This is a genomic window from Bacillus sp. FSL E2-8868 (assembly GCF_038005505.1).
GTDB classification, from domain to species: Bacteria; Bacillota; Bacilli; order Bacillales; family Bacillaceae_G; genus Bacillus_A; species Bacillus_A mycoides.
Genome location: NZ_JBBOTI010000002.1, coordinates 230687 through 461372 on the forward strand (window position 1 = coordinate 230687; position 230686 = coordinate 461372).

208 protein-coding genes, 15 pseudogenes, 1 riboswitch and 6 other annotated features (1 of these 230 only partly in view) are annotated in these 230686 nt (G+C 34.7%); of the genes and pseudogenes, 54 read left to right on the plus strand and 169 right to left on the minus strand.

Translation table 11 applies throughout. The features are described 5' to 3' along the window. From thrS to NSS74_RS12185, 6 genes are all read right to left on the minus strand, one after another. On the minus strand, window positions 1-1391 hold the 5' portion of the coding sequence (gene thrS / locus NSS74_RS12155; protein WP_061688771.1) for a threonine--tRNA ligase. The gene continues 529 nt to the left of window position 1, outside the view; only the first 1391 of its 1920 coding nucleotides appear in the window; it begins with the start codon at window positions 1389-1391; its stop codon lies off the left edge, out of view. 44 nt (window positions 1392-1435) lie between these two features. After that, window positions 1436-1658 (minus strand) — a binding site (T-box leader). 37 nt (window positions 1659-1695) lie between these two features. Continuing rightward, window positions 1696-1920: a binding site (T-box leader), on the minus strand. A gap of 121 nt (window positions 1921-2041) precedes the next feature. Continuing rightward, a complete protein-coding gene (locus NSS74_RS12160; protein WP_002085707.1) occupies window positions 2042-2749 on the minus strand; it encodes a pseudouridine synthase in 708 nt (235 codons plus the stop codon). 444 nt (window positions 2750-3193) lie between these two features. After that, the gene (locus tag NSS74_RS12170) at window positions 3194-3559 is read right to left on the minus strand and encodes a VOC family protein (protein ID WP_002031902.1); all 366 of its coding nucleotides are present in this window, start codon (window positions 3557-3559) and stop codon (window positions 3194-3196) included. 99 nt (window positions 3560-3658) lie between these two features. Next, a complete protein-coding gene (locus NSS74_RS12175; protein WP_061674684.1) occupies window positions 3659-4288 on the minus strand; it encodes a YdbC family protein in 630 nt (209 codons plus the stop codon). Between the two features lie 24 nt (window positions 4289-4312). Next, entirely contained in the window at window positions 4313-4570 is a 258-nt protein-coding gene (locus tag NSS74_RS12180) for a PhzF family phenazine biosynthesis protein (protein ID WP_080448095.1), read from the minus strand. 156 nt (window positions 4571-4726) lie between these two features. Then, on the minus strand, window positions 4727-5545 hold the full coding sequence (locus NSS74_RS12185) for a nucleotidyltransferase (protein WP_149190474.1): 819 nt from the start codon (window positions 5543-5545) through the stop codon (window positions 4727-4729). A 435-nt stretch (window positions 5546-5980) separates the two neighbouring features. Further along, window positions 5981-6100: riboswitch (glycine riboswitch) on the plus strand. A 107-nt stretch (window positions 6101-6207) separates the two neighbouring features. Between NSS74_RS12185 and NSS74_RS12190 the strand changes: the two genes are divergently transcribed. Beyond that, window positions 6208-7575: an alanine/glycine:cation symporter family protein gene (locus NSS74_RS12190; RefSeq protein WP_002012784.1), complete on the plus strand. Its 1368-nt coding sequence runs from the start codon at window positions 6208-6210 to the stop codon at window positions 7573-7575. Window positions 7576-7624: 49 nt separating this feature from the next. Here the strand turns inward: NSS74_RS12190 and NSS74_RS12195 are convergent, their stop codons facing one another. Together NSS74_RS12195 and NSS74_RS12200 are read right to left on the minus strand one after the other, a co-directional pair. Next, window positions 7625-8155, minus strand: a complete 531-nt coding sequence (locus NSS74_RS12195) for a DinB family protein (protein WP_002141689.1) — start codon at window positions 8153-8155, stop codon at window positions 7625-7627. Window positions 8156-8169: 14 nt separating this feature from the next. Continuing rightward, on the minus strand, window positions 8170-8937 hold the full coding sequence (locus tag NSS74_RS12200; protein ID WP_002085720.1) for a DUF3891 family protein: 768 nt from the start codon (window positions 8935-8937) through the stop codon (window positions 8170-8172). A gap of 204 nt (window positions 8938-9141) precedes the next feature. Between NSS74_RS12200 and NSS74_RS12205 the strand changes: the two genes are divergently transcribed. Further along, window positions 9142-9414, plus strand: coding sequence for an HU family DNA-binding protein (locus NSS74_RS12205; RefSeq protein ID WP_002012780.1), 273 nt, complete (start codon window positions 9142-9144; stop codon window positions 9412-9414). A 50-nt stretch (window positions 9415-9464) separates the two neighbouring features. On the opposite strand, the gene NSS74_RS12210 is transcribed toward NSS74_RS12205, so the two are convergent. From NSS74_RS12210 to NSS74_RS12255, 10 genes are all read right to left on the minus strand, one after another. Further along, a complete protein-coding gene (locus NSS74_RS12210; RefSeq protein WP_002141688.1) occupies window positions 9465-10007 on the minus strand; it encodes a hypothetical protein in 543 nt (180 codons plus the stop codon). A 36-nt stretch (window positions 10008-10043) separates the two neighbouring features. Further along, complete coding sequence (sfp, locus tag NSS74_RS12215) at window positions 10044-10793, minus strand: 4'-phosphopantetheinyl transferase Sfp (protein WP_002141687.1); 750 nt, start codon at window positions 10791-10793, stop codon at window positions 10044-10046. 64 nt (window positions 10794-10857) lie between these two features. Beyond that, entirely contained in the window at window positions 10858-12300 is a 1443-nt protein-coding gene (locus NSS74_RS12220; RefSeq protein ID WP_002141686.1) for an MDR family MFS transporter, read from the minus strand. Further along, window positions 12300-12524, minus strand: a complete 225-nt coding sequence (locus NSS74_RS12225; RefSeq protein ID WP_000184075.1) for an MbtH family protein — start codon at window positions 12522-12524, stop codon at window positions 12300-12302. The genes NSS74_RS12220 and NSS74_RS12225 overlap by 1 nt, the downstream gene beginning before the upstream one ends. Beyond that, window positions 12521-19681 (minus strand): amino acid adenylation domain-containing protein, encoded by a 7161-nt coding sequence (locus NSS74_RS12230; RefSeq protein WP_340813665.1) that lies wholly within the window; start codon window positions 19679-19681, stop codon window positions 12521-12523. Before NSS74_RS12230 ends, NSS74_RS12225 begins: the two co-directional genes overlap by 4 nt. A 33-nt stretch (window positions 19682-19714) precedes the next feature. Beyond that, window positions 19715-20608: an isochorismatase family protein gene (locus NSS74_RS12235; RefSeq protein WP_002141684.1), complete on the minus strand. Its 894-nt coding sequence runs from the start codon at window positions 20606-20608 to the stop codon at window positions 19715-19717. A gap of 24 nt (window positions 20609-20632) precedes the next feature. Then, the gene (locus tag NSS74_RS12240; protein WP_002141683.1) at window positions 20633-22249 is read right to left on the minus strand and encodes a (2,3-dihydroxybenzoyl)adenylate synthase; all 1617 of its coding nucleotides are present in this window, start codon (window positions 22247-22249) and stop codon (window positions 20633-20635) included. Window positions 22250-22261: 12 nt separating this feature from the next. Further along, the gene (gene dhbC / locus NSS74_RS12245) at window positions 22262-23461 is read right to left on the minus strand and encodes an isochorismate synthase DhbC (protein WP_002141681.1); all 1200 of its coding nucleotides are present in this window, start codon (window positions 23459-23461) and stop codon (window positions 22262-22264) included. A 26-nt stretch (window positions 23462-23487) separates the two neighbouring features. After that, on the minus strand, window positions 23488-24273 hold the full coding sequence (gene dhbA, locus NSS74_RS12250; protein ID WP_002141680.1) for a 2,3-dihydro-2,3-dihydroxybenzoate dehydrogenase: 786 nt from the start codon (window positions 24271-24273) through the stop codon (window positions 23488-23490). Between the two features lie 629 nt (window positions 24274-24902). Beyond that, a complete protein-coding gene (locus NSS74_RS12255; RefSeq protein WP_002085734.1) occupies window positions 24903-26105 on the minus strand; it encodes an L-lactate MFS transporter in 1203 nt (400 codons plus the stop codon). A 693-nt stretch (window positions 26106-26798) separates the two neighbouring features. Between NSS74_RS12255 and NSS74_RS12260 the strand changes: the two genes are divergently transcribed. Next, entirely contained in the window at window positions 26799-26984 is a 186-nt protein-coding gene (locus NSS74_RS12260) for a YkvS family protein (RefSeq protein ID WP_002012762.1), read from the plus strand. 63 nt (window positions 26985-27047) lie between these two features. On the opposite strand, the gene NSS74_RS12265 is transcribed toward NSS74_RS12260, so the two are convergent. Continuing rightward, window positions 27048-27347 (minus strand): ArsR/SmtB family transcription factor, encoded by a 300-nt coding sequence (locus tag NSS74_RS12265; protein WP_002012759.1) that lies wholly within the window; start codon window positions 27345-27347, stop codon window positions 27048-27050. A gap of 335 nt (window positions 27348-27682) precedes the next feature. On the opposite strand from NSS74_RS12265, the gene NSS74_RS12270 reads away from it, so the two are divergent. Beyond that, window positions 27683-27856, plus strand: coding sequence for a hypothetical protein (locus NSS74_RS12270; protein WP_002031929.1), 174 nt, complete (start codon window positions 27683-27685; stop codon window positions 27854-27856). Between the two features lie 160 nt (window positions 27857-28016). On the opposite strand, the gene NSS74_RS12275 is transcribed toward NSS74_RS12270, so the two are convergent. From NSS74_RS12275 to NSS74_RS12290, 4 genes are all read right to left on the minus strand, one after another. Next, window positions 28017-31106, minus strand: coding sequence for an AAA family ATPase (locus NSS74_RS12275; protein WP_002141679.1), 3090 nt, complete (start codon window positions 31104-31106; stop codon window positions 28017-28019). Then, window positions 31103-32260: an exonuclease SbcCD subunit D gene (locus tag NSS74_RS12280; RefSeq protein WP_002012752.1), complete on the minus strand. Its 1158-nt coding sequence runs from the start codon at window positions 32258-32260 to the stop codon at window positions 31103-31105. Before NSS74_RS12280 ends, NSS74_RS12275 begins: the two co-directional genes overlap by 4 nt. A 15-nt stretch (window positions 32261-32275) precedes the next feature. Then, window positions 32276-32515 (minus strand): DUF2584 family protein, encoded by a 240-nt coding sequence (locus NSS74_RS12285; protein ID WP_002085739.1) that lies wholly within the window; start codon window positions 32513-32515, stop codon window positions 32276-32278. A gap of 184 nt (window positions 32516-32699) precedes the next feature. After that, window positions 32700-32957, minus strand: a complete 258-nt coding sequence (locus tag NSS74_RS12290) for a hypothetical protein (protein WP_002012747.1) — start codon at window positions 32955-32957, stop codon at window positions 32700-32702. Between the two features lie 350 nt (window positions 32958-33307). On the opposite strand from NSS74_RS12290, the gene NSS74_RS12295 reads away from it, so the two are divergent. Both NSS74_RS12295 and NSS74_RS12300 read left to right on the plus strand, forming a co-directional pair. Continuing rightward, window positions 33308-34360 (plus strand): enoyl-CoA hydratase/isomerase family protein, encoded by a 1053-nt coding sequence (locus tag NSS74_RS12295; protein ID WP_340813671.1) that lies wholly within the window; start codon window positions 33308-33310, stop codon window positions 34358-34360. Between the two features lie 160 nt (window positions 34361-34520). Beyond that, window positions 34521-35153 carry a LysE family translocator gene (locus NSS74_RS12300; RefSeq protein ID WP_085960726.1) on the plus strand — a complete coding sequence of 211 codons (633 nt, stop codon included), beginning with the start codon at window positions 34521-34523 and terminating at the stop codon, window positions 35151-35153. 106 nt (window positions 35154-35259) lie between these two features. Here the strand turns inward: NSS74_RS12300 and NSS74_RS12305 are convergent, their stop codons facing one another. The 8 genes and pseudogenes from NSS74_RS12305 to NSS74_RS12340 all read right to left on the minus strand — a co-directional run bounded on the left by NSS74_RS12305 (window position 35260) and on the right by NSS74_RS12340 (window position 44892). Then, on the minus strand, window positions 35260-36720 hold the full coding sequence (locus NSS74_RS12305; protein ID WP_340813673.1) for a CoA-acylating methylmalonate-semialdehyde dehydrogenase: 1461 nt from the start codon (window positions 36718-36720) through the stop codon (window positions 35260-35262). 39 nt (window positions 36721-36759) lie between these two features. After that, window positions 36760-37650, minus strand: coding sequence for an NAD(P)-dependent oxidoreductase (locus tag NSS74_RS12310; RefSeq protein ID WP_002031851.1), 891 nt, complete (start codon window positions 37648-37650; stop codon window positions 36760-36762). A 16-nt stretch (window positions 37651-37666) separates the two neighbouring features. Continuing rightward, window positions 37667-39376 carry an acyl-CoA dehydrogenase family protein gene (locus tag NSS74_RS12315; RefSeq protein ID WP_033709052.1) on the minus strand — a complete coding sequence of 570 codons (1710 nt, stop codon included), beginning with the start codon at window positions 39374-39376 and terminating at the stop codon, window positions 37667-37669. Between the two features lie 155 nt (window positions 39377-39531). Continuing rightward, window positions 39532-40440 carry a methylisocitrate lyase gene (gene prpB, locus NSS74_RS12320; RefSeq protein WP_159146592.1) on the minus strand — a complete coding sequence of 303 codons (909 nt, stop codon included), beginning with the start codon at window positions 40438-40440 and terminating at the stop codon, window positions 39532-39534. 18 nt (window positions 40441-40458) lie between these two features. Then, complete coding sequence (prpD, locus tag NSS74_RS12325) at window positions 40459-41895, minus strand: 2-methylcitrate dehydratase (protein ID WP_159146591.1); 1437 nt, start codon at window positions 41893-41895, stop codon at window positions 40459-40461. Between the two features lie 98 nt (window positions 41896-41993). Then, window positions 41994-43115 (minus strand): citrate synthase, encoded by a 1122-nt coding sequence (gene mmgD, locus NSS74_RS12330; protein WP_340813676.1) that lies wholly within the window; start codon window positions 43113-43115, stop codon window positions 41994-41996. Window positions 43116-43530: 415 nt separating this feature from the next. Continuing rightward, window positions 43531-43757, minus strand: a pseudogene (locus NSS74_RS12335) (HesB/YadR/YfhF family protein). Beyond that, window positions 43738-44892 (minus strand): MFS transporter, encoded by a 1155-nt coding sequence (locus NSS74_RS12340; protein WP_002031843.1) that lies wholly within the window; start codon window positions 44890-44892, stop codon window positions 43738-43740. Before NSS74_RS12340 ends, NSS74_RS12335 begins: the two are co-directional and overlap by 20 nt. Before the next feature lie 235 nt (window positions 44893-45127). On the opposite strand from NSS74_RS12340, the gene NSS74_RS12345 reads away from it, so the two are divergent. After that, window positions 45128-45406 carry a hypothetical protein gene (locus NSS74_RS12345; RefSeq protein WP_002085760.1) on the plus strand — a complete coding sequence of 93 codons (279 nt, stop codon included), beginning with the start codon at window positions 45128-45130 and terminating at the stop codon, window positions 45404-45406. A gap of 82 nt (window positions 45407-45488) precedes the next feature. On the opposite strand, the gene NSS74_RS12350 is transcribed toward NSS74_RS12345, so the two are convergent. Beyond that, window positions 45489-48008: a PBP1A family penicillin-binding protein gene (locus NSS74_RS12350; protein WP_340813678.1), complete on the minus strand. Its 2520-nt coding sequence runs from the start codon at window positions 48006-48008 to the stop codon at window positions 45489-45491. A gap of 466 nt (window positions 48009-48474) precedes the next feature. Here NSS74_RS12350 and NSS74_RS12355 point away from each other — a divergent pair, with 466 nt between their 5' ends. Then, window positions 48475-48684, plus strand: coding sequence for a KTSC domain-containing protein (locus NSS74_RS12355; protein ID WP_002035375.1), 210 nt, complete (start codon window positions 48475-48477; stop codon window positions 48682-48684). A 67-nt stretch (window positions 48685-48751) separates the two neighbouring features. Here NSS74_RS12355 and NSS74_RS12360 read toward each other — a convergent pair whose 3' ends face one another. The 4 genes from NSS74_RS12360 to NSS74_RS12375 form a co-directional block, all read right to left on the minus strand. Beyond that, a complete protein-coding gene (locus tag NSS74_RS12360) occupies window positions 48752-48964 on the minus strand; it encodes a YqaE/Pmp3 family membrane protein (protein WP_002085763.1) in 213 nt (70 codons plus the stop codon). Window positions 48965-49264: 300 nt separating this feature from the next. Beyond that, window positions 49265-49924, minus strand: a complete 660-nt coding sequence (locus NSS74_RS12365; protein WP_002035373.1) for a DUF6944 family repetitive protein — start codon at window positions 49922-49924, stop codon at window positions 49265-49267. Between the two features lie 158 nt (window positions 49925-50082). Then, a complete protein-coding gene (locus NSS74_RS12370; protein WP_002085764.1) occupies window positions 50083-50793 on the minus strand; it encodes an SDR family oxidoreductase in 711 nt (236 codons plus the stop codon). Between the two features lie 325 nt (window positions 50794-51118). Beyond that, window positions 51119-51457, minus strand: coding sequence for a hypothetical protein (locus NSS74_RS12375; protein ID WP_002031841.1), 339 nt, complete (start codon window positions 51455-51457; stop codon window positions 51119-51121). 212 nt (window positions 51458-51669) lie between these two features. Here NSS74_RS12375 and gerPF point away from each other — a divergent pair, with 212 nt between their 5' ends. Next, the gene (gerPF, locus tag NSS74_RS12380; RefSeq protein ID WP_001141569.1) at window positions 51670-51885 is read left to right on the plus strand and encodes a spore germination protein GerPF; all 216 of its coding nucleotides are present in this window, start codon (window positions 51670-51672) and stop codon (window positions 51883-51885) included. A gap of 285 nt (window positions 51886-52170) precedes the next feature. On the opposite strand, the gene NSS74_RS12385 is transcribed toward gerPF, so the two are convergent. From NSS74_RS12385 to NSS74_RS12400, 4 genes are all read right to left on the minus strand, one after another. Next, the gene (locus tag NSS74_RS12385; RefSeq protein ID WP_002085766.1) at window positions 52171-52506 is read right to left on the minus strand and encodes a YolD-like family protein; all 336 of its coding nucleotides are present in this window, start codon (window positions 52504-52506) and stop codon (window positions 52171-52173) included. A gap of 707 nt (window positions 52507-53213) precedes the next feature. Continuing rightward, window positions 53214-53435 carry a hypothetical protein gene (locus NSS74_RS12390; RefSeq protein ID WP_002012623.1) on the minus strand — a complete coding sequence of 74 codons (222 nt, stop codon included), beginning with the start codon at window positions 53433-53435 and terminating at the stop codon, window positions 53214-53216. 532 nt (window positions 53436-53967) lie between these two features. Beyond that, the gene (locus NSS74_RS12395; protein WP_002031835.1) at window positions 53968-54819 is read right to left on the minus strand and encodes a peptidylprolyl isomerase PrsA; all 852 of its coding nucleotides are present in this window, start codon (window positions 54817-54819) and stop codon (window positions 53968-53970) included. A 143-nt stretch (window positions 54820-54962) separates the two neighbouring features. After that, window positions 54963-55958 (minus strand): glycoside hydrolase family 25 protein, encoded by a 996-nt coding sequence (locus NSS74_RS12400; protein ID WP_002141672.1) that lies wholly within the window; start codon window positions 55956-55958, stop codon window positions 54963-54965. A 534-nt stretch (window positions 55959-56492) separates the two neighbouring features. Here NSS74_RS12400 and NSS74_RS12405 point away from each other — a divergent pair. Continuing rightward, entirely contained in the window at window positions 56493-56687 is a 195-nt protein-coding gene (locus NSS74_RS12405) for a hypothetical protein (RefSeq protein WP_002141671.1), read from the plus strand. 352 nt (window positions 56688-57039) lie between these two features. Here the strand turns inward: NSS74_RS12405 and NSS74_RS12410 are convergent, their stop codons facing one another. Further along, window positions 57040-57543: a MepB family protein gene (locus NSS74_RS12410; protein ID WP_002141670.1), complete on the minus strand. Its 504-nt coding sequence runs from the start codon at window positions 57541-57543 to the stop codon at window positions 57040-57042. A gap of 220 nt (window positions 57544-57763) precedes the next feature. Between NSS74_RS12410 and NSS74_RS12415 the strand changes: the two genes are divergently transcribed. Next, the gene (locus NSS74_RS12415; protein ID WP_002031831.1) at window positions 57764-57976 is read left to right on the plus strand and encodes a hypothetical protein; all 213 of its coding nucleotides are present in this window, start codon (window positions 57764-57766) and stop codon (window positions 57974-57976) included. A 60-nt stretch (window positions 57977-58036) separates the two neighbouring features. Continuing rightward, window positions 58037-58684, plus strand: coding sequence for an IS3 family transposase (locus tag NSS74_RS12420; RefSeq protein WP_340813682.1), 648 nt, complete (start codon window positions 58037-58039; stop codon window positions 58682-58684). A 31-nt stretch (window positions 58685-58715) separates the two neighbouring features. Here NSS74_RS12420 and NSS74_RS12425 read toward each other — a convergent pair whose 3' ends face one another. The 4 genes and pseudogenes from NSS74_RS12425 to NSS74_RS12440 all read right to left on the minus strand — a co-directional run. After that, window positions 58716-59273: a C1q-like domain-containing protein gene (locus NSS74_RS12425; RefSeq protein WP_002031830.1), complete on the minus strand. Its 558-nt coding sequence runs from the start codon at window positions 59271-59273 to the stop codon at window positions 58716-58718. 137 nt (window positions 59274-59410) lie between these two features. Continuing rightward, window positions 59411-59986, minus strand: coding sequence for a C1q-like domain-containing protein (locus tag NSS74_RS12430; protein ID WP_002141669.1), 576 nt, complete (start codon window positions 59984-59986; stop codon window positions 59411-59413). Between the two features lie 820 nt (window positions 59987-60806). Then, window positions 60807-60992 (minus strand): annotated as a pseudogene (locus NSS74_RS12435) (hypothetical protein); the annotation flags it as partial. Between the two features lie 521 nt (window positions 60993-61513). Continuing rightward, window positions 61514-61729, minus strand: a pseudogene (locus tag NSS74_RS12440) (hypothetical protein); the annotation flags it as partial. A 76-nt stretch (window positions 61730-61805) separates the two neighbouring features. On the opposite strand from NSS74_RS12440, the gene NSS74_RS12445 reads away from it, so the two are divergent. The 4 genes from NSS74_RS12445 (at window position 61806) to NSS74_RS12460 (ending at window position 63977) form a co-directional block, all read left to right on the plus strand. Continuing rightward, the gene (locus tag NSS74_RS12445) at window positions 61806-62414 is read left to right on the plus strand and encodes a hypothetical protein (protein WP_340813685.1); all 609 of its coding nucleotides are present in this window, start codon (window positions 61806-61808) and stop codon (window positions 62412-62414) included. A 310-nt stretch (window positions 62415-62724) separates the two neighbouring features. Beyond that, window positions 62725-63147 carry a hypothetical protein gene (locus NSS74_RS12450; protein WP_201067189.1) on the plus strand — a complete coding sequence of 141 codons (423 nt, stop codon included), beginning with the start codon at window positions 62725-62727 and terminating at the stop codon, window positions 63145-63147. Next, window positions 63147-63578: an SMI1/KNR4 family protein gene (locus tag NSS74_RS12455; protein WP_033709048.1), complete on the plus strand. Its 432-nt coding sequence runs from the start codon at window positions 63147-63149 to the stop codon at window positions 63576-63578. Before NSS74_RS12450 ends, NSS74_RS12455 begins: the two co-directional genes overlap by 1 nt. A 204-nt stretch (window positions 63579-63782) precedes the next feature. Further along, window positions 63783-63977, plus strand: coding sequence for a hypothetical protein (locus tag NSS74_RS12460; protein WP_012260894.1), 195 nt, complete (start codon window positions 63783-63785; stop codon window positions 63975-63977). A 39-nt stretch (window positions 63978-64016) separates the two neighbouring features. Here NSS74_RS12460 and NSS74_RS12465 read toward each other — a convergent pair. Together NSS74_RS12465 and NSS74_RS12470 are read right to left on the minus strand one after the other, a co-directional pair. Further along, a pseudogene (locus NSS74_RS12465) lies at window positions 64017-64622 on the minus strand (N-acetylmuramoyl-L-alanine amidase); the annotation flags it as partial. 5 nt (window positions 64623-64627) lie between these two features. Further along, window positions 64628-64723 (minus strand): annotated as a pseudogene (locus NSS74_RS12470) (DNA (cytosine-5-)-methyltransferase); the annotation flags it as partial. A gap of 131 nt (window positions 64724-64854) precedes the next feature. Here NSS74_RS12470 and NSS74_RS12475 point away from each other — a divergent pair. Further along, window positions 64855-65061: pseudogene (locus tag NSS74_RS12475) on the plus strand (exosporium leader peptide-containing protein); the annotation flags it as partial. On the opposite strand, the gene NSS74_RS12480 reads toward NSS74_RS12475, so the two are convergent. Then, entirely contained in the window at window positions 65045-65440 is a 396-nt protein-coding gene (locus tag NSS74_RS12480; protein WP_002031822.1) for a hypothetical protein, read from the minus strand. The pseudogene NSS74_RS12475 and the gene NSS74_RS12480 sit on opposite strands and share 17 nt — an antisense overlap. Window positions 65441-65462: 22 nt before the next feature. Beyond that, on the minus strand, window positions 65463-65597 hold the full coding sequence (locus NSS74_RS12485) for a hypothetical protein (protein ID WP_256491187.1): 135 nt from the start codon (window positions 65595-65597) through the stop codon (window positions 65463-65465). Window positions 65598-66207: 610 nt separating this feature from the next. Here NSS74_RS12485 and NSS74_RS12490 point away from each other — a divergent pair. From NSS74_RS12490 to NSS74_RS12500, 3 genes and pseudogenes are all read left to right on the plus strand, one after another. Continuing rightward, a pseudogene (locus NSS74_RS12490) lies at window positions 66208-66531 on the plus strand (site-specific integrase). A 43-nt stretch (window positions 66532-66574) separates the two neighbouring features. Further along, window positions 66575-66889 carry a thioredoxin family protein gene (locus tag NSS74_RS12495; protein WP_002012639.1) on the plus strand — a complete coding sequence of 105 codons (315 nt, stop codon included), beginning with the start codon at window positions 66575-66577 and terminating at the stop codon, window positions 66887-66889. Between the two features lie 424 nt (window positions 66890-67313). Further along, window positions 67314-68195 (plus strand): cation diffusion facilitator family transporter, encoded by an 882-nt coding sequence (locus NSS74_RS12500; protein WP_002085782.1) that lies wholly within the window; start codon window positions 67314-67316, stop codon window positions 68193-68195. Here NSS74_RS12500 and NSS74_RS12505 read toward each other — a convergent pair. The 5 genes from NSS74_RS12505 to NSS74_RS12525 form a co-directional block, all read right to left on the minus strand. Next, complete coding sequence (locus NSS74_RS12505; protein ID WP_002127255.1) at window positions 68185-68820, minus strand: phosphatase PAP2 family protein; 636 nt, start codon at window positions 68818-68820, stop codon at window positions 68185-68187. The genes NSS74_RS12500 and NSS74_RS12505 overlap by 11 nt on opposite strands. A 77-nt stretch (window positions 68821-68897) precedes the next feature. Next, window positions 68898-69653, minus strand: coding sequence for a sporulation protein (locus NSS74_RS12510; RefSeq protein ID WP_149190463.1), 756 nt, complete (start codon window positions 69651-69653; stop codon window positions 68898-68900). Next, window positions 69635-70456 (minus strand): serine/threonine protein kinase, encoded by an 822-nt coding sequence (locus NSS74_RS12515; protein WP_340813688.1) that lies wholly within the window; start codon window positions 70454-70456, stop codon window positions 69635-69637. Before NSS74_RS12515 ends, NSS74_RS12510 begins: the two co-directional genes overlap by 19 nt. Continuing rightward, window positions 70456-70638 (minus strand): hypothetical protein, encoded by a 183-nt coding sequence (locus tag NSS74_RS12520; protein ID WP_002085792.1) that lies wholly within the window; start codon window positions 70636-70638, stop codon window positions 70456-70458. The genes NSS74_RS12515 and NSS74_RS12520 overlap by 1 nt, the downstream gene beginning before the upstream one ends. Window positions 70639-70748: 110 nt before the next feature. Continuing rightward, window positions 70749-70928 carry a YozD family protein gene (locus tag NSS74_RS12525; RefSeq protein WP_002012644.1) on the minus strand — a complete coding sequence of 60 codons (180 nt, stop codon included), beginning with the start codon at window positions 70926-70928 and terminating at the stop codon, window positions 70749-70751. 148 nt (window positions 70929-71076) lie between these two features. On the opposite strand from NSS74_RS12525, the gene NSS74_RS12530 reads away from it, so the two are divergent. After that, complete coding sequence (locus NSS74_RS12530; RefSeq protein ID WP_000456534.1) at window positions 71077-71244, plus strand: DUF3930 family protein; 168 nt, start codon at window positions 71077-71079, stop codon at window positions 71242-71244. Between the two features lie 4 nt (window positions 71245-71248). On the opposite strand, the gene NSS74_RS12535 is transcribed toward NSS74_RS12530, so the two are convergent. From NSS74_RS12535 to NSS74_RS12580, 10 genes are all read right to left on the minus strand, one after another. Then, the gene (locus NSS74_RS12535; protein ID WP_002012647.1) at window positions 71249-71911 is read right to left on the minus strand and encodes a hypothetical protein; all 663 of its coding nucleotides are present in this window, start codon (window positions 71909-71911) and stop codon (window positions 71249-71251) included. Window positions 71912-72184: 273 nt separating this feature from the next. Then, the gene (locus tag NSS74_RS12540) at window positions 72185-72400 is read right to left on the minus strand and encodes a YozE family protein (RefSeq protein WP_002085796.1); all 216 of its coding nucleotides are present in this window, start codon (window positions 72398-72400) and stop codon (window positions 72185-72187) included. A 72-nt stretch (window positions 72401-72472) separates the two neighbouring features. Further along, on the minus strand, window positions 72473-72745 hold the full coding sequence (locus NSS74_RS12545; RefSeq protein WP_002085797.1) for a YokU family protein: 273 nt from the start codon (window positions 72743-72745) through the stop codon (window positions 72473-72475). Beyond that, window positions 72742-74160 (minus strand): lysine 2,3-aminomutase, encoded by a 1419-nt coding sequence (gene ablA / locus NSS74_RS12550; RefSeq protein WP_002012651.1) that lies wholly within the window; start codon window positions 74158-74160, stop codon window positions 72742-72744. The genes NSS74_RS12545 and ablA overlap by 4 nt, the downstream gene beginning before the upstream one ends. 210 nt (window positions 74161-74370) lie before the next feature. Then, window positions 74371-75756, minus strand: a complete 1386-nt coding sequence (gene rocR, locus NSS74_RS12555) for an arginine utilization transcriptional regulator RocR (protein WP_002012652.1) — start codon at window positions 75754-75756, stop codon at window positions 74371-74373. 178 nt (window positions 75757-75934) lie between these two features. Further along, complete coding sequence (gene ablB, locus NSS74_RS12560) at window positions 75935-76834, minus strand: putative beta-lysine N-acetyltransferase (RefSeq protein ID WP_002085802.1); 900 nt, start codon at window positions 76832-76834, stop codon at window positions 75935-75937. After that, on the minus strand, window positions 76831-78099 hold the full coding sequence (locus NSS74_RS12565) for a peptidase (RefSeq protein WP_002012655.1): 1269 nt from the start codon (window positions 78097-78099) through the stop codon (window positions 76831-76833). The genes ablB and NSS74_RS12565 overlap by 4 nt, the downstream gene beginning before the upstream one ends. A 15-nt stretch (window positions 78100-78114) precedes the next feature. After that, entirely contained in the window at window positions 78115-78777 is a 663-nt protein-coding gene (locus NSS74_RS12570; protein WP_340813690.1) for a CoA transferase subunit B, read from the minus strand. After that, window positions 78762-79460 carry an acetate CoA-transferase subunit alpha gene (gene atoD, locus NSS74_RS12575; protein WP_002085805.1) on the minus strand — a complete coding sequence of 233 codons (699 nt, stop codon included), beginning with the start codon at window positions 79458-79460 and terminating at the stop codon, window positions 78762-78764. Before atoD ends, NSS74_RS12570 begins: the two co-directional genes overlap by 16 nt. After that, complete coding sequence (locus NSS74_RS12580) at window positions 79457-80767, minus strand: aspartate aminotransferase family protein (RefSeq protein ID WP_033708325.1); 1311 nt, start codon at window positions 80765-80767, stop codon at window positions 79457-79459. Before NSS74_RS12580 ends, atoD begins: the two co-directional genes overlap by 4 nt. 801 nt (window positions 80768-81568) lie before the next feature. On the opposite strand from NSS74_RS12580, the gene NSS74_RS12585 reads away from it, so the two are divergent. Beyond that, a complete protein-coding gene (locus NSS74_RS12585; RefSeq protein ID WP_002012659.1) occupies window positions 81569-82318 on the plus strand; it encodes a DUF4397 domain-containing protein in 750 nt (249 codons plus the stop codon). Between the two features lie 33 nt (window positions 82319-82351). Here the strand turns inward: NSS74_RS12585 and NSS74_RS12590 are convergent, their stop codons facing one another. After that, window positions 82352-83470, minus strand: a complete 1119-nt coding sequence (locus tag NSS74_RS12590) for a BA2291 family sporulation histidine kinase (RefSeq protein ID WP_002065228.1) — start codon at window positions 83468-83470, stop codon at window positions 82352-82354. Window positions 83471-83723: 253 nt separating this feature from the next. On the opposite strand from NSS74_RS12590, the gene NSS74_RS12595 reads away from it, so the two are divergent. Continuing rightward, complete coding sequence (locus tag NSS74_RS12595) at window positions 83724-84116, plus strand: YueI family protein (RefSeq protein ID WP_002141658.1); 393 nt, start codon at window positions 83724-83726, stop codon at window positions 84114-84116. A 120-nt stretch (window positions 84117-84236) separates the two neighbouring features. Here NSS74_RS12595 and NSS74_RS12600 read toward each other — a convergent pair whose 3' ends face one another. Together NSS74_RS12600 and NSS74_RS12605 are read right to left on the minus strand one after the other, a co-directional pair. Continuing rightward, window positions 84237-85661: an aldehyde dehydrogenase family protein gene (locus tag NSS74_RS12600; RefSeq protein ID WP_002012663.1), complete on the minus strand. Its 1425-nt coding sequence runs from the start codon at window positions 85659-85661 to the stop codon at window positions 84237-84239. A 144-nt stretch (window positions 85662-85805) separates the two neighbouring features. After that, a complete protein-coding gene (locus NSS74_RS12605; protein WP_002127238.1) occupies window positions 85806-87161 on the minus strand; it encodes a hemolysin family protein in 1356 nt (451 codons plus the stop codon). Window positions 87162-87524: 363 nt separating this feature from the next. Between NSS74_RS12605 and racA the strand changes: the two genes are divergently transcribed. Beyond that, complete coding sequence (racA, locus tag NSS74_RS12610; protein WP_002012665.1) at window positions 87525-88067, plus strand: chromosome-anchoring protein RacA; 543 nt, start codon at window positions 87525-87527, stop codon at window positions 88065-88067. A 101-nt stretch (window positions 88068-88168) separates the two neighbouring features. Here the strand turns inward: racA and NSS74_RS12615 are convergent, their stop codons facing one another. From NSS74_RS12615 to gntK, 13 genes are all read right to left on the minus strand, one after another. Further along, window positions 88169-88765, minus strand: a complete 597-nt coding sequence (locus NSS74_RS12615) for a hypothetical protein (protein WP_002085820.1) — start codon at window positions 88763-88765, stop codon at window positions 88169-88171. A 316-nt stretch (window positions 88766-89081) separates the two neighbouring features. Beyond that, window positions 89082-90932, minus strand: a complete 1851-nt coding sequence (locus NSS74_RS12620; RefSeq protein WP_061673905.1) for a hypothetical protein — start codon at window positions 90930-90932, stop codon at window positions 89082-89084. After that, window positions 90922-92739, minus strand: a complete 1818-nt coding sequence (locus NSS74_RS12625; RefSeq protein ID WP_002012669.1) for an AAA family ATPase — start codon at window positions 92737-92739, stop codon at window positions 90922-90924. The genes NSS74_RS12620 and NSS74_RS12625 overlap by 11 nt, the downstream gene beginning before the upstream one ends. Window positions 92740-92846: 107 nt before the next feature. Then, complete coding sequence (locus NSS74_RS12630; RefSeq protein WP_002085825.1) at window positions 92847-93107, minus strand: hypothetical protein; 261 nt, start codon at window positions 93105-93107, stop codon at window positions 92847-92849. Between the two features lie 76 nt (window positions 93108-93183). Further along, window positions 93184-94611: a basic amino acid/polyamine antiporter gene (locus tag NSS74_RS12635; RefSeq protein WP_002189509.1), complete on the minus strand. Its 1428-nt coding sequence runs from the start codon at window positions 94609-94611 to the stop codon at window positions 93184-93186. Between the two features lie 213 nt (window positions 94612-94824). Beyond that, the gene (locus NSS74_RS12640; RefSeq protein ID WP_002085827.1) at window positions 94825-96336 is read right to left on the minus strand and encodes an ABC transporter permease/substrate-binding protein; all 1512 of its coding nucleotides are present in this window, start codon (window positions 96334-96336) and stop codon (window positions 94825-94827) included. Window positions 96337-96339: 3 nt separating this feature from the next. After that, window positions 96340-97287 carry an ABC transporter ATP-binding protein gene (locus tag NSS74_RS12645; protein ID WP_033709046.1) on the minus strand — a complete coding sequence of 316 codons (948 nt, stop codon included), beginning with the start codon at window positions 97285-97287 and terminating at the stop codon, window positions 96340-96342. A 102-nt stretch (window positions 97288-97389) separates the two neighbouring features. Further along, on the minus strand, window positions 97390-97947 hold the full coding sequence (locus tag NSS74_RS12650) for a YdcF family protein (protein ID WP_002127228.1): 558 nt from the start codon (window positions 97945-97947) through the stop codon (window positions 97390-97392). A gap of 63 nt (window positions 97948-98010) precedes the next feature. Next, the gene (locus tag NSS74_RS12655) at window positions 98011-99240 is read right to left on the minus strand and encodes an MFS transporter (protein WP_016102081.1); all 1230 of its coding nucleotides are present in this window, start codon (window positions 99238-99240) and stop codon (window positions 98011-98013) included. 1 nt (window position 99241) lies between these two features. After that, a complete protein-coding gene (locus tag NSS74_RS12660) occupies window positions 99242-99778 on the minus strand; it encodes an NADPH-dependent FMN reductase (RefSeq protein ID WP_002031805.1) in 537 nt (178 codons plus the stop codon). Between the two features lie 142 nt (window positions 99779-99920). Then, a complete protein-coding gene (gene gnd, locus NSS74_RS12665; protein WP_002085837.1) occupies window positions 99921-100817 on the minus strand; it encodes a phosphogluconate dehydrogenase (NAD(+)-dependent, decarboxylating) in 897 nt (298 codons plus the stop codon). 18 nt (window positions 100818-100835) lie between these two features. Continuing rightward, window positions 100836-102185, minus strand: a complete 1350-nt coding sequence (locus tag NSS74_RS12670; RefSeq protein WP_002141651.1) for a GntP family permease — start codon at window positions 102183-102185, stop codon at window positions 100836-100838. 14 nt (window positions 102186-102199) lie between these two features. Continuing rightward, window positions 102200-103738: a gluconokinase gene (gntK, locus tag NSS74_RS12675; RefSeq protein WP_340813693.1), complete on the minus strand. Its 1539-nt coding sequence runs from the start codon at window positions 103736-103738 to the stop codon at window positions 102200-102202. A gap of 394 nt (window positions 103739-104132) precedes the next feature. Here gntK and NSS74_RS12680 point away from each other — a divergent pair, with 394 nt between their 5' ends. Together NSS74_RS12680 and NSS74_RS12685 are read left to right on the plus strand one after the other, a co-directional pair. After that, window positions 104133-105035 (plus strand): ABC transporter permease subunit, encoded by a 903-nt coding sequence (locus tag NSS74_RS12680; RefSeq protein ID WP_002012684.1) that lies wholly within the window; start codon window positions 104133-104135, stop codon window positions 105033-105035. Further along, complete coding sequence (locus tag NSS74_RS12685) at window positions 105032-106051, plus strand: ABC transporter permease (protein ID WP_061688427.1); 1020 nt, start codon at window positions 105032-105034, stop codon at window positions 106049-106051. Before NSS74_RS12680 ends, NSS74_RS12685 begins: the two co-directional genes overlap by 4 nt. A 152-nt stretch (window positions 106052-106203) precedes the next feature. On the opposite strand, the gene adhP is transcribed toward NSS74_RS12685, so the two are convergent. From adhP to NSS74_RS12710, 5 genes are all read right to left on the minus strand, one after another. Then, the gene (adhP, locus tag NSS74_RS12690) at window positions 106204-107241 is read right to left on the minus strand and encodes an alcohol dehydrogenase AdhP (protein WP_002031819.1); all 1038 of its coding nucleotides are present in this window, start codon (window positions 107239-107241) and stop codon (window positions 106204-106206) included. A 380-nt stretch (window positions 107242-107621) separates the two neighbouring features. Then, window positions 107622-108476: a MurR/RpiR family transcriptional regulator gene (locus NSS74_RS12695; protein WP_061688426.1), complete on the minus strand. Its 855-nt coding sequence runs from the start codon at window positions 108474-108476 to the stop codon at window positions 107622-107624. A 286-nt stretch (window positions 108477-108762) separates the two neighbouring features. Then, window positions 108763-109398, minus strand: coding sequence for a response regulator (locus tag NSS74_RS12700; RefSeq protein ID WP_002141641.1), 636 nt, complete (start codon window positions 109396-109398; stop codon window positions 108763-108765). A 14-nt stretch (window positions 109399-109412) separates the two neighbouring features. After that, window positions 109413-110510: a GAF domain-containing sensor histidine kinase gene (locus NSS74_RS12705; RefSeq protein WP_232300750.1), complete on the minus strand. Its 1098-nt coding sequence runs from the start codon at window positions 110508-110510 to the stop codon at window positions 109413-109415. 172 nt (window positions 110511-110682) lie between these two features. Then, window positions 110683-111576 (minus strand): mechanosensitive ion channel family protein, encoded by an 894-nt coding sequence (locus NSS74_RS12710; protein WP_002141639.1) that lies wholly within the window; start codon window positions 111574-111576, stop codon window positions 110683-110685. 276 nt (window positions 111577-111852) lie between these two features. Between NSS74_RS12710 and NSS74_RS12715 the strand changes: the two are divergent. Next, a pseudogene (locus NSS74_RS12715) lies at window positions 111853-111972 on the plus strand (NUDIX hydrolase); the annotation flags it as partial. A gap of 35 nt (window positions 111973-112007) precedes the next feature. On the opposite strand, the gene NSS74_RS12720 reads toward NSS74_RS12715, so the two are convergent. From NSS74_RS12720 to asnB, 9 genes are all read right to left on the minus strand, one after another. Next, window positions 112008-112556: a cysteine hydrolase family protein gene (locus tag NSS74_RS12720; RefSeq protein ID WP_002141638.1), complete on the minus strand. Its 549-nt coding sequence runs from the start codon at window positions 112554-112556 to the stop codon at window positions 112008-112010. A 573-nt stretch (window positions 112557-113129) separates the two neighbouring features. Beyond that, window positions 113130-113618, minus strand: coding sequence for a hypothetical protein (locus tag NSS74_RS12730; protein WP_002141637.1), 489 nt, complete (start codon window positions 113616-113618; stop codon window positions 113130-113132). A 260-nt stretch (window positions 113619-113878) separates the two neighbouring features. Continuing rightward, the gene (locus NSS74_RS12735; RefSeq protein ID WP_002141636.1) at window positions 113879-114526 is read right to left on the minus strand and encodes a nitroreductase family protein; all 648 of its coding nucleotides are present in this window, start codon (window positions 114524-114526) and stop codon (window positions 113879-113881) included. Between the two features lie 98 nt (window positions 114527-114624). After that, window positions 114625-115500: a D-amino-acid transaminase gene (gene dat, locus NSS74_RS12740; RefSeq protein ID WP_002141635.1), complete on the minus strand. Its 876-nt coding sequence runs from the start codon at window positions 115498-115500 to the stop codon at window positions 114625-114627. Between the two features lie 132 nt (window positions 115501-115632). Continuing rightward, window positions 115633-116595 (minus strand): ABC transporter substrate-binding protein, encoded by a 963-nt coding sequence (locus NSS74_RS12745; RefSeq protein WP_340813697.1) that lies wholly within the window; start codon window positions 116593-116595, stop codon window positions 115633-115635. A gap of 234 nt (window positions 116596-116829) precedes the next feature. Beyond that, window positions 116830-117831 carry an N-acetylmuramoyl-L-alanine amidase gene (locus tag NSS74_RS12750; RefSeq protein WP_340813698.1) on the minus strand — a complete coding sequence of 334 codons (1002 nt, stop codon included), beginning with the start codon at window positions 117829-117831 and terminating at the stop codon, window positions 116830-116832. 106 nt (window positions 117832-117937) lie between these two features. Further along, window positions 117938-118273, minus strand: a complete 336-nt coding sequence (locus NSS74_RS12755; protein WP_078176649.1) for a hypothetical protein — start codon at window positions 118271-118273, stop codon at window positions 117938-117940. A 45-nt stretch (window positions 118274-118318) separates the two neighbouring features. Beyond that, entirely contained in the window at window positions 118319-118678 is a 360-nt protein-coding gene (locus NSS74_RS12760) for a GNAT family N-acetyltransferase (protein ID WP_002031711.1), read from the minus strand. A gap of 91 nt (window positions 118679-118769) precedes the next feature. Then, window positions 118770-120671, minus strand: a complete 1902-nt coding sequence (gene asnB, locus NSS74_RS12765; RefSeq protein WP_002012706.1) for an asparagine synthase (glutamine-hydrolyzing) — start codon at window positions 120669-120671, stop codon at window positions 118770-118772. A gap of 217 nt (window positions 120672-120888) precedes the next feature. Between asnB and NSS74_RS12770 the strand changes: the two genes are divergently transcribed. Further along, complete coding sequence (locus NSS74_RS12770; protein ID WP_002012708.1) at window positions 120889-121356, plus strand: Hsp20/alpha crystallin family protein; 468 nt, start codon at window positions 120889-120891, stop codon at window positions 121354-121356. A 36-nt stretch (window positions 121357-121392) separates the two neighbouring features. On the opposite strand, the gene NSS74_RS12775 is transcribed toward NSS74_RS12770, so the two are convergent. After that, window positions 121393-121980 carry an SCO family protein gene (locus NSS74_RS12775; RefSeq protein ID WP_002141632.1) on the minus strand — a complete coding sequence of 196 codons (588 nt, stop codon included), beginning with the start codon at window positions 121978-121980 and terminating at the stop codon, window positions 121393-121395. A 335-nt stretch (window positions 121981-122315) separates the two neighbouring features. Between NSS74_RS12775 and NSS74_RS12780 the strand changes: the two genes are divergently transcribed. Beyond that, window positions 122316-123290 carry an MBL fold metallo-hydrolase gene (locus tag NSS74_RS12780; protein WP_016102087.1) on the plus strand — a complete coding sequence of 325 codons (975 nt, stop codon included), beginning with the start codon at window positions 122316-122318 and terminating at the stop codon, window positions 123288-123290. A 188-nt stretch (window positions 123291-123478) separates the two neighbouring features. Here the strand turns inward: NSS74_RS12780 and NSS74_RS12785 are convergent, their stop codons facing one another. The 4 genes from NSS74_RS12785 to NSS74_RS12800 form a co-directional block, all read right to left on the minus strand. After that, the gene (locus NSS74_RS12785) at window positions 123479-124321 is read right to left on the minus strand and encodes a DegV family protein (protein ID WP_012260869.1); all 843 of its coding nucleotides are present in this window, start codon (window positions 124319-124321) and stop codon (window positions 123479-123481) included. A 153-nt stretch (window positions 124322-124474) separates the two neighbouring features. Beyond that, a complete protein-coding gene (locus NSS74_RS12790) occupies window positions 124475-124726 on the minus strand; it encodes a DUF2535 family protein (protein ID WP_002012715.1) in 252 nt (83 codons plus the stop codon). A 328-nt stretch (window positions 124727-125054) separates the two neighbouring features. Next, window positions 125055-125798: a twin-arginine translocase subunit TatC gene (gene tatC / locus NSS74_RS12795; protein WP_012260868.1), complete on the minus strand. Its 744-nt coding sequence runs from the start codon at window positions 125796-125798 to the stop codon at window positions 125055-125057. 53 nt (window positions 125799-125851) lie between these two features. Continuing rightward, window positions 125852-126031: a twin-arginine translocase TatA/TatE family subunit gene (locus NSS74_RS12800; RefSeq protein ID WP_002012719.1), complete on the minus strand. Its 180-nt coding sequence runs from the start codon at window positions 126029-126031 to the stop codon at window positions 125852-125854. 209 nt (window positions 126032-126240) lie between these two features. Between NSS74_RS12800 and trhA the strand changes: the two genes are divergently transcribed. Then, window positions 126241-126897, plus strand: coding sequence for a PAQR family membrane homeostasis protein TrhA (trhA, locus tag NSS74_RS12805; RefSeq protein WP_002085872.1), 657 nt, complete (start codon window positions 126241-126243; stop codon window positions 126895-126897). 37 nt (window positions 126898-126934) lie between these two features. Here the strand turns inward: trhA and NSS74_RS12810 are convergent, their stop codons facing one another. The 5 genes from NSS74_RS12810 to NSS74_RS12830 all read right to left on the minus strand — a co-directional run bounded on the left by NSS74_RS12810 (window position 126935) and on the right by NSS74_RS12830 (window position 132244). Beyond that, on the minus strand, window positions 126935-127654 hold the full coding sequence (locus NSS74_RS12810) for a lysophospholipid acyltransferase family protein (protein ID WP_002141628.1): 720 nt from the start codon (window positions 127652-127654) through the stop codon (window positions 126935-126937). Between the two features lie 111 nt (window positions 127655-127765). Then, window positions 127766-128401: an FMN-dependent NADH-azoreductase gene (locus tag NSS74_RS12815; RefSeq protein ID WP_002141626.1), complete on the minus strand. Its 636-nt coding sequence runs from the start codon at window positions 128399-128401 to the stop codon at window positions 127766-127768. A 238-nt stretch (window positions 128402-128639) separates the two neighbouring features. Then, window positions 128640-130625 (minus strand): penicillin-binding protein 3, encoded by a 1986-nt coding sequence (gene pbpC, locus NSS74_RS12820; protein ID WP_002141624.1) that lies wholly within the window; start codon window positions 130623-130625, stop codon window positions 128640-128642. Window positions 130626-130779: 154 nt separating this feature from the next. Continuing rightward, window positions 130780-131268, minus strand: coding sequence for a dihydrofolate reductase (locus NSS74_RS12825; protein WP_000637214.1), 489 nt, complete (start codon window positions 131266-131268; stop codon window positions 130780-130782). 19 nt (window positions 131269-131287) lie between these two features. Beyond that, window positions 131288-132244 carry a thymidylate synthase gene (locus NSS74_RS12830; RefSeq protein ID WP_002085878.1) on the minus strand — a complete coding sequence of 319 codons (957 nt, stop codon included), beginning with the start codon at window positions 132242-132244 and terminating at the stop codon, window positions 131288-131290. A 198-nt stretch (window positions 132245-132442) separates the two neighbouring features. Here NSS74_RS12830 and NSS74_RS12835 point away from each other — a divergent pair, with 198 nt between their 5' ends. Together NSS74_RS12835 and NSS74_RS12840 are read left to right on the plus strand one after the other, a co-directional pair. Then, window positions 132443-133900, plus strand: a complete 1458-nt coding sequence (locus NSS74_RS12835) for a serine hydrolase (protein WP_159146519.1) — start codon at window positions 132443-132445, stop codon at window positions 133898-133900. Window positions 133901-134166: 266 nt separating this feature from the next. Next, window positions 134167-134325 (plus strand): annotated as a pseudogene (locus NSS74_RS12840) (helix-turn-helix domain-containing protein); the annotation flags it as partial. Here the strand turns inward: NSS74_RS12840 and NSS74_RS12845 are convergent. From NSS74_RS12845 to NSS74_RS12875, 8 genes and pseudogenes are all read right to left on the minus strand, one after another. Then, complete coding sequence (locus tag NSS74_RS12845; RefSeq protein ID WP_002031698.1) at window positions 134319-135428, minus strand: alpha/beta hydrolase; 1110 nt, start codon at window positions 135426-135428, stop codon at window positions 134319-134321. The pseudogene NSS74_RS12840 and the gene NSS74_RS12845 overlap by 7 nt on opposite strands. 132 nt (window positions 135429-135560) lie before the next feature. After that, a complete protein-coding gene (locus NSS74_RS12850) occupies window positions 135561-136442 on the minus strand; it encodes an AraC family transcriptional regulator (RefSeq protein ID WP_061688415.1) in 882 nt (293 codons plus the stop codon). Window positions 136443-136582: 140 nt separating this feature from the next. After that, a complete protein-coding gene (locus tag NSS74_RS12855; RefSeq protein ID WP_061688414.1) occupies window positions 136583-137515 on the minus strand; it encodes an aminoglycoside phosphotransferase family protein in 933 nt (310 codons plus the stop codon). 11 nt (window positions 137516-137526) lie between these two features. Then, window positions 137527-137675 (minus strand): annotated as a pseudogene (locus tag NSS74_RS27945) (VOC family protein); the annotation flags it as partial. Between the two features lie 34 nt (window positions 137676-137709). Further along, complete coding sequence (locus NSS74_RS12860) at window positions 137710-138354, minus strand: HAD family hydrolase (protein ID WP_002141618.1); 645 nt, start codon at window positions 138352-138354, stop codon at window positions 137710-137712. Between the two features lie 105 nt (window positions 138355-138459). Beyond that, the gene (locus NSS74_RS12865) at window positions 138460-139047 is read right to left on the minus strand and encodes a YpjP family protein (RefSeq protein ID WP_002031682.1); all 588 of its coding nucleotides are present in this window, start codon (window positions 139045-139047) and stop codon (window positions 138460-138462) included. Window positions 139048-139329: 282 nt separating this feature from the next. Next, window positions 139330-140529 (minus strand): ABC transporter permease, encoded by a 1200-nt coding sequence (locus NSS74_RS12870; protein ID WP_061688413.1) that lies wholly within the window; start codon window positions 140527-140529, stop codon window positions 139330-139332. Continuing rightward, window positions 140522-141232, minus strand: a complete 711-nt coding sequence (locus NSS74_RS12875; RefSeq protein WP_016102094.1) for an ABC transporter ATP-binding protein — start codon at window positions 141230-141232, stop codon at window positions 140522-140524. Before NSS74_RS12875 ends, NSS74_RS12870 begins: the two co-directional genes overlap by 8 nt. A gap of 171 nt (window positions 141233-141403) precedes the next feature. Here NSS74_RS12875 and NSS74_RS12880 point away from each other — a divergent pair, with 171 nt between their 5' ends. Further along, window positions 141404-141931 carry an HAD-IIIA family hydrolase gene (locus NSS74_RS12880; protein WP_340813703.1) on the plus strand — a complete coding sequence of 176 codons (528 nt, stop codon included), beginning with the start codon at window positions 141404-141406 and terminating at the stop codon, window positions 141929-141931. A gap of 55 nt (window positions 141932-141986) precedes the next feature. Here NSS74_RS12880 and NSS74_RS12885 read toward each other — a convergent pair whose 3' ends face one another. The 6 genes from NSS74_RS12885 to NSS74_RS12910 all read right to left on the minus strand — a co-directional run bounded on the left by NSS74_RS12885 (window position 141987) and on the right by NSS74_RS12910 (window position 147812). Further along, window positions 141987-142427, minus strand: a complete 441-nt coding sequence (locus tag NSS74_RS12885) for a GNAT family N-acetyltransferase (protein ID WP_002085894.1) — start codon at window positions 142425-142427, stop codon at window positions 141987-141989. Then, window positions 142424-142897 carry an SAM-dependent methyltransferase gene (locus NSS74_RS12890; RefSeq protein ID WP_085310860.1) on the minus strand — a complete coding sequence of 158 codons (474 nt, stop codon included), beginning with the start codon at window positions 142895-142897 and terminating at the stop codon, window positions 142424-142426. Before NSS74_RS12890 ends, NSS74_RS12885 begins: the two co-directional genes overlap by 4 nt. Before the next feature lie 88 nt (window positions 142898-142985). Further along, the gene (locus NSS74_RS12895; RefSeq protein WP_242247432.1) at window positions 142986-143684 is read right to left on the minus strand and encodes an aspartate/glutamate racemase family protein; all 699 of its coding nucleotides are present in this window, start codon (window positions 143682-143684) and stop codon (window positions 142986-142988) included. Between the two features lie 147 nt (window positions 143685-143831). Next, a complete protein-coding gene (locus NSS74_RS12900; protein ID WP_002141613.1) occupies window positions 143832-145034 on the minus strand; it encodes an iron-containing alcohol dehydrogenase in 1203 nt (400 codons plus the stop codon). A gap of 304 nt (window positions 145035-145338) precedes the next feature. Then, the gene (locus NSS74_RS12905) at window positions 145339-146778 is read right to left on the minus strand and encodes a GntP family permease (RefSeq protein ID WP_002085897.1); all 1440 of its coding nucleotides are present in this window, start codon (window positions 146776-146778) and stop codon (window positions 145339-145341) included. A 356-nt stretch (window positions 146779-147134) separates the two neighbouring features. Further along, window positions 147135-147812, minus strand: a complete 678-nt coding sequence (locus tag NSS74_RS12910) for an HAD family hydrolase (protein ID WP_340813706.1) — start codon at window positions 147810-147812, stop codon at window positions 147135-147137. 191 nt (window positions 147813-148003) lie between these two features. Between NSS74_RS12910 and NSS74_RS12915 the strand changes: the two genes are divergently transcribed. Together NSS74_RS12915 and NSS74_RS12920 are read left to right on the plus strand one after the other, a co-directional pair. Beyond that, window positions 148004-148801 carry a lipid II flippase Amj family protein gene (locus NSS74_RS12915; protein ID WP_340813708.1) on the plus strand — a complete coding sequence of 266 codons (798 nt, stop codon included), beginning with the start codon at window positions 148004-148006 and terminating at the stop codon, window positions 148799-148801. Window positions 148802-148825: 24 nt separating this feature from the next. Then, window positions 148826-149401, plus strand: coding sequence for a nucleotidyltransferase family protein (locus tag NSS74_RS12920; protein ID WP_088292690.1), 576 nt, complete (start codon window positions 148826-148828; stop codon window positions 149399-149401). A gap of 39 nt (window positions 149402-149440) precedes the next feature. On the opposite strand, the gene NSS74_RS12925 is transcribed toward NSS74_RS12920, so the two are convergent. From NSS74_RS12925 to aspS, 16 genes and pseudogenes are all read right to left on the minus strand, one after another. After that, window positions 149441-150355 carry an alpha/beta fold hydrolase gene (locus NSS74_RS12925; RefSeq protein ID WP_061688409.1) on the minus strand — a complete coding sequence of 305 codons (915 nt, stop codon included), beginning with the start codon at window positions 150353-150355 and terminating at the stop codon, window positions 149441-149443. 36 nt (window positions 150356-150391) lie between these two features. Further along, window positions 150392-151732: a sodium-dependent transporter gene (locus tag NSS74_RS12930; RefSeq protein WP_340813709.1), complete on the minus strand. Its 1341-nt coding sequence runs from the start codon at window positions 151730-151732 to the stop codon at window positions 150392-150394. A 117-nt stretch (window positions 151733-151849) separates the two neighbouring features. Then, window positions 151850-152098: a binding site (T-box leader), on the minus strand. A 160-nt stretch (window positions 152099-152258) separates the two neighbouring features. After that, window positions 152259-152476: pseudogene (locus NSS74_RS12935) on the minus strand (DNA/RNA non-specific endonuclease); the annotation flags it as partial. Between the two features lie 75 nt (window positions 152477-152551). Continuing rightward, the gene (locus NSS74_RS12940; protein ID WP_340813710.1) at window positions 152552-153787 is read right to left on the minus strand and encodes an IS110 family transposase; all 1236 of its coding nucleotides are present in this window, start codon (window positions 153785-153787) and stop codon (window positions 152552-152554) included. 155 nt (window positions 153788-153942) lie between these two features. After that, window positions 153943-154728, minus strand: a complete 786-nt coding sequence (locus tag NSS74_RS12945; RefSeq protein ID WP_340813711.1) for a recombinase family protein — start codon at window positions 154726-154728, stop codon at window positions 153943-153945. 527 nt (window positions 154729-155255) lie between these two features. Continuing rightward, window positions 155256-155723: a DUF2004 domain-containing protein gene (locus NSS74_RS12950; protein ID WP_002141600.1), complete on the minus strand. Its 468-nt coding sequence runs from the start codon at window positions 155721-155723 to the stop codon at window positions 155256-155258. Between the two features lie 14 nt (window positions 155724-155737). Beyond that, complete coding sequence (locus NSS74_RS12955; RefSeq protein ID WP_340813717.1) at window positions 155738-157240, minus strand: WXG100 family type VII secretion target; 1503 nt, start codon at window positions 157238-157240, stop codon at window positions 155738-155740. 56 nt (window positions 157241-157296) lie between these two features. Next, window positions 157297-157734, minus strand: coding sequence for an SseB family protein (locus NSS74_RS12960; RefSeq protein ID WP_002141597.1), 438 nt, complete (start codon window positions 157732-157734; stop codon window positions 157297-157299). 70 nt (window positions 157735-157804) lie between these two features. Continuing rightward, window positions 157805-160654 carry a hypothetical protein gene (locus NSS74_RS12965; protein WP_340813718.1) on the minus strand — a complete coding sequence of 950 codons (2850 nt, stop codon included), beginning with the start codon at window positions 160652-160654 and terminating at the stop codon, window positions 157805-157807. Between the two features lie 23 nt (window positions 160655-160677). Then, window positions 160678-163353, minus strand: coding sequence for a tetratricopeptide repeat protein (locus tag NSS74_RS12970; RefSeq protein WP_340813720.1), 2676 nt, complete (start codon window positions 163351-163353; stop codon window positions 160678-160680). 82 nt (window positions 163354-163435) lie between these two features. After that, window positions 163436-163708: a WXG100 family type VII secretion target gene (locus NSS74_RS12975; RefSeq protein ID WP_002141592.1), complete on the minus strand. Its 273-nt coding sequence runs from the start codon at window positions 163706-163708 to the stop codon at window positions 163436-163438. Window positions 163709-163835: 127 nt separating this feature from the next. Continuing rightward, the gene (essC, locus tag NSS74_RS12980; protein WP_215601064.1) at window positions 163836-167843 is read right to left on the minus strand and encodes a type VII secretion protein EssC; all 4008 of its coding nucleotides are present in this window, start codon (window positions 167841-167843) and stop codon (window positions 163836-163838) included. Between the two features lie 31 nt (window positions 167844-167874). Next, entirely contained in the window at window positions 167875-168237 is a 363-nt protein-coding gene (locus NSS74_RS12985) for a hypothetical protein (RefSeq protein WP_002031623.1), read from the minus strand. A gap of 27 nt (window positions 168238-168264) precedes the next feature. Further along, complete coding sequence (locus NSS74_RS12990; RefSeq protein WP_002031625.1) at window positions 168265-169038, minus strand: hypothetical protein; 774 nt, start codon at window positions 169036-169038, stop codon at window positions 168265-168267. An 11-nt stretch (window positions 169039-169049) separates the two neighbouring features. After that, window positions 169050-169814 (minus strand): vWA domain-containing protein, encoded by a 765-nt coding sequence (locus NSS74_RS12995; protein WP_002031626.1) that lies wholly within the window; start codon window positions 169812-169814, stop codon window positions 169050-169052. Between the two features lie 201 nt (window positions 169815-170015). Next, window positions 170016-171314, minus strand: a complete 1299-nt coding sequence (gene aspS / locus NSS74_RS13000) for an aspartate--tRNA(Asn) ligase (RefSeq protein WP_061688402.1) — start codon at window positions 171312-171314, stop codon at window positions 170016-170018. Window positions 171315-171428: 114 nt separating this feature from the next. Continuing rightward, window positions 171429-171640: a binding site (T-box leader), on the minus strand. A gap of 250 nt (window positions 171641-171890) precedes the next feature. Between aspS and NSS74_RS13005 the strand changes: the two genes are divergently transcribed. After that, complete coding sequence (locus NSS74_RS13005) at window positions 171891-172367, plus strand: hypothetical protein (protein ID WP_113770806.1); 477 nt, start codon at window positions 171891-171893, stop codon at window positions 172365-172367. Window positions 172368-172503: 136 nt separating this feature from the next. Here the strand turns inward: NSS74_RS13005 and NSS74_RS13010 are convergent, their stop codons facing one another. Beyond that, complete coding sequence (locus NSS74_RS13010; RefSeq protein ID WP_063219642.1) at window positions 172504-174015, minus strand: M36 family metallopeptidase; 1512 nt, start codon at window positions 174013-174015, stop codon at window positions 172504-172506. A gap of 328 nt (window positions 174016-174343) precedes the next feature. Between NSS74_RS13010 and NSS74_RS13015 the strand changes: the two genes are divergently transcribed. Then, complete coding sequence (locus NSS74_RS13015) at window positions 174344-174928, plus strand: TetR/AcrR family transcriptional regulator (RefSeq protein WP_002136053.1); 585 nt, start codon at window positions 174344-174346, stop codon at window positions 174926-174928. 1 nt (window position 174929) lies between these two features. Beyond that, window positions 174930-176015 (plus strand): DUF418 domain-containing protein, encoded by a 1086-nt coding sequence (locus tag NSS74_RS13020; RefSeq protein WP_002189456.1) that lies wholly within the window; start codon window positions 174930-174932, stop codon window positions 176013-176015. Between the two features lie 52 nt (window positions 176016-176067). Here the strand turns inward: NSS74_RS13020 and ileS are convergent, their stop codons facing one another. The 10 genes and pseudogenes from ileS to NSS74_RS13070 form a co-directional block, all read right to left on the minus strand. Next, entirely contained in the window at window positions 176068-179169 is a 3102-nt protein-coding gene (ileS, locus tag NSS74_RS13025) for an isoleucine--tRNA ligase (RefSeq protein WP_149190448.1), read from the minus strand. 54 nt (window positions 179170-179223) lie between these two features. Continuing rightward, window positions 179224-179462: a binding site (T-box leader), on the minus strand. A gap of 98 nt (window positions 179463-179560) precedes the next feature. Further along, window positions 179561-183763 carry a bacteriocin-processing peptidase family protein gene (locus NSS74_RS13030; RefSeq protein WP_149190447.1) on the minus strand — a complete coding sequence of 1401 codons (4203 nt, stop codon included), beginning with the start codon at window positions 183761-183763 and terminating at the stop codon, window positions 179561-179563. Between the two features lie 374 nt (window positions 183764-184137). Then, entirely contained in the window at window positions 184138-185016 is an 879-nt protein-coding gene (locus NSS74_RS13035; protein WP_033709779.1) for a class I SAM-dependent methyltransferase, read from the minus strand. Between the two features lie 121 nt (window positions 185017-185137). Further along, complete coding sequence (locus tag NSS74_RS13040) at window positions 185138-185350, minus strand: hypothetical protein (RefSeq protein ID WP_033709025.1); 213 nt, start codon at window positions 185348-185350, stop codon at window positions 185138-185140. A gap of 17 nt (window positions 185351-185367) precedes the next feature. Next, a pseudogene (locus NSS74_RS13045) lies at window positions 185368-185709 on the minus strand (DUF2085 domain-containing protein). Between the two features lie 245 nt (window positions 185710-185954). Beyond that, window positions 185955-187643 (minus strand): arginine--tRNA ligase, encoded by a 1689-nt coding sequence (argS, locus tag NSS74_RS13050; protein WP_149190446.1) that lies wholly within the window; start codon window positions 187641-187643, stop codon window positions 185955-185957. Window positions 187644-187688: 45 nt separating this feature from the next. Next, window positions 187689-187903: a binding site (T-box leader), on the minus strand. A 40-nt stretch (window positions 187904-187943) separates the two neighbouring features. Continuing rightward, a complete protein-coding gene (locus NSS74_RS13055; RefSeq protein WP_002141576.1) occupies window positions 187944-188720 on the minus strand; it encodes a class I SAM-dependent methyltransferase in 777 nt (258 codons plus the stop codon). Window positions 188721-188769: 49 nt separating this feature from the next. Further along, window positions 188770-189204, minus strand: coding sequence for a BrxA/BrxB family bacilliredoxin (locus NSS74_RS13060; RefSeq protein WP_002012568.1), 435 nt, complete (start codon window positions 189202-189204; stop codon window positions 188770-188772). Between the two features lie 82 nt (window positions 189205-189286). Continuing rightward, a complete protein-coding gene (locus NSS74_RS13065; protein WP_061688395.1) occupies window positions 189287-189670 on the minus strand; it encodes a thiol-disulfide oxidoreductase DCC family protein in 384 nt (127 codons plus the stop codon). A 3-nt stretch (window positions 189671-189673) separates the two neighbouring features. Beyond that, window positions 189674-190801 carry a conserved virulence factor C family protein gene (locus NSS74_RS13070; protein WP_002031644.1) on the minus strand — a complete coding sequence of 376 codons (1128 nt, stop codon included), beginning with the start codon at window positions 190799-190801 and terminating at the stop codon, window positions 189674-189676. Between the two features lie 257 nt (window positions 190802-191058). On the opposite strand from NSS74_RS13070, the gene NSS74_RS13075 reads away from it, so the two are divergent. Beyond that, complete coding sequence (locus NSS74_RS13075; protein WP_002141574.1) at window positions 191059-192192, plus strand: FAD-dependent oxidoreductase; 1134 nt, start codon at window positions 191059-191061, stop codon at window positions 192190-192192. A 144-nt stretch (window positions 192193-192336) separates the two neighbouring features. Beyond that, the gene (locus tag NSS74_RS13080; protein WP_002136037.1) at window positions 192337-192927 is read left to right on the plus strand and encodes a TetR/AcrR family transcriptional regulator; all 591 of its coding nucleotides are present in this window, start codon (window positions 192337-192339) and stop codon (window positions 192925-192927) included. Window positions 192928-192976: 49 nt separating this feature from the next. On the opposite strand, the gene NSS74_RS13085 is transcribed toward NSS74_RS13080, so the two are convergent. The 5 genes from NSS74_RS13085 to NSS74_RS13105 form a co-directional block, all read right to left on the minus strand. Further along, entirely contained in the window at window positions 192977-193315 is a 339-nt protein-coding gene (locus tag NSS74_RS13085; RefSeq protein ID WP_061688394.1) for a single-stranded DNA-binding protein, read from the minus strand. A 161-nt stretch (window positions 193316-193476) separates the two neighbouring features. After that, a complete protein-coding gene (locus NSS74_RS13090) occupies window positions 193477-193731 on the minus strand; it encodes a DUF4318 domain-containing protein (RefSeq protein WP_061688393.1) in 255 nt (84 codons plus the stop codon). 95 nt (window positions 193732-193826) lie between these two features. Continuing rightward, complete coding sequence (locus NSS74_RS13095) at window positions 193827-194558, minus strand: Bax inhibitor-1/YccA family protein (protein WP_002141570.1); 732 nt, start codon at window positions 194556-194558, stop codon at window positions 193827-193829. 75 nt (window positions 194559-194633) lie between these two features. After that, window positions 194634-196529 carry an ABC-F family ATP-binding cassette domain-containing protein gene (locus NSS74_RS13100; RefSeq protein ID WP_002127139.1) on the minus strand — a complete coding sequence of 632 codons (1896 nt, stop codon included), beginning with the start codon at window positions 196527-196529 and terminating at the stop codon, window positions 194634-194636. Beyond that, window positions 196526-197173 carry an HD domain-containing protein gene (locus NSS74_RS13105; RefSeq protein WP_002012557.1) on the minus strand — a complete coding sequence of 216 codons (648 nt, stop codon included), beginning with the start codon at window positions 197171-197173 and terminating at the stop codon, window positions 196526-196528. Before NSS74_RS13105 ends, NSS74_RS13100 begins: the two co-directional genes overlap by 4 nt. Window positions 197174-197282: 109 nt before the next feature. Here NSS74_RS13105 and NSS74_RS13110 point away from each other — a divergent pair, with 109 nt between their 5' ends. The 5 genes and pseudogenes from NSS74_RS13110 (at window position 197283) to NSS74_RS13130 (ending at window position 200836) form a co-directional block, all read left to right on the plus strand. After that, on the plus strand, window positions 197283-197960 hold the full coding sequence (locus NSS74_RS13110; protein ID WP_002065129.1) for a hypothetical protein: 678 nt from the start codon (window positions 197283-197285) through the stop codon (window positions 197958-197960). A 334-nt stretch (window positions 197961-198294) separates the two neighbouring features. Next, window positions 198295-199494 carry a WXG100 family type VII secretion target gene (locus NSS74_RS13115; RefSeq protein ID WP_340813734.1) on the plus strand — a complete coding sequence of 400 codons (1200 nt, stop codon included), beginning with the start codon at window positions 198295-198297 and terminating at the stop codon, window positions 199492-199494. 17 nt (window positions 199495-199511) lie between these two features. Next, window positions 199512-199799: a contact-dependent growth inhibition system immunity protein gene (locus tag NSS74_RS13120; RefSeq protein WP_002141482.1), complete on the plus strand. Its 288-nt coding sequence runs from the start codon at window positions 199512-199514 to the stop codon at window positions 199797-199799. A 315-nt stretch (window positions 199800-200114) separates the two neighbouring features. After that, window positions 200115-200524, plus strand: a pseudogene (locus NSS74_RS13125) (RNase A-like domain-containing protein); the annotation flags it as partial. 12 nt (window positions 200525-200536) lie between these two features. After that, the gene (locus NSS74_RS13130; RefSeq protein WP_002141479.1) at window positions 200537-200836 is read left to right on the plus strand and encodes a contact-dependent growth inhibition system immunity protein; all 300 of its coding nucleotides are present in this window, start codon (window positions 200537-200539) and stop codon (window positions 200834-200836) included. A gap of 371 nt (window positions 200837-201207) precedes the next feature. Here NSS74_RS13130 and NSS74_RS13135 read toward each other — a convergent pair. Both NSS74_RS13135 and NSS74_RS13140 read right to left on the minus strand, forming a co-directional pair. Beyond that, window positions 201208-201480: pseudogene (locus tag NSS74_RS13135) on the minus strand (IS3-like element ISBt2 family transposase); the annotation flags it as partial. Window positions 201481-201637: 157 nt separating this feature from the next. After that, window positions 201638-201913 (minus strand): stage V sporulation protein S, encoded by a 276-nt coding sequence (locus NSS74_RS13140; RefSeq protein WP_002035358.1) that lies wholly within the window; start codon window positions 201911-201913, stop codon window positions 201638-201640. Between the two features lie 531 nt (window positions 201914-202444). Between NSS74_RS13140 and NSS74_RS13145 the strand changes: the two genes are divergently transcribed. Then, window positions 202445-203029, plus strand: coding sequence for a hypothetical protein (locus NSS74_RS13145; RefSeq protein WP_002127124.1), 585 nt, complete (start codon window positions 202445-202447; stop codon window positions 203027-203029). Between the two features lie 186 nt (window positions 203030-203215). Here the strand turns inward: NSS74_RS13145 and NSS74_RS13150 are convergent, their stop codons facing one another. From NSS74_RS13150 to exsG, 3 genes are all read right to left on the minus strand, one after another. Continuing rightward, window positions 203216-204799, minus strand: coding sequence for a lipase family alpha/beta hydrolase (locus tag NSS74_RS13150; RefSeq protein WP_374101545.1), 1584 nt, complete (start codon window positions 204797-204799; stop codon window positions 203216-203218). Window positions 204800-205037: 238 nt separating this feature from the next. Continuing rightward, on the minus strand, window positions 205038-205247 hold the full coding sequence (locus NSS74_RS13155; RefSeq protein WP_340813735.1) for a hypothetical protein: 210 nt from the start codon (window positions 205245-205247) through the stop codon (window positions 205038-205040). A gap of 217 nt (window positions 205248-205464) precedes the next feature. Continuing rightward, the gene (exsG, locus tag NSS74_RS13160; protein ID WP_000395678.1) at window positions 205465-205617 is read right to left on the minus strand and encodes an exosporium protein ExsG; all 153 of its coding nucleotides are present in this window, start codon (window positions 205615-205617) and stop codon (window positions 205465-205467) included. 208 nt (window positions 205618-205825) lie between these two features. Here exsG and NSS74_RS13165 point away from each other — a divergent pair, with 208 nt between their 5' ends. Beyond that, window positions 205826-206761, plus strand: coding sequence for an excalibur calcium-binding domain-containing protein (locus tag NSS74_RS13165; RefSeq protein ID WP_201051989.1), 936 nt, complete (start codon window positions 205826-205828; stop codon window positions 206759-206761). A gap of 124 nt (window positions 206762-206885) precedes the next feature. On the opposite strand, the pseudogene NSS74_RS13170 reads toward NSS74_RS13165, so the two are convergent. Continuing rightward, window positions 206886-207457, minus strand: a pseudogene (locus NSS74_RS13170) (group-specific protein). Between the two features lie 425 nt (window positions 207458-207882). Between NSS74_RS13170 and ric the strand changes: the two are divergent. The 6 genes from ric to NSS74_RS13200 all read left to right on the plus strand — a co-directional run bounded on the left by ric (window position 207883) and on the right by NSS74_RS13200 (window position 214190). Continuing rightward, window positions 207883-208590, plus strand: coding sequence for an iron-sulfur cluster repair di-iron protein (gene ric / locus NSS74_RS13175; protein WP_098168008.1), 708 nt, complete (start codon window positions 207883-207885; stop codon window positions 208588-208590). 208 nt (window positions 208591-208798) lie between these two features. Then, window positions 208799-211204, plus strand: a complete 2406-nt coding sequence (gene nirB / locus NSS74_RS13180; RefSeq protein ID WP_340813738.1) for an NADPH-nitrite reductase large subunit — start codon at window positions 208799-208801, stop codon at window positions 211202-211204. A 15-nt stretch (window positions 211205-211219) separates the two neighbouring features. Continuing rightward, window positions 211220-211537 (plus strand): nitrite reductase small subunit NirD, encoded by a 318-nt coding sequence (gene nirD, locus NSS74_RS13185; RefSeq protein ID WP_061689857.1) that lies wholly within the window; start codon window positions 211220-211222, stop codon window positions 211535-211537. Window positions 211538-211595: 58 nt separating this feature from the next. Next, window positions 211596-213020 (plus strand): uroporphyrin-III C-methyltransferase, encoded by a 1425-nt coding sequence (locus NSS74_RS13190; protein WP_340813740.1) that lies wholly within the window; start codon window positions 211596-211598, stop codon window positions 213018-213020. Continuing rightward, a complete protein-coding gene (locus tag NSS74_RS13195) occupies window positions 213017-213727 on the plus strand; it encodes a sirohydrochlorin chelatase (protein ID WP_215588981.1) in 711 nt (236 codons plus the stop codon). Before NSS74_RS13190 ends, NSS74_RS13195 begins: the two co-directional genes overlap by 4 nt. Then, window positions 213720-214190, plus strand: a complete 471-nt coding sequence (locus tag NSS74_RS13200) for a precorrin-2 dehydrogenase (RefSeq protein ID WP_016102122.1) — start codon at window positions 213720-213722, stop codon at window positions 214188-214190. Before NSS74_RS13195 ends, NSS74_RS13200 begins: the two co-directional genes overlap by 8 nt. Window positions 214191-214413: 223 nt before the next feature. Here the strand turns inward: NSS74_RS13200 and NSS74_RS13205 are convergent, their stop codons facing one another. The 9 genes from NSS74_RS13205 to moaA form a co-directional block, all read right to left on the minus strand. Further along, window positions 214414-215331, minus strand: a complete 918-nt coding sequence (locus NSS74_RS13205) for an AEC family transporter (protein WP_002031605.1) — start codon at window positions 215329-215331, stop codon at window positions 214414-214416. Between the two features lie 85 nt (window positions 215332-215416). After that, entirely contained in the window at window positions 215417-216160 is a 744-nt protein-coding gene (locus NSS74_RS13210) for an amidohydrolase family protein (RefSeq protein WP_340813744.1), read from the minus strand. A 495-nt stretch (window positions 216161-216655) separates the two neighbouring features. After that, window positions 216656-216853 carry a PspC domain-containing protein gene (locus tag NSS74_RS13215; RefSeq protein ID WP_002193043.1) on the minus strand — a complete coding sequence of 66 codons (198 nt, stop codon included), beginning with the start codon at window positions 216851-216853 and terminating at the stop codon, window positions 216656-216658. A 264-nt stretch (window positions 216854-217117) separates the two neighbouring features. Next, window positions 217118-218287, minus strand: a complete 1170-nt coding sequence (gene narK, locus NSS74_RS13220; protein WP_002031603.1) for a nitrate transporter NarK — start codon at window positions 218285-218287, stop codon at window positions 217118-217120. An 80-nt stretch (window positions 218288-218367) separates the two neighbouring features. Next, on the minus strand, window positions 218368-218601 hold the full coding sequence (gene moaD / locus NSS74_RS13225) for a molybdopterin converting factor subunit 1 (protein ID WP_002127098.1): 234 nt from the start codon (window positions 218599-218601) through the stop codon (window positions 218368-218370). Continuing rightward, a complete protein-coding gene (locus tag NSS74_RS13230; RefSeq protein WP_340813746.1) occupies window positions 218598-219068 on the minus strand; it encodes a molybdenum cofactor biosynthesis protein MoaE in 471 nt (156 codons plus the stop codon). The genes moaD and NSS74_RS13230 overlap by 4 nt, the downstream gene beginning before the upstream one ends. A 44-nt stretch (window positions 219069-219112) precedes the next feature. Beyond that, window positions 219113-220402 (minus strand): molybdopterin molybdotransferase MoeA, encoded by a 1290-nt coding sequence (locus NSS74_RS13235; RefSeq protein ID WP_340813747.1) that lies wholly within the window; start codon window positions 220400-220402, stop codon window positions 219113-219115. A gap of 43 nt (window positions 220403-220445) precedes the next feature. Further along, the gene (locus tag NSS74_RS13240; RefSeq protein ID WP_340813749.1) at window positions 220446-221459 is read right to left on the minus strand and encodes a molybdopterin-synthase adenylyltransferase MoeB; all 1014 of its coding nucleotides are present in this window, start codon (window positions 221457-221459) and stop codon (window positions 220446-220448) included. Window positions 221460-221476: 17 nt separating this feature from the next. Beyond that, on the minus strand, window positions 221477-222490 hold the full coding sequence (gene moaA, locus NSS74_RS13245; RefSeq protein WP_016102126.1) for a GTP 3',8-cyclase MoaA: 1014 nt from the start codon (window positions 222488-222490) through the stop codon (window positions 221477-221479). 376 nt (window positions 222491-222866) lie between these two features. On the opposite strand from moaA, the gene NSS74_RS13250 reads away from it, so the two are divergent. Then, window positions 222867-223559 carry a Crp/Fnr family transcriptional regulator gene (locus NSS74_RS13250; protein WP_340813752.1) on the plus strand — a complete coding sequence of 231 codons (693 nt, stop codon included), beginning with the start codon at window positions 222867-222869 and terminating at the stop codon, window positions 223557-223559. Window positions 223560-223677: 118 nt separating this feature from the next. Here NSS74_RS13250 and narI read toward each other — a convergent pair whose 3' ends face one another. From narI to NSS74_RS13270, 4 genes are read right to left on the minus strand one after another with little or no spacing between them, the layout of a single operon-like run. After that, window positions 223678-224367, minus strand: coding sequence for a respiratory nitrate reductase subunit gamma (narI, locus tag NSS74_RS13255; protein ID WP_002031592.1), 690 nt, complete (start codon window positions 224365-224367; stop codon window positions 223678-223680). A gap of 17 nt (window positions 224368-224384) precedes the next feature. Beyond that, window positions 224385-224915, minus strand: a complete 531-nt coding sequence (narJ, locus tag NSS74_RS13260; protein WP_002031591.1) for a nitrate reductase molybdenum cofactor assembly chaperone — start codon at window positions 224913-224915, stop codon at window positions 224385-224387. Between the two features lie 19 nt (window positions 224916-224934). Beyond that, a complete protein-coding gene (gene narH, locus NSS74_RS13265) occupies window positions 224935-226410 on the minus strand; it encodes a nitrate reductase subunit beta (RefSeq protein ID WP_002141456.1) in 1476 nt (491 codons plus the stop codon). Continuing rightward, window positions 226400-230083 carry a nitrate reductase subunit alpha gene (locus NSS74_RS13270; protein ID WP_340813755.1) on the minus strand — a complete coding sequence of 1228 codons (3684 nt, stop codon included), beginning with the start codon at window positions 230081-230083 and terminating at the stop codon, window positions 226400-226402. Before NSS74_RS13270 ends, narH begins: the two co-directional genes overlap by 11 nt. Window positions 230084-230686 lie beyond the last annotated feature (603 nt).

A 230686-nucleotide genomic window follows, 5' to 3' on the forward strand; every position in this document is an offset into this window, starting at 1 on the left:
TAAAATGCACCGTCACCTTCATTTAATCTATATTTATAATTTAATGACTGTAATACACTTTCTAATGCCAATTCTGCTTGCTCCCATAATTTATCATCACCCATTGAATCTTCTGGACGAGTAGAAAGCTCTACTTCATACTCGAAACCAAAAGTTTTATACACATAGTCAATTTGCGCCAACACTGATTTGATTTCATCTTCAATTTGTTCTGGTGTTACAAATAAATGAGCATCATCTTGGCAGAAAGTACGAACTCTTAATAATCCGTTTAAAGCGCCACTAAATTCATGTCGATGCACTTGACCGAACTCACACATACGAATCGGTAATTCACGATAAGAATGTAATTTATTTTTAAACATAAGCATATGGCCTGGGCAATTCATCGGTTTTAACGCAAAACTTTTATGATCTACTTCTGAGAAATACATATTGTCTTTGTAATGTCCCCAGTGTCCTGACTTCTCCCATAATTCTTGATTCATCATAAATGGAGTACGCACTTCTTGATAATTGTACTCATTTTGAATTTCTCTTAAAAATGCTTCTAATTCATTGCGAATAATCTGTCCTTTTGGCAAGTAAAAGGGCATTCCCGGAGCCTCTTCCGAAAACATAAACAATTCAAGTTCACTACCTAATTTCCGATGATTTCTCTTTGCGGCCTCCTCAACAAAATGTAAATACTCTTCTAATTTTTGTTGAGAAGAGAAAGCAACACCATATATACGCTGAAGCACTTGATTGTTACTATCGCCTCGCCAATATGCACCAGAAACATGAGTTAATTGAAATGCTTTCAAATAACCAGTAGATGGCAAATGTGGTCCTCTACATAAATCTACAAATTCACCTTGTTTATACAGTGTTACACTTTCCCCATTAGGAATTGCTTCTAAAAGCTCTAATTTCAAACTATCATTCATTTCTTGAAACAATTCTTTTGCTTCTTCTCGAGAAACCTCAACTCGCTCTATCTTTACATTTTCATTTATAATATTTTTCATTTCTTTTTCTATTTTCGGTAAATCTTCTACGTTTACACTACTTTGAAGATCCATGTCATAATAGAATCCATTTTCAATGACTGGCCCTACACCAAGGTTTACATCACCATAAATTCTTTTTACAGCTTGCGCTAATATATGTGCCGCAGAGTGTCTTGCAATTTTTACCCCTTCATCTGAATCCATAGTAATGATTTCAACTTTCGCACTTTCTTCAATGTTTCGTCGTAAATCAAAAGACTTATCATTAACTTTTCCTGCGACTGCTTTCTTTTTCAAGCTACTACTAATTGCCCCAGCAATTTCTTCTAAAGTAATGCCTTTCACAAATTCTTTAACGCTACCATCTGGAAATTTAATTTCGATCATCTGTTCTTTCATTTTTCATCTCTCCATTTCATAATAAAAAGCACACTCATCCCTAAAATAGGGACGAGTGTGCTTTTACCCGTGGTTCCACCCAGATTCCCATCGCAAATATACAATGGCTTCTTTTACGGTAACGTCGTTTACACGGCACTAGATACTTGATTTCCCCAGTGCAGCTCTAAGGTGGTAAGTTATTTTACTGCGTTAGGAAGTTCTCAGCTTTTCTTCCTTCTCTGTATAACCGTTTAAAATAACTCGTGTCCTTTTCTTCGCTTATTATGAAATAAAATATAAAAAAGCATATTCATCCCTAGTAAATAGGGACGAATATGCTTATATTCGTGGTTCCACCCAGATTCCCATCACAAAAAACATAATGGCTTCTTTTGCGGGTAACGTCGCTTACACGGCACTAGATACTTGATTTCCCCAGTGCAGCTCTAAGGTGGTAAGTTATTTTACTGCGTTAGGAAGTTCTCAGCTTTCCTTCCTTCTCTGTATAGCCATTTAAAATAACTCGTGTCCTTTTCTTTGCTTTTGTAACAATTACATTTATTGTTATTTAATATATCCTATTCATTTTATTTTTACAAGTGTTAAAAATATATTTTTTATTCAAAAAAAAGAAACCAAAAACATTTTTTGGTCTCCCCTTCTCTTTTTTACCAATCTTGTGGTTCGTAATTTAAGTCTGAAAATAGGCGTTTTTTCTCTTTTTTCGATAAATCTCTCCACTGTCCGACTGGTAAATTATTCAACTCAATATTCATAATTCTCGTACGTTTTAACGTGTATACTTGATAACCCAAAGCTTCACACATACGGCGAATTTGACGATTTAGCCCCTGTGTTAAAATAATTTGGAACTCATATTTTGATAACTGTGTTACTTCACAAGGAAGTGTTTTTGTATCTAAAATTTTAACACCTGCTGCCATTTTCTCTAAAAACTCCGGTGTAATCGGCTTATCTACTGAAACAATATATTCTTTCTCATGTTTGTTTTCAGCACGTAAAATCTCATTAACGATATCGCCATCATTCGTTAACAAAATTAAACCGTCTGAGTCTTTGTCGAGACGTCCGATGTGATTAATTCGTAAAGGATGATTCACTAAATCGATAATGTTACCTTTTACGGCTTTTTCACTTGTACATGTAATACCTACTGGTTTATTTAAAGCGATATACACATGGTCTCGAGCAATACGAAGTTGCTCTCCATTTACTCGTACGTCATCACCTGGATTTACTTGGTCACCAATTTTTGCAACCTTACCGTTAATAATTACTTTTCTCTCGTTAATTAACTTATCTGCTCCACGTCGAGACGCTTTTCCAGCTTCACTAATAAATTTATTGATACGCAAGTTAGGCACATCCTTTTCATAAAAAATTTCAAGCTCACACTGCTTCTACCGTACAATACAAAAGGGTAAGCCTCCTATAATAACTTAAATATATTAACATGAAAGGGTATATGACGTCTTCACTTAATTACATGTTTACACGAAAATAATTGGTCCTCTTTTCCTTTTCACCTCAAACTGTTTAGCAGTCAATAGATTAACCCTTGAATATAACATCATTTATTTACTTTTTTCATAGATAATATACCGATATAAGTTTGATTAATCATGCCTAAATAACTCACAATATGTGAAAAATAAAAAAGAACCCTTTTGAAAATAATCAAAATGGATCCTTCTTCAACTAAACGAATACTAGTTTTTATACAAAGGTGTTCAATAATTATAATCTTTGATAGAAAACATCGTTCAACAAACAAAATAATCTCGAACTCCCCTAATTTTTTACGCTTCACTATTTTCTTCACATACTCCAAAAAGAAGCCCTTGATTATCTATACAATAAGCAAAGTAACCCATATTAGGAATAGCAGTTTTAGGTACAACTACTTGTCCACCATTTTCAATAACTTTATTTATGTACTCATCAACTGAAGGTACTTCAATCGAATTAGTTGTCCTAGTAGCACCATCAGGTGATTTCATTAATCCACCATCGATACCAGGTCTATCACTCTCACCTGTAATTATGAACCAATAGTCATGTGGCCCAGGCATTTTTTCAAACTTCCATCCAAAACTATTTGTATAAAATTGAATAGCTTCTTCAGGGTTTGGGACTTGCAATTCAAATCTTAAAACTCTACTCATTTAAATATCTCCCCTCTTATTCTTGTACAAAGTAATTATACAAGAACTAATGTTCTGTATCAAATTTTTCGAAACTAGCTACTTTAATAAGTTCTAACTTTATTTAGAAGCGGCAACAGACCATTCTTCCTTCCGAATAACTCTCTTCCCATTTATATTTTCAACATACTCATTTACATTTGCTAACTGATATAACTCTGGGAAAATTTCTTTCATATAGAGTTCATGTGCTATTTCATCTTGCCAATACGTTAATACTATGTAACGATTTTCAGTCTTTAAAGACTTCCCAACAACTCCACCTAACATTCCTTTTGCATTTTCCATTCCTTTATTCCAAATTGTTTCTTGCGTATGTAAAAAATACTTTTCTTTTCCTTCTTTCACATCGCAAATTGCAACTCTTACAAATGACCCTTGTGCAGTTACGTCTTTCAAAGGAGTTTCTGTTATATCATACAACGTTTGAAACATTTCAATATTACAGGAAATATATGTGCCTTCTTGATTACTATTTAAAAAAATTGTATCATGAGCATCATTCATGAATGATTGATATGCATTTCTATCTTCCCATAAAGTATATACACACGCTTCCCCTTCATTCCACCCACCAAATTGTCCATAGAATCCGTCTAAATACTGTAAATCACGCCATTTTTCTTGCGCATCAGAAAACAATTCCCTTTTCTCTTCTTCCACCTTGCAAAATATTGTTTTTAATAGCATTTCTAATCCCCCTTATGATACGGTTCATTTCCCACTTGCAATACTTTCTATTTTTCCACCAACGCAAACATTAATTTTACTCTCAATCACCTCTGCTTCTATATGTATTAGAGAATGGCGATTTATCTCATCCCCTTGTCCAACATGCATATTTATCTTTTCCGTTCCAAGATAACGATATTTTATAAGATACGCCGCTAAACATCCATTTGAGCTTCCTGTTGCCACATCCTCTGTGATTCCATAATAATCTGCAAAATCACGGACATTAAGATCATTGATTTCCTAACTATAAAATTCCTAATTTCCCATAAATAATGCAAGTTGATTACCTGAATACTTGCCTTGCGAGAATACATCCACAATGTAAAAATCCCAATATCTCTCCTCTCTTCTATTCTTCAATACAATCTGTTTACATAATGAAATTATAGTTTATTAAATTTGTATATTTTTCAAAGAATCCTCTGCTTTTTCTATCAACCAATCACCAAACGTATCTAAAAATGATAAGATTTCTTCTATATCTTTTATCGGTTCAATTACATATTGTAGTGCTTTCCTCATATTTTTTTCTTGTTCGGGAAAATGCTTACTAAATAACTCATATGCTGGATATAAGTTCCTGGAATACAGCCCTTCTCTATCAATTGTTAATGCTAGACCTGCCCTGACTACAATCTTCATGATCCAACGACAACAATCCTCTATATCATCTACGTCCTTATTATGAATTAACTCTTCGTGTGTTTGTTCAATTTGTTTCCGCAAATGAATGAGATGTTCATACCCTATCTCCTGACTTACTTTATATTTAGGTAAATATAATTTTACGTCTTCACCTAATATACATACACTATGTGTCTGAATCATAAATCCTATAAAAGAAAAATCCTCTGAGTTTATTACTTCTTTTTCACTATAAAAACTTAACTCCACTCCTGATATACAATTAAACTGCTGTGTAATTTGGACTTCTAGCTCCTTTCTCCAGCTTAAGTCAATTACTTGAGGATTCTTTCGAACTAATATAATCATATCTACATCTGCAACCCCTTCTATCCCAATCCCTCTTGGAATAGAACCCCTTATATAAACACTGTGCAAATCATCCCGCAAAAATTGACAACAAGTATCCTTTATTTCTTGTATTACCTCCAAAAACACAGGCTGAATTTTATTAAAATGTGCATCGTTTATAATAAATCCTTCATCATCCACAGGACAAAAACGCCCTATTTTTTTTATTCTTGGCAATTTATCAACTCATTTCCCTATAAAATATTGGTTTATTCCACACATACAACAATTATAATTCAAATAATTCAGAATTGAAAATTTGAAAGTAAGACATAAAGAATCCTACATTGTTACGTCCTATCTCTTTTATCACCATTCATTTTTCGAATATATAATAAGTAATCTCTCCTGAGATCATAAAATAGAAGATAAATTAGGAATACCAAAAAAATAAGTTTATTTACTATTTCAAAATAAAAAATGATTGCATTTCATTAATTGTATATCTATAATGTTTTTATTGATTCTATACAGAATCAATGCGTTTAAGTTTTTAATTTTATAATTCGGATGAACCATTCAGGAGAAGGTCTATTGATCTACCGACGGGGCAAAAAGTTGCTGAACCAACTTTGAAACTCTCAGGTCTTGTTTACAAGTAGAACTGCATGGGGACGAATCTCTGGAGAGACTCCCTCTCGCTTAATATAGCGCGGAGGAAAACGAGCACCGAAGGAGCAAATCCGCTAATCTAGCGGATAATCTCTCAGGTAAAAGGACAGAGACAAGCGAAAGAAAATGCCGATTTGTATCGGTTTATTTTTCTATCCCTTGTTTCTCCAGAGACCATTTCATTTCCTTGAAGTGGTTTTTATTTTTTCTAAAAAAGGAGAATACAGATGGAGACAGTAAGTAAAGTATTAGAACAAATTAATCAGTATGTGTGGGGGTTACCAACTTTGTTGCTACTCGTTGGAACTGGTATCATTCTCACAGTGCGCTTAAAAGGTTTACAGTTTAGTAAACTAATATACGCTCACAAGCTAGCTTTTAAAAAATCAGAGGATACATCATCTTCTGGAGATATTAGTCACTTCCAAGCACTGATGACAGCTATGGCTGCAACGATTGGTATGGGAAATATAGCAGGTGTCGCAACTGCTGTGACAATCGGTGGACCCGGCGCAATCTTTTGGATGTGGATTACTGCTTTATTTGGAATGGCAACAAAGTATGCCGAAGCAATCCTTGCGGTGAAATACCGTGTTAGTAATGAAAATGGTGAATACTCCGGTGGACCAATGTATTATTTAGAACGTGGTTTAGGGAAAAAATGGCTGGCTGTTTTATTCGCTATATTCGGCACAGCTGCTTCTTTCGGTATCGGTAATATGGTTCAATCTAATTCAGTTGCAGAGGCAATGCGAATCAATTTTTCTTTCCCTCCTGCATTAACTGGTATACTCATGTCATTCTTAATCGCTATCGTTATTTTGGGCGGTGTAAAAAAGATTGGTAGAGTTACTGGATATATCGTTCCTATTAAAGCATTCTTTTATATAATCGCTGGTCTTATTATTATTTTCTATCACTTTGATCAAATTCCAGAAGCATTTTCACTTATTTTTTCTGGTGCATTTCAAGGTACTGCAGCCGCTGGTGGTTTTATCGGAGCAACAGTTGCATCTGCAATTCAAATAGGAATGGCACGTGGTGTATTTGCTAACGAGGCTGGTTTAGGGAGTGCTCCTATTGCTGCGGCTGCTGCCAAAACAGATTCACCTGCAAAACAAGCTTTAGTTTCTATGACTGGTACTTTTCTAGATACATTTATTGTATGTACAATTACGGGGCTAGTATTAATTACTACAGGCGCATGGAAATCAGGTAAAACTGGTGTTGAAGCTACAACATTAGCATTCCAATCCGTATTCGGTACTGCTGGTAGTATGATTCTCGGTATCGCCATTATATTATTCGCCTACTCTACTATTTTAGGTTGGTCGTATTACGGAGAGAAGTGTGTAGCTTATTTATTCGGACAAGGTGCTGTACGATATTATAAAGCAATCTTTATCGTTATGATTGCAATAGGTGCTAATTTAAAGCTAGGTGTCGTATGGACATTTGCCGATATTGCAAATGGACTTATGGCGATTCCAAACTTAATTGGTCTAATCGGATTAAGTGGTATTGTTGTCGCTGAAACGAATCGCTTTTTACAAGCAGAGAAATTGAAAGAAAGTCATAAAAAACAGGCAAGTTAATCACTAAAAAAAGGAATGGCTCATTTATAATAAGCCATTCCTTTTTTCTCTATTTCAATTCCTTTCCCTCCTGAACCATATGTAAATAAAGTACAAAATCCATCATTGTAGATGAATAACCAAGTTGTCGGATCATTGCTGTTATATTCCCTCTATGATATGTACCATGATTTACGACGTGTTGCACTAACTCTAAAATGGAAGTGTCTAATGCACCTGCATATGGGTTCTCAATAACAAATACAGTATTTACGTCTTGTATTCTACTTAAAAATTCTTTATATTGATTTGCCATGTTTTCAAACATTTTTTCTAATTCATGTAACGATTTAGTTTCGATTTGTTTTCGTAATTTTTCTCGGTCTTGTATTACTTCATTCATACTTTTACCATTCAATATGTGTAACCACACTTGATCTGTAATATAAATATGTACAAAAGTATCCTTAATTGATGGGAATACACTCTGTATCTGTTCATTAAAAATTGTCTCATAGTTTGGTAACTCTTTTAGTCGGTTGAATAATCGTGTATTAGCCCAAGCATGGTAATCAAACTGTTTTAACATGTAATCTTTCAATCTAAATCTCCTCCTTATTGTATGAAACGAATGTTTTGCTTCTTCATTTCCGATTCTCTATCAGCTTTTACAATCCCTTTTTCTTTAACTTCATGTTTATTTATAGTTTTATATTTTACATATGTATAAAATTCCGTTTTAAATGGAAACGATGTAATTTGAATTGTTTCTTCATCCACCCATTCAGCTTGAATAGGCTTCTCCCCCTTACTATTAAACATTTCTGTTCCTTCAAAACCCTCTTTAAATAAATCAATTTCATCTTTCTTTTTTACACCAGGTTTATTCATACATACATATAAAGAAAGTTCATCACAAAACTTTAATAATCTATAATGTTTATCAAACATCGCATATTGTTCTTTTGTTAACGTTTTCAAAATTCTTTTTTGTCGTTCCAATTCATTTTTATAAAAAGACATCATCTCTTCATCTTCCTCATTTAATGAAAATGATAAAAAGTGCTTACTACAAAGTAGCGCCCCGTATGGATTTGACTCTTCAATTGCATTCAAACCAATCGTATAAAAAACAAAGCGTAATGAACTTGGACAATCCATAAATGTATATGGAATATTTTTAGTATCATTCAAAATTGGTACTTTATCAAGCTCTATCCATCCTCTATCATGCTCATATATAGCATCAATTGTCTCTTTTAAGTATATTTTATCTTCAAAAAAATCTTCTATTATATGTCTTGCAATTTCACCAGCTAAAAAACCATGATCATGTTGACGAATTAATATACTTTCTTTCTCATTCTTTTCACGAAAAATCATCCGTATATTCCCCCTCATCCTCATATTACAGCTTGTTGTATGAATCAATTCTTAATTAATCCCTAAATATTAGCAGGGATTCAGTTTCTTTCAACGAAATTAACATAAATATACAGCATTCTTTCTAATCACAAAGTTAGCTTTATCTTTACTAACCATTATACTAAAACATTCATTCTAAAAAATTTTTTATGAGGTGAAAACATGAACAAAACAGAATTAGTTAAAAATGTAGCACAATCAGCTGATATTTCTCAAAAAGATGCTTCTGCAGCTGTACAATCCGTATTTGACACAATTGCTAATGCATTACAATCTGGCGATAAAGTGCAACTAATCGGCTTTGGAACTTTTGAAGTGCGTGAAAGATCTGCTCGTACAGGGCGTAATCCGCAAACTGGAGAAGAAATTCAGATTGCTGCTGGTAAAGTTCCAGCATTTAAAGCAGGAAAAGAATTAAAAGAAGCTGTTAAATAAACAAGAAACCAGCCATTTTATAGGCTGGTTTCTTGTTTATTGTTTAGTTCTTATTTAAGCAGTTCCTTTATATTCTCTGCATGATACACTTCACAAATATAAAATACACATTTGCAGTTACTTACAATTTGATATTTTCTAGTTGGATAAACATTCGCCGCAACAGAACATCCATCAAACAATTCGATAATATTTCCAGATGGCTGATATCCTTCATATAATACATTTCTTCTTACTTCCATCTTTTCTATAAGGTTTTCAACAGGAATATTTCCACTCTCTAATTCACTCTTTATTGTATCCGGTAAAAACGAAGTGTCTGCAAAAATTAGATTTTCAGATAACACCTTACCTTTATAACTAACATTAGATACGCGATAAAGAAATGTTCCGTTTTTATCAAAGAAATTCTGTGCTTCTTTCGGAATGTATTGTCTATCGAGCGCTTCCTGTTCAAGTACATCAAATTGAACTGTATCTTTTACAAGTTTTTCTAAAGCTAGAATAGATGACGTATTTCTAGAAAACAACATATCTTTAATTGCCTGTACATTATAAGTTAATTCAGTTTTTCTATTTTCCGCTACTAACATGAGGAACACCTCTTCTATAAGAAATTTTATTAAAAATTAACGATGATTTAATAGCAATCCCGCGTCTAACTGCATAATTTCAGTTACTTCTTTACTAAATATTGCAATGGAAGCCATATAATCTAAACTAGGTCTTACATCTTCCATCATTGTATTTTCTGCTAACTCTTGTCTATCTTTAAAAATCAACAATTTTGGAGGGTCATTTGGAGCTGATACTGTAATTTCTACTGGTGGGATCAATAGTCCTTCACCTGTCGCTTTCAGCACTGCTTCTTTTCGAGTCCAATATGTTAAAAATCCTTCTAGTCGCTGCTCATCAGGTAACTTCATAACTTGTGCTATTTCAATGTCTGTTAATACGCCCTCTGCCATTTTCATAACATCTACATTTGGATTCATTTGCTCAACATCAACACCAACAGGTGCAGATTTAGTAAATGCAACAACAACCCACTCACCCGAATGTGAGACTGATATTTGCGGCATACCTTCTGGTAACTGTGGTCTGCCATGTTGTAATTTACATACTGGGCACATTCGATCAATTGGCACTTGGACTGGCGACATAGAAAGTACCTTTCCAAGTACTAATCTACTAATTACACACCCTATTATAAAACGCGCACGGTCTGCCGAATGATGATATGAATTTGCTTTCTCTCGCTCTACATCATTTAGTAAATTGTAATGCCATGATTGTAAATCTGAAATTCTTGCCCACCATATTTGACAACTATTCTCATTAAGAGTTGGTACAGAATCTACAACTTTACTCTCTATCATGTAAACTCTCTCCTTTTAAATGCCAATATTACTTTATTTCAAAAGAGTATTAGCATGCTGCAACTCATTCATTTACAACTTCTTTCTCTTTTTGTAATACAGATAACAGCTTTTTATTCTTCTTTGACATTACCTCTTTATCAGAAATACGTAAAGAAAATAGTAATGCTATGAGTAAAAATATTGCTGATCCAATTAATGCTGCTTGATATGGTAAGAAATCTGACTGTGCATTATTCTGTACGTTATTACTTCCAAAACCAGATAGTATACTAGCTAAAACAGCAACTCCTATTGCTGATCCTAATCGGTTTTGCACATTGAATATAGTAGTTGCTCTACCCATAGAAGGTGGTGCAATATTGTTAAAAGCAGAAAATTGAACCGCACCGACAGATTGGCCTAAGAAAATACCAATGCCAAACAATAGTGCCCGAATTTGCCATGGATTCGTATCATGATTTACAAAACTTAATAAAATAAAGATAACCGCCGTACTTACTAATCCAATAGAGATTACCTTTCGAGCTCCTAATTTCTTATATGACCATGGTACAATCTGCGAAGAAATCATTAATCCAATCGCCTCTGGGAATGTAGTAAGACCCGACTCCAGCGCGGAAACTCCTATTACATTTTGATACATAAGCGGAAAAATAAATAACATTCCTAGTAAACCAGCTGATGAAAACAACGAAATAAGACTCATTTTTCTAAAGACCGGTTCTTTTAATAAGCGTAAATCTAACATCGGTTGCTTTACTTTAAGTTCTACAATAATAAACAATGTAAGTAATACAATCCCAGCTATCCCAATACTAATTATTTCTGGAGAAACCCAACCTTTTGACGGGCCTTGACTGAGTGCATAGATGAGCATCGCAAAACCTGGTGCTGAAAGAACAAAACCGAGAGAATCAAAACGACCAGCCGATTTTTCAATATGCTCTGCTAAAAATAGAAGTCCAAATAGCAACGCAATGATGCCAAACGGCAGATTAATATAAAATGCCCAGCGCCAAGACATTTGATCTACAAAGAAACCACCAATAATTGGTCCGATCGCTGGTGCTACAGCAATTGGAAGTACAATAAATCGAGAAATTTTTGGTCTTTCCTCTGGTGAAAATGTTCGGAATAACATCGCCATCCCGACTGGTGTTAAAAGTCCGCCACCAGCACCTTGAATGATACGAAAAATGTTTAATGAAGTAATATCATTAGCAATTCCACATAGTGCAGATGCAATTGTAAAAACGAAAAGGGCAGTTAAAAATACTTTTTTCGTACCAAAGCGATCTCCTAACCAACCAGAAATCGGAAGGAAAATAGCTAAGCTAACTAAATACCCAACATTTACAGTCCCCATTGCAGATGGGGGCACTTGCAGTTCTTTGCTTATCGTTTGCAGTGCTACATTCACAATCGTTGCATCCATCGCAGCCATAAACATCGCTGTTATATAAACGATGCTTACAACTACTTTTGGATTTATTTTTACTTTCATTATTGTTTTCCTACTAATATTTTTTCGCTAATTTGATTTTTTTTCGGCTCTAAATCATTCCAGTTAACTTCAACGTATTCTAAGCAAACTTGTCTGCTAGCTTCTTCATGTACGACATTCCATCCAATTGGTACATCGAGAAAGGCAGGCCAGAGAGAATACTGGCCCTCCTCATTCATTAATACTTTATATGTGTAATTATCATTTTCAAATGGATTCGTCATACTTTACTTACCCCTTTCTTATTCTGCAAATATTTCGCTAGCACTTGTCCAATTTCTGTAAGTGGACCTGGCTGACATAAATCTTTATGTCTACAATCAATGTCATGCTGCACGATTTCCCCGTCTAAATAATTTAGCCACGTATTTGGAGAAATAGGATTAAACCAGTCTGGTATAACAGTAGATCTAAAGAATAAAATATCCCCGTTATAAACTTTTGGCACGTATTTCCCTAACAACCCTACTGAATTTACATATGTTTCTTTCAAGTTTAAAATAGTCTCTTCCTCAAGACTTGCTAATGCACTTCCATCTTTGCGAAGTATTGCAACCGCACTTTCCATAGTAAGTGGTTTACCATCCATGTTATCTGGATCATATCCACCTAAAGCAAGTAATGCGATTAACGCTTCTTCTTCAGTAGGTGCTTCCGTATTCGGTAAGAAGTGACCAGGATACGAATCAAGCATAACGAGTAATTCTACTTCTTCCCCTTCATTTTGAAGTTGCGCCGCCATTGCATGAACAACATTTCCTCCAAGCGACCATCCGAGTAAACGATATGGTCCGTGAGGCTGTATTCCACGAACGTGTTTTAAATAATCCGCCGCCATCTCCTCTAAGCTTTTTGGAAGTTCTTCATTTTCAGCGATACCACGTGCTTGTACACCATAGATTGGATAATCTGTTCCTAAAGATTTCATAAGTCCTGCATAGCACCAACTTAATCCACCTGCTGGATGTACGCAAAATAATGGTAATTGATCTCCGCTTGCTCGTAATGGAAGCAACACATCAAGTGCACTTTGACCATTCCCCATTTCAAGTCTTTCAGCAAGCCCTGCAACAGTAGGTGCTGCAAATAAAGTTCCGATATTTAGTTCAACTCCAAGTGCCTCTTTAATGCGACTCATCAGCTGCACTGCAAGAAGTGAATGACCACCAAGATCAAAGAATCCATCATCAATTCCAATTTGAGACACACTTAAAACTTCTGTAAACAAGTCACATAACATTTCTTCTTGCGGTGTTCTCGGTCCGCGGCTAGAAGATGATACAATAAATTCTGGAGCTGGCAATGCCTTTCTATCTAATTTACCGTTTGGAGTTAAAGGTAACTCATTTACTACTACAAAAGCGTATGGAACCATATAACCTGGCAAACTACCTCCAACATACTGACGCATTTCATTCGTATCGATCGTTTCATTATTTGATGCGACGATATAAGAAACTAATCGTTTATCCCCTGGTTGATCTTCCCGTACAATAACAGCTACTTGTTCAACTTTAGGATGTTTCATTATTACCGCTTCTATTTCCCCTAATTCAATTCGGAATCCACGAATTTTAATTTGATGATCTGCACGTCCTATATAATCTAACGTCCCATCTTGACGCCAGCGCGCTAGGTCTCCTGTACGATACATTCTTGTACCTGGCTTACCAAATGGATCTGCGATAAAACGTTCAGCAGTTAATCCTGCTCTTCCTAAATATCCACGAGCGAGCCCTGCACCTGCAACATATATTTCTCCAACTACTCCAGGTGGCATCGGTTGTAAATAGTTATCTAATACGTATACTTTAAGATCCGGTATACTGCACCCGATTAAACTATTTGCTCGTAAAGATACGATACTTTCATCTAATTCAATATAACTAACATGTACCGTCGTCTCCGTTATTCCGTACATATTAATAAGCTTCGGTGCGTTATAAGGATGACGACTATACCAATCTTCTAATCGACTTAGTTCAAGTGCTTCTCCGCCAAAAACAACATATCGTAAAGATAATTTTTGACCAACCTCTTCATTTTCACGATCTGCTTGCATCAATTGATAGAACGCTGATGGAGTTTGGTTTAAAACAGTAACCTTTTCCTTAACAAGAAGCTGTAAAAATTCTTTCGGCGAGCGACTTACAGTATGTGGTACTACAACTAAACGCCCTCCATATAATAAAGGTCCCCAAATTTCCCAAACCGAGAAATCAAAAGCGTATGAATGGAACATCGTCCACACATCGTCTGCGTCAAATTGGAACCAATGATCAGTTGCGCCTAAAAGTCTTACTACATTTTGATGAGGTATCATAACCCCTTTCGGTCTACCTGTTGAGCCTGACGTATAAATAACGTAAGCAATATGTGAAGGAGATAACGGCTTCATGCGCTCCATTTCATCTATATTGTCTTCACTATATTTCTCAATTTCTTCTATTACGTTCACATCATCAACTAAAATCTTTAGTGCCTCATCACATTCAATTTCCACATCTGAATTTGTTAAAACACATGATGGTTTCGCATCGTGTAGCATAAATGAGATACGATCTGACGGATAATCTGGATCTAACGGAAGGTATCCCGCACCAGCTTTAAGAACAGCAAGTAAGCTTACAACCATATTTAAAGATCTCGGCATCGCTAAAGCAACAAGTTGATCAGGACCGATTCCTTTCGCTATTAACAAACGAGCTATTTTATTCGCTTTTCTATTTAACTCTTCATAAGTTAGCTTTTCATCTTCAAAGACAACAGCAATAGAATTTTGATTTACATGAGCCTGCTTTTCAAATAATTGCGGCAATGTCATTTCAGGTACAATTTGAAAACCACCATTCCACTTTTCTAAAACTGTATTTCGCTCTGCTAAAGTTAATATTTCTAATCTACCAATTGATTGATCCGGATGTTTCTCTGCATCATCTAATAATAGAATGAATCGTTCTATTAGTTTTTGAACCGTTTCACGTTTATATAAATCGGTACTAAACTCTAACAATCCGTGTAAGCCGTTTGGAGTACCATCAACTCTGTTACTCTCGCTAATTTCAAATGTTAAATCAAATTTTGCAGAACCAACACTTTGAATTTCAAGGCTCGCTTCTAAATCCGGTACATTAAACGTTGCTTCTGGCGTATTTTGGAAAGCTAACATAACTTGAAACAGCGGATGACTATTTCGAGTTCGTACTGGGTTTAACACTTCAACAAGTCGTTCAAATGGAACATCTTGATTTCCATAAGCTGCAAGGTTTACCTGTTTCACTCTATTTAATAATTCTTTAAAACTTGGATCTCCTGATGTATTTGTGCGTAACACTAATGTATTTACAAATAAACCAACTATATCCGTGAGTACATCGTCGTTTCTTCCAGCAATCGGACTACCTAATGGTATATCAGTTCCAGCACCTAATCTTGTAAATAAGGCACTTAGTCCTGCTTGCAACACCATAAACAAACTAACTCCATTTTTACGAGCGAGCTCCACTAACCTACTATGCATACCTTCATCTAAATGAAAATGAATTGTTTCCCCGCGATAACTAGTTTCAATTGGGCGCTGGTAATCTGTAGGTAACTCCATTTGATCTGGTAAACCTTTTAACTCTTCTTTCCAAAAATCTAATTGTGTTGAAATAATACTGTCTGGTTTTGTTTCATCACCTAATAGCTGTTGTTGCCATAGTGAATAATCTGCGTATTGAACTGGAAGGGTTTCTAGTTGAACACTATCACCTTGACATCGTGCTTTATAAGCCGCTGTAAAGTCTCTCGTTAACGCTTGTAATGACCATCCATCTCCTACAATATGATGCAAAAGAATTAGTAAAACATGTTCGTTTTCACTCACTTTAAAAAGTTGCAAACGAATTGCTGGTTCGGTATCAAGATTAAAGCTATATCTTACAGCTTCAGACAGTGTACTTTTTAATTCATCCTTACATGTATTTGTTATAATCATTTTTAAATTCAATTTATCCATTTCTAGAATTCTTTGATATGAACTGCCAAGTGAATTCGGGAAAATCGTTCTAAGTGTTTCATGTTTCTCAACTACATCATAAAAGGCACCTTGCAGTGCTTCCTCATTCAATTTTCCAGACATACGAATGACTAACGGAATATTATAAGTAGGACTTGGACCTTCTAAACAATTTAAGAACCATAACCTGCGCTGTGCAAATGAAAGTGGAACTTCATTTGGCCTACTTACTTTCTTAATAGCTGGTCTTGCGCTTTTTGCACGATCCAACTGGTTCGCTAATTCAGCGACAGTTGGTGATTCAAATAGCTTTCCGATTCCTAATTCTACACTTAACGTTTCACGAATTCTTGCCATTAAACGAGATGCAAGAAGCGAATGGCCACCCATTTCAAAGAAATTATCATCTATACTAATTCGCGAAACACCAAGTACCTCAGCAAATAAATCACATAATATTTCTTCTTTCGGATTTCTAGCAACTCTCTCATTGTTCATTCCATTAAAATCAGGAGCAGGTAATTTCTTTCTATCAACCTTACTATTTGGTGTTAATGGTAATTCTTCTAGCACAACAAATGCCGATGGCACCATATAATTCGCTAAACTTTCTGAAACATAAGAACGAATTTCCGAAAGATTAATTGGTTCCTTCTCTTCGGCAACGATATACGCAATGATTCGTTTATCATTTGGACGATCTTCTCGTACCATTACCACTGCTTGTTGTATATTTTCATGTCGTTGTAATACCGTTTCAATTTCAGCTAATTCAATTCGGAAACCGCGAATTTTAATTTGATGATCCGCGCGACTAATGTACTCTAACACACCATCCTTACGCCACTTCACAAGATCACCTGTGCGGTACATACGTGCTCCATCTTTTCCATAAGGATTTGCAACAAACCGTTCAGCCGTTAACGCTGGTTTTCCTAAATATCCGTTCGCAAGTCCTTCTCCTGCAATATATAATTCACCGATAACTCCAGGTGGAACAGGCTGTAACCCTGCATCCAAAACGTACACTTCTGTATTCCAAATTGGTCTTCCAATAGGAGGTATACCATTTTCACTGTCATCAATATTTATGAAAGTAGACCAAATAGTCGTTTCAGTTGGTCCATATAAGTTAGTTATAGAGCAACCTAATTCTTTTAATTTATTTGCTAAATGTGCCGGAAGAGCTTCACCGCCAACGAGTACGTTTAGCCTTTGTAACCTCTCTGGATATTCAGTTATTAAAGCCTGCCAGAGCGTCGGTGTAGCTTGCATAATTGTCGCTCTTTCTTCTTGTAACAATGTCGTTAACGCAGAAGGCTCTTGGATTACCTCTTTTTGTGCAATTGTTAAACTTGCACCACTAATAAGAGGTAAATAAATTTCTAGAGCAGAAATATCAAACGCAAACGTTGTAACTGCTAATAAATGATCGTTTTCATTTAATGAAAACATATCTTTCATAGCTAATAAGAAGTTACTTAAACCTTTCATAGTAACAATTACACCTTTTGGATTTCCAGTTGATCCTGAAGTGTAAATTGTATAAGCTTGGTTTAAAAGTGATTCATCATTTTTAAATGGTAGATTCATATGAGAATATGTTTTTAACGCTATTTTCGTTTCTTCGCTATCTAATATGATTTTTTTAATATCATTTTCTATAACTAAAGTAGATGAAACAGATGAATGTGTTATGATACAAACTGGATTTGCATCATTTACTATATAATGAATTCGCTCGGCTGGGTATTCTGGATCTATCGGTAAATACGCTGCACCAGCCTTTAGAACTGCTAGCATACTAACTACCATTTCTATTGATCTTGGAAATACTAAGGCTACAAACTGATTTACTTCTATTCCTTCTTCTAATAAATAGTGTGCTAGTTCATTCGCTCGTTCATTTAGCTCTTTATACGTAAGTTTTATCCCGTTACAAGTAACTGCTATTTTATTTGGATTTTTTTGTACTTGTTTTTCAAATAATATAGGTAGATTAATTAGCTCTTCAGCTTTCTTCGTTTCATTCCATTCCAATAAAACTTTATGATTTTCTTCAGGAAGAGTAATGTTTATTTTTCCAATCGGCTCGTCTTTATGATAATTATTTATCACTAATTCTAATAGACTCATAAATCTTTCTTTATGCAATGCTAGTTCCGCGCCGTTATATACTTCCGGATTCGCATCAAAATGAATCATTAACTCATTTTCATCGAAGCGCTTATATACATTAATCGATAAGTCATCGACAGGTCCTGCTGATAAATTATGTGTAATACCACGATTTCCAGCAAAGTTAAGCCCGTAATCAAAAGGCATAACATTCACTAACGGCCCAAACAACCTTTGATTTTCACCTAGTAACTTTAAGTCTCTTCTTAATTCCTCATGACGATATTTATGATGACGACGTACGTCTCGAATTTCTTTAGAAACTTGCTGTATTAATTCTGCAAAAGTTATATTTGGAGTTAACTTTAGACGAAGTGGAACTAAATTCATTACCATGCTAGGTGTATGAATAGATACAGAACCAAGACGCCCCATCATCGGTAAACCTAAAACAATATCATTTGCACCTGTTAATTTATGCATATAAATACTTGTTACAGCTACAACAAATTCGGGCCAACTCGTTAACGAAATATTAATATCTTCTAGTAAAGTTTTCGTACTAGCATTTGATAAATAAGCAGTTTCTCGTAAAAATCCATTTGATGTTCTCGGCGCTCGTTCTGCTAAACTTATAACTTCCGGTTCATCTGCAAACTTTTCTAGCCAAAAAGTACGATTTTCCTGAAATTGTTTAGATTCACGATACTCATTATCTTCTTGTACAATTTTGGCAAGAGAACCAAATGGCTTTTCATTCTTATTTGTTTCTTCTATAAGTGATGTATACTCATTCGCTACCTTTTGGCTAAGAAGTGAAAATCCATAGCCATCCATCACAATGTGATGGATGCGCTGATACCAAAAGAAACGATTATTTTCAACTTGAATAAGTGCTTCAGTAAATAATTTATCTTCTTTTAAATCTATTGGTACAGATAAATCATTTTTCATCCATACTTTAGCAGCTTCTTCAGGATTTCCCTCTTTACGAACGTCAATAAAATGCATATGAAACGTTGACGATTCCTCAATAACTTGCCATGGGCCAATTTCATCCTCTTCGAAACGAACATGAAGTGCTTCTGCTTCTTTTACCACTTTACGTACAGCTAACTCGAAAATTTCATGATTAATATTTCCGTTTATTTCTATATATTCCCCAGTATTATAAATCGGATTAAGCGGATCTAATTGTTGCGCAAACCACATACCAGACTGCGCAGATGATAACGAATGACGAATCTTTTGACTATTAGGCATTCTTTACTACCCCTTTATTATGTAGTCTATTTGTTACAGCACTTGTGCTGCTTGTGAAGATAGTAAACGGTACCAATCATCAACAGTTGGACGTTCTGCTAAATCTGCAAAAGTAATTTCTTTCCCTTCGCGGCGCCACTTCTCTACTAAACTCATAATTCTGACCGAATCAAGTCCTCTATTTAATAAGTCTTCATCAACTTCAATACTCTCTACTGGCTCACGGAGTAGTTGTGCAACTAGTTCATGTACTTTCTGTAAAGTGATTCCTTCACTCTCATCGCTTTTTACACTTTGTAAATCTTTTAATAGTAAGTTTGTTGATGTCGTTACTGCACATCTATTTGATGCATACTGCAATGCTTGTTTATGATGCTCTAGTGAAAAATCAGCAACTGCATCTGCTACAAAAAATGGCTGGATACCATCCATAAATGCTTCACAAGCTGTTAAAAGGCAGCCAATATGCGCATAAATACCGCAAATAATAAGTTGATCTCTTCCCTGCTCATTTAAAATTTCTAATAGATTCGTCTTTTTAAATGCACTATATCTCCATTTGGTTAGGAATATATCATCCTCATCTGGAGTAAGCTCATCGACAATTTTCTTTTTATCTGGTCCAGCAGGAATACCGTCACCCCAAAAGTCTTGTAATAACCCTCGTTGTTCTAACGTTTGTCCACCAGGTTGTGCTGTATAAACAACTGGTATACCAAGTTCCTTGCATCTTTCTCTTATCACCTTAATATTTGAAATTAGTTCTACTTTTGGCGATTCTTTATCGCTATATGCATCAAGAAAATATTCTTGCATGTCATGGATTAGAAGAACCGCACGTTTCGGATCTGGCGTCCAATTCACTTTATTTTTTGGTAGTTCTGATTCAATTGGCATTTTATATACTGAAATAGATGGGATAGCCATCTAATCACTTCCTTCCGATTTTTATTATTGTTTTACTGTAATAAGTTTTTCAGCAATGACTTTACGTAATTCTTTTTTGCTTACTTTTCCAACACCTGTTTGTGGGAATGATTCAATAAATTCAATTCGATCTGGAATCTTATAAGCTGCTATACCACGTTCTCTTAAGAACATTTTTAATTCGTTTGCAGTTAGGACTTGTCCACGAGCGATAACAAAAGCGCAAGTGCGTTCTCCTAAATAATCGTCAGGCATAGATACAATTGCTACATCATGTACTGCATCATGTGCTAATAGATGATTTTCAACTTCTTCCGCAGCAACCTTCTCACCACCACGGTTAATTTGATCTTTATCTCTTCCTTCTACAATGATGTAACCTTGTTCATTTACTTTTACAAGATCACCTGTGCGATAAAAACCATCTTCTGTAAATGATCTTACATTATGCTCTTCCGCTTTATAATAGCCACGAATTGTATATGGCCCTCTTGTTAATAAACTACCTACTTCACCAGGCTTAACATCATTATCATGTTCATCAACAACTCGAACTTCATCAAATGTAGACATCGGTCTACCTTGTGTATGAATAATGATTTCTTCTGGATCATCTAGTCTTGTGTAATTTACTAAGCCTTCCGCCATACCAAATACTTGCTGTAACGTACATCCGAATGTAGGGCGTATACGCTTCGCAACTTCGGCACTAAATTTCGCACCGCCTACTTGAATAACTTGCAGGCTTGATAAATCGTTATTACGGGAAGATGCAGCATCAAGCCAAATCATTGCTAATGGTGGAACGAGCGCTGTAATCGTAACTTTTTCTTTTTCTATAAGAGCAAATGACTCATCTGGACTACCTCCAGTTGCCAATACTACTTTTCCACCCGCATAGAAAGTTCCAAATGTTCCTGGAGAACTCATCGGGTAATTGTGTGCTACTGGAAGAACTGCCATATAGACGCTTTCTGCATTTAAATTACAAATGTCAGCGCTAACACGTAAACTATAAATATAGTCATCATGTGTTCTAGGAATTAATTTAGAAAGTCCTGTCGTCCCTCCTGATAATTGGAGAAACGCAACATCACTTGGCTGAACTTCTGGTAATGGAATCGGATCCATATAAAGATCAGTTATGTTCACGAATTCTTCTTCTTCCCCCACTACGATTACATGTTGTAAAGCGGGAACTTTCTCTTTCACTTCTCTTGCTAGTTTTCGATAATCAAAGCCGAGAGCCTTATCTGAAATAACGTAAGCACTCGCTTCACCAAACTCGCAAAAATAACTAATTTCACTACTGCGATGAGAAGGTAGTGCAAAAACAGGGAGTGCTCCAATGCGAAATAGCGCAAAGCATATTTCGAAAAACTCTATAATATTAGGTAACTGGATTACAACTCGATCCTCTTTCTTTATTCCTAAATTCAGTAAACCTGAAGCTAAGCGATCTACCTGTTTATCAAGTTCACTATATGTTATTTGTGAATTACCACTTATAATCGCAATTTGATCTCCATGTTTTTCAGCGCGTTCTTTTAACATCGAACCAAATGTTTCTCCAAGCCAACACCCTTCTTCTCGATAGCGATTGGCAAATTCTTTTGGCCATTCCGTATAACCTATTAACATTCTTTCTTCCCCCTATTTTTCATTCAGCGAATTATCTCTTAACCCTAAAGCCTTCAACATTGTTTGGAACTTAGCTGATGTTTCTGCTAACTCATCTTCTGGCTTTGATTCAGCAACAACTCCAGCACCTGCATATAAGCGAAGTGTATTCTCTTGCACTTCAGCACAACGAATTGTAACAATCCATTCGCCATCTCCATCTAAATCGCTCCACCCTAACATTCCTGTAAAGAATTCACGGTCAAATGGCTCAATTTTTTGAATAGCCTCTCTCGCTTCTTCCATTGGAGTTCCGCAAACTGCTGGCGTAGGATGAAGAGCAATTGCTAATTCTAAAGAAGACGTATCTGGGTCCTTTAGTTCACCTTTCACTTCCGTAGACAAATGCCACATTGCTTCACTATGAATAACTGAGGGTTTTTCTGGAACATGTAATATATGACAGTAAGGGCGAAGCGCAGCGGCAACCGCTTCAACTACTACCGCATGTTCATGTAAATCTTTTGGAGAAGAAAGTAATTCTTCTGCCCTTCTTTTATCTTCTACTGGATCCTCACTTCGTGGTCTTGAACCAGCCAACGGATTAGAAATTACTTGCATACCATGACGTGAAACAAGTAATTCAGGACTTGCTCCAATTAACGTTTTAAAGTCTTCATTTTCATCTTTCGGCAAATTAACAGCAAATGTGTAGCCGTGCTTATTATGTTCCGCTAATTCACGAAGTAGTTTTTTTTGATCAATTTTCTCGGAAGACTTAACATCCAATGATCTGGATAGAACGATTTTTCTTAAATCTCCGTCCTGAATTTTTGCTATTCCTTGCTTCACACCATCCATATAAACTTCAGGAGCTGGAACCGGTGTCATTTCAAATGTCAGTTTCTCATTTCGTTTTATCTCATTTGTTGTCTCTAACTGTAAACGCTCAGTAATTCTACTATGTTCTGGTACGATAAGTTGAACTTCTTTTCTACGATCAAAAGGCAAAGCACCAACAACGATAGGATTCGGATTTCCGGCTTGTTTTGCATTACTTAATACCGCTTGTACAAGTTCTGGAAAACTTTCAATTTCATGATGTTTTACTGTAGTAAACTCTCCTTCTGTCAATATCGTTCGAGTTGGTGAAGCGAAAAAGAACGAAGATTCAGTTTTATAATCTTCTAATAATTTTTCTGACAGTTCCTTTACGGCTATAAGTTCATTCATAGTATTAAAACCTCCTGAATTTTTTATTAAACTCCTAATGTAGCTCCGCCATCGACACATAAATTGTGCATTGTAATATGACTCGCTTTATCAGAAGCTAAAAACAATACTGCTTCAGCAATTTCTGAAGGTTGTGCAATTTTTTGTAACGGAATACCGAGTCTATATGTATTTTGAGAACCAGCAATTATATTTTCAGCTCCATTCTCATCAGCCCATAGTAATCTTTGCATTTCAGTTTCAGTAGAACCAGGAGAAACTAAGTTGCAGCGAATATTGTATGCTGCAAGCTCTAATCCTAAACACTTCATAAACATTGTCGTTGCGGCTTTTGATGCAGCGTACGCAGCCATTTCCATTCTCGGAGTATTTGCCGCATTTGAACCAACTGTAACAATTGCCCCTGACTTTCTTTGCATCATATGTTTACTTACTGCTCGAGACATATAGAAAACTCCTGTAGAATTTACAGAGAAGGTTTTATTCCAATCTTCATCACTTAAAGAGTGAATTGGTCCCATACGTAATACCCCTGCAACATTTATTAATATATCTATTGGTGCTATATCATTTTCAATACCGTTTACCATATCTTCAACAGCGGTACTATCACTCACATCTAAATGAAATATTTTCATACGTGTTTCATTTAATTCATTTTCATTTAAGAGTACGTTTAACCCCTCTTCATTTTGATCAACCGCAATAACTGTAGCTCCTCTTTCTAAAAACATTTTGGCAACAACACTGCCTATACCTTGAGCTGCACCTGTTACTAAAACCGTTTTTCCATCAAATTCCCCTAAGTTCATTTCCTCTATCCTTTCATTTGAAAATTAATCTAATTAAACAAATAGCAATAATGATAACGATTATCACTATCAATGTAAAAAATAATACACTTACTAAACTAATTGGTCAAGTGTACTTTTCATCAAAATATTATTCATTGATAATGTTTTTCATTTAATATTCTTACATCGAAATGATAATCTTTCTCAATAAACTTGTCAACCTATTTTTATTTTTCAGATAAAATATTTTAGTACTTCTCAATACAATTACATCTAAAAGCATTAATAAGTACTTACATTAAAAAATTTAATTCGTACTCCTCTTTTTAAAATTGAAGAAGATAAACTGTAGATACCTTCATTTACAAAGCCTTACCAAAAACTCAAGTATATATTTTCTCAACATTTTTCTGAAAATATCAAGAAAGTATATCTTGCAATTACCGATGCATGTCGTGTTTATAATTTAAGATTTAATAAGTATTTCGAATATAATATATCAATTTATGATATTCCAATATAATCCAAACGGATACTTTACTCATTTTTTTGCCTCTAGAAAATTCCACATGTTGTAATTCATAAAAAAGCACCCTATTAAATAGGGTGCTTTTTAGTAAACATAGTGTTAAAGAAGATTTATATACTTACGCTACACTGCGATACTCTTCTTCTTTTTCTTTTTTCTGCTTAGGCACTTGGATTAAAAGTGCGATAATAAATGATACGACACATAATACGCCGATCACCATGAAAGTTGGTTTGAATCCACCTAGAACTGCACCGATAAAGGAACCAGCGAGCGCTCCAAATCCAAATCCTTGATACACAATTCCGTAGTTCTTACTATGGTTTTTCATACCGTAGAAATCACCAACGATAGCTGGGAAAATAGTGATATTTCCACCAAAGCAAAACGCTACACTTGCTACACATACGAAGTAGATACCATAATTTAAATCTACGAAACTTAAAACCAAGACTGAAGCTGCCATAACAACAAATGTACCAGTAACGATTTTTAAACGGCCGATTTTATCTGATAACGGCCCTAAAATAATACGACCTAATGTATTGAAGATTGCAACCATAGCCACCGCATTAGCTGCTGTCGCTGCGCTAAGCCCTACAAGTTGAACACCAATGTCTTTTACCATACCAATTAAGTATAAGCCACTCATACATGATGTAAATAACATAATAAATAATAAGTATACTTGTTTTGTGCCTAACATTTCTTTCGTTGTATATTCCTGAGTTTTTGTTTCATGAACTGCTCCTTGATCTGCAGCTTGATGGATTAAACAAGCGCCAAGGACAATCATAGCTGTAACAATTAAACCCCAGTATATAAACGCTTGTGATACACCAACTGATTCAATTAACTGTGCGTTAATATATTTAAAAATTAAGCTACCTGAACCATATGCAGAGACAGAAATACCAGCAATTAAACCTTTACGCTTTGGAAACCACTTTATTAAATTGGATAATGAAGTGATATATGCTGTACCATCTGCATAACCTACAACAACCCCTGCTAGTACATAAAGCAATATTAATGAGGAAGCTTGTGAACTAAGTATTAATCCAATTCCTAATGCTAGTCCAGCTATCATAATAAGTTTACGAAGTCCCCATTTTTCTTGCAATTTACTCGCAAACAAAGTTGAAAACGCTAAAGACAGGCTAGTAATTGAGAAAGTTATAGCAACAGCGTTAAGACTCCAACCGTATTTACTCACTAAGGGCTGATTGAATAAACTCCATGTATATATCGTACCAAGCCCCATTTGTACTATGACTGTTCCAAGGACAACAAGCCATGGATTAACCGATGATTTTTTCATACCATCTCTCCTCCTCTTTCTATTTCAATGCTATTCGCTAAATATGCTTTTTTTATTTTTATTTTCGCCACCTCATTCGACTTAACAACTTCATTGTATAGGATGTTTTCGCTTATGTAAGCACTTACAAGATGGAGCGTCAAAAATATGGAATCAGTTACAGAAAACGAAGGGTGAAATACAAAAAACTACTTGTTAAATACGTAGTAGTTTTTATAATGTTTTACATCAATACGACTTATGTGTGTTTTCATATCCTCTTTTATACAAAGTTATGCGCCCTGTTACACCATGGCTGGACTTCAAAATTTTGATTATCCTATATAAACAAAAAAACACCATATTCTTTTTAACTCCCCAGCTTTATAACATGTTGCGTCTATATTTCTTAATACAAATCATTTAATAGTCTTGTAATCTGGCTTCTCGTTACAATGCTTGTAATCAAAAATCCCACCATTTCCACTTCCGTATATCTTGTTTTTCTAACGAAACATACAAAAGTACAACGTTTTTTACAATTTTCTACATAAAAACAGAAAATATATAATTCATTTACATAATTTTGCACTTTAATTTTTATTAAACAACAAATATTTTATTGATAAATAAAACTAAACATTCACTAATATATCTATACGTGGTTTAATATATATAATAAACAAACATTTCTGACTTTTATAAGGAGGTACTATGAAAGCAAACGTAGGCGATACTATACTATTTCAACGAAATAACTTAAAGATCACAGCATCTGTACTAAAACTATACACTGAATCGGTCTTAGTTGAAGTCACAGATGTAAGCGGTGGTACTTTTGAATTTGACCGAACAATTGTAAATCATAAAAACTATAAAATTTTAAATGCAAATAAATAAAACAATACAATACAAAATAGCCCCTGCTTAACAGCGGAGGCTATTTTGTATAATAACAATTCATTAATTTACATATCCTAAAACACTAACAATCTTGCTTGCTTTTAAATTATTAATATAATAATAAATTTCTAACCCTCTTCTCTCAGCTCTTAGCACTTTACCTTTCATTTTTGATAAATGCTGCGAAACAGTCGATTGAGGAATATTTAATATTTCTGTTAATTGTGTTACATTACAAGTTTTGCGTGCACTTAATTCATTTACAATTTGTAATCGTATTGGATGTGCCATTATTTTTAAAATATCCACATCTTCTTCAGTTACTAAACTTTTTTTTATCTCGCTCGTATATGTTGTCATAAGACATTCCCCTTTTATTTGAATTCCTTTTTATTAAAATCTGCTTCTAAATAAAATATTATCTCTAATATACAATTAAGACCCTTATATAGAAATAATAGGATTTCGATTATTTAAAAACAGCAATACTATACAATTTCATCTATTTGGTACATATACATAATACAATTTCAATTTGTGCTCTATGTGAAGTTAGCATAAATTTATAATGAAGATTTTTCAAACAATTCACATCTAACTATATACTTCCTCATAATACTATCCAGTGATTTTAACATATTTTAGGCATTTGTATATACTATTGCAAAACACATTCTTATTGAGGGGGAATTTATATGCCAACACCGTTACAAGAACAAGTTGAAGAAGCTCGTGAAACATATGTCAGTCGTATTATTTTAGTTGGTGGTTCAGCTTTATTTTTAACAGGTGGTGTTATATCTGCAATTTCAGCTTTTAAAAGTTATAACCGTTTGGCAAATACGCCACCTTCTTCAAATGATTCATAATTGCATCATTCATTCCTTTAAATAATAAAGATGCCGCCTCTACTATAGAGACGGCTTTATATAAAAACATTATTAAATTCATTTGAACTTAATTGAAAAAACGTTATAACAATTTGGTACAATGTTCAAAGTAAGGATAGATACTTTCAATTTGACAAGCTTATTTCACCACAAACCTCGTCTGACTACACCCATCCTTCTGCTTCGTTACTTCTAATACAGCTGGCATTTCATTTTTCAGTTCTTGAACGTGTGAAATTACACCGATAAAGCGACCTGATTTTTGCAAGTCGATTAGGGCGTCAACTGCTTTCGTTAATGACTCTTCATCTAATGAGCCGAATCCTTCATCGATAAACATCGTTTCGATGGAAATACCACCCTCATACGCTTGAATTACATCTGCCATTCCAAGTGCTAAGCAAAGTGATGCGTTAAATTTCTCACCGCCAGATAATGTTTTTACATCTCGGGTTTGACCTGTATATGCATCATATACATCTAATCCTAATCCACTTTGTCGATTCCTCTTTTCAACTCGTTCGCTTCGTTTTAAATAAAATTGTCCATTTGATAATTTACGTAGTCGTTCGTTCGCAATTTGAACAATTTGTTCTAAATACTCAATTAAGATGTAACGTTCAAAGGATATACGACTATCGTTATCCCCTTTCATTACTTCATATAAATCAACAAGTTCTTGGAATGCTTTTTCTTCCTCATGAATTTGTTCATCAATTCGTTTAATATTTTCATGTAAATCCGTAATATATGATACGGCGTTTTGAGCACGTTGTCGTTTTTCTTTAATAATATCAAGGCTAATTTCCAATTCTTTCACTTGCTCATCTAATGAAGAAATGTCCATATACTCTTTATCTTTTAAGTCTGCTTTTAATTCTTCAATTTGTTTTGTAAGTACTTCTAGAGATGAGTAATAACTTTGGATTTCTTGTTGTAACTTATCCATCTCAGCATCATTTAATTTGGATTCTTTATATGTTAATTGATCTGTAAATCCGCTTTGTTCTAGCTCTTTCATAAAGCGTGTAAACGTCTCTTCTTTCTTCTCTTTTGCACTATTAAATTGATTAGAAGCATTATCATGTTCTGCTTGAATACGTATATTTTCATTTTGCCAATGTTGATACGCCTCTTGTACTTTCTCCCATTCATCTTCCATTAACCTAAGTTCTTGCAGAGCTTGGTCAAACTGTACTTTCCAAGCTTGTACCGTTTGCAAGCTTTCCGGAATATTTTGCTTATCATGTTCATATGACGTACGAAGCTGCATACACTCCATTTCAGTACGGTGCTGCACAGTTTCTACTTCACGCTTTTGTTTCTGGAGTTCTTCTACTTTTTCTTCTACGCTTTTTATATTCACAGCCATTTGCTTACGCGTTTCTTCACTTGCTTTTAACGCATTAACTTCTGCTGCTAATTGCTTTCCTTTTTGAACGAGCGCACTATATGTTTCTACTAATTCTTCTGAGCGATAGCCTCGCTTTAGCACTTCTTCTATCACTTGTTCATATTGAACTCGATAGAAATTCCACTTTTCTTCTAATTGAACATGTAATTTTTCCGCAATAGTTTTCTTTTCTCTTAGCTCATTTAACTCTTTTTCATCAATTGCATTACTTTGCTCTGTAGCTTTTTTCGGGTGGTCCATACTACCACATACTGGACAAGATTCACCATCATGTAAATGAAGAGCTAATATACCAGCTTGTTCACTTAACCAGCGGCGTTCCATATTTTCATATGTACTAACTGCCTGTTGCATCTTATGAAACGCACTTTCTTTTTCTAGCTCGTATTTTTGTTTTTCTTGCCATACATCATATGCCTGCTTTAATACTTTTGCATCTTCTCGCATATTCGTTAGTTCTTCTACTTTAGCTACATATTGTTCAAGCGCTGCTTCTAATTGCTGTAATTCGCCAGACATTCTTTGTTTTTCATTTTTATGCGCTTCTAGTTGTTCATCTAACTTTTGCATACCTTCTTTTAATTTTCCTATGTGAATTTCAGCATTTTGCAAATTTAACTTTTTCTCAGCTAATGATGCAATAATTGGCTGTAACTCTTCTAGTCTTTGAACTTGTTTTTTAGCATTTTCTCGCTCAGATGCCTTATTCTTTAATGCTTCATATTTCTCCTGAGCAAGTGCAAAACTGTTCATTATATGCTCTTTTTTTGCGATTATCTGTTTTAACAAACTTTCAGACTGCTGTTCATATTGCATCGCTTCCTCATGCCATTGCTCAAATGGTAATAATCGCTTCGCCTGTTCCGCATGTTTAAAAGATTTTTCTTTCATTTCGATTACGGCACGGTTTTCTTGTAAAATACTGTACTTCTCATTCTTTTGTTCTAAATCTTTGAATTTCTCATTTACAGCTTTTGCTGCATGAAAACGTGCCTCTGCTTCTTTTAATTGTTTCGTTTTGTCATTTTGTTCTAAGTGTAATTGCTCAACCTCTGCATTGTACCAATTTGTTTCTTGTTCTAATGCCTCTACTACTTGATGTGTATTTACATGCTCTTGCTCCACTAATGTCTCTAATAATGCCCCATCACGTATTGGTAATTTAAATACATTACGGAAATATAGCTCACGTTCTTTTTGTTTTTCTTGTAAGACGTCTTTCCATTGTTTACGCTTTTGATCTAATATCTCACGCATTAATTTATAACGATCTGTTTTAAAAATGCGGCGTAGTATTTCTTCTTTATTTTCCGTTTCAGATGTTAATAATTTTCGGAACTCTCCTTGCGGTAACATGACAATTTGGCTAAATTGATGTTTACTTAATCCAATTAAATCTTCAACTTTTTTATTTACATCCGTTACATGAAAACGATCGACACATGGAACTTTCTCCTCATCAATTACTTCATATAATTCGACTGCATGTCCTGTAATTGTTTTATTTCCTTGTTTTTTATGGCCCAGTTGTCGTTTAATTTCATAACTTTTTCCTTTTAATTGAAAAGTTAATTCCACACTTGTATAAACATCATCATCAGCAAATTGGCTACGAAGCATGTTAGTATCACTGCGCTCTTCTCCACTAGCTTCTCCATATAATACATAACAAATTGCATCAAAAATCGTTGTCTTTCCAGCTCCTGTATTTCCAGAAATAGCGAAAATGCGATGCTCACCAAGATCTTTAAAATCGATTACTTCTTTCTGTTTATATGGACCAAACGCGGTCATTATAAGCTGAATCGGTCTCATCCTCGCTCACCTTCCCGTTCTTGCACTGTTTGCAAAACATCTAAAAATAGACGTTCTTTCTCTTCTGATAGATCTAGCCCTTTCATTTCTTTATAAAATGCTTTTAAAAGAGATAAATCATCCGTTTTATGTCTTGAAACAGTTACTTCATTTTCATCTGTGAACTCTCGTCTTTGAATAGATCTTTCAACATGCATTGCATTTGGGTATACAGAACGTATTTTTTCCATTGGCTGCAAGACAGGATTTTCATCTAATAATTTCACAAATACATAATCTTCACTCACTGGATGAAGCAATAAATCGTCTATTTTCGCTTCTACTGTACGCATTTTACGACGTGGTGTAAGTAAACGTTTTTCAATTGTTGTTTCACCTTTTTCATCCAGTTCCACAATATAATATCCTTTTTTATGCTTTTCTTCAGAAATAGAATATGCAAGTGGTGAACCTGAATAACGAATTGTCTCATTACGTACAAAATGCGCTTGATGTAAATGGCCAAGCGCCGTGTAATGAAATTTATCAAAATAATGGCTATTTACATATTCAGCACCACCAATTGAAAGTGGTCGTTCCGCATCACTCGTATTTTCCTCTGCCTCTCCTGAAGAAGTTACAAATGCATGTCCTACAAATATGTGTCTCGCTTCTTTATCCATCGTTTCAGAGAGTTCGTTCATAAAAATACGCATCGCATCATCATGAGAACGAACATCTTCATTTTTCAATATATGTCTAACAATACTTGGATCTGCATACGGAACGAGATGGAAATGAACCTCTCCGTACTCATCATTTAAAACAACAGGATTGTATGGAAACTGGAATTGTCCAACAATATGTAATCCTTGTTTTTTCATTAAATTACTACCAAAATGTATGCGGTCCGGACTATCGTGGTTTCCTGCAACTGCGATTATTGGTGTTTGTAAATCAATAACTATCTTTTGTAATACATCATTTAATAAGTCTACTGCTTCTGTAGGTGGAATTGCTCGGTCATATAAATCTCCTGCAATAATTACAGCATCCGGTTTTTCCTCTTCAACAGCTTGTACAAACTGATCTAACACAATTTTTTGATCTTCAGTCATATATACACCATGAACAAGCTTACCTAAATGCCAATCCGCTGTATGAAAAAACTTCATATTACCCTTCTCCTTTTAGTTTACTGATTGTAGTGAAACAAGCTGATAGTTTAGTGTAGTTTTTCCGTTCTCCCATTCTAACTTTTGGACAATTGCACTACCGATTCTTTCTTCGTTTGATTTATATAAAGGCAATATTTCTTGAATAGTAAATAGATGATAACCATCTAAAATTAATTGAAATAAATTATCTTCTATATGTAATCTTACTTCTTTTTCATTTGAAATAATTTTTGTATGCATCTCAAATTTCATGCTAGATACAACCCCTTTTTTCTAATCTCTACATTTTAATAGTATAGTGGTCATGCAAGATTGACAAGTAAATACACCGGGATGTACATACTTTTTTAATTATAAATATTTTATGTTTTTTTATATGAAATACGGTATGTGAAATTATTAATCTACAAAAATAAAAATGCCCTTTCAGGCATCCTTATTTTTGTAAGTACTCTTTCATAACGTAGTACAATACAGTTATTAAGACAATCGCTACAAAAAACGCAAATACGGCCACAACATACCCATCTTTATTTAATAAAAAGCATATGGAAATAGATATTATAAAAATCGGAAACACGAGACGTACCTTAGCCTTCACTTCTTCTGTCGTATCTGTATGATGAAAATACTGTGTAATTCCTACCATAAGAGATGACAAAATAATAACCGACAATAGTAAAGGTCCTGGCATTCCGATCTCTCCTTTCTCTATTTCTAATTATATACAAACCCCGCGCTCTTTAAAAGTTAGATAATTCAGCCTTTTAACTTTTTCTACATCCACTCTTTAATTTACACCACGTATACTAACTCAATATAAGTTATACATATAATAGCGCCTTCAACACGACATTTTCAAATAATAGCACTTACAGTAATGTTGTAATATTCCTCTTCATTCTCTGAAATCCTGCAAATATAACTCGTCAAAATATGCGATAAGTACTAACACTAAGCACCTAATTTAGACAAAAATTATAGAGGACATTTCAGCATGTATCAAGAAATAAGAATAGAAAGATAAGTAAGGGAGGATTTATAATGACTGAACACGTTTTATTTTCTGTTAGCGAAAACGGCGTTGCATCTATTACTTTAAACCGTCCAAAAGCACTTAATTCTTTATCCTATGACATGTTACAACCAATTGGGCAAAAACTTAAAGAATGGGAGCAAGATGAGCGTATTGAACTCATCGTTTTAAAAGGAGCTGGGACGAAAGGTTTTTGTGCAGGTGGTGATATTAAAACGCTATACGAAGCACGTTCTAACGAAGTTGCATTACAACATGCAGAGCAGTTTTTTGAAGAAGAATATGAAATTGATACATTTATTTATCAATACAAAAAACCAATTATCGCTTGTTTAGATGGAATTGTAATGGGCGGTGGTGTCGGTCTGACAAATGGAGCGACGTATCGAATTGTAACAGAGCGTACGAAGTGGGCAATGCCTGAAATGAACATCGGTTTCTTCCCGGATGTCGGTGCTGCTTATTTCTTAAATAAAGCGCCTGGATATACTGGTCGATATGTTGCTTTTACGGCATCTATTTTAAAAGCTCCTGATGTATTATATATTAACGCTGCTGATTACTTTATGACATCAGATTCATTACCAAATTTCCTTACCGCACTTGAAAATGTAAATTGGAAAAAAGAAGATGTACATACTCATTTAAAAGAAGTTATTCGTACATTTGCAACTGCTCCAAACTTAGATGGCAATCTTTCTTCTTCAGTAGAAGAAATTAATTCGCATTTTGCATTCGATACAATTGAGGGAATCATTCAATCGTTAGAGAAAGATCAAAGTCCATTTGCCCAAACAACGAAAGAAAAGCTATTATCCAAATCCCCTGTTTCATTAAAGGTAACATTAAAACAGTTTATTGATGGCCAAGAAAAGTCAGTTGAAGAATGTTTCGCGACAGATCTTATACTCGCTAAAAACTTCATGCGACATGAAGATTTCTTTGAAGGAGTACGCTCCGTTGTAGTTGATAAAGACCAAAATCCAAATTATAAATATAAACAATTAAGTGATGTTTCAGAAGAAGATGTAAATCGATTCTTTAACTTACTTAACGCTTAAGCAAAGAGGCCATATATTGTAGCACACTCTCAGCTACTCTATATTGCCTCTTCTTTTTAGTTAAATAATTTTAAATATAATTTAATTTTATTTAACTAAAATGCATGTTAAACTAACGTTAATCGAATTTTCTAAAAACAAAAAAAGGAAGGCGGATAACATTATGGAAAATTTTTTTCTGTTTATTATTATGTCTATATGTCTTATTATTCTACCCGGTCCTGATACAGCAATGGCTACGAAAAACACATTGATTGCCGGCAAAATCGGCGGCGTAAAAACTGTTTTTGGTACTTGTGTTGCGCTTTTAATTCACACTTTAGCTGCTGTAATTGGTCTTTCAGCACTTATTGTAAAGTCTGCTCTTTTATTTTCTATTTTTAAATATGTTGGTGCTGTATATTTAGTCTATATTGGTATTAAAGCCCTTTTAGCAGTAAGAAACACAGAAGACTTAAATACAAATGACGTTCCAATAAATAATGACAATAAACATACTTCTTGCTTTCGCCAAGGGTTTCTTACAAATTTACTAAACCCTAAGATTGCAGTCTTCTTTTTAACTTTTTTACCACAGTTTTTAAATCCAAATCATAATACATTTATACAACTTCTCGTTATGGGACTTACTTATCTCATTTTAACCGTCATTTGGTTTGCTTTTTATATATTTTTAATTGATAAAATTAGTGCTTTTATGAAAAAACCGAAGACACAGCGTTATATTCAAGGGATTACAGGAATCGTCTTAATTGGGTTTGGTATTAAATTAGCCTTTGAAAGAAATAGTTAACACAATACAAACGAAAATACACTACTCGATTATGAGTAGTGTATTTTCGTTTGTATTATTTTTATAATGAGTGGGAATGCACCCCACTCATTATCATTTCACTTTATTAAAACCAGCGCTCAGTTACAACTTTTTTACGTGTATAAAATTGAACGCCATCCGTACCATTTGTACCAAGATCTCCAAAGAATGAAGCTTTGTTTCCTGCAAATGCGAAGAATGCCATTGGTGCTGGAACATTAACGTTTACACCAATCATACCAGCATCAATATTGTCTCGGAATGTTTGTGCATGTTTTCCATTTGATGTATAAATAACAGCACCATTCGCAAATTTCGATTGATTTGTCAGCTTAATACCTTCTTCTAAATCTTTTACTCTTACAATACTTAATACCGGAGCGAAAATTTCATCTTGCCAAATTTTCATTTCTTGATTTACACCATCAAAGATTGTTGCACCAACAAAGTAACCTTCTCCAACTTCTTCATTGATTTTACGGCCATCTACTAGTAAAGTTGCTCCATCTGCTACACCACTATTAATATAGCCTAAAACACGTTCTTTATGAGATTCACGGATTAATGGTCCAACATAATTATCTTCGTTGAAACCGTCACCTACTTTTAACTTCTTCGTTTCCGCTACTAATACATCAATGAATTCATCAGCAATTTCATCAACTACTGCTACTACTGAACATGCCATGCAGCGCTCTCCACTACTTGCGAACGCAGACCCAATTACACCTTGTACTGTTTTCTCAAGGTTGCAATCTGGCATAACAACCGCATGGTTTTTCGCACCTGCTAACGCTTGTACACGTTTACCATTTTTTGTACCAGTTTCATATACGTAGCGTGCCACTGGCTCAGAGCCAACAAACGAAACTGCTTGAATATCTTTATTTTCTAAAATACTATTTACAACATCTTTTCCGCCTTGTACTAAATTTAATACCCCTTTTGGAAAACCAGCTTCATAGAATAACTCTACAAGTCGCTCAGCTAAAAGTGGCGTTCTTTCAGATGTTTTTAATACGAATGTATTACCGCAAGCAATTGCAAGTGGGAACATCCATAATGGAATCATCATCGGGAAGTTAAACGGTGTAATACCAGCAACAACTCCGATTGGGTAGCGCCAAATCGATCCATCAATTCCACTAGCAATATTCGGAAGGGCTTGTCCCATCATTAAATTTGGTACTGATGTTGCAAGTTCTACCGCTTCAATACCACGCTGTACTTCACCAGTTGCATCCGTTAGCGTTTTACCGTTTTCTAGCGTAATGATTTTTGCAAGCTCTTCTTTATTTTCTTGTAACAGTTGTAGATATTTGTATAGTTGTCTTGAACGATTTGGAACTGGCACTTTAGACCATGTTTTGTATGCCGCTTTTGCCGCTTCAACAGCTTTTTCAACATCTTCTTTTGGAGAAAGTGGAACGTAAGCGATGATTTTTCCGGTTGCCGGATTCGGAACCGCTTCTACTTCCGTACCAGTAGATTCTACCCATTCGCCATTAATATGATTTTTCACTCGTTTAATTTCAGTTGTAATCATTATATTCTCTCCTTTTTTATCATGGTTTTTATAAGTGCACTATTTTTGATTAGAAATTAATTGTTCGCTAACTTTCTTATATAAAGCAGCCATATCGTTTTCACCATATCCTGCCTCACTCGCTTCTTCATATACGTTTAATAGCATCTCACTTACTGGTAAGTGAAGTTCACTTTCTTTAGCTAAATCTACCGCAAATCCTAAATCTTTCTTTAATAAATTCACAGTAAAGCCTGGCTCATAATTTTCTGATGCAATGAAACTTTTATAATTACGCTCATAAATTCTACTTTGACCGTAACTTACATTTAAAATATCAAACATTTTATCTAAATCCATATTGTTCTTTTTCGCTAATGTTAAAGCTTCACTCACACCAGCTGTATAAAAACCAATTAATAGATTATTAATTAATTTAACAGTTGTACCACTATCAATCTGCTCACTAACATGGAAAACATTCGCTCCAAGCACTTCCATGACAGATTCAGTTTTCTCATACACTTCTTTCGATCCACCAACCATAAACGTTAATGTACGGTTTTCTGCACCAATTACCCCACCGCTAACAGGTGCTGCTAAAAAGTCTACTTTCTTTTCCTTCGCCGATTCCTCTAATTGTTTGTTTAATTGTGGAGATACTGTACTTGTATCAATTAAAGCTACATTCGAGTGGCTATTTTCAAATAATCCTTCTTCCCCAAAATATACCGCTTCAACAGCACGAGGTGATGGTAAGCTTGTAAAAATCACATCGCATGTCTCTGCTAGTTTTGAGATTGATAGGCCGATAATTCCTCCTTCTTTTTCAAAGGAAGCTTCCGCCTCTTTATTCAAGTCCACTCCATATACTGTGTAGCTAGATTTAACTAAATTTTTAGACATTGGAAGACCCATGTTACCTAAACCGATAAAACCAATCTTTTTCATATCGCTTTCCTCCTATTTACACAATATATTTCCCGCGATTTATAATAACTTTCGCAATATCTCTCTTTTTCGTAAATAAGTTTGAGTATAAAGGCACTAATAATTGACGGATTTCAGCTAATATTTCTTGTCTATTTTGTTCTTCTGTGACAGCTGCTGAAAGAATGGAAATCGCGGATTCTTCTACTTTACGATATCCTTCTTCACAAATAACATCTGTTATCATTTGTTTCGTACGCTCTTTTTCCTCACCATTTTTACTAACTGCTTTCCTCGTACGTAAAAATGCTGATTCCATGACGTACACGTCCGTCAACATATTTGATAATACGCGTGAATATTCTTGCTCTTGCTCAATTTTTAAACCTGGAGTTTTAGAGAGCGTTTTCAAAGATTGTTTCAACAATTTTTTCGCTAATAAAATGTAACGATGGTTTCTTTCTACATTTGCCACATCAATTTCTACTTCAGCATCTTCTATTTGCTCGATTTGCTTCATTAACATTTTTGCAACTGTTAATCTATTAATTTCATTCGTTCCTTCAAAAATACGACTAATCCTAGCATCACGATATAATCGTTCTACTTCGTATTCTTGCATATAACCGTAACCACCATGAATTTGTACAGCTTCATCTACGATATAAGCAAGTGTTTCAGAAGCGTTTACTTTATTCAGTGCACATTCAATTGCAAATTGGGACATTTTTTTCATAAGATCTTCATCACTCTCATGAATTGCTTCATCAATTACACCCGCTGTACGGTAAGCTGCACTTTCTGCTCCATATGTAGAAATAATCATATTGGCAATTTTCTCTTGAATCATCGTAAAATCTACTAATTCCGTTTGGAACTGTTTTCGCTCTTTTCCATATTGAACCGATAAACCGATTGCTTGTTTTGCTGTTCCAATATTTCCAAAAGCCAGTTTTAGTCTAGCAAAGTTAAGGATATTAAGAGCTACGTGATGCCCTTTCCCAACTTCCCCTAAAACATTTTCAGCAGGGATGACAACATCTTCTAAAATAAGCGTCGCTGTTGAAGAACCTTTAATCCCCATTTTCTTTTCTTCTAGTCCAATGGATACACCTTCACATGTTCTTTCGACAATAAACGCTGTCATTCCTTTATTTGTCTTCGCAAAAACAACGTATACATCTGCCATATGAGCATTTGTAATCCACTGCTTCTCACCATTTAACTTCCAAGCAGTTCCATCTTCATTCAATACTGCACTCGTTTTTGCACTTAATGCATCAGAACCAGCATTTGGCTCAGTTAAAGCATAAGCCCCAATCCATTCTCCAGACGCAATTTTCGGCAAATATTTTTCTTTCTGTTCTTTCGTTCCATAATATATGTAAGGCAACGTACCTACACCGGCGTGTATATTAAAAGAAACGCTAAATGCACCAGCGTAACCCATTTTCTCTGCTACAAGACCTGAGACAGCCTTTCCTAACTCGAATCCGCCATAATCTTCTGGTACCTCAATGCCTAATAATCCAAGTTCCCCAGCTTTCTCAAATAATTGACGAGAAACTTTATAGTTATGTTGTTCAATATTCTCAATTTGCGGGACAATTTCTTGTTTAACGAATTGTTCTGTCGTTTTTGCAATTAAATCTTCATCCCCTGAAAAATCTTCTGGTGTAAAGAAAGTATTATTCACATCTTTATTGAGTGAAAAAAATTCATCCCATGGTAACTTCGTTTTCTCCATCTGAATCCCCCTATCATTTCGGCCTTCGTTGATCTTTGCATATGCTCGTCTACGATGAGTGGAATATCTTATTATTGAAAACAGAAGGCGATGATTTTTCACATCAAGCAGTTCGTTTTGCCAAAGATGTATTTTCATCGCCTAAATCCTTCTACCTATTGATCTTCAGATAATACTGTTTTTGCAATTCCAGTATCTAACTCTTCAAAGTCATGATATGAAATTGTTTCATATAATTCACTTCTCGTTTGCATATTAGAAAGTGCATCTTTTTGAGAACCCGTTTCCTTAATTAGCGTAAACACATTCTCATATGCTTTTGCAGCAACACGAAGTGAAGTTACAGGATAAATTACCATTTGGAAGCCCATATTCGCAAATTCCTCTGCACTATAATATGGTGTTTTTCCGAACTCAGTCATATTTGCTAGTAAAGGTGCATTCACTTTGCTAGTAAATAAACGGAATTCTTCTTCCGATTGAAGCGCTTCAGGGAATATCGCATCTGCACCTGCTTTTACATAGGCGTTCGCTCTTTCGATCGCTTCATCTAAGCCTTCTACACCGCGAGCATCTGTACGTGCCACAATATATAAACTTGGTGCAACTTCTTTAATCGCTTTAATCTTTTGAACTAACTCTTCTGTAGTAACAAGTTTCTTACCATTTAAATGTCCACATTTCTTCGGTAATTGTTGATCTTCAATTTGAACAGCCGCAACTTTTGCTTCCACCATTTCTACTGCTGTTCTCGCTACGTTTAATACACCGCCAAATCCTGTATCAATATCAACAAGAACTGGTAAATCTGTAGCTCTTACTAGATCTCTTGCTCTCTCTGCTACTTCAGTAGACGTCACGATTCCTAAATCTGGTAACCCTTTACTTGCAGTGTAAGCAGCTCCCGACAAATATAGAGCTGAAAAACCTGTATTTTTTGCAACAAGAGCAGCCATTGCATCATGAGCACCTGGAATTTGCAAAATTTCATTTGCTTCTACTAAAGCTCGGAAGCGATTCGCAAGCTCCTCTTGTGTTGACTGTTTATTCACAACCCAAGCCATTCTAAATTCCCCCTATTATTAATTTAAGAATAGATCTACAAATTCGTTTACATTCATATTTTCTAGTTTTTCTTCATTTAGACAAACTTCATGAATTTGTTCTTGTTGCTTACTAGAATAATGACCTGCCATATTTGCAGTGAACTTTTGAACAACTTTTGGAATTGCTTCGTCTCTACGGAAACGGTGACCAAGTGGATATTCACATTCCACATTTTCTGTTACAGTGCCATCCTTGAAATGAACTTGAACAGCGTTGGCGATTGAGCGCTTGTTCGGGTCAAGGTAATCTAAACTGTACTGTTTGTTTTCAACAACAACCATCTTATTACGTAATTCATCTACACGTGGATCATTTGCTACTACATCCTCATAATCATCCGCAACGATATCTCCTTTTAATAAACCTATTGCCGTAATGTATTGTAGGCAGTGATCGCGATCAGCTGGGTTATTTAATGGACCTTCTTTATCGATAATACGAATTGCTGACTCATGAGTTGTAATTGTAATACGATCAATTTCATCTAATCTTTCTTTAAGTTCCGGATGTAATTTCACTGCACATTCTGCAGCTGTTTGTGCATGGAATTCTGCTGGGAATGACACTTTGAATAATACATTTTCCATTACATAAGATTCTAGCGGTCTTGCTAATTTTAATTCTTGCTTGTTAAATAACACATCTTGGAATCCCCATCCTGGTGCAGATAATGCCGTTGGGTAACCCATTTCACCTTTTAATGCAGTCATTGCAAGATGAACACCGCGGCTCGTCGCATCACCTGCTGCCCATGATTTACGTGAACCTGTATTTGGAGCATGACGATATGTACGAAGACTAGAATTATCAATCCACGCATGTGATAATGCATTAAAGATTTCCTCACGCGTTCCGCCAAGCATTTTTGCAACTACTGCAGTCGTCGCTACTTTTACGTATAATACGTGATCAAGACCAACACGGTTTAAACTGTTTTCTAAAGCAAGTACACCTTGAATTTCATGTGCTTTAATCATCATTTCTAGTACTTCACGTGCTTTTAATGGTTCTTTTCCTTCTGAAATACGAACGCGGCTAATATAATCTGCAACTGCTAAAATTCCGCCTAAGTTATCAGATGGATGTCCCCACTCTGCTGCAAGCCAAGTATCGTTATAGTCTAACCAACGGATCATACATCCGATATTAAATGCGCCTTTTACTGGATCTAGCACATAAGATGTTCCTGGTACACGTGTACCATTTGGCACGATTGTTCCTGGTACAACTGGTCCTAATAATTTCGTACACTCTGGGTATTGTAGTGCTAAAATTCCACATCCAAGTGTATCAAGTAATACGTAGCGAGCCGTACTGAATGCCTCTGCACTTGTAACCTCTTTATTTAATACATAGTCCGTAATTTCTTCTAATAATGCATCTTTTTGTTTAATTTCATTTGTTTTAATCATGCTATTCTTCCCTTTCTGTCGAAAATTCGTTATTATTAATGATGGGTGTCGGTCAAACACCCATCTGGCGGGCGGCGCTAACAACTCCCCAGTTGTTTTTATTTACTAAATGCATGTCGCTCGCCAATATAATTTACACGTGGACGGAACAAACGATTGTTCGCATGTTGCTCAATTACGTGTGCACATAGCCCTACTGTTCTAGAACTAAAGAAGATTGGTGTGTAAAGTTGAATTGGAATACCAAGCATCCAATATACTGGAGCAGCATAATAATCAAGATTCGGATAAATTCCTTTTTCCTTCTCCATAATTTTTTCTCCAGCTTCACACATTTCATATAGTGTATAATCGCCTTTCACATCACATAACTGCTTTAATGCTTCCTTCATCATAAGTGCTCTTGGATCCATCTTTTTCATATAAACACGGTGTCCAAAGCCCATAATTTTTTCTTTGTTATATAGTTTCTTCTGTAATAACTCTTCAAATTTCTCAACATTACCAGCTTCTAAAAGCATGTACATAACCGCTTCATTCGCACCGCCATGAAGACTTCCTTTTAAGGATGCAACTGCTCCTGTTAAAGCGCCGTATAAGTCGGATTGCGTTGATGCAATAACGCGTGCTGTAAATGTAGAGTTTGGCATTTCATGTTCACTATATAAAACAAGGGAACGATCAAAGATTTTCTCTTCAAGTTCAGTTGGTTTCTTTCCAGTTAACATATAGAAGAAATTCGCACTATATGACAATTCTTGAAGAGGCTCAATTGGTTCCTCATTATTTAAAATATGGTAGCTATTCGCTACAATATTTGGCACTTTACTTAAAAGCTTGTATCCTCGACTTTTATTCACTTCTAACGAGCGGTTTTCGATATCACAATCGTAACCAGCTAATGCAGACACACCTGTACGTAGCCCATCCATAGGATGCGTTTCCTTAGGCAATGCCTTTAGAACATTGAATACACCTTCTGGCACTGCATATTCTTCTTTTAATTTCTTTTCAATTGTTTCTTTCTCATCCTCATTCGGTAAACGTTCTTCTAATAAAAGGTGCACAATGTCTAAATACTCTTTTGTTTTTGAGAGTTCGATTAAATCATACCCTTGAATTACAATTTCACCTTTTACTGTGTCAAGAAACGAAATTTTCGTTTCCGCTGCTACTACACCATCTAATCCCGGGGAAAATTTTTCTTCAGCTTTCATCATTATTTCCTCCAATCCTAATAGATCTTCGTGCACATAACTGTAAGCCTTTACAATAATATGAAACTACATTTCTATTTCAATGTATCAGAGTTTTTAGAAGATTTCAATTTATTTTATAATGATAAGTTTCCTATACTTTTACCGATGTAATAATACAATTTTTCAAAAATAACTTTCACCTTTTATAAAGAAAGGACAGACATCCTTTTACAATTTTTTAAAACGAAATATAACAATTATCCATATAATCCCACTAAATATACCTTTAATCCCTTTTTCTTCAACAAACATAAAAAACCGAGCTGCACTCATGCACAGCTCGGTTTTTTATAATATTTATTTCATACTCCCATAAATATAATTCTTATATAAAATTTATTTATTTTTAATAAAATTATTATTTTACATAATTAAATTAAATTTCTTCCGTTTCTTTACGATAGCTTACAACTAATTCATAGTTTTGAAAGTACGAAAGATCATCAAAATCTATAAAAATAAACTACCGTCTTTCTCAACTAACACTATTTCCCGAACTAATTTCTCAGAAACAATCCCTAAAGAATATCCGGGCTGAATTGAGCTATTTCCTCCGTACCTTACAATACATCAAATAGATTCATCATGCTTTATACGCAAAATCTTTTTTGCCTAATCGTTGTTTTACAAAAATGACAAATATAATTAAAGCTATTAATCCTGAAATTGCACTACCTGCGAATAAAATACGGTAACCAAACATTTGTGAAACAACTCCAAGTAAAATCGCACCTAATCCAATCCCTAAATCAAAAGCGGTAAAGAATGAAGCGTTAGCAACTCCTCTTTTACTAGGATCAACAATTGTCAGCATCGCTGCTTGTAAAGCGGGCTGTGCTGAACCGAATCCAACACCATATAATGCCGCTGCAATCATTACACCTATCAAACCATTTGAAATCGTTAGTACAACTATCGCTAAAATAGTAATACATAGTGCCGGAAGTATGATAAAAACTTCTCCATACTTATCTAATAGTTTTCCTGAAATAGGTCGTACAATTGTTAAAGCAATTGCATATACAAGAAAGAATGTCCCAGGATTCACATCAATTGATGACGCGAATAACGGTAAAAATGTTGTTATTCCTCCATATGCAAATGATAAAAAGAAAACAACAACCGTTATTGATAAAACGGATTTTTCAAACAGCTGAATTTTCCCTTTTTCTTTTTGTGGCGTGAATGGCATTTTCGTTATTAACGATAATACGACTGCCATAAAGGATAAAAGAGTTGCTAACAAGAATAGACCATGAAATGAATAATTTTGTACAACCCATAATCCAATCATCGGGCCAATTGCCATCGCGATTGTCATCGCCATGCCATACCAGCCCATCCCTTCACCACGACGTGAATCTGGAATAATATCAGTTATCGCTGTTCCAACTGCTGTTGTAGAAACAGCCCACGTCACTCCGTGAATAACGCGTAAAACAGCTAAAAGGACAATAGTCGATGCTAAATTATACGAATACATCGTTATCCCAAAAAATATGAGTCCGAAAATAATAAAAGATCTTCTACCATATTGATCTAACATACCTCCAATAATCGGTCGTATTACAACTGCCGCTATTGTAAACATTCCCATCATCAGTCCAACTTGCGATTCATTTCCACCAATCTCTTTAATAAAGAGCGGGAGCGTTGGAACAAGTAAATAAAACCCCGTAAATAAAAATAACATCGCGATAGTCATTTGTATAAATGATTTCGTCCATAATCGTTCCATTAAAATCCCTCCATAAACACGTAAAATATTACAATCAACACATCAATTGTATATTTTTCATGTTCCCTTGCCCTCCGCTAATAGACGTATCTTTTCATAATAAATGGTCTACCATCAATTTAAGTTGGTCTTACGACTTTATGCCTATGTTTTAAGCAAAAAACCTATATATGTACCTTTATATGTTTTAGAAGAATATACTATTTTATTATTAAACTTAGGAGTGATCGTTTTCATGTGGGTATCACCAAGAATAACCGCCGTTGTCCCATCAGCTCCCTCAATACATGTTCCTGTCGTTCATACAGCTAGTTCTGATGTTGGTATCGAACTTCCTGCCGCTTGGCAACAATATCAATCGACTGACCAAGTCACCCCTTCATTTTGGCATCATGGTACACACCCGAGTAGTACTACTTTTTATGGCCCTAGTTATCCAATACCGCCAACTCAAATTTTTTATCATTTCCCATCAATTTACTTTCAAAATTTCTATGGTACTTTTAATATTTAAAAATAATATTACTCTTTATAATACAAAAAGCACCAAAGAAACCGTTTTCCCCGGTACCTTCGGTGCTTTTAAAATGCATTATTTATTGTCCATTATTGGAAGGAGCCTCTCCTGTGTTCCCGCCAGTAGTTGGTGGGGTTGGAGTTTCTTGGCCACCTCCAGTGGTTGGTGGATTTGGAGTTCCTTGGCCACCTCCAGTGGTTGGTGGATTTGGAGTTCCTTGGTCACCTCCAGTGGTTGGCGGATTTGGAGTTCCTTGACCACCTCCAGTGGTTGGTGGATTTGGAGTTCCTTGGCCACCTCCAGTGGTTGGTGGATTTGGAGTTCCTTGGTCACCTCCATTAGTTGGTGGATTTGGAGTTCCTTGACCATTTCCATTGTTTTGTTCATTTTGCTTATTCTGTTCATCTTGTTTCTTTTGCTCTTCTTGCTTCTTAAGTTCATCTTGCTTCTTAATCTCATCTTGTTTCTTTTGCTCTTCTTGTTTCTTAAGTTCTTCCTGTTTCTTTAATTCCTCTTGATTTTTCTCTTCTTCAGTTTTTTGCTGTTGATCTTGTTTTGGTTGTTCCGTTGTATCCGGTACGCTAGTATTTGGAGATGAATCACGTTTTTCACCTTTTATACGCAATTCACTACCTTCTTGAATAACACTACTTGGCATTTTAAAGCGTGATTTATCTGTAGCCATCTCGCTCATCATTTCTTTAAAGATCAACTGTGCAATTTTCGTATTTTTACTACTAATATACTCGTCTTTACCATCTTTCGTATATCCAGTCCATACTGCCATCGTATATTGCGGTGTATATCCTGCAAACCAACTATCACGAGTTGCACTTTCTGGAATTCCATATTGTGCTAGTTGTTTTGAAGAATAGTTAGTTGTACCTGTTTTACCAGCTACATCTAAAGAGGCCACATTTGCCGATGTACCAGTACCTGATGTAACTACAGAACGAAGCATATCAGTAATCATATATGCTGTAGAATCCGCCATAACTGATTTTGGTTTTTGTCCAAAACTTTGTGACTTGCCGTCTGGATAAACTACTTTCTTAACAAAATGCGGCTTCGTATACTTACCGTCATTCCCAAATGCCGCATAAGCACCTGCAATTTCAGTTGGTGACGCTTCATTTGTACCGATCGCTGTTGATTCTGTCGGTGCTACATTAAATGTAATACCTAATTTCTCAGAGAACTCTTTCGATTTACTAATACCTACCTCTTTAGCTGTTTTAATAGCTGGGATATTACGTGACTTTGTTAGTGCTTCACGCATTGAGATTGGCCCTAAATGACTTCTATCTGCATTTCTAACTTCTTGGCCAGTTGAATACTTAAATGGAGAGTCATCAATTTGATGATAAGTAGCCCATTTTAAATATTCAATTGCAGGAGCGTAATCAAAAATTGGTTTCATCGTTGAACCAGCTGCACGATCTAATTCAATCGCCATATTATGCCCTTTAAATACTGCTTTATTTTCACCGCGCCCACTACCTATAGCGCGAACTTCTCCAGTTTTCGTATCCATAAATGTGAAAGCACCTTGGAATTTATCATTTGGATAATTAATAATATTTGTATTCAAAATATTATCAGCTAATTTCTGTGCTTTTGGATCCAATGTTGTATAAATTTCTAAACCATCAGATCCAATATTAACATCTGGTATTTCCTTTTCTACTTCTTTAACTACTGCATCCATAAATGCAGTATATGGCATCGCTTGTAGTTCAGCTGCACTCTTAATATTTTTATCCACTGGTACTTTCGATGCTTCTTCCATTTCTGCCTTTGTAATATAACCATGTCTATTCATTAAGTTTAGTACAGTATTTCTTCTTTCTGTTGCCCTTTGAACATTTTCTTTTTTCGTTGGGTCATAGTTATTCGGTGCTTTTGGTAAGCCAGCTAGCATCGCAACTTCTGGTAATGTTAAATCTTTCAATTCTTTACCGTAGTAGTTTTGTGCTGCTGTTGCGATTCCATATGAACGGTTTCCTAAATTAATTTTATTTAAATACATCTCTAATATTTCATGTTTTGAATATTGTTGTTCTAGCTTATACGCTAAATATATTTCCTGAACCTTACGTTTTGACGTTTTTTCCATCGATAAGAAGTAGTTTTTAATAACTTGCTGCGTTATCGTACTACCACCTTGAGAGCCATAATCTCCCTTAAGACTAACTAAAACTGCACGAGCAGTACCTTTAAAATCTACTCCGCTATGCTCATAAAAACGCGAATCTTCTGTTGCTAAAAATGCATTTTCTACCAATTTAGGGATTTGATCATACGTAACATTCGTCCGCTTTTCTTTCCCATATTCATATACCAAATTCCCGTCTTTATCATAGATTTTTGAGGATAACGGATTAACAAGTTTTGCTTTCTCAAGTTTTGGTGCATCCTTAATCATTACGAAAAAGGTAGCAACCCCTGCCACTAAACCTACAATACCAAGTAGTAAACAACTGATTAAAAATTTACGAAAAAACGATGTTTTACCTTTTGGTTTTGTTTTTTTAGAAGCTGGCTGTTTTTTCTTTTGAACTTGTCGTCGCTCCTCTCGAGAACGATAATTTTCTGACATGTTACTTTCTCCTGCCTTTCAATTCTCCCGTTGATTTACTTGAAAATATTGAGGTCACTTTCCCAAATACATTTAATCAAGAAAGTATATTGACCTGGAGCATTCAATATTTTCCCAATTCACAGATTATACATTTTAGAATACTTCTTATACAAACTATTTTCACTTCTATTTTTTCTAATAATACTGCCCCTTAAAGCATAGAATGTAAGAAGTGAATTTTTAATACCTCGTATAAATAATATACCTTTTTTTCAAATGGTCAATATTTTCTTATTTATAAATCAAAGGTGAAATAAAAATAGCACAACGATATGTACTTCGTGTGAACTTCCTTATAATTACGTATAACAAACATTTAATATATTGCATATAAGTATAATACTCCTTTAATTATTAGGATTTCAACACGACAATCCCCTTCTCTACAAGAAACCATCTAAAATGAAAAATAAGGAGTTGCGTAATGATGGAGCTATCTCCCGTTATTTCAAAAAAATTAGTTGCTGTTGGCTATAATCCTTTTTCTATGATTTTACGTATTCAACTAAAGAATGGTATGTATGATTTCTTTAATGTGCCAGAAAGCATTTACACCGGTTTATTAAACGCACATTCTAAAAGTTATTATCATAATACTTATATTAAAAATTCTTACCGCTATACTAAAATTTAAACTTGATTGGCATACAAAAAAGAAAGGCGAATCAAATCCCCTTTCTTTTTTGTATGCCCATCGCAATTTACCTTCTATTTCTTTTATTAATTTCATCATACGCTTGAACTTGTTTTTTAAGTCGCCTGTCGGCTTTTTTATCATGTACGACAAGAACTGCGTGTATCGCTCCTGGAACCCAAAAAATTAAGGTTAAAATGAAATTAATAATCGCTTGAAACGGCTTTCCGCAAAATAAAACAGCTACCGGCGGAAGTAGAATTGCTAATAAGTACATCATGTCTGAAAAACTCCTTAATGTTTATTTTTCGATTCTTCCCCATCCATCTCCTACACTATCAAACCTATGAAATCATGTTATTTCTAAAAGCGTATATAAGAACTCATCATTACAAAAATCACATATAATAGTATAACTAAATGAGGAACCTCTCACTAACGTTAACAAGTTATTTTCACCTGTTCGTTTATATGTATATTCTACGCCTATATGAAAAAGCCTACAAAAACAATTAACACATCCATCTTGTCCTACTTCTAAAATTGAAATACTCCAAACTTCATTGAAATGAGTATTTCATCACCTTTTCTTAGATTCCAATCGTTGTTCCTCTACTATTTCGGTTAATCCAATTGCTGAAATTACAGTACCTATCGCCTGTATCCAAATACCTATTAGCCCTATTATACGTTGATCTTCTTTATCTATATTACTGTCTTCTTTTCCCTTTTCTTCTTTTGGTATATTTTTAATACCTTCATATGCTTGTAATCCCGCACCTAAACTTTGCATTGAATTCCCTAATACGATAATCCACTGTATTCCATTTATCTCATTCAATGCTACTTCTACTCCTAAAAAAGCGCCAATTGATTGCAAACTATTTCCAGTAATTATAAGGAAATCATTTTCTTTCATTTGTTCATTGAGATTAAAATACGTTCCTATTACATTTGAAATATTACCTAAAGCTAATAACTCAATCCCCGTTTTCGCTAGCGCTTTATTTTTATTATCTATAGTTACCTCTTGCTTCTCACATTTATCTTCATCTTTCGCATCATTAGTTGCTATAATTTGTAATATATATCCGAGAGCTTGTAATGAACTCCCTACAATAACGAGATCCGACTCAATCTTTTCTTCCCCTGCAAACCCTCTAGTTGTTCCAATTGCTGCTATAAGATTTCCTCCTACTTGAAACCAGGCACCTGTCAATTCTAAATCGCGTAGGTTCATTTCCCATCACCTATATTTAAATTTTCTAGTACATTCAAAACAAACAAATATCACCTTTAATTCATTATTCTATTTTTCATATGTAATTTTGTGCATCACATAATGTACTAATAATACAAAAAAGCACCTTTCAGGCGCTCTTTTTGACAAGGAGTTTCTCAATGAATGTATGCCGGACATGTCAATGACTCACCGTTTTTATCTATTGATATATTTAATATATAATGAATTGCTTTATGTGACCACATTTCAGGTGTAGGAGATTCTTTTACATATTGAGGTGCACATAAGTGAAGCATTGGAGTGCTAATACTGCCACCTGGATCTAAAGCAACTACTGCCATACCATTTGGCAGTTCCATTGCCATTGACTGCGTGATACCTTCAACAGCAAACTTCGAGGCACAATATGGCGCAAGTTCAGCCTCGCCTTCTCTTCCCCAACTAGAGCTCATGTTAATAATAATTCCTTCTTTCCTAGCTATCATCGCCGGGACGAACGCCCTAATGACATTTACTACCCCGTTCACATTTACACTCATTACACTTTCAAATTCTTGTGCGGTAACTTTCCATAGAGGTGCATTTTGATTAACAATCGATGCATTATTTATTAACATATCGGGAGCCCTATACTTATTAAGAATACGACTTGCCCATTTACTAACTTGGTGATGATTTGAAACATCAATTATTTGAAAATCATGTGAAGCACCGTAATATTTATTAAGCTCTTCAATTTTATTTTTTGAGCGTCCACACCCTGCTATGTTCCACCCCAATTCATGAAACCTATCAACCATTGCACGTCCTAACCCTTGCGTTACTCCAGTAATAATTACAAGTTTCCCAATGTCGTTTCGCTCCAACTTCATCTCCTCCTTTCCATTAATATTACTCTTTTTATTCTTATTCAACTTCTCACTTAAGTATCAATTCATTTCATACTTTAGAAGTATTTTTGATATTACATATTACAAACAAAAAGAGTAACCATCATAGTTACTCTTTTTGTTTGTATCGTTATTATTTTTAAATTGTATCTTCTATTCCCTACATTTCTCACATCGATAAATATAGGTTACACCTTAATGAAAGTATATTTATGTTTACGGTTCGATTTATCCAAATACTTTTCAATCCACTTTTTCAACTTAACAGAGCCCACCTCTATCAATAAATTCCCACCTAGTCTTATAACATACTTTTATTTAAATTCTCAATCTCATTTTGCAACTTTTTAAATTGCTCAAAATGCATTGTTATAGATTGAATACTATTCCTTTCAACATTTTGCTTTACTAATAAAACGCCTGTATCGTGAAAAATTGCTTCAAGTTCTTTCCTTATAGATACTTTCGTAATATATGCGGTTTTAATTGCCGATAAAATTGCTATTTCATTAAACTTTAATTTTATTTCATTAGGACAAAATGCTTTTTCGATCAATGTGACATCATTACTATAAATATAAGCAATAAGTTTACTTGATTCTGCATCTGTTAAATCCACTGTTTTTATAACATTATCCATTACATTTCGCCTCCTTTAATTCCATATATATTAATTATTAGAATTTGTTCTTTTTAAAATTCAGCTCTTCATTAATTTTAACATACTTTTTGCTCGATTGATTAAACAAAGCTTCAAACATTTTTCTATTCCGGAATATTTGTCAAATGAACCAATTAGACTATACCTTCATATAGTAATGCAAACAATTACTTATAAAGCAGGTGAAAATTATGCCCTCAGTTGTCGGGAATTTAGTTGTACAAAATAGTAACGGATCTTTCAACTTAGGTGATTTCTACAATGTTTCTCCAAAAGAGAATACGAAAGCTTATAACGGCTCTGGCGCATCTAACGTTGGTTTCGTAGTGAACACTTTTAGTGGGGTTAGCGCGACTAATACATTTGATTCTGATCTAGCAGATCAAAACCAAGTTGGTACGGCCTAACCAGATCTGTAATCATTTTTGTATAACATTTTAAAATTTGTCTATACTATACTCAGGCTGATACACAGCTATCATTGATTTTTTGAGTGCCAATCTTTTTCTCCCTTTCCCTGGGACTAAGCAGCTAGCTTGCAGCTAGCTGCTTTTTCATTTAGTTCTTCACCTCTTCAAAAAATTAGGTTTTAACAGGTAGCCTGACTCACAGCCTAATTTTGAGGTGTGAATCTGCCTGTCCGTAAATAGCTAGATAAATTAAAGAAGCTAAACTTCAAAATTCAGCTTCTTTTAGGTTACATCAATTATGTCCATTGCAGAAAATATATATGTTTTATAAAATGCATCTGTACATTTTACAATTTGTTGAATTGGATTTATATGAACCACTGTCATATAACTCGTAAGTATGTATCCTTCTTCAAAATATGTCACTAACATCTCTTCTTCAGACAATAATGAAGTTAATAATTTGTCTGAAATGCTGTCTTTCGCTTCATTTGTTATTAGCGGTCTTTGGACTTTTAATTTCTCTCCAATAATTTTTTTCATACTTAATAATTGTTCCGACATTACTGTAAACGGAACCCACTCTCTTCCTTTTTCCTGTATCTTTACATAATTCATTTTCTTTACTCCTCAATTTTCTATATCTATCCATTCTTGAACTCCCCCACTTTCACTTCGTTTAGAAGTGGGGGATTCCTAAGTAAAGAGTTCTATCGAACTCTAATTTATTAGGCTATCTCCGCAGCCCTTGCGGTTAGAAGCCTTATCGCTTCATTCTTTATCCATCTCTTATTTATACGTAGCGTAGCTTTCCAATTCAAAACTATTTATGAATTTGTAGACATCTCCACTTCGAAAGAACATTCGTTCTAATTATACACGAACGAACGTTCTTACGGAAGTGCAACATGTAAATTTTTCAAACAAAATGCAACTTTAATATATGAAGTTTATTCATACTCATTTATTACTCCCTTTTATTAATCAAATTTCTTTGCACTTCCTATCGCATCATAGAATACGTGTAGCAACAATAAAAGCGACTCCACCTAATGTGAAGTCGCTTTTATTGAACTAATTATATTTCTAATTTTACTTTTCTATCCTAACTAACGTTCTTTCTGGAATACAAATTTCAGCTATATCTCATTAACCATCCTTCAACAAAAGCATACACTTTTATTATGAACGAACTCACAAAGCTTTAGAAACTTATGATGTAAAACAATTCATTCCTCATAAGTTTCATACATATCGACAATTACTACCATTTATCCTGCTATTTTTAGGCAGTAAGATTCACACTCATCAATTTTTCACTTTCTTTATTGAATATGCTTGGGTTGCATTATAATATGTAATTCTCTCTCTGTTTCTGTTTTTTTCGGATTCCGATAATATTCCAGTTTATATTCTAATACTTCATACTCAACCATCCCAATCTTTATCCCTTTTGTTTCTTTTAATACAGCTAATAGAACGCTTATATTTTCATTAGATGATTCAAAAATTTTCCCTCCGCCTTCTCTCTTAAAAATAACTTTCATATATTCTCCCCCAAATTAATTTAATAATCTAGTAAATATAAAAATATTCATCCTATTTTAATAAAGTGAAGGCTAATAATCAGTGGGGGTTTTACGAGCAGTAAGACTCCCACAAATAGCGGGATAAATAATTCTTATCATCATTAAGAACATCCTTTTGTACTAAATGTTCAACATGTCACTTCCTATAAAGTTAATTTATACTCCAATAAATATGATATGTACCATTCTTTAAATTATGTCCTCAATTCACTCTCCAAGAAAATATATTTAGTTTATATTTAACAAAATTAATTAACTAAAACATTATCATTTCAACATTTTGCGAATTTAATTGCTTATTCCTTTTATCTACATCCAAATTTTCCTATTGTAATTCTTAATATTTAAATGTAATATTGTATTGTCTTACTATCTATTTATAACTCACACACTAACGCGAAAAGGGAACTCTATATGAGTTCCCTTTTCTATTGAAAACAAAAAAACAGAAATATAGCATTATGCTAAATCTCTGTTTTTCTTCTAAACCTTATTTCTCATCTAAGAATTTAAATGTATCTTTAAATTCTTTATCTGTTACTTTAATATCTGCTTCTTTCAATAGATCATTGATTACTTGTTGTTTCCATTTACCTGTCGCATCTTGCAGTCTTTGTTGTTCTAAATCTTTTCGAATCGTATCTTTTACTTCATCAAATGGTTTCAATTCTTTTTTATCCGTCACTTTTATTATATGATAACCATAAGATGTTTTTATTGGCTCACTTACTTGTCCTGCATCTAATTTATACGCAGCTTCCTCAAACTCTTTCACAGTTTGACCAGGAGCAAAACCAGCTATTTCTCCGCCCTGTTCCTTTGAACCAGTATCTTCCGAATACTGTTTCGCTAAAGCAGTAAAATCTTCACCATTATTTATTTTCTCTTTTACTTCTTTCGCAGTTTTTTCATCTTTCACTAAAATGTGACTTACCTTCATTTCAGGTTTATGGTTATCTTTCACATCTTTATCTGTGACAGTCGCTCTAATCGCTTTCTCAAGTGCAATTTCTGGCTTCATTCTCTCTTTTAATTCATCTTCATTCTTTAATCCTACTTGCTCTAAAGCCACTTTAAACTTGTCACCCATTTGTTCCTTCGCTGCTTCTACTTGTTTTTTAGCTTCTTCATCTGAAACTTTATATTTATCTAGCAATGCCTTATTTAACATCATTTGAGATAAAGTACTTTTTCCATATGTTTGCCTTAATTCTTTACTTAACTCTTTCTCTGTCACGTTTCCTACTTTTGATGTTGCAACATTTTCTGAGGAACCACACGCAGACAATGTTAGCGCCACACATGCAATAATAGTTCCCATAAATAGCTTTTTCTTTTTCAATTCAAATACCTCACTTTGATAAATGTATATTAGGAACTATACAGCGCTATTGTGAAATCAATGTGTTTTCTGCAAGTATTTCTCTTCATGCCAGAGACAAGCTTTATTAAATAAAAAAGCCGGCATAAATCCGACTTTTAACATCATTTAATCTGCACATGTTCTTCTTTGATCCATTTGTTCCCACCTATATCTATATATCCATCTTGACGATTCCAAATACGATAAGGGACCTTCCCATCGACCGCACCTGTATCATTCCCGTTTGGCCCATCGTACGTTCTAATTTCATATCCAGGTGTGTACTTTGAATATGCATAAAACCATTGTACATTAAAATGTTCTAACTTAGCCCACTGTTGTTCACCACCTAAACAAATCATATCTTTTTCGCCACCTCCCCAATAACCTTTATAGATTAAATATGGGATTTTTTTCGTAAGTCTTCCTATAAATTGCGGATTCGCAGGATTTTCATATAAATTAATTCCGTATCCATCATCATATTTTGAAACTGCAATACCAATTCCACTTGGTTGCTTACTGTCTCCAATACTAGATTGATTTGTTTGATTTGAACCTATAAACCAAGAAAGATTTTTATTCCCAATTAATTGATTCAAATCACATTTTCCAATACCAGGAACATTTCCTGAATCAGTATATTGCCAAATATCACAAGGATATGCTGGTTTATTCCCTCCATAACGAGGAATCCAAATAAAATCAGCATCAATATTGCGAGCTCCAAATGATACATACGTGTGATGTCCTACATATAAACCAATTTTTTTTGCACCTAATCGGCGTAATTCATCAATAAATGCTTGAGTCCCGCCTTGCATATCTATCATTGTTTGAACTTCTACATCTGCCACCCAAAATTTAGCGTTTTTATCGCCACGATTCCAAAAATCTTGTGCTTCTTTTTTTGCATCTGAAATAGATATAAAACGGCAAAATGCATAATTCCCAAATGGGATACTACGTTTCTTCATTTCTTTCACATAACCTTGATACATAAAATCGATCGTATTCGAACCATCTTGAACTCTAGCAATAACTAAATCTAGCTGAGACGCTGCAATATCCCAATTAATATTTCCATTCCATTTCGAAATATCTACAATATAACCCATTACTAATCAACTCCTTTTTATTATCTTATTCAAAGCTTGTTTTATTGCTAGACCCATACGCCTAATAGCAAGCTTCTATAAGACAAATAAATATATTTTCATCATTTTTTAAAACTAAATAATTTCTTTTTATCCATAATAAATAAGTCCTTCTTTTTTTGCATTTGTAAACGATAAACTTGCGTTTATTTCATACTAAATATTGGAATAAAACTATAAATAATGTACATACTACATATAAGCAATTTTTGCTTATACTCATGAATGACCTCCAAGATTTTTCAATCTCCCTGTAAAAAGGCAGCTAAAAAAAGCTGCCTTTTTACAATTTATTATATAGAGACAAGTTAATTAACGCTTATTCCCTCATATTAGTCTGTTTTTAAGCTTTTTATAAACATGATATATATTTTTTCACAACACTATTTTGATACGTAATAATCAACTACAATAAAAATTACATATTATATTAATATGTCTTCCTAATTAAAAGGAAATAAACATATAACCTCTGTTATGTAAGGAGTTTATTTAATGAAAAAAATCCCTATCGTATTCAAAGTTCCCCCGAATTCAAAGCTAAAAGTTACATTCTATGGTCCTTGTAACGAAGTAATTACAAATGTATCTTTAATTAATCAACTACTCACCACTACCTGCCAAACTGTATCTCAATATCCAGACTTCAAGAAATATATAACTGAAGTCCAATCATTATCAAATTGTTAATCGTATAATTTTATGATTTATCATTTCGAACAGTACGATAACAAAATAATAAAAAGAGCCGCATCTTTCAAAAGAAACGGCTCTTTTTCATTTCACAAAACATGACTTCATTAAAAAACTAAAATAACTCATTAATTGATATTCTGTTGATATTTTATTGATATTTTACACATATTAATGAAATGCGCATATATTATCGTATGGAGATTCTCCACTCATAAAACCTATCTTTTTTTGAGCATACTTTATTTGTATGCTCCTTTTTTATTCTTTACTTAACGGCTTACCCTGTTAATATTTCCAAATATCATCTGAACGAACATTGAATATTTCAATTTTTTCTTATTATGTGCTATGAATATAAGTTTAATAATTTATCTGTAGCTACATTTTCAGTATCACTTAAATCGACAAAATAATGAAGTTGCCACAATTGACTCTTCTTAGCTTGATTACTAATAGGTTTATCCCAAATAGGGTAAACCCTCATAGCCATTTTCCCTTTTTGATTTTGAGTTTTTAATATTTTTTCTTTTAGAAGAATCTCTTTTGGAAAAATAAATTGTCCTAGGTTATTATCCGCTATACAAGTGATAACTAAAAGGTTAGGAGCTGAATCATAAGAAAATGCCTGATTGCTCATGGAGGCATTCTTCTCCCAAAAAGAAACAAATTGTCCAATCTTATTAGGCGTAATTTTTGATACCCTAAATCGGATGCTTCTATTATTTAGCTGGAATACCCCTCCTGCATATTCTGAATTTTGCTTTTCTTCTTTTCGTTTAGTAATTAATAGATTATTAGGTTTGTAAATCATTTCATCTAGTTTTTCAATTATATTACTAAAATTTGTCATGTAAACGCACCTTTTTTATTTTCCAGTATACCAAGAACATTCGTTCTTGTATATTAAACTTAAACAAATGTTGGCTTTGAATAGTCTTTCAAAGATTATTTTATCTACTCCATCCATAACTTCAAATTTACTTTTATAGTATTTATTACATTACTCTTCCAATTCCTTATATTCTTCATTATTTCATTAATATATTAATAAAAAACGAGGTACATATTACATGAATCCATCCAAAATTGACTTCGGCTCCATAGAGCAACCTTTATTCCTATTAATTTTATATCTTATCGCAATTCTTTTAACACTCGGCATTACATTTAGTATATGTCATTCCCTTTTACTAAATTTAAATGCACCGAGATGGGTAGCAAAACTGTTAGCTATCATATTAACTCTAGGTGTTGCTTATCAAGTGTTTATGAACTTATTTTAATATATTACCAATTTAACACCTTTAACTAAAAGGCCCTACCATAGGGATGTAAAAGGAGGAATGAAAGTCGTATCCAAAATAAAAAAATTCGAAGTCATCCATGAAATGACAAAAACAGGTTATACAGTGACCATTCTATGCGATATTGCTGGTGTAACCAGAAGTGGATACTACAAATGGCTAAAACGGCATACGACGCCTTCTAAAAAACAATCAGAGGATATCGAAATTAAGAAAAAGATATTGGAGTGTCATAAAAAATTAAGAGGAATTTATGGATATAGAAGAATACAAGTGTGGCTGAAAGCCACATATAACCTTCATTTGAACCATAAGCACATCCAAAGATTGATGAGTGAACTAGGTATCAAAGCCGTAATTAGGAAAAAACGACCTTATTACGGAAAAAAAGAAGCTTATGTGATTTCAGAGAACCATCTAAATAGGGAGTTTCAGGCTTCAAAACCGAATGAGAAATGGGTAACCGATATTACCTATTTGATTTTCAATGGACAGCGCTTGTACTTATCCGCTATTAAGGATTTATACAATAATGAAATTGTTGCCTATGAAACCAGTCGTAGAAACGACTTAAAGCTTGTGTTAGATACGCTTAAAAAGGCAAAGAAAAAACGAAATGTGAAGGGAATCCTCTTACATAGTGATCAAGGATCCCAGTATACATCTCGTCAATATAATCAATTTTAAAAAAATAGTCCATAAATCACAAACATGTCTTTTATTTTATTGGAGATGGGAATCTTGCAGCTTCAAAATGCGTACTAATAAATCCTGGATCATTTTGTATAATCAGTCCATCTACATCACTCTCAGCAAAAATTTCAACTACATCTCCTGCATGTAATTGAAGTATTGTTGAAACAGCTACGACATTTGCAAAATTGGGTGGACCAAAAAAGTCATTATCTATCGCTATAGCTGGATTATCATTTACCCGAATTTCTACACGCGCTCTATAATTCGTATTACTATCATTAGGTGCAAAGCTGATTGTACCAATAATAGAATAAACCCCTCTAGTCTTCGGAATAAAATCTGATGTTACTGGATTATATTCATTCGCTAAATCAAACTGTTCATTTTGGAATAATACTTTAACAAAAGTATTTGCAGTGACATTTTGATTTACTGTACTAACCGCTCTAAAAGCAGATGCCCTTACAAGTTTATCTTTCTCATTATCACAACACTTATCGTAATAATCTGTACTCTTCTTACAACAAGTATGCTTTGTCTTTTTATAGCCATTGCAATGCTTACAATAATAATAAGACATATTTATATCCCCTTTCTAAATCTATTGTTGTATACTATGCAAAATAAATTTAAAAAGTTTGGACGAGCTATTGCTATTATGAAATTAAAAAACTCCACCGAAAAGCAGAGTTAATAAAATTTTTTCCTTTTTAATATTTATACAATTGGAGATGGGAATCTTGCAGCCTCAAAATGAGAACCGTCTTCTGTACTACTAATAACCCCATCTATACTACTTTGTGCAAAAATCTCGACAATATCACCTGCATGTAATTGAAGTATTGTTGAAACACTTACGACATTGCCGAAATTTATCGGACCAAAAAAGTCGTTATCTATAGCAATTGCCGCATTTCCATTCACTCGAACTTCTACACGCGCTCTATAATTTAAATTTGGATCGTTCGGAAAGAAACCAATCGTCCCAATTACGGAATAAACTCCTCTAGTCTTCGGAGTAAAATCTGATGTTGCTGGGTTATATTCGTTCGCTAAATCAAATTGTTCATTTTGAAATAATACTTTAACAAAAGTATTAGCTGGAAGGTTTTGATTAACTGTATTTACGGCTCTAAAAGCAGATGCTCTTACAAGGTTATTCTCCTTATGATCGCAAGAACAGTCATCACATCTTTTACCGCACTTATTATAATAATCACTTCTTTTTTTACAGCAATCATGATTTTTCTTTTGGTAACTCTCACAATTCTTACAGTAGTAATAACAAGACATATATAGTGCTCCTTTCTAATCTACTACTGCATAATATGTATGCTAGACTTGAAAAGTTTGGACAGGTTATTGCGATTACAAAAATAAAAATGCTCCACCATAAGGCAGAGCGAAGAGAAAGTATAACTTTTAAAAACAAAGCACTCATGTAATATTCTGGTTAAATCAGTAATACAAATTATCTAGTTTCATCAACTCGGATTTTCAGAAAAAACTCCTCTGTACGATTTTATTATTATTGAATAGATTATATTGTTAAGTGAGATATGCAATATTTCATATTTTATTATTTCAATATTCCTTTATTATCGTTGAGTTGTAAACATTCTCTTTAAAACACTTTAAAATCAACACTTACTCTATAACAAATACTTTTTCATCCTTTAGAATTACCCGTAAGAATTATATTCAAATATTATTATTGTAAATTATTTACCTGTACAAACGTATAATTTTTGTGTATTCTATGGACAAGGAGTAAGGTAAGAGTTACTCTTTGCCATTTTAGGAAAGGCCCTGTTGGAGACAACAGGGCCTTTTTTCATAAACTAAATCGGTAAGATCCCCTAACTAGTAAGCTTTCTTTACCTAAACATCATGCATTTCTTTTTGCATACACCGCTACTCTTCTTCGACTGTTTCGTTTACAATCATCAGACACTATTTAACAGTACATAGTTCATTTATCCAGCACTTTCAAAACAGCTTGTACACCGTTAAAATACTTCATGCACTACAAATAAATTATCCGTTCTTGTACAGGATGAGTATAAATTTTGGAATGTCCTGATATTAAATTACTTACAAGGTTTCATACCACTTATACTTTTGGAGACGGGAATCTTGCAGCTTCAAAATGCGTACTATCTTCTACATTACTAATAACTCCAGCTACGCTACTTTGTGCAAAAATCTCGACTAAATCCCCTGCACTCAATTGAATTATGGATGAAACAGCTACAACATTAGCAAAGTTTATTGGACCAAAAAAATCATTATCTATTTCATAGACACCATTTATCAAACACTCCATGTTTCTTCACCTCTTGAATATTTTTTAAATAAAAATACATACTATTTTCAAGTCGTCGTATCCACGGCTAGTACTTCTTTCTTTTGTTACAGTAGTAAGCAGGCAGGTTCTTCACCTATCTGCTTTCTCTGTATATTTTTTTAGATATCGAAAACACTACCTACAAGCTGTTTGAACTATCAGCTTCACTCTTCTTGTAACGGGAAAGCAATTTATCACAATTAGCTAACTCATTCAACTCACAGGCAGACAACCAAAATTGTTGTCTGCTTTTTGTATGGAATTTTTCATTTTGCATATACTACTTTTGAGCCTGTTTACCAACGCAAGCCATTTTGGTGTTTTGAATTCCGACTAAGCTTTTATGTTGCACAGATTATTACATCTTTGACAACACTGGTTAAAAGCGCGTCTTCTGGTTATTCGTAGTTCTAGTCCAGAATAATTTTCCTCCTATAAAGGACAGCAGGTACGACTGCTCGTCCTTTTTTATTGCCCCAATACTTTTGTAACAATTCCAACGCTTCATTAATGCTCCCATTTAAATCATCAAGTTCAGCATCTTCTGGACACTCCTGCAAAATCACTACCGCTCGACTTATGACATCTTGTAACTTTTCGATATCGATAGAAGTTGTAATAATTCCCTCTTGTTCTTGCGAATCAGCTTTACCATAGCCATTGTGCATGGACATCGGGTTTTCTAGCATCTAGCTCACCCCCTTAAAAAATGCAGGATTTTCCTTTCCATTATCGAATTAGTAATGTTTGAAAAGGGGGTGTAATATGGCAGAAATTAAAGTAGGACTTACACAATTTTTAGATTTCACACTGAAAAGTAGTGCAGCTAAAACAAACTTTGTGAAAAATCTAAAATCTCAACCGGAATACCAACCAGCTTTTGATTACTGGAAACAATTACGAGACACTTTTATTAAATTTCATCAAAACGAACTACCTTTTGAATGTTTCGAAACATTAGTGCAAACGGTTGATCAGAAGAAAAAGCAAAACTACATTGATGTCATAAAACAGTACAAAAAATTTATTAAAAACAAAGACGTCTCTTGGTTCGATCCAGGTAAATCACATTGGATATCAGATGATTTAATCGTCCGCTCATCACCTGAACTCGGTTTGCTCATTAATGATGAGCCGCATCTTATCAAACTGTTTTTCAAAGGAAAAAAAGAGCGAATTGATAAATACAACATCAACTCAACGCTGACATTATTAAACGAATCGACATTTTCAAATGAACATAACGATGTGAATTATACGGTTCTTAACATCCAAAAGAACAGAATGTATACGAATAACTCTATTAATAATGATCATTTAATAGCGCTTGAATCAGAAGCTAACCAGCTTTGTTATATATGGAATAAGATGTAAAGAGTACTATTCATCTCTTTCAATACCTTTTCCATGCATAATTTGGGCAGAATTTTCACAGATCCTATCAGTTTAGCCCACCCTGCATTGTTCCTCACGAACAATGCAGGGTGGGCGTTTTTTCGAAAATAGTTTCTTTAACCATTTTCGTATCCTAACTCACCTCCTCTGAAAGAGTGATATAATGAGCTCTTTCCACTAAATCAGCGTTATCCCCCTGATTTTTAATTGATGAAGAAGTTCTTCGTTTTTTAGAACATGCAAAAAAAAACGTTATTATATCGCTTATCTTCTTGCTATTACATGCGGAATGCGTAAAGGTGAAATTAATTATGTTCATTTTAATAAAACACATAAAGATTCCTTACCTAAGCCAAAAGGAGATGGGCCAAATGGTGGGCGATTACAATCTCATCATGGATTACAACAAGAATGGGCAAAAAATAATTTCAGTCAGTATGGGTATGATTCGAAACTTGCTCCAACAATAACTGTCGAGACTGGAAAAGGACTACCACATACAATCATTACTAATGCTCAAACTGCGAGACGAAATGAACGGGTGGCTTCAGGGGTAGGGAAATGGAGTACTACTTTACAAGAAGAAATGCAATTCATGGTGGGTGATTTAACTAAAGCTGGTTTTTCACGTGATACTACTAGCCAAGTTCTTGAACAACAATACAAGATGCTAGATAAACTAGGAGTTAAATATGAAAGGATTGATTATTAATGAACAGATTAGATAATATCAGTAGTGTGTATAGAATTGATGCCAAAAAATCTCCTTCGAAAGAAGAAGAAATTAAAGCGCTTCAGGATTTTTCAACAATAGATGTACCTACAGAATATATAGAAATAATTCAGCTAGCTTCAGACATTGAAATTAATGTTAACGACCAAATTTATATTCGAATTTGGGGAGCTTCGGGGTGCATTGAAATGAATGAAGCTTATGAAGTGCAGAAATATCTCCCGAATTCACTCGCAATTGGTGATGATGAAGGAGGCGGTGCATTAATCTATCTACAGGGTAAAGATGGTTTTGGAATATACTATAACAGATTCGCAGATTTGGATATTGAGGAGGCAGTGAAAATTGCACCATCGCTAACCGAATTATTAGAAAATAATGTAGGTGTGAATACTTTATTAGACATTTAAAAAAATTTAGAGACCTTGATTGGCTTGCCTTTCAAGGTTTTTTATTGGTAACGATATAGGTTTTGTAACAACTATGCTATTTTTTACAAATGTTTTAGATTCCAGTGTATGGGGGTAGTGACAGAGTTGTTGTCATAGACCGCAAAGTATGATTCGATAAAATTATAAAAAGTGCACCGTACACTTTTTGAAAAAGGTTTACCGATGAAATATGATGAAATAAATGAGTACTATAGAAAACAGGCGGAACAAAACGCCATAGAGAAAACTAAGGAGACTCCAGAAGATGGAGAACGTAAGAAGCAAGAAGATCATCAAAAGCTAATGGAAAATATCTATGGAGAAGAAATGATAAAAAACGGTGAATTAAATATGAATAAAGAAACATTTGGAGAATAAATAAGAAAAAAGCCGCCCAACAGGACGGCTCTTTTTACATTACTTAATCGTTACATGCTCCGCTTTAATCCATCGATTACCACCTATATCAATAGCATCTAAGTGTTTACCCCAAACACGATAAGGAACCGTACCATCGATGTTATCAATATGATTCGTACACTCAGGTTCGCTATGAACCGCAATTCCGTATCCTGGAGGATATTTAGAGTATGCGCAGAACCATTGCACATCAAAATGCTCTAATTTCGCCCACTGCTTCTCGCTACCTAAACAAATCATATCCTTATCACCGCCACCCCAATATCCTTTAAAAATAAGATACGGGATTTTTTTCGTGATATTTCCTGTGTATTGCGAATCAGCAGGATTCTCATATAAATTCACGCCATAACCATCTGCGTATTTTGAAGTTGCGATTCCTTCAACTTTCTCATTATCTTGTTGCGGTTGTTCTTTTACCTTTTCAGTAGTTTGTGATTGGTTCGTAAACCAAGCTAATGACTTGCTACCCACAAGATAATTCAAATCACATTTACCGATACCGGGTACATTTCCTGTTTCCGTGTACTGCCAAATATCACAAGGATATGCTGGCTTATTACCGCCATAACGTGGAATCCATACAAAGTCATATTTCACGTTTGCCATTCTACATAATCAATTGCTTTATGATCTATCCCTAAATTAACAAGTGCCTTTCTTGGCGCTCCGATTCCTCCGAATAATTCAAGTATTTTAATCAAAGCCACCCCTCCCTTCTTGCTATTAAAATAGCGTTTTTATTAAATTTCCTAAATACAACCGCTTGTCCATTACACTTTGCTCTATCATTGCATTTACTATTAGTAATACGAACTTTTAGAGGTGAATTATATTGGACGAGTTTTTATCTTCTACTGCATTAAATCCGTGTTCGATTGGGCCGACACTTTCACCTATGCAACCCTTTCAATTCCCTACAGGTCCCACTGGTTCAACAGGTGCTACTGGACCGACCGGATCAATCGGGCCAACTGGGAATACGGGATTGACAGGGAACACCGGACCTACTGGTATTACTGGACCTACTGGCGACACCGGTTGATTTCCCGCATTATTGTTGGTCCTCTCCATATACCAGCTTGCTTCCATTCCTTTTTCATTTTCCCGACATAAGAAGGACTACGATCATACATAATGCTAATATCTTTATCTGGAATGCCTTGTTGATTCAATTCGCGCACACGCTCCGGAGTAAGTCCGATGGGTTTGTCTTTTCGTTTTCCACCGTGCTCTTTCGGTTGTGTATCAAAATATCTACCCAACTGACGTAATTCTTGACCAGTCGGGCAGTTTTTACAAACACTAATACTAAAACAAGCATTATCTGAACGATTGTAATAACAACGTCTGCATTTCTGCTCTATGATATCGCCAATTTCGTATGTGATTTGGATGCGTTCTACTTTCGTTTCACTCATTAACCGAATTATTTCACATACACTATTCACTATCGATGCCATTCTTCTCTTCCCCCTTGAATAATTTTTCCAAATCAATACATACTATTTTCAAGCCGTCATATTCACGGCTAATACTTCTTTCTTTTGTTACAACAGAAGCAGGTAGATTCGTCACTTATCTGCTTTCTCTGTATATTTTTTAAAATATCTAAAAGACTACCTACAAGCTGTTTGAACTAGCAGCTTCACTCTTCTTGTAATGGGAAAGCAATTTATCACGATCGACTAACTCATTCGACTCGCTGGCAGACAACCAAAATTGTTGTCTGCTTTTTGTATGAGAATTTTCTTTTTACATATACTACTTTTGAGCCGATATACCAATACGAGTCATTTTGGTGTTTTGAATTCCTTCTAAGGTCATTTGTTGCATAGATTATTACATCTTTGACAACACTGATTAAAAGCGTTTTTCTGGTTATTCGTAGTTCTAATCCAGAATAATTTTTCTCCTATAAAGGACAGCAGGTACAACTGCTCGTCCTTTTTTACTTATGCTGCGTACTTTCCTTTTGGATAGCCTCGAACATCATTGCTCACGCTGCTCCCCTTTTCCCATTCTGCAAACCTTTGTAACCAAGCTCCTCAACGTTCTTGTATGGAAGGATATTGATTTTGACAGACGTACCTTATCTGTTAATCATTCCCTCTCGCATATTACCAAAGAGTTTCATGAGCCTAAAACATCTTCAGGAAAGAGATTAATTGTTTTACCTGAAATTACTCTGCTGGCTCTTCAAGGACATCTTCAAAAAATCAATGAAGAAAAAGAACGGTATGGCGATGGAAATAATAATTATGATTTAGTTTGCCCAACCTATAATGGTAACCCGTGCAATTTCAGAAGTTTGACACAGCTCCTGAAAAAGCTTATAAAGAAAAGTGAGGTTCCTAATATTCGTTTGCAGGATATAAGGCGTAAATCCGAAAATCGTAAGTAAACGATTAGGACATAAAAGAGTAGGGATCACATTAGACACCTACTCATATGTATACCAGACCTACAAGAAAAAGCAGTCGAAGATTTTGCAGTTACGGATTTTGCATAAAAAATACTAGCTTATCCGTGTGACATTGAGAGGAGTCAAAAACATGAAAGAAATCAAAGCTGAACAAGAATTCAAAGACATCATCGCAAGCGAGGAGCCAGTAGTTGTTAAGTTCTTTACAACATGGTGCCCGGATTGCGTGCGTATGGACAACTTTATCGGAGATGTAATGGAAGAATTCAATAAGTTTGAATGGTATTCTATTAATAAAGATGAATTCCCAAGTATCGCGGAAGAGTATCAAGTAATGGGTATTCCAAGCCTGCTTGTTTATCAAAATGGCGAGAAGCTTGGCCACTTACATAGTGCTAACGCAAAAACTGAAGAGCAAGTTACTGAGTTTTTAGAAGCATACTAAGAAACGAAAAACCTCTGAAAATATTTTCAGAGGTTTTTTCGTTTCTTAGTATGCTATTTGTATTTTTCTCTTTATAGAAAATGAACATTTTTATATTATTCTCCTCTTCTTATCCACTAATTTTTTATCATTTCTTATATATTACTCCCACGAGGAATTACGAAGAGTTATTTTGTGAAATATATATATGAATGGAATTATGCGAATCATTATTCACGCCACCTTCTCCTATACCATAATCATCGTTAATGGTTTAAACAATTTTCCGCTTTGTACTTTTCAACATTTTTTTCCTTAACGAAACTTTGTTATCCCCTTCTTAAAAAGCTATAAAACGTCAACAATGTTTGTATAGACCCACACGAGTTTCGTTTGATACTCTATGTATAGAAAGAAATTCCTTGTAGAAAGGCGAGTGATTAAAATGGATTCTCTTTCTCATAAAGAAGCTGATAAAGGTGCTATTGTCAGCATTATAGCCTACATATTTTTATCCTCTATGAAAATCATCATCAGTTATATTACCCTCTCTAGCGCATTACGTGCTGACGGTTTGAATAACTTAACGGATATTGGTGCTTCTTTAGCAATATTAATTGGCCTGAAAATTTCTCGTAAGCCCCGTGACCCAGATCATCCATATGGGCATTCGCGTGCAGAACAAATCGCATCACTTGTTGCTTCATTTATTATGGCAACGGTCGGATTAGAAGTTGTTATTAGTGCAATTCAATCGTTTTTCAATCCGAAACAAGCAGCACCTAATGTACTTGCTGCATGGGTGGCTTTATTTTCTGCTGTCGTTATGTACGGTGTATACAAGTATACGAAAAAGATTGCAATGAGAACAAAAAGTAAATCATTAGAGGCTGCTGCAAAAGATAATTTATCAGATGCTCTTGTAAGTATTGGTACAGTAGTAGGTATAGTCGGAGCACAGTTCCAAATGCCTATTTTGGACCCTATTGCAGCTTTACTTGTCGGTCTTATTATTTGTAAGACCGCGTGGGAAATTTTCGTAGAAGCTTCTCATATGCTAACGGATGGAATTGATCCTGAAAAAATGGATGAATACGCTGATGCTATAGGGCATATTTCAGGTGTAGAACATATTGTAGATATTCGTGCTCGTATGTATGGGAACCAAACGTATGTGGATATTACAATTGAAGTAGATGCTCGAATGGATGTTAGCGAAAGCCATTGTATTACTGACAATATTGAAGATATGCTTCGAAAAAAATTCGGAATTTACCATGCTCATATTCATGTGGAGCCCATGCAAAAAGAACCTATTATGACATAGGTTCTTTTTTAATGAACGCCTTATGAAATATAATACATAAAACGAGCCAGCTACCGCCAGCTGCCCATCCGGCTAATATGTCAGATGGATAGTGCACGCCAAGATAAATTCGGCTAACTGAAATAGATAATACAACGAAGCTTGCTATAAAAATAATCAGCAACTTTTTATGCAATGAAATACGATCTTCTGTAATTGTGACGTATGCAATAAATCCTAAAAAAGCAGTAGCATTCATCGTATGACCGCTCGGAAAGCTATATCCAGTTGCTGTAACAAGCTGCGTCACATCAGGTCGTGCTCGTTCATACCATAGTTTGAGCATACTGTTCAAATAACGTGATCCGTAATAATTAATTGTTAGAAGTAATGCACTTAATATTTTTTTTCTAAGAAGAAAATACATTACAAGTATAATGAGTAACGGGAAATATATTCTTTTTGAACCGATAAAGGACACCCAAGTAAAATAGGTTGTCAAATACTCGTTTCGGAAACTTTGAATAAAGTGTGCGACTACATTATCAAATTTTTCAATACAAGCGGTATGATACGAAAGTGATAGTGCGACAAAACAAATGAGTAGTGTACAACTTAACAAGTATAAATGTCGGTATCGTTTCACATACATAACCTCACTATGCAAAAAAATGGAGCGGTTGTTTTAGTTTTCCTCTCCATTTCTTTTTTATGCATAGTTTATTAAAAAATATTATTGTTAATTTTTTGCTGCATCGTTGGAATATCTTCGTTTGTTACTGTAAAGCGAATAACCTTCTCATCAAGATCAAGCGCTTCTGCGAATAAACCAGCCAATCCACGTGATTTTCTATCTACTTCCATAATAATTTCTAATCGGTCGTGGGCACTTGGCAAAATTAATAATTCTAATTCATCTAATTTCCCATAATACTCTCCGGAGACTGGAATAAACTCAAATTCTTGCGCGAATGGAACTTGCTTACGTAATCGATACGGTAATTCTTCGCATTCTACATGACGCGCTTTAAAACCTAATTGATTTACACTATTTAATACACTGTTCAATAGTGCATTCGGCAATACTTGAATATAATCACGGTCACTTGGATCAATACTACGTTTAATATCAAGACCTGTATGAACCCAAACCGTTTTCATTCCAAGTGTTAGCGGTGCTTCAATTGGCATTAAAAATGAAAATGGAATTTCCACTTTTTCATTTGGCTCTACAGAAAATGGATCTGTTAAACGAACTCGCTCCAAATCATACGTTGTAGTTACTTTTTTATCATCCACTTCTCTTACATATGACGTCGACAACGTTAAGTAAATGCTTTCAATTTCTTGGCTAACTGAACCTCCAGTTATATGAACCTTCCCTACTATCTCTTCTCCAACTGTATACTCATCTCTTTCAAGAACAGTATCTACTTTTGCACTTCCAATTCCAACGCTTGCTAAAAACTTTTGAAACATGGGGTCTCCATCCTTTCTAAAGCGTAAGCTACATCTTTTTTCAAATCTTGTACATTTTCATAGTATGGCGCTTTCATTTGTAACATTCGCATCAGCATGTCGCGATTATATTCTTCCAGCGCTAACTCTTCATACCAAGGTTTTTCCTTTTTTTCAGTCGATTCATAACTAGCATACAATAAAAATAATACGAAATGACCGAGCGCATAAAAGTCGCTACGAAAGTGAACTTCTCGCATCAAAGCTTGTTCACCTTCATAAGTTATAGCTCGCTCATCACCCTCACCTTTCAATTTAGCCAATCCAAAATCAATAATACTAATCTGATTTTCTTTCATTAATATGTTTGGAATACGTAAATCTCGGTGAATGATACCTTTACTATGAAAATACGAAACAATTCCTAGTACTTCATATAAAATTTCAAAAACTTCACGTTCATCATATACTTGCCCATCTAAGAAAATATGATCTTCGAAATTTCTCCCCGGCATATACTCCATCACAAAAAAGTTCTTTTTCTCCCATATGAAATGATCATGTAGATTAGGAATTGACGCATGATTTAATGTTTGTAAAATCACTTTCTCTTGCTCAAATGATTTTCTACCAGACTCATATCTTTGTTTACTTTTCCTTAATTGTTTTAAGACTTTATATTTATTTATTTGTAAATCATTAACGACATATGTAACCCCATAACTGCCCATTCCAATTACTGATTCAATCTTATAACGCTCTGCAACGATTGTATTTTTTCGCAGTGGTCTATCAAATAAAGCTAGTATACGACGCCATTTCATCAGCTACTTGAAAAGAAGCTACGGCTTTTACGTTTTCTTTTATAATGCTGATGCCCATAACCAGATGAACGTCGTTTATAGTCGCTACTTGAATAAGAGCGCCCTCTTTGACGATAATCACTACTTGAATACGAACGATGTTTTTTCTTTCCTAATAAAGAATCAATAATTTTTTTGAACATCCCTTCACCTCTTGTATAAAATTTTCTTTTAATTATACCAACAATTCTTGTCTATATTTGTGACAAGTTTGTAAAGAGTAAAAAACGACGAGTTAAGCCCGCCGTTACTTTCAATCTTCCTCTTCATCAAAAACTTCATCAATCATGCATTTCTCTAATAAATACTCAAATGTAATATCTGCCAGGTCCTCAATTTCTTCTCTTTTTGGAACGTACCCTCTTTCAATTAGTCGCTCATAAAAAAACTCCGCAATCTCTTCCGTGTCAATTACGACTTCAATTTCCTTCATGAGCATCACTCCTTTATTTCTGTTTTATGAAAAAATCTCAAAATTATGTATATGAGATTAGAAAAATAGTTTTTCTTTTTTATAAGTCATATCATGTAGGTAAAGGGCATATGATGTTAGTACAAGCTATCCAAAGGGGGAAATAATAATGGAATACCAATATGAAGTAGATCAAGAAGTAGGGCAAACAAAAGAAGAGTTCATGCATGAAGATCAATGGGCAGACTCTCTTATTAAATGGCTTTTTATTTTTTTAATAATTGTAGGCATACCTTATACTGCATATGTTGTTGTTCAATTTATTCTCTCTTTCTAGTTAACTATTTTTTCTCTGTCAATTTAACTAAATAATTTTGAACAACATCCATAACAATTTTATATTCTTCATCTTTAAATGTATCGAATAATAAATGATAATCATTATAAATATCTAATAACCCATCAATAATTTCTTGGCGATTCGTCTTTACACTTACTTTTTTCGAATTGTTAATTGATTTCAATTTTCCTAAATCTAATTTATTCATACCCGCTTTATCTTGTTTCATTTTCTTCAAAATTGCATTTGCCGTTTGTGCATTGGCAAGTAATGTTAAATCTGATTCATCAGCTTCTAACCATTCACCATCAGTAATTCGTGACAATTCATATATAGTATCTTCCCATGCATCATTTTTATATCTCCATACTTCTGTACGAAAACCAACAATACGAAAAACATCTTTATCATATCCAGTTACTTGCACGAGATCACCAAACGTAAAGTTATAATTTAATTCAATCCACTCTGTGTCGCCCTTTTTCATTTCTTGCTCTGTAACATGCTGCAAAGTTTGTTCTACATAAAATCCATCGTGATTATTTACTTCGTATACGTAAACTCCATCTAAAACTTTCATATTTGTAACTTTCCCAACGGTTCCATATAGCGTAATCACGACTATGTCTCCTACGTTATATTTAGGTTGTTTTTTCCTTGCCATCAATATCTCTCCTTTTTTAAACGTCGTGATTTTGATAACAGTATATGCAACCTACATAAAAACGCTTATCACAGAAGCTTATATTCATAAATTTTTTCAATAAAAAAGTAGAATTTGTATATAACTTAAAAAAGCTAGTATTTAAACTAGCTTTCACTTTTCATTTATGTTCTAACAGCAAGACGTATTGTAAATAAAAAAGCATAATGAATACTTCACTTCTTTCAAAGTAATGTATTCATTATGCTTTCATTTCCCTAAAACTTCATATCGTTATCTCTCTTGTATATATAAATCCCATGCATCATCAAATATAGACATACTTTCTAGCATTCCACTTAACTCTAAGTATGAACTAATTACATCATAGTCTTCAGATTGCTTCGGAAAACTTAAATCATCATACATCGCCTCTGCTAAATCTGATATTTCATTTTTAAATAAAGCTGCACGGTGCTTCATCATATAATGGTAAAATGTCTTTTTCAAAAATATTCCCTACCTTTCTAACTTGGGTACATTATACAAGGCAAAAAAGAAAAAAACCAGCATAAAAGCTGGTTAAAAGTCGAAATAATTCCTTTTTAATAAACGTGGTCTTCCCATCAACTCTTCGTATGTTAGTTGTTTTGGCAAATCTTTCGTATAAATTAAAAACAACTGATCTTCAATTTCTTTTACAGTATGGTCTGCTTGATAGTCCATTCCACATGAGGAACAAGTAATACATGGTGTCTCTTGGATTTCAATGGCTTTCGTACCATCTGGTAATTCCCAATATACAGTATTCAAGCTTTCTTTCGCTTCTGTACTGTCACACCACATACAATTCATACTACGTCACCCTCATTTTTTTTGTCATCATCTAACTTTGCTATTTGTGCTTGATATTTTTTATCTTTTAATTGATCACGCTTATCACGTTTATCTTTTAAAGAAGCATGCGTTTCATTGACTTCATAATCTTTGCGGCGATTCATACGTTGTAAATCATCTGGAACAAGATTAAATTTCTTATCACTCATCAATCCTGCAACGCCGATATCAGAACGTTTCTCTTCATAAGTCGGATAAATTTCTTTAAAGTAGCCTTCTGCTCTTCCTGGGATATAGTTTTCTGGTTCTGGATACGTTGTAATAACCCCTTCAAAGTTACGAAGAACAACTTTATCCGCACTTTGTGAAATTAAATAGTTTGGCTGAAGCGCAATTTTCCCGCCTCCACCCGGTGCATCGACAACGAAAGTTGGTACTGCATAACCAGACGTATGTCCACGTAAGCCTTCAATAATTTCAAGACCTTTCGAAACTGGTGCACGGAAATGACCGATACCTTCTGATAAATCACATTGATAAATGTAATATGGACGAACACGAATTTTCACTAAATCATGCATAAGTTTTTTCATAATTGGAACGCTGTCATTAATTCCAGCTAAAATTACAGCTTGGTTTCCAATTGGAACACCTGCATTTGCAAGCATTTCACATGCTAGTTTCGATTCTTCTGTAATCTCAATAGAAGTGTTAAAATGAGTATTTAACCATACTGGATGGTATTTTTTAATTATGTTACACAGGTTTTCTGTAATACGCTGTGGGAATACAACTGGTGCTCTCGTTCCGATACGAATAATCTCAACATGCGGGATTGCTCGTAAATTCTTTAATACATATTCTAAAATTTTATCATTAATTAGAAGTCCATCACCGCCAGAAATTAAAACGTCACGTACTTGTGGTGTTTCACTAATATAAGCAATCGCATCATCTAATTGCTTTTTCGGTACGCCCATTCCAATTTGTCCACTAAAACGACGACGTGTACAGTAACGACAATACATAGAACATTGATTCGTTACTAAAAATAGTACACGGTCTGGATAACGATGAGTTAATCCTGGAACTGGTGAATCTTCATCTTCATGAAGAGGATCTTCTAAATCATATTTTGTTTTATATAACTCTTCCGAAATCGGTACTGATTGCATCCGAATCGGACAGCGTGGGTCATCAGGATTCATTAGCCAAGCATAGTACGGTGTAATGTTTAACGGGATCGTTTTCGTTGAAATTTTAACGCCTTCTTCTTCGTCAGGTGTTAAGTTAATTACTTTCTTTAAATCATCTAAAGTTTTGATCGTATTCGTTAATTGCCAAACCCAATCATTCCATTGTTCTTCTGTAACATCTTTCCATAATTCAATATCCTTCCAGTGACGATTTGGTTTGTATACATCATGTAACATTGCTATTCCCCCTTTTTATACGCTCATCCTTTATATAAGCAATAATTATGCCAACTTCATATTCTTGATAAGTAAATGCGAGAAATACCCTATTATATAAGAGAATAAATATTTTTAAGTGCTGTACTAAAACGATATTTACTATCATATTCATTACTTGTTATATATGTAAACGCTCTTTTATTGGTGCAAACACACAAAAACCGCCGGTTATTCGGCGGTTTTGTCATACTTGCTCAGTTTATATTGAAGCGTTTGACGCGGAATACCTAACATTTTTGCTGCTTGCAAAATATTCCCTTCCGTTTCAATTAACGCTTGATCTATTAATTCCTTTTCCATTTGATGAAGAGCTTCCCTAAGCGGTAATATACTTTTCTTCTTCGGAAGTTTCTCTTTCCGAAATGTTCGTGGCAAGCAATTTGCTGTTAACGAATTCCCTTCTGTAATAATGACAGCATGTTCAATCGTATGCTTTAACTCACGAACATTTCCAGGCCATTGATAAGCTTGTAATCTTTCTTTCGCTTCCTTATCAATTTGAAGTACACCTTTTTTATAACTTTTATTATATTCTTTCAAAAAGTAAGACGCTAATAACAGTACATCCTCAGTTCTTTCGCGAAGCGGCGGGATATATAATGAAAATACATTTAATCGATAGTATAAATCAGTGCGAATTTTATTTTCTCTTAAACATACTTCTGGAGGCTGATTCATTGCAGTAATAACGCGAACATCTACTTTTCTCGTCTTATTATCACCAATGCGACGAATAACTCCATCTTCTAATACACGTAGCATTTTTGCTTGTAAATCAAGCGGCATTGAATTCAGTTCATCTAAAAATAATGTCCCTCCATCTACAAGTTCAAATAATCCTGCTCGTTCGATTGCCCCTGTATAACTACCTTTTGTCGTGCCAAACAGCAAACTTTCTAATAGCGACTCTGGCAAAGCTGCACAGTTTTGTGCAATAAACGGCTTGTTTTTTCGTTTAGAAGCTTCATGAATCGCTTGCACAAATAGCTCTTTCCCCGTTCCGGTTTCACCATATATTAAAACATTCGCATCGGTTGGCGCTACTTTTTGTGCTAACTCTTTCGTCTGTTTAAAGCGGGAATCATCAGTTACAATTGTCTCGAATGCAACATGCTTTTTCACCGTTTTTTTGCTAGTCGATCGTTTTATTTTCGATTGTAGATCTACAATCGTATCAGTAAGCTTTTGAATAGTAGAATAATCTTTCGCAATTTCTACAGCACCAGCAATATTTCCATCTATTAAAATAGGTAACGTTGTATTGACCGTACAAACGTCTTCCCCATTTAAATTTTGGTAATGTTGAACTTGGTGTACGATTGGTTTTTTTGTATCTAATACTTTCATCAACGTACTTGTTTCTCTGGATAATGACGGGAATGCTTCTAATAAATGCTTTCCTAGCACATTTTCAATTTTAGATCCATCATGTTTTGCAGCAACTGTATTATAAAATATTGTAATCCCATTTTCATCTACTGCATGTATGGCCTCATCTATACTGCCCAAAATCGCTTCAATGACTTCCTGTGTCGAAACTGCTAGCAATGTCATCCCCCCTTTTGCCGAAAATCCAGCAAATTCAACGCCGAATTTCCGGCACCCTCTGTGCGATTATAAGCATGACGATTCCGTTCTATTATTTTGATGAAATGTATATATATTTTTATTGCTTATTTATGGTTAAGTGAAACTTTAATCAGTGGGGCTTTATTATTAACCCGACTCCCACTTAACTTCTTTGCTTTACAGCCGAATTTTGAGGCGGGAGTCTTACTGCTTTCGAATAGCTTGATAAATCTTTCACCCATATATTCATATCTTCCAACTTATCAAAAATGTAGCAATTATTCGCAAGCCTTCCCGTATATGTATAGCCTAATTGATGAAAGGCTGCATTCATACCGAAAGATAGCGAGCGAGCAATTGTATAAGAACAAAAAATAGATTTTTCTTGGAGCTCTTCCTCCAATTTAATTAACAGACTTTTCATGAAACCATGTTTTCGATATTCAGGTAATGTAGCACAATTCGTTAATTCTGCATTACCTTCTTTCACGTTCATTTCAGCAGATGCTGTACTAATAATTTTTCCCTCGAATTCATAAACATAGTAAATTGTATCGTCTTCCTTCATCGTCTGCTTTACATAATTCCCATCATTTAAAGGTGTCGGATAAACTTCAAATACTTTTCCAAAGACAATTGCTAATTCTTCCGCATCCTCTTCTGTCGCTTTTCTTAACACAAATTCCTCTGGGACTATTTTTTCTTTCACTTCTTTTTCTTTTACACCACTTAAAATAGTATCTTCCTCAGTCCAATGAATACTATTTCGTCTTTCATCATTATGATATTTCACGAAGAAGTGCGCATCGTGCCCTTGAAAATAATGAGGTATCGTTGCTTCCAGTAAGAAACCGAAAGAGAGCCATGTTGAAACATGCTCTCCCTTTCCTTTAATAATACATTTAGTGAAAGAATGTTTCTTTGCTAATTCATCGATTGTTTGTATGATGCTTTCAACATTTCCTGTATAGTGATCAACTCTAATACGTTTATTAAAATAATCTAAAACCCCTTCTACTGTATAATGCTTTGTCTGTTCACTAAAAGATTCATAGTATTTCATTTTTTCACCTCACACCAATCTAGTAATGTACATGCAATTATTTTTGCGGCAGCAATCATTTTATCAACTTCTATATATTCGTTTGGATAGTGTGCTACTTTCGTCTCTCCTGGACCAAATACTATCGTGGGTACGTTAGCTATTTGTGTGAACAAACCTCCATCTGTTCCCCATGGCGAAGCTTCTATAATCGGCTCGTTCCCTTCGATTTCAACAAAGTTATGTTGAAGCGTTGTAATAAGTGGATGATTTTCTTCTAGTTCACCAGGAACCCATCTAGCCCCAAACCATTCTACTTCTACAGGATTTTTTACAAACCAACTATCCACATCTTTTAATTCACCAATCCAGCCCTCAAACTCTTCTTTTGCTGCCTCTATAGTCTCATTCGGCGCAATACCACATCTTCCTTCTAAAATTAATGAATCGGGAACAGAACTTGGCCAGCTTCCCCCTTCAATTTTCCCAACGTTAATTGGAATTGGAATCGGAATCCCCTTAAATAACGGATCTGTAATTCGACCATTTCTCTTCTCTTCTAATTTTCTCAAATGCTCTACAACAAACATACTTTTTTCAATTGCACTTACTCCTTCATAACGTGTACCACCGTGTGCTGCTTTTCCTTTTATATGTAGACGAAACCACATTGATCCTTGTTGTTTCGGAAAAAACTTCATATTCGTCGGCTCAGGAATAATAACGCCATCTGCCTTATATCCTCGTAAAATAGCAGCTAATGTTCCTGCCCCACCGCTCTCTTCTTCTATTACACTTTGAAAATGTATATCACCTTTTAGTTCAATACCAGATTCAATAATCGCTTCCATCGCAAGCATAAGTGAAACATTGCCGCCTTTCATATCTGTTGTTCCACGTCCATATATGCGGTTTCCTATTTTCTCTCCACTATATGGATGATGGTCCCACTGATTTACATCCCCTTCTGGCACGACATCAATATGCCCGTTTAAAATCATAGATTTCCCTTCGCCACTTCCTTTTAAAGTCGCTACAATATTCGGGCTATCTGTAAAACTTGTACGAGGTGATACGAAATAAGGGTGATCTTTCATTTCATTAAAAGCAGGCTCCCAAATATCAAGATCTAGACCTAACTCACGCAACTTTTCAATAACAATTGCCTGCGCACCACTTTCATCACCAGATACGCTCTTTTCTTGAATTAATCGTGTTAAAAATTTTACACTCTCTTCTTCATGACCCTCAATATAATCACAAACTTGTTTTTTTAATTGCTCCATATATTACAACTCCCCTCATTCAATTACTAGTAAATTTGAGCTTATATGAAAATCAGCTGTCGTATGTCGTTTTACATCTTCTACAGTATATGGACTCATTAATTCTTGTAAGACAAGTCCTCTTTGGTTCACTTCCATGACAGCCATGTCTGTAATAATTAAATCTACACATTTTTTCGAAGTTAATGGCAATGTACATTCCGAAACAATCTTTGCATTTCCGTATTTATCAACATGATTCATCACAACAACGACCCGCTTCGCTTTTTGCGCTAAATCCATCGCTCCTCCAATACCTGGAACGCGTTTTCCTGGTACAATCCAGTTCGCTAAATCACCATTTTCACTTACTTGTAACGAACCAAGTATCGTAACATCAAGTAATCCTTTTCGAATCATGCCAAACGCCATGCAACTATCAAAATAACTTGCTCCTGTAATAAGAGATGTTGGTAAACCAGCTGCGTTACATAAATTCTCATCTTCATTCCCTTTACTTGGCGTTGGTCCCATACCAACAATACCGTTTTCCGCATGAAACATAACATTCATATCTTCTGGCAAATGATTCGGTACAAGCGATGGAATTCCAATACCTAAATTTACAAGCATACCATTCTGAATTTCTTTCGCTGCACGTCTTGCAATCTTATCTCTTACTTCTACGCCCATACCCATTTCCAATTCACTCCTTCCGATGGCACGATATAATTTACAAATACACCTGGGACGACAATTTCTTCTGGATCTAAACTTCCAAGTGGAACAATTTCTTCTGCTTCTACAATCGTTATGTCACCAGCCATAGCTACGTGTGGATTCATATTACGAGCACTTTTATCAAATACAAGATTGCCAAACGGATCCGCTTTTTTCGCATATACAATTGCGACTTCAGCCGTTAAAGCTGTTTCAACTAAATATGTCTTTCCATTCATTTCAACTGTACGCTTTCCTTCTTCTACAATCGTATCAACACCAACGTCAACTAAAATACCACCAAGCCCTACACCACCAGCGCGAATACGCTCTGCGAGTGTTCCTTGCGGAGAGAATTCAATTTGCAATCTTCCTTCATTTAATTGTCTTCCCGCATTTGGATTTGACCCAATATGAGAAGTAACTAAAGATTTAACCCTTTCATTCGTAACAAGACGACCGATTCCTACATCAGGAAATCCAGTATCATTTCCTATTAAATTTAAATTTGTAATGCCTTTATCTAAAACAGCTTGAATTAAAGATGGAGGGGATCCGATTCCTCCAAATCCCCCAAACATTAATGTCATATCATCATGGAACAAAGAAATTACTTCCTCTATTTCTTTTAATTTACCGAATGTATTTGTAATAGTTGTCATGCGATACTATGCCCTCCTTTTTGCATCATCTCTTCCACGCTCTTTACAAAAATTGAAAGTAATTCATCTAACTCGGAATATGTAGTTGTCATTGGTGGTGCAACAAGCAGTGCACTATCCTCTTTTCCTGCTTGCCCTGAAACAGCTTGGTATAAGAGCAGTCCATTTTTAGCAGCAACTGAAATAAGCTCCGACGCTTTTGTAAACGGTTGCAATTCTATTCCAATTAGCAATCCTTTTCCACGCACATCGGCAATGATTGTCGATTGTTGCTGAACTTTCTGCAAACCTTTTAATAAATACTCTCCCTTTTCTGCTGTTTTTTCAGGTAAATTATGTTTCTCCATATATTCAATAACAGCTAAAGCCGTTGCTGCAGACAATGGATTTGCACTAAGCGTATGCCCGCTCATTACAGAACGTGATCCACGTAAAATTGGCTCCATAACACGGTCACTTACAACTGTTGCTGCCATTGGTGTATAACCTGCTCCTAGCCCCTTACCAAGGGTCATAATATCCGGTTCTACACCCCAGTGCTCCATCGCAAACCATGCACCAGTACGACCAAGTCCAGTCATTACTTCATCCGCAATAAATAATATATCGTAATGACTACAAATATCTTTAATTACTTTATAGTATTCTTTCGGTGGGACAACCGCTCCTCCAGCAGCTCCGATAATCGGTTCAGCAATAAAAGCTGCAATATGTTCTGCACCAATTCGATCAATCGCTCTTTCTAGTTCAGTCGCACAAGAAAGTTGACATGTTGGATATACCTTTTGTACAGGACATCTAAAACAGTATGGAGCTGGAATAGTCGGATAATCTTCCAAAATAGAAACGAAACGTTGTCTGCGCAGTGGATGCCCAGACATAGATAAAGCTCCCATTGTAATCCCGTGATAGCTCATCCACCGTGACAAAATTTTATGTTTCCCTTGAATGCCACGCTCCTGAAAATGCTGAATTGCGATTTTCATAGCTGTTTCATTTGCTTCCGTACCACTATTCACAAAAAAGCTCCAGTTCAAATCTCCTACACATAAATCACTTAACTTCTTCGCTAATTTTTCAGCTGGTTCACTCGTAAACTGTGATCTATAAACGAAAGCGATCTCCTCTGCCTGTTTTTTTATAACTTCTGCTATCTCTGCTACGCCATGTCCAATACCTGCCGTAATCGCTCCAGACGAACCATCAAAATATTTATTTCCGTTTTGATCATACAAATACACACCTTTTCCATGTGAAATCATCGGATACGGCTGACCAACAAGTGGTTTAATTAAGTAATCGCGCATAGCGCTCCCCCATTTCTCCAATTTGTATATGTATATGAAGAAAATTGACGTTTCTTTCATAAAAAAGAATCCTCTGCAAAAGCAGTGAATTTATCAAAAAACTATTATAAAATATACAAATGACTGCTAAATATTATTTTAAAAACAGAAAATTCAGAACTAAAAATGAAGACCAACCTTACCTGTACGCTTAAATACCCCTTCCTGATTTAAGATAACAGCAAATTGAATATTTTTTTAATATAATATCAACTTTCCTCAATTGCTGACATTGTGTAAACTTCGACGAAACTCCCGTTATTCTCCTTCCTATTATCCTACTTTATATTGCATATTTTCAAACAAAATTCGACATTTTACTTCGCCTCATTTATCATAACTATTTCTTAACAAATAGTACCACCTGTTTAGAACAATAAAAAAAGAACCGATTAACCACATTAATCAGTTCGGCACGACGCTCTTTTATCGGTATTACCTTATCCAACGCATCACTAAAATTAATAGAAATACTCATAATACAAATCCATAATTCGTCCCACAGCCTATAGCACCAAATCCTCCATAACTTCATTCCCAATAACTATGGGGATATCCCCATCCCAATGGTTCCACTCCTTCCCTCAAAGTCAAACTACCTTTCCTTTATAATTTATGTAGGACAATTATCGATTTGTATGTGTGTTTGCCTATAAATAAAAAAATCCCCATTTAAACTTTTCCTTCTAGAAAGGCAAGTTTTTTGCATAACCTCTTTCTAGCTTCGCATATATTTGTAATGATGATAAAGGAGGAATGTTCATGACTCAATCCGAAATTGAAAAATACGGCCAAGAAGCTGCACGTTACGAACAGCTCGCTCGTTACTATCAATATAGCAATCCTAAAAGATATGTAGAACTCTATATGAAATACTATGATGCAATTACAAAACTTGTACAAGCATATGAAAAGAGAGATTCACAAGAAGCGACTTTACCGTCACATATGAGAATCTTCCACACAGCTCCCCATACACCAGCAGTTGATATTATAATAAACGGACAAAAGGTTATTAAAAATATTTCTTTTAAACAATTCAGTCCGTATTTATCATTAGTGCAAGGTAAATACCGTATTGATATTGTCCCTGTCGGAAACGAAACTCCAATATTTTCAGCATTAGTACCAATAATGGGGAATCACACTTATACCCTTGCAGCGGTCAATAGCGATAATCATCTCCAATTACAACCCATTCTTGATAATACTCATTTACCATCTGGTCAAGCAAAAATACGATTTGCACATTTTTCACCAGACACTCCAGTTGTAAATGTAAATTTAAAAGATGGGGATCATTTATTTGAAAATGTACTCTTTAAGCAAATAACAGATTTTTTACAAGTTAGCCCTGGTACAGCAGATATTGAAGTTTCACTTGCTGATACAAAAAAAGTACTATTAACCATTCCAAAATTCAACGTTGAACCAAATACAATTTACACAATTTCAATAGTTGGTTATTCAACTGAGGATCCAAAATTAGAAACCGTTATACTTACAAATTAAAACAGTCTACACCATTCGCATGGTGTAGACTGTTTACTTTTGAAACGTAATTTGAAATTCTGTCCAATCGTTATCCGAACGACACAATATGGATCCTTTATGTTTTTCTACAATTTGTTTACATACAAATAGTCCAATACCAGTTCCTAGCTTTTTAGTAGTTACAAATGGCTCAAAAATAGTCTCTACATTGTCTGCTGGAATCATAGGTCCATTATTTTTTATAACAATGCGAACAGCCTGATCCTCTTCAAATACATCAATGATAATTTTCCGCTCTTCTTTCACCGATTCAAGAGCATCAATCGAATTCATTAAAATATTTAAAACTACTTGCTTCACTTCACTCCGGTAACCAACGAGTGGAATAGGATACGGCAAATTCTTTTCAATCAAAACATTTGCATTAACTAAACTTGGATATAAGAATTGTATAATATCTTGAAATAAGTCATTTACCAAAAAACGTTCAGATTCATTCCACATTTCTTTTTTCGATACAAGTAAAAATTGCGAAATCCTAAAATTTAATTGATCTAATTCATGTGAAATAATATCTAAATACGATAGATTAGGGTGATCTGTCTTCAATAACTTTACAAATCCCATAATCGAAGTTAGCGGATTACGAAATTCATGTACAAAGCTAGCCGACATTTGCCCTAGAATCGTAAGCCTTTCTTTATGTGTTTCATTTATATATTGCTGTTTTTCTTCTAAATTCCTCGATATAATTTCTGAGTATTTTAAAACGGTATAATAAATTAATTTGTCAAAACAAGTATGTATTTTGGCCATAATCGGTTTCAGTTCTCGAGCGCTTACATCCAATTCGCACATCGCTTCAAAAAGTTCATTTCTTCCCACATTTGCATTGTAAACAAAATCTCCAATATTCGCATCTGCCCCTGCACGCTCAATGGCAATTTTCTCACATAATGGCTGAAGATAATTAATGTCTTTATCTTCCATAATAAGTTCGATAATTAACTCTAATAAATTCGCTCCATTTTGAACTACCTCTTGTTTAAATGGATCTTTTTCGGAAATTATCATTTTGTTTTTCCAGTTCTCTACGAATTGGTGCCTGTTGTTTTTCAAGTGCGAACAAAATACTTCTTTAATATCCTTATCGATTGGAAAAACCTCCATTCCTCCATTTCCATACGACGAATACCCTTTATATTTTGAATATTAACACAAAAAATACATTTCGTTAATAGATTTTTGTCACATTTTGTTAATTTCTGTTGATAAAATTTATTTTTCCTTTCTTATTTAAATAAGTTGTATTCCTATATCCCTTTCCCTTCTCATTTTTAAATTATTTTCCTGTTCAAAACTACTTTTTTTTTGCATCCTTTTTAATTCTTGCGTACAATAAGAAGTGAAAGGTGTGAAAAATATGGTAAATAAAAATGTGGAAGACTATCTCCAAGAAGGCATATATGGCCAAAAGCAAAACAAACCAGAAGAACGTAATATGTACTTAACTACATTACGTGAGCGTGTAGAAATCGCTTTAACAATCGGTCAAGTAATGCAAAGTAATGTGTATACAGAAGTAACGGGTAACATACGTTCTTCTCAATCATTACAACTATTCCTAAATGGAAGCATTGCTTACCCACATTTATCAAAATACATTAAATTAGCAACTGAAAAAAATATTCATTTTACAATTGTTCAAAATAAAGGTACTGAAACACCAATAGGTTTAGTACTCTCTCATAGCACTGCTGTAGATAAAGAACATATTTATGTCGAAGATGATATTTTCAAACAAGAAATGAAGTAAAAGGTACACTTGATTAAATGTAATCGTTCCGAGAAACGTAAAACAAACAATAAAAAACGAGTATGGAATCGTAAACATTTCCTGCTCGTTTTTTATTGCGGTGTTTAAGCTCGATCTACTTTATTTTTTAATACACACTAATTTCATTTCTGTCATTTCTTCTATTGCATATTTAATCCCTTCACGGCCTGTTCCACTCTCTTTCACACCGCCATAAGGCATATGATCTACTCTGAACGTTGGAATATCATTAATCATGACACCACCGACTTCTAATTCATCAATTGCACGCATTGCCTTACATAGATTGTTTGTAAATACACCTGCTTGTAATCCATAGCGTGAATTATTTACTTGTTCTAAAGCCTCATCAAATTCTTTAAATGTATTTACAGTCATAAGTGGACCAAATACTTCTTGGCACTGAACAGATACATAATCTGGAACATTTGTTAATACAGTTGGTTCAAAAATCCTTGCATCACGTTTGTTACCACCGTATACAACATTAGCTCCTTCCTTAACAGCCTCTTCCACCCATGAATTTATACGTTCTACATCTTTTTTTGAAATAAGTGCTGATACATCTGTTTCTTCATGAAGCGGATCTCCTACTACAACGTTTTCCATTGCTTTCGTTAATTTTGTAATAAACTCTTCCATTTTGCGTTCATGCACAAAAACACGTTGTACTGAAATACAAACTTGTCCATTATTCACAAACGCGCCCCATTTTACACGTTCAATTATTTCGTCTGTCAATTCAACATCTTCATCAATAATTACTGCAGCGTTCGATCCTAATTCTAACGTCACTCGTTTCAACCCGGCTTTTGCCTTAATTCCAATACCTACTTTCGGACTTCCTGTAAAAGTAATACTAGCAACGTTCTCATCTTTTACTAATGCCTCACCTACAACAGATCCAGGTCCAGAAATTATATTGAAAGCTCCCTTTGGTAAACCAGCTTCTTCAAATAATTCTACCAATGCATACGAAGAAAGTGGCGTTTGGTCGGCAGGCTTTAGCACAATAGTATTTCCAGCCGCAATTGCTGGGCCTACCTTATGTGCTACTAAATTAAGTGGAAAATTAAATGGTGTAATAGCACCAATAACCCCGATTGGTTGTCGAATTGTATACGCTATACGGCCACCTGCTCCTGGTGCAGCATCTAATGGTAACGTCTCACCATATATTCGCTTCGCTTCTTCAGCTGCAAACTTATATGTTTGAACAGTGCGATCTACTTCTCCCCGTGCAGCACGAATTGGTTTTGCAGCTTCTTTTGCGATAATCTCTGCAAACTCTTCTCTTCTCTCATCCATTTTTTGTGCAACCTTTTCTAAAATAGTTGCACGGTCGTATGCGGATAATTTTTTCATTTCTTTCATTGCATTTTTGGCCGAAACTATTGCTTCCTTAACGTCATCTTCTGTACCTTGCGCAATCTCCGCTAATGTTTCTTCAGAATATGGTGCATACAATGGTTTATACGTCTCTACTGATTTCCATACCCCATTTATATATAAATGTTTTTTCATAGTGGTTCTCCTTCCGAATATATGTATACAATAATACATTTCATTTATTTCACCTAGTGAAAGGTCTGACTTGTGTAATTGTATCATAGCCCTAATACATCAAAAAAACATTTTGCTCAAAAAAACTCTGCTACAAAGCAGAGTTTACGAACTAATTTGTTCTTGGAGCGAAATCTTTTTTTCATCTCCTACAATAACAATCGATTCTGAAGGTTTCGTTACTTCTAATCTCTTAATATAGTGTCCATCTAATTTTTTCACGCAAAATTTATAATTTTCAATCTCAATGGTATCACCCTCGGAAATCTCAATATTTTTTGTTAGGATCCAACCGCCAATCGTATCGACATCATCGTCGTCAATAGTCAAACCTAATAATGCGTTCACTTCACTAACAAGTACTTTTCCCTCTAAAATCGTTTTCGTCTCACTAACTTGTTGGATTTCCGGTTGTTCATCAGTATCGAACTCATCTTGAATATCCCCTACAATTTCTTCTAAAATATCTTCAACGGTTACAAGACCTGATGTACCACCATATTCATCAATTAATATAGCGATATGTGTTCTTTCTCTTTGCATTTTTAAAAATAGATCATGAATTGGGATAGATTCAATAACTAAAATAATTGGCCTAATATATTGCTCCACTGTCTTTTCACTAACAACTCGGTGCTTCACAAAATCTGTAAATATATCTTTAAAATTCACAAAGCCTATTACATGGTCCTTATCACCATCAACAACCGGATACCTCGTATATTTTTCATGAGACATTTTTTGTAAAGCCTCTTCAGCAGGCATTTCTTTATTTAAAATATTCATCTCTGTTCGTGGTACCATTATTTCTTTCGCAATACGATCATCAAATTCAAATATTTTATTCACATACTTATATTCAGATTGATTAATCTCACCATTTTTATAACTTTCTGAAACTAACAACCGCAATTCTTCTTCTGAATGCACTTCATCATGCCCTTTTGGTGGTTTCAACCCAAGAAACTTTGTAATTAACCGAGCTGATCCATTTAAAATCCAAATGAATGGGAATGCAATACGATAAAACAAAATGAGTGGCTTAGCAACAAAGAAACTCACTTGTTCTGCTTTTTGAATCGCAAATGTTTTTGGAGCTAACTCTCCTACTACCACATGGAAAAATGTGATAAACAAAAATACTAAAATTATAGCTAAAATGTCTGCCAGTTGAGTAGGGACGTTCCAATTTGCAAACAACACATCAAACATGTGCTTTAGCGCAGGTTTACCAGACCACCCAATCCCAAGAGCTGTAACAGTTATTCCTAATTGACAAGCTGATAAATATTCGTCTAAGTTTGTAATGATTGTTTTGACAGATATTGCACGATTATTTCCTTTTGCAATTAAATAGTCAATTCGTGAACTTCTCACTTTAACAATTGCAAATTCTGCTGCAACGAAAAATGCCGTTAAGGCAATTAAAACAATCACTATACTTATACTATATATGTCCAAATACTTTTCCTTACTTACAGTGTAAGCAAGGAAGCCACCTCCTACTTAAATTTATTCAAGTGAAGTAAGCATTCTTATACTCTAATAAAATTCTACATTAGTAACCACCTTTTTATATATTATATGCATACATAAAAAAGATATTTATAATTATGATAATCTAATTAGCTTATTATCGTCAAACTATAATAAGCCCAATTTTCCGATAACTAAAAATGATTTATATAAATAGTATGTGCTAAACAGCTGAACTTCGTGAAAAAACACTTTCTTTGCCGATTCCACACTTCTTTTGTCACACCTGAAGGGAACTTGCTACATAACTAGAAATCATTCAACAGGATATATATAGGAGGGATTATTTTGGAATATAAAACACCATTTATCGCAAAGAAATTAGGTGTTAGCCCAAAGGCTGTTGTCCGGATTGCACAACAATTAAATCTTACGATTAAAAAAAATAAATATGGTCATTTTATTTTCACACAAGGTGATTTAGATCTAATGTTAGAATACCATCGCTCTCAAATGGACCAGCCTCAAAACTCTCAAACTACTCAAAAACCATCTTCAAATGATGTAGAAAAATTAAAAACTCAAGTAAACACAATTGTTCAAAACACATCATCGAATGATTTTGAGCAATTAACAGCTCAATTTACCACAATTACGAGAAGACTAGATCGAATGGAAGAACAAATGCAAGATAAAGCAAATGATGTCGTTACATACCAACTTTTACAACATCGCCGCGAAATAGAGGAAATGTTAGAACGAATTCAAAAACTAGAAGCTGCCCTAAAAAAAGAAGAACCAATATACATTACTCCTGATGCAAAACCAACATATGAAAGAGAAAAGAAACCGAAGCGTCGTAAAATGATTTTTAGTATATTTGGACTATAATATTTTAGACCCTTATTCTGAGAATAAGGGTCTACTTTTTGTATGAAAACAGATGCCTGTAATAAGTAACTCTTCTTCATACTATACATATTCATATATTTTCATTTTGTTAACATAATATTTTTACTGTATTCTGCAATAAGTGCCTGCGCATGAGCATTTCCTTGAATAATATCACGGAATTCTTTCAAAGAATACAGATGTGTAGCCCCTTTTCGAGCATGAATTCGCACTGGTACACCTTGTAAAGTATCATGAAACTGGAATGGACTATCTATCGGTTCGATTGGAAAACCGAGTGTAAGTAAATACATATACATTCTTTTTGTAACTGCTGCAATATACCATTCCGCTTTCGTCTCTAACGCATGCATAAATAAAATAGCTGCCAGCCTTTTGAAATGTCCTCTCCCCCGAGACGTTTTCGCAATACTTAACTTTCCTATTTCATACACATTTTTCAAATCTTTCACTAAATCATTTTTAGAAAACGGATAGAAAAACTCAGAATTTGATTGTTCAGGTACTGTAAACTTAATACATTCTACTGTACCAATATGATGTTCATCTTCTATTAATAAAAATCGTGATGGATTTAAATTACGTTCTACAAACATTAAGTTTCTTTCTTCACAAAAATCTCCCCACAGTTGCTCGAACCAAAAATGCTCTTCCTTTGTTTGAACACGCTGGAACATATTTAACCGCCTTTCCCATCGCCGCTCTGTTTTTGATAACGCTTTCACTTACTATCATATAAGAACAAATCTTCGTATGCAACTAAAAATATTTATGTCTTATTATATTCTGCAAAATGAATTAAATTCCTACTTATTAGTCATTCATGCACATGTAAAAACCCTTAATTCCCCATACTGTTACAAACATAACAAGATTCAATTACTCTAATAAAAAATAATAATCACTATCAAGTTCGAACCGTATAATGTGTCTTTCCGTACTGCATATAATTCTTCTTAACCTAAAGAAATCCTTCATTAAAAAGGATTTCTTTTACATTTTATTACTTTTTAACCATTTCTCAAAAATTTGAATCATCCCATGCTTCCCAGCCAACTTCTCTTCTCCTTGTTTCGTTTTATATGGATATAGTTGTAAAAACACTCCACATCCAGATTCAATTTTTTTACTATGCATATGGCTACCTGGATATACACAAATCACTTCATAAATCGCTCTTCGCTTAAAAATTCGTTTACCATCCTGTTCTTCTACATACTTAATAGACCAGTATTTATACATTTGCTCCGTTGCTTTCGTATTACCTACAGGCTGAAAAATATTGTACATAGGACTATATTTCACTTCGATAATAATAGAAGATTTATATACATACTTCTCTTCTTCCTTTACATAACAATCTAAACGAATATCCGGCTTCTTTGTGTCCTCTCCGTTATAAAAATTACTTCCTTTGCTTAGTGCAATAAGAGGGTGTGTTTCAATTAAATCATTAAACGCGACGTGCACTTTTATATCATCTCGATGTAAAATCACTGTCGTTCCATCTTGTAATCCGTCTAAATAAAAATGTTCTTGTATTTGTTCACGGATAGGATTCTTATCTTCAAATCCGATTTGTTCTAATATAGAAATAACGATAAAAAAAGCGTAATACTCATACACTAAAAACGTTGGTTTATATACGAATAATAAAGATGGAGGTTGCTCCGTATGTTGCGGTAACAATTCTAAATGGTGGATTAATTGTTGATGCGGTATAGATAAAGTGTTCGAATTAATGGTAGCTGTTTCAGAAACTTCCCTCCAAAATGGAGAATACAATAAATTTCGAAAGTATTGCACACTTTCATATACGATATGAGCTAATATTTTATATTCTTGTATTTTCACAGAACTTTTCCGTAAATCTGCTTCTTTCAGTAAATGTAGATTTCTATATTTTTGTTTTTCCCTATCCGTCACGGATCCATTTCGTTCAATCGTTTTCATAATTGTTTTAACAGCTTGAAATTCATCTGACTTTTTCTTCTTTTCTCCTTCTAGTATTTCAATAGTTTTACGTACAAAAATTTCTGCTTCAAGTAAATAATAATAGAATTGCATCGTTTTAAATTTAAGAAATGCATTTTCAATACTATTTTTTTGCTCCTTAAATTTACGGTTGTAATATTTCGCATAAAGCTTTCTTTCTGTCATAATGGCAGTTTTTCTCGTTGCCTTCCGCGCTTTCGTTTCCCATTCATATTCGTGTACAAATTCCGCATTCGATTCTACTTTCTTAAAAATTTGTTTTATTCTTTTCATTTTTTGTGGCAACTTTCTTAACAATACCAAATAAGAAGAATCTTCAATATCGCTAAGTGCTGAGAAAGTTTTCTTGTAATAACCTCTATCTAAAATTAACTCGTTTAAAATTGACTTCACATAATCTTGAATCATTTCAAATTGGTCATCAAAAAAGTTTTTAGGAACCACTTGAAACGCACCATAATAAGTTTTATCTTCTATACGCACTTCAAAATGGTATAAGCCACAGCGCCACGGATAAAAAAATTCAGTTTTTCCATGTTCATACACTAATACTCTTTGTTTTTTTTCATTTAATTCATATTGTGACTCTTTTATATTCTTTTGTCCCTCATATACTTTATTCCATATGAATGTAATATCCATTGGATTTTGATAATGGAAATGTAATTTCAGTGGTTTTAATTCCTGTACTTTATAAATACATTGAACTAATGCTGTAGTAGACGTACAAAGCCGGTTTAAAAGGATAAAATCGCCTTTCCCCTCAGTACCAATAATTAGCTTCAATACAAACGGGAGCGTTTCTTTCGTATCGACGATTGCTGTTTCATAACGCTCCTCATTTTGCATAGCCATACAGCTCCAGTTCTCTACGCTTTTGTCTTATATAAGCTAAAGAATGTTCAAATGTAGATACACGATTTGCAAGCGGAGACTGTAAAAGTGGTATCAATGTCGCTCCCCTTTTTGCTTCTTCAGAAAGTAGAGGGCCCACTGTCATTTCTGTCCCCCTTAATTTCGTTAATACACGCTGCTTTATTTGCAAATCAAAACCTTCTTCCCTGCTAATCATATAGGACTGATTATTTTGGAACGGTATATTTTGCAAATACGTAGCGATTGCGCTTGCACATCGGAAAGAAATTCCTTTTGATATATCGTGTGATGATAATACATCATGTAACTTATCCAATAACTCTAATTCCTCTTCAGTATACACTTCGATCATCTCTTTATTCCTAAACCAATTGAGTCGAAATTCTCCCGTTGTTACTTTCAGCGGGGGTTGCTGAACAACTTTCTCATGTTCTATACTCATCTCGCAAAACGGAATTTTTTGTAATGTAATCAAATTTGTTCGATCTAATAATCGATCGGAAAGCTCTTTCGTCGTTTCATCAAAATTTACAGTGCCTACGAAAATAATATTCTCACCAATTTCCACTGAAGGTGGAATTTGATTTTCTATTTCTTGTACTTTCTCATACAAACTCAAAATACGATTTTTCTTTTCAAGTTGAAGAACGGATAGAAACGGAGTAAACCAATGCTCAATATGTGACATGTTCATTTCATCGAACACAATTATATACAATTGATTTGGATTTTCTTTAGCCTTTAACAATGTCCGAACTAACTTCGTTTCACTTTCAATAAAATTACCATTCGGATGAAGGTAACCGAGAATATCATGTGGTTCTTGATACGATGGTGAAATCGGAATCCAAATTAATTCTTCCCCATAACGTAACCCAAGTGATTCTGCATAAGCTTGCACAAAGCGTGATTTCCCAACACCTGGTATACCACCAACAATTGTTAACATATTGGTTTTAATACTAATGTGAAAATTATATATATCTGTATCATCCAAATATAACCCTTTATTACGAACCATACTTTGTACATACTGCAAAAAAGAGGATTCACGCTCATCCCATTCCCAGTCATCCTTTTGCATTTTAATATCTTCTACTTCAACTAACTTACCTTCTTCAGCAATTCGTTTATTTAGTTGGTCATACACATTTTCACTTACAAAATATAAATGATCATCTACTGCTATTTCTACATGTTTCATCCAATCGTTTATTTCAATATATTTGCATTCTTTTCTTTGCTCAAAATATGAAATTGAACTTATTGATGATTTTAACGATAAATTTCCATATAGCCTTCCCTCATGCCACAATAATTCTGGAGGCTCAAAGTCTTTTGGTAATTTAGGCATAAGAAATGATAAATAACCGTTGCTTAACTTCCGTTCCAATGACGCTCTCTTTTTATAATTTGAGACCTTTGGTGAAGGAATCACTTTATATGAAGATGCTATTTCCCGAGGCTCTTCTGTGCATATTAATTCCAGAAATAAATTTCCACGATCATAATAAAGACGAAACATAACCAGTTGCTTTTCTAATTTATGCTTCTTTAAATCAGTAAAGATTTTTTCATTCTTTTTATTACTGCATAATCCTTCAAACAAATATTTTCCAGTCGGAAATAACTCTTGTAAAGTTAAAGGTATTGAAGAAAGACATTGTACAAAGAAATTTTCTCCATTCTTCTCTCCCTCAGCTTTTGCAAACTTCCCAATAAACCTCATATAATACATTCGCTTTATAAAACTTGGATGAAGAGCTTTATGTAATTTCAACGTAGTCACCTTCTTTTTTTCATACTATCCTTATTGTATGAACTACAATCTAAAACTAGAAATAAAAAACCTGACGTCATCCGTCAGGTTCAAAATTAAAACGTATATTAATGAGAAGGAAATGCTTTTTTTTCTTGTAAAATGGCATTATGAGCGATTTTCATTTTAGCAAGTACGTACCGTAATCGATCTTCGGCATTTTCATCTTTATTTTGCTGCAAACTCGCCAAATTCTCTACAGAACTCGCTAAATTTTCAATCACGCCTCGAAGTTCAGGATGATGATTAAAAAAAGATTCTTGTACTAATACTTTCCTTAAATCACTAGCTAAATCCATAATTCTAGACAACTGTTCTTTTTCTTCCATTTTCATCCCTCCTGAATATCTTATGTATTAAATATTCTCTAGACAAGGAAAAAAGCCCTTTAAATTAAAAGGACTTTTACATTTTTATAGTTCCTGTCAGTAACATATAAAGTGATGTAATAGCTGCAATAACAATTGCCAACATCACATATCGCTCTTTGCCTGCAAAACAACGATTCCCTTTTTCTTTTCTTGCAAACATATACACGAGAATCCCAATACCATATACGATTGAAACAAGCAATAAATTCTTTAAACCAGCTGCATAAATTAACCATACAGAGTATAGGGAAGCAATTAATGCTAACAATCCATTTTTTACTCTCGCAACTTTCAGCTCTTTCGTGATGACTAATTTCAATTGAAATAGCGCTGATAATAAGTACGGCAGTAATATAGATGTTGACGCAATAAAATACATAATTTGATATGTCGATTGTGAAAACAAAACGATTATAAATATAGTTTGGGCAACGATATTTGAAATCCACAATGCCATATGCGGCGTTTGTTTCTTATTTGTTTTCGTAAAGACTTTCGGAAACACGCCGTCTTTTCCTGCTACGTGAGAAATTTCAGAAACAAGTAAAAACCAGCCAATTAATGTACCTACAAGTGACGCAACTAATCCAATATTAATTGCCATTGCACCCCATGGCCCAACAACATGTTCTAATACATGTCCCATTGAAGGAGTCTCTAATACTGAAAGTTCTTTTCTTGTCATGGCTCCCATTGACAGAACAGAAATTAAAATATAAATAGACATTACTAAAATAAGTCCAAGTACTGTCGCTTTTCCAACGTCTCTACTATTTTTAGCTCTTCCTGATAATACAACTGCTCCTTCAACCCCAATGAACACCCAAAGGGTTACGAGCATTGTATTTTTCACTTGACCTAGTACAGAGGAAACTGAGATAGTTCCTTCGCCCCAAAAGTCATGTGTAAATGTATCCCAGCGAAACGCTGTTACCATCACGACAATAAATAATAAGATCGGAACTAATTTCCCAATCGTTGCGATAACATTCATAATGGAGGCTTCACGAATTCCAAATAAAATTAGAAAATGCAATGTCCATAATAAAAGTGATGCACCTACGATTGACGCAACATTATTTCCGCCTTTAAAAATTGGGAAGAAGTAACCTAATGTACTAAACAGTAACATAATTGTTGCAACATTTCCTAAAATCCCTGCTAGCCAGTATCCCCAAGCACTGTTAAAACCAATATATTCACCGAATCCAGCTCGTGCATAACTATAGATTCCGCCCTCAAGCTCCGGTTTTTGTCTTGCTAACGTTTGATATACGAGCGCAAGTGGAATCATTCCCATTGCTGTAATACACCAACCAATTATCGTTGCACCACTATTTGCTCCTACTGCTAAATCATGCGGTAAACTAAAAACACCGCCACCAACCATTGTTCCAACTACTAATGCGATTAACGGAAAAAACCCTAACTTCTTTTCTATTTGTACCACCCCATCTGTCATTCTAGGTGTTATGTTCGTTCAACTATTAAAGTCACCTTTTTCTCTAATAGACGTTTCTCTTATATTTTTTCAGGAAAACATTACTTATTCTAAAAGAAAATGAAGAAAAATGGAATACTTTTTTGAAAAAATGTATAAGTATGCACAAAAAAACCGTTCATTTTGTAATGAACGGTCATTTCATACATATAAAATTGTATATTTATTGTAAAATTAACGAAGTAACTTCTCTTTTTGTAAAAATTGTTTTGCGACTTCTTCGCTACTTTTCCCATTCACATTTACTTCATAATTCATTTTTCTCATTTCTTCATCTGTAATCTTTCCAGATAATTTATTTAATACTTTTTCGAGTTCAGGATATTTCTGTAACGTCTCTTTTCTTAATAATGGTGCTCCTTGATAAGGCGGGAATAGTCCTTTATCATCTTTTAGCACTTTAAGCCCATATTGCTCCAATTCACTATCTGTTGAATATGCATCGATTACGTTAACATCTCCCGATTGTATTGCACTATAGCGCAGTTTCGGTTCCATCGTTTTAACATTTGAAAACTTATAGTTATATAATTTTTGCATTCCTTTATAACCATCTTCACGATCAGCAAATTCTAATGTAAATCCTACTTTAGCTTCCTGTGCAATTTTTCCTAAATCAGAAATTGTATTTATGTTATTTTGATCTGCTATTTTTTTCGGCATGGCTAGTGCGTATGTATTGTTATACTCCATTGGCTTTAACATAACCATATTATATTTCTTTTCCATTCCAATACGAGCTTGTTCATATACTTCATCACGATTTGTACTTTTCGGTTCTTCTTTCACGAAAGTAGATAAAGCTGTACCTGAAAATTCTGGGTATATATCTACTTCACCTGATTTTAACGCTTCGAATACAAATGCTGTTTTTCCAAGGCCTGGCTTTAATTCCACTTGTAAATCTGTATCCTGTTCAATAAGTTGCTTGTACATTTGAATTAATATTTCTGGTTCAGATCCAAGTTTACCAGCAATAACTATGTCTTTCTTTTCGGTATTCCAAAGAAATGGAGCAGCTATCATTACTACAACTATACATATCGTCAATATAACGCGCTTAGAAGAGCGTTTCGGGCTCTCAAGTATGCGAAGTACTATATCAAAGAATAAAGCGAGTAACGCAGCTGGTACGGCCCCTAAAATGATAAGCGCATGGTCATTTCGATCTATGCCTAATAATATGAGCTTACCGAGCCCACCAGCGCCTATTAAAGCAGCTAATGTAGCCGTTCCAACAATTAATACCATCGCTGTACGAATACCAGCCATAATAATTGGCAATGCGAGTGGAAGCTCTACCTTCCATAATCTTTTCCAGCTATTCATCCCCATAGCTCTCGCCGCTTCTATAAGTGATTCATCTAATTCCCGTATTCCTGTATATGTATTTCGTAAAATAGGTAATAGTGCATACACAACTAATGCGATTATAGCTGGCAGTTTTCCAATTCCTACTAACGGAATTAATAGTCCAAGTAAAGCAAGTGAGGGCACTGTCTGCATAACAGCAGAAGTCCCTATAATAAATTCAGCCATTCGTTCTTTTCTCGTTAATATAATGCCGAGTGGCACTGCAATAATTACTGCAAAAAATAGTGAAATAAGCGATATTTGTAAATGCTCACTTAATGCACTTAGCAATTCTACTTTTCGTTCTTGGAACGTTTGAATAAAATCAGTCACTGTTTAGCCTCTTTCCTTCATTTGTTCAACAATGTAATTGACAATATGACGACTTGTTAACGCTCCAACATATTGACCATGCTCTTCAACCGGCACTGACTCTTCAGTTTGTAAGCGGACTAGTGCTTCTTGTAATGACGAATGTAAAGATAAAGCATTCCCTTCAACTCGTATACCCTCGTCTAGCGGCAATACCTCTTCTATACTCTTCCCCTCATACCAAGGTCGTCCACGATTTCCAATGAACTCCTCTACAAACTCATTTTTCGGGTTATGTATAATTCCTTCTGGTGTATCTAATTGAACAACTTTTCCTTCTTTCATTACACAAATACGATCACCAAGTGATAAAGCCTCTTGCATATCGTGCGTTACGAACACGATTGTTTTTTGAATCTTTTTTTGCAGTTGTACGATATCCTTCTGGAGCTGCTCCCTACTTAACGGATCTAACGCACTAAATGGTTCGTCCATAAGTACAATTTTCGGGTTTGCGGCTAATGCCCGTACGACACCAACACGTTGTTTCTGCCCTCCCGACAATTCATCTGGCATGCGATCACGATATACATCTGGATCGAGCCCAACCATCTGTAGCAAGTCATCGACACGTGCTTTTATTTCCTTTTTGGTCCATTTTCTCATTTCAGGGACAACTGCAATATTTTCAGCAATTGTCATATGTGGAAACAGCGCAATCTGCTGCAACACGTACCCTATATTCCAACGTAGTTCGTTTATGTTATATTGTTGAATATCTTTTCCATCGATTAAAATTGATCCTTCCGTCGTTTCAATTAAACGGTTAATCATCTTCATTGTCGTTGTTTTCCCGCAACCACTCGGACCAATGAGAACAAAAAATTCTCCTTTTTTAATTTCTAAATGTAGTGAATCCACTGCTTTTGTGCCATCTTCATACGCTTTTGACACATGATTAAATTGAATCACAGACACAACTCCTTTCATGTTGTTTCCTTTATTTTGATGGAATATAGCATTCATTTCAAATGATACGCTTTATTATACAAAAAAAGAGCTCTCATTTGAGCTCTAACGGTCGAACAATATTGTTTTCATAATTGCAGCATATTCACGCACATACGCTTTTTTCTTAGAGCGTCTCGGTGTTTCAGCAGCCAAAGCTTCCATCTTTATCCCTAAACGCTTTGCAATTATTTTCGTTCGATATAAATGATACGTATTACTTACAACTACCGCATGCTTTACATCATATAAATCCATACTAAACTTTAAATTTTCATACGTATTTGTAGAGCGGTCTTCAATTAAAATACGATTCTCATCTATACCATGTACCATTAAATAGTTTCTCATACTGTGAGCTTCCGGTATATCTTCATCTTCCCCTTGACCACCTGAAACAATTACTTTCACCTCAGGGTGAGCATGTAAATATTCCAACGCTATATCCAAACGATTTTGAAGAGATAAAGACGGTCTATCTCCAAATAACTTTGCACCTAATATAAGAACGTATGGAGAGTGATTACTCAATGTTTCACGAGCAACTTTATTCATTCGAAACGTCATATAAATGATGTATAGCGGAGGTAGTAATAAGATTATAAGCAATATCCATTTGTTCATAAATAAGTTAACACTCCCTTTCTTTTTATTATATAGAAAAAGAAAAGGAGGCAGAAGTATTTTTTAAACAATTGATTTATTAGACACATTCGCTTCCGTTTTACGTTTTGAAATTACATAATAAAAAGCAATCCCTAATGATAGGATCAATATACAGCTCAGTACGTAAAACGGGATCATTACCCCTGCTTTAGATACGCCTGCCGTAAACAACATTAATAATACAATTCGAATTCCTGTGCCAATTAATCGAAATAAGCTGTCCACACGTCCCATTACTTCGTTTGGGATTTCTTCCATCATCAATACATTTCTCGCCACTCGTGTTCCAGCATTTCCAATCGCATGGAAAATCGCTAGTCCATATAATAACATAATGGAAGGCTCAATAATCATTGCGGTAATTGAAATTACATAAATAACCATCGTCATAACGATTGAAATTTCTATTTTGACATATTTCATCATGATTGGAATACTTATTCCTGCAAGAACCGCTCCGACACCGTACATCATACCTTCAATTGCGTAAACAGAGGCACTAGCTTTGAGTATATCTGAAATATATACTGGGATTAAATAATTTGCCATCATGACACCGATAAACGGCATATAAGTCGCTAGTAAAAACCAAAATAACTTAGGGCGCTTTTTCATAAAGTGAATTCCTTCGAACAATTGCTTCTTAAATGTTGCTTTCCGTTTTACTTCTTTTTTCTTTACATATGGTATACATAAGAAAAGAAAAAATGCTCCTGCAAAAGTTAACATATCCACTAACAAGATCCATTTCAAAGAAATAATCTCAATTAAAAAGCTAGCAGCTGCGCCTGAAATAACTTGCGTTAATTGTCCTTGTATTTCCATTGTGCCACTTAAACTTTTATAATGCTCTGATTGAAATATTTCTTGGTTAAATGCAAATATTGTGGGATAGAATAATAGATAATAGAAAGAACCTGCTATATAAATAATAATGTAATGAATAGAATTGTATGATTGCCCAGCAAATCCCCAAATGGCCATCATTCCTATAATGGCTATCCCGATACCTTCGTTACATAACAATAAAGATTTTCTTGAAAAACGATCTATGCTTTGCCCAATGAATGGTGTTAGTAAAAACATGATGAGAGTTGCAACGATAGAAACATAACCAAATGTTGTCTCTCCTCCACTTTCCTTAATTAACAACCACGGAATCGTTATCATAACAATCCCGGAACCAATAGCGGATAAACTATTGGCTCCTAGAATGTAATACAAGCGAGAATCATGATAAAGAGAGGACATATCACTCAACTCCTAATTGTTTTTTCACCTCTTTATATACGCTCATATATGCTTTTAATTCTTTAACTAAATCATGAATTAATGGTTTTGCATCTTCTCCAAGTTCACTATCTTGCACATGTAATCCATCAAGCACGACTTGTTTTGGAATTGCATTTGCGTAAACGCCTCTAGCGACAGTGCGCATACTATTTAATGCGTTTATTCCCCCTTTACCTCCTCCAGCAACTGCTAGTAATGCGACAGGCTTATGGATGAATTCACTGCTACTTAAGTAATCTAACGAATTTTTCAACGCTCCGCTCATCGCATTATGATATTCTGGTGTACATAGTACTACTCCATCCGCAGCTTTCACTAAAGCTTTTAATTTTTTTACTGCCTCTAATTCACGTTGTGATTCTTCTCCATTATATAAAGGCAATTCCGCTACTGCTAAATCGTATAACTCCCCTTCAAATTGCTCTGCAATATATTTTGCCACAACGCGAGTTCTACCGAATTTTCTTGGTGTACCGTTAATAACGACTAGTTTCATAATTATTTCTCCCCTTTGTTTTCAAGTTATATTTATATATTATCAGAAATTTCTATACAAAACACAGTAAAAAGAGGGAAAAACTTTCATTAAATAGTATGAGAAATAAAAAAACTCATACTTTCGTATGAGTTTCACAAAACTAATTTTTCACAACCTCATGTCCACCGAATTGATTACGAAGAGCTGAGACAACTTTCCCATGGAATGTATCATCTTCTTGTGAACGGTAGCGCATAAATAATGACATAGCGATAACTGGTGCCGCTGCTTGTAATTCAAGCGCTGTTTCAACAGTCCATTTCCCTTCTCCTGAAGAGTTCATAACACCTTTAATGCCATCAAGTTTCGGATCTTCTGCAAATGCTTTTTCAGTTAAGTCCATTAACCAACCACGGATAACCGATCCGTTTGCCCATACTTTTGCAACATCTTCATAATTGAAATCAAAATCACTTTTATCTAGTACTTCAAATCCTTCAGCGATTGCTTGCATCATTCCGTATTCAATACCGTTGTGAACCATTTTTAAGAAATGCCCACTACCGACGCGGCCTGCATATGAATAACCATTTTCTACTGCTAAATCTTTAAATAAAGGTTCTAGTTGATCATAAATTTCTTTTTCTCCACCAACCATTAAGCAAGCGCCGTATCTAGCTCCTTCTACACCGCCTGATGTACCGATATCTACATAATGTAAGCCAAAGCTTTTCGCTTCTTCAGCACGGCGTAACGTATCCTTATAGAATGAATTTCCACCTTCAATAACGATATCGCCTTCCTCTAATAATGGATATACATCTTTTAGTACTGACTCAACAACTTCTCCTGCAGGTACCATTACCCAAATTGTACGAGGTGCTTCTAATTCAGAGATCATTTCTTTTAATGTATGACGAGCAGTAATCCCTAATTCCCCTGCCTTTTCAACAAGCTCATTATTTACATCGTATACAACTACTTCATGCTTGTCTTCATGTAAGTGTTCAGCTAATGGGAATCCCATTTTTCCTAATCCAATTAAACCTAGTTTCATATTAATCAATCTCCCATTCTATACAAATATATTTAATAACGAAATTAATCCAAGTGCTACAACAGATAATATTGTCTCCATTGCGGTCCATGTTAATAATGTTTCTTTCACAGTCATTCCGAAATACTCTTTAATCATCCAAAATCCAGAATCATTTACATGCGATAATATTAATGACCCTGCTCCTGTTGCAAGTGCCAGTAACTCTACATTTACTCCTGGTGTACTTGCTGCAATCGGTGCTACAATTCCAGCTGCTGTCATCATAGAAACAGTAGCCGATCCCGTTGCAACTCGGATAAGTGCAGCAATTCCCCAACCTAATAATATCGGTGAAATATGTGATTCTTTCGCCATCTCCGCAATTGTAGTTCCGATCCCAGAATCTAATAACACTTTATTAAAGGCACCACCTGCACCGATAACTAACAGTATGTTTGCAATTGGGCCTAAACAATCATTTGTAACTTGTAAGACTTTGTCTTTAGAAAACCCTTTTGCATAGCCAAGACTAAAGAAAGAATATATCGTTGCAATTAATAATGCGACTATTGGATCTCCAATAAAATGCAATACTTGTGCAAGTTGGCTTGTTTTATTTAATGCTACTTCCGCTATCGATGCACCTAGCATAAGAAATACTGGAAGTAAAATAGTAAACAATGTATTTCCGAAGCTAGGAAGTTCCTTCTTCTTATCTCTTTCAATAAATTGCTCCGCTATATCTAACGGTACTTCTTTATGTATACGAGCACCAATCCATTTCCCGTAAAGCGGACCTGCAATTATTGCAGTTGGAAGTCCGACAATTAATGCATATAAAATTGTCTTCCCTACATCTGCTTTAAATATACCTACCGCTGCCATTGCTGCTGGATGCGGTGGAACAAGTCCGTGTACAACCGAAAGACCCGCTACTAGCGGAATACCGATTGTAATAAGTGATACCCCTGTTTCTAACGCAATTGTAAATACTAACGGAATTAATAGTACAAATCCAACTTGGAAAAATACCGGAATCCCTACTATAAATGCAACGAACATCATTGCCCAGTGAACACGCTTTTTCCCAAAACGTCCAATTAATGTGTTAGCAATTCGTTCAGCACCGCCAGACTCAGCCATCATTTTTCCAAGCATTGTTCCTAAAGCTAAAACAATCGCTAAAAACCCTAACGTATTACCGAGACCTAATTTAATAGAATCGATAATCCCCGGATGTTGTGGTGAAGTTCCAATTAAGGGCATCCCCATTGCTAGCCCAACTCCGATTGCTGTTAAAATTAAAGCGACAAATGGATGCCATTTTACTACCGTAATTAGTAAAAGTAATATAACAACAGCCGCTAGTACGATCCCAACTACCATTTCTCCCAATCCCCCTATTGTTTACGTTGGAAAGCAGCTATACAATCAAATTCTTCTTTCAAACGATTGTAAAGTCGTTCATACATATAAAACATCTCTAAATATAAAGCCGTATTTTCTTTATTCGGTACATGGTGATGGACAATATCAATCCAATCCTTCACCTCTTCAAGAGAATCAATTTTCCCAATTGCATACAAAGCAAGTGCTGCTGCCCCAAGCGCAGATGCTTCATGACTTTCTGGAACAAGCAATTCTTTCCCCATCATGTCAGATAACATTTGTCTCCAAAATGCAGATTTCGCAAAGCCTCCTGAAACACGTATTTCAGTAAGTGGCCCTGTACAATCTCGAATGGCAAGTGCTACTGAATACACACTCATACAAACACCTTCCATAACTGCTCGTATGAAATGTTCACGTTTATGCTGAAGGTTTATCCCGAAGAATGTACCTCGAGCATTTGCATTCCAGTAGGGTGCACGTTCTCCAGATAGAAACGGTAAAAATAGTAATCCATCTGCTCCAGCTGGTACACTTTCTGCATACTTAATTAATAAATCATAAGGATCAATTCCAAGCTTTCTTGCTACCTCTTGCTCTGGGCTACCAAATTCATCACGTAACCATCTAAGTAATATTCCACCGTTATTCGTTGGTCCGCCGATCACCCAGTGCTCATCTGTTAATGCGTAACAAAAAGTTCTTCCTTTTTCATCTGTATTAACACTCGATGAAATTGTTCGAACCGCACCACTTGTCCCGATCGTAATTGCAGCTGAGCCAGGTGTTATTGCACCGACACCTACATTTGCAAGAACACCATCACTTGCACCAATAACAACCGGAGTATCCTCACTAATACCCATCTTTTGTGCTAATTCCGGCTTCATTCCCGATAAAATATATGTAGTTGGTACAGGTGTTGATAATTGTTCTGGTGACATATTTAACATAGTTAAAACATCTTCATCCCAGTTTAATGTTTTTAAATTAAATAACCCTGTAGCAGATGCAATAGAATAATCAACTACATAGCGTGAAAATAATTGATAAATGACATACTCTTTAATGGAAATAAATTTATGAGCAGTTCTGAATAACTCCGTTTCTTCTTCTTTCATCCACAATAATTTAGAAAGTGGTGACATCGGATGAATCGGTGTACCAGTTCTTCTATAAATGTCATGACCATTCATTTGTTGTAATAGTTTTTCTGATTGCTTTGTGCTTCTATTATCTGCCCAAATAATAGAGCGCGTTAACGGCGCACCGTTTTCATCTACAGCAATTAAGGCATGCATCGCTGTACTAATCCCGATAGAAGAAATATCTTCCGGTGACACATTACCCTTTTCAATGGCAACGCTTACAGTTTTATATACAGCAGCACATATTACATCAGGATCTTGCTCAGCCCATCCGACGTTCGGTTGAATAATTGGATAATCAATTGCATGTGAAGCAATGACTTTTCCTTTCTCAGTGAATACAACCGTTTTCGTACTTGTGGTACCGATGTCAACCCCGATTACTCTACCCCTTGTTTCCATGCGAACCTTCCCTTCGTTTCTAGCAAAATACGATCTAGTAAACCGTTTACATGAATTAGTATATAAAATATTTTTTCATAAATCAAGTTATGAAAAAAAAATTTTTTTCAAACCGAAATGTACCTCTCATCTTCTAAATCATTCTCTTTATCTTTTTTAAATAACCTTTTTAATTTATCAAACATTCTTTCCCCTCCACCTAAAGATAATAATATATAAGTTCTCGTTTTCTTAGTTTGATGGACATAGGGCGTGGCTGCCTACTATCACTTTTTTACCTTGTAAATATATGTTCCATACTATAAAATCTAATAGTATTTATATTTTTCTGAAAAATCAAAACAAAATATGAACTTTATTGTATAATGTTGTAAAAAGATGTCGGAGGGATTTAATGTTATATAAAATATCTCAATTCACAATAAAACTTTCATCAATTCTTTTATCACTCTTACTATTACTAAATTTACCTTATTTATTTATCACTCAACAGGGATTCACTTTTCAACCAATTCATTTTTTTAATCAGATCGTTACTATGTTAAAACAGGTTTTCTCCCCTGAATCATTAGTAGTTATGGGATCAGACCCGAAATTTGGTCATTTCAAAAAGACACCATTATTTCCAACTGTTTTAGAACCTTACCTATATTCATTTACTGTATTATTTATAGCCTTTTTGCTTGCACTCTTTCTATCATCTAGTATGGCATTTTTTTATTTTTTAGCAAAAGATTATATAAAAAAATGGATAAACCGAATTGTGTTCATATTAGAAGCTGTCCCTGATATGATGATGATGATTTGTTTGCAAATATTTTTCATATGGGTACTTCAGAAATTCGGGGAATCTCCTGTCACCATTATTTCTTTTAATGAAAATCGAGCTTATTTACTCCCTATTTTATCTTTAGCAGTCTTACCTACATTACAAATGTTTCGGATGATGGTGTTATACATAAAAGAAGAACATGAAAAACATTACGTAGAGGTTGCATATGGAAAAGGACTTTCATCAAGTTATATACTATGCATTCATTTATTCAAAAATATATCTATCCACTTCTTTCATCATTTAAAAACGATTTTTGTTTTCTTACTTTCTAACTTATTCATTTTAGAATTTGTTTTTAATATGGAAGGCATTATTCAATTTTTATTTAAGAAGGCGTTTATTTCACCTCCAGCTGCATTTATCATACTTGTTATGATTATTTTACCGTTTTATGCCATTTTTCAAATAATCTCATTCATGATGAATAGATGGAAAAAGCAATTGAAAGGAGCAGCATTATGAAATCTATTTGGAAATCAAAACGATTTTTAATCGGCTTTACTTATCTATTCATACTTGTTTCAGCTAGTTTTATTTATAGTTGGTTCTTTAAAGATAACATCCCAAAACCTCCTCAGTTACTTTACAATGACAATAACGAATTACTTGGAAAGGCCCCCTTTTCGCCATCGTTAATGCCGCCTTTTGGATCTGATCGTTTTGGAGAGTCTGTTTTCTTACAAATTGTAGAAGGAGCAAAATTCACTATCTTATTAGCTGTGGCAATTAGCTTCTTTCGAATTTTATTCGGAACATGTATAGGAATCCTCTTAAGTTTATACGCTCCAAGATTCAAGAGATTTTTCCAGGCATGCTCAGAAGTTTTTTACTATATTCCTACTTTATTTATCGCATTTATACTCATCACGCCCGTTAATATTGTAATCATATCAAATGCTGATGGATTAGATCCAAATATTTCATTTGCGTTTTATCAAGTTCTCGTACTTATTTTCGTCGCTCTACCTACACTTTCTTTATATATCTCCTCAGAGGTTGATGAATTTATGAAACGAGATTACATTTTAAGTTCACAATTACTGGGTGCTAGCCGTTTTCATATTATCAAAAAACACTTACGAGTCTTATTACTTGATCGCTTATTTGTGTTATTTATGGAACATATCGTCCAAACACTCATACTCGTTATCCATTTAGCGTTGCTTGATATTGTAATTGGTGGGATACAAATGCGTGAACTCTATGACGGAGTACTCAAACCTGTTTCTCTATCGAATGATTGGGCAGGCCTTATTGGATTAAATCGTTATGAAATGAATATTTCATGGTGGATTATTTTGTATACTCTCGTTTCATTCTTTATTACGATTCTATTTATTAAGCTTATGACAATCGGGATTCAAGATGCACTGAAAGCAAGAGATTCGCAAGTTGTAGCAATTCAAACCGTTCCAAATCATAAAAAATTTGTTAAAAGTAAAGATTCTTTTTCGTTTGTAGATAAAGTGAACCTTTAATCATGTCTCATCAATCAAGTATTAATTGGCATTGATATTAGTAGAATATAAAAAAGATGATCTCTATTGAATACGAGGGATCATCTTTTTTATGCCGTCTAACTTTTTTAAATGTCCTTTGCTAGACTCATGCTTTTTATATTTAAAATGAATTATTTACACTCACAATTATGCTGTTTAAAATCGATTACCATACGCCCTTGAATTCTACCTTGTTCCATTTCTTCGAATACATTTTGTACTTTATCTAGAGAACACGTTTGAACAACCGGCACTACTTTTCCTTCTGCGCCGAACATAAATGCCTCCTCCAGGTCCTTACGAGTACCAACTAGAGAACCAACTACTTCAATTCCGTCTAATACAAGTCGTGGAATGTTTAAATCCATAGTTTCTACTGGTAAACCTACCGCAACTACTTTACCGCAAGCACGTACTGCATCAACTGCTGAGTTGAAGGCTACTTTAGAAACTGCTGTTACTACAGCAGCATAAGCACCATCAAACTCCTCTTGAACAATTTTATCAGCAGGACCTTGAGAAATCGGATTGATAGTCATATCAGCACCAACTTCTTTTGCTAAGGCTAATTTGTCGTCATTGATATCTACTGCAATTACCTTTGCACCAAATACGTTTTTAGCATATTGAATAGCTAGGTTACCTAATCCACCACAACCATAGATTACGATAGGTTGACCAGGTTTAATGTCTGATACTTTTATAGCTTTATATGTAGTTACGCCCGCACATGTAATTGATGATGCTTGAGCAGGATCTAATCCTTCTGGTACCTTCACCGCATAATCAGCTGTAACAATACATTGTTCAGCCATACCACCATCTACTGAATAACCAGCATTTTTTACTTCACGGCAGAATGTTTCTCTCCCCGTTACGCAATATTCACAACGTCCACAAGATTGGAACATCCATGCAATACTTACACGGTCACCTATCTTTAGTGAAGTAACATCATCAGCAATTTTAGTAACAATACCTACACCCTCATGACCAAGGATGCGGCCATCGGTGTTTCCAAAATCATGATTCGCAACGTGTAAATCAGTGTGGCAAACTCCACAATACTCTACATCTACTAGCGCTTCACCCGAGTGTAACGGACGTAATTCTTTTTCAATAACTTCAATATTTGCTTTGCTGTTTTTATTAACTACTACTGCTTTCATATGTGATCTCCCCTTTAGTGTTTTAGAGTTTTAATGAGTTTATCTCACAACTACTGTCCTCACTATTTTGGCTAATTATTGTACCAAATTTAAGTGTTCAATCATCATTACAGGTTCATCATAACATGGAATTTCATAAGCTTATTGTTAAATATTGAACAATATTTGAATTATTACCCAATACGTATTTTGATGTATCAAGCTACTTGTTAAATTTCATATGCAAAATATCGAGGTTTAAAAAATGAATGGTCTAAAAGATGAGAGATTATTATTATAGGTAATTGGCATATTTCTATAGACACTTAGAACAAGTAGATCTAGAGGGTATATCAACAGACTACTCGCCAATATAAAAAGCTCTTCATTTGAAGAGCTTTTTATATTCGCTTCATCGAAATAGTTTCACGTATACTTTGTAAATTTTGTAGTGTTTCCTCTTGTCGCTGCAATGACAATCCCACATACAAAGTATCTAATAAACTAAGCTGCGCTAATCGTGACGAACTTGCTTCTGTACGAAATTCCGTCTCACGCGTCGAAGTATATAATGTTATATGAGCAAGTTGGCTTAATGCCGATTTTTGATAGCTCGTAATCGCAATAATGCGTGCCCCTCTTGCTTTCGCTACTTCTAACGCTTCAAGTAAACCTTTATTACTGCCCGAATGAGAAATTGCAATGACCACTGCTTTTTTTGTCAGCAAGCCCGCTCCCATAATTTGAAAATGTGAATCCGTATGAGCAATACAAGAAATACCCGTTCTCATAAACTTATGATAAGCATCCATCGCAATAATACCTGAACCACCATTTCCATAAAACTCAATTCGTTTCGCTTCATTCAGCGCACTTACTGCCTGTTCCAACGCGTTATCGTTTAACAAATGTAATGTATCTTGCAGTCCTGTAATATGTGAATGAAAAACTTTTTTAGCAACAGTGACAATATTATCTTCTACCGATACTTCCTCATGAATATTTTGCATCGGGGTATGTACAATCTCACGAGCTAATGTAATTTTCAAGTCTTGGAACCCTTGAAAACCTAAGTGTTTGCATAAGCGGAATATCGTTGCTTCGGAACTTTTCGTAACTTCCGCTAATTCCGTAATCGATTTATGTACAACATCTTGTGGATGTTTCAAAATATGTTCGGCAATACTTCGTAATTTCGGTGATAAACCATTTAACGAAGCCTGAATCTTTCCAATCCCACTTTTTGTACCAGGCATAGCGTATCTTCCCCTTCCATAGTAGCTTTATCCCGTATTAACGGGCAGTAAGACTCCCACCTCAAAATTCGATGAATGCAAGGGAGTTAGGTGGGAGATCAACAGCCCGTAAAAACCCGATTGGTTCAACTAATAATCAGTGGGGATGGCCCCCCCACTGATTAAAGTTTCACTTTATTGTACCTAATTATTGAAAGAAGAAAAACCTTTATTCGGCATCTCTATACATTTTAATTTCTCATATGTATTCTACCGTAACATATGACACAATTATTCATACTTATTTCTAGTTTTCCCCATGCTTTACTGCGTATAATGCAGCTTGTGTACGATCACCTACTTCTAATTTAGCCAATACGTTAGAAACGTGTGTTTTCACAGTTTGTTCTGTAATATGAAGCTCTGCTGCAATCTCCTTATTGCTTCTTCCTTTCGCAATTTCACGAAGTACTTCTTGTTCCCTTTTTGTTAACATAGAAAAAGGATTCTCTTTTTCTTTCTTGACTGCTGATCGTCCTAATAGTGCTGGTGTTACTTTCGGGTGAAAATTTGCATTTCCTTGATATACCGCAACGATTGACGCAACAAGTTGATCTGGCTGCACTTCTTTTAATTGATAACCATCTGCCCCAGCTTCTAATGCTGGTAAAACATAATCTTGTTCTGAAAAACTACTGAGCATAAGTATCTTTATCGTCTCATCGTATTGTTTTATACGTTTTGTCGCTTCAATACCATCCATTTTCGGCATTGATAAATCCATTAATACTACATCTGGCCTTTCTGTTTGGACGAATGTTAATGCTTCTTCACCATTTTCTGCTTCCCCAATAATTTCAAATTCTTCTCTCATCTTCAAAAAAAATACAAGTCCCCTTCGAACGATATGATGATCTTCTACAAGTAATAATTTAATTTTCACAGACGTTCTCCCTCTCAAACCGGTAATTGAATTTCTATCTTCGTTCCCTTTTCTGGTTCTGCTTTTATTCGAAAAATCCCCCTCATTAATTCAATTCGTTCTTTCATACTTTTCAAGCCAAGTGCGGACTCTCTTACTTGATCCTGTATAAATCCTATTCCGTTATCTTCTATGTAAAAGTGCAGCTTATTATCTTCAATCCTTAAATGAACACATACTTTTTCACACGAAGCATGCTTTTTACAATTATGTAATGCCTCTTGGCTTATACGCCATAAAACTTCTTCTATTTCATCTTCAATTAAAACCATTCCATCAATTCGAACTTCCACTTGAATCCCTAACAGTTTTCCGTAATTTTGTATCGCTTCTGCTAAACCTTTCTCTAATCCTTCAGGCCTTAATTGCCAAATCAAAAGTGTCATCTCTTGTAATGCTTCCTGTGATAATTCTCCAATATAACTTAACATCTCTTGCAAGTCTCTATCCTTCGTCATATTTAGAGTCCCTTTCGCTGTTAGCATAATTGAAAATAACAATTGTTTAACGGAATCATGTAAATCACGAGCCAATCGATTTCTTTCAGCTACAACTACATATTTCCGTTCTTTCTCAACTAATTCAATACGTTGTATTGTCGTTCCAATTTGAAATGCAATCGCTTCTAATAACGCTAACTCTTCCTCAGAAAAATGTGTTTTATGGGGCGAGGCAACATTTAATAGACCAAATTTCTCTGATCCAGATCTTAGTGGGATTGTCGCATGATGTGTAACATCTTCGGTCTCTCCCCAATTACATTCAATCGCATCCTCTATTCGTTTACATTCAATAATATTTGTCGCTTTTTCCAATCTTCCGTTCACAAAACGTTCTACACACCAACAATCTCCTTCACACATCGGCTTCTTTTCTTGCCACATAAGAGCTGGTGGTAAGTTTTGGTCTACAAGCATACGATGCTTTCCACTTTTATCAATAAAGAATATCCACCCTGTTTGTAAATTCATAACTTGTAATAATGTATGTAACACTTTTTCTAACATTTCCTGTAAGTTTGTCGCTTCATTTAGTAACTCAGCAATTTCTTTTAATGCTTCTAAACGATGCATCTCTTTTTCATCTATGTTCATTCTCATCACCAACTACCATTATAACATTAAGAAATTTCTAAATACTACAAACAAAAAAGAGCTGAATTCCTTCAACTCTTTTTCAGGAGATATCCCCTACAGTTCATTCAAATCCAAATTCTAAATAAAAACAGAAATTAGCTAGTTTTCTTTAACTGTCTGATAAAGATTGTCCCCCATGAATATGCTGTAAACTTTCAGTGTTAACGAACATATTCGCTGCTGGCATTTGCACTTGATTTTTATGGAACATAGACATTAATTCAAATCTTACTTGTCTGGAAGTTTCAAAATAATCTTCAGGTTTAATCAAACCTGTAATACAAAATTCATATCCAACATATTTAAGGTTAGGATTTAAGTCTGTAACTCCAACATATTTAAATGGTTCAACAGCTTCATCATCTACTCTATAAAGATTTTGGTCCAATTTTTCATTACAAATAACACATACTTCTTCTAACAATTCCTTAACTCTTGTAGGATCTTCCTGATAACTTACCGTGATGCGTTCAATAACTCGCATCCACCCTTTATTAAAATTCTGTATCGTTCTAATCTCTCCATGTGGTATGGTAAGGAGCTTCCCTGACCATTCACGAATTTGCATAAAACGAATACTAATTTCCTCAATAGTTCCTGAATTTGTTCCGTTAAAAGTTACAAAATCGCCAACACGAAACTCTTTGTCCGCTAATCTTGCGAAGCCTAATATGACATCTTTTAGCATCTGTTGTGCAGCAAAACCGATGACAACTCCCGCTATCCCTGCACCTGCAATAATACTTTTTATATCTACAAATTGACTAATTAAATATATGATCAGACTGATGATAATGATATATCTAAAAATAGATCGAATAACACTTTGAATCGTCTGCTCTACCTCTTCATCAAAAAAGCTTGATTTTTTAAAAAACCAATCAATAATGCGGTTTATGACAAAAGAAATAATGATAAGAACTAAAGCAAATAGTAAAAATCTTAAAAGTAAAAACTCCCTTACATAATTAAAAAACTCCTCAGTATACGTTAATAAACTCATCCATCCACTTCCTTACTAATGAAAATTTCATGCAAAGCTGCTTTATTGTAAATACGCATTTATCATCTCAACACTTGTTTTCAGAACATCTTTTCTCCTGACCTTAAATCATACTTTCTTAACTATGTATTTGTATTCATTGTTCATCTTCAACAATATAATCCTTTCATCAATCTTTCAACTTCAGTATTTACTATAACCCTTTTTAATCCTCTAAAGGGATATTACAATAGAATTTTTTATAAAGGACTTTCTTTTAAGTTCGCAATACTCACCTCGTTAAAAGCAGGCGAAGCTGAATCATTACATGTACAATTTTTTGATTTAAATGGGCTACCAGAAAAGATTAGCCCGTTCATTAAAAAGTTAATTCAACAGCAAGTCGTCTCTATTTAAATGTGAAAAAGAGACCTTTTGAAGGCCTCTTTTTTTCACTTCACTTCTGCATTTAAACAAGATTTAAAATGTCCAAGTGCATATTCATGCCCTTGCGCATTAAAAGATGCTACTGCTTTTTCATAAACGACAATTTGAAACCCTTTGTTATAAGCATCTACTGCTGTATGAAGGACGCAAATATCTGTACATACACCTACAAGATGCACTTCCCCTATTCCTCTTTCTCTTAGCTTCATTTCTAAATCCGTTCCTGCAAAAGCACTGTAACGTGTTTTGTCCATGTAATATACATTTTCAGCATTTTTATATTTTTCGTATACTTCTTGTAATTCACCGAATAAGTCTCTTCCATTTGTATCTGCTATATTATGAGGTGGAAACAATTTCGCTTCTGGATGATATACATCATTGTTTTCATGTTTATCGATCGCAAATACTACGTAATCACCTTTTTCAATAAATTGTTTCGTTACACTTACAAGTTCCTTCTCAATTTCTTGACCTGGTTTCCCGCATGTTAAAGCACCTTTTTCAGCTACAAAATCATATGTATAATCAATATTTATAAGAGCTCTTTTCATAACTACAATCTCTCCTTCTTCTGTTTCACAGTAAACAATAGAAAATTTGTTATTACGACATCGTATGTACTATTCGACATTTCAAATGAAATCCCTACATTTCCAAATCAATACTTACCTTAATCCGAGTTTATCATAAAGTGAAACTTTAATCATAGGGGGTTATTATCCTTCACCAATCGGGCTTTTACGGGCAGCCCGACTCCCACCTAACTAACTTCCTCGCATGTGCCGAATTTTCAGGTGGGGTTCTTATTGTCCGTTAAGGCGGGATAAAACCGATACACAATGACAAAACATACAGCTCCAATTAACAAGTCATGAATGTGATAATTGAGCGTAACTTCAACCGCCTCTTGTAAAGTAAACCAAATGACCGAAAACATTATAATAAATAAGAAAATACGAATAACTCGTTTCAAACTTTCAATCCCTTCCTCTTACATGATAGTAAAGAATAAGTTCTTCCTATTCATTCGTACTAGAAAGTGAAACAAATTATTCTCAACAACCTAATCCTATCCAAATTAAAAAGTACACTACCACTTTAAGTAATGTACTTTTTATCCATAATTAAGACGCAGGCTTTGTTTCAAACGTTGCTTGATTAAAGCTAATGACTTTTCCTTTCGGGTCATTGTTTTCAAACTGAGCTGCGGTAATCGTATGACTACCTGTCTCAAGCGTCTTTTCTTTTAATTGTACTGTTGTCTGTGTTGTACTAGTTACTTGATGTTTATCTGCAAATATTTGATCTACAAATACAAATGTTTCTTTATCATTTTGAAAATTGGAAAGTTCTAATTCGACTTGCTGAATTAAAGTATCCTTTTTTATGAATACAGTTGGTATATTGCCATTTTCAGAAGTACCATCTGGCGTAGTTACTTTTACTTTCCCTTCTCCGACTGGCACTGCTCCTTCAGGATATACGACCATATTCTCATCACTTGCATTTACAACTTGTTCTTCTTGATTTGACTGTGCATCTTCTTTTTCCTTTGGAGCACCACAGCCTACTAATAACAATACAGACAATCCAGCGATTATGAATTTCTTCAAAATTCATTCCCCCTGTTATTTCATTATAATTTATTATACAAAAATAACTTCTTGATTTTAAAACTAGTTTTTAACACTTTCATGAACAAATATTAGCTTGCTCACGATTACTGTACCATACTTTCATTTTAAGAACATTAATTTTTTAAAAGAAATAAATAGTAATTCCACTCTATTCATCATTTTAGCCCAAATCACTTAAAAAATATCCACTCAAAATAAAAAGACATTGCTATTTCAATGTCTTTTCCACATAACATTTAGAAAATAAATGTTGTAATCTCATCTACTTCTTTTCTTGGAAGTTTCTTCGGTTTATCTTTCGGATAACCGAGTGAAATTACCATATTAATTTGTTTTTGAGGCTCAATTTGTAAATATTGTCGCAGTTCATCTTGAGCTAATAATACAGGTCCTGTCATTGGACAAGTACCCAGCCCTCTCGCATGTGCAGCCAACATTAAGTTTTGTGCTGCTAAACAGCTACTCTTAATTCCTTCCTCTTCCCATACTGAATCAGGAACGAAGGCAATTGGATCAAATATCTTTTCACGAAACTTTGATTCATATGGTGTTGCCAAACATACGATTAATACTGGCGCCTCAGAGAAAGCTGTCGCATATGGACCGAAAGAACGTGTAAGTAATTTCCCTGCTTTCTCTTCTCCATTTTCTGCTGCTTTTGCTGCAAGTTTATGTAATGCATCCCATGTCATTTGTTCAATTTCTTTAATTTTCTCTCGGTTCATAATGACCAAGAACTCCCACGTTTGTGAGTTCGTATCACTCGGTGCATAACGAGCACAATCAATAATTTCTTTTATATCACTAGTGGATACTTCTTGTTCTGTAAACTTTCTAACACTTCGTCTACCGTGAATTACTTCTTTAAAATCTTCATAATTCATATATTAAATCCCCTTTTTACAGCGTTTTCAAAACTTGTCCTATGGTTGAATTATATCATGAAAAAAAGCTGGGGGAATACCAGCTTTTTCCCTCATTATTAATTTGTCACTTTAAACAAACTAATACTTTCTTCATATGCAGCTTGTAGTTTTTTCGTAATTGGTCCTCTTTCGCCACTTCCAAACTTCTCATCACCAATTTGAACAACAGGGAACATTTCAAGTGGTGTCGCTGTAAAGAAACATTCGTCAGCCTCGTATACTTCTTGCAATGAGAATTCACGCTCTTCTACTTCAATATGTAAAGCTTTCGCTAATGTAATAACGTAGTGACGAGTAATGCCGTGTAGAATGAAATTATCGGCCGGATGTGTAATTAATTTATTATTTTTCACCATAAAGAAATTCGAATGACACCCTTCTGTTACAACTCCATCTCGTACTAATATCGCTTCTTGATACCCTTGCTCGTTTATTTTATTTTTAATCATGATATTAGGTAGAAGGTTTAAAGATTTTATATGACAGAACTTCCAGCGTATATCCTCTTCTACAGTAACCTTTATTCCTTGTTCCATAGTAGTAGTAGGTCTTGGAAACGAAACAATATTCGCAAAATATGTTGGTTGTAAATCTTTTTCATACACATGATTTCGAGCTTGAGCACCACGTGATATTTGAAGATACACATTCCCATCTTCTTGAAATTGATTTTTTTCAATCATTTGATGTAACTCTTCCACTAACTCTTCTTTAGTAAACGATGGAATTAGTTTTATTTCTTCCATAGAATTAAAAAATCGTTCCAAATGTAAATCCAATAAATGTGGCTTCCCATCATATAACCTAAACACCTCATATATACCATCACCAAATTGAAAGCCCCTCTCCTCTAATGGGACCATCGGCTGTTCTTCCTTCGTATTCACAATTCTTCCGTTAAATAAAATCCAATCTTTATGAGTAGCTTTCATTCCTTCCCACTCCTTTATTCCATAATTGATTTTATTGTACAACTTATCCACACTTAAAAGAAGGAATTTTCTGTATTTAACTAAACAAAAAAAGTACATCACCTATTTAAAGTGATGCACTCAACCATTCATTTATTTCAAAAAATATTTTTCAATATCATCTAGCATTAAGTTTGCAGCTTTAATACCGCCTGCTGTATTCCAAATTACTTCATCCACTTGGAATACTTTATTATCTTTAGAAGCCTGCAGCTGCTTAAAGAGTGGGTCTTCTGTCCATTCTTTTGCTAACGTGGTTCCTTCGTTATTCTTATCTGCATCTTTATCAGATGTGAAGTAGAGTATGTAGTCTCCATCCATATTCGGAATTTGCTCTTTTGTAATTCCTTTTATCGCAAACTCATCTTTATCTTGTAGTGGTGGTCGCTTAAATCCAATATCATTTAAAACAGCACCTGAGAATGAGTTTTTCTGATAAATACGAACGTCACCTGGTACGAAGCGAATAATAGAAACTTTAGAATTCAATTTATCTCCTAACTTCTCTTTCATTCCTTCAATACGTTTTTTATAATCTTCAAGAGCCTTTTGCCCTTCTTTTTCTTTATTTACAGCTTTTCTATAGAGTGTAAAGTTTTCTTTCCAATCCCCGCGCAATGTTTCAGCGTACACAGTTGGCGCTATTTCGTTCAATTGCTCATATATTTTTTCATGACGCATTTTATTACCGATAATTAAATCTGGCTTAAGCTTCATAACTGCCTCTAAATTAATATCACGCTCAGTACCTACAACTTTCGTATCTTTTAAATCTTTCGCTAAATGAGGATACCATTCATCACCAGCACGTGGTTTTGTAGTTCCAACTGGTGTTACTCCGACAGCTAAAAGCGCCTCCGCACCCTCATTTGTTAAAACAACTACTTTTTCAGGTGTACCATTTACTGTTGTTTCACCCATTGCATGCTTTACAGTATACGAATCTTTTGCTTTAGCCGATGTATCATTTTCTTTTTTCTCTTCTTTGCTACACCCTGCGATTATTACCATAAGTATCATAATGCAGAACATAAATATTTTTTTGCTATGTACCATATGTCCTCCCTAGATGAAATTGATTATCATTAACAATTAAAGATTAATGTATATTACATACATTGTCAATGTATATCAGAAAACTTTTTCAATATATACATTTTAGATTCTATCCGCTATTCAAATGTTTATTTTTAAAATAAAGTGTATAAGTATGAAAATAATAAACGTTCTTAAAATGCGTATCTACGTTATACATAAATACGCATTCATATTACATTATAAACTCATTTCCTAATATTGATTATATTTAATATATGATGGATCATTATACACCCATTGATTTCCACCAAGGTTCAACCAACCGTTTTGATTAATATATACTAAATAAGATTCTGGATTATTTAATTTACGAATAACTGAAGAAGATGTTGATGGACCACTTCTTAAATTCACATTCGTTCCTTGTATATATGCGACACCAATTGCACTTCCATCGCTATTGCTCGTCTTTACAAAATTAATGTACGAAGGGTCATTATACACCCATTGTCCATTTCCTAAGTCTAACCATCCGTTACTTTCCTGATATACGACATACGATTCTGGGGAGTTTAGTTGACGAATAACCGAAGAAGACGTTGATGGACCACTTCTTAAATTCACATTTTCCCCAAGGATATAAGCAATCCCCTTCGTTTGTGGTGTTGGCTGAGGATTTGGAGGTTGTAGATTTGGAGGATTCGGATTTGGAGCTACTCCAAAAATAGCTGCTATTCCGTTTGCATATGCTTGACTTAGATCTTCGATAAATTGTGGATTTTTCAATAAATTAGCATCAAATGTTGTATCAATAAAAGCAGTCTCAGTTAAAATTGCATCCATTGCAGTCTCCCTTAGTACCGCATAATTTGCTTTTTTTGCCCCTCGATCACGAAGACCATATTTTGTTAATACAGGATTGACTGCTGCATGCATTTTTTGTTGCTTTTCATATGCGGAACTACTATTAGATAGCGCATTGTAAATATAACTTTCAAATCCAGTGCCACCGCCACTATTAATGTGAAATGAGATAAAATAATCTGCACCAAATGAATTAGCAATATTAGCACGTTCTGATAAAGAGATAAACACATCACTATCACGTGTCATTTTAATATTGATTGGGTAATTTGCAGATAAAATATCTCGCACACGTCTAGCAATTTGAAGTGTTAACTCTTTTTCCACTAACCCATTACCAACAGCACCAGAATCATATCCACCATGCCCTGCGTCTATAACAAGTTTCATATATCTTTTTCATTCCTTTCTTTATTGTAATAAGCTTTCATTTCTACTCGTCCTATTTTATGTTAATTGTACAAGTTCCGTTACAAGTACAAATAAAAAAACCCCCTTATGTAAGGCGGTTTCTATCGCTTTGCTTTAGCCAATTTAAAATGAATATATACGATTGATAATGGATGTAACGTATGCAAAATAAAAGAAATAAAAGAAATATCCCACCGCCGCTATATAGCAACCCAAACTTCAAAAAGATGTTCAAAAGAGGTGGGAAATACGTTATGTTTTGCAATACAAATAGCATACAAAACAAAATTACAAACACGGGTATATATTGTAATTCATATGGTCTTCTCTTCTTATACATTCTTTTCCGAATAAAAGTCTGACATAGTTCTGCTACTATAAAACAACCTCCAACTAATACAAGACCAGAAGTTATCGTCATACGTCCACCTACCTTATATTCATATCATCACCTAATCAATATTCACTATATTTTCTTTACATATATTCCATTTTCCTCAATAAAACCAGATCCCTCTATGAAAGATTTAGCTTGTTCCGTAAACATCTCTTGCAATACTTTTATTTCTTTCATATTTCTCTGTTTCATCATTTCTTCAAATGTAAAATACGTATTTGTCCCGTATCCATAACCTTGATAATCAAAATGAATAATTAACTGTGACAAAATAGCACTCTCTTCTTGAACGCTATAATCTATTACACCAATATATGTATCATCAGCCTTTACACAATACTGAACCTTTTTCTCATCTAAGCTGTGTGAGTGAAACATTTCTTTTACAGCGCTTTCATTTTCTGTATTTACTTTCTCAAACGTAATCATATGTTGTCCATCCTTTTACTATTATTGTATCAATAATAAATGCAATTTATGAAAAAAACCTTAAGATCGAATGCGACCTTAAGGTTTTTTATTAAACTAAGCTATACGCACGCTTTGTTTCTTCGTGGAACTTATTCGTATCGTATTTATGCTCAACATAAATTTGATGCCATACCATAAACGCAAGTACAGTCCAAATTTTACGGCTATAATCGCCTTTATCTGCACAATGTGCTTCCAGTAAGTTTAATACATACTGTTTTTCGATTAAATGCTCAGTTTTGCTTTCTTTAATAATATTTACAGCCCAATCGTGCATTTCATCTTTTAACCAGTGACGAATTGGTACTGGGAATCCAAGCTTTTTACGATCTAACACGTGATCCGGAACAATTCCACGAGCAGCTTCACGTAATATAGCTTTCGTTGTTCCGTTTGCAATTTTAAATTCTGTCGGAATTTTAGATGCAACGTCAAATACTTCTTTATCTAAGAACGGTACACGAAGTTCTAATGAATTTGCCATCGTCATTTTATCAGCTTTTAATAAAATATCGCCGCGTAACCATGTGAACATATCAATGTACTGCATTTTACTTACATCATCATAATCTTTAATTTCGTTATACAATGGTTTCGTGATATCCATATAGTTAACACTTTCATCGTAATACTTCATTAATTCAGCTTTCTCTTCTTCACGGAAGATTTTCGCATTTCCATAGTAACGCTCTTCGATTGGCGTACATCCACGCTCTAAGAAGCTTTTTCCTTTAAACCCTTCTTTAAGAGCACCACTTAATGCCTTTAGAACACTCTTTCCTGGGCTAGGAATGTAAGAGAACATTTTTAACGAGTTTGGCTCACGATAAATGTTATATCCACCAAATAGCTCGTCTGCACCTTCACCAGAAAGAACAACCGTTACATGTTTACGCGCTTCTTTCGCAACGAAATACAATGGTACAGCTGCTGGATCCGCTAAAGGATCATCCATATGCCAAATGATTTTTGGGAACTCATCCATAAATTCTTGCGCTGTAATGAATACGTTATGGTTTTTAACTCCTAATTTCTCAGCAGTTTCTTTCGCAACATCAACTTCACTGAAACCGCGTTGTTCGAAACCAATAGAGAATGTTAATAGATTTGGATTCATTTCTCTTGCGATAGAAGCAATAATAGATGAATCGATACCACCAGATAAGAAAGAACCTACTGGTACATCACTACGCATATGTACTTTTACAGAATCGTATAATACATCACGAATTGCTTGGATATGCTCCTCTTTCGTTGCGCTTGAAGCGTTGAAATAAGGATTCCAGTAGCGATGGATTTCCATCTCTTTACCGATTTCTTTTACGAAGTAATGACCAGGCTCAATTTTGTTAACATCAATTGTTAATGTTTCTGGCTCTGGACCATATTGGTACGTAAAGTAGTGTTGTAGTGACTTTGGGTTTACCCCTTTGTCTTCCATTACATGCATAATACTTTTCTTCTCAGATGCGAAGAATGTAGTATCACCTTGTTGTGCGATGTATAAAGGCTTAATACCGAAGTGGTCACGTGCACCGAAAAGTGTCTTTTCTTCACGATCCCAAATCATAAATGCGAACATACCACGAAGGTAGTCTACACATTTTTCTTTCATATGTGCATACAATGCAATGATAACTTCTGTATCAGATTGTGTAGCAAACGTTGCACCTTTTTCAAGTAACATTTCACGTAGTTCTACATAATTGTAAATTTCACCATTAAAAATAATTACATATCGATCATTTTCATAAGTTAACGGCTGATGTCCTGCCTCTAAGTCAATGATACTTAAACGGCGGAAGCCAAATTGTACATGTTCATCACGAAAATATCCTTCGTCATCTGGACCGCGGTGGAAAATCATCGTGTTCATATTTTCAAATTGATGTTTTTCTGTTTCTGAAAACTCTCTAGGGTTTTCACATAAACATCCTACAAAACCACACATACTTCTTACCCTCTTTCAGTTTTCATTCTGTCTCAATACTACTATATCAACCCTATTTATACTAGCATAATCAACTGAATATGGCGACCAAAAACTATAAAAAACTCACTCCATTTCACATTTTTAACATTTTTTTATGAAAACATGAAAACTAGGCACTCACCTTTCTCCGCTTTTGTCATATGATATTGCAAATTGATTTCTAGGAGGTAATACCATGAGTGAAGAAAAAAAAGATTCTTCTCGCCCACCAGTTCGTAATTATTTAAAACAAATTGATGATTTTTTCGAACAAACGCCTCTTCGTGGCGTAATTGCTGATTTAAATCATTTTTTCCAAAAAGGAAACCGTTTATTAACATTCCCAGTAGATTTATACGAAGTTGGTGACGAACTCGTCGTTACAGCCGAACTACCAGGTATACAAAAAGAACAAATTCAAATTGAAATACAAAGCGAATACTTAAAAGTCTCTGTAAAAGAAGATATACTTGAAGAGACGGAAGAAGAACAAACATCTCATAACTATTATCGCCGAGAACGTTCCATTTCAGAAGCGTCAAGAATTATTAAGTTACCATATTTAATTAATAAAAAAGCAACGAAAGCTTCTTATCAAAACGGTGTATTAGAAATTCGCGCACCGAAATTACCACAACAGCATGACATATTATCCATAGACTGAATACTAATAAAAGAAGGGTGCTAAGCACCCTTCTTTTTAATCAGCTAATCGCTTCATATCACGTATAATATCTTCGTATGGCGTATTGCTAATGCCGCTATATTTTTTCATTACTTTTCCATTTTGATCGACTAAGAAAAATGATGTACCGTGTATTACTTGCCCATTCTCTGGTTTATCTACAAGCGACTGGAAGTTATCTTTTGAAAACTTTGTAATATCCTCCAGTGAATAACCAGTTAACAAGTTCCAGTTACTTGTATCCTCTGTAAACTTTTGAATGAATGCTTTCAAATTTTCTGGTTTATCAAGTTCAGGGTCTACACTAAACGAAACAAACTGAACGTCTAATTTCTCTTCCTTAGCCATTTTCTGTAATTTCGCCATATTAGCAGTCATTGGCGGACAAACTGTTTGACAGTTTGTAAACATGAAATCAGCTACCCAAACTTTCCCTTTTAAATCTTTTGTACCAAACGGCTTTCCTTCTTGATTTGTAAATTGGAAAGTTTCTAAATCCCAGTTTAACGGTTTACGGAGTTTTGCCCCTGAACTACTACAACCTGCAAGTACAAAGAGACAAAATACAACCATAAGACCAATTAACTTTTGATAACGCTTCATTATTAAACCTCTTTTCTCTATCCTTAATTTATGTAAGTTATGTATATCATAACAAAAGTAAACACTATGAGAAAATTGTTTACATCATTTGTTCACGAAATCGTACGAATTTACGTATGTTACTTCTTTATTTCAAGCGAATTACTAGACAAAATATATTTTACTACTATTATTTCTCTAACCATTATTTGCGAAACGAAGTTCATTGTTAAATTTGTAAATAAATCCCCCTATTTTTTTACAATTACTTAAACATTAATCCATGTTAAACACTGTATTCCTTAACAACATTTCGGTACAATACAACTACAACGATTTTAAATGAGGTGATGTTCATGGCAAAGCGCTATGAAAATATGGATAATGCAAGTACAAAAAAATCAATTCGCTCCTTCTTACGTTGGCGTAAAGAGAGAAAGCAAAACAAAAAAGACTTTTCTTTTCTAGTAGAACAATCACCTGTTAAACAAAGTAAATTTCTACTAAATAACTTTGAAAAAACGACTGTCACATGGATTGGTCATTCAACTTTTCTCATTCAAACGAACGGCTTAAATATTTTAACAGATCCAGTATGGGCAAATAAATTAAAGTTAGTTCCACGACTTACTGAGCCAGGGCTCACTATAAAAGAACTACCTAAAATCGATATCGTTCTTATTTCACACGGTCATTACGATCATTTAGACTTTTCATCTCTTCGTCAACTAAATGATGATACCTTATACCTTGTTCCTATTGGGCTAAAAAAATTATTTACTCGTAAAAAATTCACCAATGTAGAAGAATACAACTGGTGGGAAAGTACAACAATTGATGACGTCTCTTTTCACTTCGTACCTGCCCAGCACTGGACGAGAAGAACATTATTTGATATGAACACCTCTCACTGGGGAGGATGGATCATTGATAATATGACTTCTTCAGAAACCATTTATTTTTGTGGTGATAGTGGTTATTTCCAAGGATTTAAAGAGATCGGCAAACGTTTTTCAATCGATATTGCACTTATGCCAATTGGTGCCTATGAACCAGAATGGTTTATGAAAGTGTCTCACGTTTCACCAGAAGAAGCTGTGCAAGCGTATCTAGATATAAAAGCTACACATTTCATTCCCATGCACTACGGTACTTTTGCTTTAGCAGATGAAACACCAAGGGAAGCAGTAACACGACTACGAAATAACTGGAATTTACGAATGCTACCGTGGGAACAACTACATGTTCTCTTTTTAGGTCAAACTTTCACGTATAGCCCTATTGTCCCAGATAAAAAACCAGTAAAAATCACAGAAACTTCTCATGTATAATAGTACTAATTTTTGCGAGTAATTTATCATATACTTTAAAAAATTGAAAAGGGTGTTTTTCATGAAAGATTATTTACAGACTCGCTATATAATTAGCGGTAGCGCCTGTATTGCCCTTCTCATTTCTTATTTTCTGTCCTGAAATAATAAAAAAGCTACTTGAAAATTCATTTCAAGTAGCTTTTTTATTACTCTGCTAAATACATAAAACCAATTGCTCCTGGTCCTGTATGAGTACTGATAACTGGTGTTGTATAGAAAATCTCTGATTGAGTGAATCCATTCACTTTTTCAACAGCAGCTTTTACACTTTCTGCTAAAGGAATTGCTTTAGCATGTGGAATCGCAACAGCTTTCACCACTTTTCCAGCAGTATCTTCCTCGAATAGTTTAGCCAACGTTTTTACAATCTGCCCTTGGCTACGTACTTTCGTTACCGGATTATATACGCCGCCTTCTAAACTTGCAATAGGTTTAATATTAAGTAATGAACCGATAAAAGCCTTCCCTTTACCGATACGTCCACCCTTCACTAAGTTCTCTAATGTATCTACGACAACATATAAACGAGTATTCTTTCTTACTTCATCAATACGTTTTAAAATATCTTCTAGTGAGCATTCTTCTTTTGCCATTTTTGCAGCTTCAATTACTTGATATGCTAAAGCATGTGTAATAAATTGAGAATCAACAACTGTTACTTTTGTATCTGTCATTGATGCAGCACTATTCGCTGTTGCGACAGTACCGCTCATTCCACCTGTCATATGAATAGAAAGCACTTGGCTTCCGTCTTCGCCTAGCTTGTCATACATTTCTACAAATGTACCCATAGCCGGTTGTGATGTTTTTGGTAATTCTTCTGATTTAATCATTTCTTCAATAAATTCATCCGGTTGCAAATCTACACGATCTAAGTATGTTTGTCCATTTACAGAAATAGATAATGGTAAAACATGAATATCATACTTCTCAAGTATATCTTTTGATAAATCTGCCGTTGAATCTGTTACAATTTTAATTTTTTGCATATTATATTCTTCCCTTTCCAATACGCTCTCCCTGTTATTATACTAGCATTCCCGAGGCTTTCAACAATTTCGAATGAATTTCACCAAATTAATTATATTTTTATACCTAAAATGAAAAAGACAGAGCCTATCTAACTCTGTCCCTGCTGTGTATTATGCATTCTTTTCAAGAGTATTTGTCTTATATACATTTGAATAATCATTCCACTTCAAACAACTTTGTAAATATTCACGGAAAGAGTACGAGAATCTTGGGTTTTTATGTTTTTGAATTTTTGCAATAAACAATTGAAGACGAGACTGAATTAGAAACGCTAATGGATGCTGTGTTTGTAGGACAGGGATTTCAAATATTTTAATACAATTCCCTGTTGCATGAGTGAAATAAAAACTTTTCGTAATCACAATATCAATCCTCTTTTTCGTTGGATTTTTGAACTTCCTCCACTTTATTCTTTAACACGTTTTTTAGTGTAGGTTTCCTATGAATACTAAAATATCCTTAAGCTGCCCCATTTAGAAGTTAATACTTCATTTATATCCACCTAATTCGAACCCTGTCCTATATATCCTTTGAGACGGGAGTCTTATTACCCATATATAGCTTGATAACTTCAGTATAAACTTATAAAAATGAAAAGTTTGTCTAAATTTTGGAGATTCTATAATTTTTTCCTTCTATATATTGTATACAATTATAGCTAGAGTATAACAAATAAATTAAAAAGTGCCTTTATAACGAGGCACTTTTCGACTGTATTTCTTCTTCTCTTTTCTGTTTTCGTTTACTAACTATCTTTGATAAAGCGATACTAATTTCATAAATACAAATAAGCGGTACCGCTACTAAACTATGTGATAAAAAATCTGGCGGCGATATACATGATGCAATTATAATCAACACGACATAAGCATATCTTCTTATTTTCTGAAGAAATTCTGCCGTTAGAAGACCTATACTCGTTAAAAACATAACAACTACAGGTAATTCAAATATAACAGCAAACGGAACTGTTAAATTTAATACGAAATGAAAATATTTTTCCGTTGTAAACATCGTATTAAACATCTCATTACCAATTGTAGTTAGGAAATGAAATAAAAATGGCATGACGATAAAATAACCGAAAGATAGGCCTGCTATAAATAATATAGACAATACCGGTATATACATTAATGTCATTTTTTGTTCATTGGGATGTAAACCTGGTTTTACAAATAACCAAATTTGTATCGCAGCAAAAGGAATTGTACAAACGATAGCAAATACTGTAGCAATCGAGAAAAAAATCCACAACACATCACTTGGACCGAGAACAGTTAATTTCATTGGTAAATCTTTTACAAGCCAAAAATAAATATCCTTCGTAAAAGTAAATCCAATAATTAAAAATAATACAAAGGATAATACTGTATATATTACTCGTTTGCGAAGCTCAACAATATGTTCTACTACGCTCATTTCCCGATCTTCCATCTCGTTCACCACACTTTATTTATCCATTCCGAGAAAAACTTCAGCATATTCTTTTATTTATTTTTTTCTTTCTCTTGAAATGCCTCATCAGTCAATTCTTTTGTTGATTTTTTAAATTCTTTTAACGTTTCCCCTAAAGCTTTCCCAATTTCCGGTAACTTTTTTGGGCCAAATAAAATTAACACTGCTACTAAAATTAAAATTAACCCCGGAAAGCCGATATTTGAAAACATTTCCCCATCCCCTTCATAAGTAGATTCCTTGTCCTACTATTCCATAAGTTCATTTTGTCAAAAAATTTCGTAAACGTCAATGTATCCGTTGTCTTTTGTCAAAAAAATTCAAAAATACAATCAATTAAATATCATTTTCTATTCCTTTTGTATATGATATGGTTAAGGAAAATATAACTTATCTCAATACAGTGAAAGGGATTAACATTATGACGCAAAAAATTAAAAGAATGACCCAATTTGTAAAAGAAGAAATTGCGAATGCAATTACCCATGGTATCGGTGCCATTTTAAGCATCCCTGCCTTAATCATATTAATTATTCATGCTTCCAAACATGGCACAGCATCTGCTGTTGTTGGCTTTACCGTTTATGGCGTAAGCATGTTCTTACTATACTTATTTTCTACACTGCTACATAGCATCCATCATCCAAAAGTAGAAAAGTTATTTACCATTTTAGATCACTCCGCCATATATTTATTAATTGCCGGCACATATACACCATTTCTACTCATTACACTGCGTGGCCCGCTCGGTTGGACTTTACTCGCAATTATTTGGACCCTTGCGATTGGTGGCATTATTTTCAAAATCTTCTTTGTTCGTCGCTTTATTAAAACATCAACATTATGTTATATCATTATGGGTTGGCTCATCATCGTTGCCATTAAACCCCTTTATGAAAATTTAACCGGTCACGGCTTCTCACTACTATTAATAGGCGGCATTTTGTATTCTGTCGGAGCTATATTCTTCCTTTGGGAAAAGCTTCCGTTCAATCATGCCATTTGGCATCTCTTCGTACTAGGCGGTAGTACAATGATGTTTTTCTGCGTACTGTTTTATGTCTTACCCGCAGCATAAAAAAAGTTTCAGCTTGTTTAAGCTGAAACTTTTTTTATTACTTATGTAATTGAGATGCAATAATATCTTTTGTATGCTGGGTTAACTCTTTAGCATCCATACTTGCATATTCTTCAGGTGTAATTGGCTTAGAAATTGTTAATGTTGCATGAGCTGGTTTCATACGATTTCCATTAGCCTCAAACATCTTATATGTACCATCTAAAGTTACTGGTAATATAGATACGCCAGATTTTACAGCAAGGTGAAAACTCCCTGCTTTAAACTCACCGATTTCGCCACCCTTACTTCTCGTTCCCTCTGGAAAAATCACGATAGAATGCCCGCTCTTTAACAGTTCAATTCCATCTTTAATTGCCTTAAGAGATTGACGACGATCACTGCGGTCCATAAACACACAATTCATTAGTTCCATCCATGTTGGCACAACCGGAAACTTTTTAATTTCCGCTTTTGAAACGAATCCAATTGGCTTATTTAAGTAACCTAGTAACACAGGAATATCCATATTACTTTGATGATTACTTACAACTAGCACTGGCTTGTCTTTCGGAACATTTTCAAGTCCCTTTACTTCTACAGTCGATCCAGTTACACGCACCATTTTCTTACCAAACCAGTTTGTTGTTTTATACACAACACTATCTTTTTCTTGCGGTGACATCGCATTTGCTTTTCTTTTTATACGCCACAACCTTGGTGTAATCGCAATTACGATTAAAATTAAATAAAAGATTTTAAAAAACGTTTGAATCATACAGAACCCCCACCTATTATCATTCCGACCTTCATTATACTAGACAAACGAAGGAAAAAGAAGAAAAAATGTCCAAACAACAAGTGTTTGGACATTTTGAAGTTTTCTATATTAGAAACGTTTTGCTAATTCGCGTGCACTTGCAATTGCTGCTTCTTTAATGTCTTGTGCTTTTTCAGGATTTGCATTCATTCCTTCAACTGCAATATATTCAGTGTCTGATACACCCATGAATCCTAATACCGCATTTAAGTGATTGCGACCGAAGTCCATAGATGCGTATGCTCCTTCTGAGTAAACGCCGCCTGTAGCTTGAATATGAAGTGCTTTTTTGCCTTCTAGTAAGCCAACTGGACCATTTTCAGTATATTTGAATGTTTTACCTGCGATTGATAAGTTATCTAAGTATGCTTTCACTACTGCTGGGTAGCTGAAATTCCACATTGGAGTCACGAATACATAACGATCTGCATGCATAAATGTTTCTAAGTTATTGTTCATTGCTGCAACTTTTTGTTGCTGATTTTCACTTAAAGTTTCGAATCCTTCGCCTGCTGCAAATTTACCCCAAGCAGCGAATACGTCTGCATCGATTGCTGGTACAGTTGTATTGAATAAATCAATTGTTACAACTTCGTCTTGTGGATGTTCGTTTTTATATGCTTCGATGAAAGCTTCTCCTACTGCCATACCGAAAGAACCTTCTGCTGAATTTGGATTTGCTGTAATAAATAGTACTTTTGTCATTGTATTATCTCCCTTTTTCTAATTTATCTTTAATTCGAGATTTATTATTTAATAGTAAACAACTTACCTTATGTAAGTATAATACAAAAAGTTTTAATGGATGTCAATAAAAATAGCTACTTTTTTTTCGTAAGTTAATAAGTTATATTATTTCAGTTAGTTTTTGTATATAAATATTAAGGTTTTAATCAAATAAAAAACTATCTCCATATTTCATGGAGATAGTCTTCTTCAATTACTACTTTTGAAAAACATGTTTCACTTTTTCAGCTGGAATATTACTTCCACCTCTACCTTTTACATCTTCAATCATCATTGTAATAACCATATCAGGTGAATTTAAATCAAACGCAGCGAACCAACCTAGTTCTTTTCCTTCTGCCTCTTTTGATACTTTTAATTCTGCTGTTCCTGTTTTACCAGCAAGGGTCATACCATCAATTTTCGCAATTTTCCCCGTACCATCTGGATCGTTAATTACTTTCGTTAAAGCCGTTTTCAATATATCTTGATTTTCTTTAGAAATCACGTTCTCTTTCCAAGCTTTTGGTTGTTTATCTGTTTTAATAAGATATGGCGATGGAATCGTTCCATCATTTACAATCGGTGCATACGTTAAAGCTAAATGAAGAGGAGTCATTAAGACTTCTCCTTGTCCATATCCTGTATCTGCCATTTGAATATCATTTTTTATGCCATCATTTGCGATTTTAGAAGCTGGGAATCCGTATTCAATTGGTAATTTCTCATCAAATCCGAATTTTTTCGCCCCAGCCATAAATTTATCTTTTCCAATTTTCAAAGCTTCTTGTGCGAAATAAATATTATCCGAGTATTTCATTGCCTTATCAAAATCAATCGGATTTGCATCTTTTACACGTGTTACGTAATAATTGCCCCAAGAAGAATCTTTCGTCCATTTCAGTCCTTCAATTTTCAATTCTTCTTTTGGATCGATTGTTTTTGTTTCAAGACCAATTGCACCTGTAATTGGCTTAAATACAGAACCTGGTACCGATAATTGTGTAAATCGATTCGTCATCGGTTTTTTCGGGTCATTATTCCAAGCCTCGCGCTGTGCTTTTGATGTTCCTCGTGCAATTAAATTAGGATTATAAGCTGGACTACTTACAAGAGCAATTGTTTCTCCACTTTTCGGATTAATTGCCGCACTTGAACCAGCTTCTCCTTTCATTTCATTATACGTTTTTTCTTGAACAACACTATCGATAGTTAAAGTTACATTTTCTCCATCAACAGCATCTGTTTTCGCTAAATTTTTAATTTCTTTTCCTTGTGCATCCTCCATGAAGACACGGCCACCTTTTTTCCCGCGTAGCTGTTCTTCCAATACTTGCTCTAATCCAGCTTTACCAACTGGATCATCGGCTTGATAGCCTTTCTTTTGAAGCGTTTTTAAATCTTCTGCATTTACTTTTCCGATATAACCAGTAAGATGCGCTGCTGCTTCCCCTAACGGATATGTACGAACATTTACAGGTTTTGCTGCAACACCAGGTAAATCGATGTACGTATTTTGCGTTGCTCCCTCAGGCAAAATTCCAATTGGTACGAGATACCCTGGTTTTACCCATTTCGCAGCTAGTTTTTGATCAATCTCTTCTACAGACATATTTAACAACTTCGCTACTGCTTCTTTCGTTTGCGGAGCAGTTTCATCTAATTTTTCTGGAATAATTCCAATCTCAGAAGCTTTCCCATTCGTCGCAAGACCTTTTCCATTACGATCGTAAACTTCACCACGTTTTGGTTGTGTTGCCTGCATACGCACTTTACTATCTTTTGTCATGCCAGGGAAAATGAAATCAGGAGTCCAATCTATTTTCCAAGATTCTTTATCTCCATCTTTTTCTTTCACCATTTTTGCTTCATGGCCAAAAGAGATATTACCACCAACTGTATCCATACTTACTTTAAAAGGAACAGGACCTTCATCTTTTTTATCTTCTTTTACTTCTCCTGCTTCTACTTTTAAGTTTTTCACTTCAATGCCAGAATAAATTTTTTCATATTTCTCAGTGAACTCTTTCTTTGAAATATCTTTTTTTGCCTTTTCTGATAATTGATCATACATTTCTGCAAATTTTTGTTTATTCCATGCTTTTGTATATGTATCAAACGCTTCTTGTGGTTTTTCTTCTTTACCGCATCCAACTAACATGAACGTTAAGCAAAGAAAAAGAATCCCCCATATCTTTTTCAATCGATTCTCCTCCTCTTTCTATATGAATACTTTTGAAAATTTTAGCATTTTTACATGCTAGATTTCATTATAGCACTATTGAATATCATCTATAAACTTATATTAACGAATACAAATAAAAAGATTGATGTGAATTTCACATCAATCCTTCTTATTATTGTTGCTTCTCATATACATGATAATAGTACGTATACGGATTCTTTTCATCCGTTAAACCTTTTTCAACAAAAACTTCTTTCCAATTTGTCATATCCATTTCTGGGAAGAATGTATCTCCTTCAAATGCATGATGGATTTTTGTTATATATAACTTGTCTACGTAAGGTAAAAAGAGATCATAAATTTGTGCTCCGCCGAAAATAAAGATTTCCTCTTCATTTTTGCATAGTTCAAACACTTCTTCTACAGAATGTGCTACTTCACAACCTTCAACATGATACCCTTCATTACGTGTTACAATAATATTACGTCTTCCAGGCAGTGGTCTACCAATCGCTTCGTAGTTCTTTCTCCCCATAATAAGTGAATGGCCCATCGTTGTTTTCTTTACATACTGCAATTCACTTGGTAAACGCCAAGGTAAATTATTATCTTTGCCAATTACTCTATTCTCGTCCATTGCGACCATAAATGAAACAATCATTTTTTCATCTCCTCTACAATTATACTGCAACCGGTGCTTTAATTGCTGGGTGTGGATCATATCCTTCAATCGTTAAATCTTCCATTTCAAAATCAAACACAGATTTCACATCTGGATTTAATGTAAGTTTCGGGAATGGACGTGGTTCACGTGCCAATTGCTTTTCTACTTGTTCAAAATGATTCGTATAAATGTGTGCATCTCCAATTGTATGAACAAATTCTCCCACTTCAAGACCACATTCATGTGCGATTAAATGTGTTAGTAATGAGTAACTTGCAATGTTAAATGGAATTCCAAGGAATATGTCACCACTTCTTTGATATAACTGACAAGAAAGTTTGCCATCCGCTACATAAAACTGGAATAGCGTATGACAAGGTGGTAATGCCATACTTGGTACATCTTCAGGATTCCAAGCAGACACAATTAGACGGCGTGAATCTGGTGTTTTCTTAATCATTTCAATTACATCTTTTAATTGATCAAGCGTCTCACCAGCTGTCGTTTTCCAGGCACGCCACTGCTTTCCGTATACATCTCCTAAATAACCATATTTATTCGAGAAATCATCATCTTCTAAAACGTTCTTTTTAAACAATTCCATTTGCTCATCGTACTGCACTTTAAATTCCTCATCTTGTTGTGAGCGAAGACCGAAATCTGTCATATCAGGGCCAGTATACTCATCGCTTTCTACCCAGCTCTTAAACGCCCATTCATTCCAAATATTATTATTATGTTGCAATAAATAGCGAATGTTTGTATCACCTTTCATAAACCAAAGCAGTTCACTTGCTACTAGGCGAAATGGCACTCTCTTTGTCGTTAATAAAGGAAATCCTTTACTTAGATCGAAACGCATTTGATATCCAAATACAGATACAGTACCTGTCCCTGTACGATCTTCTTTCTTCGTACCGTGCTCCATTACATGACGGCATAAATTTAAGTATTCATATTCAGCATGTTTCATATGTAGAAAAACCTTCTTTCAATCGTATATGAGATTTATCATAACATGAAAAACAGCGAATTTAATAATCCAAATTAATAAAAATTCTTTCAATATTTCTTACAAAATTATTAACTTTCAATATTAAAAAAGGTTTTCACTTTTCTATTACAGAAAGTATAGTGCGGAACATAAAAATTATATTTGGAGGTTGGAAGCATGTCTAAAATCAAAACTCCTGTTTTAAGTACGTTACAACATAAGGTTGAGAAGATGATGAAGGATTTACACGTTCCTGGAGCGGCTGTAGCTGTTATAAAAGATGGTGAGGTAATTATTTCAGAAGGTTTCGGCTATCGTAACATAGAGAAAAAAGAGGCTGTTACTCCGCAGACACGATTCGCAATCGGTTCTGCGACGAAAGCATTCGGTACGCTTTCATTAAGCTTATTAGCACAGCAAAAAAAGTTTAATTGGGATACTCCTGTCCAAACTTACGTACCTAACTTCTCTCTATCCGATATGCTCGCTAACTCGCAAGTTACAGGACGAGATTTAGCTTCTCATCGTACTGGGGTAAGTCGTCACGATGCTCTTTGGTACAGTTCTTCCTTAACTCGAAAAGATCTTGTTGAAAAAATAAAACATTTATCACTTGATGCACCGTTCCGCACAGCATTTCTTTATAACAACTTAATGTATGCGACAATTAGTTATATTGTAGAAAACGTTACGAATCAAACGTGGGAGCAATACGTTGCAGAACATATTTTAGAACCTTTAAATATGAGGCATACAAACTTATCTGTTACAGACTCACAAAATACAGATGATTACGCATTACCTTACACTGAAGATAATGGTGAAATGAAAGAAATTCCATTCCGAAATATTGATACAGTTGGAGCGGCTGGATGTATTAATTCTACCATTGAAGATATGGCAAAATGGGTTTTGCTTCATTTAAACGAAGGAAAAACAGAAAATCATGATTTGATTTCTACTGAACTACTCCAAGAAATGTATACACCACACACTCCAATCCCGGATCAGCCAATGTTATCAACAAGTGAATCACCATTAAATAGCTATGGACTAGGTTGGTTTATTAGTGCTTACCGCGGTTATAAACTTATTCATCATGGTGGTAATATTGATGGATTTTCTGCACTTGCGTCATTTATGCCCAACGAAAATATCGGTATTATCGTATTAACAAATTTAGGGCAAACTGTACTCCCTACTTATATTACAAAACATATTTACGACGAACTTCTCGGACTAGAATATATCGACTGGCATGAACGCGCTGTAGAAGATAGTGAAAAAATGAAAGAAATGATGAAAGAGGCAACTACATCACTTCCCGAACCAATAAAAGGGACTACCCCTTCTCATGCATTAGATGACTACACTGGAACTTTTGAGCATCCCGCTTATGGAACACTGAAAGTATACAAACAAGATGATTTCCTACATGTACAATTTATGGATATGGAATTTCAGCTAAAACATCATCATTACAACATCTTCTCAGCATCAATTAGTTTGTTCCAAATGAAAATGGGGCTTTTATTCGCTTATGATATGAATGTAAATGGTGAATTCCCGACTCTTCAATTACACGTACCTGCAACTTTAAGTACTCAGCCTCTTACATTTACGAAAATTAAATAACAAATTAAATAGAGGGAAGATTACTCTTCCCTCTATTATTTTGCAATCAGAAATTTACCTTGCAACCAATCCTATTATTGAATTTAATAAATGAAATGAGGATAACCCAAATGCTAAATTATTTATCGTTTTCTGACAGAAGACTCCTTCCTCAAAAATGTGAAGGTGTGAAACACCAATTTTAGGTGGGAGATGAATGTCAGTAGGCGTAAGCCTACGTTTTTTTGTATACTGTAGATATACGATGAAAAAGTGAGGTGCAACCTATGTTAGTAAATAAAGCATATAAATTTCGTATCTACCCGAATAAGAAACAAGAAATATTAATTGCTAAAACAATCGGTTGCAGTCGCTTTGTATTTAACTATTTCCTTGCTCTTTGGAATGATACGTATAAAGAAGCAAGAAAAGGGTTAACCTACTTTCCACTATGCTTTAATATAAAATTCCCCATCTCAATTGCTAAATCTTCACTTTGAGGATAGACACCTACATTATCTCCATAAGCGTGCCCTAAACCACGATAAAGGACTGTTTCAGTATCCACTCCTTTTTTAGTCAATTTAGCTGCATACGCTAAACATTCTATCATTAAAAAATCATGCTCTCCTACCGTAATAAATGTACTTGGATAGTCTGGGGATACATCAACATATGGACTTAAATACTTAGAATGAATTTCTTTCGTACCAAGTACTTCTGACATACCTCCAACCATTGAATGCATTATATTAAGCATTTTTTCTAATCCTTTTTTATACTTAGGAGCAATTTCATATTTATCTATACTCCAAGAATAAAATTCATCTTCATAGTCACACATATTAAGTGTAGGATACAGAAGCAACTGTCCCTTCACGTACTTCCTACCATCTTCCATATCTTTAGTTGTACAATACTGTGTTAAGTTCCCTCCTGCACTATCACCTGCCACAAAGATATTATTCTTATCACCGCCTAGTATTTCAGCATTTTCATAAATCCACTTTAAAGTAGTGTAGCAATCTGTATGCCCAGTTGGAAAAGGATTTTCCGGAGCTAATCGATAATCCACAGAAACGGCTAGTATATCCGTTTTTTCTACTATCAATTTCACAAGTTCTTCTACTACATCTGGTGATCCTGCCATAAATCCACCACCATGAATAAAGTATAAAACTGGCGCATTCTCTTGTTTAGAAACACTGTTATAAATTCTTATCGGAATATCATATCCATCTTCCGCTTTCACTGTTTTATGCGTAATATTAACGTCTTTAGTGACAATTGGAACACTCTTAATTCCATTAAATTGTTTTCGCATATTCCTTACCGATTTTTCAGAAGCGTCCATTTTCATCATATTTTTAGGCATAAACCTCATTACATTCATTTGAACCTTCGTGTCCTTATAAAGACGTGGATCCATCGCTCCTTTTTCATCACAATCTGGTATGTTTTTTACTAAAACTTTCGCCCCCTGTACATTAATGATTTCTTGTTTTTCTTGAATTTTTTCTAATAGGTTTAAGTCATATTTTCTAGTCATCTAGTATTCATCCTCCCTTGTTTTAAACGCTTTCATTTCTTCGGATTAGATAAATCTCTATTGAATCTCACTTCATTTACTATTACTAAATAAAAAACGTTCCATGTACAAAATGTACCATGGAACGTTTTTTTATTGTTGTTCATATTTGATTCGATTATTGTCATTTTTTGATATGATATTTTTCCTATACTGTAATGGTGTATATCCGTATTTTTCTTTAAACTGTGAAATAAATGATTTTACATTTGGAAATCCGTGTTTTACTGCTATATCTTGTATAGAATTTGTACTATTAATAATATCTTCATACGCTTTATAGAGCCTGTATCTCGTTAAAAAAGTGGTAAAATTTGATCCGAACGATTTTTTGAACATACGGGAAAAATGTTCTTCACTTACAAAAAAATGTTTAGCTACATCTTTCAGTTTAAGTTCTTCATCATAATGTTTATAAATATACGTAATCATTTCTTTCTGTTTATTTCCAAGTTGATAATTATTGTCTATACTCTCTCCTTCTTTGCAATATCGCAATAGAATATAAACAATTTCATAAATTAAACTATTAATTTTTATGTAACTTAAATCATCAGAATTTGTGACTAACTCCTTTAATTCATAAAATATTTGCTGGAGGTTAGTTATCTGAACAACTGATTCTTTTATATTAAATCTATATTTATCAAAATCTCCATTTACCTCTTTAAGAAATTCATAAGAAATAATTAACATCATTACTGCACAACTTGTATTTTTAACTTTTTCGAATTCATGAACATCGCCACTATTCACAAAAATAAATTCGCCAGCGGATACTTTCTTTTTTTGCCCATTCACATACAAGAAAACCTCTCCATATACGACTAGGCTAATTTCAATACTTCTATGCCAGTGAGGAGGAATATAATAGTGAAAACCAGTAGGTAACATCGTGTCCTCTATATATTCAACCATTCCTGGAATTCTATCGCGTACTTTTATTTCTTCATATTTACCTTGCCTGATTTTCAATAGTCCACCCCCTTTTTATATTATAAAGTAGACGTCAAGGTTTTCATTCCTTCATAAAAAAACTACATACATAGTATGTAAAGAGACCGTCTCATGAGTTATTTACAAATAGCAGGTGTGAGATTTCCCACCTGCTATCCTTATTTTTTATTCATCATTTCACTATCAAACCAGATTGGCTTTGATAATTCAAAGTTTTTATGATCCTCTAAAACTATAGTAAGACGCTCTAACGTATCCTCTAACATATGCGGTGCTGCTCGTAAACTCCAGACAACTGAAGAAAAAACCGTCATGCCAACGTAAACCGCATATAATTTCCAAAACTCCTCTGGTATTCTCCCATTAAAGTATCCTTCTATTTGTCCGATTGAATATGGGATACTAATGTCTCTTGCAAATAATGCAATTTTTACGAAATCATGAAGTGGATCGCCCCAATCATAGCCGTTAAAATCAACAACACCTACATATTTCGCATCACGTACAATTATATTTTCTAAATGAAAATCATCGTGTTGAAATCGATTTGGGCGGTTCTTTAAATATTTTTCATTTTCATCTATAAACTTTATGATTTTATCATCATTTTTAATTCGTATTCCGCATGTTTTATATGCCTCTACATATTTTCGATGTTTTTTCATTGCTCTTTCATACCATGAGAGTATATCCTTAGGAGCTTCATGTGTATGCATTTTTGCTAAGTCTTTTCCTGCTGCTATACCAATATCATATTGTTCTCTTGGCGTATATGTAGGCAATAGCTTCTTAGCATCTTCTCCTTCTAAATATGAAAAAATACTATAACATAAATCTTCTTCCTCCAATATACCAAATTCAATTGGTCTTTGAGCCTGCACGTTACGTTTTACCATTTCATTTAAAATTTGAAACTCTATTTTTTTCCTATCATACTCTTTTATATCACCTGTCCGTAATAAATATTTTTCATCATCAGTAGTCGTAATAATATATTTTTTATCAGGAGAGAAACCTTTAGAGATTTCTTCAATATTTGCAGCATCTTTTACTATTTGTATATTGTTTTTCCACGTTGTAATTATCTTCATGTCTATTCTCCTTACATTTCTGTATTCGCTGTATACGCAACCTCTACAATAAAGCCCTTCGGGTCATAAAAGTCTATTGTATAGTAACATCCGAATAATGATTCATTTCAATTGGACCACGTATAACCTTCACCTTATTGCCAGTAAGAAACTTTGCTACCCAAAATTCAATATGATAAATAACTGCTCGAAGTTTATTTATATTGAGAATGTGCCGCCTGTACTACTTGCACAATTTCCCCTGGCGTATTAACCATATAATCTGGCGCGTCTCCTTTTACTGTCTCAATTACGTCATACCCCCAAGAAACCCAAATGACATTCACACCAGCTTTTTTACAAGCTGTAATATCACGTTGTTCATCACCGACATACAACAAATCTTGTTCTGTTAGCTTTTTCGACTTTAAAAATCTTTTAATCATTTTATCTTTACCAAACAAATTTTTAGAACAATACACTTCTTGAATATTTTCTATGCCATTACTATGTAAAAATGCCCTAATATGCTCTTCTGAGTTCGAAGATATAATCGCAATCCCGTAGTCTTTTTTATGTAATTCATCTAATACATCTTTCATCCCATGGAATAAAACGAGATCTTTTATAGCAGGTTGATATAATTTATAAAACTCTAACGCCAATATAGGAAGTTTATAAAGTGGTACATCGAGTTTTTTACATCTTTCAGAAATAGTCAATTTTCGTAAAGGCTCAATTTCTTCCTCACTAACTGTCTTATATCCATGCTTTTCAGCAAGTTGATTATAAATTGGTACAAATATATTTTGTGAATCTACTAATGTGCCATCAAAGTCAAAAACGATATATTTTTGCATCCCCATACTCCCTTTTCTTTTTTCCTAAACCTATGTTATTCAACAACATAAATGTCTTACCCTTTCATACACATAAAAAAAGAACAAGATTTTCTCTCGTTCTTTTTAAGACAACCATTTCGGCGGTACATTCGTATTCCAATAAATATTTCCTAACTCATGGTGTCCTGAATATCCATCATCAAAACGATGATAGTGGAAATTAAAATAATATCCATCTTGCGGTGGATGATCTCTCCTCACATGAAATCGCAGTAAGTCATTTCCTGATTTCGTGTCATAAACATGAAAAATCTTTTCATTATTTCCACCAGCCGGTCTTTGAGAAATCGCTAATGATTGCAAAGATTCTTCTGGCACATCATTTGCAAGTTCCGCAATTGCCTCTTCAATTTTAGGTAATACAACATCTTTAAATTCATCTTCAATTACAGGCCCAATTTTAGAGCCGAATTTTTGCATAGATTGCTTCTCTGCTTCTTGCATCGCATAGTTAACAAAAGTATCGGTGGTTAACCTATCATTTGTTTCTTCATATGTATAGGACGTACTCTCCAAATTTTGTTGCCCAGCTGTGCTCGTAGGCTTGTCCGCAGCTTTGGCATTATCAAGTAATATGGAAGGAGGCGTCACTAAACCAAACGTAAATACGGTAATTAATGCGACTAAGGTTTTTCTAAACCAATTTGGCATTTATGTTCCCTCCCCTTTCACTCATTATATTTTATATAACGGTTGTTTCTTCTATTATACAAAATGATTGTAATTTTTGCACTTTACAATTTTGTTAACGTTCACATATTTTTCACTTGAATATGAAATTGTAAGATTTCATACACTATAAATACAACAACAATGAGGGGGCAATCAGATGACTTTAGATGTCGTGTACTCCGCCGCAAGCATACTCCTTTTAGTATATTTTATTTACCAGTGTGTTACAGACTAGAAAAAGAGCCGCTTCCGGCTCTTTTTCTATGGTAAAAATACAATCCAACCAATGAATACTATAAAAATAACTCCAATAATTACTGCTGGTAATAAATAAAACTGAGAAAGGATGACCGTCCCGTATATGAATACGACTGGAAGGAGCAAATAACGATCCGCCTTCCACCTTAATAGTAGTAATTCTCCTTCATCACAATATAAATGTAGAAACATTTTCTTCGTAAATTCATTCCAATAATCACGCGCATAGCGAGAAATAGCAACTATAGCAAATACAAGAATAATAGCTGTTATCCACTGCGGAGTCACGATAATACTTACAGTACTTATACATACAATTTGAACATAAAATATTAAAGCACTACTTGTACGCAAAAATTCTTTTAAAAAAGCTTCTACAATACGCGAATCAGAATTTTTTCCTAATATCTTTTTAGACCGAGGGAACATCCACGGTTTTTTATTCGAACTACTTGGTTTAGCTGCATGACCACCAACTTGCATAATCCCTACAGTCCAGCGCATACTTTCTTCTTTTTCTTTCTCAACTTCTTTAAAAAAGAAATTTTTATAATTCATCTTTTCTTTTACTAAGACTACAGTAAGTACAGCTACTAGGCCGGTAAATAATATGAAATACAATGGATTTTTAAAAATGAAAAATACACTGATTCCAAAATAGACTAAACTTAAAGAAAATATAACATCTTTTATAATCAATAAAACCCATCGTTTCCCCACACGTACATTTATGAATCTCGTCAACAACGATAGCATAAATCGAAAAACAGTAAAGAACATCCAGAACAGTACGATTTGTATAATTGTCGCTCCCATACTTTTCATCAATATAGGCAGCATAATGAATACTACAATTGCGTTCGTTATTGCAATCCGAATTAACGTATATATAATGCCAAGCTTCATTAATTTTCGCATATGATTTGGGTACGAAATTAAAAATAAACTATCTGCTTGTTCAAAAAATGAGCGAACTCCTCTTGAAAATGTGACAAAATAAAACGCAAGTAAACCTAACCCAAAATAAATGTTCTCTTCCATCGATAATTCTTTCATCCATAGTGAACGATAATAGATCCCCGCAAATATAAGTGCTGGAATAATAATATATAATGCTACTGTCCAATCTGTTACAGAACGAATCGCTTTCCATTTTCTTTGCAATTCATGACGTAACCTTTTATTAAACTGTTGTTTAATCATTTTGTTCCCGCCTTACAATTGCATCGAAACAATCTAACAGTGTACGTCCTGGCATTTTTGCTAACGATTGGATCGCCTCTAAATGCCCATCTGCTACTAATGTACCTTGCGAAATGAGTAAAAATCTTTCACAAATTCTTTCAGCTGTATCCAGCACGTGCGTACAAAGTAATATACCTGCTCCTCGCTCTTTTTCTTTATATAAATAATTCAAAAAGTCTTTCGTGGCTACTGGATCTAAACCGATAAAAGGCTCATCAATAATATAGAAATCTGGCTCTGTTAAAAATGCTAATATTAGCATCGATTTTTGTTTCATACCTTTTGAAAATTTTGATATGTATTCGTGTATATGTTTTTCCATTCGAAACGTATGTAATAATTCCTTTGCTTTGTCCTCCCAATGTCCCTCTTCATTTCCACGGGCAGCCATTAACAATTCAATATGCTCCCATAAAGTTAAATAATCATAATAAGTGGGATGCTCCGGTACATATGCATATGGATTTTTCTTTTCACCAAACGAGATTTCACCATCCATATTGACAAGCAAACCGAGTATCGACTTAATTGTCGTACTCTTTCCTACGCCATTTGCACCAATAAGAGCCACTAACTCTCCTTTTTCAATTGCAAATGCAATATCATGAACTGTCTTTTCACCAATTTCATATCCGGCTGAGCGGATATTCACCTCTAACATAATACTTACCTTCTTTCCATTTACATTACAATCAAGGAAAATGATAACATATCCCTCTTAATATAGTATTATATCACTTCTGATATATTTATTTCTGTAGCAGGAAAAAGCATATTTCAAGAGAATACTTAATGTTTGTAGATTTTAATTTAAATTGAAAGGACTATAACTATGACAAACATTGAAGCAATATTCATTGATCGTGACGGAACAATTGGCGGTGATACTACAATACATTATCCAGGTTCTTTCACATTATTTCCTTTTACAAAGGAATCTTTACAAAAGTTAAAAGCCCAAAATATTAAACTATTCTCTTTTACGAATCAACCAGGTATCGCGGATGGAAAAGCAACTGCGAATGATTTTACGAAAGAATTAAAAGAGTTTGGTTTTGATGATATTTATCTATGTCCTCATAAACATGGTGATGGATGTGAATGCCGCAAACCGAGCACAGGTATGCTCCTGCAAGCAGCGGAAAAACATGGGCTTGATTTAACAAAATGCGCTGTAATCGGTGATCGCTGGACGGATATTGTTGCTGGGGCAAAAGTAAATGCAACGACTATATTGGTTCAAACTGGCGCTGGATATGATGCTTTACATACATTCCGAGATAAATGGGCACATATTGAACCAAACTACATCGCAAAAAACTTTGAAGATGCTACAAATTGGATTTTAAATCATCAATAAAAAAATTAAATGAGACGTCTTCACATTGAAAACGTCTCATTTAACTATATATATTTCAAAAAGTTAATTCATAATGGAAATAACGATTATCTCTCAAGTATCCATTTTCAGCGTATAATCGCTGAGCTGATAAATTATCAATCTCTGTTTGTAATTTCACACCTTTTGCGCCATTTTCTAAGGCGAATTCTTTAGCAGCTTCTAACAATTTTTTACCTGTTCCGGCTCCGCGCTTCGCCTTTTGTACAAACAGATCATTTAAAATCCATAACTCTTTCATCGAAATAGAAGAAAATGATGGATATAGTTGCGTGAATCCGATATATTCTCCATCTTCAACTGCCACGAAAATAATGGATTCTTTTCTCTCGATTCGATTTCGTAAAAATACTTTTGCTCCTTCAATATCGGAATCTTGTCGATAAAATACGCGATAGTTATTAAAAACAGATGCTAGTCCATCTAAATCTGCAATTGTTGCCTCATATATTCTCATTTTGTTTTATTCCCCTTCCAATATTGTTTCATAATATCCGTTACCCATTTAGGCTGTAGAATTTCTTCTTTCGGCATAAACTCTTTCATTATCGGCTTTATATCCAATATAGGGGTGCCATCAATAGCGTCTAACCCCTCAACAATAATTGATTTACCTTCTCTTTTGACCACCTTTACAATTGTAGCCCCTATGCGATTCGGACGATTTTTCCCGCGCTGTGCAAAAATGCCTACTTTAGGATAATCATTATTATTTCTAGGATGTCTAGCAAAATATTGAATTTGTTCATCAGTTACTTTATGAAAATAAAAGACAACTTCAATATGAGAAAAATCTTCAATCCCTTGTATACTTTCCTCTGTATACATATCAGTTAAAGTAATATAAGATCTTACTTCTCCCCACTCATCATCTTTTATTTCCTTTCTTTCATTATGTACAAATGCGATTGGCTGAACTGAAAACATCCGCATTCCCCCTTGAATGTAACCACTTACATTATAAAATATTTTCTGAATGTTTTCCAGACAAACGAGTTAAGTTTACATAATATAATTACATTCTATTTTCTAAAGCGAAATTGACTGCTTCAATCGCATGTATATGCGTTGTATCAAATATCGGAACTGATATGTCTTCCTGCTTTATTAATAACCCTATTTCTGTACACCCTAATATTATTCCTTGCGCCCCTTTTTGCACTAACTCTTCTATAACTCTTTTATAATACTCTCTAGATTGAGATGTTATCTTTCCTAAACATAATTCTTTGTATATTACTTCATTTATTTTTTCTCTATCTTTTCCTAATGGTACTATTACTTTTATATCATTCTCTTCTATACGTGATTTATAGAAATCTTGCTCCATCGTATATTTTGTTCCAAGCAGACCAACTGATTGAATACCTTTTCTATTTATTTCTTTTGCAGTTGCATCCGCAATATGTAATACTGGAATGTTAATATTCTCCTTTATTTTCTCAACTACTTTATGCATTGTATTTGTGCAAATGATTATAAAGTCTGCTCCTCCTTTCTGCAATGAATACGCCGTATTCCCTAATACTTCTCCTGCTCCCTCCCAATCTCCGCTAGACTGGAATCGTTCAATCTCTTCAAAATTCACACTATTAATCAGACATTTTGCTGAATGTAATCCACCTAATCTACTTTTTATTTCTTCATTTAAAATTCGATAGTATTCAGAAGTTGATTCCCAACTCATACCACCTATAAGACCTATCGTTTTCATAGTAAAACACCTACCTAAACTATTTTTATAAAACCAATAACAATATTTTATTATGTATATTATACACAATAAAACAAGACTTTAAATTTATAATATAAAGTCTTGTTTTAACTATTTCCAAGGAAATTTTATTATAATATTCTGAAATTAAAGTCCTGATGTTTTTATAGCATCTTCATATTGATAATTAAAACACTCTCGATACAACTGTTTGATTTCATCATAAGAAGGAACTCGTGGATTATTTCCTGGGCTACCACTTGCAATTGCATCTTTCGCCATTTTAGAAATAGCATTTTCAAATTCAACTTCGTCAATTCCGTATTCTCTTAAATTAGGAATACGAAGATCAAAACAAAGTTTCTTAATTTCAGCAATCGTGTAGTTCGCTACTTCTTCATCAGAATGTGAATACAAATCTTTGTTTAAGCTACGTCCTACTTCTGCTAACCTTTTTATTGCACTCATTTTTGTAAACTCTAAAACTGTAGGTAATAGTATTGCATTCGATATTCCATGTGGTACATGGAATAATGCTCCCACTGGACGGGACATACCATGCACTAATGTAACAGATGCATTTGAAAAAGCAATCCCAGCTTGTAATGAAGCAATCATCATTGCTTCCCTTGCTTCCATATTATCTCCATCTTCATATGCGATACGTAAATATTTCATAATGCTTTCAATAGCTGAAAGAGCAAGAACATCTGTAAGAGGTTGTGAAACTTTAGAAATATAAGCTTCAATTGCATGGCATAATGCATCTACTCCCGTTGCTGCAGTAATATGAGGTGGTACCGAACTTGTAAAAATCGGGTCTATTATAGCAACATGAGGGATAAAGCTTGGATGTTTTATCATCATTTTCACATCTGTTTTTTTATTTGTAATTACTGCTACACTTGTTACTTCCGATCCAGTACCAGAAGTCGTAGGGATTGCGATTAGCGGTAGTGGATTGTATTCTATTTCTATATCCTTTTGGACGTAATCTTCAATTTCTCCACCATTTGTATATAACACTGCTACTGCTTTCGCAGCATCAATACAGCTTCCTCCTCCAATACCTATGATAAAATCGCATTTTCCTTCTTTACAAATAGATAACGCTTCCAATACGTGTAAATTTGTAGGCTCAGTGTTTACTTCATTGTACGTAATAACAGTAATCCCTTTCGCATTTAAGTGATCCACACATCTTTCAACATAACCGAAACTCTCCATAATTGTATCACTGACAATAAAAGCCCTTTTCCCTAACTTTCTTGATTGATCCCCTAGTTTTTCAAACGAATTTCTTCCATATAATACAGACTTCGGCATACGAAACTCAGCAACTTCTTGCAAGTACTCCACCCCTTCTATCTATAATAAATATTTGCAACTACTCAGCCATGCATTTCATTCAGAAGTTTGATAAAGTCTATTATTCCAGTTAAAATAAGCCCCCTTATTAACTATACTTTGTTTTAAAACTTTGTGCGTGGCAGGAAAGGCCCTGACCGCTCCTATAAATAGCCGGGTCCTCTCTCGACCAACTTAAAAAACTTTTCTGCCGATTTTTCATAGAGTGACTGAGTAGTTACAATAAATATTTTATTATGTAAAATATCAATCTAATAAATATTTTCTTTTCGTATATTAACTAGTATTAATAGATCCCTGTTAAAGTATAGAATGCGATGACTGCAAATACAGCAATCGTTTTCAAAATTGTAATAGCAAATATATCTTTATATGACTGTTTATGTGTTAATCCTGTTACCGTTAGAATAGTAATAATTGCACCATTATGTGGTAATGTATCCATTCCGCCTGATGCCATTGATACAATGCGGTGCATAACTTCTAATGGAATATCATATTGATTAGCCGCTGCAATAAATTTATCCCCCATCGCACTTAACACAATTCCCATTCCGCCTGATGCTGAACCTGTAATTCCAGCTAAAATATTCGTCGTTACTGCCCCATTTACTAATGGATTCGTGAAAGTTGCAGAGATGCTATCTCTCATAATTGCAAAGCCTGGAAGTGCTGCAATAACACCACCAAATCCAAACTCCGCGCCTGTATTCATTGTTGCAAGTAGCGCTCCACCAATACTTGTATTCAATCCAGCTTGAAATCCAGTTACTACTCGTTTCCAATATAATAAAAGCGTTGATAAAATCCCTATAATAAGTGCCAATTCTACAGACCAAATCCCAACTACCGCACTTAATTCAACTTTTCCAAATGCTTTCATACCAATAGCTGAGAAATCAAAACCATCTGGATACCACTTTGGTATCATGATTGTGAAAACTTTATTCATTACACCTACTAAAATAAGTGGTACAAACGCAATTACTTGCTGTACTCTTGTAATTTCAATACTGCTTAATATCGGCATATCTTTTTGTTCTAATTGCAAAGATGCTGCCATTTCAGAATTTCCATCGTTAAAACCAAAATACCCTTCTCCTGCTGCTTTTGCCTTCTTACGCTTACTCTCTAAATAAAGTAAACCTAACGTTAAAACAAAAATTGCTCCTAAAATACCAAGTATCGGTGCTGCATAAATATCAGTTTTAAAAAAAGTTGTAGGTATTACATTTTGAATTTGTGGTGATCCAGGAAGCGCATCCATTGTAAATGTCGCTGCTCCAAGAACGATTGTGCCAGGGATTAAACGTTTTGGAATATCCGCTTGTCGAAACAACTTAGCCGCAAACGGAAATATAGCGAACACCACTACATACACACTAACACCGCTATACGTTAAAATAGCTCCCATTAAAACAATCGCTAAAATTGTACGTTTTTCTCCAACTAACTCTACAATCGTCTTTGCGATGGAATCAGCGATTCCTGACATTTCTACTACTTTCCCAAATATTGCTCCAAGTAAAAACACAGGGAAATATAATTTAATAAATCCTACCATTTTCTCCATAAAAATATTTGAAAAGAAAGGTAATACAAAACTAGGCTCTGTCAAAAATACCGCAAATAATGCAAAAATCGGTGCGAATAATATTACAGAAAATCCTTTATATGCTACAAACATGAGTAAACTAAGTGCTAATAAAATAATAACTAGCTCCAATTATAACCCTCCTTTTAAACTGAAAATTCAATCTTTTAATGACGAACTTTTACTCGTATTTCGAACCCTTTTATTTCATGACATTCCTCCTCTTTTTATCCCGCTATTTGCGGGCAGTAAGACTCCCACCTTAAAATTCAGCAAATGTGCAGAAGCTAGGTGGGATATCAACTGCTCGTAACAGCCCGATTGGTGGGGCTGATAATCAGTGCCGGATGGACAAAGCTTCCACTAATTAAAGTTTTACTTTATTACAAATTTTTCATGCTAAAATTGTCTAATTATAGTATTCGATTACATATGTAAAATCCCTTTAAACAAAAACGATTTCATCGTCATATGTTATAAAGGGATTTCTAGGTTCTATTTCTATAGTTTATCGTACTATTCTCTATACAAAATCTTTGTAACTCTTCGACATCTTTCACTATATGAATCGCCCCAGCATCGCTCAATTCATTCTCATTACCATATCCATACAATACACCTATTGAAGCAATTCCGTTACTGTTCGCACCGATTACGTCATGCTTTCTATCACCAATCATCACCATTTCTTCTTTTTGAAGTTCTTCATTTGTTTGTAAAATATGAGCAATTATTTCTTCCTTTTTTATTCTTGTCCCATCTAAATTACTCCCAACAATCTCTTCAAAAAAAGATGTTAACTGAAAGTGCTCTATTACTTGTTTCGCAAATACGGTAGGCTTTGAAGTTGCTACAAACAAACGATTGCCAGCATCCTTTAATTCTTGCAATAAGGCTGTAATTCCATCGTATACTTTATTCTCTAATAAACCACTTTGCTTTAAATATTCCCGAAAGTAAAACACCGCTCGTTCTACTTCTATTTCATTCATATTATATCTATCTGCAAAAGATTGTTGCATTGGTGGACCGATAAATGAATCTAACTCACTTATATTCACTTCTTCAATCCCCATTTTTTCTAACACGTATAGAACAGCATTGATTATCCCTTCTTTCGGATCAGTTAATGTTCCATCTAAATCAAATAGAAATGTTGTATACATATTTAATTCCTCCACTGATTTTATATGTACCCCATTAAGGCCATTCTCCTACTTACCCCTTTACTATACTATCACCATCTAACTTTTCAGAAAATTACTTTTTCTAACCCTTATACTTTCAGTTACAAAATCACAAAAGATATGATAAAGTAAAAAAGTTATACTTAATTTAATAGAAACTGGTGAATCACATGTCAATTACGTTAATTTTTATAATGGCTTTCACAATTGTTATCCACGCAGTTGAAACTAGCTCTTATAGTATTCGATTAGCTGGTGTCCGTTTAAAAAAGATTGTCGTTGCCTTATCTGTCGTAGGAATGGTATTACTTATTTCAAGAACGTCAAATTTACTACAAGCCTTTTTAATTGGCGGGATTGTCGATGACGCAAAACGAGATGCTTCTATTAATTTAGAGCATACTATACGACTTGTACTATTATCTGCTTCCATCGGTACATTACTTGCGATTATTCTTTATCCAACTTTGACAAAACTATTTGGATATGTCATTCAAAACTTTGAAACAGATGGTTCTTTCATTCGAATGATGAAAACAAATAACATTCAAAAATTAAAGTACACAAAAAAATATGTGCGCTTTCCAAGATTTGAAATGATTCATAGATTGCGTATCGGTGGTATCCCAAAGCGTATTATGCTTATTAACATGTTTGCTACTGCAATTTATACAGCAGGTGTTCTTTCTGCCCTTTATGCTTCTTTTCTAAATCCAGATTACGCAACAAATGCAAGTACAGCTTCTGGCCTTGTGAATGGTTTTGCTACAATTTTATTAACAGTGTTACTCGATCCACGTATAGCACTTTTGACAGAACGTGCTTTACAATCAGAAAATGGCGCTGAATCTATGAGTAAAATGTATGGTTGGCTAATGATTTCTAGACTTTTCGGCACCTTATTAGCACAACTTTTATTTGTACCAGGTGCTCACTGGATTTTATGGATTATTGAGCTGATGCATTAATCTACTAGGAAGGTGTATTTATCGATGAATATAAAAACAGAGCAAGATTTAATTCACTTAATAGAAAACGACGAATGGATGATGAATGTATTACAAATGGCAAAATCACTAGAGCTACCTGATTGGTGGATTTGTGCCGGGTTTGTCCGTTCTAAAATTTGGGATGCATTACATAACTACAAAGTAAGAACAGCTACACCAGACGTTGATGTCATTTATTATGATGCATTACATAAAGATGAGGTGTACGAACAATCATTAGAACAGAAGCTGACGAATATGGATGCCTCTATCCCTTGGTCAGTAAAAAATCAAACTCGCATGCATGTAGTGAATGGAATGCCGCCATACTCTTCTTCTGTTGATGCTATTTCTAAATTTCCTGAAACAGCAACCGCTCTTGGTGTTTCTTTGGACGAACAAAACAAAGTCATATTAACATCCCCATGCGGAATAGAAGATGTACTTTCATTACAAGTGAAACCTACACCTCATTTTCTTGAAACGAAAGAACGAATACATATGTACAACAAAAGAGTTAATCAAAAGAAATGGCAAAGTAAATGGCCTAATATTACAATCACTTATCCAGAAATTTAAAATAGAGCGCTTCGCATTATACGAAGCGCTCTTTCTTTTTTAGTTCAAAAAATGAATGACTGTTTCAGCAAATCGATCAGCTTCCTCATAATGTGGTGTATGGCCACTCTCTTCGAATATGATATGCTTCCCATTTTGAGCATCTTTATTAAATGTTTCAATTTGTTTTTCACACGTTACTACATCATGTTTTCCTACAATTAATAACATTGGATTTTGTATATCTTTTATTTTAGATAATAATGACGTATGACATGCTCCCTCTAATTTTACTCTATCAAAATGGATTTTGGAGCGATTTGAAAATACTTCCCACTCTTCATCACTATATAAACTATCGTCTGTCTCATCTTTTTTATAATTGTAAATCTCCATTCTTTTTTCTTCTAATTCAGCACTTAATCTTATATAAGCTTCTAACAACTCTTCTGAACTAGCATTATTAGATGAATAAGCAAAGCAGTCTTCTGCCACTAATTCTTTTCCATACTTTTTTAATAAAGTTTCTCTCTTTTGTAGTAAGGCCCTACTTGTTAATGCAAAATCGAAAGTCGGACCTTCAAATATTATTTTCTCTATTGAATTTGGATACATCGACGCATATAACAACGCTAAATATCCACCGAAAGAATGTCCAATTACAGACCATTTCTCAATTTGTAATACTTTTCTTAGTTCTTCACAGTCTTCAATTAAATCACATAGTCCAAAAGTTTCTTCTTCGGTAATTACTTCTGACCGACAAACCCCTCTTTGATCTATCATAATTACATATAAGGAATCTTTTAATCGTTCCGCTTGATGAAATGAAAAATCATAACAGCTTTCACCTGGACCACCGTGTAAAAATAATACTGGTTTATTTTTAGGACTTCCATGTGTTTCAACGTATAGCTTTTTCCCTCTAATGTTCATATATTTCCCAACTTCAATCAAATTCGTTTTTATGATCATCACCTTCTTTTTTACCGAATATTATAACATTTAATATTAAATAATCCCTATTACATTTAAAAAGACAATAATTATTGCAAGTGGTGCTAAAAACCGAAGTAAAAATGCCCAGCAAGTAAATACTTTCTTTCCGTAATTTCCACCTACAAAAAATTCAGCTTCTAGCACTTTCTTTTCCATCTTGAATGATACGAAAATACTAATGAATAGCGCTCCAAGCGGCATTAATATATTACTAGATAAGAAGTCTACTGCATCAAAAATATTCTTCCCAAAAATCGTAATATCACTCCATACTCCAAATGATAAGGCCGATGGTATACCTACTAGGAAAATGCAGAAACCGATGATCCATGAAAGTTTAGCTCTTCTTTCTTGTTCACCATTTGCTAATGCTGAAACAACCGTCTCTAGTAGAGAAAATGCCGATGTTAATGTGGAAAATGTAAATAGCGCAAGAAATACTGTTAAGAACAATCCGCCGAATGGAATTTGACTAAATACAGATGGTAATACGATAAATAGCAATCCGGGCCCTTCCGTCGGCTCCATTCCTAATGAAAATACTGCTGGAAAAATGGCAAGACCTGCAAATAAAGAAACGAATAAATTCAATCCAACAATTGTTATTGCTGATTTTGGTAAACTTTCTTTTTTATTTAAATACGAGCTATACGTAACCATAATCGAAATCCCTATACTAATCGCAAAGAATGATTGGCCCATTGCGAACAAAATACTTTCTGAAGTAATCTTTGAGAAATCTGGTTGTAAGAAAAACTTCACACCTTGCATTGCATTATCCAGTGTTAATGAACGAATAATAAGGGCGACAAATAAAACGAACAATGCTGGTAGCATATATTTACTTGCTTTTTCAATTCCGTTTTGTACACCTTTTGATACAACCCATATCGTAATGAACATAAAAGCGAAATGTCCAGTGATAGCCCAAACCGGATTTCCAATTGTTTCAGTAAATAACGAACCGTAATTTTGTCCCGGAGTAATAAGTTGTCCTGTTACTCCCCTGAAAAAATATATTAAAACCCATCCACCTACAACGCTATAAAATGAAAGTAATATAAAACAAGTTCCAACGCCAAGACGTCCAATCCAGTGCCATCCTGTATTTGGTGCGATACTCTTAAATGCTCCAACTGCTTGTTTTTGTGTACTGCGTCCAATCATAAATTCAGCTATAAGTAGCGGTAATCCAATTAATACAGTAAATAATATAAAGATTAAAAAGAATGCTCCTCCCCCGCTCTTTCCAGCAATATAAGGGAACTTCCATATTGCGCCAAGTCCAATTGCTGATCCTGCTGCTGCCATTATAAAACCTAATTTCGAAGTCCATTGCTCCGTCTGTTTCATCTTATTTTCCTCCTAATTAAATCCTTTTATATAAATAAACAAATTTTATATACCTATCCGAATAAACCCTCCATTTCTTTTTCTATAAAATAAAAAATGGCCCAGCATCTCTTTATATAAAGAGACGCTAAGCCATTCACTTAACGCGGTACCACCCTTATTGATTCCATTATGAATCCACCTTAGTAGTAATCGTTTGATTACAAACCTAATATCGAAGGTTAACCGTTAAGATTTACTAAGAATGTGATTCCGTTCCACCTTACTGCTCCTAGGCGAGTTCAGGATGTCATTTGACTATGTCGCACCAACCCATAGCTCTCTGTACAAATACATGACCTTACTACTCCTATTCAATGCATTTTAATATTTAGAATATATTTTCTTTTGAAATTAATATGAAGTATATCGGTTATATTTATAACTGTCAAGGGCTATGTTAATTTTTTGTCGAAAAGGATTTTCATAAACCTATATAGAAAATATTTACAAATAAAATATAAGGAGAAAAATATGTTATGTCACTTCTATCTTCACGGCCTGCTGCCACTTGCATTCCTTTGTTTCGTTTTCCTTTTTGAAGTATTAATTCTCCTGCCTCAACATCTACTATTCTACCAAGCTCATCTGTTGTATATTTATAACCATCCTCGGTAATATAACGCACGTTTGGTGCCAGTTCTTTTCTTCCATTTTTCCCTTTAATAATGTGCTTCCCAAGGTCCCCCTTTGTATTTCCGTTATCTTAGGAGGATTACCCGTACCCTATGTTGTAATCTTAAACCCTCACAATAAAAAAGCAAACCATGTAAACCCTTATTAAACTACTTCTTTTTCTTCCACTACTGGCAACTCATAAGCTGTTTTATATTTCATCATGCCATATACAATGTTTACAAGCCTTCTCATAATACATACCAATGCTTGTCCCTTTGTTTTTCCTTCTTTTAGTTTCTTCTGATAGTACGCATGAAACACTGGATTTCGTGGCATCTTACTGCCTTTTGCTACTTGCACTTGCTGTACTGCTAAATTATAAAATAAAGCGTGTAGCGCCCTGTTTCCTTGTTTGCTTTTTTGTGTCTTACCTTTCCCACCAGAACCAAAGTAAACAGGCGCAATCCCCGCAAATCGTGCTAATTTATTGGCATTTGGAAATCGCCTTACATCCCCAATTTCTGCAATTAATGCTGATGCCGTCACAAGTTCTATTCCCGGCATGTTCTCTAATTGATAATCTAATAGATTTACTAGCTGCTTTAATTCTCTTTCGATGTATTTCATTTCTTTCTTTTTAAACTCAATGTCCCGTACAATACTTCTTACTAAAAAGTTTCGTGTTTCTTGATATTCCTTCATTGTATGTCCATCTTCTTTTACAAGTTTTAATATGTCGCTTGCTTTATTTACCGAACAGGTATTGTTACTAACATCTAATAAAAAAGCTGTTAATTGCTTTATATTCATTCCCTCTAAACAAGATGGTGACGGATATTGCTGCCAAAACGCTAATGCTGTTTTTCCATCTAACTCTGAGAAAAACTTTTTATAACTTGGATAATGGTGGTTTAATTGAATATGTAATTGGTTCTTTAATGCACTTTGTGCTTTTACTAATGCATTCCTTCTTGAAACCAATTGTTGTATCGACCAAAATAAATCGTTTGGCTTTGCATCTGGCAATTGATTAAATTTGTTTACCAATATGCGTGCCACACATTCCGCATCCCAACTATCATTTTTTTGTATCATCACTTGGCTCCTTCGTTCTAAAAATGATAAAGCTGGATTTACTTCTTTCACTACTTGTTCATGATCTACTAAATATTTCGCTAACGCTCTTCCGTAACCACCAACATCTTCTAAACCAAATACAACTGATAAACCATTACTCACATATGTCTCTACTTCTAATAAAAACTCCGAAAATGCCGATGGTTTATTCTCAAATTGTATTTCTCCTAATTTCTCTTGCCAACAATTAATTATAACAGCCGTATGATGCTCCTTATGTAAATCTACTCCTACATACAAATAGTTCTGTCTATTATGCATAACTCATCCCTCTATTCAATAATTTAGTCATATATAAAAATGTCGGCAACCTTAGTTCGAGCGTTCATCTTCCGATGCGCATAGGTACGCAAGCCTATCCATTTTCATAATTTCATAAGTACATATAGTAAAATGAGCTAATTTTTTAAGTGAATTTATAAAATAATTGCTGGATGTTTCCCAATTGTTTGTATTTGCCCGTATGTATATACCCCTCGATAAAAGTTCTCTCGGTCTAACATACGTTTCACTTGCACTTTCGTAAACAACTTTCCTTTCTCAGTACAATACCCTTCCCTATTTAGTCGTTCTGCCAATTGAGTCAGCGACCAATGTTTAAAAAAGTGTCTTAACTCAAATAGTCTACGTACAACCACTGCTTTCTCCGTATCTACTTCTAACACTTGTTGTCCTTTCTTTACTCTATAACCAAACATCACACCGCCCCCCGCATATCCACCTTGTTCTGCTTTTTTCTTTCTGCCTCTACTTAGCTTTAATGCAATCTCAAGACGTTGATATTGATCTAATAGCTCTAACATACCATTTACTAAAAAGTCATTTGGGTCATGCGTGTATATACTATAATTTGGTTGTTCAATTGCTTTCACATCTACCTCATATTTCTTTAGCTCTCGTTGTATTAACACTTTTGCCATGTCTGAGCGCCATAAACGAGATGTATTTAGTACAACAACTTGACTCACTTGTTGATACGCCATATCCGACAATAGCTCTTCTAATCCCTCACGTTCAACTGTTAATCCATCTTCATCTACTTTCGCTCCGCTGATTCCTTTATCTTCGTATATGTGAAGCAGTTGTAGTTTATTTTCGATGCAGTACCGTTCAATTTCTTCTACTTGATACGTTAGGCTATACCCTTCACGCACTTGTCCTTCCGTTGAAACTCGTACATAACCAACTACTTTCTCTCCCATATTGAGCCCCTTCCCGTTACAGCAATTAAAGTCCCTGTAACGTTTACCCGTTTTTTGCGGATAACTTGTTTGTAACATGCATCCGTTAAAACGTACTTTACGATGACTTCAAAACATAACACAACCCTTTATTTTTTCTTCTACTATCGTCGTATACTGTACATAGCCATTACAATCTATAAAATTTAACAATTAATACACTTATAAAATTATAATCCTCTTTTAAACTTTCACGTTAAAACACAAAAAAGCACTCGTTGCCTTTAGTCGACAATCAAGTGCTTTAAGTAGCATTAATTTTGTAAGTTTTATTGTAACAGTATGACACCTTTTATATGTCGTGACAACTACTACGTTAAAACTTACGAGTTCGTTAGTTTAATATACATTCCATGTGTTTATCATCATCGCCCAGTAAAATGTCATCTCGCCTAAGCTCGTACCTCGTTTTCTATTCTATCATTGCACATAACACTCTATGATGGTACAACCATCATAGAGTGTTATGTACTTTTTAACAGCCTATTTTAAATTGCAACGTCTTGATAACCTACTTCAGTTACTTTTTCATTTAGCAAACGAATCCCTAGCCCATTTTCTGTATCCCATGTACAATTAAATGTAATTCCAATATCCCGACCGTCAAAAATACCTGCATAGGGAACAACAATCCCATCTAAACTTATCATTTCTAATATTTCATTAGTTGTTTCAACTAATGGATAGTTTTCATTTACTTCAATATCATAACCTAGTTCCTGACGCTCTTGTTTGTAATAGTCTAATATTGATTGCAAAAAGCTTTGTTGTAATTGTTCCCAATTTTGCATGAGTGAAGTATATGCTACATATTGTTCTTCATCAAACTTACCATCCTCATCACCTTTTACTATTAGTGCTATCTCGACTTCATTTCCCAAAAAGTTAATGCTAGTATCCTTAGACCACACAAAATCATATTCAAGCTCACCAAAAACCGCATCATTTATTTTCATCTTACTTCTCCTTTTTATTTTTTAGCAAATCCTCCTGGCTCAAACGCCCCTGCGTTTATCTCACCTACTCCACCAAGATGCCCAAATCTTTTATTTATCTCTGTCGGTACAAGTTGCATTATTTTCACATCATTTACTTCATGCCATGTTAATTGATTTTTTGTTCGATATTTGTCTATGTCTTTCGCGGTAACCCCACCAGGTTCCATTCCAAATTGGCGAGCTAGTTCAACTGAGTCATTTAGCTTATCTGCTAACTTTTGGTCTGCTTGAGCAAAATTGTATGTCCTAGCCTTTGTACCATAATTTCCTTTTCCTCCAAGCATATAGTCAATTTCAATTTGAGCCTTTGATACTGGTGAAAAATCAGGAACTCCGTTTTTATATTGAATACCTTTAATGCCAGCTTCATCTAATATACGTTTCAATTTAGGGTCTGGTGGTGGTTTAAGCGTACTTAAAGATTCTCCTCTGATTCCTTCAAATTCAACCTTCGAATTAATTGGTGAAGGTGTCTGATTATACCTTGCTTCATAAGAACTAGCAAAATCAGTTTGTCTAAAAGCAGGTGGAACTTCAGCCTCTCTATTACCCGTACCCTTAACAACCTTACTCTCCATATACTGATAAGCCTCTTTCAGAGAATACTGTCCTCCTCCTGAGACATTTCCTACTCCAGCCATGGCGAAGCCTTTTCCCTCGCCTGGGATCCATTTGTACTCCAGTAATGTTTTTACTGCGTGCTGGATCTTTTCATTCCCCTGTAAGAAGGTTGTTTTTACGGTTGTGGCACCTTTGTTCCATAGACTTCCGATTTTATCGGCAAAGCCTTTTGCTGTCGAGGCTACAAAGTTTACTCCCTCTTTTACTTTGTGGCTGGCTGTTTTTATGCCATCAACAGCTGCTTTTCCAGCTTTTCCGGCTACCATTGTTACGCCTTCGCCTAGTCTTTTTCCTGCTTTTACAATCGTCTTCCCAAAGCTAGAAGCGACATACTTTATTCCTTTTCCAGCAAGACTTGCCACTTTTCCAACAGGAACAAAGTTTAGGAGTGTCCATCCTGCGGCGATGAGTCTTTCTTTTGATGATAATTCTTTCCCTGTAATAGGGTCTTTACCGGTAACTGCACGAATTGCATCATTTACTCCAATGAATTCAGCTGCTCCTTCTACTCCCTTTTCCCACCATGATTTTTCATGTTTCTTTTCTGTTTTATGGGTTTCTTTCAATTTTTCATTTTGTTTCTTTTGATATTCTTCATCTGCTTGACGAAACTTTTGAGCGATACGCCGTAATTCTTTTTCTGTAACTTGTAAGTTACGTATGTAAGATTCCATGAGCCTCATTGATCTCATATATTCCCCATAAAAATGCTGACTCGTTGCTCCTTGCCATTGCATTTGAATACTAAACATAGATTGATTGAGATTCTGTTGTATATTCTGGCTGTGTGTTTGCATCTCTGATATGTTTTTGGCAATTTGTTCGAGTTGTTCAGGTTTGACCTTAATTTCCAAACCTTCTCCCACCTTCCTCTATTTTATACCAAAAATGAATAGAACTGCATCAAATTTTACTTATCCCCTTTAGAAAAAACATCAAAAATACTATTATCACAAATCGCTTCAATTTCTTCCTTTACAAATAATTTTTGAAATTTTGTTCCTGGATTTAATATTACATTTGCCTCTAAATCTATCGTCTTTAATAATTCAACTGCATTCATAGAGACGTATGGACATTCTTCTGGAATAACCATTTCTAAATGTTTCAAATCAGAATACAGTGGTAACATTAATCCTTCTTCCATTTCAAAATAATGAATTTGTAATTGTGTATTATCAGTTGAAATCAAATTCCCTTCTTCATCTACATTTGTATCTCCCTCGACAGAAGCTACAACGTATAAATTTGTTTTCTGTAATATCTCATAAAAACGAACTCTTTTTTCTTCATTCTGTAAAGCTTCCACTAACGCCTCATCTAATGGGCAAATTTCTAGTAAACTCATTGAACTTCACTCCTTATGTGAAATAATTTCGCCATCTTACGCAAAGTAAGATGGCGAAATTTAAATCTAATTATTTTTGAACGTTTATAGCTTTAATTTCGTCTAATTGTTTCATTGCTTTTTGGCGCAATTCTCCATCAATTGTAGCTGAATATATTGGTCGAGTTAAAAACTCGAAACATTTATATGCATTATTACTATCATTTTTCTTTAAATACTCTTCACCTGTCTCTAACATTTCTTCAGAAACAGACTTCATAAATTTATTTACAGGCTCCTGCTGATACCCTAGCATCATTGATTGATGTGTTAATTCAATTACTGATGCTAAATCTTCAATAGTGCTTACATGATTAGCCCTTTTATTTGCAGCATCAAATGCACTTAAATATTCAATGGCAGCTTTGGCTTTATCTTTCATTCCAGTCAGTTCAATACCTGGCGTCTTATAAAGAATTTGATAAATTTCTAATGCTGATAAATAATTACTTTTTTCCGCTTGCTCCGCTGCATATAATACTTCATTTGCAACTTTAGTGAATCCTTTTTCATCGTCTACCCCGCGATTCGAAGCTTGTCCGAAGTAATGTAAAGCATCAAAAAGTTTTCCTGGCTCATTCGCTTTTGCACTCGCTATTTGTATTAGCTGAATTCCCTCCATCTTTCTTGATGCACTATCAATCATACCCATTCCGTTAATTTGGCCAATAGTCTTATCGATATCCTTTAATTGTGCCAGTAATGTGTATGATGGTAGCACTGTTTTTTCTACCTTATTTTGCCACCCTGTTGTTCCATTCATTTCATTCCATTCATTTTCTGTCTTTACCCATAATTTATTCGAATAATTAACCATTTCTTCTCTTGAACGTTCTAATGGGTGTTTTGTGCGAATTGCATTCGCAATATTCAATACAGCTGTATAATACTCTCCCATATTCGCAGCCTCAATTGCTTTTCTTTCAAACATAAGTGGCATTAATAATTTTTTAGCTTCATCTTGAACGGATTTTTCAACCTTTGCTGTATTTGCTAATAAATTTGCTTTATTTAGAGCAACTTCCACTGAAGTAGTAGGAGCTTTTATTTGTCCTTGAAGTCCCTCTACAGCCATACTAAATTGCTGATCTAGTTTTTCTTTTTGTTGATTGTTTGCATCAGCAATCGATTCATTTACTAATTTTAATGTCTTTTCATATTGTGGATTTTCAGAATTTAAATATGTTTCGATTTGCTCAATTGCTTGATCAATTCTTTTTTCTTTTTCTGATTTTTCCGGTTTCATTTGATCGACTGTATCTTTGCTATCTTTATTTTTATGCTCTATTTTTTCCTTGTTTTCTATATTGCTTTTTTCACTTTCAATTAATTGATCTTTTTTATCTTTCTCACTAGCTATTTCTGACGCCTCAATTTCAACCTTATTATCTTCTTTAACCGCTTTTTCTCCATTACTGCTAGTTACAAGTTCTTCCTCTGTACCTACGTTTTCCTTGGTATCATTATTAGATGTCACTACCGGTTTGTCGATGTTAATATTCTTTAATTCTTCTTCTAATAGTTTGTAAAAAATCTTCTCTACACGTTGATTTGCAGCTTCTACTATTTTTGGATCCACACTTTCGAGCACTGATGTGACTAAATAATATTTACTTAAAGCTTGTTCTAAATAGACTAGATTCTCCGGATTATACGGATCTTCCAACCAAAGCCCTTCCTCATAAACAGCTTTATCATATATTAACTTTCCAACAAATTGAATATACTCTTTCTGTTTTTCATTTAAATACTTTTGTAACTCTTGTTGTGTTGTAACTTTTTCCTTAAGTGTATTCATTTGATTACGCAAATAAAATAATGCACTTTGATTGGAATAATTATTCTTATTAGCTAAAATTTCTCCCAAATTGTCCAATGTTAATCTATGATTAGCCAACGTTTTTGCATTTGACTCCTTATTTAATTGAGATATAAGTGTCAAATCTTTCAGTTCCTCGGAATATTCAGCTAACATATCTAATTTATTAGAGTCTTGCTCTTTCCCGTAATACTCATTAAAGAATACAGATGAATATTTCTCTCCATTTCCAGCATACCACTCAACTAAAATATCTCCCGTTATTGGTGATACTGTAATTTGATCGTGTGGCACTGGTGGTTTTGGTTTTTCCGGTTCTTTATCACCATCCGGTTTTGGTTTTTCTGGTTCTTTATCACTATCTGGTTTTGGTTTTTCCGGCTCTTTATCACCATCAGGTTTTGGTTTTTCTGGTTCTTTATCACCATCCGGTTTTGGTTTTTCTGGTTCTTTATCACCATCCGGTTTTGGTTTTTCTGGTTCTTTATCACCATCTGGTTTTGATTTTTCCGGCTCTTTATCACCATCCGGTTTTGGTTTTTCTGGTTCTTTATCGCCATCCGGTTTTGGTTTTTCTAGTTCCTTATCACCACCTGATGTTTTCCCCAGGTCCACCAAACTATCCGGCAAATTTTTACTCGGTTCCACCACAGGCCCCCCCATATTCGTTGGCAACTCTGGCTTTTGTGGAGTTGGTGCATCTGATAATTTGATTTGTGGATCTTTCTTTTCTACCGACACCTCATCTGGTTTATACGTTACTGGTGTAATTGGTGATTTATTATTTCCAATTAAGTCTGCTAAATTAATAGTTGGTTTTTCGCCAGGTTTTTCATCTTTTTTTGCAGGATCAGCAACTAAATTTGGGAACATAGACTGTAAATTCCCCCCTGTAATACGGTCATCTTTTTTCTCTTCTGTATTACTTGCTAATTTCACTTGTTCTTTTCCTGCTGTATTAAAGCCTTTATCGTAGACAAGATACCCTGACGTTCCAAATAAAGCCACTGACATTACAGATATAGCAACTTTTTTTCCTAGATTATTATTGTTTTCTTCCATGTTCTTTTCCCCTTTTCCTATCTTTACTGAATCCAGCCGTTTGTTTTCATTTCTGTTAGTTTTTCTTGCGCCGCTCTTACTTCAGATTCATTTTCATTTGCTTGTACAGTTTTTCTTAAGAAACGACTCGCCTCTTCATATTTTTTCTGTTTGATTTTAAACATCCCAAATGCAAAATTCACATGCGCATTTTCATCATTTTGTGAATATGCTTCTGCGAAGAATTTCTCTGCTTCATTTCCTTGTCCCACTTTATCGTATAAAATCCCTATATTCACAAGCGTATTTATGTCGCGAGTCCCACTGTTGACAACTCTATTGTAAGCTTCTAACGCTTGTTGATATGCAGCATTACTCTTTGCACCATCTCGCGTTTCGTAAAATTGACCCGCTTCATAATACACAATTCCTAGCTGATTTAATAACTCTATATTTTTCATATCTTTTTGAATCGCCGCTTGTAATATGTGAGACGCTTGTTGATAATTCATTTCTTTCTTCGCACTATCAATTAGGTTTGTTTTATTCCAAAGCACATATAAATTTGAAAGTTCAATTGTATATATAGCATTCTTTGAATCCTGTTTAATAGCTTCTTTAAAGAAAGACTCCGCTTTGTCTAACTGCACAGTTGCAGTTGATAGTTGACCTTTTAAATACGAAACAATTGCCTTATCCTCATTTGTTTTCGCGCTCATTTTGAGAATAACATCTTCTGCCTTTTCAAATTCTTTCATTTTCATATGACTTACAGCTAAATCTCGCATCGCATCTTTTTTGTATGGTTCAATTCCTTTTGCATTATTCGCTAATGCTTGTTCAAAATTTAGCACTGCTTCTTGATATTTTCCGATACGGAAATTCGCTGAAGCTAATAGATAGGCAGCGTCATTATTTTCTTTATCTATTTCCCTATCTTTTATTAATTTTGTAATATAATCGATTGCAATTTTATTTTTCCCTTCAGCAACGTAAATCGTTGCTAATTGGAGGTGCGCCTCGTCTTTTCCCTTCACAGCAATCGCATGCCCAACAGCTTCTTCTGCTTTTGTATATTTTTTATCATCATAAGCTTGTCGTGCTTGTTCCATAAACTTTTGATATTTAGCGTTTGTTGTGTAGAAATAAAATAACGTTGAACCACCTATAACAACAACTACAGTTGAGCCAATAATCAAAATCCGTTTTTTATTCTTTTTCCACCATTTAGAAAAAGAAGACGGTTCACTTTGTTCATGCGTTACTGTAAGTGGTTGATTCGATGCTTTTGCATTTAAAATCTCATCATCTATATCATATTCCACTTGTTTTTTCGTTTGTTTCCGGCTCTGTAGAATGCTATTTGGAACTGTAATTGTGGCTGCTACTTCTTGCCGCGACTGTGTTCCTTGCTCTTCTTTTATCTCTTCAATAATGCTTTCAATTTCCTGTTTTAACGCATGATCAATGTTTGGAAATTGTACGATTCGTGAATAGACGAAACAAGCAAATGCTGCATTGTTTTCTCGTTCCAATTCAGTAGCTAATTCCAAATAATTTTGTAGGACCATTTTTTTATTTATTTCAGGCTCTCGACTCTCCATAGTTTGAATGATGTATGCGAGTTCTTTTTGCAGAGCTGTTGATGGATTGAGTGAATTGAAAATTATTTTATATTCATATAATGCCGCTTGTTTAAAGCCTCTCTCTTCTAACAATCTTGCAATTTCCAAACATTTTGATACAAAAAGAGAGTGTTCTTCTGCTGACTGCCTTTCCGCATCAATTTTTATTATTTCTCTCGCGCTATTAAATGCATCGTACCACTGTGCAAAGCTTGGACATTCTGCGAAAGAGTTACTACTCCATGCCTGCTTAAATAGTTTTGCAATTTCCCCATTCCATTGATTATGTAATACTTGCTGAAGTAACGTATATCTTTCACATTCTGTCTGCATTTCTTCCGTTTTAAAGTAACTTGCATCCGTCCATTTTTTATTCCGAGCTTCTTCACTACACCAACTTAATATTTCTCCTAATAAAATGGCGCCTGCAAATCGATCGACTTCTTTTTGCCATACTCCACTTTTTAAATACATTGGTGCGTAGCCCGCTGAACCAGCTGGCAATAACGAAGGTCTTTTCGTTTTTGGGCCATACATTTGCTCAACATCAACAAGTTCGATATAGTGTTGTCCTTCAATTGGATTCTCACTCAAGAAAGGTATGAGTACGTTGCTAGACGATAAATCATTATGAGCAACTTCATTTTCCTCCATCATTTTAAGTGTTGTAAGAAATGCTTCTGCAATAAAGAAACATTGTTCTTTTGATAACACTCGTTGTTCTTGTAAAATATCAGCCCAAGTTGGACCTTCAATCCAAGGCATTACAATACTATTAGCAAGATCTTCTGATTTTTCGATAGCAGATGTATGTTCTTCTGTAGTAACGATATAGCGTGAACATACTTTAAGACCCGCTAAAGAAGAAAGTGGTTTCAGAAATGCTAGTTGATGTTTTTCCTCACGATAGCGTTCCTTAAAAACCTTTAATGCAATTCGGTCCACACCATTTTCTTGTTGTAATTGATATACTGTCCCTTGTCTTCCTTCTTGACCATAGGGCATTTCAATACCAATTACAGCTGGGTGTTTCTCAAAACGATACACATCTTTATTAAGGTTAATTTTTTCTCCTACTTCTGGTCGGAATCCCATTTTATCCCCTTACTCTCGTATAGCAATTTTTCAAAAAAAGACCAGGAACAATAGCTCCCGGTCTTTTGCGATTGTTCTATTCTTAGTATGCGTTATCTGTGTTACGGAATTTATCAGCAATACGTTTTAAATCTGTAGAAATCCCCTCTAAAATTGGAATATATTGTTGCATTGCTTGTTTAGATTGAATAAATTCTCCACGGAATTTCGCTTGTGTTGCCCCAGCCCATTGACCTTCTAAACTATTAATGTCGCCCTCAAGTCTATTAATTTGGCTTTGAGCTTCTCCTGCTGCGTTTTTAAAATTTCCTGAGATTCTTTCAAGTTCTTCTGGTGTGATTTTAATTTCTGCCATCGTAATAATTTCCCCTTTCAAATCATAAATGATACAACAATTAGATTATAAACTATATTCATACAATTTTTAAAGGGTTAAATTACAAAAATATTCTATTTTCTAGTAATTTAACCCTATTTTAATATTATTTCACTTTTAATTCTGACCATTTTACACTAATTTTATCTGTCATGGTGCGAAGTAAATGTAATGGTGTATATGCACATTTTATTTTTATTGGCTTTCTACGTATGCAATATCCATCCCCACTTAACAATTCTTGATCCATTTCAGTATGAGGCAGTTTCATATTAAAGAAATACACATCGTTATTTTGTGTCGTCCCCAATAAATAACCAATACTTCTCTTTCTAATTTCTGCAAACCATTTTTCATGAGAATAGCTATTTAGACTAGACGTTGTAGCGGCTGTCATAAAGTGAATCCCTTTATTTTTACAGTTTTGGACTATTAGTTCCATTTTATTTTTTGCCTCATAATCAGTAGATAATATAGTTAACATTTGATCGATATCATCAATTGCAATGATTATTCTCTTATATGGAAACTCCTCTGTTGTGTTTGGATCTATTGAAGGCATTACTGGTTCTCTATTATTTATTAGCTCTAACAATTCATCTAACATTTCTTTTAATTGCATACCATCTGTAACTTTCTTCTTCACATGAGGTAAATCTCCAAGAGCTAATATACCTGTTGGTCTTTCACCAAGGTCTACTAAGTATAGTTCAACCTTTTCTGGAGAGTATTGATAAGTAGTGGTGAACAGAATCGTTTGTAATAGCGATGTTTTCCCGCCTTCTATTCTTCCACCGACAAATATATGGCTCATTTCGTCTAATGAAAAACTTTGCAAACGAATATCCTCTGTTTCAATACCTGCTGAAATTTGGGCAGTTTCTAATTGCTCAACCATATGCTCTACAAATATCTCTTTAGGTACCATTGGAATATTTTTTGCTTTTTCACCATTCCATTCCCTATTCATTTTTTGAATAATTGTTTTTAATTGTTGGGAGTACTCAAGTTCACTTTCACCAATAAACGGCAATGCTGCTTGGAATAATTCCGGCGGTTGCCCTTTCATTAATCCACGGCCAACAGGAACTTCAATTAATGGGAATTTAGGTCTGCCAACTAAGTTATGATATTCTGTTCCATCTTGCAATTCGAATGTAAGTGCCATCGGTATATTATTACGAACACGATCGAACATATCAATTGTTTGATTAAGGGAGAAGTAGAAATATACTCCGTATGTACTTGATTCACGCAATAATAATTCTAATACTTCATTTTCTTTCTCGAATTCATTTTTGAATCTTATATAACCATCTACCATTACTACTATAGCTGGTATTTTCTTCTCTACCATTCGGTTATACATAGAGAATGACTTTGCACCGATATTAGAAAAACTCTCTTTTCTATCAGTGATTTCCTTCTTCAAAAATCCGAATAGACGTTTCATTTTTTCATTTTCGCCTTCTTGTACAATCCCGCCTATATGAGGTAAATTTCTAAAATCTAAGAACATACGACCAAAATCAATAACATAAAAATTCACTTCTTCTGGTGTATGAGATACAGCTAAAGACATAATAATGGTTTGCAGCATCGTCGTTTTTCCTGTACCTGGCATACCATATATATTTAAATGCCCTTCTTGTAAATCTAACTTCAGAGGGAATTGTGCTTGATTCGCAACATCATCAATTAATCCTACCGTTACTTGTAAATATTCTTTCGGTTTATTCCACTCACCAATTGTCCAATCTTCCATAGCATAAAATTCTTTTAACAATAATTTTTCCGGTAATGGATCCAGCCAAGGTCCTGGTAATGCTTTAATATTTTCTTTTTCTGATACGCTCTGTACATATTGAATAAAAGCTTGAAGTTGTTTCGGACTATTTGTCATTGGTTTTGGACGCTTTTTCACTTTTATTCTTTCACCCGAAAGCTTAACTTCTGTAAAGTCAACAATATCAAGAACTTTTTCTTCATCTGGATTATAAGGTGCTCCGCTCCATGCAGATTGAAACAATTCTAACACTTCATTACTGCCGACTTGTAGGTATCCCCGTCCTGGTACATTGATTTTAGATGCGTCTGGAATCTTTAACATTTCACGACTATCCGCGTCATCTTGTACACGTAAACAAATTCGAAAACGCGAGTTACTCCAAATCTTGTCATTTACAACCCCCGAAGGTTTTTGAGTTGCTAATAATAAGTGAACTCCTAATGTCCTTCCTATTGCAGCGACACTAATTAGCTCGTCCATAAATTCCGGTTGTTCCTTTTTCATTTGAGCAAACTCATCAATAACAATAAATAAATGTGGTAAAGGTTCTTTTTCACGCCAGCTTGTTTCATAATATTCATCTAAATGCTGGACATTTCCAGCCTGAATGAATAACTTTTGTCTACGCTCTAATTCTGCCTTTAATGAAATTCTGGCACGCTCAATTAAGTTTGGATCTTCTAAGTTTGTAATAGATGCAATAATATGCGGTAAACCCGCAAAGGTGTTTGACATTCCGCCACCCTTATAATCAATAAGCATAAATGCCATCTCATGAGGATGATAGGTTGCTGCTAACGCTGCAATTATAGACTGAATGACTTCACTTTTTCCTGATCCTGTTGTACCAGCCATTAAGCCATGCGGACCATGCCCTTTTTTCTCTATCTTATCGTGAATATTTAGAAAAACAGGTTTACTTCCTTCTCTTACACCAATCGGGACTGGTAATGAAGTCGGATATCGATTTTCTTTCCATCTCTCGAGCACTTGTAACTCTTCCATGTTTTTAGCTTGAAACAAGTCTAAAAATGTTAATACTTTCGGAATGTTGGCTGCTGTAGAACTTTTCATTCGAATCGGTGCAATGCTTCGCGCTCCTAATTCACATCGTTCGAATGAAAGTCGATCTACTTTAAAACTAGCACGGGTTGTCCCGCTGTTTTCAGCTGAATTTGAAAATGTTTCTACTAACTCACCTTTTTCCCCATTTAAGCTAATAACAAGATCACATTCCATAGGTAAGCGTTCCCTTTGTTCTGCAAAAATAAATGTAGAAGCTCCGACACTTTCCCCTTCTCTAAGTAACATTGGAGTTAACGGATCATCCTCTAAAAATTCTCTCGCTGATAAGAAAAAGACATACATTGGAATTAAAGGAACTTTTGCATCCGCTTGCGCAGAAGAATTGTAGATTCTGCGCATGTTAAGTGGGGTAAAGAGTACTTCAGCTAGATTCTGCGCATCTTGTTGATTTTCAGATAAAAAACGCATACTTCTCTGTTCATCCCATACGTGAGGAAGCCACCTCATCCAATCCCACTGTTTTTTCTCCTTCTCATGATAAAAGGCTGCTATTTTCACTTCATTTGGTGCATGATGTGTCATAATTTGCGTCGTTACAATTCGAATAAAGTTTAGTCTATCTTCTTTATTTCCGACTACACCAATTACATCGTTTTTTTTCAAAGAAATTGAAATGTGTCCATTAGGTATCGTATTGAAATCCCTTTTCACATTTTGTGCTTCTGTAACTAATGGATTTTCTTCATAACCTTTCTGTTCAGGTACCTTCAATTCTACAAGAAATGGTCTCTCACCTGTTCCAATACGAATATCTAAAAAGTCCGGACTTTCAGGTGTTCGCTCCCATAAATTACTTTCTCGGTTTTCAATTCTTTGTACACTTTTTAATGGGCTTGGATTTTGTGTAATTAAATATTTTGCTTGTTCAACCTTTAACGTATCTAATTCCACTCGATGCTTTTGAATTTGCTCTAAGTATCTTGTTTGTAATTGTTCAACCATTTGACGATGTTCTTTCTTTTTACGGAAATGCCCCATCGTTGTAATTACATATGATCCCAACATTGGAATACTTGAAACCATCATTAATGGCATATAACTTGAATTCATCTTCATAAATTTCATCATTACAAAATATAATATCAATGTTAAAATCGTCATCATTGCTGGCAGTAACATTGTTTCAATTGAAAACTTCGGCTCCTCCGGTATATTCGGCGGATCATGAATAATAACATCCCCTGTTGGTATATCTACTTTCACACGCGGAGAGCGTTGAAAATACGGTGATTTTTGCACAAAACATTTCTCCTTCCCCATTCAAAAACTATTACTCAATGATTTTCCATACATAATCTTCTCTACTTGAAGATATATCTGGTTTAACAGGTTCATTATAAACTTCTTCTGCCGGCTGCATTTCAAAAGAAGGGATAATTGCCCCTTTTTTATATAGCATTACATATTGTCCATCCCAAACATCATTATCGCGCAACGTTTCATCATTTCGTATAGAATGCCATTCTTCTTTATCTTTTGCCACTCTAATTTCATAGATACCGCCCAATGCTTCGTCTATTTTTTCATGATGTAAAATTGCTTCAATAATTTGTACCGCTTTTACATCATTAGGAATTGCAATATCAATTTCTTCATTTGATTGCTTTATGTATGTCACAATAATCTCTTCCACATTTATTCACCTTTTTCCATCGTGTTGTTACCAAGAAATATCTATAAATGAAATATCATCGCTTGTCGGTGAGCACTGCGCCCTCTCTATTTCTTTTAAGACTTCCTCAAAGTTATACTGCTTAAGCGATACAAGTCCGTCTGAATGAATAACTATCCGGTTTACTTCTTCTCTGGATAATGTCTTTGAAAATACCTCCAATGCACCTCCAATAATGCCACGCTGTGTAGACCATCTTTTCTCTATATTTCTCTCAAACTTCACTACATTCGAACAATTCTTCTTATCTTGAAACAATTGTACAAATGAATCACCATGTACAACTATCGTTATTTGTACTTTGTCTTGATTTGGAATGAGCTCTATTTTCCCACCGATAAACATCGCTTCACTACCTTGTTTTCGCTTTTCTTCTAATACATCGCGAAGTAACCACGGTGTTTCTTCTGGCAATCGAAATGCACTCACTTCCTCTGAAGCTTCTTCTATCCAATTATTTAACTGTTCATCTAATAATGTAGGAATATCCTGTCCACTTTCTTGACACGTTTCAAACAAGTTTAATAACTTCATACCAAGAAACTCTGCAGCAATTTCACCGTGGAAAGACATCCCTACACCATCACATAAAACAAATATGAAACTAGTTCCATTATCTTGAAATACTAAGAAGTCCTGTCCACTCTCATTTAAATCCTGCGTTTCTTTTGCTCTGACATAGCTATATCGATAAGTAAAATGTTTGCTTTTCTTTTCTTGCAATACCGTTTCTTTCTCTTGCGATAGGATATATTTCACCATACTTCTCCCTCCTATCGAACCGGCGTTGCAGCAGACATTTGAAATCCAAGTGATACTAAATCCGCATTTGTACCAGGAAACATCATCACCGCACCATCTGCAATATGGAAACCATATTCAGTCATCATCTCACGATAGCTTTGAGGGATAGGCGATGAAAGTCTTTGCAACTTTGCACCATACTCATCTGTAATTTCTGTATTTGGCATAATCCCTTGCCACTTCTTTATGCTAGTAATTTGGTCTTGCATAATTTCATCTGAAATAAAAATGTTTTCAATTAGTACATTTCCATCAGGTACAGACATATCCATAATTCTTCGCACAATTAATTCTGGATCTTCACCAGTTGAAGCCCCATCTGTCATATGACAGACAACAGGAGCTGGTCCATCTTGTAAATTTGGTAATTCATTTTGTAATAACTTCTCCACTACAGAGAAAGCTTTTGCTGTATCAGTTAAGCGATGTGTTTGGATTTTTTCTAGCGGACGCAGTCTTGCTACTTCGTCGATTGTTTTCACCCCACCCAATAAATCAAAAACATGATCACTATAGGCTAAAATAGACAATTTATACCTCGGGAGCAAACGACTACCTTTTGTTGAACGGAATACCATTTGGCGAATTGCTAAAGAAAGAGCATCCGTTACAATATCAATTCTTCTTTTGTCTTCTCCCCCTGCATCCATCATTTGATTCATTGATGCGCTTACATCAAGAAGGTAAATTATATACGCTGGTGTTTGTTGTGTTGCTTGTGTTTGATATAGCATGTTTCATACCCTTCCATACATTATTATATGAACTATTTTTATATTCATATTTTATTATAACTTATGAATTTTCTTTTTCTCAATTCATTATAAAATTTTCTTGATATAATTTACATTTTTTCACACAAAAATCCATTATTATCTCCTTTAACTTATGTTGAAATGCATAAAACCCTTCTATAATATAGAAGGGTTTTAATGTTATGGCATAAGACGTGTACAATCTCTCGGAAAAGCGCTCGCCTCTCGTACGTTAGTTAATTCTAAAAGTTTATATACAACCCTTTCTAATCCAATTCCAAAACCGCCATGCGGTGGACAACCATATCGGAATGTATTTAAATAAGATTGAAATTTCTCTGGATGTAATCCTTTTTCTTTAAAAGATGCGAGTAACATTTCATGATTATGAATACGCTGTGCACCTGACGTTATTTCTAATCCTTTATATAATAGATCAAACGAATCCGTTATGGCTTCGTTCTCCTTATTCGGCATTGTATACATCGGTCGCGCTTCTTTCGGATAATGTGTAATAAAGACAAATTCACTATTATATGTTTCCTTCACATATTTCCCTAATAACTTTTCACCTTCTGTATCTAAATCCCCAATCGGCGATTCTTTCCGGTATTTATTTTTCAAAATATCTTGTGCTTCTAACAATGTGATTTTAGGAATTTCAGTAATGACAGGTACTTCTATTTGTAATAGTTGTAGTTCTTTCTCGCATGTTTCTCCTACTTGTTGAAACATATATCGTAAAACATCCGTTTCTAATTGCATCACTTCATAAAAATCATTTATAAATCCAAGCTCTACATCTAACGATATATATTCATTTAAATGTCGTGAAGAGTTATGATGTTCCGCCCGGTACACAGGAGCAATTTCAAAAACACGTTCAAGTCCTCCCGCTACCATCATTTGTTTATAAAATTGTGGTGATTGAGCTAAATACGCTTCTTTTTGGAAATATGAAAGCTTAAAAACATTTGCTCCTCCTTCTGCCCCTTGCGAGACAATTTTCGGAGTAAATACACGTGTGAAATCGTTCTCTATTAGAAATTCACTAAAGCTTTGAACGAGTGTAGATTTCACTTTAAAAATCGCAGCGATTCGCTCATGTCTTAATGATAATACCCGCTCATTCAATAGTTGATCTAAGCCAACCTGTAACTTCTTCTTATTTATTTCAAATGGAAGTTGTTCTGCACCATTTAATACTTTCACTTCATGAGCAAGTACTTCAACCCCTAATTCTGTTTTCGTTGTCGTTACTATTTCACCAATTACTTGGACGACACTTTCAACATCAACTTTATATCCAGCTAACTCGTTTTCTAATACACATTGAACAACTCCGGTACGATCCCTTAATAATAAAAAACTAACATTGCCTAGATGACGAATCTTTTTTACCCATCCTTGTAGTAATACAACCTTTCCGCTATGCTCCGTACATTCTCGTGTGAGTGAACGCTTCATTATTTGATCCATTATATTTCCCTCCATTAATTTTATTTTTATTTACGTTATTGTTATTGTTGTTGTCGTCGTCATCATCCACGTTCACTCACCTCCTTTCAAAGAATACAAAAATCCGCCCCTATAAATAGGGACGGATTTTTCCGCGGTACCACCCAAATTGTCATAATGACCATCTTAGTCCTGATAACGGTAGGTACCGTTTGCTTTTACTAATAATCACGTTCAAAGCAACACTCACAGGTGTCTTTCCATCATGCGGTATCGCAATCTTCCCAGCAACCGATTGCTCTCTGTAGACCCTTACATCATGTACTTTTCCTAATCATCACTTTTTATATTTACAGAGTATTCTATCTCTTTATTTTATAAAACGCAAGCCCTTTTAGAAAAATATTGCAATTTCTCACTAAAGAGACCCCTTCTAAAGATATGTAATATGAACATTGAACTCTATACAATTATCATTTGACAGCTTAGAAATATTTTATCTTTCTCAAATTCATCCAATTGCATTTTTCTATTTTATTACATAAAATCTGTATTTCCCACGCATATTATTATTAAAGTTTTATCGGAGGTGTACATATGAAAAAAACAATTAGTTTCTTTCTCCTATTATTATGCATAGTTGTAGTTAATGAAGCATATGCCTATTCACCAAAATCTTTACCAATCTCTCAAAATTCTGATCAATGGCAAGTAAATATTGATGAAGTAAAAAGAACGAGTGAAAAATTGTTGCAACCAAAAAAAGGTGTATTTCAAACATATCATTTCTCTGTAAAAAATCTCGGGAAAAGTGAAGTGTATAATGTACAAGTTGAAGTTTTTCGGAATGAACCAAATACGAAAACAAAGTATGAACTCTTTTCCAGAAAAGAAGGTCGTCTAGCAAGTGGAAAAACTGGATTTGAACATGCTAACTTCCCAGTTTCTACAAAAGCAGATGAGGTTGACGTTATCATTACGTGGCAAGAACATCCTTTCCGCTCTATGCGAAACGGTCAAAAAGTTGAAGCTAGAAAGTTTAAAGAGCATTTTGTTTTTAAAGAAGAAAAATAGTAATTTTGTCGAATCGCTAGTGTATGAAATGAATCGCCAATAAATTTATATTATCACTGATATAATTTAATTTACTAGTACCAGTCCTTGAACAAATTAAAAACGTCGTGGCTTATAAATGCCACGACGTTTTATATTAATTCGTACTAATTCCTCTCGCTGTCCAAATTCGATCAATTTCAGCTGCGTGTTGTCCGCCGTATAAAAGAGCATCTGCTTGCTTAATCGCTTTCGCTCCATCACGGAATTTTGCATTTGGCGTTAATGACCAATGTGATTGTAAAATAATTTTTGTTGCTACATCACGTCCAAAAACTTGCGCCATTTCATATTGACCTTGAGCCCATATTTCCCCGTCATTATGCACTTCATTCGTTATATCTTTCGGATATACTTTATTCGTATCTAATCGGCGTAAGCACGTCGGATCTGAACTAGAATACGCAGTCGCATCCCACTCTCCAATACATGCTTTTCCGTAACCTGTTGTGGATACTGCATCTTCATAAGTAGCACCTAAGAAGTCTCCAAATCCTTCTCCCATCGCTCCACCTTCTGGTGAACTTCCGAAGCCTGGTACTTGATTATCTTGAATAGAATGTCCATATTCATGCGCGATAATGCCCGCATCTTCTGCATCATCTACTCCGCCAGTACCGAAAGTTAAAGCTTTCGTTGATGGTGAATAAAATGAGTTATCATCAGTTGTACCATTTACATTCACTTTAATAGAACGATTATTAATATTGTTAATGCCTAATCCTTGAATGTAACGCTGTAATGTATCAATATGATAATATGACATAACATCTTCAAAACTATCATTTGCACGTGTAAAATTAAATTGTAAGTTTGTAGATTTCGTCTTCGCTTTTGAAGAAATTGTTACATACTCACCAATTAAAAATCCTGTACCATCTAAACCTTTTAACGTAACAGTTTTCAATTGATTCGTTAATGCTGTTGAATCTGCGTCATTATTGTCTTTTAATCCTGTTTTACTACCACTAGATACGACAGGATTAGGTAAAAATACTTTCCCTGTTCCTTCTGCTTTTCGGTTTATATCAACCTTTTTAATTAACTTTCCATTTTCCGCGTCAATAAATGTTTCCCATGCTCCGAAAGGTTTATTCGAATGGACTAAAACTTTGTATACTGGGATAGCTACTCCATCCTCAATAATATATCCAAATTCTTTCTCTGTAGGAGCCCATAGATTTTGCTCACTTTCTCCTCCAACATACGCCATTGATTTTTGTTCAGCATCTTTTTCACTAATCTTATTTGCTATTTCTTTCACACTTTGAACTGCCTGGTAATCAGACACAGCAAGTATTCCTTGTCCCTGTCCATTAAGAGTAACTGTAATTTGTTTTGAAAATACAGGAGCACCATTAACTACTTGTTGGAACCTAACATATGAAGCTACTGATGTTTCTGTTGTAGAAATATATTGTAAGTCTGAAAGGTCCGCCTTCAATCCATATTCCGTAGCATGTCCTTTTAAATATTCAATTGCTTTTTTTTGTGGTGAATAAGCTTCTAGCTTTACTTGCTGTTGTTTTTCCAATGCTGAAACTGTGGAAATTGTCCCCATTACTAATGGTACAGTCATTGCCATTGCCACCATTTTTTTGTTTAACATAAAACCACTCCCCCTAATAAATTGAACCCTTTACCCCATTCCTATAAGGCTATTACTGTCCACAAGTAACGAAATAAAGTGAATCTACGAGTAATTCTATACAAACAATTCTATTACCTTTACATTTTGGGTAAGTGAAATTTTCTCAATATTTATGTGTAAAACGAGAAAAATACTGTAGAAATATATTTCTTTTGTAAATTTCTTTACCTTATGCTTTTTAAAGTAATGTGTAAAAAAATAAGTTATTTTTTACCTAACGGTAGGTTGAAAATAATATTAATGAATGATACGATTTATGTAACCTTTTTTATTAGGAGGACTTATCATGAGCAAAAGTGAAGAAACACTCTCTTCCATAGTCGAAGCAAGTTATCGACTATTTGCCGGTCACGGCATTGCCAAAACGACCTATACAATGATTGCTGAAGAAGTTGGTATTGCCAAGCCATCTATTTATTATTACTTTAAATCTAAAGATGCATTAATTGAAAGTATTTTTAATGAATTATGTGCAGCGATGCAGTTCTCCTCATTCTTTCATACAGAAGAATTTACGAAAGAGAATTTCATTGAGAAATGTGTTGAAATTGGCTTTAAAATGATAGACGAACAACAGAAAGATCCTTATTTTAATCGTGTATTACAAGAATATGTATTACTATCTTCAAGAAACGATATGTACAAAGATCGATTACTAACTGTACAAACAGAATATTTAAACGGATTTGAATCGCTCCTAACAAAAGCAAATGAACTTCAACTCATTCAAAATAAAAATCTAGTTTCAAAAGCTCATATGTTAGCATTAGTTCTTGATAATATTGGGAATTTTATGATGTTACATTTAGATATGGATTATAAACAAATATGGATTGAAGCTGTAAATAGCATTTTTGAAAGCAGGGATTGAAGTGAATACAAAAAAGCGCATTATCGGCTTAGATTTTGCTAGAGCGTGGGCAATGTTTGGAATGTTACTAGTTAATTTCATGGTGATAACAGGGGCGGAAGGAAATGGACCTCCTCTGTTAAAAACCTTTATAACACTTTTTGAAGGTAGAGCTTCTGCCTTGTTTGTTATACTTGCTGGGATTGGCATAACTTTAATGACTAAATCATCTGTTGCTAGCCAAGAGAAAATAAAAATCAATACCAGCCGAATATTGATTTGGAAACGATCACTATTCTTATTTATTTTAGGATTATTATTGTATGTAATGGAATGGACGGGTGATATTTTACACTACTACGGCGTTTACCTTTTCATCGCTGCATTACTAATTACTGTACGAAGAACTATACTAATATGGCTTTCTATCATTATTTTACTTGCTGCACAATATCTCCAACTTACTTTCAACGCCTTCGAAGGATGGGGAGGCACAATCCCATTTATAAACTATATAGACTTTTGGACCTTAACAGGTTTTCTTCGCAACTTATTTTTTAATGGCTATCACCCTATTTTCCCATGGTTTTCTTTCTTCTTAATTGGTATGATAATTGGCAGATTAGATCTTCATAATAAAAATATTAGAGAAAGATTACTCTTACTCAGTATTACAATCACAATACTGACAGAACTTTTATCAAAAGGACTTACACACTTCTTTATTCCATACATCGGCAAAGAGGCAGCTACATTTTTGTTTAACACAGGACCCATTTTGCCCAATATATTATACGTCGCATCCGCTACAGGATCTGCTATTGCTATATTAATAATTTGCCTCTACATTGCTGAAAAATATGAAAATAATTGGTTTGTTACTTCCATTATACAAACAGGACAATTAACATTAACGCATTATGTAAGTCATGTATTTATCGGTATTGGCGCATTGATTGTATTAAATCGTATGGAACATCAAACACTACTTTTCGTTTTATTATTTGCTACTGCATTTTTCATTTTCAGTATTTTATTTAGCGTATTATGGCGAAGGAACTTTTCTAGAGGACCTATCGAATGGATTATGCGGAAAATAACTGATTAATTTATCTTCATACAAAAAAGGAAGTTGGAATGATTCCATCTTCCTTTTTTCTTTAATTAGCCGCGTTTAATTTAATTCGGATCTTTGTCTCACCTAAAGAAAGTTCATCGTCCTCATTCGTTAAGTGACCAAATGTAAATTGCTTGACGAGTAAGTTTTCTTCCAATAAATCTTTATGATTCGTTAACGTTTGCTGTAGTTCTTCTTCTGTATCAACAATTACATCCACTCGTAAATTAACCGGTAAATTCAACTGCTTACGATATTCTTGAACTGCACGAATAAATTCACGTGCTACTCCTTCTTGTAACAATTCCTCAGTTACATTCGTATCTAACATGACCGTATATTGACCGTTAGTCGTATTTGAGAATCCTGATTTCGCAACTTTCTCTACTAATACATCTTCAGCTGTTACAACTACTTCTTCTCCTGGTGCTACTTCGTAAACTGCTCTTTCTGTAGATACAAAGTGTTGTACTTCTTCTTTTGATAATTGTTTTAGCCAGCCATTTACTGCATTCACACTTTTACCAAACTTCGGCCCAGCCGTTTTAAAATTCAGCTTTAATTGATAGGACGTGTATTTCGTTTCATCGAGTTCAACATGGAACGCTTTTACATTTAGCTCATCCATGATGATATCACGATAAGATTCCCAATCCATATCATTTTCATTATGCGCTAGTAATACAAGTTCTGCTAACGGCTGTTTTACTTTTAATGAATGTTGATTACGGTTACTTCTTCCAAGTTCAACAACTTGTAAAACAGCATCCATTTCTGCTTCTAACTCAGGCTGGATAAGTGATTCGTTTACAACCGGATAATCTGCTAAATGAACGCTTCTTCCTTCTAAATTCAGATGAATATCCTCAGCTACAAACGGTGTAAATGGTGCGATTAATTTACTAATTGTTACAAGCACTTCATGAAGCGTTTCATACGCAGCTGCTTTTTCAGGATTCATACCAGATTCCCAGAAACGATTACGTGATCGTCTTACGTACCAGTTACTGACTTCATCTACAAGCGCCGCGATTTCACGAGCTGCATTCGTAAATTGATAATCATCAAGTGCTGTTCTCACTTTTTTCGTTGTGCTATGCAATCTTGATAATACCCATTCATCTAATTTCGTACGTTTAACTTCATACTTTTCTTTCGGATTATACTCATCTAAATTTGCATATAAAACGTAGAAGCTATATACATTGACTAATGTATCTACAAATTTAGATTTTGCTTCCAGTACTGTTCTTTCAGAAAAACGCTTTGCATTCCACGGAGCACTGTCAACAAGTAGAGCCCATCTTAAAGCATCTGCACCAAACTGATTTACTAAATCAACTGGATCTAGTGCATTTCCTTTACTTTTAGACATTTTCTGTCCTTCCTCGTCTAGAACATGCCCTAGTGATAACACTCGTTTATATGGTACTTTCCCTGTATATAGCGCTGATACGGCTAATAAACTATAAAACCATCCGCGTGTTTGATCAATGCCTTCTGCAATAACATCTGCTGGAAACTGTTCTTCAAATAACTCTTTATTTTCAAATGGATAATGATATTGTGCAAACGGCATGGAACCACTATCAAACCAAACATCGATTACTTCTGGTGTGCGATTCATTGTACTTCCGCATTTTTCGCAGCAAACTTGCACTTCATCTACATACGGCTTATGCAATTCTAAATCTTCAGGTGTTTCTTTCGTACTATGCTTTCTTAATTCGGCAATGCTTTTCGGTGCGAATTGATGATCGCAGCTTTCACATTCCCATACGTTTAAAGGTGTTCCCCAATATCTATTCCGGCTAATATTCCAGTCCACCATGTTTTCTAAAAACTTACCAAACCGTCCATGCTTCATATGGTCTGGATACCACTTAACAGAATCATTATTTCGTAAAAATGTTTCTTTAATCTCAGTTGTTCGGATTAACCAGCTTTCTCCTGCATAATAAAGTAATGGTGAATCACAGCGCCAGCAATGCGGATAGCTATGTTCATATTTTTCTTTATGATATAGTAACCCTTCTTTCGCTAAATAACGAACGATATCAACGTCACAATCTTTTACAAACTTACCTTTAAGAAATGGTACTGCATCCGTATACTCACCTTTCTCATCTACAACATGTAAGAACGACAATCCTTCACTTTGAACGACTTTATAATCGTCCTCCCCATATGCTGGAGCGATATGAACGAGTCCTGTACCACTATCTGCTGTTACAAAATCTGCTGCAATTACGTGGTACCCATTTGTAACTTCCTTCATCGGAAACGGTGCTGTATAAGATGTGTTTACTAATTCTTCGCCTTTGTGAACAGATAATACTTCATAGTTTTCTTTTAATACTTCTTGTACACGCTCTTTCGCAACAATGTATACATACCCTTCTTGTTTCGCTTTAACGTATTCCATATTTGGATGTACGGCAAGTGCAACATTCGCTGGAAGTGTCCACGGCGTTGTCGTCCATCCAAGGAAATATTCATTTTCACTATCTTTTACTTTAAACTTAACCGTTGCGCTTAAATCTTTCACTGTTTTATATCCTTGTGCAACTTCATGTGAACTAAGCGATGTTTGACAGCTTGGACAGTATGGAGAAACTCTATGTCCTTTATATAACAAACCTTTTTCATGAATCGTCCCTAAAATATTCCATACACTTTCGATATATGGATTCTCTAGAGTAACGTATGGATCATCCATATCTACCCAATATCCAATGCTCTCCGTAAATTCACGCCACTGCTTCTCATACGTGAATACACTCTCTTTACACTTTTGAATAAATGGCTCAATGCCGTACTCTTCAATCTCATGCTTACCTGAAATACCAAGTTGTTTTTCGACGCCTAATTCTACAGGTAATCCATGTGTATCCCAGCCAGCTTTTCTTAACACTTTATATCCAGCCATCGTTTTATATCTCGCTACTAAATCTTTAATTGCCCGACCAAGTGCATGGCCGACGTGTGGTAAACCGTTCGCCGTTGGTGGTCCTTCATAAAACACAAACGATTGTGCGCCTTCTCTATTCTGAATTGATTGCTCAAAAATGCCCTGTTCGTTCCACTGCTTACGAATACGTGTTTCTCTCCCTACAGCCGACTCTTTTACATCTACTTTCTTCATCTACAATCACTCCTTTGAATGTTTTAAAAGCACACAAAAAACCCGCCCCTATGAAGTAGGGACGGGTTTACCCGCGTTACCACCCTAATTCTATTAGCTTTTCACTAATAGCACTTAGCAACGTACTAATATACGCGTTCTTTGTAACGGTAAACATCCGTCCGAGCTTACTTTATTCAGCCACGGCTCCTCGGAGATGATTTTCAAATAACGTCTGCACACCGGCTTTCAGCAATACACCGGCTCTCTGGAGAACAGCTCACTATTTTACTCTTTCTCGTCTTCAGATTTGTATACTTTATTAAAAGTTATTTTATGCCATTAAACAATTAATTGTCAACTAATTCGAAATATATTTTTATTTATACCCTTTTTCTCTATTCTTATACAATTACTTTTCAAATTCTCGCAATCCTGCTAAATCTTCATCTTCCTCTGCAAGTTCAGCGAAAAATCCTGTTTCATCTTCACGAAGCACAATTTCAAGTTCATCTCTTGCCTCTTCATTTCTGTTTAATGATGTTAAATAACAAGCATGATCGTATCTTGCTAACAAGTCAGTAGCATCAATTGCTAATATTTCACTTGTTATTTTTTCTGCCTTTGTCGTTTGCCCAGCTCTATGATACGAAGATGCTAAAGCAAGAAGAATTGCCATTTCATTCGGATGATATACAGAAGCGTCTTCTAATAACTGAATCGCGTCCTCAATTCTCTCTTGACTTTGATATATTTCTGCTAAAGCAAGGAATCCTCTACTTACAAATGGTGTTTTCTCAATTAATTGCAAGTAAATTTTTTCGGCTTTTCTTTCTTCGCCTAGCTTACATAATACATTCGCTTGTAAAAGAAGAGTATCATAATCATCCGGTAGCTCTCGAACCATTTGTTTCGTTAATTCAAAAGCGTCTCGTAACATATCTTCTTCTTCACACTCAATGAAAAGATTTACAAGTTGCTTCGCTACATCATAATCCCACTTATTTTCTAACGATGTTTGTAAAACCTCTATAGCTTCTTTATTCATCGCCGCATTCTCATAAAATATTGCGAAACGCTGCGCTGCCATACTATTTTTCGGATTTAACTTTAAGGAGATTTCAAATAAATCAATAATAACTGTAATCATTGAAATTTCCTTCGCACGATTTTTCATACGATAAAATGCTCTTGTAAATATAGATTTTTTCGGTTGCTCATTTTGTTGCCTTTCTACTAATCTTTCGGCAACCGCAGTAGCTGCATACATAAACGCTGTACTTCTTTCTGCTTTTTTCACCTTTAGCGTATGAAGTACGTCTCGTATTTGGGATAATTTTTTATGTTGTTCCATTGCTTTTACGTACACACCAAAAATACGTTCACTTTCCAAATCTTTATGCATTACTTTCAGCGCAACTTCGATTGCTTCTGCATTCTGCTTTTTAACTAGCAATTTCGCATAATGATATAGTACTTCCACATGCGCTTCATCTATTTTCATTGCGCATTCGATATATTCTTTTTCTTTATCTATGTCATTCATCGCGCCAAACACGTATGCAATCGCATCTAAACGCCATGTTTCAGGAACTTCTTCCTCCAATTTTTCTAGTTCAACTAGCAATTCTTCCTGAAGATTCATTTCTACTGAAAGCTGCGCTAAATATTCCATATTTATATGCATTGGTTCTTCTTTCATCGCCTGGACCATATGATTTTGTTCTTTGGAACGATTCTCTTCTTTTTCGTATATTTCAGCAAGCTGCAAATGTACACCTAAGAAGTTCTTATCCATTTCTAAACATGTTTCATACGCATGCTTCGCTTCTTGAAATTGCCCTAACGCCATGAATGTTTCACCGATACGGAAATACGGCAATGAATCTTGTTTTTTCTTAAGTGCATCATTATACCGTTTTATCGCCTGATCATACTGTCCAATAGATTCATATAAAACACCTGCGTAACAACCGTATTCAATTACATCCTCTTTTTCTTTTTCTAACGTTCTTAAAAATGCTATGCCTCGTTGCACAAAAGCTGTGTCTTTTATTCGATTTACATACTCATCCAACACGCTCGCTATATTAGCGTATACGCTTCGTATACCGTTCTCTAATTTAGAAAGTGCAAGTTTTAACTCTTTTTCATCCTCACCTAATGCCATTTCAGCATCCCATAACACCATACCAGCATTCATAAGGAAATCTTGATTGTCTTCAAATTGCTTATTAATACTGACAATATAGTTTTTTGCATCCTTATATTGTTCCTTTGCCATATAAACTTGAATTAAACCGAAATGAGAATATACATCTTCATTATTTTCTTCTAAAGAACGCTTATATATAGTTTCCGCTTCTTCAAGTTCATCATTTTGAAAATGAAAATCTCCTAAACGAACATATAAAGACGCCTGATCTTCACAATTTTGAATTCCTTGTAATAGAATTTCCTTCGTATTTTTCTCATCATCCAAATCCGATTCATAGATTTCCGAAAGCTTCGTATATAAATAGGCTGCTGTTTTATCTAATTGAATCGCCACTTTAAGTCCTTTTACCGCCAAATACACTTTCCCTAAATACTGAGCACATCTTGCACGTTCATACCATATGTGCGCTTCATATTTATATTCTTTTAATAAATCATTAAAGAATCCATATGCTTCTTCATATCGTTCTAAATCTATTAAAATTAAACCGTGATTTACAAGTGTAAACCTTTCTGGACTACGTTCTATAGCTGTTAGAGAATACTCTAGCCCCTTTTCGGATTGATCCATATACATGTATGATAATGCTAAGAAACTCCACGCAACTGGTTGATCTGCATCCAATTGTAATGATGAACGAAAACTAGCAATCGATTCTGCATAATTATCTTGCTCAAAAGAATAACGTCCATTTATAAAATGATACAGCGCTTGATTGCTTTTCTTCTCCACACTTTGAAGCATCTGTCCTGCTTTTTCCATATCCTGCAGACGAATAAAACACTGTGCACTATGCAATTTCACAAAGTCAGAGCTCGGAAACTTTTTCATTAATTTTTCTATACAAAACTGAATAAAATCTTTATCTACTTCAGCATCTAAATGTTTAATCGTATATAACCAAGTGCTTGGATTTTCACTTGTTTCTTTTAAAAATAGTACTAACTTTTCAATTCCCTCTTTATCTTGCTCACCTAAATGATCTGTAAGAGAAAAGATTGTTTTATAATAAGTGTGTTCTTCCTCATTTAAAAATGAAAGTTGTTCCATTCTATCTTTTGGTATAAACGTAATAGCTAAACAATCTGTATAACGATATTTTTCTTGCAACTTATCATATTCCACAAGAATCGGTTCCAAGAAATTCGGATCTTGAATATAAAAAGCTTGCAGTACATCGTCATAACCAGAAAGCACTTGTACATGGGAAGCGTGCTCAATATCTATACTTAATAAAACGGGAATACCTTGATTGAGTAATCTCTTATAATTTTCCTCATTCCCTTGAAAATAACGATATTCGTAACCTTGCTCTTCTATATATGTAACTGTATCTGAAAACTTAGAACCTGTTACATCAAAAATATGTTGTGCAATTTCATCTTGCGTACGTTTTTCTCCCCATACCCCTAACATCATTTCCAAACTTGTCGGAACGCAATAGTTATCCTTTTGTACAACCGGAACTATCGGTAAACGAACCTTTTTTCCATCAGGATTTTTTTCTATATGATGATATAGAGAATTTTTCAAACTCTTTTCACTTTTCAATAGTGCTTGCAAATCGTGAATATTATTCATTTTATAAAATGCTTCTGCACGTAAATGTATAAAATAAGTTGTATATGCATGATGCGGAAGCATATGATTGATTTTATCTATTACCGCTAACATTTCTTCATAGCGCTCTAAATCTAATAAATATTTTACTTTTTCAAAATAGAAATATGGTACTTGAGGGAACTTTGCAATCGCATCATTAATGAGTTGTAACGCTCGCTGCTGTTCACCTTTATATGCATATAATTGCGCCAATAAGTACGTAGCTAACTCTTCACAATCTTTATGCTGCTGACCGAATAAAAGTTGTTCCTCGGCCTTCTCCCACTCACCAGTCTGTATATATAAGTAACCCCATTTATCAAAAACTGCACGCGTACTATATTTTTCCGCCTTTTGCATATAGGCATAGGCCTCTTCATTTCGCTTCATATCTAGCAAACATCTAACTAACGTAAAGTATGCTTTCGTTAAAACATCCGCATCAGTTTCTTCTTCATTTACCTTTTCCAAAGAAGCTTTTAACAATTGTTCAGCATCAAGGATTTTACGCTCATCAATTAATTCATCACAATATAAAGAGAGCGTTCTCATATTTGGGAATTTTTTATAAGTATAACGAATTAAAAAGGAGCTATATTGATGCATCAAACCTTCATCAGCAAGACGAATTAATGCATCAAACTCCTTAGCTGACGAGACGTTAGAAAGCCAGTTCTTCACGTATGATAACTTATTCGTTTCTTTTATATGCGCAATTTCATTATTTATCTCATGTAATCCATCTACGAATCTCTTTTCTTTCAAACAAATCTCTAATTGCTTAAAATCTAGCATGCATTCACCTCAAATTATTATTTATACTGCCATTTGCAAGCAGTATTCTAACCTACTTGCTTAGATTTTACACATCATATAGTATGCATTCAACTAAAACCTCATATAATGAACGATATTATTTAATATTATTCAAGTTTATAACTAAATATCTTAAAAACGATACTTTTTCTCGTTATTTTGTTTAATTTGATTAAATAACATATATTATTCGAAGATGGGTTTTATCTTCTTTTTTGAGGCTTCATTCAGTGGATGAAATTATATTAACGATTTGATAAGATATATCGATTTACCGAAAAATCTTGATAATAATGATAACCTTATTAGAAATATAGCAATTCTCCTTCTCTCTTACTTTTCTAATATGATATTTACTTCTTTATTTCACCAAATGTAATTTTCATATTCGGAGCATATACTAAAGATGAATGCATATGAAATGCTTTAAAAAACCGTAGTTCCGCTTCATATTGAGCTAACGCTTCTTCATATGTTAATCCTCTGGCCATTAAAAGTTCTATAAATTGCTGTTTATCACCTGGACTGCCCGCAATTCCCTCTTCTTTTAATGAATGATACAAACTATATTTATCATTATGATGCATATTAGAGTCTAAAAAGTTCACCTTATCACTTACTCTACATTCGATATTTCCCACACCCAATTCACTTAAATACATAGGTATTTTGATACCGATATTTCCATCTTTATCGTTTCTCTGTGTGTCCCTTTCAAATAATTTCTGCAAAATACCTATCTGGATAATTTCCGATTGATTCTCTCCATCTAATACGTATGAAGACATATTTGACATCCAATGTGGTTCAAAACAGATTATTTTACCCCCTTGTTTAATTGAATGTATCATCTTCTCTAGCATCGTTTTTGGGGAACTCATATGTAATAAGAAAGCCTGACAGATTGCTATATCATATTTATTTTCCAATTCAATTTCTGTAGCATCTCCTTCAATAAATTCTGATTCATATGGAAGCGAACGAAACAACTCTCTCGCTTCAGCTATTAATGCTTCCCCGCTATCAATGCCTGTATACTTTGATCCCTTTGGAAGCAATGGCAACAAAACTAAGCCTAAATAACCATATCCACAACCATAATCAACAATATGTACCGGTTCAGAAATCTTCCAAACTGTATTTACTAAAAAACTTAAATAATCGTCATTGTAATATAAATCTCTCGTATTTTTTAAATATGTTAGTTTGCTGTTCCAATCATACTCTTTCAGGTCCAACACCTCCTTTTATATACAAAACTAAAGTTCTCCATTTAATAGTCACATTCCTACACTTCTAATAAAAAAAGCTAGTATACCTTAAATGATACACTAACTTTTCCACTCGCATAATTTAACAATTACAATCAGTATAATCGGTACAAGCTAATGTACTGCAATCACAGTTTCTATGTTCGTCATTTCTTTTTAGGTGAAAATAGAGTAACACAATAAATATTGTACAAATAACAAAAGCAATTATTGCTTCTATATTTCTTTCATAAATGAGAAAACTAATCCCGCTTCCTCCTGAAATAAGAATTAAAACTAAGTAGATCCAAAACATGTAAAGTTCTCCTTCCGTTAATATATGCTTTTAGATGTTATCCATATAATGCTAGAGGCAATAAATAGCCCCATACCATTACCGCTTAATAAACCAGTCGTTACTCTTAGTAAATTTGTGCTGCTTCTCCATTTCCATTTTTGGGTGAATCCATCAATAAGTAACGGAATTTGAGCGGAAAATGATAGTATTATTGCAGGCAGAAACTAAGGTGTCATATAAAAATAAATTGGAAACATTAAAATACCGATAAACATGCCTGTACAACGCGCACATAAAGGTATGTATTTTTGTAGTTTAAGAAAACTTCTTTCCGGTAGTCTATGACAAGGAATATGTAAAATGAAAGCTCGAATCAATACGGACCATCCTCTCTACAAATATTTTAATTGATTTCGCAACATAATTATAGAGTTCTTACACTTCGCAGCGTATAACTCTTTATAGATAAGAGTTTATTTAAGAAAATACAAAAAGACAAGACAGGCTAATAATCGCCTGTTTTGTCTTTTTGTTACTCTATATTACGCTTTAATTTGATTTGTAGTTTATTAGTAAAGTAATGTGATTATTTCTCTCGGCGCATAAGCACAAAATTTTTATTTTACATCTCCTCAGGTGCCCCTACCCCAAGTAAACGTAATCCCTCTTTTAATACAACCGTCACAGCATAAGCTAATGCGAGTCTACTCTCTTTCTCTTCGCTCTCTTCTAATATACGAACATTTCCATAATATTTATTGAACGCTTGCGCTACATCTAATACGTATTTTGAAATAATAGATGGCTCATTTTTGTTGAAGGCCGCTTCAATTGCTTGCGGGAATTTATTGAGTAATTTTACTACACTCCAGCTGTAATCGTCTTTTAATTCAAAAGTACACGTTTCAAATTCTACACTTTCTTTTCTTAAAATAGAGCAGGCACGCGCATGTGTGTACTGCACATATGGTCCTGTTTCTCCTTCAAATTTCAACATATTTTCTAATGAGAATTCGATATTATGCATACGCTCATTTTTTAAATCGTGGAAGATAACTGCTCCAACACCGACTTGTTTTGCCACGTCTTCTTTTTGTTTTAAATTAGGATTTTTCTCTTCAATATTTTGTTCCGCAAGCGCAACAGCTTCTTCTAACACTTCTTCCAATAAAATAATTCTGCCCTTACGTGTCGACATTTTCTTACCATCTTTTAATATGAACCCGAACGGTACATGTTCCATACCATCGACCCAGTCATAACCAAGCTTTTTTAATACAGTGAAAAATTGATTGAAATGTAAGCTTTGTTCTGGGCCTACAACATATAACGCTTTATCAAATTCGTATGTGTTTTGACGATACAATGCCGCTGTTAAATCACGTGTTGCGTAAATGGTAGCACCATCTGATTTTCTAATTAAACATGGCGGCATACCTTCTTCTTCTAAATTAACGACTAATGCCCCTTCTGATTCTTCCAGTAAGTCGTACTCTTCTAACATCCCAATAAAGTCTTCCATTTTATCGTTATAGAAAGCTTCTCCTTGAAAGTTTGTAAATTCCACACCGAGAAGTTCATAAATACGAGAAAATTCTTTTAAAGACTCATGACGGAACCAATTCCAAAGTTCGACTGCTTCTTCATTTCCTTCTTCTAGTTTTTTAAACCATGAGCGTCCTTCTTCTTCTAGTTCTTTGTTCTCTTTTGCTTCTTCATGAAACTGAACATATAACTTAAATAACTCACGAATTGGATCCTCTTTAACAACTTCTTCATTTCCCCATTTTCTATATGCAGTAATTAACTTTCCAAACTGCGTGCCCCAATCGCCAATATAATTGATTCCGACAACTTCATACCCACATTTTTCGGCGATATGTTTCAGCGAATTACCAATCATTGTAGAACGTAAATGCCCCATTGAAAAAGGTTTCGCGATATTAGGAGAGGAATAATCGATAACTACCGTTTTTTCACATCCAAAGTGATTTTGACCGTACTCTTCTTTCTCCGCTAAAATCGTTTTTAATACTTTATCACTTACTGTTTCACGATTAAAAAATACATTTACATAAGGACCCACAGCCTCTACTTTCGTAAAGAACGGATCATTTAATTTCTCCGCCAATTCCTTCGCTATAATAGCTGGTGATTTTTTATATTGCTTCGCTAGTGAAAAGCATGGGAACGCTGCATCTCCGAATTCATTTTGTTTTGGTGTTTCGATTAAATCTAAAATTTGATTTTGTGTTAATTCATTTGTAAAAATATTCGATAAACTTTTCGCAAACTGCGTTTTATAATTCATACTATAACCTCCTTATTTTTTAAAACACAAAAAACTCGTCTCTAAAAAAGAGACGAGTTTTAACCCGTGGTACCACCCTTGTTGTTCATTTCGAACCACTTTCCCGTTTATAACGAGGACAGGGGGCCTCGGCTTACTCTACTATTCGTTCAAGAAGCGTCTCCGAAGTGCGCTTCATCTTTTTCTTCTGCACTAGGCTCACACCATCCCTAGCTCGCTTTCCTTCTGAAAAAGACTACTCTCTTCATCACAGACAGTATATTTAATTAATTATTGCTTATTATACATCTTTTCAAACAATTAGCAAGGGTCAATTACACCAAAGTGAAACTTAGCACTTTTTCTTTTGTATACGTGAAAATTATGTTTTTCAAATCTAGAACTACGAAAATGATCTTTCAGAACGACACGCTTTCTCGCCACACGCTTCGCTTCCGCAATTGTTTCGTCAGTAATATCATGATACAAAGCGAAGTGTTTTAATCCTTTAATTCCATCTGATTCTATGACAGTTTCTTCAAACATTGGATCAAGGTAAACAACGTCATAACTATTATCTTCACATTGTTTTAAAAATGCAAAATGCTCTGTTTGCTTTACATCGATTCTTTGCATTGCTTCATCGATTTCAGAAACGGATGAAGACCATGTTTGCAAGCCTTTTCCCATGATGTAAGACATATATTCGTTTCCTTCAAGCCCTGTTACTTTTCCACTTTCACCAACAACATAACTAGCTACAATACTATCTGATGCCATACCGAGCGTACAATCTAATACTGTCATTCCGCTCTCTAATTTAGCAGCTTGTATAAATGGATCATGTTCTCCGCGCATTAACCTTTTCACACGAAACATCGCTGAGTTTGGATGAAAGAAAAACGACTCTTCCGTACCTTTTGGATAAATGGCTAATCGATTTTTCCCTACGACAAGTACATCTTGTTCATACTGCTCATGCAGTTTATGTACTGGTATGTCATTACGTTTAACGAAAGAAAGATTTAATTCTGCTGCTACCTTGTTTGCATAATCTTTCATTTCTTTATTTGTTCTTCCTGCTGTTGTTACTATCATTTTTTCACCTCTATATAAAGAAAAGAGGGAGATTCACTCTCCCCCTACTTTAGCAATTCTTTTCGAAAGCTTGTTCTAAGTTTGTAATAATTTCGTCCATTGTTGCGCCTTCAATTTCATGACGGTGAATGAAGTGAACAACTTCTTTTCCTTTTAGTAATGCCATAGATGGTGAAGATGGAGGAATTTCTCCGAAGTATTCACGCATTTTTACAGTAGCATCTTTATCTTGACCTGCAAATACAGTTACAAGATGATCAGGTTGTTTTTCAGCACGTACAACCGCTTGACCTGCTGATGGGCGTGCTAAACCAGCTGCACAACCACAAACAGAGTTTACAACTACTAAAGTTGTACCTGATGCATTCTCCATAAATTCTGTTACAGCTTCTTCTGTAGTTAACTCTTCAAATCCAGAACGCACTAACTCTTGGCGCATTGGAATTACCATTTGACGCATGTATTCTTCATATGCATTTGACATCTTGTATCTCTCCTTCAACTTTCATTCCAAATTTATCATATCACGCTCTATTAATAGGTGCAAAAGAAAGATAACGATGATTTCATTTTTTTGTAGGGATTTCACAAACCCCTTCACGACAGTGTCCAACTGGGACAAGTTTTCTATTGTTGGCAATATAATCGTATACTTTACTTCCAAATCCAAGTATGATAGATAGTTTTATAAAAGGTACTGCAAACCAATAAGATGGAACGGCCTTTGCTAATACGTTAATGCTATGAATTCCGTCATACCACTTATTATTTTTTAAAATATACAATCTTTGTTCCATCTTACTTTGTAATTCTTGAGAAAGTTCATACTTCTCAACTACATCTTCATCTCGAAATGAAACAAATTTCATCTTACCCTTTTTATCTAATCTTTTCGTACGTTCTGCAACCGCCGTACACATCGGGCACCAACTATCATAGAAAACAATCATAAACTATTCCCCTTTACGAGACTCCGTCATTTGCTTCCATACTGATCCTTTTGCTTCTTCGCCGCCTTCAATACGTTCTAAAGCTAAACGTGCTTGCATCGCCACTTCAAACTCCGGATCATCTTCTGCTGCTTTTAGTGCCGGAATTGCACTTTCATCACCAAGTTCAAATAAGAACATTGCTGCACGCCAGCGTACTAATTTACTTGAATCTTTCAGAGATTTAATCATAACGAACATCGCTGCTGGATCACCTACGTCTGATAAGCAATCTCCTGCTGTACGACGAACACTTACTGAACGATCTAATAACGCTTTATATAATAACGGCAATACTCCTTCACCTTTTACCATACCTAAATAAGCTGTTGCTAAACGGCGGATAGATACTTTCTCATCATCTAATGCCATTTTCAATACCATCATATCTTCTTCCGTTGGATCCATTTGTTCTAAAGCTGCAAAACGGTTTTTCCAGTCAGAATCTTTCATCATCTCTTCTGTTACTTTATATGGCTCACGCTTTTGAATCGTTACTTCAACAGCACCTGCCTGGTTTAATAATTCTTTAACCGTTTCATTTACACGTTCTTCTGAATAAGCAGCAATAATTTCTTCTACTACTTCTTTCCCGATTTCTTCAAAATTACCGTAACGTGTACTTTGCTCTACCCACTTACGCTCTTTCACAACGTTAGGTGCAGACATTTGCACTTTCATAATTGATTCTTTAAAACGATCAGGTAAACCAACACGCTCTTCTGAGGTTCCATCTGTTAACTTCACTTGCATCGGAATTGTAAAGAACATTTGAACAAACACTTTCACTTCTCCAAAATGAGAAAGTTGTTGTTCTTCGCTTTCTTCCACTATTTCTTCACCGAAAACAGCACGAACTTGTTGTAATAAAACTTTCCAGTCATACTTCGCATTTCGCTCCACTGCTAAAAAGTCTGCAACATGATACACACCTTTAATGCCTTCAATCTTCAAAATTTCTTGCACTTGCACTGGTGCTTGTTCTTTATTTTCATTTGTATAATTATTACGCGCTCCTGATGGTAATACTTCATTCAAAATAACTTTCATTGTATTTGGACTTGGCGTCGGTTCAATTGCTTTAATCTTCACGTAAAAAACTCTCCTTTATTGCGTGTTCTTAGCTGTATTGTAACATGTTATCCCTCTATACTCCTACTCGGATGCTTAATTTTACTAATTCCTCTTCTACATTTTTAGAATTTCAATTATTTCTATTTTCACCTAATCGTTCCGGAACTATAGTTAAAAGTCTAATTGACAATAACAAAAAAAGGTATTAATCTTAACTCATAAAATGACCGTGGTCATTTTATGAGTTAAGTCACTTAATTGTGGAGGGATAACAAATGAATAATGTCATGGTTATAGGTGGTGGTATTGCTGGTCTTTGTGTAGCAATTTCCTTACAAAAAATAGGATTAGATGTAAAAGTATATGACAAAAATATTGAAACTACTGTTGCTGGTGCAGGTATTATCATTGCCCCAAATGCGATGCAAGCACTTGAACCATACGGAATTTCTGAGCAAATAAAAAAATTTGGCAACGAAAGTGACGGTTTTAACCTTGTATCCGAAAAAGGAACTATATTTAGTAAATTGACCATTCCAGCTTGTTATCCAAAAATGTACTCGATTCATAGAAAAGATTTACATCAATTGCTACTTTCCGAACTACAAGAAGGTACTGTCGAATGGGGAAAAGAGTGCGTAAAAATAGAACAAAATGAAGAAAACGCCTTAAAAATATTATTTCAAGATGGTAGTGAAGCACTCGGCAATATACTCATTGCTGCAGATGGTATTCATTCTGTCGTTCGAAAACAAGTAACACAAAGTGACGGTTATCGTTATGCCGGTTATACGTGTTGGCGCGGCGTAACTCCAGCTCATAGTCTATCTTTAACAAACGATTTCATTGAAACTTGGGGAACAAACGGTAGATTTGGTATCGTCCCTCTCCCAAACAACGAAGTATACTGGTATGCGCTCATAAACGCTAAAGCTAGAGATCCCAAATACAAGGATTACACAACAGCAGATTTGTATAATCATTTCAAAACTTACCATAACCCCATCCCATCTATTTTAAATAACGCCTCTGACATTGATATGATTCATCGTGATATTGTAGACATTATTCCAATGAAACAGTTTTTTGACAAACGCATCGTCTTTATTGGGGATGCTGCCCATGCACTTACACCTAATTTAGGCCAAGGAGCTTGTCAGGCAATTGAAGATTCTATTATTCTTGCTGAATGCATCAAAAATAATGCCCACTATCGCCAAGCATTTATAGAATACGAACAAAAAAGACGAGAAAGAATTGAAAAAATCTCAAACACTGCGTGGAAAGTTGGAAAAATGGCACAAATAGAAAGTAAACCTTTAACTATACTAAGAAACCAAGCAATGAAACATATTCCGAAATGGATTTCTAATAGGCAAGCACATGAACTATACAGTTTTCATTTATGACAAACTCCAACGAAAAGTATGAACGGAATTCTCTCTATCCTTCTTTCAATTGTATTAAACAGTAAAATTAGGAGGCATGAAATAAGATTTCATTTGAGATACTCTAATAAACAGATATAATTGTTTGTATTAGGAGTCGATTATATGCTTAGAGAAACGAGAAAAAAAGAATTAAAAGAACTTATATTCCTAAAAGCAGTACAGCTCTTTCAAGAACGTGGATACGAAAATGTAACGGTTCAAGATATTACTACTGCATGCGGGATTGCAAAAGGAACTTTCTTCAACTACTTTCCGAAAAAAGAAAACATATTATTATTTTTAGGTGATTCTCAAATTGAACTATGGAATGAAAGTTTAAAAACGTATGAAAATGTGGAACATCCAAAAGAACGAATCAAACTTGTTTTAGGAGACTTACTAGATCGCTTTACTGGACATGGAGAATTAATGAAGCATGCTGTTTTTGAAATTATTAAATCTAACTACTTAGTAGAAAATGAATTAAAAAGTATACAACAGCTACAAGAAAGTTTGTCTTCAATTATTACAGCAGCGAAAGAAACAGGAAAATTAAACAGTCAATGGGATATAAATATTATCACTTCTACTATTATGAGTACTTATTTTTATACACTCATGTCCCAATCCCTATTAAATTCTAATGAAACAAATGCGAAAAATATACTCAATCAACAGTTAGATGTTGTTTGGGAAGGTATCAATCAAAAATAATAGAGGGCTATGCTACAAAGCCCTCTTAACTTTTAATACTCTTTACATCTTATTGCGATACCCCCTCCCTCCTTCTCTCCAGAAATGTAATGCTCTCAATCAGAACTTCAGTTCTATATACTCTCTTTCCTTGTTCATCATCGTAATTACTCGTATGAATACGCCCTGTAATCCCAACAAGTGAGCCTTTCGTACAATATTCTGTTACATTTTCAGCCGACCTTCTCCATACAACACAATTAATAAAATCTACTTGTTGCTCACCTAAACTATTTCGAAAACCTCTATTCACCGCAACACATATTCGTGCATAAGCGACACCTTGTTTTGTGTAGTATAATTCTGGCTCCTTTGTCAATCTACCGATTAATACAACTCGATTCATCATAAGTTATACCACCTCACATATTTTTCTTCATTGTAAAGAAAAATGTTGGAAGGGTAAAAAGCGCAAAATGATATGTTTGTTAGCAAAAATTATTACTTTATATCTTACAAATCAAAAAAAGAAATCCTACATAGTTTAAACATGTAAAGTTTCCAAAAATATTATACTTCACTGCAAGATATGTAATATCCTCCGCGAGCCATCTTTATTTCAGCGCGGTACATTACATTTTCTAAGTAGAAAGTAATCGGTTTAACTTTACTCTCAAATTTCAATTGTTCATTACATTCTGTCGCATGTCCTTCAATAGCTGAACGAATGACTTCTGCTGACGGATATGTTAAAGCGTTATCTAGTTCTATGAAAAAACTTTTAGAAAATAGTTTTTTCATAATCCCTTTTTTCTCTTTCATCATATTCCATCCCCCTTCAATTTAAGTCGCCAACATCCATATTTTCAATTTATCTTTAAAAACAAAAAAACCTGCACATTTCATGCAGGATTTTTTTATTAGTCATTTTTCGTAAAGTAAGAAACGAAACGAAGAATTTCTAAGTATAACCATACTAGCGTCATCATTAGACCCATTGCACTGTACCACTCCATATATTTTGGAGCTTGGCTACGTGCACCATTTTCGATTAAATCGAAATCTAGTAATAAATTTAATGCAGCAACTACAATAATAACTGCACTAATGATAATACCGATTGTTCCACCTTGGTGAATATATGGAACTGTAACACCGAACATGTTTAGTAAGAATACGATTAAATACATAACCATAATTCCCATTGTCGCTGCGATTACACCTGTGCGGAATTTATCAGTTACTTTTACTACGCGTGTTGCATACAACACTAGCATTGCAAATAGAATTGAAACTGTTAGTAAGACAGCGTTTAAAACGATAGTATCGCCAAATTTCATTGTATAAATCGCTGAAATACTCCCTAATACAACCCCTTCTACCGCTGCATAGATTGGCGCACCGATAGGTGAAATGCGCGGGAAGAATATAGACGCAAATGCGACGATTGCCGCAATAACTAAAGCGCCAATTAATACTGGCATCTTCATCGTACCTTGCGTCATCTGTATGTATGAATAGACAGACGTTGCAAGCAGCAAGATAAGCATGATAAACGTTTTGCCTACTGTTCCGCCAATAGTCATCGCAGAAGTATTTGCTCCCTCTTTACGGAATGCCTCTTTTTTCAACATTGGATTAGATGTTCTCATTTTTTCCCTCCTAAAATAGGTTCTACCAATAGTGTAAAGTTTTTCTCTTTACTTTTCAATATATGCAGCTTGTTTTTATTTTAATCCTTCAACGATGTCGGATAGTTCACTCCATCGTTCCATCGTTTTTTCTAGCTCTTCTTCTATCTTCTGCCCTGCTTCAGATAATTCTTGGGCCTTTGTGAAGTCAGATCCAACATTCGTAAGTTCTTCTCCAATTGATTCAAGTTTCTCTTCTAGTTGTGCAATTGTATCTTCAATTGTTTCCCATTCACGCTGCTCATTGTAAGAAAGTTTACGTTTACGTTGTTGTTTCGGAGCCTCTTCTACTACTTTTTTCTCCTTTTGAACTTCTGCTTTCTCAATGAGTTCTCTCGTTTTTTCCATTTCTAAATACTCTGTATAACTACCTAGGAATTCACGCACTTCGCCTTCGCCAGTAAAGATGAACAATTCATCTACTACTTTATCTAAGAAGTAACGGTCATGCGATACAGTTAAAACGACACCTGGGAAATCTTCTAAATAATCTTCTAGCACTGTTAATGTTTGTGTGTCTAAATCATTCGTAGGCTCATCAAGTAATAGTACGTTTGGTTCTCCCATTAAAATACGCAATAAATATAACCGTCTTCTTTCGCCACCAGATAGTTTACCAAGCGTTGTTCCATGTGAATGCGGTAGGAATAAGAAACGTTCTAGCATTTGAGATGCGCCAATTACTTTTCCGTCTGTCGTATGAATAACTTCCGCAATTTCTTTAATGTATTCAATCATACGCTGGTTTAAATTCATCTCTTCATTTTCTTGCGTATAATAGGCAACTTTTACAGTTTGTCCTACTTCAATTTCACCACTATCAGGAGAGAATTTTCCTGCAAGCATATTTAATAGTGATGATTTTCCGCTTCCATTTGCTCCGATGATTCCGATACGATCACCAGGCTTCACAATATGATTAAAGTTATGTAATACTGTTTTATCACCAAATTTTTTCGTTACATCTTTTAATTCAAGTACTTTCTTTCCTAAACGACTTCCACTTAGTGCAATATCAACTGATTGCTTCGCTGCTGGTCCTTCTTGTCCCTTCAGCTCATCAAAACGCTGAATACGCGCCTTTTGTTTCGTAGAACGGGCTTTTGCACCACGGCGAATCCAAGCAAGTTCACGACGATATAAATTTTGGCGTTTTGATTCTTGTGCCGATTCTTGCTCTTCACGAAGTGCTTTCGCTTCTAAAAATGTACTGTAGTTTCCTTCGTAGCTATACAGTTTACCGTTATCTAATTCAAAAATACGGTTTGTCACACGATCTAAGAAATAACGATCATGGGTTACAAGTAATACCGCACCTGTATATCTTGCTAAATATTCTTCTAACCATTCAACTGTCTCATGGTCAAGATGGTTCGTAGGCTCATCCAAAATTAATAAATCAGGTGTTTCAATAAAACATTGCGCCATTGCAATACGCTTTTTTTGTCCACCAGATAGGTTTCCAACAGTTGCTGTAAAATCAGTAATTCCTAATTTCGTTAATAACGATTTTGCATTCGCATTTGCTTCCCATGCACTCATCGCATCCATACGTTGCTGCACTGCAAATAATTGTTCCTGTACTTTTTCATTACTTGGATCTTTTTCGATATTTAATAACGATTGTTCATAATCACGAAGAAGACGAATTAAAGGTGTATCACCATGGAACACTTGCTCTAATACTGTTAGTTTTTCATCAAACTCTGGTTGCTGTGATAAATAACTAATTGTATATCCGCGTGAATGCGTCATATCACCTGTATCAGGAGTTTCTAATCCTGCAATAATTTTTAATAACGTTGATTTACCAGTACCGTTTACACCGATAATTCCGACACGTTGTCCTTCTGTAATACTACATGATAATCCATCAAATAACGGTTTTTCTCCGTATGATTTCGATAAGTTCTCCACAGTTAACATTTTCATATTTGTGCATTCCACTCTTTCATAAATTGTTCAATAAACTGTTCCATATAACGATGACGAACTTCAGCCTCTTGTTTTGCTGCGTTCGTGTTCATTAAATCTTTTAGTTTTAAAAGCTTTTCATAAAAATGATTTAAAGATGGATCATTATTTTTTCTATATTCATCTTTCGTCATCACTTCTCGAGGAGGGATAGTTGGATCATACATTAATCTCCCTTTCGCTCCTCCGTATGCAAACGTTCGAGCTATTCCAATTGCACCAAGAGCATCTAAACGATCCGCATCTTGAACAATTCTACCTTCAAGTGACTCAACTGTGCCACCATGACCGCCCTTATAAGACATATTGGCGATGATATGAAGAACATGCTTACTTTCATCTTCTTCAACACGTAACTCTTCTAACCAATCAGAAACTTTTTTCATTCCTGCTTCTTCACTCTCATTTAACTTCTCATCTGCTACATCGTGAAGTAATGCTGCCATTTCAATTATAAAACGATTTCCCCCTTCTTGCTCGGATAAAGAAATCGCCAATTTATGTACGCGTTCAATATGATACCAATCATGCCCACTCGCATCTTTTTCTAAAATATGCTTTACGAAAGTTATTGTTTTTTGTATTTTTTCTTGTTTTATCATTTTATCTTCACCCAGTTACTTATTGTAACACGCCCGCATTTTTTCATCACATATTTTCTTGTCCGCCCATACACTAGGTGGTAGGCATCATTATGAAGGAGGAATAAAAATGTTCTATAATAACCAACCACCTTACCCACAACAACCTCTTTATCCTCAACATCAGGAACAAAGATATGCTGAACAATATGAGGAGCAAGAGACACAACATCAAGAGCCACAATACGAACAAAATCCATACGCAACACCGCAAAATCAAGAAACTGAATATCCTCAAAACCCTTATGACACACGTCCAAATTATGAATATCCTCAAAATCCATACGTAGCACAACCTAGCCAAGAACCTCAATTTCAAGGTACTCCATACGAGACGCAACCACAATATCAACAAAATCCATACCAACAACAAATGTATCAACCAAACTATGACGCACGTGTCTCACCACCTAAACCACCAACAATTGATCCGACGCAACCACAAATTTTACCACCTGGGCCGACTTTAGATATTACACAACCACAAATTTTACCACCTGGACCTATTACAGAACCAACGCAACAACAAATCCAACAAGTTGTCGGTACACAGTTTTTACCTTTAAAGAAACCTGTACTTGATTTCGTAAAACCTTGGGTAGATTACGGCTTGAATGAAGCGAAACATACATCACACAAACATGCTTTAACAGAAGTTGCTGCGATTATGTTCTTAGTTGGTAAAGGATTCAACCCAACGATTGCTCATTATATTGTAGAATCTTGGGAGAAGAATGAGCAGTTTTAGAATTGTTTATTTATTAATATATTAAAACTAAGAAAGTGCCCCAAACGCCTGTTTCACAAGCATTTCCGGCACTTTCATTTGTTATATTATATTCTATCTCAAAAGGAAATTTCATATTTTTTCACGTGTTTTTATATTATTTGTAAGCAAATAATATCCTTAAGTAAATTTTAAATACTATAATTTAAAAAGTCTGACTCAAAATGAATTACTCCATAATATACATAGATAGGCTTCCCTTTTATAGTATGATGTACTTCATTTTTCTCTGCTTTAGATATTTACATTTTTTTCTTCTTTCCTCATAATTTTAATCGGGAGAGTGAGGAAGAAAATGGTTCAAATAAAAATTACGCCTGAAGAACTAGAACAAGTTGCAAAGCGGGCTAATGATACAAAGCATGCGCTAGAATCCATACATAATAATTTATGCAATCAAATTGATTACATGTGTTTCCAATGGACTGGTGCATCGAATCAAAATTTCGTTCAAATGTTCAACAATGCAAGACCATCTGCATTCACAGCTATTAATGCACTTTTGCATGTTGAAGAAGAATTAAAGAGAATTGCTGAGAAATTCCGCGTTACAGATAGTCAAGATGTAACGACTCAAAAAAGTACTACACATAGTAAAGCACCTGAAAAATCTATCCTTGAAAAAGTTTGGGATGGTATAGTAGATGGTGCGGGAGATGCTGTTGGAGATACAATTGACGGTATAAAAGCACTAGGAGACTGGGAAACTTGGAAAGGCATGGGCTATACTGTCACCCATTTAGATGAAGCTTTGCCTGCTATGTGGGATGAATTATCAGATTCTTTTAATAAAGATGTTATAAATGGTGATGCAGAAACCCGCGCAAGATGGGGATCATATGCTTTAACACAAATTGGATTAGGATTCATTGGAGATAAAGGTGTCAGCAAAGCCGCTAAACTAGCTCAAGGTGCTAAATTCTCTCAAGGTATATCAAAAGCTGGACAATTATTTAATAAAGGCGACAACTTGGCTTTTGCAGGTGGTAGTAATGGTATCAAATCTGGATTTGACAGTGCTTTATTTAGACAAGCTGAGGCGGAACTATCAAGCTATCAGTTTGCTAAAGGTGAAAATACTACTACTGTGAAACCTGGTGATAGCAGTTCACTTGCCCCTGGAGGAGGCTTAGCTACACATGAGGCTAGAGGTGGACATTTACTAGAAAGACATGTAGGTAAAACGGATGAAGAACTATTGCAAAGATTAGAAAGTGATACTAGAATAACAGGTGCATCCACCTTTACAGATAGAGCGACAGCTGAAAATATAGCTAACAATGTTTTAAATAACCCTAGAAACCAAGAACTTATTCAAAACTGGTTAAATAATTCACGTAATAATCGGCCCTTAGCCTTACCCTATAGTGGTAATGAAATAATTGGTAGAGGAATTCAAAGAGGTTCTACGACAATTGAGGAAATGACCAATGCTAAAATTATTTTAAAGAAAGATGCAAACGGAAAATTTATTTTAACTGGCTATCCAAATTAATAAATAGGAGGATAAATATGTTATTAAAACACAATCCAGAAGATGAAATTTATCAATTCCTAGCAGGAAACTTTCATCAAGATTCTTTCTATGAAGAGGTAATTCAAGAACTAATAGAAGAGGAAAACAAAGAATATATACAAGATGCTATTATTTTCTTAACTAAATTTATTCAAAGTGATTACAGTAACGAAGAAAAAAATAGATATATAAAAGAAGCTGCAGATGGAATATATTTTGAGGGATTAAAAGTAACACCTTTAGAATGGTTAGAACAAACCGTTGATTTATTAAAAAAAAGATAAAAAATGCAATGCTACCCAAAAGCCGTCTCTACTAAAGGAAACGGCTTTTATCTTACTTCACAAACATATAGACTTCATTTACTGTTACGTTGTATATTTTCCTTTCCATATGGGGCTACCGTATAACAAATATACATTCAATAGTTAGTGAGGTGATAATGACAAATTGTTCAAAGTTATTTGTTATTATCACCCATTAATTTTAAACTTTAATCCTTCATCTACTATGTTCTTCTAATACAGAAATAGAATCTAAAAAAGGAAATCGAAATAACTACCTTTTTTATTTTATAAGTTGTAAAGCTTTCATGTAAGGTAAAACCTGGTGATAGCAGTTCACTTGCTCCTGGAGGAGGCCTAGCTGCACATGAGGCTAGAGGTGGACATTTACTAGAAAGACATGTAGGTAAAACGGATGAAGAACTATTGCAAAGATTAGAAAGTAATTCTACAATAACAGGTGCGTCCACCTTTGCCGATAGAGCTACGGCTGAAAAAATAACAAATGAAGTTTTAAGCAACCCGCAAAATACGGAAAAATAAACAGATGGTTAAATAACCCTAACAGCAGGCCAACCTTACCGTTAAGATACCAAAGTACAGATATTACTGGTAGGCATGTTGCTAGAGGATCAGAAATTATCTCAGAAGTAACAAATGCAAAAATTGTTTTAAAAAAAGACAGAGATGGTAGTTTTATTATTACAGGATATCCAGAAAGATAGATGAGAGTTTACATGAAAGATAAATACACACAATATGAAGAATTAGGTGGTTTTTTAGCAGGAACTTTCCATCAAGATATTGAATCACTCGAATTCGCCATAAACGAATTTATCACTGAAGTTACTAATATATGTTTAGAGAATACGATTGAAGACATTACATCATTCCTACAAAGTGGTTTAACTGTTCATGAAAAAGAAGAGTTCATTAAATATAATGCCGAAATTTATTTTCCTGCTTTAAACCTTACCCCTATAGAATGGCTAGAGCAAATAGTTGACCTCTTAAAAAGAGCATTAAAAAATAAATAGTAAGAACGATTTTCGACCGCCCTTTACAGGTGGTCTTTTACTTTTTTCTACTTCATATATACAAAAGCTTCATTTGTCGTAACATAGTATATTTCCCCCTTTTCTATTGTGTACTTTATATTGTAGCGGATCGTTTACATTTACTTTTTATCCCTTATGGCGATAATTTTAATGACCAATAAATAACCTAGCGACTACTTACAATATCCTCAAACAGGAAATGGATTTGTAATGTCCGAAAACGGACGGATTATTCCAGAATATGAATCTTAGAACCAAAAGACGGAGCGGAAATCTACACGATAATTAATGGTGAAGAAAAATTAGTAGGAGTATATCGCGAAAAATACCAGCATTTTATTCCAGCAACAACAAAATAATTTTGTTTTTAAATGTTTATTTTCTAATCGTAGCTGTTCCAATTCATTTAGCTCTTTTGGCCCTTTTCTATAAGAATATTGTTTTCCTAAAGGTTGTTGAAAACGATAAGTTTGACCTGTACGATACCATTTCATCCATGTCTTAATTTGGGAAACATTTTTAATTTCGAGTATCTCCATAATGGTACGATTTGAATAACCATCCTTTTTCATCTCAATCACTTTCCACTTTATTTCTTCTGGATAATGAACTCTTGTCTTCAAACGAAAAACACCTCCATTGAATTTGCATACTTAGTATGCGAATTCAGGAGGTGTTTTTCTCATGTACCACTATTCGGGTTCACTTCAAAAGTGAGAGTGGTCTTTTTATTGCTTTATCTAGCGACCTTTTCAAATCCCCTTATATTAATGCTCGCTATTAAGACCTTCTCCTTCTAGGACCTACAATTAATTTGATTGCTGTTCTTTCTTGATTATCGATAGTAACCTCTTGAAATGCTGGAACAAGAACCAAGTCAATGCCACTTGGAGCTACAAAACCTCTTGCAATCGCAATTGCTTTAATCGCTTGATTTAAAGAACCAGCTCCAATCACTTGGATTTCTACTTTGCCACTTGCTCTTAGTACGCCCGCTATTGCACCTGCCACTGAATTCGGACTTGATTTTGAGGATACCTTTAATATATTTTCCATGTAAGTTGCTCCCTCTATTATTTAATCTCTCTTTTCTTACTGTTTGAAATATAACTAACGTATCTTTAACTACTATTCGAAATAAATACAAACAATTCTGTATAATTACATTCATTCGATATTTTTTGCCTTCTTCCTGCACAACTACATAAATAAAAAGCGACGACTAAGTTAAAAACTTAATCATCGCTTTATCCATTTCTCTGTTTCACTAAAATGCTGTCCTTTAAATACTTCTCTTCTTTACTTTGGCGATATACTATCTTAAAGTTTAAATACTTCAACATTTTAAAACCTTGGATAGAGTTATCTGCTAAATATTCATCCTTTTTCTTCTCCAAAATTCATTACATAGAATATTCTAACTCCATTTTTTTGAAAACTATATCTCCTCATTAGAGCACTTTATATTATGCCAGCTTTTTATCCCAAATCTATTACCTTATATATGGACAAGTATACACGCCAATTGCTTTTCGATTGCATAAACTACTATGTGTTATACATTTATTAATAATAGGAGGTAATATATTGGGTTCATACTATCATTCTTCAAGTTCATATAAAAGATCTTCATGCCACTCTTCTTCTAGTTCATATAAAAAATGTTCGTGCCATCAATCTTCCAGTTCGTATAAAAAATGTTCATGCGACCATTCACATAAATCATCTAAGCCTGCTTACGGCACTTTTTGGCAAACTGAGTTTATAACTGTTCCTTTTGGCGGTTCTTTTCCGTTTAATCACGTTGGCCCTTTGGCAGGGGGAGTTTCCTTATTAAATCCGACTACTATACAATTTAGTAAAGCTGGTGATTATAGAATTTCTTTCATTTCAAGTATTAACACTACGTTAAATCCTGTATTTCCCCATATTCCAGTCATAACTATATTTTTAAATAATAATCCACTTGCTAATAGTCAAGGTGATTTCGCTTTTCAAATGAATACTTCATCAAATAACGAATGCCTTCAACTAGTTGGCGAAACTATTGTTACGGTGCCTGCTAATTCAACTCTTCAACTTAGAAATAATAGTGGTTTTAATCATCAAAGTATTGTAACTTGTGATAATGGTATAAATTCAGTTGAATTAACAGTTACAAAACTAAGTTAATACTATTCCCTCACATTCAGATGCTATTTCAGCATCTTTTTTTATTGAATAATGCTCTTTTGATTCCTATAATCAAACATAAATTCCATTGTACGTTTCTGTTAATCTAATAAACATGAAAAAAGTACCGAACTCTTCTACTACAAAAGTTCGGTACTTTTTATATTAAAAACTTCTCATTCTTTCTTACTTCTCCACATAAACCGACTTAACAATTGTACGATTATACGGTTGTCCTTCTTTATTCGTCCCTTTTATATCCATCGTAACGTTATATACTCCTGGTTGCTTTATGTCCTTCAAAGCACCAGTAAACGTGTTGTTATTACCCTTTTGTAATTCATTGTATTCAGAGACTAGTTTCCCTTCTTTATTAACTACTCTTACTGTTATAGAAAGATCCCCTTTCATTTCAGGTGCCACAGGTGATTTTTTCAGTTTATACTCAGATTTATTCACTTTAACTTTTGTAGGCATTTGGAGAACAAATGGTGCACCACTCTTGTAATCGCTTACAATCAAAAATGCATCTTTCGACTGCTTCGCCATCATTTTAACTTTCCATTCTCCTACATCCATTTTATCAAATTTAAATGTTCTAATTGTCGCACCACCAAAGAAAGATTCACCTTCACCAGTAGTAATAACGCTATCCTTATTTGTATACATTTTTCCATTTGGAGACATCATTTGTACTTCTACATCAGAAGACGCTGTTAAGATAGAAACTATTCCTTCAGCTTTTTTATCAACCGTAACAGTTTGCTCTATCCACTGATTTTGTGGCAAATCTCCTCCTAATATGTTTTGATTTGAAGTTGTATTTAATTGTTCTATATTTTCATTTGAACTAGTGCTGGATGCTACTAAAGCTGGTACGGCTACATTTGCTGTACGTAAATATGGTTCAATTCGAGAGAAAACAGCAGATCCTTTTCGTATATTATCATGATCAAATCTGGAATCTGTAAATAAATGCGTTCCATACGGTAACTTAGCACTCCACTCATTTACTAGTCCATCATTTGAACCGTATGATGACAAATAGAACCCGCCCATAGATAGCGCAGAAAATACTGGTCCCCAGCTAGTCCCAGTAGCCGTATAGTAACGGTTTAATTTAGCTGCTGGATTATTATCAATCGTTGAACGAAATTTTGCCATTTCGCCCATTTGTAATGAGTACGTACCATCATCTTTTTGACCTAATATAGAAGCCAGCCATCCTGCCCACCAACTATATGATAAATCCGCTAAGTTTGATCCATGGTGTGGCGTCGCAAGCGTTACAACATTTCCGACAAATCGATTTGCGCCATATCCTACTAATGCAGCCTGTGTATCGATACCGCCTTTACTATGTGCTACAATATTAACTTTTTTACCGAAGTGATTATATATTTCTTCTAATTTTTGTGCTAACAATTTTCCGTTGTCCCACTGACTAGCTGACCCTTTCCCAGCAGCATCATATAATTGGATAAATACTGTTTGATATCCTGCTTTTAAAGCATAGTCATACATATCATTGATATCGTGATACACTGTATTTCCATACCAACTATCAGCATTCCCGTTCCTTCCTTGTACAAAAAGAATTGGAGGCTTATTCTCATCGTAATTAGCAGGTTTTTGACCTAAAAACCATTCTCCAGGTGTAAATACTTCTTTATCTGGAAATCCCGTTTTAATTTCTTTTACTTCCTCCGCCTCTACCTTCGTACTAACAGCCATCGGAGTCATAATAAAAAATGCGAGAAGTAATAACATACACCTTTTCAAAATCCTCATTAACATTCCCCCTTTTTTGAAAGGAAGCACTATTTTTACTCTAGTTATTTTTGCAGGTGAAATAAATAGTAACTGTCCTTCTTATGAAACGTTATTCTCTCAACATGTATTCATTCCTTTTCCTACTAAGCTCATTAAAAATTTCTCAACATATTTCTAGCTAAAAAAGCTGCGTATAAAAGGTCTATTTCATAACCTTTTATACGCAGCTTCTTTCTTATAAATCAATGATATACTCATCATCATATTTATCGTATTGGAGCCCTGATCCTATTTTGGATTCCGTAACTTGATCTCTTAAAAACGGTGCAGCTTCCATTTTGCTAGTTGCAATTTCAATTCCATATTTTTTCGTTAAATGGGCTAATTCTATTAAAAACCACTCTCTTCGCAATGTAACTGGAATATCAAATGTTCTTCTTCTCATATATAATAGCACCTCTTTTATTTTCATAACTAAATAAAAATCAATACATGCACGTGTGAAAACTACCTTTCATCACTAACATCCAATGAAACATTATAGTATATGCATGTCCATTTTAAACGTGCTATTACAAAACAATATTTTAGTTTACATAATCATATTATGTAAGAGTAGAAGAGAAAGGTATATCCCTTCCCTTCTACTCTAGAAATTTAAATTAAGAACATCTTGGTACACCTAAAGCTAAGAATAAACCTGCTACTCCCGCAGTAATCGGTACTTTTAACGTAATAACATCGTCTACTTTCGTTACTAAAAAGAAAGCATTACCTTCTTGTAATATACAAGTTACCAATAATTGAAATTCCATTTAAACCCCCTCCTTTCAATTGATATATTATACTTTATGAATTCTCTTTAAAAATGTAATAAGGAATATATCTATTTTTCCTTATATATAAAATAAATGTTTATAAGTCTATTAAAAATACTAATTTTCTAAATTTATATAAATCGTGTAATATCCAATAAGTTCCTATATAATCAATAGTGAAAATCTTACAAATGGAGGTATAAAAATGGCGATTTTGAGTAATATTGGTGCAGCTTTATTTTTTATTGCTTTTATTCTTTTAATACTATGTATCATTTCATTCTTTAAGAAAAATGGAAAAGCAAAACAATATGGTCGTCCTACTGTTATTCTTTTTATGATTTCAATTCTCTTAATAGGAATGGGCACTACAAAATCTGAACACCCATTCATCGATTTTTTTGCTACTTTAAGTTTAATTTTATTTATTTTTTTCCTTGTTCTAGCAATCTTATCCGTAATTAAAAAGACAGGTGTAGCAAAAAAACAATTTATTATCACTGCTATTTTATTTGTCATTTTTGTTGCATTATCAAGTATTTCAGCTCCTTCTTCTGAAAAGACGACAGCAACAAATAAACAAGTCGCTTCTAATAATGCAGAGAAAAAAGATGATAAAAAGAAAGAAGCGGACGAGAAAACTCAAAAGCAAGAAGATGAGAAGCGTCTAGCCGATGAACAAGCTCGTAAGCAAGAGGATGAAAAACACCAAGCCGAAGAGCAAGCTCGTAAGCAAGAGGATGAAAAACGTCTAGCTGATGAACAAGCTCGCAAACAACAAGAAGAGCAAAAACGTCTAGCTGATGAACAAGCTCGTAAACAACAAGAAGAGCAAAAACGCCAAGCTGATGAACAAGCTCGTAAACAACAAGAAGAGCAAAAACGCCAAGCTGATGAACAAGCTCGTAAGCAACAAGAAGAGCAAAAACGCCAAGCTGATGAACAAGCTCGTAAACAACAAGAGGAACAGAAAAAGGCACAGCAACCTCAAACACAACCTGCTTCCGGAAATACTAGTAATGCATATTACAAAAACTGTGATGCAGTTAGAGCTGCTGGGAAAGCTCCGTTATATAAAGATCAACCAGGGTATAGCCGTAAACTAGACAAAGATGGCGATGGAGTCGCATGTGAAAAATAGCAATGAAAAAGAAGCTTCTAGTAAGCTTCTTTTTACTATTACGTATAGAATCTTATTACTCTTCCATTCTTGTAAGCCCTATATCAATTCAAATTGGCATCTTATTTTTTTATACTTGTAACAATTAATCATTAACTGGGTCAATACTCCAATTAATGATTTCAATATGTTTCACCTCCACTTTCCCTTTGACAAGAACATGTGAAATTAGGTGAAACATCCCAAATCTTCTACCCTTTTCGTATTCATCTCTGTAATATTCTTTTGTGCAGGTATTTAATTGCTTTAATTCTCTATATTCATTAAAGTTGATGAGTTCTATTTCACATTCTTTTAATTCTCTATTTGGTCCATCCCAAAATTATGCTTTGAGTACTTGTATATTGCCATACACTGACCATTCAGTGCGCTAATAGGAATTTTATAAAACAGTTTATTTGTATTAATGTTTATTCCTATTTCCAACAATACTTTATAAATCTCATAAGGGTGCAGTGGTAAAAAATGCACAACATCATTCCATAAACATTCTAGTTTTGGTATTTTACGTGTTAATAAGTTCTCCCTTTGAGTATGATCTTTATATTTTTGTATATACTCACCATATAAAATTGGATATACCCTTTTCAATTCATTTAATGGGATTAAATATTCTCCTTTTAGTTCTTCTGGTACCATATGATAAACATATTCCATAAAAACCTCCTATAAAGTGAAACTTTAATCCGTGGGGGTTTTGTTCATCCTCCACGGATTATTAGTTGAACCAATCGGACGTTTACGGACAGTTGATCTCTCACCTAACTCCTTTGCTCCAACTGAATTTTGAGGTGGGAGTTTTACTGTCCGTTAACGCGGGATAAAAGATATACTTCCTACCCAAAAGCATCTTAGATTGATAGAAAATAAATTTGTAACTTATCTATACCTTAATAATGCCCTATGGATAATTTCCTGCTCAAAAAATTCTTCGTCATCAATTCTATTATTTCCTCTATTAAATATCACTCCTATTATTCTCAAATCAGACACATAATAAGTGATTTCAATCACCACATTGTTTTTCATTTATCGCTATTCTTAATTTAGATATTACATTTAAACTTTATGGAGGCATTCATATGAAACATACATTTACTGAAACTTCAATTGTTGGTGAGATTGTTACACAATTTCCGAAAGCTAGTGATCTTTTTAAATCGTATAGAATAGATTTTTGTTGTGGTGGTAATAAGCCACTTATTGATGCAATTCATGAAAGAAATTTATCAGCTTCTGAAGTAATTACAGAGTTAAATACGCTTTATCATAATACGAAACGATTAAATGAATCTGAAATTGATTGGAAAAATGCTTCTTATCGCGAATTGATTGATTATGTAATTAATAAGCATCATCGTTATTTAAATGAAGAGTTACCGCAGTTAAGTCCATATGTGACGAAAGTATTACGCGTTCATGGAGCAAATCAGCCTCATTTAGCTCAAATTCATAAGCTGTTTCATGAACTTAAAATGGAATTAGAACAGCATTTAATTAAAGAAGAAACAGAAGATTTTCCATTAATTTTAGAATTTGAACACAATCCAACTGATGAAAACTATGCTAAGTTACGTAAAGTAGTAGATGAACTAGAAAATGAGCACAATCATGCCGGAAATATTATAAAAGAACTTCGTAAAGTGACAAATGACTTTACTCCTCCAGAAGGAGCTTGCGGCACTTATCGACTTGTTTATCAACGTCTTGAAGCGCTAGAGTCTGATTTATTTGAGCATATTCATTTAGAAAATAATATTTTATTTCCACGTGCCATTACGAGAGCATAAATCAAGTGCAGGACATGAGTGTAAATACTTATGTCCTGCTTTTTCATTTTGCGAAAAATATCCACGCCCCCCTCACACAAATCCGAATTTTAACAATTTGTGAATCATTATATAAGTGTGATAAATATCACATCTCCCGCTTTTTTGATTTTCTATAATAGAAATATAATCCTTTGTTCAATATTTCACATAAAAAGGGGAAACGAAAATGAAAAAACGTTTAGTTATGATCGGAAATGGTATGGCTGGCATACGTTGTATGGAAGAAATATTAAAACATGATAATAATTTATATGAGATTACTATTTTCGGAGATGAACCACATCCGAACTATAACCGTATTATGCTCTCTCATGTATTACAAGGAAAAACAAATATGCAAGATATCATTATGAATCAATACAGTTGGTATGAAGAAAATGAAATAACTTTGTATACAAATGAAAGAGTTCAAAGTATTAACCGAAAAGAAAAAATTATTATTACAGAAAAGAATCGTACTATTACATACGACAAACTCATTATCGCAACAGGTTCTAGTGCTTTTATTTTACCAGTTGAAGGTTCCACCCTTCCTGGTGTAACAGGATTTCGAACAATTGAAGATACACAATTTATGATGGATACCGCTAAAGAAAAGAAAAAGGCCGTTGTCATTGGTGGTGGATTACTCGGTTTAGAAGCCGCAAGAGGTCTTATTGACTTAGGAATGGACGTACATGTTGTTCATTTAATGCCTAGCTTAATGGAGCAACAACTAGATACGAAAGCATCTTCCCTATTGCGTGAAGATTTAGAAGCGCAAGGCATGAAGTTTCTAATGGAAAAGAAAACTGTAAAGATTCTTGGTACAGACCATGTTGAGGGCATTCAATTTGAAGATGGTGAAGTTGTAGATTGTAATTTAATCGTAATGGCTGTCGGAATACGCCCAAATACTCAAATAGCAAAAGATGCTAGTTTACTTGTAAATCGCGGCATTGTAGTCAATGACTATATGCTAACGAATGATGAATCCATTTATGCAGTTGGAGAATGTGCAGAACATGACGGTATCGCATATGGACTTGTTGCCCCTCTTTATGAACAAGGCGCAATATTAGCAAAACATATAACGAATTTACAAACTAATGGATATACGGGCAGCATCGTCGGTACACAGTTAAAAGTTGCAGGTTGTGATTTATTCTCTGCTGGTCAAATTTATGAAGATGATCAAACGAAAGCAATTTCAATCTTTGATGAATGTAAACGTTCCTATAAAAAAGTATTAATTCGTGACAATAAAGTCGTCGGTATCGTTTTATATGGTGATGCAACTGATGGTACACGCCTCTTTAGCATGTTAAAGAAAGAAGAAGATATACAAGAATATACAGCCGCTTCCCTTCTTCACAAAGCTGGTGAAGAAAGTGAACTTGACGTTGCTACAATGAGTGCGGATGACACAATTTGTGGATGTAATGGCGTTACGAAAGGTACAATCGTTCATGCCATTTTAGAACAAGAGTTAACTACTTTTGAAGAAGTTAAAGGATGCACGAAAGCCGCAGGGTCTTGTGGTAAATGTCGTCCGCTTGTGGAACAAGTTCTAGCTCATACACTCGGAGATGCTTTTGATGCTTCTGCGCAGTCTGCTGGTATGTGCGGATGTACAACTTTATCACGTGACGAAGTCGTAGCCGCCATTCACGAGAAAGGTTTAAAATCGCCAAAAGAAGTACGAAATGTACTCGGTTTTGCACATGAAGACGGCTGTTCGAAATGTCGTCCTGCTTTAAATTACTATTTACGTATGGCGATTCCGGAAGAATATGTAGATGATAAATCATCCCGTTACGTTAATGAAAGAATGAATGGTAACATCCAGCACGATGGTACATTCTCTGTTATTCCACGTATGTACGGAGGCGTTACAACCGCAGATGATTTAATGAAAATTGCTGAAGTCGCAAAAAAATATGACGTTCCTCTTGTGAAAATTACAGGTGCGAGCCGAATCGGCTTATATGGTGTTAAGAAACAAGATTTACCTAACGTATGGGCTGACTTAAATATGACTTCTGGATATGCGTACTCAAAATCGCTTCGTAATGTAAAATCATGTGTTGGTTCTCGCTTCTGTCGTTTCGGTACGAAAGATTCATTAGGACTTGGTATGCTCCTTGAACAGTCATTAGAAATGGTAGATACACCTCATAAAATGAAAATGGGTGTAACAGGTTGTCCACGTAACTGTGCGGAAGTACTTACGAAAGATTTCGGCGTTGTGTGTGTTGAAAATGGATTCCAACTGTATATCGGTGGAAATGGTGGTACGGAAGTACGCGAGGCTGATTTTGTAATGATCGTCCCTACTGAAGACGATGTCCTTCGCATCGCTACAGCTTACATGCAATATTATCGTGAAACTGGTATTTACGGGGAGCGTACTGCCTATTGGACAGAACGATTAGGCTTCGATCACATAAAAGAAATACTACAAGATACAAGTATGGTCACGATGTTAAATGATCGTTTCCAAACAGCTCGTAGCACATATACAGAAGCTTGGGGACAAGCACTAGAAACGAAGTCTTTAAAAGCGATGTATGAAGTAGAAACTGTGAAATAAGGAGCTGTGATCTATATGATACAAACGAAAGAAAAAATAAAAGTTATGCGTGCAGAAGATCTTCCTATTCAAATCGGTAAAGAGGTACAAATGAAAGGTATGTCTATCGCCCTATTCCGCCTTTCAAATGGCGATATTCGAGCTGTAGAAAATCGTTGTCCTCATAAAAACGGACCATTAGCCGAAGGAATTGTATCTGGTGAATTCGTTTTTTGTCCACTACATGATTGGAAAATTTCATTACTAACAGGTGAAGTTCAAAAACCTGATGACGGCTGTATCCAAACGTACGAAGTAGAAGTTATTGATGGTGACATTTATATAAACATGTAATTTACGAAAGGAAGCCTCCTCTGGCTTCCTTTTAAATAAAAAATGATGAGGTGCGATTATGAACGGATATGTATATTTAGTTGGTGCAGGACCAGGGGATGAAGGGCTTATTACAAAAAAAGCGATAGATTGCTTAAAGCGTGCAGATATTGTCTTATATGACCGCTTATTGAACCCTAACTTTCTTAGCTATACAAAGCCAACTTGTGAACTTATTTATTGCGGTAAAATGCCAAAGAATCATACTATGCGTCAAGAAATGATTAACGCCCACCTCCTTCAATTTGCACAAGAAGGAAAAATCGTTGTCCGCTTAAAGGGCGGAGATCCATCTATTTTTGGCCGTGTTGGTGAAGAAGCAGAAACTTTAGCAGCAGCGGACATTCCATATGAAATTGTACCAGGTATTACATCTAGCATCGCCGCTAGTAGCTATGCAGGTATCCCCCTCACCCACCGTGACTATAGTAATAGCGTTACTTTACTAACTGGGCATGCAAAAGGTCCTTTAACCGATCATGGAAAATATAATTCATCCCACAATAGCGATACAATTGCCTACTACATGGGTATAAAAAACTTACCTACAATTTGTGAAAATTTACTACAAGCAGGAAAACAAGAAAATACACCCGTAGCAGTCATTGAGTGGGGTACAACTGGAAAGCAACGCGTTGTCACAGGAACACTTTCAACCATTGTTCCTATCGTCAAAAACGAAAATATTTCTAACCCTTCTATGACAATTGTTGGTGATGTCGTTTCCTTACGGGATCAAATCGCTTGGAAAGAACGTAAACCATTGCATGGTAAAAAAGTTTTATTTGCATCCGCAACAAATAAAACCAGTTTCATGAAGCAAAAGTTACAAGAATGCGGTGCAGAAACATATCAAATTCCAACTTTCAAAAGGGAAGAATACACGTTAACATCTGAACAAATCAATGAAATTTTTAACGTTGATCGCCTTGTATTTTGTTCAGATGAAAGTGTAGAAATCTTGATGCGATCATGTAGTAAACACCAGAAAGATATTCGTTCCTTACAGGCGAAACTGCAGTATATGAACGTTGCCACTCAAGAAAAACTTATGCAATATGGGCTACTAAGTAAACAAGCAGAGTTCTCTTCCGATACAACTGTTTATTTAGGCAGAAATATTAATCGAATTGGTTTTATTCAAGAAAAAATTGGTGCTGGGTCTTATATGATGACTCATGAGTATACAATTGATCATCGCTTCAATGAAATTCATTCTCGTATGCTTTCTGAATTCTCATGGGATAGCATTGTATTTGAAGGACGTGCTTCAATTGATACATTTTTATCAGAAATAAAACGACTTGGCTTTATCGATATTCTTACTCTTCCCTTCTCGTATACCGACATTCCAACGTTACACTATGCGAATAAAGTTGGTTTTCATAATGTAGATGAACAATTACAAGACATGATTATGAAGAAAGATTTGGTGGTACGATGAAAGGAATTGTATACGTTGGACACGGTAGTCGCCTGCGAGAAGGTAATGAACAATTCATTCACTTTATTCAATCTGTTATGAAAGAACGTAACGAAAGGAGTCAAAAAATAGCTTTTCTAGAACTAACGACACCTACCATTTCGGATGCAGTTACAGAAGCAATACTAGAGGGTGCAACTGAAATAATGATTGTACCTGTTTTATTATTTGCAGCAGCTCACTATAAACGTGATATTCCTTTTGAAATAGAGCAACTACAAAAGAAATATCCTCAAATAACATTTTCAGTTGTACCACCTTTTAGTACGCATCCACATATGGTTGAACTTGTAGTGAAAAGAATACGTGAAACTATGCCAAAGCAAGATAGTAGCGTTTTACTCGTAGGACGAGGCAGTAGTGATCCACAGCCGATACATGAGTTACAACAAATCGGAGCAGCGGTCGAACGAAAACTCGGTATGCCAGTATCGTCCTCCTTTTTAACGAAAGGAACGCCCTCTTTTACTGCTGAGCTCAAGGCTATAACATCGACTGCGTCCCATGTATATGTCATGCCGTACCTTCTCTTTACCGGATTGTTGCTTCAAAAAATTAAGTTGCATACAAAAAAATATGATCACGTTACGACTTGTAATTGTCTTCAATTTGATACATATATGAAGTTGGCATTATTAGAACGAATGGAGGAATGTGTGTATGTATAATATGTATCCTCTTATGTTTAATTTAGATAAAAAAATTGTTGTTATAGTTGGTGGTGGTAAAATCGCATATCGGAAAGCGTCTGGATTAAAAAATACAGGCGCTTTTGTCACCGTTATCAGCCCAGAGATTTGCGAGGAAATGAAGGAACTTCCTTATATTACTTGGAAGCAAAAAACTTTTAGTAATGATGATATTAAAGATGCTCATCTTATTTATGCATCTACAAATCAACATGATGTCAATATGATGGTCAAACAGGCCTCCCATGATTTCCAATGGGTTAACGTTGTAAGTGATGGCACAGAATCATCCTTTCACACACCTGGTGTCATCCGAAATGATGAATATATTGTAACTATTTCAACTTCCGGTAAGGATCCATCGTTTACAAAGCGTTTGAAGCAGGAACTAGCATCTATATTTCCTAAACTTATAAAAAAGCTTTCTCGTACTCACAAATAATAATCTATTTCTTAGCTAAAATAGTAATTACCTTTGGACAAACGTTTTTTAGAAGCGTTTGTTCTTTTTGTTTTGGTTCCTTTTTTGAATTAAGCCGCTTGATTATCAGACATGGTACAATTGTAAACGACACCCAATATATCAAAGACTGTTTTCTTCTCATATCGATGGGATTTCCGTCCATCATTTACCGCCTCAATTCTATCCGTTTTTGCACGTATATTCAAAACAAAATATATGACAAATAAATAACGACAGTTACTGTAATAATGCTGAAAAGTGTTGAAAATAAAACGATTTGTGCATGTAGTTCAGGCTCTATTTGATACTCCATAGCAATAGTTGCTGTATTTCTTGAAGTAGGAAAAGAACTTGCAATAAATAATGATTGTGCAACAATACCATCAATGTTTAGTAGGTATATCATGGCAAGTGCTAATAATGGTCCCATCAATAATCTTCCAATTAAAGCCCATGTTATGACTCGATGGAAAAAATTAAGCTTAATGTTGGATAATTGCGCTCCCAGCAATATGAGTGCTATTGCAACAAAACTATTCGCAAGCTGATTAAGAGGTAGAAAGATAGAATTAGGTATTTGAATTGTAAAAGATTGAAAGAGAACCCCTAATATGAGTGCATGAAATACAGGCAGTCTTAGAAATGATTGAATAATACTTCCGATTGTTTTTGTTGCTGATAGTAAGTTATATATCCCATATGAATAAGTTAAAAGATTCTGGAAAATCACAATGAAAATCTGAATGGAAACCCCCACTGGATTGTGACTGAAAATCAATTGACTTACTGGTAATCCATAATTACCGGAATTCATTAACGAAATGCTATTTTTTAGAGCTGCACTTTCTCCTTTTTCTAACTTTAATGTTTTTGAAATGAAATGACTTACTATCATCACACTCAGACTGTAAAGTATTAAATAGTATATTATCTGGAGCAACAAACCTGTTTCTATACTAATATCATATATATTCACAAATACAGCCGCTGGCATCAAGCAATAAGTAATAAGTGTAGATAGCTGCTTTAAGTTAAATTGGAACTTTCTTTGTAAGATTGCACCAATTAGAATCAATATTAATATTGGTAATATCACGTCTAATATAATAAAAACAAACATTTAATACCCCATTCTAAATACATTATAGTTGGATTAAACTCTTTACTAAATATGGATACAGTTAATTCAAATGTAGCCCCTGACGCTACCCAAAATACCATTTGAAAGCATTCGTATACAGGATTTTATCGGTAGCTTGTTCATCAAATAGCTGTTGAATCAATTTGATATCTCCATACTCAAAAGGTCTTTTTGCTCTTGTAGATGGTAAATCTGTTCCAAACATAAGTGCATCTGGGTTAACTTCATAAATCGACTTTAAGGCATTCTCAACATCTAATTCGACACGACCAAAACCAGTAGCTTTCACATGTACCCCTTTATCAACTAGTTTTAATAAATGTGGTAAACCTTCTTCTGATAACCCTAAATGGTCAATTGATATAGCTGGTAATTTTTCTATAGTGGATGCAATTTCGGACAACTCTTTTGCATCCATATAAAGCTCACTATGCCATCCTACTAAATCATGAACTCTTCTAGCAAAGTAATCCAGCTTCGATAAATCTTCTGAACCACCTCTTTTAATATTAAAGCGTAATGCTTTTACCCCATTTTCATTTAAATTTAGTATTTCTTCATCCGTCACCGTAAAAGGTAATTGTGTTACGCCACAAAATGTTGAACCCAACTGTTTTAGTGCCTTTAATAAATATTCTTGATCAAACCCTTGGAAAGAACCAGATACGATCGCTCCACCAATTACATTCAAATTAGGAGTTTCATTCTGATAATCTTCTACAACAAAGTTGGGTGGAAAATACCCTTGGTTCTCAATAATCGGAAAATTAAAATCAATAATATGAAAATGTGCATCAAAAATTCTCATTTCATTTCCCTCCCCTCTCTTTTCTTTAACATATCAAATATGACTCATAAAGAAAATTATGGATTATTTATACAAATTCATAATTTTATCTTATCGACCTAAACTTTATTCTTTATTTTAAGTGTACTTTTTCACAATATCCATTAGCCTTACGAAAAAATCTGGCTCTAAAAAATATGAAGTTTTTTCTTGTTATAAATACCGTCATATGTTTTTGGAATTTCAGAATATTTAAATACAACAATGTATTTTTATACAGATTAATAGATACCCTTTAGAAAGGAGCGACTATTTATCGATTCGTTAGCGATCAATAGTCATCGTTTAATTCAAAAGTTATTATTTTCGTTCTCGATATATTCCGAATGTTTTATGAGGATTTTTCGTTTGTTCATTTCAGTCTTATAACAATCGTACTGTTGCTTTTACTTTGGAAACTTTCAATAGACAAAAAACAGAGTTCTCGATTGTGGAATTAGATTTAAGTTCATACATTTATCTCTTAATATCTTTATCTGTAGGCAAAACAATTGCAGCTATTATATAAAGTAACACCGTAAATCCACTAGTAAAAACGGCTGATAATGCAGTGACTATGCGAAGGATACTTACATCAATTCCATACTTATCGCTTAAGCCACCTAATACACCTGATACTTGTTTATCTTGAGTGGACTTATATAATTTTTTCATCTAAACACCCCGATCCAATTAAGTATTTGTATGCTAAAAATTAGTTCTATCTTCGGAAGAGATTTAAACTTTCTTTAACTAACCCTTTAATTGAATAACATCTGATATCTATATTTTAACATAAAATTCCATAAAACTTCTGTTTTTCATTTTTAAACCACATTATTTTAGAATACAAGTGTTTGTTAAGTTAGCAATAAACATATCGAAGCCTATTACTAAAAGAACCCTCCTAGATTACTTTAGGAGGGTTCTTTTTCTTTATTAATGATTCTTTAACATCACTAACAGCTTCTCTTGGCTATACATCCATACTGTAATGATTAAACAAGCAAGAGCGACTTCTGATAACGCCATAAATCCAATTGCATAATGACCTGTTAGTTGGAATAGTAACGTTAAAATTAATGGTGGGAAGAACCCTCCTAATCCACCTAAAGCTGACACAACCCCATTTACAATCCCTGCTTGCTCAGAGAAGTACATTGGAACAAGCTTAAAGATTGTACCATTTCCAATACCTGCACAGAATGCGACTAGTAAGCAACCAAACGTATACACGTTCATACTAGGCATGAATGATAAAACAATACCAGATAGTGTTAAGCCGATAAATACGAAGATTAATATTTTAAATGGATTAAATTTATCACCGAGCCAACCACCAATCGGGCGCATCATTGTTGCTAATACGATGAATCCAGCTGTCCGCATGCCTGCATCTACTTTCTCTAATCCGAAGTGAGATACTAAAAAGTTTGGTAAATATACTGTAAATGCAACAAATGATCCGAAAGTTAAAAAATAAAAGATACATAGAAACCAAAGTTTTTCATTTTTATATACACCTTTTATTTGTTCCATTAATGGTGTATTCACCTTTTTTTCCTTACGATCGCCTAATAAAAAGTTCATAAGTGCAAATGCTGCAAGTAAAACTAAATAACACTGTACTGTTGTTCTCCAGCCAACTGATGTCGCAATTACAGGTGCTAAAAATGAAGTAATTGCTGTTCCAGCGTTACCCACACCGTAAATACCATTTACAAAACCGTGACTCTCTTTCGGGAAGTATTTCGGTAGAGAAGTTACTCCTACAGAGAATACAGCACCACCAATCCCTACAAATAATCCACCAATAATTAAATCCATCATAGAATTGGCAACACTAATGTAAAAGACAGGGAATAATAAAAGTATAAAACTAATAAAGAACAATTTTCTTGCTCCGTAACGATTTGTCCAATAACCAATTGGAATGCGAAGAATAGAACCTAAAATAACGGGTACTGCTGTGACCATAGAAATTTGTCCCGCAGTTAATGGAATATCCGCTTTAATATATGGCATTAATGATGATAAGATAACCCATACCATAAAACCGATAACTAGATTAGAAGTTTGTAAACTTAATTGAAAATTAGGACTTTTCACCTTGTTCCCTCCTATGTATGCATAGTTATATTCATTCTCTCCAGCCTAATCACGTCCTAACATGATTAGGCTGAAAAGAATCAACCACCACTTACTGGCGGAATCATTGCTACTACATCGCCAGTTTGAATAATGTCATCCTCATTTGCATACTCTTCATTTACGGCGACCATTATCTCGTTTGAAATCGCTACGCTGTATTTCTTAATGAGAACTTCCTTTAGTTCAGCAACCGTAATATTTTCACAATCTATGTACAAGGCCGGCTTACTTGCTTCTTCTTGCAAATGTGCAAATAATAGTACTTCAATCATGTTCTCATCTCCCTTTCAGGCTCACCATTTGCATATGCTATTTTCTCTAACTGATCACCTATCCATGACTCACCATCTTCCCAAAACTCTTTCTTCCAAATCGGAATAATTTGTTTTATACGCTCCATAATATATACGTTCGCCTCATAGGCTGCTTTCCGGTGTGGTGTTGAAACGGCGACAACAACAGCAAAATCACAAATTTGCAATGTACCAATGCGATGTGTAATTGCTACATATGTCCCAGGCCACTTCTCTTCTACTTCATTACCAATTTTCTCAAGCTGTTTTTCCGCCATTGTTTTATATGCTACATACTCTAAATATAGCGTACGACGTCCTTTCGTAAATTCTCTGACGGTACCAATGAAAGTAGTAACCGCACCACACTCACACCGAATTACTTTGTTTGTAACTTCTTCAATTGAAATAGGTGTATCAATTACTTCATAATACGTATGTGTCATTTTGCACCTCTTACCTTTGTATAAGTTAGCAATCTATTTTTCTATTACTTATATGATCGAAGTGGTTCTTTCCACGGCCACTCACTTCCTATGTTCGATTCCAATAATAATACCGAAACAATTATTCCTGCTTCAAATCCTTTCGTTCCTCCCGGCAGGACGATAAATGCATTCGCCTCTGCAAGTGAAGAAATTGCACTAGATTTATCTAAACCAACTGGTGTAGCTTGCAATTGGCCATCTACAATTTCTACTCTCCCTCTTACAAAACGAGTAAATGGGTTTGCTTTCGGAAAATCTTTCTGTAAAATCGCTTCTGCACGATATACATGCGGATCTTTTCTTTGCAAATATGTTCGAATAACTGGTCTAACATATAATTCACATCCGACATAACAAGCAGAGGGATTACCAGATAGACCAAATAATAGTTTTCCTTCTAGCTCAGCTACAGTTGTCACGCTTCCTGGTCGCATCGCTATTTTATTGAAAAGTACATTAGCTTGTAATCTCTCATAAATAGCAGGTAAATAATCGTAGTCTCCTACTGAAACGCCACCAGTTGTAATTAAAATATCGACTTCTTTTATTGCTCTTTTTACGGTCTCATAACACGTCTCTAAATCATCAGCAAATTGTCCATAATAGCGTACAATTCCACCTGCTCGCTCAATTTGAGCAGCAATCATATAGGAATTACTATTTCGAATCCTCCCCGATTTAAGCTGTTCATGTACTTCTAAAAGTTCACTTCCTGTCGCTACAATTCCAATAACCGGCTGTTTTACAACATGTACGGAACTATAACCAAACGTAGCAAGAAGCGCCGCTACTCCAGGGTTAATAGAAGTCCCTTTTTTCACAAGTATGGCATTTTGTTTTACATCTTCTCCTTTAAAAGAAATGTTATCACCAGCAGCAAAAGAGCGTTTTAATTTCATATAAGTCTTTTCTTTTTCTTCAAATCCTTCCGTTAGCTCTAACATAACAACCGCATTACATCCTGCTGGAATTGCAGCTCCTGTCATAATACGTACAGCTTGAAATGCTTTCACCTCTTCTCTAAAAACAGAACCTGCCCCGATCTCACCAATCACTTCAAACTGAATCGGATTACTGCTATTTTCTTCTTTTGTATCTTCCGCTCGAATCGCAAATCCGTCGTACGGAGAGCGATCGAAATGCGGGACATCATGATCTGCAATAACATCTTCTCCAAGCATTCTACCGTAGCTGTCTATAAGAGAAACCTTTTCTATTTCACCTTGATGAGCATACTCCATTATGCGTGAAACTGCTTCTGCTACTGGAATTGGTTTACGTTTTTCTAGCATTCTTTTTTCACCTCGTTTTGATAAGGATAAACTCTCTTTCTGTTCATCCTATATATTTTGCGTATAATCGTTTTGCCATTTTTACATCATTTGTCCCATGAATAAATGCCCTACCGTCTGTAAATAAAACAAAACGATATTCATCTACTAGAAACGATAGTAAATATGGAGTTTTTTTGACACTCACGCTTTTTTGTAAGCGATTTCGAACTTCTTCTAAATTAAGAACTCGCTTTATCCCTGGACGGATTTGAACTGTATTCCGCCCGCATAGCACTTCAGTTTTCATCTGTGATCCAAATGTTAAATTTGGGTAAGTGCGTACATTCCCACAAGATAGACATGTACTTTTCTTCTGCCTATTTACTTTTAATGAGAGATATTGATTGTTCCAAATATCAAATGATAACATCGTTCCCCTTAGCGCCTGAAAATCATTCACCAATATTTTCATCGCTTCTGTCACTTGGTGAGCAACGACCATTTGTACAGCCGGCTGAATGATTCCTGCTGTATCACATGTTGCACCGCCCATAGGATGATCCATTAGGCAGCGAAAGCATGGTGTTTCCCCCGGAAGAATTGTATACGTTACACCGTAACTTCCAATGCATCCACCGTATATCCAAGGTATATTTTCTTTTTGCGAAATGTCATTTATAAGTAGACGCGTATCGAAATTGTCAGTCGCATCTAATATAAGATCCACTTCTTTTGTTAACTCTTCTATTTCTTGCATTGTGACATCCGTTACAATTGGTACAATTTCTACTTCAGAATTAATCTTTCTTAAATGTTCTGCCGCTGCAATTGCTTTTGGTTTACACTGCTGTGCATCTTCTTCTGTATATAACTGTTGCCGCTGTAAATTACTCCATTCGACGTAGTCACGGTCAGCAATTGTCAATTTCCCAATCCCCATCCTAACGAGCGCTTCCGCATTTGCAGCTCCTAGTGCACCCGCACCGATTAGGAGCACATGTTTTTTTCTTATTTTTCTTTGTCCCATTTCACCAATTCCAGAAAACAATACTTGCCTTGAATATCGCTCTTGCATAGGGAATCCTCCTTTCGCTATCCACCAATATAAGACATTTCAACTTTTGGACGTTTATTTGTACTTTCAGCCGTTCTTTCATCCGAATACCGATCTGTTCTGCACTCCCATGTATGTTGGAGAATTTTTAATAATGAAGCATCAGAAATATTTTCTCGAAGAAGCGTTCGCAAATCAGTTCCTTTCGTTCCAAATAAGCACGTAAAAAACTTACCGTCTGCCGAAATACGAGCTCTCGTACAAGAGGAACAAAAAGATTCAGAAACAGAAGTAATAAATCCAACTTCTGCATCGCTCCCTACATATCGATACAATTTCGCAACTTCTCCAAAGTAACGAGGCTGGGCGGGCTCAATCGGATATACACGATTAATTTTCTCTATTAATTGTTCCTTCGTAATAACTTGTTCAAAGTTCCATCCGTTCGTACTGCCCACATCCATAAATTCGATAAAACGAAGCTGAATTTCTTGTTCTTTAAAATAACGAGCCATTAGAAGAATTTGACTATCATTCATCCCTTTTTTTACGACCATATTTACTTTTACTTCTAATCCAGCTGCTTTTGCTGCTTCAATTCCTTTCAATACAGGTTTTGTACTTACATTTCGTCCATTAATTTTTCGGAAGACATGATCTTCTATCGCATCTAAACTAATGTTTACACGTTTTAATCCCGCTTCTTTTAATGACCTTGCCTGTTTTGCTAAATGAATACCGTTTGTTGTGAGTCCAATATCCTTTAAGCCTTCTAGCTTTGTAAGCCTTGCAATTAACTTCGGTAAATCTTTACGCAATAAAGGTTCACCGCCAGTAAGTCTAATTTTATTAACACCCATACTTATAAATAATCTCGCTAACCTTTCTATTTCATCGAACGTTAATAAAAACTCTTCCTGTAAAAAAGCATAATCAGGTCCGAACACTTCAGCTGGCATACAGTACGTGCACCTAAAATTACAACGGTCAATAACTGAAATACGTAAATCTTGAAGTGGCCGCTCTAAAGAATCTTTCATCTTCTCGTGCATATATATCCCTTCTTTTCTACTGCAATCATTAGTAAGCTTTCAATTTTTTTATTTGCCTTCATTATAAAAAAGAAGCTACATATTCAATGTGACTTTTCTCACATTACTTTCCCCATTCAAAAATTCTTCACAAATCCGTTCGAATTTTGTTCACATCTCTAGTCCCATTCTCTTTACATACTAAAATTTCTTAAACTAAAAAACTTATATTCGTATAATATAAACCCTTACTATAAGTAGCTTTTTAGACATTTAAGGTCGTTTTTCCTTACGGTCATTGAAATTTTACTTTATTTTCAAAAATATCTCTTGCAATTTCATCATGATTACATCCAAAATAAGAAATATACTGCTTATAAGAAGAAAGGTGATTGCTGTGGCAAACAGTACGGCATTATCCAAAGATTTAAAGGAGTTACTTTCATCTGTTGAATATAAAATGCAAATCAATAAGGGGAGTTTTATTTTTCAAGAAGGTATGGAAGCAACAGAAATTTATATTATTCACTCTGGAAAAGTGCAAATCAGTAAACTTAGTGCTGACGGACAAGAATTAACACTTCGCATTTGTTCACAAAATGATATTATTGGGGAATTAACATTGTTCACGGAAGATGCAAGGTATTTATTAAATTCAAAATGCCTTGAAGATGTTGAAGTAGGCGTTATAAAGCGTGAAGCCTTAGAAAAAGCATTACTCCAAAAACCCGCTCTTGTATTTGAATTTATGAAATGGATTAGTGAACATTTAAGAAGAATGCAAACGAAGTTCCGAGATCTAGTATTACATGGCAAAAAAGGTGCCCTATATTCTACTCTCATTCGAATGACAAATAGTTATGGTGTGTTAAAAGAAAATGGGATTCTCATCGATTTACCATTAACGAATCAAGAACTTGCAAACTTCTGTGCAACTTCGCGTGAAAGCGTAAATCGAATGTTAAATGATTTGAAAAAAAAAGGTACGATTTCTATTCATAAAGGAAAGATTACAATCCATGATTTACAATTTTTAAAATGTGAAATTGCTTGTGAAGATTGCTCTACCTCTGTTTGTAGCATAGAGTAGCATCTTATTTAGATGCTACTCTTTTTCTCTTGCATACAGTTATTTCCTAAAAAAGACGAGGCCTTCCATTAGACCTCGTTTCATGTTAGTTGCTAACTTCTAATCGTTTACTGTGGCATTATTTTTTCAATTCATTAGGAATACGTCTTCTGTAAATCACATAACTACGGCTTAAGTATTTAATTGGGGCACTAAATACATGGACAAGTCTAGTAAATGGCCATACTGCGAATAGACCCATACCTGCAATTATATGAATTTTAAACCATACTGGTACTTCCATCATATATTCAACTTTCGGTTGGAAAATAAAGAGACTTCGGAACCACGGACCGATTGTTGTACGATAATCAAACCCTTTTGAGTCGATATTTAAAAAGGTTGAAGAAAGTCCCGCTAGCATTACGATTAGTAATAAAATAAGCGCAATATAATCTCCCCTTGTACTCGTTGCAATGATGCGTTTTACTGTTACACGGCGGTACGTTAATATAATTAAACCGATGATAGAAGCAACACCTGCCGGAAGCCCGAAACTAATTGCCATTATATGATACATATGCTCAGAAATACCTATTGAACGGTATACAGACTCTGGAATTAAAATCCCCATAACATGACCACCAATGACGAACATGATCCCAAAGTGGAATAATAGACTTCCGATTCGGAGCATTTTCTTTTCTAATAGTTCACTAGATTTTGACGTCCATCCAAATTGATCATAGTTGTATCTGAAAATATGTCCACCGATAAAGATTGCAAAAATGATATAGGGAAACAATACCCATAGAAATTGATCCATCATTTTGACAACTCTCCTTTCTAATTTGCCTGTACACCCCATGTATTGATAGCGAGTAGAACAGCGGCGAGAATTGGTTCATACATACAGTTTGCTTCTTTTAATTGCCCGTGCAACGCTTGTATATTTTCCGTGTATTTACTCATAATTGGTTCGCTATCTTTTTCATTCGCGTTTGCAAGAAACTCAAGTAGAAGCGGTAAATAATCAGGTAGTTCTTTATCTGTTACGTTAAAACCAGATTTTTGATAATGCTGTTTTAACTCTAATAATTCAATTCCACGCTCTCTTTGTTCACCTGTTTTCATGTAGGTAAGATACATATTTGTCTTCTTTCCAAAGTCGAATGTATAGACGTAAGAATCAATAAGTTGATTGTCTGTTTTATTTAGCGCTTCTTTTATAAATGTTGTAAGTGATGCTCTGATTTCTTCCTGTTCAATTTCTTGAATCTCTTCCTGTAATTCTAGTAAAGCTTCCCTCCAACCTAGTTCAGGATAGGAGAGAAGAAAAGAAGAACAAGAAAAAGCTGTTTGTAAACTTTGTTTCATAGTTTTCTGCCCCCTTTTTTTAAGAAATTGTCGTACAAGAGCCTGGCCCACCTGCGAAAGATAAACCACAACTTCCTTGCTCGCTATATAAATCTGCAACTTGTTCGCGGTGAGACGTCGGGATAACAAAGCGATCTTTATATTTCGCAATAGCAAGAAGACGATACATATCTTCTACATCTTCTTTCGTTAAACCGAGTTCTTTTAATACAGCTTCATTTGGTTCTTTATTAATTTGCAATGCTCTCATATGTGTTCGCATGACAGCCAATTTTTTCAATGTTAGACGAATATGTGATTCATCTCCTGCAGTGAGTAAATTCGCTAAATATTGAATTGGAATACGCATATTATCAATAGCAGGGAAAATCTCTTCTGCTTGCCAGTTACTACCTTTCCCCTCCACCATGTTCATAATTGGGCTAAGCGGCGGGATATACCAAACCATTGGCATTGTACGATACTCTGGATGAAGAGGTAGAGCGATTTTCCAATCGATAATCATTTTATAGATTGGCGACTGTTGTGCCGCTTTAATCCATTCTTCAGGAATCCCTTGTTTTTTCGCTTCAGCTGCTACTTCTGGATCATTTGGATCTAGGAAAACAGTAAGCTGAGATTCATATAAATCTTTTTCATTTTCAACAGAAGCCGCTTCTTTTACTTTGTCAGCGTCATATAGCATTACCCCAATATATCGAATACGGCCTACACATGTTTCAGAACAAATTGTTGGCATACCAGCTTCAATACGAGGGAAACACATTGTACATTTTTCAGCTTTATTTGTTTGCCAGTTAAAATATACTTTTTTATACGGACAAGACGATACACAAAATCTCCATGCACGACATGCATTTTGATCCACAAGAACAATCCCATCTTCCTCACGTTTATACATCGCACCCGATGGACAAGAAGAAACGCAAGATGGATTCATACAATGTTCGCAAATACGTGGTAAATACATCATAAAGACATTTTCAAAATCCGTTTTAATTCCTTCTTCCATTTTCTTGACGTTCGGATCTTGTAACCCTGTTATATGTCCGCCTGCTAAATCATCTTCCCAGTTTGGACCCCATTCAATTTTGTCGATAAATTCACCCGTAATTGCTGATTTCGGACGAGCAACTGGTTGATGCTTACGCTGCGGGCTATTTGTTAACGTTTCATAATCATAGTTCCAAGGTTCAAAGTAATCATCAATTGTTGGCTGATCTGGATTGTGGAAAATATTCATAAGACGCTTCATTTTCGAACCGGATTTCAACTGAATTTCACCATTTTTCAATTCCCAGCCGCCTTTGTATTTCTCCTGATTTTCCCATTGTTTCGGATAACCAATTCCAGGTTTCGTTTCTACGTTATTGAAGTACATATATTCAGCACCTGGACGATTCGTCCAGGTGTTTTTGCATGTTACGCTACAAGTGTGGCAGCCGATGCATTTATCTAAGTTCATTACCATTCCGACTTGCGCTTTAATCTTCAAGCCAATCTACCTCCTTCAGTTTACGGATTACAACGTTTAAGTCACGCTGGTTCCCAGTCGGACCATAATAGTTAAATCCATAGCTTAATTGGCCATATCCACCAATCATATGTGTTGGTTTAACGTGAATACGAGTTGGACTATTATGTGTTCCCCCGCGGGTGCTTGTTAATTTCGTACCAGGCACGTTAATGTGACGATCTTGCGCATGATGCATAAATGCCATCCCCCTCGGTATACGGTGCGTTACAACAGCACGTGCTACGACTACGCCGTTACGGTTAAAGCATTCAATCCAATCATTATCAGCAACACCAGCTTCATTCGCATCATCTTTATTCATCCAAACAGTTGGACCACCTCTAAACAGCGTTAACATTGGCAATGAATCGAAGTACATACTATGAATCGACCACTTATTATGCGGTGTTAAATAGTTTAGTGTAATTTCTTTCCCTTCTACTTCAGGGCGTGATTTACGGAATGGTTTATGTTGCAGTATTGGTTTAAATGTTGCCATCGTTTCGCCAAATTCTTTCATCATGTCGTGATCTAAGTAGAAAGATTGTCGACCAGTTATCGTTCTCCAAGGGATGAGACGTTCAACATTTGTTGTAAATGGTGAGTAACGGCGTCCACCTTTTTCAGAACCCGTAAAGGCCGGAGAAGTAATTACTGTTTTAGGCTGCGCTGTAATTTGTTCAAATGTGAAGCATTCTTCTTCACGTTCTTCTGCTAAGTCACGTAGTTTTAAATCGGTTTGTTTTTCAAGCGCTTCCCATGCTTTTACCGCCATATGACCGTTTGTTGTAGAAGAAAGTGTTAATACCGCCTCAGCAGCATTAATTGCTTCTTTTATGTCTGGGCACCCCTTCGCAATAGAATCCGTTCGAACAACTCCTAATCGACTCTTTAATTGCTCATATTCTTTTTCTGCCGACCAAGAAATCCCTTTCGTACCAATCGGTTGCTTTCCGGTATTTGGTCCAAGCGCTGTCATCTTGTCATAAATCGTTTTATAATCCCTTTCGACAACATGAATTTGCGGCATTGTTTTACCTGGGATCGGTTCACACTCACCTTTGCTCCAGTCTTTAATCTTGCCAAGTGGTTGCGCTAATTCTTGCGGTGTATCGTGAAGAAGTGGTGTTGCAACGACTTCTTTCATTGGTTCAAGATCGATTTTCTTCGCTAAATCTGACACAGCTTTAGAAAGAGAGGTGAAAATATCCCAGTCAGAGCGTGCTTCCCACGGTGAACCGATTGCTGGATTAAATGGATGCACAAATGGATGCATATCCGTACTGCTTAAATCATGCTTTTCATACCAAGTTGAAGCAGGTAAGACGATATCAGAATAAAGCGCCGTTCCAGCCATACGGAAATCTAAATTAATGAGTAAATCTAACTTCCCTTCAGGTGCATCTTCATGCCACTTAATTTCTTCTGGTCTTAATGAGTCACTATCGTCATTCATTAATCCGTTTGTTGTACCTAATAAATGTTTTAAGAAATATTCGTGTCCTTTACCGGAACTTGAAATTAAGTTTGCACGCCATACGAATAAGTTACGCGGGAAGTTGTTTTTATTATCTGGGTCTTCAATCGCAAATTTCAGTTCTTTTTCTTTTAGTTTTTGTGCAACGTATTTTCCGATTTCTTCTTGTGTTGTTGCACCAGCAGCAACAGCTTCTTTATATAATTCAATCCCATTCTTCTCGAATGTTGGATATGAAGGCAACCAGCCAAGTCGTGCAGCTAATACGTTGTAATCACCGTGATGTTGATAACGAGAGTTGCCCTCAACTGGTGATGCTAAATGTCCAACAGGTGTATCTTCATAACGCCATTGATCTGTTACGAAATAGAAGAAAGATGTACCGTTTTGTAATTTCGGTGGCCCTTGCCAATCTTTCGCCATCGCGATTGTTTGCCATCCTTCTGCTGGTCGTAATTTTTCTTGACCAACATAATGTGCCCAACCGCCGCCGTTTACACCTTGTGCCCCAACGAGAAGAACAAGATTTAAAACTGCGCGATAAATCGTATCAGAGTTAAACCAATGGTTAATACCAGCTCCCATAATAATCATCGAGCGGCCATTCGTATCAACTGCATTTTGCGCGAACTCACGAGCAATTTGAATAATAAGCTCTCGCTTTACTCCGGTCATTTTCTCTTGCCATGCAGGTGTAAACGGTACATCATCATTGAAATCTTTCGGTTCTTGCCCGCCAAGACCTCGGTTCACACCGTAATTTGCTAACGTTAAGTCATATACAGTTGTAACGCACACTTCGCCTTCTTCTGTCATAACTTTTTTCACTGGAATTGTACGTTCTAATATTGTATTTCCATCATCAGAGAAGTACGGAATTTGCACTGTTTCAACACTATCTTCCATTCCAAGTAAAGAAAGACGCGGATCAATCGTTTCACCTGTCTGTTCATCTTCTAAACGCAAGTTCCATTTCTTCTCGTTATCCCAACGTGATCCCATTGTGCCGTGAGGTGTTGCAAAATCATTCGTATTCTCGTTCCAAATTACAGGTTTCCATTCCCCTAACTTCGTTTCGCGTCCAATATCAGAAGCATTTAAGAAACGATCAGCAACGAATTGATCTCCTTTTTCTTTCAATGTGACAAAGAAAGGAAAATCAGTATATTGCTTCGCATACTTTGTGAAGTATTCCACTTGATTATCTACGTAAAATTCTTGTAAGATCACATGCCCCATTGCCATCGCAAGTGCACCATCTGTACCTTGTTTCACACTAATCCAATCATCTGCAAACTTTGTAGACTCGGCAAAGTCAGGACTTACAGAAACGACTTTCGTTCCTTTATATCGAACCTCTGCTAAAAAGTGAGCATCTGGTGTTCTCGTCATCGGTACATTTGAACCCCATGTCATAATGTAACCAGAGTTATACCAGTCACTACTTTCTGGTACATCAGTTTGATCACCCCAAATTTGCGGAGAAGCTGGTGGTAAATCTGCGTACCAATCATAGAAACTAAGCATTGGTCCACCCATAAGTTGCATAAAGCGGCTACCTGCTGCATGACTTAACATCGACATTGCTGGAATTGGTGAAAAACCAACATTTCGGTCTGGACCGTATTTAATTACTGTGTATAGTAATGAAGCAGAAACGAGTTGTAATACTTCATCCCAATTCGCACGAATGAATCCCCCTTTACCACGCGCCTGCTTATACGTACGTGCCTTTTCAGGGTTTTCCACAATGCTTTTCCAAGCATCTAATGGTGACTCGTTATTTTGTAGTTCTTCTTGCCACATTTCCCAAAGCACACCACGTACATATGGATATTTCACACGAAGCGGACTATAAATGTACCAAGAAAAGCTCGCTCCACGCGGACATCCTCGTGGTTCAAAATCAGGCATATCAGGACCTGTTGTTGGATAGTTAAGCTCTTGACCCTCCCATGTTACAATTCCATCTTTCACATAAATGTTCCAGCTACAAGAACCAGTACAGTTCACACCGTGTGTAGAACGGATTACTTTATCATGCTGCCAACGCTTTCTGTACACATTTTCCCATTCACGATCTTCATATGTTTCTTGTGTATGATTATCGTTATAACGATCTATTGGTGAAAAATATTTTAAACGTCTCATTAGTGCTGAAGGTTTCTTCTTCATACTGTTCACTCCTTTAATACGTCTCTCTTACATACCCTTACTATAAGAGAGGTTGTAAAATACAGATGTGACATTTCGCACAGTTCAAGAGATTGTCATAAATTCATTTAGAAATCGGTTTAAGGGGAAACATTTATAAGTAAAGATTACTTTGTTTTGTTGTGAAGATTTCGGTCAGCGGTGGGCTTATTAGGAGAATAGTATTTGGAGGATTCACCTTTTTTTGCATAAGAAAAAACGCAGGAGAAATTCCTACGTTTTTATATAAATATATTAAAAAGAGTTTTGATACTACTTCAATAACGCTATAAGGAATTTACTTTTCTGCAACGATACTATTATCAAGACATATTTTATATAAAGTGAAACTTTAATCAGCCCGCAAATAGAGGGATAAAACTACAAATCATTATTTACTGTATTGCCCTTAATTACGGAAACAATTATACTAGATGTTATCTACATATATAATCTGAATATTCATAAAATTGTGAGTAGGATTTCCTTTGGGGACATATAAATTATAAAGTATATCACCATGATTTTTTAACATTTAAGTTTTTCCTATTTATATAAGTTCTCAATATGAACTTATATAAACCA

Coding starts and splice junctions, on each gene's coding strand:
- NSS74_RS12815 (WP_002141626.1), bottom strand. CDS start 128,401: ATGACAAAAGTACTATTTATTACAGCAAATCCAAATTCAGCAGAAGGT.
- NSS74_RS13065 (WP_061688395.1), bottom strand. CDS start 189,670: ATGATTGTTTTCTATGATAGTTGGTGCCCGATGTGTACGGCGGTTGCA.
- NSS74_RS12580 (WP_033708325.1), bottom strand. CDS start 80,767: ATGCGCGATTACTTAATTAAACCACTTGTTGGTCAGCCGTATCCGATG.
- NSS74_RS12275 (WP_002141679.1), bottom strand. CDS start 31,106: ATGAGACCGATTCAGCTTATAATGACCGCGTTTGGTCCATATAAACAG.
- NSS74_RS13080 (WP_002136037.1), top strand. CDS start 192,337: ATGCTTAGAGAAACGAGAAAAAAAGAATTAAAAGAACTTATATTCCTA.
- NSS74_RS12205 (WP_002012780.1), top strand. CDS start 9,142: ATGAACAAAACAGAATTAGTTAAAAATGTAGCACAATCAGCTGATATT.
- NSS74_RS12315 (WP_033709052.1), bottom strand. CDS start 39,376: ATGGAGAAAACGAAGTTACCATGGGATGAATTTTTTTCACTCAATAAA.
- NSS74_RS12885 (WP_002085894.1), bottom strand. CDS start 142,427: ATGAGAATATATGAGGCAACAATTGCAGATTTAGATGGACTAGCATCT.
- NSS74_RS12520 (WP_002085792.1), bottom strand. CDS start 70,638: ATGTTCAAAAAAATTATTGATTCTTTATTAGGAAAGAAAAAACATCGT.
- ric (WP_098168008.1), top strand. CDS start 207,883: ATGAAACATACATTTACTGAAACTTCAATTGTTGGTGAGATTGTTACA.
- NSS74_RS12855 (WP_061688414.1), bottom strand. CDS start 137,515: ATGAAGATAATTACAACGTGGAAAAACAATATACAAATAGTAAAAGAT.
- NSS74_RS12170 (WP_002031902.1), bottom strand. CDS start 3,559: ATGAGTAGAGTTTTAAGATTTGAATTGCAAGTCCCAAACCCTGAAGAA.
- NSS74_RS13010 (WP_063219642.1), bottom strand. CDS start 174,015: ATGTTAAACAAAAAAATGGTGGCAATGGCAATGACTGTACCATTAGTA.
- NSS74_RS12745 (WP_340813697.1), bottom strand. CDS start 116,595: ATGGTACATAGCAAAAAAATATTTATGTTCTGCATTATGATACTTATG.
- NSS74_RS12355 (WP_002035375.1), top strand. CDS start 48,475: ATGATGGAGCTATCTCCCGTTATTTCAAAAAAATTAGTTGCTGTTGGC.
- NSS74_RS12950 (WP_002141600.1), bottom strand. CDS start 155,723: ATGAAAATAAATGATGCGGTTTTTGGTGAGCTTGAATATGATTTTGTG.
- NSS74_RS12225 (WP_000184075.1), bottom strand. CDS start 12,524: ATGACGAATCCATTTGAAAATGATAATTACACATATAAAGTATTAATG.
- NSS74_RS12720 (WP_002141638.1), bottom strand. CDS start 112,556: ATGAAAAGAGCTCTTATAAATATTGATTATACATATGATTTTGTAGCT.
- NSS74_RS13215 (WP_002193043.1), bottom strand. CDS start 216,853: ATGAAAAAATTATATAAGTCCACTCAAGATAAACAAGTATCAGGTGTA.
- NSS74_RS12235 (WP_002141684.1), bottom strand. CDS start 20,608: ATGGCTATCCCATCTATTTCAGTATATAAAATGCCAATTGAATCAGAA.
- NSS74_RS12535 (WP_002012647.1), bottom strand. CDS start 71,911: ATGGCAAGGAAAAAACAACCTAAATATAACGTAGGAGACATAGTCGTG.
- NSS74_RS13270 (WP_340813755.1), bottom strand. CDS start 230,083: ATGAAGAAGAAACCTTCAGCACTAATGAGACGTTTAAAATATTTTTCA.
- NSS74_RS12310 (WP_002031851.1), bottom strand. CDS start 37,650: ATGAAAAAGATTGGTTTTATCGGTTTAGGTAACATGGGTCTTCCAATG.
- moaA (WP_016102126.1), bottom strand. CDS start 222,490: ATGCACGAGAAGATGAAAGATTCTTTAGAGCGGCCACTTCAAGATTTA.
- sfp (WP_002141687.1), bottom strand. CDS start 10,793: ATGATAGAGAGTAAAGTTGTAGATTCTGTACCAACTCTTAATGAGAAT.
- adhP (WP_002031819.1), bottom strand. CDS start 107,241: ATGAAAGCAGTAGTAGTTAATAAAAACAGCAAAGCAAATATTGAAGTT.
- NSS74_RS12295 (WP_340813671.1), top strand. CDS start 33,308: ATGACTGAACACGTTTTATTTTCTGTTAGCGAAAACGGCGTTGCATCT.
- NSS74_RS12930 (WP_340813709.1), bottom strand. CDS start 151,732: ATGAAACAGACGGAGCAATGGACTTCGAAATTAGGTTTTATAATGGCA.
- tatC (WP_012260868.1), bottom strand. CDS start 125,798: ATGGAAGATCGGGAAATGAGCGTAGTAGAACATATTGTTGAGCTTCGC.
- NSS74_RS12455 (WP_033709048.1), top strand. CDS start 63,147: ATGAACAGATTAGATAATATCAGTAGTGTGTATAGAATTGATGCCAAA.
- NSS74_RS12385 (WP_002085766.1), bottom strand. CDS start 52,506: ATGAATTATGTAAAGATACAGGAAAAAGGAAGAGAGTGGGTTCCGTTT.
- NSS74_RS13105 (WP_002012557.1), bottom strand. CDS start 197,173: ATGATAAAACAAGAAAAAATACAAAAAACAATAACTTTCGTAAAGCAT.
- NSS74_RS13155 (WP_340813735.1), bottom strand. CDS start 205,247: ATGAGAAGAAGAACATTTGATATTCCAGTTACATTGCGAAGAGAGTGG.
- NSS74_RS12405 (WP_002141671.1), top strand. CDS start 56,493: ATGAAAAAAATCCCTATCGTATTCAAAGTTCCCCCGAATTCAAAGCTA.
- NSS74_RS12880 (WP_340813703.1), top strand. CDS start 141,404: ATGACAAACATTGAAGCAATATTCATTGATCGTGACGGAACAATTGGC.
- NSS74_RS13150 (WP_374101545.1), bottom strand. CDS start 204,799: ATGTTATTACTTCTCGCATTTTTTATTATGACTCCGATGGCTGTTAGT.
- NSS74_RS12190 (WP_002012784.1), top strand. CDS start 6,208: ATGGAGACAGTAAGTAAAGTATTAGAACAAATTAATCAGTATGTGTGG.
- NSS74_RS12920 (WP_088292690.1), top strand. CDS start 148,826: ATGAATATAAAAACAGAGCAAGATTTAATTCACTTAATAGAAAACGAC.
- NSS74_RS12270 (WP_002031929.1), top strand. CDS start 27,683: ATGCCAACACCGTTACAAGAACAAGTTGAAGAAGCTCGTGAAACATAT.
- NSS74_RS12845 (WP_002031698.1), bottom strand. CDS start 135,428: ATGACTAGAAAATATGACTTAAACCTATTAGAAAAAATTCAAGAAAAA.
- NSS74_RS12360 (WP_002085763.1), bottom strand. CDS start 48,964: ATGATGTACTTATTAGCAATTCTACTTCCGCCGGTAGCTGTTTTATTT.
- NSS74_RS13015 (WP_002136053.1), top strand. CDS start 174,344: ATGAGCAAAAGTGAAGAAACACTCTCTTCCATAGTCGAAGCAAGTTAT.
- gnd (WP_002085837.1), bottom strand. CDS start 100,817: ATGAAACTAGGTTTAATTGGATTAGGAAAAATGGGATTCCCATTAGCT.
- NSS74_RS12895 (WP_242247432.1), bottom strand. CDS start 143,684: ATGAAAACGATAGGTCTTATAGGTGGTATGAGTTGGGAATCAACTTCT.
- NSS74_RS12875 (WP_016102094.1), bottom strand. CDS start 141,232: ATGTTAGAGGTGAATATCCGCTCAGCCGGATATGAAATTGGTGAAAAG.
- moaD (WP_002127098.1), bottom strand. CDS start 218,601: ATGATTGAAGTACTATTATTTGCACATTTGCAAGAAGAAGCAAGTAAG.
- NSS74_RS12425 (WP_002031830.1), bottom strand. CDS start 59,273: ATGTCTTATTATTATTGTAAGCATTGCAATGGCTATAAAAAGACAAAG.
- NSS74_RS12620 (WP_061673905.1), bottom strand. CDS start 90,932: ATGCAAAATGAGGAGCGTTATGAAACAGCAATCGTCGATACGAAAGAA.
- NSS74_RS13140 (WP_002035358.1), bottom strand. CDS start 201,913: ATGGAAAATATATTAAAGGTATCCTCAAAATCAAGTCCGAATTCAGTG.
- gntK (WP_340813693.1), bottom strand. CDS start 103,738: ATGGAAACAAGGGGTAGAGTAATCGGGGTTGACATCGGTACCACAAGT.
- NSS74_RS13090 (WP_061688393.1), bottom strand. CDS start 193,731: ATGATGAAAGAGAAAAAAGGGATTATGAAAAAACTATTTTCTAAAAGT.
- NSS74_RS12340 (WP_002031843.1), bottom strand. CDS start 44,892: ATGGAACGATTATGGACGAAATCATTTATACAAATGACTATCGCGATG.
- NSS74_RS12660 (WP_002031805.1), bottom strand. CDS start 99,778: ATGAAACTAGTCGTTATTAACGGTACACCAAGAAAATTCGGTAGAACT.
- NSS74_RS12865 (WP_002031682.1), bottom strand. CDS start 139,047: ATGCCAAATTGGTTTAGAAAAACCTTAGTCGCATTAATTACCGTATTT.
- NSS74_RS12525 (WP_002012644.1), bottom strand. CDS start 70,928: ATGAAGGAAATTGAAGTCGTAATTGACACGGAAGAGATTGCGGAGTTT.
- prpB (WP_159146592.1), bottom strand. CDS start 40,440: ATGGCTTGGGTTGTGAATAAACAGTCAACACAAGAGGAGCTTGCGAAT.
- NSS74_RS12280 (WP_002012752.1), bottom strand. CDS start 32,260: ATGAAGTTTTTTCATACAGCGGATTGGCATTTAGGTAAGCTTGTTCAT.
- NSS74_RS12420 (WP_340813682.1), top strand. CDS start 58,037: ATGAAAGTCGTATCCAAAATAAAAAAATTCGAAGTCATCCATGAAATG.
- NSS74_RS12510 (WP_149190463.1), bottom strand. CDS start 69,653: ATGTTTCAAAAGTTTTTAGCAAGCGTTGGAATTGGAAGTGCAAAAGTA.
- NSS74_RS12265 (WP_002012759.1), bottom strand. CDS start 27,347: ATGACAACATATACGAGCGAGATAAAAAAAAGTTTAGTAACTGAAGAA.
- NSS74_RS12940 (WP_340813710.1), bottom strand. CDS start 153,787: ATGCATAATAGACAGAACTATTTGTATGTAGGAGTAGATTTACATAAG.
- NSS74_RS12585 (WP_002012659.1), top strand. CDS start 81,569: ATGACTCAATCCGAAATTGAAAAATACGGCCAAGAAGCTGCACGTTAC.
- NSS74_RS12390 (WP_002012623.1), bottom strand. CDS start 53,435: ATGAAAGTTATTTTTAAGAGAGAAGGCGGAGGGAAAATTTTTGAATCA.
- NSS74_RS12670 (WP_002141651.1), bottom strand. CDS start 102,185: ATGGTAGTTGGGATCGTACTAGCGGCTGTTGTTATATTACTTTTACTA.
- NSS74_RS12430 (WP_002141669.1), bottom strand. CDS start 59,986: ATGTCTTGTTATTACTACTGTAAGAATTGTGAGAGTTACCAAAAGAAA.
- NSS74_RS13060 (WP_002012568.1), bottom strand. CDS start 189,204: ATGTCAAATGCATATGAAGAATACATGCGTCAAATGGTAATTCCAATG.
- NSS74_RS12570 (WP_340813690.1), bottom strand. CDS start 78,777: ATGGGTATGGGCGTAGAAGTAAGAGATAAGATTGCAAGACGTGCAGCG.
- NSS74_RS12975 (WP_002141592.1), bottom strand. CDS start 163,708: ATGGCAGAAATTAAAATCACACCAGAAGAACTTGAAAGAATCTCAGGA.
- ablA (WP_002012651.1), bottom strand. CDS start 74,160: ATGTTACATGATGTATACAAACCAAATCGTCACTGGAAGGATATTGAA.
- NSS74_RS12210 (WP_002141688.1), bottom strand. CDS start 10,007: ATGTTAGTAGCGGAAAATAGAAAAACTGAATTAACTTATAATGTACAG.
- NSS74_RS12800 (WP_002012719.1), bottom strand. CDS start 126,031: ATGTTTTCAAATATCGGCTTTCCGGGGTTAATTTTAATTTTAGTAGCA.
- NSS74_RS12255 (WP_002085734.1), bottom strand. CDS start 26,105: ATGAAAAAATCATCGGTTAATCCATGGCTTGTTGTCCTTGGAACAGTC.
- mmgD (WP_340813676.1), bottom strand. CDS start 43,115: ATGATGAAAGCTGAAGAAAAATTTTCCCCGGGATTAGATGGTGTAGTA.
- NSS74_RS12480 (WP_002031822.1), bottom strand. CDS start 65,440: ATGAGTGAAACGAAAGTAGAACGCATCCAAATCACATACGAAATTGGC.
- NSS74_RS13195 (WP_215588981.1), top strand. CDS start 213,017: ATGAAAGGAATTGTATACGTTGGACACGGTAGTCGCCTGCGAGAAGGT.
- NSS74_RS12445 (WP_340813685.1), top strand. CDS start 61,806: ATGGCAGAAATTAAAGTAGGACTTACACAATTTTTAGATTTCACACTG.
- NSS74_RS12650 (WP_002127228.1), bottom strand. CDS start 97,947: ATGAACAAATGGATATTGCTTATAATCTTATTACTACCTCCGCTATAC.
- NSS74_RS12305 (WP_340813673.1), bottom strand. CDS start 36,720: ATGATTACAACTGAAATTAAACGAGTGAAAAATCATATTAATGGCGAA.
- NSS74_RS12830 (WP_002085878.1), bottom strand. CDS start 132,244: ATGAAACATGCTGAATATGAATACTTAAATTTATGCCGTCATGTAATG.
- NSS74_RS12365 (WP_002035373.1), bottom strand. CDS start 49,924: ATGAACCTACGCGATTTAGAATTGACAGGTGCCTGGTTTCAAGTAGGA.
- NSS74_RS12960 (WP_002141597.1), bottom strand. CDS start 157,734: ATGAGTTTACTAGAAATTTGCCCATTAGATGAGGCGTTAGTGGAAGCT.
- exsG (WP_000395678.1), bottom strand. CDS start 205,617: ATGGAATTTCAATTATTGGTAACTTGTATATTACAAGAAGGTAATGCT.
- NSS74_RS13055 (WP_002141576.1), bottom strand. CDS start 188,720: ATGATAGTAACAACAGCAGGAAGAACAAATAAAGAAATGAAAGATTAT.
- NSS74_RS12495 (WP_002012639.1), top strand. CDS start 66,575: ATGAAAGAAATCAAAGCTGAACAAGAATTCAAAGACATCATCGCAAGC.
- NSS74_RS12995 (WP_002031626.1), bottom strand. CDS start 169,814: ATGCTATATCAAACACAAGCAACACAACAAACACCAGCGTATATAATT.
- ileS (WP_149190448.1), bottom strand. CDS start 179,169: ATGAAGAAAGTAGATGTAAAAGAGTCGGCTGTAGGGAGAGAAACACGT.
- NSS74_RS12290 (WP_002012747.1), bottom strand. CDS start 32,957: ATGCCAGGACCTTTACTATTGTCGGTTATTATTTTGTCATCTCTTATG.
- NSS74_RS12735 (WP_002141636.1), bottom strand. CDS start 114,526: ATGAATTATGAAGATTTTAAAGAAGTAATTCACGGTAGACGAAGTGTT.
- NSS74_RS12615 (WP_002085820.1), bottom strand. CDS start 88,765: ATGTTCCAGCGTGTTCAAACAAAGGAAGAGCATTTTTGGTTCGAGCAA.
- NSS74_RS12770 (WP_002012708.1), top strand. CDS start 120,889: ATGAGTGAAGAAAAAAAAGATTCTTCTCGCCCACCAGTTCGTAATTAT.
- NSS74_RS12810 (WP_002141628.1), bottom strand. CDS start 127,654: ATGATTCAAACGTTTTTTAAAATCTTTTATTTAATTTTAATCGTAATT.
- NSS74_RS12630 (WP_002085825.1), bottom strand. CDS start 93,107: ATGGAAGAAAAAGAACAGTTGTCTAGAATTATGGATTTAGCTAGTGAT.
- NSS74_RS13005 (WP_113770806.1), top strand. CDS start 171,891: ATGAAAAAAACAATTAGTTTCTTTCTCCTATTATTATGCATAGTTGTA.
- NSS74_RS12750 (WP_340813698.1), bottom strand. CDS start 117,831: ATGAAACTTGTTATAGACGCAGGGCATGGTGGATATGATTCTGGTGCT.
- NSS74_RS12915 (WP_340813708.1), top strand. CDS start 148,004: ATGTCAATTACGTTAATTTTTATAATGGCTTTCACAATTGTTATCCAC.
- NSS74_RS12350 (WP_340813678.1), bottom strand. CDS start 48,008: ATGTCAGAAAATTATCGTTCTCGAGAGGAGCGACGACAAGTTCAAAAG.
- NSS74_RS12460 (WP_012260894.1), top strand. CDS start 63,783: ATGAAATATGATGAAATAAATGAGTACTATAGAAAACAGGCGGAACAA.
- NSS74_RS13110 (WP_002065129.1), top strand. CDS start 197,283: ATGTTCTATAATAACCAACCACCTTACCCACAACAACCTCTTTATCCT.
- NSS74_RS12945 (WP_340813711.1), bottom strand. CDS start 154,728: ATGGGAGAGAAAGTAGTTGGTTATGTACGAGTTTCAACGGAAGGACAA.
- NSS74_RS12600 (WP_002012663.1), bottom strand. CDS start 85,661: ATGAAAAAACATTTATATATAAATGGGGTATGGAAATCAGTAGAGACG.
- NSS74_RS12415 (WP_002031831.1), top strand. CDS start 57,764: ATGAATCCATCCAAAATTGACTTCGGCTCCATAGAGCAACCTTTATTC.
- NSS74_RS12860 (WP_002141618.1), bottom strand. CDS start 138,354: ATGCAAAAATATATCGTTTTTGACTTTGATGGCACATTAGTAGATTCA.
- NSS74_RS12685 (WP_061688427.1), top strand. CDS start 105,032: ATGAAATCTATTTGGAAATCAAAACGATTTTTAATCGGCTTTACTTAT.
- ablB (WP_002085802.1), bottom strand. CDS start 76,834: ATGAAATACTATGAATCTTTTAGTGAACAGACAAAGCATTATACAGTA.
- NSS74_RS12375 (WP_002031841.1), bottom strand. CDS start 51,457: ATGGATAATGTTATAAAAACAGTGGATTTAACAGATGCAGAATCAAGT.
- NSS74_RS12835 (WP_159146519.1), top strand. CDS start 132,443: ATGTCTAAAATCAAAACTCCTGTTTTAAGTACGTTACAACATAAGGTT.
- NSS74_RS12775 (WP_002141632.1), bottom strand. CDS start 121,980: ATGAAGCGTTATCAAAAGTTAATTGGTCTTATGGTTGTATTTTGTCTC.
- NSS74_RS12590 (WP_002065228.1), bottom strand. CDS start 83,470: ATGGAGGTTTTTCCAATCGATAAGGATATTAAAGAAGTATTTTGTTCG.
- NSS74_RS13075 (WP_002141574.1), top strand. CDS start 191,059: ATGAATAATGTCATGGTTATAGGTGGTGGTATTGCTGGTCTTTGTGTA.
- NSS74_RS13210 (WP_340813744.1), bottom strand. CDS start 216,160: ATGAGAATTTTTGATGCACATTTTCATATTATTGATTTTAATTTTCCG.
- atoD (WP_002085805.1), bottom strand. CDS start 79,460: ATGACAACTATTACAAATACATTCGGTAAATTAAAAGAAATAGAGGAA.
- NSS74_RS12760 (WP_002031711.1), bottom strand. CDS start 118,678: ATGATTACGTTTGAGAAAGTAAATACAGAAAATGAAAGCGCTGTAAAA.
- NSS74_RS12780 (WP_016102087.1), top strand. CDS start 122,316: ATGGCAAAGCGCTATGAAAATATGGATAATGCAAGTACAAAAAAATCA.
- asnB (WP_002012706.1), bottom strand. CDS start 120,671: ATGTGTGGTTTTGTAGGATGTTTATGTGAAAACCCTAGAGAGTTTTCA.
- NSS74_RS13235 (WP_340813747.1), bottom strand. CDS start 220,402: ATGCTAGAAAAACGTAAACCAATTCCAGTAGCAGAAGCAGTTTCACGC.
- NSS74_RS12925 (WP_061688409.1), bottom strand. CDS start 150,355: ATGATCATAAAAACGAATTTGATTGAAGTTGGGAAATATATGAACATT.
- rocR (WP_002012652.1), bottom strand. CDS start 75,756: ATGACATTGCTAGCAGTTTCGACACAGGAAGTCATTGAAGCGATTTTG.
- NSS74_RS13240 (WP_340813749.1), bottom strand. CDS start 221,459: ATGCAAGAGCGATATTCAAGGCAAGTATTGTTTTCTGGAATTGGTGAA.
- NSS74_RS12655 (WP_016102081.1), bottom strand. CDS start 99,240: ATGTCCTCTCTTTATCATGATTCTCGCTTGTATTACATTCTAGGAGCC.
- NSS74_RS13095 (WP_002141570.1), bottom strand. CDS start 194,558: ATGAGAACATCTAATCCAATGTTGAAAAAAGAGGCATTCCGTAAAGAG.
- NSS74_RS12285 (WP_002085739.1), bottom strand. CDS start 32,515: ATGAAATTTGAGATGCATACAAAAATTATTTCAAATGAAAAAGAAGTA.
- NSS74_RS12595 (WP_002141658.1), top strand. CDS start 83,724: ATGGTAAATAAAAATGTGGAAGACTATCTCCAAGAAGGCATATATGGC.
- NSS74_RS13230 (WP_340813746.1), bottom strand. CDS start 219,068: ATGACACATACGTATTATGAAGTAATTGATACACCTATTTCAATTGAA.
- NSS74_RS12965 (WP_340813718.1), bottom strand. CDS start 160,654: ATGGAAGAAAACAATAATAATCTAGGAAAAAAAGTTGCTATATCTGTA.
- NSS74_RS12710 (WP_002141639.1), bottom strand. CDS start 111,576: ATGAGTTTATTAACGTATACTGAGGAGTTTTTTAATTATGTAAGGGAG.
- argS (WP_149190446.1), bottom strand. CDS start 187,643: ATGAATTATAAAACGCAGTTTGCGAAAAGTTTATCGAATATTTTTACA.
- NSS74_RS13120 (WP_002141482.1), top strand. CDS start 199,512: ATGTTATTAAAACACAATCCAGAAGATGAAATTTATCAATTCCTAGCA.
- NSS74_RS13205 (WP_002031605.1), bottom strand. CDS start 215,331: ATGTTTGTTTTTATTATATTAGACGTGATATTACCAATATTAATATTG.
- prpD (WP_159146591.1), bottom strand. CDS start 41,895: ATGATTAAAACAAATGAAATTAAACAAAAAGATGCATTATTAGAAGAA.
- NSS74_RS13190 (WP_340813740.1), top strand. CDS start 211,596: ATGAACGGATATGTATATTTAGTTGGTGCAGGACCAGGGGATGAAGGG.
- NSS74_RS12695 (WP_061688426.1), bottom strand. CDS start 108,476: ATGCCTGGTACAAAAAGTGGGATTGGAAAGATTCAGGCTTCGTTAAAT.
- NSS74_RS12175 (WP_061674684.1), bottom strand. CDS start 4,288: ATGCTATTAAAAACAATATTTTGCAAGGTGGAAGAAGAGAAAAGGGAA.
- NSS74_RS12635 (WP_002189509.1), bottom strand. CDS start 94,611: ATGACAGATGGGGTGGTACAAATAGAAAAGAAGTTAGGGTTTTTTCCG.
- NSS74_RS13085 (WP_061688394.1), bottom strand. CDS start 193,315: ATGATGAATCGAGTTGTATTAATCGGTAGATTGACAAAGGAGCCAGAA.
- narJ (WP_002031591.1), bottom strand. CDS start 224,915: ATGAAACAAAGTTTACAAACAGCTTTTTCTTGTTCTTCTTTTCTTCTC.
- dhbC (WP_002141681.1), bottom strand. CDS start 23,461: ATGAATGAACTTATAGCCGTAAAGGAACTGTCAGAAAAATTATTAGAA.
- dat (WP_002141635.1), bottom strand. CDS start 115,500: ATGAAAGCTACTCATAAAGATTGGATTTTATTTAACGGAAGAATTGTG.
- nirD (WP_061689857.1), top strand. CDS start 211,220: ATGATACAAACGAAAGAAAAAATAAAAGTTATGCGTGCAGAAGATCTT.
- NSS74_RS12970 (WP_340813720.1), bottom strand. CDS start 163,353: ATGGGATTCCGACCAGAAGTAGGAGAAAAAATTAACCTTAATAAAGAT.
- NSS74_RS13030 (WP_149190447.1), bottom strand. CDS start 183,763: ATGCTAGATTTTAAGCAATTAGAGATTTGTTTGAAAGAAAAGAGATTC.
- trhA (WP_002085872.1), top strand. CDS start 126,241: ATGACGCAAAAAATTAAAAGAATGACCCAATTTGTAAAAGAAGAAATT.
- NSS74_RS12410 (WP_002141670.1), bottom strand. CDS start 57,543: ATGACAAATTTTAGTAATATAATTGAAAAACTAGATGAAATGATTTAC.
- NSS74_RS13130 (WP_002141479.1), top strand. CDS start 200,537: ATGAAAGATAAATACACACAATATGAAGAATTAGGTGGTTTTTTAGCA.
- nirB (WP_340813738.1), top strand. CDS start 208,799: ATGAAAAAACGTTTAGTTATGATCGGAAATGGTATGGCTGGCATACGT.
- NSS74_RS12220 (WP_002141686.1), bottom strand. CDS start 12,300: ATGAAAGTAAAAATAAATCCAAAAGTAGTTGTAAGCATCGTTTATATA.
- aspS (WP_061688402.1), bottom strand. CDS start 171,314: ATGGATCAAATAATGAAGCGTTCACTCACACGAGAATGTACGGAGCAT.
- NSS74_RS13200 (WP_016102122.1), top strand. CDS start 213,720: ATGTATAATATGTATCCTCTTATGTTTAATTTAGATAAAAAAATTGTT.
- NSS74_RS12450 (WP_201067189.1), top strand. CDS start 62,725: ATGCGTAAAGGTGAAATTAATTATGTTCATTTTAATAAAACACATAAA.
- NSS74_RS12200 (WP_002085720.1), bottom strand. CDS start 8,937: ATGATTTTTCGTGAAAAGAATGAGAAAGAAAGTATATTAATTCGTCAA.
- NSS74_RS12230 (WP_340813665.1), bottom strand. CDS start 19,681: ATGCCTAATAGTCAAAAGATTCGTCATTCGTTATCATCTGCGCAGTCT.
- NSS74_RS12910 (WP_340813706.1), bottom strand. CDS start 147,812: ATGTATACAACATTTCTATTTGATTTAGATGGAACATTAACTGATCCG.
- NSS74_RS12545 (WP_002085797.1), bottom strand. CDS start 72,745: ATGAATTGTATGTGGTGTGACAGTACAGAAGCGAAAGAAAGCTTGAAT.
- NSS74_RS12785 (WP_012260869.1), bottom strand. CDS start 124,321: ATGCAAAAAATTAAAATTGTAACAGATTCAACGGCAGATTTATCAAAA.
- NSS74_RS12240 (WP_002141683.1), bottom strand. CDS start 22,249: ATGTTAATAGGTTATACGGAATGGCCAAAAGAATTTGCCAATCGCTAT.
- NSS74_RS12680 (WP_002012684.1), top strand. CDS start 104,133: ATGTTATATAAAATATCTCAATTCACAATAAAACTTTCATCAATTCTT.
- NSS74_RS12705 (WP_232300750.1), bottom strand. CDS start 110,510: ATGCATCGTTTAGAAGCATTAAAAGAAATTGCTGAGTTACTAAATGAA.
- NSS74_RS12755 (WP_078176649.1), bottom strand. CDS start 118,273: ATGACGATAACTTCTGGTCTTGTATTAGTTGGAGGTTGTTTTATAGTA.
- NSS74_RS12345 (WP_002085760.1), top strand. CDS start 45,128: ATGTGGGTATCACCAAGAATAACCGCCGTTGTCCCATCAGCTCCCTCA.
- NSS74_RS12400 (WP_002141672.1), bottom strand. CDS start 55,958: ATGGGTTATATTGTAGATATTTCGAAATGGAATGGAAATATTAATTGG.
- NSS74_RS12890 (WP_085310860.1), bottom strand. CDS start 142,897: ATGTTTTCAGTTCAGCCAATCGCATTTGTACATAATGAAAGAAAGGAA.
- NSS74_RS12565 (WP_002012655.1), bottom strand. CDS start 78,099: ATGGAGCAATTAAAAAAACAAGTTTGTGATTATATTGAGGGTCATGAA.
- NSS74_RS12515 (WP_340813688.1), bottom strand. CDS start 70,456: ATGAAATGGCGTCGTATACTAGCTTTATTTGATAGACCACTGCGAAAA.
- NSS74_RS13115 (WP_340813734.1), top strand. CDS start 198,295: ATGGTTCAAATAAAAATTACGCCTGAAGAACTAGAACAAGTTGCAAAG.
- gerPF (WP_001141569.1), top strand. CDS start 51,670: ATGCCCTCAGTTGTCGGGAATTTAGTTGTACAAAATAGTAACGGATCT.
- narI (WP_002031592.1), bottom strand. CDS start 224,367: ATGATGGATCAATTTCTATGGGTATTGTTTCCCTATATCATTTTTGCA.
- dhbA (WP_002141680.1), bottom strand. CDS start 24,273: ATGAACTTAGGGGAATTTGATGGAAAAACGGTTTTAGTAACAGGTGCA.
- NSS74_RS13040 (WP_033709025.1), bottom strand. CDS start 185,350: ATGTTTTGGATCTACTTAGTTTTAATTCTTATTTCAGGAGGAAGCGGG.
- NSS74_RS13165 (WP_201051989.1), top strand. CDS start 205,826: ATGGCGATTTTGAGTAATATTGGTGCAGCTTTATTTTTTATTGCTTTT.
- NSS74_RS12870 (WP_061688413.1), bottom strand. CDS start 140,529: ATGATTAAACAACAGTTTAATAAAAGGTTACGTCATGAATTGCAAAGA.
- NSS74_RS12500 (WP_002085782.1), top strand. CDS start 67,314: ATGGATTCTCTTTCTCATAAAGAAGCTGATAAAGGTGCTATTGTCAGC.
- NSS74_RS12260 (WP_002012762.1), top strand. CDS start 26,799: ATGAAAGCAAACGTAGGCGATACTATACTATTTCAACGAAATAACTTA.
- NSS74_RS12990 (WP_002031625.1), bottom strand. CDS start 169,038: ATGGTGAAATATATCCTATCGCAAGAGAAAGAAACGGTATTGCAAGAA.
- NSS74_RS13100 (WP_002127139.1), bottom strand. CDS start 196,529: ATGAAAATGTTAACTGTGGAGAACTTATCGAAATCATACGGAGAAAAA.
- NSS74_RS12825 (WP_000637214.1), bottom strand. CDS start 131,268: ATGATTGTTTCATTTATGGTCGCAATGGACGAGAATAGAGTAATTGGC.
- NSS74_RS12530 (WP_000456534.1), top strand. CDS start 71,077: ATGGAATACCAATATGAAGTAGATCAAGAAGTAGGGCAAACAAAAGAA.